Origin of the sequence: Peribacillus sp. RS7, from assembly GCF_041956845.1 — a bacterium.
In the GTDB taxonomy this organism is placed as follows: Bacteria; Bacillota; Bacilli; order Bacillales; family DSM-1321; genus Peribacillus.
Window position 1 is genome coordinate 57,672 of sequence record NZ_CP168135.1, and the last position, 230,686, is coordinate 288,357.

Below are 230,686 nucleotides of genomic sequence, written 5' to 3' on the forward strand. Positions count from 1 at the left end.
GTTTTTAACCTCCACATCCATATGCAAGTCTCCCTTAATTGCACAAAGCTCTGCTTGTAGTTAAGTGCTTTTTTAATCGAATGATCGTGCCTTCGCCCTTATGGGAAATTATATGGATTTCATCCATGAAGTTTTCCATGATGGTGAATCCCATACCGGAACGTTCAAGTTCGGGTTTAGTCGTAAATAACGGCTGTTTAGCCTCCTCGACGTCCTCAATGCCCAGTCCTTCATCCCGGATGGTCAATTCCACAGTATCACCTTCGATGACCACTGAAATATAGACCCAACCTTCAGGGTCGCTCTCATACCCATGGATAATCGAATTCGTAACGGCTTCTGACACGACAGTCTTGATCTCAGTCAATTCATCCATCGTCGGGTCCAATTGGGCAATGAAAGCCGCAACAGTTACCCTTGCAAAAGATTCATTTTGGCTTAGTGCAGAAAATTTCGTTTCCATTTTATTTTTCATCTTAGGCAACCCCCAGTCTTTGCAAAGCGTTTTTTTCGGATAGTTCCATTTTAACAATTTTAAACAACCCTGACATCTCAAATAACCGCTTTACCGCTGGAGAAATTGCACAAACCACCATTTCACCTTGCTTTTTGTTTACCTGCTTATAGCGTCCTAAAATAACTCCAAGCCCTGAACTGTCCATAAAATGCAATTCTTCCATGTTGAGGATAATATGCTTGATGTTATGCTTTTGAATGGCTGCCTCTGCCTGGTTTTTCAATTTTTCTGCTGTATGATGATCTAAATCACCTTTGAGACGAATGCACAATACACGATTTTTCGCCTCCATATTAATCGTAAGACTCATTATATACAGCCTCCTTCACTGTCTTATAAAGAGTCAAATTCTCTTTTTCACCTGCAGATTCCTTCTTAGTGGCAAAACTAGTGGAGATTCGCCTAAATTAGTACGATTAACAGGCATTGCGACAATTTATTCTATTTCGCTTGGGCAAACATGCCGAAAGCCCGTTTATACAATTGCCACCAGCTGGCATTTTCAACAGTTTCTTTCGCGACTATTGGAGATTCGACATAAACCTTACCGTTTTTCTTCAATTCAAGTGTACCAATTTGATCGCCTTTTTTAATGGGGGCATCCAAATTTTTATCAAGAGTGATTTTTTTTGTAAAGTCCTTTGGCGTCCCGTTCTTGGTTGTCAAAACTGAAATGGGTTCACTTGTCACTCCCATCACGGATTTCTTGCTGCCTTTACTTATCTTCGCTTCACCTAACACCTCACCGCGTTTATAAATCGGATATGTGATGTATTGCGAAAATGCATAATCCAACATCTTGGTGACCTGAGCGTTTCGTTCCTTTGGAGAAACGGCCCCGAAAACGACGGCAATGACACGCATATTCCCCTTTTTTGCTGTGGCTGTCAGACAATACTTCGCTTCATTTGTGAATCCTGTCTTCAGTCCATCCACTCCAGGGTAAAATTTCACCAATCTGTTCGTATTGACAAGCCAGAATTTCTTTTCGGTATTTTCACGGAGGTAATCTTCATATGTTCCCGTGAACCTTGTTATCGTATCGTATTTCAATAATTCCTTCGCCATGATCGACATATCATGGGCCGAACTGTAATGATCTTTAACAGGAAGGCCTGTTGCGTTTTGGAACTTCGTATTTTTCAACCCGAGGTCTTTCGCCTTTTTGTTCATTTTCCTAACGAACTCTTCTTCCGATCCAGCAAGACGTTCAGCCATCGCTACCGATGCATCATTCGCCGAACCAATCGAGATGCCCTTAAGCATTTGTTCTGTGGTCATTTCTTCACCTGGCTCGAGGAAGATCTGGGAACCGCCCATCGAAGCTGCATACTCACTAGTCCTGATTTTCTCCTTCATGCTGAGTTCGCCTTTATCGATCGCTTCCATGATCAGCAGCATCGTCATGATTTTCGTCATGCTTGCCGGTGAAAGACGAGCATCTGCATTTTTATCATACAGAATATTGCCTGTATCCCGTTCAATCAAAATGGCTGATTTAGCATTGGCCGCCAAGTCAACTCCCTTTTCTTCAGCTGCCTCTGTATGCGGGATGCTAAAACCCATTGCTACTAATACGGTTAAAAATAGAGAAAGAATCCGCTTCATCTCCATACCCTCCAATCTTTATATGATTTATTTTTTCCATCAAACCCATTTTTATACAAATAAAGATGAATTTTGAACATATAATGGTTATTGGGTAACATATTAACAAAAATAAAAGAGGATGCGCATGGGCATCCTCTTTTAAACATTCAATGGGACAGACGTAAAAAGGCCGCTCAAAACCGCGGCCTTTTTTTTGTTATTCCATGATTTCTTTATAGATCAAAGTAGGTTTTTCCACTTTCTCTTTTGAAATCGCAATGCTTTCATACAATTTTTCTTTCACCTTTGAAACATCTTCAAAATTGCTGTAAATCGTCACAAGGGATTCACCTTTTGCCACGGATTCCCCGATTTTTTTACGGAGTACCAGCCCGACTGCCAAATCAATCTCTGACTCTTTTGTCGCCCGCCCGGCGCCTAAAAGCATAGCTGCCGTTCCTACTTCATCAGCGATGATTTCCGATACATATCCATCCTCTTTCGCTTCTAGCTCGAAAACATGAGCAGCCTGCGGAAGTTTTTCCGGCTGATCCACAACCGAACCATCGCCTCCCTGCGCTTCTAGGAAGACTTTGAATGAGTTAAGTGCAGAACCATCTTTGATCGCATTTTCAAGCAAGGTTCTTGCTTCTTCCAGCGAGCTTGCCTTTTTGGCAAGGTACACCATATGGCTTCCCAGTGTTAAAGAAAGTTCCGTTAAATCTTCCGGTCCTTCCCCTTTAAGCGTATCGATGGCTTCCTTCACTTCTAATGCATTACCGATTGCGTAGCCCAGGGGTTGGCTCATATCGGAAATGACAGCCATCGTGTTTCGCCCCACATTGTTCCCAATGCTTACCATCGCATGCGCTAACTCTTCGGAATCTTCGAGAGTTTTCATGAAAGCGCCTGCTCCCGTTTTAACATCAAGTACAATCGCATCAGCACCAGCAGCGATTTTCTTACTCATGATCGAGCCGGCAATCAAACCGATACTATTAACCGTAGCCGTAACATCGCGCAATGCATATAACTTTTTGTCCGCTGGAGTCAGGTTACCACTTTGCCCAATGACAGCTATTTTATTTTTATTGACAAGTCTAATGAACTCGTCATTTTCTATTTCGACATGGAAACCTTTTACAGACTCCAATTTATCGATCGTACCGCCTGTATGGCCGAGCCCGCGTCCTGACATCTTTGCCACTGAGACACCTACAGCAGCAACCAATGGTCCAAGCACTAGTGTTGTGGTGTCACCAACACCGCCTGTTGAATGTTTATCGACCTTAATTCCTTCAATCATCGATAAATCAATTTGATCGCCCGACTCGACCATTGCCATGGTTAAATCCGCACGTTCCTGCTCATTCATCCCTTTGAAATAAACAGCCATTGACCAGGCACTCATTTGGTAATCCGGAATCGATCCATCGGTAAACCCTTTGATAATGAACTGTATTTCTTCTGTAGAAAGAGCCTTTCCATCACGCTTTTTCTCAATTAAATCTACCATTCTCATATTGGAATCCCCACTTTTTTAAAGACACCGCTTCTCTCAGGTGTACTTGTATTTTTTTGGATTGTTTTATATGTCTTTAACGATTTGCTTAACAAATTCCAGAAAACTGCTTTTCACTTTTTCCGTCGTTTCAATTACCTCTTCATGCGACAAAGGCTGATCCAGAATGCCTGCAGCCATATTGGTAAGGCATGATATTCCAAGCACCTTCATACCGCTATGCCTTGCTACGATAACTTCCGGAACTGTCGACATCCCAACTGCATCCCCGCCAAGGATCCTTGCCATTTTCACTTCTGCCGGTGTCTCATAGGTTGGTCCTGTATTTCCGATATAGACACCTTCTTTAATATCCAGGCCTAGTGAAGATGCAATTTGTTTAGCTTGAGTCCGAAGGTCTTTATTATAAGCTTCTGACATATCAGGGAATCTAGGGCCGAAACGCTCCTCATTAGGACCAATCAATGGGTTTGCCCCCATTAAATTAATATGATCCGTAATGAGCATCAAGTCACCTGGTTCATAGCTTTCATTAACGCTTCCGGCAGCATTCGTTACAATTAGCTGCTCAACACCAAGAAGTTTCATTACACGTACTGGAAATGTGACTTTCTCCATGGAGTACCCTTCATAAAAGTGGAAACGCCCTTGCATGGCCACTACCTTTTTACCACTTAAATGACCAATGACAAGCTGTCCAGCATGTCCTTCAACAGTCGATACCGGAAATTCCGGAATTTCGTGGTAAGGAATCGTTATGGGATTTTCAATTTCATCTGCCAATACTCCAAGTCCAGAACCAAGAATCAGTCCTATCTCCGGGGAGCCTTCAATCTTATTTTTTATGAATGACGCAGCTGTCTCTATTTTATTAAACATCTATTTAAATCTCCCCTTTATTTAGATCGCCCAATATATTTTTCCCGAAGGCAGGCATTTTTACATCAAAATTAGCAGCGACCGTCGCCCCGATATCAGCAAATGTATCTCTTACCGGGAGCTCGGCACCTTCTGTAAATCGTTTGGAGTAGACTAATAATGGCACATATTCACGTGTGTGATCGGTTCCTTCATGTACCGGATCATTCCCATGGTCGGCAGTGATGATCAATAAATCATCCTCTTTCAGTTTATCTAGGACTTCCGGCATCCGAGCATCGAATTCTTCCAATGCCTTTCCGTATCCCTCTGGATCGCGCCTGTGACCGTATAAAGCATCGAAGTCGACCAGGTTAAGGAAACTTAGCCCTTTGAAGTCCTGTTCTATCGTTTGGATTAATTTATCCATTCCATCCATATTGGATACGGTCCTTAATGATTCTGTGACGCCTTCCCCATCAAAGATATCCGAGATTTTCCCGATTGCGAGCACATCATATCCAGAATCCTTCAATTCGTCCATTACTGTCCGGTTAAAAGGCTTCAATGCATAATCATGACGGTTAGTGGTTCTTTTGAAGCTGCCTGGTTCACCTGTGAAAGGTCTGGCAATCACGCGCCCAACCTTGAACTCATCAGCCATTGTCACCTCACGTACAATTTCACAAATCCTGTATAATTCGTCTATCGGAACGATATCTTCATGTGCAGCAATCTGTAAAACTGAATCAGCTGATGTATATACGATCAACGCACCCGTTTTCATATGTTCCTCGCCAAGTCTTTCAATGATTTCCGTACCGCTTGCCGGGACGTTCCCAATAATTCCCCGTCCCATTTTCGCCTCGAGTTCATTGACTAACAATTCCGGAAAGCCATCTGGAAATACACGGAATGGAGTGGATATATTCAACCCCATGATTTCCCAATGTCCAGTCATCGTATCTTTTCCTGTAGATGCCTCTTTCATTTTCGTATAGTATGCGAGAGGATGCTGAGCTTTATCAATCCCTTTGATTTCACGTATATTGCCTAAACCCAATTTTGCGAGAGTCGGCATGTTCAATCCATTCATTTTTTCTGCGATATGGCCAAGTGTATCCGCCCCTTTATCACCGAATAAATCTGCATCAGGTGCTTCGCCGATTCCAACAGAATCCATAACAACTACAAATATACGTTTAAATGCTGAATTTCCATTCATGAGTCATTCCTCCTAAAATAGTAAATCAGTTTTATACTCTCTATAATACCCTTATACTGCACAGTTACTCTTCAAATAAATGCAATCATTATAACGTCAGAAGTCTGACCTCTCTATATTGTAAACGATTACCTAGATGGAGACAAATAATATATTTCACGAATGAAATAAAGTTCCATTGGATGTGCGCAAGAATCTCAGCAGCATTATGACTGTCGAGACAGATCGGAAAAAAGGCTGCTCCCTTCAACTGCCTCGCAGTTAAATTCACAACCTTTCTATCATTCTGCTATTCTATTATGCTCGCGGATGGAATTTTGAATATACATCCTTGATCCGTACGTTCGTAATATGTGTATAAATTTGCGTTGTCGAAATATCCGCATGACCAAGCATTTCTTGGACGGCACGTAAATCAGCCCCATTCATCAATAGATGAGTCGCGAAAGAATGTCTCAGTGTATGTGGTGTAATTTCTTTTTCTATTTGTGCCGATTTCACAAGTTTTTTTAGAATCTTCCAAAACCCCTGCCTTGTCAGCCTGTTGCCATGATGATTCAAAAAAAGTGAATCTGTCCTGTGCTTTGGGCTGGCCAATCTCCCTCGGGAACTTTCCATATAATGTTCAATGGCACCCAGTGCCGTTTGTCCAATCGGAATGATCCTCTCTTTATTTCCTTTCCCTACACAACGGACAAAACCCATCGATGCATGAACATCACTCACATCCATGGATATCAACTCACTGACACGCATACCTGTCGCATACATCAGTTCTAGCATCGCCTTGTCTCGTAAACCGAATTCATCCATTATCTTCGGGGCTTCCAATAGTGCTTCAACCTCTTCCATGCTTAATACTTTCGGAAGGCTTCGTTCCGGTTTTGGCGTTTCTATATGTATGGACGGATCCTGATCGGTTACTTTTTCCCTTAGAAGAAATTGATGAAAAGACCGGATGGACGCAATATGACGTGCTACCGTCTTCGATGATTTCCCTTGATCCTTCAAATGCACGAGAAAATGCAAGATGTTCACCCGCCGTGAATCATTCCAGTCGTTAATGGTTTCAACATCTTTCAGATAGCCCCAATATGATTTTAAGTCGCGCTCATAGGAGACGAGCGTATTCTTGGCCAGTCCTTTTTCAATGGTTAAAAAATGAATGAAATCCCTAATTTGATTCTCCATATTCATTACTCCCCGTTTAAATAAAACAACATTAAGCGTTCAAGCCATGCATCATCACCTGTATCAACAGCCTTCGATACTTTTACAGCCATACCTTTGGGTTCATCATAACGATGATAACTCTGATATTCCTGATTTAACCATACCATTCCTATATAAAAAAGAACAGTGAAGCTAACAAAGAGAACCATCACTTTAGCCGTATGCAAAATAAGCGATAATGATGTTTTCATCATCTTTCCCCTCCCATTCGATCCTCTGTATCAATCTATGCCCAACAGGACAAGTTTTATACGTGTTTAGGTAAGGAGAAAGCAAAAACTGCACTTACGTGAGAAAATTCATTCCTTCATCCTGATATTTTCCTGATGCCTCGCAATAGGTTTTTAGCCCTTTAAAAATGCAGAAAACCTTCTCCACTAAATGGAAAAGGTCCAACTTCATTCACCTTTGTTGTCTTCTTTGTCATGACATCGATGACAAATGCCATGAAAGGTTAATCTATGGTCTTTAATCTTGAAGTTCCAGTCGCGTTCGACAATGTCTTCTACGTCTTCAAGTAGGTCTTCCTGGATCTCATCTACCGCACCACATTCCACACAAACAAGATGATGATGGAAATGCGCAGCTCCTTCTTGTCTTAAATCATAACGGGAAACCCCGTCTCCAAAGTTAATTTTATCTACTATCTTCAATTCAGTCAGCAACTCTAGCGTACGGTAAACTGTTGCCAATCCAATTTCCGGCGACTTTTCTTTGACAAGGAGGTAAACGTCTTCTGCGCTTAAATGGTCCTCTTCATGCTCAAGTAAAACGCGGACGGTCGCTTCTCGCTGAGGCGTTAATTTGTAGCTGGACGAGTGCAACTGCTTTTTTATCCTATCAATTCTGTTTTCTATTTCCATACCTAATATTCCCTCCCGCGCCGCTATCCTATCCATTATATCAAATGAGGGAAAACTGTCAAAATAGATTTCTTGTTAATGATAAAAAAATTTGCGGGAACCGTAAATTTCCATCAATGACCCAATAAACTTACGACATTTTTCATTAAGGAAGGGGATAGGTACGCTTCAAATGCAGCAGCTGTAACCAAAAATAGCCCCGACAAAATCAATGAGAAAATATACCGTGATATTATCGGCTTCAGTGGCTCACGAACCTGCTTAAGGAAAATCCGGCTGATCATTTTCATTGATAGTGAGACGGCAAGGACGGTTATCACGATGAATATAGGGACTATGAATATATTTTGGGGCAGAATGGCGACAAACGATAATAAAAACCCACTCCACCCCATTTGATTGACTAAAAAGCCGACTGTGAATCCAACAACCATCCCTTTTATAAATAGCAAAACCAAAATGACAGGCAAACCGATGACCGATATTCCGAGAATCCAGATGACGCCGATATATTTTATATTATGCATAATACTTTGGCTGAACATATCATGCGAAGATGCAAATTCACCTTTGGATACTTGTCCGAAAAATTGCGATAAATAATAGAACAAGTCTTCCTTTTGGGTAAAGCTCAAACTATTCACCAGTACTGCCCCAAAAATGACACCCATCAAAAAAAGCACAGTGATAAAGACATATAATGAGGAATGTTCGTTAATATGTTTCATTACGGCATTTTGTACGACAGATTTTTTTTTCATCTTTCATCCTCCCAACTCCGCTTACTAGAATCTATGTTTTCACTCTCTCATTTATGCTAAGAAAACTTTCCCCATCAGCAGAACACCTTAAACTGAATTTGTGTTATAATTTCCCAAAATCATTATATGGAGGTAGGATATGAAAGCTATATTAATGGATTTCCCCGAAAAAATTGAAACCCCACGATTATATTTAAGACCATGTCAGCCTGGTGATGGCCTTGACGTTTACGAGGCCATTGTCCATTCTAAACATGAATTGAAACAGTGGCTGCCATTTGCCCATCAAGATGCGTCTCCGGAAACTTCAGAACAGAACGTTCTTAAGTCCTTTGCGGACTTTATTATAAAAGAGGATATTAGACTTCATATTTATAGGAAAGAAGACGATCAATTCATCGGCTCCACTGGTCTGCACCGGATTAACTGGGATATCCCTAAATTCGAAATTGGTTATTGGATTGATACGAGGTACAGTAAACAAGGGTACATAATGGAAGCGGTCGAAAAGTTAACCAAATTCGCTTTTTACCATTATGGGGCAAAGCGAGTTGAAATCCGCTGTGATCCTAAAAATATTGCCAGCAAACGGATTCCCGAGAAGCTAGGGTTTATCCTTGAAGGAACTTTGCGTTATGACTGTCTAAGTGCTGATGGCAAGGAATTGCGGGACACCTCCATTTATGCAAAAACTACAATCTAAAAAAAGTCCTGACAGGTAACAATCATCTGTCAGGACTTTTATTCAGGTTAGCTTTCCTTTTTGACTTTTCCGTATTTGCCTCCGCCCCCCACCTCAAAAGAAAGCGTCCCTTTTCTGGCAGAATCAATGTAGCGAGCCAATTTTTCAGGCACGATTTCCATGAGCTGTTCAAGCGTAACTTCATGAAGGATATTCATCTCTGTTCCAAATGCCTCCAGCAGTTTTTCCATCGATTTAGGTCCAAGTCCTGGGATGAAATCGAGTGGTACTTGATGGATATATGGTGGCCTTTCCCTTCCATATCTTCCGTTGATTTTGGTAATGGAGAGTTCGTTGATCCTGGACGATACTCCTTTTATAATGGATTTATTACCACACTCAGGACATTGTTCACTATCCCTCAACACCTGGTGTAAACACCCTGAACATACGGTTTGATGATATTTTCCCAATAAGGGGTTCAATCCATAATTAACGGTCACCTTACGATTCCCTTTTTCTTTAAGGGCTTTTGCCAGCTCATTGAAACTTGGTTCTGCAAGCAGGACTTTTTGATATTCACGAGCGATTTTCCCAAGCGAATGAGCATCGGAATTTGTCACGAATACATAGGAGTCCAACTCCTCGATATCCTTGACCATTTCTGTATCTGAACTTAAGCCAAGTTCGATGGCATCAATCAGCTTCGGATCGAATACTTCTGTCAGACTGGACCGCACTCCTTTTCCATACAAGCTTTTAAAAGGGGTGAAAACATGTGCCGGGATAAACAGGCCGCCCAGTGACTTCACCATCTTTTGCAGCGTTCTTCCATCACAATAAATCCTTTGGGAGCTCAAGGTTATATTTTTAACATGTCCGCTCATCCATGAGGAGAATTCCTTCATCGCTTTTAAAGTGGGAAAATAGGCGAGGACATGGATTGGTCCATTACAATTCTGGTCATAAATTTCAATCTCCGAGCCTGGAATGATGGTTGTATTCCTGTATTGAAGTCCACCTTCCATCTTTTCCGTGATTTCGCCATCCAGAATCCCCGCTTCGATCTCTTCGATAATTTCAGGAGAATGGCAATCGATTATCCCGATTAGATCAAGGCCCTTCCTTTCACTCGCCACTTGCAGCACCTTGCTGAAGGTTAACGTCTTAGCACCTGTTATTTTCACGGCCCTTCCGCTTCTCGTTCTGCCTATATGGATATGCAGGTCAGCGTAAAACTCCTTCATTTATGAAGTCATCGCCTTTTTCAACAGCAGATACTGCACGGCATATGCCGTTTTGGCATCCTGGATTTTCCCTTCAACCATATAAGTTTGAGCTTCCTCCAACGTGAGTTCAATCATCTCGACAAATTCATCTTCATCCAGTGGGGCCGCATTTTCTTTCTTTTTCAAATTGTGGGCCACATACAGGTGGACCAATTCATCGGCGAAACCTGGTGAAGTATAGAAGGATATGATGTGCTCCATTTTTTCGCATTCATAACCTGTCTCCTCTTCCAACTCCCGTTCTGCCGACAGAACCGGTTCTTCCCCTTTTTCCAGCTTTCCTGCAGGGATTTCCACCAAGCTTCTCTCCAGCGCTTTACGGTACTGTTCAACCATGATGATTTTATTTTCTGCAGTAAGAGCTATGATTGCAACCGCTCCCGGATGTTTGACTATTTCACGTTTACCCGTTTTCCCATCAGGAAGTTCAACATCATCCACTTGCAGGCTGATTACCTTTCCTGTGAAGATTTTTTCCGAAGACAGCGTTTTTTCTTCAAATTTTTTCATCCTGACCACTCCTCTGTTCTAATTGCAGCATGATTTCTCATACATTTTACCATAATAGAGAGGGAGGGCGATTTAATGAAAGTTTACGTATTGGAAAAAAGCGTTACTTTATCCGGAAAGAGTTGGGAAATCCTTCAAAAACTAAAACAATTGCAAAATCAATATGTCTATATCAATGATTGGATTGCCGACATACACCATCAGGCGCCACCCGCTCCTTTAAAACGGATCAAGTGAATTCTTTGAGTGAAATGGATTTCTCCTTTACAATGAATGTAAAGGGAGTGGATAACATGAAAAAACGCAGATTAGGCAATTCAGAATTGCTAGTATCTGAAATCGGGCTCGGATGCATGTCATTGGGGACTGTTGAAAATCAGGCATCCGAAATCATACAGGCCGCTTTAGATGAAGGAATCAATTACTTTGATACGGCTGACTTATATGATTTCGGTATGAATGAAGAAATCGTCGGAAAGAATTTAAAATCGGTCCGCGATAAGGTATACATAGCCACCAAGGTTGGAAACCGTTGGAATGAAAATAAGGATGCCTGGAGCTGGGATCCATCTGGCTCTTATATTAAAACGGCAGTAAAAGATAGCTTAAAACGGTTGGGGACTGATTATATTGACCTTTATCAATTACATGGAGGCACCATTTCAGACAATATCGGAGAAACGGTAGAAGCATTTGAAGAGCTGAAAAAAGAAGGCTATATCCGATATTATGGAATTTCCTCGATTCGTCCGAATGTGATCAAGGAATTCACTGAAAAATCCGAGCTCGATTCCGTAATGATGCAGTTTAATCTTCTCGACCGCCGCCCAGAAGAGTGGATGTCCCTTTTGGACAACAAACAGATCAGCATCATCGCCCGTGGGCCCCTTGCTAAAGGATTGCTTAGTGAGAAAATGCTTGCAAAGGCAAAAGAGGATGGATACCTCGACTATAGCTATCACGAGCTTAAGGATTTACTTCCGCAATTAAAGGACAAACTTTCTGATAGGAAGTTGAATGAAACGGCACTTCAATATGTATTGTCCCATCAAAGCGTCGCTACCGTTGTACCAGGAGCAAGCTCAGTACAGCAGCTCCGTGAAAACTGCCAGGCCGCTAACAGCTCTTCACTGTCCAAAACCGAGCTTGATATCTTGAAGCAGTTGACCAAAGCGAACAAATATGTAAGTCACCGGGAATAAAAAGTTGTTCGAACTAAACTAAATGTTTCAAAGGAATGTCAGGACGATCTTTAGAGGCTGCCTTATCTGCGTTTAACCAACGGGATAGGCAGCCTATTTCCGTTCCGTCATTTTATTTTCCATAGTGCTTCTGTATCTCCTATCATTCTAATCCTTTCCAGACCCCACTTCTAATATATTCAGTTGATGAATTTTGATCGATAACTTCATTCGATATAGTTTTTCAACTTTTTCATTGCCATCCTAAAGTTAATGTTGTACAATTAAGTTGTGTACAATTGAAAATAAGAAGGTAAGGGAGAAAAATCATGACAAAAACATTATTTACAACATCAGTAACAGTGGATGGCGGAAGAGAAGGAACGGCTATTTCCGCTGACGGTAACTTCACGGTTGATATTGCGATGCCGGGAACGCCAAGGGCTAAACAGATGCCTGAAGCATCTAATCCGGAACAGCTTTTTGCAGCTGGATATGCCGCATGTTTTGATAGTGCCTTGCAATCAGTTGGTAAAATTGAACGCGTTTCTTTCGATTCCAAAGTCACTGCAAGCGTCAGTCTATTGATGGGTGAGATGCATCAGTACAGCTTGGCTGTAACTTTGGCCGTGAAGGGATCCGGGGTCGATAAGGAGACATTCGAAACCCTTGTTCATAAAGCACATCAAATGTGTCCTTATTCAAAAGCAATCAACGGCAATGTGGATGTCGCCATTGAAATAGATGTAGATTAATCCGACAAAAAGACGCTTGGGGGTTCCCAAGCGTCTCAGACTGTAGACAAACTCGAAGAAAAGCGAGTTTGCCTGCAGTTTTTTATTTTAAGAAAGTTGCATTTGATTTCAGCCGGTGCACTTTTTTCGACCTACACCGTTACTTTTTTCGTTATCCGGAGCTTTTTCCCGGCAGTCCACGCAGTTTTTCAACTTACACCACATTTTTTTTGGCCGTTCACGCAATTATTCGACCTACACTGCACATTATTCGACCGTTCACGATTTTTTTCGACCTACACCGCACTTTATTCGATCTTTTACAAATTATTTCGACCTTCATTTCACTATTCGGACGCCGAAGCAATTATTTAAGATCCACGGATTAAATCCGCCCCCTTTCCGCCGACTGTCAGCCAAGCCTCATCAAAGCAAGCGTCTGTGGGGTCTCGGCTAGCCAGTTATTCGGCAGGAGTGTCGCAAATTTCTTCAATCTACTTAGGTTTGGATAACCAAGCCTTCTTTTAATTTGGTTAGGGATAAGACCATTCCGAATCTCCTTTTTTCGACAAACTAAAACGCTTGGGATTCCCAAGCGTTTTTCCTTTTTGCTAAAATTCCTGTAATGTTTTCAATAGTTGGAGCAGTGAAGCTTTCAAATCCTCAACCACCCTCTTATCCTCACCCGACATAGCCGAAATGCGATCGGGAATGAGACAGGCCTCTTCCTGTAAACCATGTCCCTTTTCCGTCAGCTTTATCATGACAGACCGTTCATCTTCAGTGGAACGTTCACGGACAATCAAGCCATTCTGTTCCATTCGTTTCAACATGGGGGTTAGCGTTCCTGAGTCGAGGGCAAGCAGCTCCCCTAATTTTTTCACTGTAAGTGTATCCTGTTCCCATAGTAGAAGAAGAACCAGATATTGAGGATATGTCACTTCGAGTTTATCAAGCAGCGGTTTATATTTTTTCGTCATTTCCCTTGAACTTGCATAAAGCAGGAAACATAATTGGTTTTCCAGTACATTTTCTATTTTACTTTGCATCATATCACCAGCTAGTAGTAGTCCATCCGATATGAATGCATATCGAACTTATCTTTAATATAATCGTTATACTTTATAAAATAAAGGAATATCAGCAAGGAATGTTCCCCTATCCTTTTCTAAGAATGGTTCTTTCCTGTTGTTAGGAACGAAAAAGGGAGACGCCCCTTAAACTGCTCCCTGTTCTTCATTTATAGTTCTTCCAGTTCATATTGCTTTCACCCAATAGTTCTTCGAATGATTTGTTCTTCTCCCGCTGCTTTCTTTCTTCGCGTTTTTTTTCTTCTTCCGCTGCCCTTTTCTCTTGTTCAGCCTCATTCAGTTCCTTTTGCTTTTGACGAAGCTGGGACATGATATCTTGATTGATCATATCACCAAGTTTCAATGATGATGAATCTTTATCTTGGTTTTTGCTTTGATTTTGATTTCGCGGCTGTTTCTTTTTCATCCTTAAAACCTCCTGGCCATTTATGAAATTATTATATCACGACTGCCGTTTTCCTCGTTATGGTTTTCAAACAGTGTTTTCCCATTTCCCTCATGGTAAAATAAAGAAAATCAACCGAGGAGGATCCTTCATGAAGAAATGGTGGTTTACACTCGCTGGAATCCTAACCTATATCATCGGCGTCGGCATTTATTTTTCCAATCGGATCATGTACATGAAAAAAAAGGAAGCTGATTTTATCCAGAATCGTGAAATCACGGCTAAACGCCTGATCAGGGAGGATTTTGATAATCTGCCTAAAACGGAAATTTGGGTATCCTCACCATCCGGATATTCCTTGAAATGCTTGTTTATCGAACCGCACGATACCAATAAGTGGGTGGTCATTTCCCATGGTGTGACGGAGAACAAAGTCAATTCCATTAAGTACATGAATATTTTTCTTAAGCGGGGCTTCAATGCCATCATTTATGACCACCGCCGGCATGGGGATTCCGGTGGCAAGACGAGCAGTTATGGACATTATGAAAAATTCGACCTGAAGGCCGTAATCGATGAATTGAAAAGGCGTAAAGGTTCTGATCTTCATATTGGCATTCATGGAGAATCCATGGGGGCCGTAACCCTGCTTTTATATGCCGGAATGCTTGAAGATGGTGCTGACTTTTACATTGCGGACTGTCCATTTTCAAATTTCGAGGATCAGATCAAACACCAGCTCAAGCTTGAAATCCCATTTCCCTCTTGGACCGTGTTTCCGCTTGGGCGTACGTTCATCAAACTCCGTGATGGATATTGGACCAATGAAGTGTCCCCAATCGATTATATGAAAAATATCCGAAACCCCGTGCTCTTCATCCATAGTGAGAATGACAGCTTTATTCCTGCTTCCATGACAGCGGAATTATATGCAGCAAAAGAGGGCCCAAAGCAGTTGTACATCGCTAAAAAAGGGGCCCATGCTCAATCTTATAATGAAAATCCAAAAGAATATGAAGATCAAATCGATCAGTTTCTCGAACTTGTCTGAGAAGAAAATGAGAGGGATCCAAGATTCCCTCTCATTTTCTTCAGTTAGATTTTATTAAAATAGCTCATCCTCGGATTTAAGATTTGATTCGGACTTTTTAACTGAAAGCTGTTCGCTTCCGGAACAAAGTCTATTTTCATGACTTCATCCAAAAAAATCATTTTCGATTTCTCCACATATAGAGGTATTCCGTTTGTTTCCGCTTTTTCGGTACCTTCCTCAGGTTCGTTGACTAACCATAGCGCCGTCACACCACTTACCACGCAGCCACAACCATCAGTATCATATTTCAACTGTAAATATCCTTCTTGTCCCTGTACCTTATCGGCTATTTTCTCAGCCGCTCTTTCCGTCCATTCAATATACATGATTACATGCCTCCCGATGTCTTTGCATTCCCCCATTATAAACGATAAAAATGTTTCTGTTAACGAAACTGCCTGCTTCCTTCTGCAAAATCGGCCGACATGAAAATCACTTCTTCCATTGACCGTGCTACAAGTCAGATTCCCTTTGCCCGATGATTTCCTTTTATCAAGATGAAAATACAGTAAAGAGGATCGATGTCGTTCCGAAAATGAAAGGCTGTCCCTTGAGAACAGCCCTTCCGCTCATTATTCCATTATCCTTACATCCGCTATATCGGAAAGCCTGATATAGTGAGCCTGCTGAAAGCGATCAACGATATGAAGCTTTTGGGTGAGCTCATTATAATAATGAATCCTGCCGATTAACAGCTGATACCGGTTTCCTTCATAATGAGCAATCGCGACATCCTTTCTTTCCTCCATCGCTTCCCCCATAACCGCATTCATTTCTTCCAGTTGCTGCTCATCCAGGATGCGCTCCGTTTCATAGCCATCCTCCACCACCCAATCCCGCAGCATCTTCACATGCTCCGGCAACATCATCGATGTCCATTTGATACGGCCGCGATCACGAATCATTCTTTTCCCTCCCTTCAAAGTCAACCTTACGCCTTATGCCCACCAAGCAGCCTGCTTCGGTGAACAGCTGTACCCGCTTCTGTATACGAAACTGCACGCAATAACGATTTGGGTCCATATTTATGGCGGATTCGATCAACCGTGTAACTCAATTCCCGCTTTTTCCAGCGCGAAGCATCAAATAAAGTCAGCTGCATTTCGTTATCATCCACAATATTCGAGAGTCGGACCTCTATGCTCCGAACCGTTTTTTGCTTATAGTTCTCATGAAAAAGCTCCAGGCAAACTTTATATAACTCCATCGTAATGTTGGTCGGTTCGCTGATCGAACGCGAACGATGGAAACCACCGCCAAACTCATCCTTGCTGTAACCAATGCTTAGGCTGACCGTCCTTCCTGCCTTGCGATGGGTACGTGCCCTTCTTCCAACTTCTTCGCAAATTTCCAGCATGACCTGCTTGACCTCATGCTCCGCCTTATAATCCCTAAGCAGGATTTGACTTTTGCCAAAGCTGACCTGCCCTTCGATGATCACTGCCCCCATATCCGATAAATCTATTCCCCACGCATGGTGGTAAAGCTGATTGCCCATAATTCCAAACTTCGCTTCAAGTAATTCAAGATCATAATTGGCAAGCTGCCCAACCGTGAATATTCCCATTCCATGAAGGGTTTTTTCTACGCGCCTGCCGATTCCCCACATTTCACGAAGCGGGGAAATCGGCCAAAGTTTGTTTGGCACATCCTCATACTTCCATTCTGCAATCCCTTTATGTTTGGCTTCCAAATCAAGGCAAAGTTTTGCCATAAGCATGTTCGGACCAATTCCAATGGCACATGGGAGCTGTAATTCCCGTTCGATTTCATCTTTTATCTTTTCAGCTATCACCCGGGCATCTCCCCATAAAGAAGCGGCACCATCGACTTTCACAAAACTTTCGTCCACACTATACACGTGAATCGCTTCTTTGGGCACATAACGGTTGAACAAGCGGGTGATTTCTGTCGAGACCCTTAAATAGGTCGCCATTTTGGGTTCAACGACGACAATCCTTGGATCATTCGGAATCTCAAACATCCGCGAACCTGTCTTGATGCCAAATTCCTTCTTCATTTTTGGAGAAGCTGCAAGCACAATGCTCCCCGTCCTCTTCAAATCACCAACCACCGCCAGATAACAATCGAGTGGATCCAGACCAAGCATGACCGCAGAACAGCTTGCATAAAAACTTTTCATATCGATACACATAATTGATTGTTTCGGCATCGTCCCATAATCCATCATTTCTTCACCCTAACAAGAATATACGTTCGCTTTTATTATATTCATAACTTTAACCGAATATACGTTCTTATTCAATGGAAGTTTTCATACAAATTTCTACTTTTTATTGTAATTTCCTTGAAAAATATAATAGACCCTAAAAACGGATAAATTACCATATTTAAACTATGTTTCCATATAGTTTTTTTCAAATAGATTAATTAGTAACTTGAATAATTTCAAGTGAATCCATATGCTTAGTTTTTTAAAATTCATCCACCCTTTTCAATAGACTTTCGTCTATTTAATTTTAGTCTTACTACTCATTTTTTGTAATGTAATTGTAACCAAAATTATGTCTAATTGTCATAATGGTATTGTAGGATAATATTGTTAAGAATAATAGAGAGATAGATAGAGAGGAAATGAAAATTATGAAGAAATGGATCGCATCAGCTGCTGTTGCATCTGCCATGATGCTAACCCCACTGCAAGCCTTTGCAAATATCGGAGATCAAACCCTCAGACCCGGAATGACACATAGCGATGTCAAACAACTACAACAACTTTTAAAAACCAAAGGTTATTTCACATATTCAGGTTCACTGACTACATATTACGGCACCTATTCTGTATCTGCAGTAAAAAAATTCCAAAAAGCCAAAGGATTAACTGCCGATGGGATTGCAGGCCGAGGCACATTTAATGCGCTTGGTGTTTATAATGTCAATAATACAAGCCTGATCAGCTATGCAAAAACCTTAATAGGCAAACCCTATAAATGGGGCGGAACAACACCGACTGGATTCGACTGCTCAGGCTTCGTCTATTACGTATTCCAGAAATCACAAGGAATTACCTTACCTCGTACAACATCATTGCTCTATTCCAATACAGGTTTAAAAGTATCATCACCAGCTAAAGGTGATCTTGTATTCTTTGATACTTCTTCTGGAAGAACAGGAGTATCCCATGTTGGGATCTATATCGGAAATGGTCAATTCATCAGTGCTACGTCTTCTAAAGGAATAACCATCACGAATATGGATAATTCTTATTGGAAACCAAAATATTTAGGTGCGAAAACGTTATAAAATCCAGGACATGAGCTCATCCTTGTGAGCGAAATCCCATTAAAAAAACCGGACTGAATTCATAAATGATTCAGTCCGGTTTTTTTGATTTATTTTATATATAATATTTCATCCGTTAAATCCTCTATAGTCACCATGAATGATGAATCCAAATTGGAACGATTCATCATTTCAATATTATACACATGCTCTGAGGGCAAATGGACGACATCGAGAACCATGAATCGCTGACTTTCCGCTTTACTGACATGATTGAGGGCAGCAGTGACCGCCCTTTGTTCGGCCAAACTTTTTTCATCCGTCAAAACAAGAATCAATTTCGCTTCCGCTTTCCCAGGAAATGATTTCTTGACCCCGCCCCGGTGCCATGGTTTCACTTTCATCCCGATTTCCAAGTCAGAATATTCGAGGTCATTACCATGTTGATCTTGAATATATGTATCATTGGTCACCCTATAATAAGTCCCTTTAATCAAAATCCTTTTATCGTCAAGATCTGTAATGAAACCTTCTTCCCCCTTGGCAATGGCTTCACCCATGTTCCAATCAGAGGATTGACAGCTACCCAGAATAAAGACAACAATTATATATATTAAAAGGTTTACAATCATCTTCATGAAAATCCCTCCTAAGAAATAGACGGATTCCCCATGAAATAGTTACCAATTTATTCAGAATAAAACTTCCGTTATTTCATAAAAAAGGGGAATGTCATCGACATTCCCCTTTTTTTACCTATTATTGAACATCTTTCGCCTTGTCCGGTATCGAAAATCTAGCCTACTTTTTAAAAAATGCTTTTTTCCCTAATGTTTCGGTGATCTTTGGAAACATGTTATACCATTTCCCAGCTAAATTCATCCAGCCAGGGAGGTTGATTTCCCTCTTATTGGTCAGCATCGCCGCTACGATTTTAGCCGCTACATCTTCAGGCTTAAGCATGAACTTTTCGACATTCTTTAAATATGTACCTGATTCATCTGCAATGTTAAAGAAATTCGTTTCTATAGGTCCGGGATTGACGGTGGTCACAAAAACACGATCCTCCATCAGCTCGAGCCGAAGTGCGTTTGAATAGCCAAGAACTGCGAACTTGGTTGAGGAATACAATGTTGATTTAGGAGTGGCAATTTTACCGGCCTGTGAAGCAATATTGATGATATGCCCCGATTTTCGCTGCTTCATATACGGAAGAACCAGCTTTGTGCAGGCCATTAATCCAATGACGTTGACAGCAAACATTGCTTTCGTTTCATTTAGTTCCGTATCCTGCGCTTCTTTAAACGTGCCGAAACCAGCATTGTTGACCAACACATCCACTTCACCTATTTGAGCATGGATGTCATTAAATACCCTTGTCACCTGATCAGTATCTGCAACGTCGAGCTTATAGGCATATGCATCAATCCCATATTGGTCGATGAGTTCATTCTTTAGCTGTTGTAATTTATCCAGACTTCTGGCCAAGAGGACGAGACGGCCTCCCTGCTTTGCACTTTGGATGGCAACTTCCTTGCCAATCCCTCCGGAAGCACCGGTGATAACAATAATTTTCCCTTGTAACTTATTCAAAAAAGTGTGCCTCCTTGCCTAACATTAAGCGATTGAATACAGAATGACCCCTGATTGGATTTCGGTTTCGACTTCACCCAAATCTTCTAAATAGTCCAGCTGACCGACCGTTTCCGAAAGTGTCAGGCCCACTTCCTGAAGGTATACTTTAGGAAAAAGCTGCTGACACACTTCAAAGGCCGATAAAGGCTTATCTTGAAGCATGCTTTTCACCTGCATGGCCCGGTTATGCTGCCGCTCGAATCGATATTGAATCAAGTCGGCAACCTCATCTCCTTCCACTTCAGATCCATGTCCGGAATAAACAGTGGAAATCGAAAAATCCAATAATTTCTGAAGTGATGCATTATATTGCAGTAACGGACGAGGCCTCATGCCTCCCGGAAGTAAAGGCGGTTCCATTAATGGATTGGGTGAAATCTTAGCAAGCAAGTGATCGCCCGCGATCATGACCCCGTCACTTTCCCGGTAAAAGGATAAATGGCTTTGCGCATGCCCTGGAGTCTCGATCACTTTCCAGCCTGGAAGACCAGGAAGCTCATCCCCTTCAGCCAAATATCCATGCAGCTTCCGTTCACTAAGGAATCTGATTTCGTCACGGTTATGGATCAGTTTATTTTTCAGCTCTTCTGCCACTCCAAACTTTGTGGCATAATCAAGGAAAAAACGATTATGGGTTTCAAGGAAATCATCACTGATAGTCAGCCAGCGCTGATTGTTTTTATGTCCATAAACCGGGATTTCCTTATCAAAGAAATCGAGTGCACCAGCATGATCAGGGTGATGATGGGTTAAAATGATTTGTTCGATATCGGTCAGTTTCAGACCCAAATCCCCAAGCCCGTTAGTCAAGACTTCCTTTGATCGTTTGGTTTTAACACCAGTATCAATGAGCGTCAAGGCATCCCCTTTAACTACATAAACATTCACATCACCCACTGCAAACGGCGTGGGCAAAGCAATTTTTGCAATATTTCCATTCCAATTCGCCATAATCTTTTCCACCTTAGAAATTATATTTATATAAATCTTTTTATACGCTAAACAGAATTACTTAGTATACTTAGCAAGAAAACGAATGTATAATTACCATTTTACATGCATTTTTAAATACTGTCATTATTTTCACATAATTCATGTCTATTTTTTGTCGTCCATGCATATATTATCATTGACAGAGTACTGATATATCCTTCATAATCACAAGTAATTAAAGACGGCATGGCTTTGATTAAGGCCAAGTAAATTTATTGATGGCGTAAAGAGAGTGAAGCTCGGAATGTGCTGAAAGGCTTCATCGCCCCCTCATTATTGAACCTACCTTATGAGCCTTCAGGAAAACCTGACGTAATTCCCGCGTTAGAGGATTCAAGTGCAGCTTTTCTGTTTATTTATTATGGAAAAGTTGAACAAAGGTGGTACCACGGAAGCTAGACCTTTCGTCCTTTATTGGATGAGGGGTCTTTTTGTTTTTCAAAAAAAGCCAGAAATTTAATAGGAAAAGGAGCGGGAAATATGAAAAAAATCGCGTTTATCGGAGCTGGATCGATGGCAGAAGCAATCATTTCGGGGCTGGTGACCCAACAGGTGATTGACCCAGCAAATATTTTTGTAACAAATAAATCCAATGATGATAGGTTCAATTATTTAAAGGAACAATACGGTGTAACTGCCACAAGATCGCTGAAGCTTTTAGTACAGGATGCAAACCTTGTCGTACTGGCCGTGAAACCGAAAGATATTTTAGAAACGATGCAATCAATAAAAGAATATATTCGGGAAGAAATGCTATTCATTTCAGTTGTGGCCGGGGTTCAAACTGCAAGCTTGGAAGGAATCGCCAACAAGCGGTTCTCGATTGTCCGTGCCATGCCTAATACATCGGCAGCTGTGGGAAAATCAGCAACGGCCCTTGCGGCTAATGGTCATACGAAAGACTCGCAATTACAAACGGCGATTACTCTCTTTGAAACGGTGGGTACGGTGGCAGTCGTTGACGAAACGCAGCTCGATGCGGTAACAGGCTTATCAGGAAGCGGACCGGCTTATATTTATTACTTGGTCGAAGCATTGGAAAAATCAGCAGAAGAAATAGGTCTCGATTCCGAAACCGCGAAGCAATTAATTCTCCAGACACTGATGGGTGCGGCCGATATGTTGCAGAAATCACCTAAAACCCCAGCCGTGCTAAGAAAGGAAGTAACTTCACCAGGCGGAACGACCGAAGCAGGTCTGAAAGCACTTCAAGCACATCAAGTGCAAGAAGCTTTCATTGCCTGTGTACAAGAAGCGACTGAGCAATCGAAGCGAATGGGCAATCAAATAAGTAAAGAACTTGCCAAGCATGTAGTTTCTCAGTAAATGCCCAGAGATGATGATTGGCTGTTGACTAGCACTCCCTTACAGGCAGCGGCTAGGCAACAGCCCTTTTTATGATCTGGACTCCTTATAAGGGGCATAGGGAAGGTCCAGGTCAATTTGATTTCACAGCTGCAGTGAGCGTTACTTTATAATCAGCATATCCGATTCATCAAAACTCCAATCCTTCGAATACGCAACCTCCCAATAGTAACCATCGGGGTCTGAAAAATATCCGCTGTATCCTCCCCAAAAAACATCTTGAGGTGATTTCTCGATTGTGCCTCCGGCCTTTTCAGCCTTGTTGATCACCTCATCGACTTCTTCAATTGATTTAGCATTATAAGCGAGCGTAATACCGGGGAAACCATTTTTCTTAGGCGGTTCTATCTCTTTGATGTCTTTTGCTAGCTTCTCTAAAGGATACAAAGCAAGTTTCGTTCCTGCATTATTAAAAAAAACGATTGTGGGTTCGTCCTCTTTAATCGATGTATGGAATCCCAACCCGTCCCGGTAAAACCTTAATGATTCATTGATATCCCTGACACCTAAAGTTATAATGTTGATCCTGTTCATACTAGTCCTCCTTTATACATTGTTCATTGGTAATTCGACATTTGAATCATTTTTCCTTTTAAAGCTTAATTGACCGGCAAACCACGCACTCACAAATGCTCTTTAAAGCTCCTAACAAGGCTCACCATTTTCCAAAACCGACTCCAAGAGATTCCCCCCATATTGATCGTTTCGCATGCAAATTACGTAGGAAATCCACTTTCTTTGCCGAATGAAAACATGTTTTGTCATCTGTAAAGGAATTGCCTCATACTTATCGAATTCAACAACCAAAAGGGGGAATCTCGATGAATACAAGTGCAGTTGCCCGGTTACTGAATGTTTCCCATAGTACGATTCAACGCTGGGTTACCCAATTGAACATGGAAGTAGAACGGAATCAGCTTGGCCACTACCAGTTTTCAGATGATGACATTGCATTATTGAGAAAAGTCCAAGATCAGCTGAACGAGGGCATCATTCTCCAAAAGGTCAGCATATCAGAGAAAAAAATTAGAAAAGCAACCGTCCAGAAATACCCCGAAACGAATAAAGAACATGAACAATTGATAGAACGGGTCGTCAGGCTTGAAAATGGACTGAAAACAAAAGCGGACGATGTTGTATCCTATCAACTTTTACAGCACAGAAGTGAAATGGAAGAAATGCACAAACTCGTTAAGAAGCTCGAAGCCCGTATTGAAGCGTTAGAAACACCAATGGACCAGCACTTTGATTATTTCCTCGCGGCTGAAGAAGCTGCTGCCACGAAAAAGCCGAAAAAAAGACCATTCATAAAAATGATTTTTGGAAATTACAGAAAGAACGATACTTCATCATGGAGCACAGCCGACAGCGATTAGCATCGGTTATCATCCAAGATCGTTAATGATTGCTCCACCATAGCCATTTTCCCTATGCTCAGGTACTTCATCGACATTCGTTCAGAAATAGAACCTGATCTGATAATTACCCAAAAATAAAAAGGCCCTGCCCCAAGGTTAGTCTTCCACCTGGGTCGGGCCTTTTCATCATCTTAAATCAACACTGCACGGTCATTTAGCATTTTTTCACCTTTGATGCGCTGGAATTCGTTAAGCAGTTTTTCAACGGTTAGCTTCTGCTTTTCAGCGCCTCTAGCTTCAAAAATGATCTGTCCCTTATCCATCATGATCAAGGAATTTCCAAGATCGATCGCCTGTTGCATATTATGAGTCACCATCAACGTCGTTAACTGGTTCTTTTCGACGATTTCCTTCGTCAGATTTGTAACAAGCTCTGCCCTGGAAGGATCAAGTGCTGCTGTATGTTCATCAAGAAGCAGGATTTTAGGATCGGTGAAGGTCGCCATCAGCAATGATAGAGCCTGGCGCTCCCCTCCCGATAATAACCCCACTTTTGCTGTCATCCTGTTTTCCAAGCCTAAATGAAGGGTACCCAAACATTCTTTAAATAGTTCTTTCCGTTTTTTTGTCACCCCGAAGCCTAAACCTCTTCTATTGGTTCGGCCATAAGCAATCGCCATATTTTCTTCAATCGTCATATGTGGTGCCGTTCCCAGCATGGGATCCTGAAAAACGCGGCCAATCATTCTGGCACGTGCATGTTCTTCAATTGCCGATACGTTTTCCCCATCAATGATGACTTCACCGGCATCAGGGAGAATCTTACCGGAAATCATATTCATCAACGTCGATTTACCTGCTCCATTACTTCCGATGACAGTTACAAATTCGCCTTTTGTCATATGCAGTTCCAGATTTCCAAGGGCAAGCTTTTCATCCGGTGTTCCTTCGTTGAAGACTTTATAAATCTGATTTAACCGAAGCATATCCTTCCCCCCCTTTTGGTAAAGTCCCGCCATGACGCATCTGTATTTCTTTAAGCCGTCTTTTCTTCCGTTTTTTTTCCTTTTGTTTATCGGAAATTTTCGGAATGACAAGTGCCCCGACCACAATAAGTGCCGTAATTAATTTAACATCACCTGTATCAAGGAATTCTACGCGAAGTGCCAAAGTTACGACGATTCGATAAATAATCGCCCCTCCAATAACCGCAAGCGTCGCACGCGCAATCGTTTTTGCCCCAAATAAAGCCTCACCGATTATGACGGATGCCAATCCGATGACGATGATTCCTATCCCCATGCCAATATCACTAAAACCGTTATATTGGGCAACCAAGGACCCCGAGAATGCCACAAGTCCATTTCCGATTGCAAGTCCAAGGATTTTCATGTTGCCGGTATGGGCTGAAAAACTCTTGACCATGGCTTCATTATCACCAGTCGCCCGTAAAGCCAGACCGATTTCCGTTTTTAAAAAAGCTGACATTCCAGCTTGAATGACAACGGCCACAATCAGCATAACGATTAATATGGCCCACGTTTTTGGCAGGCTATCACCGAGACCCACGATCGATAAAAGACCATTCAACAAATTGTCCAGCCCGGTGCCGACCCAGGCATCCTGGATATTCGTGATAATGGTCGTTTGAGAAAGCAACGGAATGTTGGATGCACCCATGATCCTTAAATTGATGGAGTAGAGCGCAATCATCATTAAGATACCTGCCAGGAGTGGATTGATTTTTCCTTTCGTATGCAGGAAACCCGTTATTGTCCCAGCGATGAACCCGGCCACCATAGCACTCAATGTGGCTACGATCGGCGAGAAACCGTTAACGATCATAATGGCGGCAACAGAGGCCCCTGTCACAAAACTACCTTCCACTGTCATATCCGGGAAGTCGAGAATCCTGAATGTTAAATAGACACCTAGTGCCATGATCGCATAAATCATTCCCGACTCAAAAGAGTTGAATAAGGCTGAGAACATTTTTTTCTTCCTTCCCCGAACAAAAGCAGAGTTTATTTTACAAACTCAGCATCTGCTTTCCATTCTTCTTTTATTTCAACACCCATATCTTTTGCTGCCTTTTCATTAATGACCAATTTAAGTTTTTGTGGATATTGAACCGAGATATCTCCAGGCTTTTTACCATCCTTCAAGATTTCAACCGCTTTTTGCCCCGCTTCATAACCAATATCATAGTAACTGAAGCCGTAGGCTGCAAAACCACCCGCTTTAACGGAATCAAGTTCGCCAACAAACAAAGGGATATCTTGATCATCTGCCACGGAAATGACCGATTCCAGAGCCGAGACAACTGTATTATCAGTAATGATATAGAAAGCATCCGCTTTTCCGATTAATGATTCCGCTGCCTGTTTAACCTCGGCTGAAGTCGAGACAGATGCTTCCACGACTTTCAATCCTGCTTTTTTCGCTTCCGCTTTCACATTTTTTATTTGGACGACGGAATTTTGCTCCCCTGTATTATAAACGGTACCAATTGTCTTGGCGCCAAGTTCTTCCGCTAGGAATTTCATTGACTTTGCAATGGCTTCAGGATGGGAATCCGTCGTGCCCGTCACATTTCCGCCTGGCTTATCCAAAGAAGTAACTAGCTCCGCCGCTACGGGATCGGTAACCGATGTAAAAACGATTGGAATATCCTTGGTCGCATTTAATGAGCTTAGGGCACTAGGAGTGGAATTCGCAAAAATCAGATCAACTTTATCCCCAACGAAGTTATTGGCAATCGTCTGACTGTTGTTTTGGTCACCCTGTGCAACTTGAAGATCATACTTGGCATTGATGTCGCTGTCCTTCAATGCCGCCTGGAATCCTTCATATGCCTGATCCAGGGAATCATGCTGAACGATTTGTGATACCCCAATCTTGAAGGTATCCTTTCCGCCTTCATCCTTGGCCGTATCTTTTTCCTTGTCATTTCCACACCCAGCCAGTAATAAACCTGCGACCAATGTCATGGCTGCAGTTGAATATAATTTCTTTTTCATATGTTTCCCCCCGCTTTTTTCTTATTTAATAACGACGCCAGCTTTTTAGCTTTTATGTCCTAAATTATAATCGTTTAGTCCCAATTATTCCAATCTATTTTTTAACTTTTTAGAATTTTTCGAGTTTTAATTGTAAAACATCAAAAAAGCTGCTGTGAAAGGGGATAACTTTCACAGCAGCTAAATGGAATATCAGTGTTCGACTACTTGGTTAACAATTTCGGTAACTGTAGCACGATCAATTTTTTCTTTGCCTTCTTTCAAGGCCTTCAATGTGGCTTTTGCCAATTCCAAGGGTATTTTACAGAATTGGATGATCTCTTTCGTTTCAATCTCCCCAATGTAGGCATCGGCTAATGTAAGATTATATTCCGTATGGGCAAGCATCTCATCGAAACCCCAGCCATCCGGATAAAAGTTCACACCACGTTCTGCATCTTCCTCACGGTTACGCAGGATATTGACCGTTTGGAGTCCACGGCCAAATGCGATGGCAAGTTCACGGTCCGTTTCCGTTCCATCATACCAGTTCCACATATCAGACAGCATGACTCCAACCAAACCCGCAACATAATAAGTGTAATCATCGAGCTCTTCCTCATTATGGATTTGCCAATCTTTCTTAACCCACTTGGCCATGCCTTCGGCCATTTCCTTTGTCGACTCCAGGACTTTGGCTTTTGCACCGGGAGGACAATATTGAATCCAGTCCGAAAGAAGCAGGGTCACGTCGGGCAGTTCATCCTTATATGGTTCAAATAACGATTGAAGTTCTTCTTCCCTATAATCCGCCCCAAGCAGCTCACTGAGATCCTGTAACAGGGAAACCTTAATATCAGCAGGAAGACCTGGGTGATCCTCGATCTCATCGATGGCGCGCATGCAAAGGTATGCTGCTCCAATGGCCTCCTGTAATCCCTTTGGAAGATAGCTTATTGGTATGAAAAAAGTCCGGCTTGTTTTTAAGAGAAAATCCATTGCTTTAGTATGTAGGTTACTTTGGTCCGTCATATTTACACTCCTTTAAATATCCAATGAACAATTGATTAATTATATCAAACATCAGCATCGATTTCAGCTACCCTATTCCTCTGAATATAAAGGAACTTTAATGGTCATTAAATCTTCTGCCATGATCGTGTTTGCAAAGATCGCTTCGCTTTCCGCTTTTAACCTCTCCGAATCCTCTGGAGTATACCGTGAGCTGATATGGGTAAGGATTAGATGCTTAGCTCCCGCTTTCAAAGCCGTTTCTGCAGCCTGAACCGTGGTCGAATGATAATAGGCGGATGCCATTTCAGATTCTTCCGCTGAAAATGTAGCTTCATGAACAAGGTAATCCGCCGATTCAGCAAGAATGAGAGCATTGCTGCATACTCGTGTATCACCAAGAATCGTGATGACCCGGCCTTTTTGCGGAGCACTGAGATAATCCTTCCCATTTAGGACACGGCCATCATCGAGACTGACCGTTTGTCCATCTTTCAATGCTTTAAAAAGCGGACCCGGCTTTACACCTTCTTTTAGCAGCCGGTCGACCAGTAAGCTTCCCGGTCGATCCTTTTCCACAATCCGGTAACCGATACTGTAAATGCCATGATCAAGCGACATCGCCGTCACAATGAATTGTTCGTCCTCAAATACTACGCCTTCCTCTATTTCAATGATCTCCAATGGATATTTCAAATGAGTGCCACTCACCTGTAAGCTCGTCTTAATAAATGCATCTATGCCATGTGGACCATATACGGTCAATTTTTCCAGTCCGCCCTGAAAAGATCGGCTGCTTAAAAACCCAGGGAGTCCAAAGATGTGATCACCATGCAAATGGGTGATGAAAATTTTTTCGATCTTTCGCGGTTTGACTGCCGTTTTTAAAATTTGATGCTGCGTCGCTTCACCACAATCAAATAACCAAACCTTCCCCCGCTCTTCCAATAATTGAAGAGCGATTGACGTCACATTACGCGCTTTAGCCGGAACGCCAGCGCCTGTACCCAATAAAACAAAATCCACGATACTACCTCCGTTGCAAATACTTTATGACTTAACTATAGCATAACCAAGGTGCTCTTTCATTTATGGTCCATTAAAACCGAAACCAAATTAATCTTTTAATGAAATATGAGAAAAAATGCGCAAATTGATTGCTTTGAGGGAAAGCTAAACGTAAAATTAGAAATTGGTACACATTCGGGAATTCCAACTTTATAGACAGATTTAAGGGAAAGTTGAGGTTTTAACATGACAGAAAACAATAAACCCACAGCATTGATCATGATTTTTGGTGCTACCGGAGATTTAGCGAAAAGGAAATTGTTTCCTTCCATATATCGACTATTTCAAAAAGAGAAAATCAATAAATTCGCTGTCGTTGGAGTAGCAAGGAGACCATTGACGAACGAGGAGTTTCAAACAAGTGTCAAGGACTCCATACTTACGTTCGGACATGCGGAAGAAAAGGTAGACGAATTCATTTCCCATTTCCATTATCACTCCCATGACGTAACTAGCTCGGAATCATACCTGCAGTTAAAAGACATTGCCGAAAAATTAGACGGACAATATCAATTAGAAGGAAACCGGATCTTTTATTTAGCGATGGCACCCGAGTTTTTCGGAACGATTGCCGAACAGATTAAAGCTCAAGGCCTGACTAACTCGAATGGATACAAGCGCCTGGTCATAGAAAAGCCATTTGGACACAGTTTCGAAACCGCACAAAAATTGAATGAGCAGATTCGGACTGCCTTCGCTGAAGATGAAATCTACCGTATCGATCATTATTTAGGAAAAGAAATGGTTCAAAATATTGAGGTCATACGTTTTTCAAATGCTCTTTTCGAACCGCTTTGGAATAACAGATATATATCTAACATCCAGGTTACTTCAAGCGAAACACTTGGCGTTGAAGAACGTGGGCGTTATTATGAAACTAGCGGTGCCCTAAGGGATATGGTCCAAAACCATCTGCTGCAAATGGTTGCCTTGCTTGCCATGGAGCCCCCAATCGCTTTGACAACCGAAGAGATCCGAAGCGAAAAAGTGCGGGCTTTGCGTTCACTTCGCCCAATGAAAGTGGAAGAAGTCGATCAATACTTCGTCCGCGGCCAATATGGTGAAGGAACGGTAGACGGTCAAACACTTCCGGCATACCGCAATGAACATAACGTAAATCCCGAATCCAACACAGAGACCTATGTTGCGGGCAAATTGATGATAGATAACTTCCGTTGGGCCGGTGTACCTTTTTATATCCGTACCGGTAAGAGAATGGATGTCAAATCAACGAATATCGTTGTTCAATTCAAAGATATCCCAATGAATTTGTATTATAAAACGGAAGAAACGTTGAACCCGAATCTTCTCGTAATCCATATCCAGCCAGACGAAGGCATCACACTATACTTAAATGTCAAGAAATCCGGGACGACATCCAATACAAAGCCAGTGAAGCTGACCGTATCCAACAAAGGGATCGAACACATCAATTCTCCCGAGGCGTATGAAAAGCTATTGTTTGATAGTATGCGCGGCGATGCTACAAACTTTACGCACTGGGACGAGGTTGCCCTCTCATGGAAGTTCGTCGATACCATTTCCAATGCATGGGAGAATACTAAAGAAGAGTCTTTCCCTAACTATGAAGCAGGATCCACAGGTCCACTTGCATCCGATGAACTCCTGGAAAAGGATGGGCATATTTGGTGGCAAATCAAGAAAAACAAAAATAATGATGATTGATTAAATAAAGAAGGGATGCAGATTTGAATCTGTATCCCTTCTTCATTCATGAAACACTCTTCCTGACCAATTTCTTCCTGATAATACGAAGCATTTCCTTGGGCTTGGACATCGCTTCATCCATTTCTGAATTAAGCCAAAATGAAACACCAAATTCTAAGGCAATGAAAAATAAAAAAATGGCTACAGCCAACCAGATGATGAACATCTGTCATCCGCTCCTTCTCTCTCTTATCTGCCTACTGTATCCTACGGTTCGTCCATGGCTCTTCATGTTTATATTTCTTTTTCCTCAGGTGTTTAAACCTAAAAGGCCTGGATGAATGACATCCATCATACTACCATTTCCATAAAAAAGGTAAATCAATTAGCACTATTTACAATTAGTTCATTTTTACCATTTTCACCCTTTTATTCTCTTTATAAAAAAAGAATGCTGAGGTCTTGCTGAGGTTACACTAGAGAAGGTGATATTAAGGCACCACTAACTTCGATGTGGAGGGATTAAACGATGGACATTCGTGAAGGATTAATTCCAACAGCCTTGGGCACAGCCGTGACAGCTGCGGGCTATGCAATGAAGCAGAACAGGCGCTCAAACAAAATGGTAGCTAATACGGTCTTTGGTTTCGGTTTGGCACATGTTGTATTAGGGGTCATTGACCTTGTAGAGCATCGGAGATAGTAAAAGAGAGGGCGCATTGGGGCGCCCTCTCTTTTTCTGTACATAAAAGTTCCTTCAATCGATGAATACAAAAAAAGCCGGCTTGCAAGGAAATTTCCTTATAAGCCGGCTTGAACTTTTTATTTTTCCATCCATTCGGTATGGAACGTTCCCTCTTTATCAATGCGTTGATAAGTATGAGCTCCAAAATAGTCACGTTGAGCTTGAATTAGGTTAGCTGGCAGCGTTTCTGTACGATAGCTGTCGAAATAAGCAAGAGCTGATGACAAGCAAGGAACCGGAATTCCGTTCATCACTGCCGTTGACACTACTTCACGTAAAGCTCCTTGATAGCTTTCAACGATTCCTTGGAAATAAGAATCTAGAAGAAGGTTGTTCAAGTTCGCTTCACGATCGTACGCTTCCTTGATTTTTTGTAGGAATTGTGCACGGATGATACAGCCGCCACGGAAAATCATCGCGATTTCCCCATATTGCAAGTTCCAGTCATTTTCTTCTGATGCTGCTTTCATTTGTGCAAATCCTTGTGCATATGAACAGATCTTGCTCATGTAAAGTGCTTTACGGATATTTTCAATCAAAGCCTTTTTGTCACCAGTAAATGATTCGGCTTTTGGACCGCGAAGGATTTTACTCGCTGCAACACGCTCGTCCTTGATTGCAGAAATAAACCGGGCAAATACGGATTCTGTAATGATCGGAAGCGGAACACCAAGATCAAGCGCACTTTGACTTGTCCATTTCCCTGTACCTTTTTGGCCAGCTTTATCTAAAATGACATCGACCATCGGCTTGCCAGTTTCTTCATCATATTTTTTGAAAATATCAGCAGTAATTTCTATTAAATAGCTATCAAGTTCCCCTTCATTCCATTCAGTAAAGACTTCATGGAATTCTTCAGCGGATAGTCCCAGAAGATTTTTCAAAAGGAAATAAGATTCGGAAATCAACTGCATGTCCCCGTATTCAATACCATTATGTACCATTTTCACATAATGACCTGCTCCATTAGGTCCGATATATGTACAGCAAGCATCACCATCGACCTTAGCTGAAATATCCTTCAAGATCGGTGCAACCAGTTCATATGCTTCTTTTTGACCTCCAGGCATGATGGATGGACCTGTCAGAGCTCCTTCTTCCCCTCCTGACACGCCTGTACCGATGAAATGGATGCCAAGCTGGCTTAATTCCTCATTACGGCGCTGAGTGTCTTTGAAGAAGGTATTCCCTCCATCAATAACGATATCACCTTTATCAAGTAACGGTTTTAACTGCTCGATTGTTGCATCTGTTGCAGCACCAGCTTTAACCATCAATAAAATTTTACGTGGCGTTTCCAAAGAATCGACGAATTCTTCAAGCGTATAAGTGGCTGTTACGTTTTTGCCTTCCGCTTCCTTCATCATTTCGTCCGTTTTTGACCCTGAGCGATTAAACACGGAAATTGAATATCCTCTGCTTTCAATATTAAATGCAAGGTTTTTGCCCATTACAGCTAGTCCGATAACGCCAATCTGTTGTTTTGTCATGATCATCTTTCCCTTCTCTATATCTTTACACAGCTTATACGCTATTCTTTGTCAAAAGAATCATCATGCCTTCTGGATTGCTCAAAGAAATCTTTGCTGAAGCTAGTGTCTGTTCCAATCGAACGGTTCTTCAAGGGTAATCCCTTTTTAATAATATTTTCTCCGTACTTATTTTGCAAGTGTTCCATCGCTTCATACAGAGGTTCTTTTTCTGCATCCTCTTTAAAGGAGAAAATATCCAGTTGCTTGAAGGCCGACTCTTTCTCGATGACATCATAGGCAGTGACACCAAGAAGCCTGATTCCTTCCCCATTCCAATTTTTCATAAATAGTTCGGTAGCTACATCCAAAATATCCTTTTTTTCAAAAACTGGATTAGGAACCGTTCTGCTTCTCGTTATAGTGCGTCGGTCTTTATAACGGATCGTCACACCAATTTTTTGACCAAGCAGGCGTTTATTTTTTAAACGGACGGCTACCTTACCGGAAAGCTTTTCCAATACACCGATCAGTTCTTTTTGATTGGTGGTGTCATGTGGAAGAGTTGTCGAGTTCCCAATGCTTTTATGATCAAAAATCGCTTCGGGATCGACAACCCTGGGATCGTTTCCATTAGCCCTATCTTTCAAACGGATGCCATTGATCCCAAGAAGCTGTTTCAGTTGATGATCATTGGCGTGTGCAAGGTCCCCGATCGTCATTATGCCAATAGTATGAAGCTTTTCCGAGGTCTTATCCCCGATGCCATGCATTTCGCCGACTTGTAAAGGCCAGAGCTTTTCCGGAATATCCCTTTTCCTAAATACGGTGATTCCCATAGGCTTCTTCATATCTGAGGCAGTTTTGGCCAAAAATTTATTAGGGGCAATCCCGATGCTGCAAGGGAGATCCATCGTATTATAAATTCTTTCCTGAATGCTCTTGGCTATATCTAAAGGTGAACCCAATTCGGCGCATTCACTAATATCCAGATATCCCTCATCTATCGAAACCGGTTCAACCATCTCTGTATATTGCCTTAATACATCGAAAATAGCCAGTGATGCCTTTCGATAACGCTCGAAATTCGGTTTCTGGATGACTAATTGAGGACATAGTTTTTTCGCCTGCCAAATCGGCATGGTCGTTTTAACCCCGAACTTCCTTGCTTCATAACTGCAAGTGACGATTATGCCTCTTCTCTCTTCAACATTGCCTGCTATGGCAAGCGGTTTGCCTTTCAATGAAACATCATATGACATTTCCACTGAAGCATAGAAACTATTCATGTCTACATGGAGAATGACCCTGCCATTTTTGGGATACATGTCCTTCATGTTTGACCGTCACATCCTTGTAAAAATAAAAAACACCGGATAATAGGGTCAATAAAAAAAACCATTCCTTTTAAGATACCCCTATTTATCTTTGGTAATCACTGTAAAAGTGCTTCCACTCCAAGAAAAACAGCCATCATGTCATTGATGACTGTACATATATTCCTGCAATACCTGAACTCCTTCAAAAGATGATACGAGTTTTTGCGGATCAATGATCGTAATCAAACGGCTACCCACATTGGCAACACCCTGCATATATTCAGTTTTTAGATTGCCTAATTAGCCTATCCGTTCAAAGGGTATATCCTTTAAATCAAGTATTTCACGGTCTGCCTGGACAATGGAGGGGATTCCACCTTTAATGTAATCCACCTCTGTTCATCTACCGATAGCTGATTTACCTGGATATAATACCTCATTCATATCATCAGTGGTTACAATTCATTCCTGACTTTGTCATGCCAGCAACAAATCCTGGAAAGTGGGAATCAAAGTAATGCATCATTTTTCTCGTCGGTAACCTGCTTCGATATATCCAGGAAATTCTTCCCCACTCCTGTCATTTTCCGGGTTGATTATTCCCCGGATACTTCTTTGATGATACTGACAACCATCTCAGCAAGCTTCGTTAATTCCTCAACTGGAATTCTTTCATTCGTAGTATGGATATCTTCATAGCCCACTGCGAGATTGACAGTAGGAATCCCAAAGCCTGCAATGACATTTGCATCGCTTCCGCCGCCGCTTTTAACCAACTCGCATGGACGGCCGATTTTCTCTGCTGCCTTTCTCGCGATTTCGACTACATGGTCACCAGCCCCATATTTAAAACCAGGATACATGACGTTAACTTCAACTTCGGCACGCCCGCCCATTTCAATAGCGGCAGTCTCGAATGCCTCTTTCATTCTCGCTACCTGTTTTTCCATTTTTTCAGGAATCAAGGATCTTGCTTCTGCAAGGATTTCAACATGGTCACAAACAATATTGGTTTGCTGTCCACCCTGGAAACGTCCGATGTTGGCTGTTGTTTCCTCATCGATTCGGCCTAATGGCATTCTAGAGATTGCTTTTGCAGCGATCGTAATAGCCGAAACTCCTTTTTCTGGAGCGACACCAGCGTGAGCGGTCTTGCCTAAAATTGTCGCAGACACTTTCGCCTGAGTAGGTGCAGCAACGACGATATTACCCACTTTTCCATCACTATCAAGTGCAAAACCGAATTTAGCCGTTACAAGGGAGCGATCCAATGCCTTTGCTCCAACCAAGCCAGATTCTTCACCGACTGTTATGATGAACTCGATTGTTCCATGCTCGATATTCTGTTCTTTCAACACTTTAAGCGTTTCTAACATGACCGCTAATCCAGCTTTGTCATCAGCCCCTAAAATGGTCGTTCCGTCTGACACTATGTATCCATCTTTGATGGAAGGCTTGATTCCGTTCCCAGGAACAACCGTGTCCATATGGGAGGTGAAATAAATGGTATCTACGCCTTCTTTCATTCCTGTTAAAGTACATACTAAATTGCCTGCACCATGACCGGTAACTGCTGTTGTATCATCTTCAAAAACCTCTACACCCAGTGCCCCGAATTTTTCTTTCAGCACTTTGGCGATGGCTGCTTCATTTTTCGTTTCGGAATCAATTTGCACCAATTCCATGAATTCACTAACTAAACGTTCTTCATTAATCATAAAATAAAACCTCCAAAAAAGTTTTCCTCTTTAATTATACTTCTAAAAGCAGCGCCCCGGCAAATAATGTGAAAATGAAGAACCCCGCTTAATGGTCATTTCCCTCCCAAAAGGTCGTTTTAAACTGGTGAATGATGACTTATAAATGATTTCCTTTAATCATGATTTCTTCCCAATATGGAAAAGAGCCCAAAATAGATTTATTTTGGGCTCCTTGCAGTTGGATTACAACGGGATATTGCCGTGTTTTTTCCATGGACGTTTTTCTTTTTTGTTGCGAAGCATTTCAAGTGATTGAATGATCTTAATCCTTGTTTCACGGGGATCAATTACATCATCTACCATTCCAAGGCTCGCAGCAACATATGGATTGGCGAATTTCTCACGGTACTCTTCTATTTTAGCTGCACGGGTCGCATCTGGATCCTCACTATTTTGAATTTCACGGGCAAAAATGATATTTGCCGCTCCAGCAGAACCCATTACCGCGATTTCGGCATTTGGCCATGCAAACGTTAAATCAGCACCGATGGATTTACTATTAAGGGCCACATAAGCTCCTCCGTATGCTTTACGCAGAATGATCGTCAATTTTGGGACTGTTGCTTCTGAATAAGCGTATAGCAGCTTTGCACCGTGACGGATAATCCCGCCATGCTCTTGTTTAACGCCCGGAAAGAACCCTGAAACATCTTCAAACGTAATTAACGGAATGTTAAACGAGTCACAAAAACGAATAAAACGGGCAGCCTTATCAGATGAATCAATATCCAGTCCTCCTGCCAATACTTTTGGCTGGTTGCAGACAAGCCCCACTGATTTCCCTTTGATTCGCGCTAAACCAATCACTATGTTCTTCGCAAAGCCCTCTTGCACTTCCATAAAGGAATCTTCATCGACAATTTGCTCCAATACTTTCCGAACATCATATGGACGGATCCCTTCATAAGGGACTACATCCGTTAAGTCCGGACGGTAGTCATCGCCTACGTCCGCTTCCAAAACCGGCGGCTTCTCTTCATTGTTTTGTGGAAGATAGCTCAGGAGACGTCTAACGTCGGCCAATACTTGTTCTTCTGTTGCTCCCTTGAAATGCGCATTACCGCTTATGGTATTATGAACAGTCGCTCCACCCAACCCTTCAGATGAAATCTTCTCACCCGTTACCGTTTCAATGACTTTGGGTCCTGTTATGAACATTTGGCTCGTTTTTTCAACCATGAAGACAAAGTCGGTTATGGCTGGGGAATATACGGCTCCGCCAGCACAAGGTCCCATAATAACCGAAATCTGTGGAATGACCCCTGAATAAATGGAATTCCGGTAAAATATTTGGCCATATCCGTCAAGCGAAACTACGCCTTCTTGAATACGCGCCCCACCAGAATCGTTCAAACCTATGAAAGGGGCTCCATTTTCCGCTGCTAAATCCATAACATTGGCAATTTTCAGAGCATGCATTTCACCGAGTGCACCGCCAAATACAGTAAAGTCCTGCGAAAACAGGTAAATGTCGCGGCCGTTCACCTTTCCGTAACCGGTGACAACCCCTTCTCCCGGTCCTTCTTCCTTTTCCATGCCAAAATTGGTATTACGGTGTTTGATAAAAGGATTAAGTTCAATGAAAGTTCCCGGATCAACTAAAAGTTCGATTCTTTCCCTTGCAGTAAGTTTGCCCTTATCATGCTGCTTGTCGATCCTTTCTTCTCCGCCGCCCATTTCCACTTTTCGGCGTCTATCATATAAATCATTGATCGTTTCATATATGTCTGTCATTCCTGCTCCTCCTTTGATTCGGCTCGTTCACAAAGCTCATATAATACACCCGCGGTAGACTTGGGATGAACGAAAGCAACATCTGCATGGTGCGCTCCCTTTCTTGATGAATCATCAATCATGCGCAATCCCGATTCTTTAATTTCTTTAATTCGATCTTCGATACGATCGACGCCAAGCGCCACATGATGAATACCTTCACCGCGTTTTTCAATGAATTTGGCGATTGGACTTGAAGGTGACAACGCTTCCAACAACTCCAAACGGGTATTGCCTGCCAAAATAAAGGCCACTTTTACGCCTTGGTTCTCCACTATCTCAATTCCTTCAAGTTTCAATTTCAGCGTTTCCGTGTAAAGTGGCAAAGTTTCATCAAGTGACTTGACGGCAATCCCGATATGATCGATATTTTTTATCATCATTCAAACCCCCATGCTATGTATTATTGGATGACTCCATTTAAACACTACTAATCTTGCATTAAAGTCTTTTAAGATTCGGAATAATATGAACATTATACTTTTACTTGTTTCTACTAAATGTTCAAGTTAAAATGAAATCAATTAAACTGTTTTGAGGGAGAGAGCATATGGGAAACAAAAAAATAAGAAAGATCGTCGTGTATTTAATGCTTATCTCAATGTTATTAACGAGCTTATTATCAGGTATCGCATTTCTTTTGTAAAAGACATCGTAATGGGGAGGGGAGCAAAAAGCTTCCCTCTCCTTATTTTATCGCTCCGTTTTTCTTTGCCAAAGTTTTGAAATCCTCGTTTGATATGGTAATCAACACCTTAGTGCCGATAGGGACTTTTTCGTACAAACGCTCTACATCGGATTTATGCATCCGTACACAGCCATTTGAGATGTATTTACCAATTGATGATGGCTGATTCGTACCATGAATGCCGTAAATCCTCCCATCGGTATTTCGTGCATCGAATCCAATCCACCGCGACCCCAGAGGGTTTCTGGGATCGCCGCCGGGAATATTCTTTTTACGGTAATAGGGGTTGACCGCTTTTACTTTAACCGTGAAAATCCCTTCAGGTGTCAGTTCCTGACTCTTTCCCGTACCGACCGGCAGTATCTCCTTGACCTCGTTTTCATCAATGAACGCCAATTTATTGTTGGCTTTATTGATGATGATAAAAGGATCGCCAGGCTTAACCGATTGAGGTTGGGCATGTACCTGCAGCGGCCACAAAGATAGCATAAGCAACAAAGAAAGGATCCATTTCATTCGTATCAATTCCTTTACCTTTTTGCTTAGTTTAAGCCAAGTGCCTCTTTTTCATTCGGTTGCTGGTCGGCTTGGGTAACCCCTTGAAGGAATGCTTCAATAATAAATAGCGTTCCATTTCCTTCATGAGCTGCAGTAATGCGGCCCTGGATTCGAACTCTTCCCGTGTCTGCGGCAGTGCCATTCCCCTAAAATGAATCTCCATTTCTTCAAGCTTCTTCAGATAAAGAATGGCCGTATTTTGTGGATGGACGTTTTCTGCCAGATCTTCTATAAAATCAGCCACTATCCCGCTTTGCTTGACGACCAATGGAATATTCGTGACTAGGGGAAGAATTCGTTCAATGATTTCAAATTGCTTTTCACGCATTTTGAAATAATGGTAATACAGGTCTTCTTCCCTTAAAAAATGATTTTCCACGTCCCTGAAGGCAAGGCTTTTGGCTTGATTAAGAAGATTGGCTGTTTCAGTAATTTCCTTACCATCCCATGTGTGATCATTATCCCTTAAATAGCGGACAATCCCCATCAAGATCGCACTAAAGTTAGTTTCGATACGTTCCTGATAGGCAAGCAGTTTCTTATCGACACTGGGCATGTACAGATTCATGACAAGCGCCACTCCAACACCAACGGCAATTAATATCGTTTCATTAATCAGCAGTGAAAAAGTGATGTCGCCCGACCCATATAGGTGCATGATGATGACGCTACTCGTCACAATCCCCTCATTAATCTTCAAGGCAACTGTCGTTGGAATGAAAATCAAGAGAATCAATCCTATTATCAGTGGATGGAACGCGATGAACTGAAACATTAGGGATGAATAGGCCATTGCGATCAAACAAGCTAAAAACCGGTGCCAGGAGGCATACACCGACTTCTTTTTCGTGACTTGAATGCATAAGATCGTAATGATTCCCGCAGCAGAAAAATACTCCAGGTTAAGCATTTGTGCAATAATGATTGCCAGGGTAACCCCCAAAGCAGTTTTAATCGTTCTGTATCCGATTTTAAACATTGTTATGTATCACCTGGCTCTTTCGCTATCTATTATAATACTATCAGGAATTCATATATTTTCACAGTCCTTTGCGAATGAAATTTCCAATTATTCAAAAGACACACTCAAAAATACATTATAGGAATAAAATAAAAAAAGGTAACCTAAACGTTACCTTTTTTTCATAATTATATACTATTTGCTTTAGCTTATAAAACTTTTTCCAAGAAGTCTTTTGCACGCTGGCTTTTCGGATTGGAAAAGAATTCTTCCGGAGCACTTTCCTCAACGAGCAGACCTCCGTCCAGGAATAGGACACGATCGGCCACTTCTTTGGCAAATCCCATTTCATGCGTTACGATCAGCATGGTCATCCCTGTATGTGCCAGTGACTTCATAACCTCGAGCACTTCTTTTACCATCTCGGGATCAAGAGCAGAAGTCGGCTCATCAAAAAGCATTACTTCCGGGTTCATTGCCAATGCCCGTGCAATGGCGACCCTTTGTTTTTGCCCGCCTGACAGACGATTCGGATAAGCTGATTCTTTGTCGGCCAAACCGACTTTAGTCAATAGCTCACGAGCTTGTTTCACTGCCTCAGCCTTTGATAATTTTTTCACCTTCATAGGTGCATATGTCAAATTCTCCAGTACGGTTTTATGAGGAAATAAATGAAAATGTTGAAATACCATCCCGACATTTTCACGCACTTTCATGATATTGGTCTTTTTTTCAGTGATGATTTGATCTTTAAATCTAATTTGACCATCAGTTGGAGTCTCGAGCATATTGATACAGCGCAAGAAAGTTGATTTTCCCGAACCGGATGGGCCGATGATCGCCAACACTTCACCCTGCCCTATCTCGGTGCTGATTCCTTTTAATACCTCAAGCTTACCATAATTTTTTTTAAGTTCATCAATTTTAATCACTGCGCCTCATTCTCCTTTCAATCACTTTGCCTAAGATGGTAAGAACCATGACCATCACATAATAAATGAGTCCGGCAAATAAAATCGGCTCGAAGAATTTATATGTCTCACCGCCGACAATATAAGAACGACGCATGATATCCCCTAATCCAATGATTGTGACAACCGCTGATTCCTTCGTTAAGGAAATCAATTCGTTCACAAGGGAGGGCAGGATATTCTTGATGGCCTGCGGAAGGATAATATTGAGCATCATCCCTGAATAGGGAACCCCAAGTGCAAGTGCTGCCTCGCGTTGCCCTTTATCGACCGCTAAAATCCCCCCCCTGATAATCTCGGAAATGTATGCCGCAGAATTTAACCCGAATGCTAAAAATGCTGCTTGGAATGCTTCGATTTGAATCCCTAATATTTGTGGTGAACCAAAATAAATAAGCATTAATTGAAGCACTAAAGGGGTACCGCGGAAAATGGATGTATAGAAGTCAGCAATCCAATTCAAGGGCTTGATTCTACTGATTTTTAGTATAGATAATAATATTCCCAAAACAAAACCGATTACAGCCGCAACCGCTACAACTTTTAATGTAGTCGGTATTCCCTCCAAGATATATGGAAGGGAGGGCATAATCCTATCAAATTCAAGATTCACTCCATTCATCCTCTCTTATGAAGGCCGTTATCCCAGGCCTTCCTCCTGCTTCATTTTAATAACAATAAAGCGCGGAAAAACGTTCAGAAGGCATATTGCATCTCTTCTGAACGTTTTTCATCTCTCTGCATTATTCAGTTTCACTGCCACCGAACCATTTTAGTATTAATTTTTCCATTTCGCCATTCTCTAACATTTTTTTCAATTCGGTATTGAATTCGTCAGTTAACTTGCTTCCTTTTTGGAAAGCTATTGCCGAACCGGCATCTTGTTCACCAGACTCGATCACATGGCCCACCAAATCCTTGTTATCTTTCAAATAGCCTTTTGCCACAGTATCTTCCATGATCACGGCGTCAAAACGTCCAGTAGACATTTCCTGAACAACTTCGGGAATACGATTCCGTTTTTCAACTTTCATCCCGATATCTTTGGATTTATTCAAGTCGTTTGCCAATGTCTCCTGAATGGATGCAAGCTGTACGCCTACCGTTTTCCCTTTTAAATCTTCAACAGTTTTGATCTTACTGTCCTCTGTCGTGATGATCATGTTCTTAGCTGTATAGTAAATATCACTGAAATCAACGGATTGCTCACGTTTTTCTGTCGGAGTCATTCCAGAGATAACGAAATCGACCGATTTATTTTCCAGAGCCGGCACAAGACTATTAAAGTCAATGTCTTTAACTTCGACCTCATAACCTAATTTTTTACCGATTGCTTTAGCGATATCAATGTCGAATCCTTTTATTTCATCACTTTTAGATGTTTCAACAAATTCAAATGGCGGATAATCCGCAGATGTTCCCATTACCAGGACCTTTTTGTCTTCGTTGCCAGCTGTGTTCTTATCTTTTTTCTCTGATGTTCCGCATGCCGCTAAAATACCTACTAATAAAACAGAAGTAAGCAACAATGCTAACTGCTTTTTCAACTTCATTATTATTCCTCCAAAATGATATTTTCAATTCTCTAGTTATTAAGTTTGGTTTTAGTTAATATATCAATTAACTAATATTCATACACTATTGTGTATTTTAACACACTCTAATAATTATTCAATAACGTAAATAATAGATTTATTTTTCAGAATATTTACACAAGTTTCTTTCTGAGTTTCGCACTTTCCTCCATGGGGAATATATCGGGCATCCTTATCTATCTTTTTTCCTAAATGTTCCTTAATTATGCAAATTCATGAATAATAAAAAAACCCGCCGATTGGGCGGGTTTCAGACTATAGACAACTAGAAGAAAAGCTAGTTTGTCTACGGAATTTTTCTAAAAAAAATATTCCAGTTGTTTTCAGAAATCCGCTCCCTTTCCGCCGACTGTCTGCCAAGCCGCATCAAAGCAAGCGTCTGTAGGCCCTTGGCTAGCCAGATATGCGGCAGGAGTGTCGCAAATTCTCAATTTAGGATTTCATTTCATATAAAAAAGTAAAAATTCATGAAGGTTTTTATAATCACGGTTCGGGATGAGAGCATTCCGAACCTCCTTATAGTAGACAAATTCGAAGAGACGCTAGTTTGTCTGCAGTTTTTTTCTAAAAAGATTCCAGTTGTTTTCAGAAATCCGCTTCCCGTCTGCCGACTGTCTGCCAAGCCGCATCAAAGCAAGCATCTGTAGGCCCTTGGCTAGCCAGTTATTCGGCAGGAGTGTCGCAAATTTCTTCTATTTAGTGAGGATTTCATTCCATATAAAAAAGTAAAAATTAATGAAGGATAACCAAGTCTTCTTTTTATAATCATGGTTCGGGATGAGAGTATTTCGAACCCCATTTTTCAACAAACTAAAACCCGCCGATTGGGCGGGTTTTTCAGTTATGACTATGGCTTACACTTCTTCGCAATATTGGTCGAAGTAGTCTTGCAATTTTTCAACTACGGACATCGGGTGGTGACCTTCAATTTCATGGCGTTCTACCATAGTGACGATTTTTCCATCTTTCAACAATGCAAATGATGGGGATGACGGCGGATACCCTTCGAAATAATCACGTGCTCTCTCCGTTGCCTCTTTATCTTGTCCAGCAAAAACAGTAACAAGCTGATTTGGGCGTTTATCATTATGAATCGCATGAGCCGCTGCAGGTCTAGCTATACCCCCGGCGCAGCCACAAACGGAGTTGACCATAACAAGCGTCGTTCCTTTTTGTGCAAATACTTCTTCTACTTCCTCGGGAGTGGTCAATTCTGTATATCCAGCAGTCTTAATCTCATCGCGAGCCTGTTTGACTACGTCGTTCATTAAAAAATTAAAATCCATATTCATGGTATGTGCTCCTTCCAAGTTTTCTCTTCAATCCTATCATAACAATTGCCTCTTCGTGATTCAATAAATTTACCTGCTAAACAGCATAAAGCGTTCCGAATATGTTTAAAACGAAAGTGAAGCGGGAATCATATGTGTAACAACAAGAAGACTTCTTAGAAAAGGATGGGGCATGCCCCATCCTTTTCTAGTTTAATTCGGCTTAAACGTATCAGTAAAAGATTGAAACGCCTGCTTAACAGCAGCAGTGACCGTTTTATTCCCTGACATCACTTGATTCTCGAGTATAGGGAGAAGACCTTTGACGGTTTCATTTTTATAGAACATCGTTTTAAGCTGGTGATCCATTAATGAATAAAGCCATTCCTTAGATTGCATTCTTCTCCGTTCCTGGAAAACACCCGATTCCTTGGTCATATCGGAAAATTCATTCAATACATCCCAAAGCTCAGGAATTCCTTTACCGGTTATGGCAGAACAAGTATATGCCTTTCCTGCCCATCCCTTTGTTGCTGGCTGAAGGAAGTGCAAGATTCTGCTATATTCGGACTTTGTCCTAATCGCCAGCGGAATGTTCTCTCCATCCGCTTTATTGACCACAATTCCGTCCACAAGTTCCATGATCCCTTTTTTCATCCCCTGTAATTCATCCCCGGCACCTGTTAGTACAAGGAGCATGAAGAAGTCGACCATGCTTCGTACTATAGCTTCACTCTGACCCACACCAACTGTTTCTATCAGTATGACATCAAATCCTGCCGCTTCACAAAGCAACATCGTTTCCCTCGTTTTACGGTGAACTCCTCCTAAGGTGCCTTCGGATGGTGAGGGCCGTATGAAGGCATGGGGGTTTCTTGCCAGCTCCTCCATCCTCGTCTTATCGCCTAGTATACTTCCCCCATTTATCGAAGAGCTTGGATCAACGGCTAGGACAGCAACCTTATGACCCCTTTCACATAAGTAGGTTCCGAAAGTCTCGATAAACGTACTTTTTCCAGCACCAGGCACTCCGGAAATTCCGATTCGAATCGAGTTCCCGGTATGAGGAAGGATGGCATGCAATAATTCCTGTGCAGGATCGAAGTGGTGGGATGCATTGCTTTCAATCAGTGTAATCCCTTTAGCAAGCCTGGCCCTGTCCCCTTTTATGATTCCCTCCTTAAGTTCATGGATCGGTACGTTTACATTTTGTCTTTTGACGAATTTGCTTTTTGAAGCTTTGTTATGGCTGGCTGCTAATTCTACACCTGGCTTTAATGATGAAGCAAAACCTTCCTGATTGTTATCATCGACCCATTCCGGCTTCTTGTCTTCACTCATTATTGGGCCACTTCCTCATATCCAAGGCGATTGTATATTTCCTGAAGCACTTTTTTCGCTGCCTGGGGAATGACAGTACCAGGTCCGAAAATGGCTGAAGCGCCATTTTCCATTAAGTACTCATAATCCTGTGCAGGTATGACGCCACCGACGATCACGATAATGTCTTCACGGCCCAATTTCTTCAGTTCCGACATAAGCTGCGGCAATAATGTTTTATGGCCGGCAGCAAGCGAACTCATTCCGACTACATGCACATCATTTTCCACGGCCTGTAAGGCAGTTTCTTCCGGTGTTTGGAATAATGGACCGATATCGACATCATAGCCTAAATCCGCAAAACCCGTTCCGACTACTTTAGCTCCGCGATCATGACCATCCTGACCCATTTTAGCCATTAACAAACGCGGCCTTCTTCCTTCATTTTCAAGGAACTCTTCCGTCATGCGGACGACTTCCTCAATTTCCGCTTCTTTTGAGTATGCTGAGCTGTATACGCCGCTGATTGAACGGATGGTTGCTTTGTGACGTCCAGCCACCTCTTCGATTGCATCGGAGATTTCACCTAGTGAAGCACGTACTCTTGTAGCTTGAACAGCCAATTCCAGCAGGTTGCCTTCACCCGTTCTAGCAGCCAAGGATAGCGCCTGAAGGGCTTCATCCACCTTTGCCTGATCACGTTTCGCTTTTAATTCGCCCAAACGCTTAAGCTGACTCTCGCGAACTGCAGTATTATCAATCTCCAGTATTTCAATCGGATCTTCTTTTTTCAAACGATATTTATTGACGCCGACGATCGTTTCATCTTGAGAATCGATTTTAGCTTGACGCTTTGCAGCCGCTTCCTCGATTCTCATTTTTGGAACGCCGGTTTCAATTGCCTTTGCCATTCCTCCAAGTCCTTCGATTTCTTCTATGTGAGCCCAAGCGCGTTCGATTAATTCATTTGTGAGCGATTCTACATAGTAGGAACCCGCCCATGGATCGATTACCTTTGTGATCCCGGTTTCCTCCTGCAGATAAAGCTGTGTGTTGCGTGCAATTCGGGCCGAGAAATCAGTTGGGAGTGCAATGGCCTCATCCAATGCGTTCGTATGCAGGGACTGTGTATGTCCAAGTGCGGCCGAATGCGCTTCAATCAGGGTCCTTGCGACATTATTAAACGGATCCTGCTCGGAGAGGCTCCAACCCGAGGTTTGGGAATGAGTCCTCAATGCCATCGCTTTATTATTTTTCGGTTCGAATTGCTTCATCAGTTTTGACCAGATGAAACGAGCCGCCCTCATTTTCGCCACTTCCATGAAATAGTTCATACCTACAGCCCAGAAGAATGACAGTCGTGGTGCAAATTTATCGATATCAATACCTGCTTTCATTCCGGTACGTGCATACTCAAGCCCATCAGCCAACGTATAGGCAAGTTCGATATCCGCCGGCGCACCCGCTTCTTGCAGATGATAACCGGAAATGGAAATGGAATTGAATTTGGGCATATATCTCGATGTATACTCGAATATATCGGCTATGATTTTCATGGACATTTCAGGTGGGTAGATATACGTATTCCGAACCATATACTCCTTTAAAATGTCATTTTGAATCGTGCCTGAAAGTTTATCCTGTGTAACGCCTTGTTCTTCAGCTGTCACGATATAAAATGCCAGGATGGGTAATACCGCCCCGTTCATGGTCATTGACACGGACATCTGATCTAGCGGAATACCGTCGAACAGGATCTTCATATCTAGAATGGAATCAATGGCAACTCCCGCTTTCCCCACATCACCGACAACTCGCGGATGATCAGAGTCATAACCACGGTGTGTGGCTAAATCAAAGGCAACTGAGAGCCCTTTTTGCCCCATTGCGAGATTACGTCTGTAAAACGCATTCGATTCCTCAGCAGTAGAAAAACCTGCATACTGACGTACTGTCCAAGGACGGTTGACATACATCGAAGGATAGGGCCCCCTTGTAAACGGAGCGATGCCTGGTACACTCTCCATATGCTCCAAATTGCGATTATCTTCTTTAACATAAAGCGGTTTGACTTTTATTTGTTCATTGGTTTCAAACAGAAGATCATCGATATTTTCCCCAACGGCTTTTTCGGCTTCTTTTTTCCATGCTTCTACCGTCCCTTTAATCTCAGCCTTGGCAGGATTTATAGCAGAAAAATTCGGTTTTTTCATTTCAGTTCACCCCTAGCTTCTGCAAAAATCCCAATAAAATGGCTATTGCATTCGTTTTAACATGGATAAAATCTTTGACTCCGGCTTCACTTAGTGTAATTTCCAATTCTTCTTGCTGCTTGCCAGCCATATAAATATTGATTTCCGGGAATTGCTTTTTGATTTCTTTAATGGTGATTGGCGCTAATTCCGAGTAGTCACCATCACTGCCGCAAACACAATAAACAGGGAGCTTGGTGGCAGCTACGTAATCAACTGCGTCCTTAATGGTTTGACACCCATTACTACCGAGTGTTTCAATACCTCCTGCTGCAGCCAGACTTTTAACGAAATCTGCACGGGGTTTATAGGATTTAAGATTTTTCAAGTTAATTAAACCAATCGTTGGAGCCGTTCCACTTATTTCTTTATACGTTTCACTGCGTTGTCTTATCTGTTCGAACTGAATGGATACCCGATTCCTGGCAATTGGCGTAATGCCAACCGGTTTCTCGACTTTCATATATGACACTTGGTTATCCTGTGTCGGAGTTTTAATCTTATCCGCTGGATTCGGATATACATTCGTTCCGATGATGCTTTCTTTTCTGAAAGCCGTATTTTGAACTCTACCTTGGTAAACTTCAGCTATTTCTTTCTGCAGGGTGCCTTGCTTAATTAGCTCTAAAATCCCCCCTGCTTCATCGATTTCAAGGAAGTTCGCCCAAGCCTTTTCAGCCAATTCATCCGTTAATTGCTCAACATACCATGAACCGCCAGCAGGATCGACCACTGTCGTGATATTTGTTTCTTCTTTTAATATCAGGTGAGTGTTGCGGGCGATTCTTTCTGAAAAATCATCAGCTTCACCAGTTGCGTGAGTAAATGGATGAATTTGAAGGTATTGAATGCCTCCAATAGCTGCAGCGAAAGCTTGGTTTGTGGTCCGAAGAATATTGACGTGCTGATCATATAGCGTTTCTGTCAATTCGGAAGTAACAGCATGTATGGCCATTTTAAAATGGTCCTGAGCTGTATCGAAGGCTTCAGCAAGACCTGCCCAAAGCCTCCTGGCAGCCCTCAGTTTAGCGATGGACATGAAGTAATTGGAATCCACTGCAAACGAAAATACTATTCTTTCGGATACTGAAGAAATAGAAAGCCCTTGTTTTTGCCCTTCCAATAGATATTGGACGGCTGCGGATAATCCGTACGCTATTTCTTGAACGGCATTAGCCCCTCCATTATGATAAACTGCCGTATTAATCAAAACTGTCTTTAAATCCCGGCCTATCTTCTGATAATCTTGGATTGTCTTCATCCAGTCTGCAAAATAGTTATCCGTATCTTCTGGCAGCTGTCCGCCAATGAGCCATTCTGCAATGGGATCTTCTGCAACTACACCTGTCAATTGGGCATTTTGCGATTCGGCAATAGCTTTGAATTGCGGGAATAATCCTTTTTGTTTCCCCTTAAGGTCAATGAAAATCGGGATTTCCTTTAAAGGGATATCCTTAAACAACTTTTCAGCCCTTGCCCCCTCAGCAAGCAATCGTGCAGGGTATGCCACAACATTTTGACCGCGCTTGAATGACGCCTTCATCTTTTCATTTGCCTCTTCTGCCGTGATACCGCTTACAGGTTGAACGACAAGCCAAGGTTTTTCATAATAACCCATTGGGGACGTTCCTCGGGTAAAAGGGAAGAATCCTGGCAATTCAGATACTTTTACTGTCGAATCCGCCTTTTCTGTATAGAGCGGATATAACGTGATGCCCTCATATGTATTCGTTTTTAACATTTCTATACTTTTTCCTTTTAAACTGGCTTCCGCTGCTTCTTTCCACTCTTCAAAAGAAGGCCTAGGAAAGGTTATGTTTTTCACATCTTTCAGTTCCATCTGTATTCGCTTTCTTATCGTCTGCCGCCTCAAATGCTTGGTCCATTCCACTGGAGAACGAACGCTCAGTCGGTTTAGATAAGAAAACCACCCTCCCATCAATTTGATCTGGATTATACTAACATTCTATCATAATTTTCTTGAAATTTATGTTAATAGAAATTAGCAAAGCTGCTGTAAGGGAAAACAAAAGCCTATTTTTTCTATTTAAAATGAAGTACAGCCCCTTATCTGTATTAGAACAGCTCTAATTAAAATAATAGCAAAAATAAAATTTTTGTCGATGTTTTTCTACTGAAAAATAAAGTGCAAAAAAAAAAGGAAGGAACCTAATGGCCTTCCTTTTTCTTCACTTTAGTATATGGAAGTGTTGTCTTTGGAAATCTTTTCGATGATTTCTTTAACCCTTGCGAGGAAACGTCCGCATACCAGTCCATCCAAAACACGATGATCAAGTGATAAACAGAGATTCACCATATCCCGAACTGCAATCATGTCATTTATGACCACTGGACGTTTTACGATCGTTTCAACTTGTAAAATGGCAGCCTGTGGATAATTGATGATTCCCATGGACTGGACTGAACCGAATGAGCCAGTGTTATTGACAGTGAACGTGCCACCTTGCATATCCTCTGCTTTTAACTTACCCGCCTTCACTTTGGATGCGAGTTCCTGTATCTCCCTTGCTATACCTTTGATTGATTTTTCATCTGCATTTTTTATGACAGGTACAAATAAGGCATCTTCAGTTGCAACGGCTATAGAAATATTGATTTCTTTCTTTTGTATGATTTTATCGCCAGCCCACATCGAATTGAGCTCTGGAAATTCCGTAAGGGCTTGAGCAATCGCTTTTACAAAAAAGGCAAAGTAAGTTAAATTATAGCCTTCTTTTTGTTTAAAGCCTGACTTGAGATTATCACGCAACTTCACCATATTGCTTGCGTCGACTTCCACCATCGTCCATGCATGCGGAATTTCGTGCTTACTTTTTAACATATTGGATGCAATTGCCTTACGGATACCCGTAACAGGTATTTCCTTGTCACCAATAGCAGTCGGCACGTTAGTAGTCACTGCACTAGTTTGACGATTAATTGGAGGCGTGTTCTCTTCATGAGCCGAATCGGATATCGCGGAAGGTTCATCCGCCTTAGGAAGAGTACCGGATTCAACAAGTTTCAATAGGTCTTTACGGGTGATCCGTCCCTCATTCCCCGTTCCTTTCACTTTTGAAAGGTCGATCCCATGCTCCTGGGAAAGTTTTAACACGGCAGGTGAAAAGCGAGCTTTCCTTGATGGTTCACCTGCTTGCTGCACATTTTTTGTAACAGGTGCAGCAACATTTTCCTCGCTACGAGAAACAGCTTGGCCTGCGTTGTCGTTATCCGTCTTTGCCGCTTCAACTTCAATCGAGCAAATGACTTCCCCGACTGCCAACGTTTGATTCTCTTCCGCTTTCAATTCCTTGATGATGCCGGTGAAGGAAGAAGGAACCTCAGCATTTACTTTATCCGTCATCACTTCAGCTAGCGGATCATATTTCGTGACATGATCCCCAGGCTTTACAAGCCATTTACTGATGGTTCCCTCTGTGACACTTTCGCCTAGTTGAGGCATCTTCATTAATTCCATTGCCATAAATCGTTCCTCCTTCTTAACAGTCATTAATACTCGGCCAATTCCCTCATCGCTTTTTCCACTTTATCAGGGTTCACCATAAAATGTTTTTCCATCGTAGGCGCATATGGCATGGCAGGTACATCAGGTCCGGCCAATCGTTTTATAGGGGCATCCAAATCAAAAAGGCAATTCTCGGCAATGATGGCTGCGACCTCACTCATAATGCTTCCTTCTTTATTATCCTCCGTAACCAGTAAAACTTTCCCTGTTTTGGAAGCTGCTTCTATGATAGCATCCTTATCTAAAGGGTAGACGGTGCGAAGGTCAAGAACATGTGCAGAGATTCCATCTGCAGCTAATTTTTCTGCTGCCTGAAGAGCAAAATGCACGCAAAGGCCATAGGATATGACAGTAATGTCTTCCCCTTCCCTTTTCACATCCGCCTTACCGATTGGAAGTACATAATCTTCAGTGGGTACCTCACCCTTAATCAAGCGGTATGCGCGTTTATGTTCAAAGAAAAGAACTGGATCTTCATCACGAATGGCAGCTTTAAGCAACCCCTTGACATCATATGGAGTGGAAGGCATCACAATTTTCAAGCCCGGCTGATTAGCAAAAATCGCTTCAACCGATTGCGAATGATAAAGAGCTCCATGAATCCCTCCTCCATAAGGAGCACGGATTACCATAGGACAGCTCCAGTCATTATTAGAACGGTATCTAATTTTAGCTGCCTCTGAAACAATTTGGTTAATGGCAGGCATGATGAAATCAGCAAATTGCATTTCAGCTATTGGCCGAAGCCCGTACATGGCGGCTCCAATTCCCACTCCAGCAATTGCAGATTCAGCGAGCGGTGTATCGATGACCCTGGCTTCACCGAATTGGTCGTATAAACCGTTAGTGGCTTTAAAGACCCCACCTTTTTTTCCAACATCCTCTCCCAATACGAATACACGGGAATCACGTTCCATCTCTTCCCTCATTGCCATTGTCACGGCATCTATATAAGAAATCACTGGCATTCTATTACCCCCTTACTTTTGTGCATACACATGATTCATAGCACTTTCAGCCTTCGGATATGGAGCATTTTCAGCATAATCAGTTGCTTCGTTGACTATCTTCATGACTTCATCATTCATTTGTTTCTCAAGATCATCATCCATGATTCCCGCTTCTTTTAAATACGCTCCAAATGTAATTATGGAATCCTTCGTTTTGGCTTCGGCCACTTCGTCCGCTGTCCGGTAGCTTCGGTCATCATCATCACTTGAATGAGGAGTGAGCCTATATGAGACGGTTTCTACAAGGGTAGGCCCCTCTCCCCTTCGTGCACGGTCAGCCGCTTCTTTCACTGCTGCATACACTTCCAATGGATCATTGCCATCCACCGTTATTCCAGGCATCCCATAGCCAATCGCCCTGTCGGAAACATTCTCACATGATAGTTGTTTCGAAATAGGAACGGAAATCGCATATTTATTATTTTCACACATGAAAATGACCGGCAGCTTATGTACACCTGCAAAGTTGGCCCCTTCATGAAAATCGCCCTGATTGGATGAACCTTCACCAAACGTAACGAATGTTACTAAATCCTTGCTTTCCATCTTCCCAGCAAGGGCAATTCCAACTGCATGCGGGACCTGTGTCGTTACAGGTGATGAACCAGTGACGATCCTATTTTTCTTTTGACCGAAATGGCCAGGCATTTGGCGTCCGCCTGAATTGGGATCTTCCTCTTTCGCAAAACCTGAAAGCATCAAGTCTTTTGCTGTCATTCCGAAGGTAAGTACCACACCTACATCCCGATAATAAGGAAGTACATAATCCTTTTGCCGATCCAGCGCAAACGCTGCCCCAACCTGCGCAGCTTCTTGCCCCTGGCAGGAAATCACGAAGGGAATTTTCCCGGAACGGTTTAAAAGCCACATACGCTCATCAATCCTGCGGGACAAAAGCATTGTCCGGTACATATCTAAAACCGTTTCCTCATTTAAGCCTAATTGTTCATGACGTTTTTCTACCATCATAAAACCTCCTGACCTTATTCTTTATGAATGAATGGCAAGTCCATCGACAGCAAGCGCCGCCTCTCCGATTGCTTCAGAAAGACTTGGGTGTGGATGAATTGTCTTGGCTACCTCCCAAGGTGTCGCATCAAGCACTTTTGCAAGTCCCGCTTCTGAAATCATATCCGTAACATGTGGACCGATCATATGAACGCCCAGTATATCATCCGTTTTCTTATCTGCAATGATTTTGACAAAACCATCAGCTTCCCCGAAAACCAGGGCCTTACCAACTGCACGGAATGGGAATTTTCCAATTTTAAGCTCATAGCCTTCCTTTTTTGCCTGTTCTTCCGTCAAACCGATACTTGCCGCTTCAGGGCTTGAATACACACATTTTGAAATGAGCGAATAATCCAAGCGTTCCGGTTTTTGGCCTGCCATATGTTCAACGGCAGTAATACCTTCATGGGAGGCAACGTGAGCCAATTGCAGACCGCCGATACAATCACCGATCGCATAGATATGCGTTTCCTTCGTTTGGAAGAAGTCATTGGTTTCAATAAAACCTTTTTCTTTCACAATCTCTGTATTTTCAAGGCCGATTCCTTCAACATTTGCTGCTCTGCCTACGGATACCAGCATTTTTTCAGCTGTGAATTCCTCAACCGATCCTTTTACTTCAGCAGAAATGGATACTGAAACATCCGTTTTCAGGGTTTCAGGCAATACCTTGGCTCCTGTAATGAATTTGACGCCCTTTTTAGTTAGGAGACGAAGCATTTCACTGGAAATATCCTGGTCTTCAGTCGGGATGATCCTATCCGCATATTCCAGTACGGTTACTTCCACACCAAAATCATTCAGCATCGAAGCCCACTCAATGCCGATAACCCCACCGCCTACAATAATCATTGATTTCGGCAGGCTCTCAAGCTTTAGCGCTTCATCCGATGTAAGCACCAATTCCCCGTCAATTGTTAAACCGGGCAGTGTTTTCGGACGCGAACCGGTAGCAATGATGATATTCTGAGGAATGAGCATTTCATTTTCACTGCCATTATTCATTTCCACTGAAATTGTCCCAGGCATCGGTGAAAATATAGATGGACCAAGTATACGTCCTAAACCTTCATAAACCGTTATCTTCCCTTGTTTCATCAAGTGCTGAACACCTTTATAGAGTTGATCGACGACTTTATTCTTTCTTTCTTGTACCTTAAGGAAATCCACCTTTACATCCCCGGTTACAATACCGAATTCCTCACTTTTCACTGCAGTCTGATAAACTTCTGCACTCCTTAAAAGTGCTTTTGAAGGGATACAGCCTTTATGTAGACACGTTCCGCCGAGCTTGCCTTTCTCCACGACAGCCGTTTTCAATCCTAATTGAGCAGCCCTTATTGCTGCCACATACCCGCCTGTTCCTCCTCCGAGGATAACGAGGTCAAATTCTTCAGCCAAAACCACTCCTCCTCACAAATACACACTATTGTCACCGTTATTACTTGTCCTATGTTTCATTACATTATCCATGTTGAAATTCCTGTGTTTATATTTAAAAAAACACAGGAATCCATATCTTGTCAACTATATTCATTTTCTTCCATTCAAGATATGTTTTTCATTTTGCAAGAATTGACTTCTTGAATTCCGCATACGAGCAATGCGCTCCTCTGCCATCCTGTCCGCTGCTTTATAAGTTGGTATTTGATCGCGTTTGGCAATCTCCATGACTCGTTCAATCGTATCATAAACCATTTCCACTTTCTTAAGGGCTCTTTCTCGATTATACCCTAAAAGTTCATCAGCCACGTTTATGACACCACCTGCATTAATTACATAATCAGGAGCATATATAATGCCTTTTTCATGAATTTGATCACCATGAACAGGATCCTTCAATTGATTATTGGCTGCACCTGCAATGACTTTCGCCTTAATTTGATTAATTGTTTGATCATTAATGACGGCACCTAATGCACAAGGAGCATAGATATCACATTCAACCCCATAAATTTCATCAGTATTCACTGCAGTCGCCCCAAAGGATTCAACCGCACGTGCCACGCTTTCTTTATTGATATCGGTAACGATCAGCTTAGCGCCCTCCTCATGAAGGTGACGGCATAAGTTATAAGCTACATTCCCGACGCCTTGGACTGCAACAACCTTGCCTTCTAATGAATCAGTGCCGAATGCTTCTTTTGCAGCAGCTTTCATACCGCGGTATACCCCATATGCAGTTACAGGCGAAGGGTTACCTGAAGAACCGAATGCAGGGGAAATCCCAGTGACAAAATCCGTTTCCTCGTGGATGAGATCCATATCTTCAACCGTGGTCCCTACATCTTCAGCAGTTATATAACGCCCATTCAGCCCTTGGATATACCTTCCGAATGCACGGAACATTTCTTCATTTTTATCCTTGCGAGGATCGCCGATGATGACGGTTTTTCCCCCGCCTAAATTCAAGCCGGCCGCTGCGTTTTTATATGTCATTCCTTTCGAAAGCCTTAAAGCATCTTCTATGGCATCTTCTTCGGAAGCGTACGTCCACATCCTTGTGCCACCAAGTGCTGGTCCTAATGTCGTATCATGAATGGCAATAATCGCTTTCAAACCCGATTGTTTATCCTGACAGAATAGCAGTTGTTCGTAATCATACTTCTCAAGATATTTAAAAATTTCCATACAGGAATCCTCCCTAGATGTTTTAATAAATGTCAGATATGAGGACACTGAAACACTCCTCATTCTTACTGGTCACTACGTTCATTTTAAATAAAAACCGCTAATCACATGATATTTTCCCCATTGGGAATGGTTCCCTTGAAAAATCCATGCACCTTTAAATATGCAAATAACATGCCAATAAATTAAATAATGAGAGCCTTTTCACCCAAAAAAAGGAGATGCTGGTTAATATATTGAGCAACTATAGCCTATAACAAATTCAAAAAAATTTCATGTTGGAAGTGAACTCTCGCTTAAATTAAAATAAATCAGAAAATTCTGCGCAGTTTTTTTCATACTATGCAATTGCTTGCATGCAAATATTTTCACAGTTTTAATTTTTCCATTTTATAATATAGATTTCTAACTGAAATACCCAACGCTTTTGCCGTAAGTGTTTTATTTCCCTTGTGGGTATCGAACGCTTGCTGAATGATTTCGGCTTCATACTGGTCTATTATCTCCGAGAGCGGTTTACCCGATACGTAGCCAGAAGGCTCCATTAAGAGTTTCTCCTGTTTTAATGGAATCTCTTCGATAAAATCAGGAATATGCTGTATATCAATGATTGTCTCGTTCAATTTCATGAAAATGATTGCCCGTCCCAAGATATTTTCCAGTTCCCTTACATTCCCTGGCCAGTTATAGATTTGCATCTTATGTATAGCTGCTTCAGTAATCCCCTCTATGCTCCGTCCATACTCCTGATTGATTTTATGAATCAAATGCTCCGCCAATTCTCTCAAATCTTCTTTTCGTTTTCGTAAAGGAGCAATGAAAATAGGCATGCGGTTCAGTCTGAAATATAAGTCTTCCCTGAATGATCCGTTTGCAATGGCGTGTTCAAGATTGATATTCGTGGCGGCTATGACACGGACATTGATGGAAATCGGCTTTGTCCCCCCCACTCTGATGATTTCCCGTTCTTGTAAAACCCGAAGTAATTTAGCTTGGATGTTAGCTGGTAATTCACCAATTTCATCTAAAAAGATGCTTCCTTGATTTGCCTCTTCAAAAAAACCGACCTTTCCGCCCCTGCTTGCCCCTGTAAACGCTCCCTCATCATAACCGAACAGTTCACTTTCGAGTAATGATTCCGAGATGGCCGCACAGTTTACACGAACGAATTTATTGAATTTCCTATCACTCGCATTATGGATGGCGTGGGCAAATAACTCTTTGCCGGTCCCTGATTCCCCTCTTAATAAGACGGTAGCCGGTGTCCTTGCCGATAATTTCGCCTGTTCGATGGGAAGCTTCATCTCTTCGGAAGCCCCTATTATATCATCAAAGGAATATTTAGCCTGCAATGTCCGGATAATCTGTCTTGCCCGATTCAATTCGTGAGTCAAGGTTTGAATTTCCGATACATCATGAATGACGCCAACGCTACCTTTCAGGCACCCATCCACAATGATTGGAGCAACATTAACAATCACTTCCTTATGTTTTGGGCCGACACGCATATTGACACCCCGAACAGGCTTTTTTGTCTGAAGCACTTTCATATGCATGCTATCACCTTCGTAAATATCGATGGAAGCCGGCTTACCAATCACTTGGTCCTTGGTTAAGCCAGTGATTCTTGTATATGCCGGATTGATCAAAAGTCCCCTCCCTTGATCGTCCACGACCGAGATGGCTTCATCACTGGATTGGATGATTGCCTGGAGCATCGTCTGTATCTCTTTTAAATCAGTGATCTGCTCCGCCAATTGTACAGCTTCCGTTTTATTCCTAAACACGGAAAAAGCCCCTATGATTTCCTTATCGGCATTCACCAGAGGAATCCTTGTCGTTATGAGCTCCATTCCATTAGTAAGGGTAATCTCCTGATTCACTTCTTTTTGGTTCGTTTCCATCACTCGTAGTAATCCAGTTGAAGGAACGAAATCTTTGATATGTTTGCCTATCACGTCCTCGTGCTTTGTGTCAGATGCTCGTTCCGCACTATCATTGAACATGATGATGAATCCATCATGATCAATCACCACCATTCCTTCACTGGTCGTATTAAGGATCAAGTCCATTTTTGCCGAGGTATTTTCCAATTTATTTATTAAACGATTTTTCTCTTCAAACAACTTTGTCATAATGAGGGCGACACTTCCAGGAATGAGTATCGTTTGATCGCTCATATCCCGTTTTATCTTATTATAGACAGTCGGGTCTCCAGTGGTATCAAAAATGATATCCAAATCCCCATCCAATCCCTCGCTCCAATCAGTCACTGTAGGAATCCTTCTTTCTTTTGCAGCAAGCATCCCTTCAGCGGATTCATTCGTATCAGCCATACAAACAATTGAGAATACTTCACTTTCCGAGAGGAGTTTCAACACCGTTGTCCCCCCCACTCCTCCCCCTACTATCATGACTTTTTGCATGAGCCATCCCCCTTAAGATATAATTACCCCTATTATTAGATATATCTCTGCAATTTTCTTCATACTTCACACCTCATTTTACCATATTGGCATCCTTTAAAAACAGCCTCTAACTTCCAGTCATTTTCTAGTTTCCCGAAACTTGACAAATATTTTATATCCTTTATCATTTTTAAAAGACGGAATTTTCGGAAGGGATTTGACCGCATGAAACGTTTAATCGCTTTTTTGATTCTTTTTATACCCGGGGCCTTTGCTGCCTATGGCATTAAAATAATGAGGGACATGGTGTTCGGTATTTTACAGCCTCCCTATCCAGTCCTTTGGCTGCAATTTTTAATCGGACTGCTTATTACGATTGGCGGAATAGCCTTTATCGCAGGCTTCGTCCTTCATCGAGATCGAAAACAAAATAAGGTCCAAAGCAGGTTCAATAAATTTTAAACGTAAAAAGAAGGTGCCATGTATAATTGGGCACCTTTTCTTTATCTTGATTTAAGTCCTTCTCTGACCCGTACGGCTGCCTCAGGAAAATCGGTTATGATGCCACTGCACCTCAATTTGAATAATCGCTTCATATCGGCTTCCTTATTAATGGTATAGGGCCGTACAGGAACACCCATGCTCAACGATGCTTGAATTAGTGCATCAGGGGCAGACCTGATATTTGGATGGATTGCGCTCCCGCCTATTGCCTTGGCATATATCCATGGCATGTATAGACCATCCCTATAAAGTGGTGCCGTTTCCAGTTCAGGTGCCAATTGATGACAATTAACCAAACTATAATGATTGAAAGAAGAAAGGATTATCCTTTCCTTCATTTCGTAGGCACGAATGAGCCTTATGACTTTCTCTTCTAAGCCTGGATACAGAAAAAGCATGTTTTTCAATTCAATATTACAAAAAAGCTGGTTATCGTTAAGCCATATAAATAGTTCTTCTAGCGTCGGAATTTTTTCTTTACCCAATTTACCCTTAAAGCTTGAGGACGCATTAAGAGTTTTCAACTCCATCAAGGTCCGGTCTTTTACATACCCTGAGGCATTCGTGGTCCGATCGAGCTTTTCATCGTGAATGATGACCACTTCTCCATCTTTCGAGAGTTGGACATCCGTTTCAATACCGTCCGCCCCAACACGGGCAGCTTCTTTGAACGCCGACATCGTATTTTCCGGATGTGTTCCTGCAGAGCCTCGATGTGCAAAGATTAAGGTCATGATGAAACGCCGCCTCTCCCAAAAATTGTTATAACCCAATTTTATGAACAGAAACGATAAATTATTTTCATCTTCTTTAATCGAAATAGAGGTGATTATTTTCTTCGTAGAAGGTTTTCTAAAATATCCCCCATAATAACTGAAAAGTTCCCTTTAAGGTAGTTATCCGAACAATTGAGTTTTACACTTGCGGACATTTATCAGCAGCTATTGTTTGACATTCTCCAGCATGATTTGCGGAAAATTCAATAGGATGGGGGTGGGATTAAATTGAAGAATGGAAAAGCCTTTTAAAAAACGGTAAAATACCATTTCAATATCCACTTCTAATGCAAAATGCTCATTTTTTCATAAATCATTTATTTACCCCTTATTCACTATATATACCTATAAATATCCATAATGCCAAAATCCGTTTAAAAAATTAGTGATTCAGATAATTAGTGTCGCTTTTTCACGCAAACAAAAACGCCTTTTATTTATTGGATTTCCTGCAAATCCAATAAATAAAAGGCGTTTAATTTTTTTAACCGGCAGCGTAAAAAAATTGAAGTTGCTGATTAGAAAAAATCACAAAGCAACTTCTTCCTGTCCATACCACCAGACGGAGAGTTCCTATTTATATTTAGTGGCTCTAGCCTTTATTTGGTCAATTGTTATCCTGAATCCGAACACCGGTGTCCCCTACTGTCAAGAAGCTTTATGTTCGAGACGAAGCTTATCGGCAACCATGGCAATGAATTCGGAATTTGTAGGTTTTGCCTTAGTCATGCTGACAGTATAACCGAAAAGAGATGAAATGGATTCTATATTGCCACGGCTCCAAGCCACTTCAATCGCATGTCGGATGGCTCTTTCAACACGGCTGGCCGTAGTATTGTATTTTTTTGCGATATCCGGATATAAAACTTTCGTGATCGAACCCAATAGTTCAATATCATTATATACCATGGATATGGCTTCCCTTAAATACAAATAGCCCTTGATATGTGCAGGCACTCCAATTTCGTGAATGATGCTTGTGATGCTGGCATCGAGGTTTTTCGGCTTGGCTTCATTTTGGGGACGATAGCTAAACTGACTATGATTTTTTAAAACCGACTGCCCTTTACCGCTTACCTGACGAATGTGATTGGCCAGATTTTCCATATCAAAAGGTTTCAGGATAAAGTAAGACGCGCCCAAATCAACAGCTTTTTTCGTTACATCTTCTTGACCAAAGGCAGTAAGCATAATGACATTAGGCATAGCACCCCGTTTTACTTCACGAAGTTTTTCAAGTACACCTAATCCATCTAAATGAGGCATGATAATATCGAGAATCAATATATCCGGATCAACACTTTCAAGCATACCCAGGCAATCTTGACCGTTATGTGCCACCCCAATTACTTCCATGTCTTCCTGTGCTGAAATGTATTCTTCCAGAAGGCCAACAAGTTCTCTATTATCGTCTACAACGCACACCTTAATTTTTTTCACGCTTGATTTCCTCCTCAACTACAATTGGTCTTTTTTTCTATATGACTAAATTCTATTGTAATTGAACTTTTCGACAATGGAAACTAAATTCCTTTTATTTTTGAAAAAATATAAGGAATTCAATATTATTCTCCGGATATCTCTTGTTTTCGACTTCGTTTGCTATTCGAATAAACCGATTGTCGAAAAATCTTCATTTCGTTATCATTTTATCACAACGTTTCAAAAAAACCTCTATTTTTTGAAGAAATCATATTTAATTACCATCCATGACCTGGGCTAATCAATTAAAAAGGGGCATCCAAAAGGATACCCGGTTTCTTTAGCTTGCCTTTTCATAATTATCTTTGTCGTATATATTTATACCGGCTTCGTTTAACATCCATTCGATATGGACTCCATACCCACTTGTAGGATCATTAACAAATACATGGGTGACTGCACCGATTAATTTCCCATTTTGTATGATAGGACTGCCGCTCATACCCTGAACGATCCCGCCCGTTTTTTGAAGCAGTTCTTTATCCGTCACTTTTAAGACCATTCCTTTAATCGCAGGAAACTTCTGTGGTATGGAACTGACGATTTCCACATCGAATTCCTCCACTTTAGAACCATCCACCACAGTCAGTATTTTTGCTGGTCCTTCCTTTACCTCATGGGAAAGGGTGATCGGGAGAGCCTTGTCATTAATCCCATTTTTAAAATCTTGATTTAATTTCCCAAAAATCCCAAAGGGACTATTGCGATTGATATTTCCTATTTTTTCTTTGTTGGAAGAAAAGCGTGCCAATTTTTCTCCAGGATCACCATTGCTTCCCTTTTCAATGGACGTGACCGTGGATTGAACAATCTGTCCATCCTTTACAACAATCGGCTTTTTGGTATCCATATCGGAAATGACATGTCCCAATGCTCCATATTTTTTCGAATCCGGGTGATAAAATGTCATCGTTCCGATGCCAGCTGCTGAATCACGGATATACAAACCCAATTTGTAAGTTCCTTCATTCTTATCTTTTAGAGGTAAAAGGGTGCTATGAAGCACTTCATTATCACGGTTTATGACTAGATTCAACGCCTCACCCTTTTCACCTGCCTGCTGAACAAAAGGGGTTACATCCCCCATCTTCTTTATCGTCTGACCATTGATTTCTGTAATAATATCACCGATTTCAATTTTCGCTTTTTCTCCTGGTGATTTTTTCCCCTGCGCAGTATCAATAAGATGATGACCTACTACGAGCACTCCGAGAGTATTTAGCTTCACTCCAATGGATTGGCCTCCAGGCATGACTTTAAAGTCTTTCAACACCCTAATGTCGACCTTTTTGGCGGGCAAGCCTGCTACATCCAGCAACACTTCATTCGTACCTGGTTTCTCAGCACCAAGCGTAATTGAAGCTTGCTCATCATGAAGCGAAATCCCATCACTGAATCCCGAAGCTTTTGCAGAAACAGGCAATGATTTGGAAATACTATATTGACTTCCTTCAAATAGTACAAGATGATTTGGAATTAAAAAATATTCACGAGATGGCTGGTATAACCCTAATGTTAATAGCGAAACAAGGAGAATTCCACCGATGATCCTGTTTATCCATACAAATTTCAACCCATTCACTCTCCTCGCTCTCTGAAACTTTATGGCTACACCTTTAATTTAGCCCTCAAGACAGTCATTTATAACAGATGCACAAAATAAAAGCTATCCGTTTTTGGATAGCTTTACAATGAATGCTTATGATAAGTTTAAATTATCTACTTTACCTGTCCATCAAGATGTGATTTTCAACCTTTTTGCCAGCTGGATTAATTCATTGGCATGCTGCTTCGTCAAATCCGTAATCTCGACTCCAGAAATCATCCTGCCAATTTCTTTTATCTTTTCCGTTTCAATTAAAGGCTTTACCGAGGTATTCGTGCGTCCGGCCCTTACATTTTTCGCTATGAATAAGTGAGTATCCGCCATAGCTGCCACTTGTGGTAAATGGGATATACACAGTACTTGAGATCCCGTTGCCACTTTATAGATCTTTTCAGCGATGGATTGTGCAACCCGTCCGCTCACACCGGTGTCCACTTCATCAAATATAATGGACGTTATGCCTTGGTGCTTGGAGAAAATGCTTTTCAAAGCCAGCATGATCCTCGAGAGTTCTCCACCTGATGCGATTTTAGATAGAGGTTTTAACGGTTCACCTGGATTTGTGGAAATATAAAATTCCATCGAATCCAGCCCCGACTGATTAATGCCCCTATCTGACAACTCATCGAAAGTATAAGCCGTTTGAAGGAAATGTGGTTCAAAAATGGTCTTTTCCATGTATAAATCTTTTAATTCCTGATGGATCTTTTTGGTTAACTGCTGAGCGAATGTCTGACGAAGTTCAGACAGATTCTTTGCTTCAACAATTAAATCGGCCTTGATGGATTTCATTTCCTTTTCAAGCTTCGCTATATGCGTTTCCCTATTTTGCAGCTTTTCGACTTCCTCTTCTATGCCTGCACCATATTCCAGGATTTCCTCGATGGTCCGCCCGTATTTACGTTTTAATTGATTTATTTCATTAAGGCGGCTTTCAATGAATTCGACACGCTCTGTATCATAGTCCAAAGAGTCTAATTGATCCCGGATGTTTGACACGGCCTCTTCAAGCAGGAAGTAACTATTCGAAACGGTTTCGGAGCTGTTTTTTAAACCTTCATCAAGACCTGCGGCTTCTTCCAGGTTATTCATGGCTACGGAAAGCCAATCAATTGCATGCTGCTCTCCATTTAAAGCATTATAACTGGTTTGCAGCGCTTCATGAATTTTTTCGAAATTATTAATTTTCTTTCGCTCTTCCATTAATTCTTCATCTTCACGTAGTTTCAAATCAGCTTTTTGAATTTCATCGAATTGAAATTGGATCAAATCAAGACGGTGGACCATTTGCTGTTCATTTTGGCTCAAACCATTCAATTGTTTTGAAGCGGTTTCATAACGTTTATAGAGCTTTTGGTATTCCGTGAGTGCAGAGGCGATTTTTTCACCGCCGAATTGATCCAGCAGAGGAAGATGGAGTCGTTCATCCATTAATTCCTGATGTTCATGCTGACCATGAATATCTATCAATGTCCTTCCTATCTCGCGTAAAATGGCAATCGTTACAAGTTTTCCATTTACTCTGCAAACGCTTTTGCCGCTCTGTGAAATATCCCTTCGAAGAATGGCCATCCCATCATTCATATCCAGTCCAAATTCTTCTGCTTTGGCAAATACCGGGTGTTTTTCATCTTCAATTTGAAATAATCCCTCTATTTCGGCCTTGGACTCACCATGCCGAATGAATTCTGCCGAACCACGTCCCCCAACCAAAAGATGAACGGCATCTATAATGATTGATTTCCCTGCCCCTGTTTCTCCGGTCAAGACAGTCAAGCCTTTCTCAAATGAAACGGACAGGCTTTCTATGATCGCAAAATTCCTAATCGATAGTTCTGTTAACAAACTAGGTCACCTCACAAAATTATTAGAGCATGTCCAAGAATTTGCCGGAAATGATCTTTGCATCTTCCTCAGAACGGCAGATAATTAAACAAGTATCATCGCCGCCAATCGTCCCGAGTATCTCTTGCCAATTCAAATTATCAATCAATGCACAAATTGCCTGGGCATTACCCGGGAGCATCTTCATAACCAGTAAATTATTGGCTGCGTCAATACGTACAAATGCATCAACCAGGATTCTCTTTAATTTTTGAAGTGGATTGAAACGTTGGTCGGCTGGCAGGCTGTATTTATACCTTCCATCCGTTAAAGGGACCTTAACTAGGTGAAGCTCTTTAATATCCCTTGAAACAGTTGCTTGAGTTACATTGTATCCAGCTAATTTCAGTTCTTCAACCAGCTCATCCTGGGTTTCAATATCGTTATTAGTAATAATGTCCCTTATTTTTATATGTCGTTGTCCTTTATTCATAAGTAGTAGCACCTCTTCTCATCTGTTGCTCATTTTAATGGCAATCGATATCATACTTTGGAAGCTCCCAATATGGGATTGCTTCGGTATCATCCGTACGTGCAAATAGGCCGCTCTCGAAAGTGGCTAAAATTAATGGTATCGGATTTTTATGCAATTGTACAACTTTTTCTCTAAAATGCATAACAAGTCTATTATTTATTCTTACCTATTTTATGTATCCACACTTAAATGATTCAAGTGCATTTCAACACCATTTCAAGTTAAAAAGCTCCTTTAGCCAACCATTCAGCCAAAGGAGCCGTACAAGTTCTTGCTATTCTTTTTTAAATTGCGAATGGGCTTCCCCAACGATGTCATCAACCGTTTTCGAAAGCAATATCGCTCCATCTTCCTTTGACCCTTGCCAGTATAAATGAAGTAAAAATTCAATATTTCCATCACCGCCGGTAATCGGTGAGAAGGAGGCATCCTTAATATCGTAGCCTTCCTTTTTAGCAAAAGAAATGATCTTATCCAACACTTGTTTATGGATTTTGGGATCACGAACAATCCCTTTTTTACCCACCTGATCCTTCCCAGCTTCGAATTGCGGTTTAACTAAGGCAACGACGTCGCTATTCGGAACGAGCAAGGTCTTCAGCACCGGTAAAATTAACGTTAGGGAGATGAAAGAAACATCAATGCTTGCAAAGTTAGGCATCTCCCCATCGAGATCGGCGGGTGTAACGTAACGGAAATTCGTCCGTTCCATTACTTTCACCCGTTCATCCTGCCTAAGCTTCCAGGCAAGTTGATTATATCCTACATCAAGTGCATAAGACATCGTGGCACCATTTTGCAAGGCACAATCCGTGAACCCTCCTGTTGATGATCCGATATCAAGCAGGATTTTTCCGTTCACTTGTAAATCGAATTCCTTTAAAGCCTTCTCAAGTTTAAGTCCGCCTCTTGAAACGTAAGGCATGACTTTTCCTTTAATAGTAAATTCGAGATCGACCGGTACTTTTTCCCGGGTTTTTCGTACCTCTCTTCATTCGCGTAGACAAGACCAGCCATAACCATACGCTTCGCTTTTTCTCGTGTATCTGCCAAGCCTTGTTCTACAAGTAATACATCTACTCTTTCTTTCATCACTTTCATATTGTCAGGCCCTTTTTTCTTTTTTGGGTGTTATCATTTTAATCTTTTTGATGGCTGTTTCAGTCGTTAAACCGATTTCTTCAAGAAGTTCATCGACACTGCCATGTTCAATGAAATAATCAGGTATTCCCATTCGATCTATAATTGCCCCATAAAACCCTTGGTCATGAGCATATTCTAGTACAGAACTGCCAAAACCACCTTGAAGAACCGCTTCTTCTATTGTCAAGATAGGCATTTTTTCACCAAGTAGGCTGCTTAGCATATTCTCATCCAAAGGCTTAATGAACCGGGCATTGATCACCTTAACTGAATAATCCTCTTTCTCTAGCAGTTCTGCCGCTTCAAGGGCCATTGGAATGGTGGTACCGAACGTTAAGATGGCAGCATCCGTTCCTTCTTTAAGAACTTCCCACGAACCGATTGGAATCTGCTGTAATTCAGTATCCATCACAACACCCCAACCATTCCCACGAGGGAATCGCATAGCGATTGGACCATCATTATAGCTTAAGGCTGTATTGACCATATGCTGGCCTTCGTTTTCATCTTTCGGCATCATCAACACCATATTAGGAATGTGCCGTAAGAATGCAATATCGAAAACGCCTTGATGCGTTTCACCATCGGAACCAACCAATCCGGCACGATCGATTCCTATGAATACATTCAAATTCTGTCGGCAGATATCATGGACCACCTGGTCATAAGCCCTTTGCAGGAAGGTTGAATAAATGGCCAGGAACGGTTTCATTTTTTGCGTTGCCAATCCAGCTGCAAAAGTTGCAGCATGCTGCTCGGCAATCCCTACATCATAGAAACGCTCTGGGAACTCTCGGGAAAACCCCACCAATTTCGAACCTACGGGCATTGCAGGTGTAATCGCGACAATCCGTTCATCTTCACGGGCGAGCCTGCTGACAGTATCGCTTACAAGGGCACTCCATGCAGGAGCTTTACTAGTGGATTTCACGAAATCGCCTGTCTCTATCTTGTAGGGGCCTGTCCCATGCCAATTTCCTGTTGTATCCAACTCGGCAGGTGAATAGCCTTTGCCTTTTTTCGTGATGACATGTAGCAGTACGGGTCCCTTCGTTTTCTTGGCATATCTTAAATTCTCCAGCAACTCTTCATAATTATGACCATCGACTGGTCCAAGGTATGTGAAACCGAGTTCTTCGAAAAAGATTCCTGAGACCAATAAGTACTTCATGCTATCCTTCAAGCGTTCAGCGGTAGCTGCAAGCTTACCACCGACTGCAGGAATTTTTTTCAAAAGTAACTCCAATTCATCTTTTGCCCAGTTATATTTACCTGCGGTCCGCAATCTTCCCAATATCGTGTGCAAAGCCCCCACATTAGGCGCTATCGACATTTCATTATCATTCAGGATAACGATCATGTCCTTTTTTTCATCACCGATATGATTCAATGCTTCAAGTGCCATTCCGCCTGTTAGAGCCCCGTCACCGATTACAGGCAAAATGAAACTTTTTTCACCTTTTATATCACGGGCAGCGGCCATTCCCATTGCAGCTGAAAGGGAAGTCGAACTGTGACCGGTTTCCCAAACATCATGGGGGCTTTCAATCATTTTAGGAAAGCCGCAAAGACCTTTATATTTCTTTAAGGTATTGAACTCCCCTGCTCTGCCAGTCAGGATTTTATGCACATAGGATTGGTGACCGACATCCCATAATATTTTATCATTGGGACTGTCGAATTCTTTATGCAAGGCTATAGTCAACTCGACTACACCTAAATTGGGACCGATATGCCCACCGGTCACCGATAATTTTTCCACAAGGAATTTACGTATTTCCACACTTAACTCGACTAGTTCTTCATTATTCATCTTCTTCAAAAAAGAAGGGTCTTTTATAGATAGAAGATCCAAACAGGACCACTCACTTTCTGTCATTTTCGGTTGTTAGCATAAACAAAGCCTCATAAAGAGGGCTATATGGAAGACTTGACCGAAAAATTGGTTTTAAGTTAAAAAATAGCCGCCAACACCCAGGTGATTTCGGCGGCTTAATATACCTATTTTATCACGTAACTCAATTAAAAAATCCATTTTGATTTTCGCATATTTTTGCACAATGAGTATACCATAAAACCTCAATTGATAACAAATTTAGCCACAATCAATGATTACGGTTCGCTATTAAATCGGTTAGTTCATTCAACAAACCCGTTTGTAAGGTTGTTTTTCCCAAAGCGGCATGAGCAAGTTCAATATGATGGTTCAACTTTTCCTTTGCCCCTTGAAGCGAAAGTAAAGAAGGATATGTGCTTTTATGATTTCCCTCATCACTGCCAACCGGCTTGCCGATCAACTCGACTGACCCTTCAATATCCAGAATATCATCCCGAATCTGAAAAGCAAGCCCCAGGTGGTATGCAAAGTCACGTAAATGGAGTCGCTGTTCTTCATTCGCACCGGCTAATATAGCACCGGAAAGGATGCTTGCAGTCAATAACTTCCCTGTTTTATGTTCATGGATATACTCCAATTCCTGAAGGGTCAACTGTTTATTTTCACCTTCCATATCGGCAACTTGACCTCCAACCATCCCTTCGGCACCGGCAGACTTAGCAATTTCACTTACAAGGTTCAGCTTCATTTCAGCCGTCACATCTGGATCGTTCATATCCGTCACCAATTGAAAGCTATATGTAAGGAGGGCATCACCTGCCAGTACTGCTACCGCCTCACCGAACACTTTATGGTTCGTCGGTTTTCCGCGGCGGAGATCATCATCATCCATCGCTGGAAGATCATCATGAATCAAAGAATATGTATGAATCATTTCAATGGCAGCAGCTGCAGGTATCCCCATCCTCAAGTTTTTTCCAAAGGCCTCCAGAACCGCAAAGACCAATAAAGGGCGAATCCGTTTACCGCCTGCCTCCAATGAATAGATCATGGCTTCTTTGACCACAGCAGGAGCATTAAGCTTATTGACATATTCAACGATTTCCCGTTCTATAATCGCCTTATATTCTTTAGAAAACATATCAAAGGACACCGTACCCATGTTATTCTTCCTCCTGTACAGTGAAGTTTTCGAGTTCCCCATCTTCGCGCAAAATTTGAGTCAACTGATCTTCAACCGCCTTAAGCTTTGAATGACAAAGCCTGGATAAATCCATTCCTTGTTTATATATGGAGATGGCTTCCTCTAAGGGCACATCGCCTTCTTCCAACTGTTCTACAATTTTCTCAAGATTCTCCATTGCTTCTTCAAAAGTGGCTTCCTGTTTTTTTGTCATGGTTCTATTCGCTCCTTTATTTCTTTAATTTCACATTCAAGTGTTCCATCTTTAATGGAAACGGCTATCTTATCCCCTCTGGATACTTGCTGTGTACTTTTCACTAACGTCTCATCCTCAGCAAAAACCAATCCATAGCCCCGTTCCATGATTTTTAATGGACTGAGGGCAGACAAAGTGGCTGTAATATGAACGAACTGCTGTGATTTTTGCCGATAAATGGCTTCCATTGCCCTCCGCAATACTTTTGCATGCTGCCGCAATTCATCTTTGGAATTTTGCACCGCTTGTTCAGGATGCTGCTTTTTCAGAATATCGTTCAACTGATTCAGCTCATCCCTCTTTTTCATGAAATACCGCGTGCCGGTCCTCCCTAGCCTGTCCACCGTCTTGTCTAGCTGTTCGAGCTTCTGTTCATACATTTTATGTGGATAACGGAAAGCATAAGATCTCTCCATCCTGGTCAAACGGGTTCGTTCGAAATTCACCACTTCACGAATGGAGCGGGTCAAGCGATTCTTACGGTTCATCAGGCGTTCAAGTATTTCATTAAGGTGGGGAACCGCTAACTCTGCTGCACCAGTCGGTGTAGGAGCCCGCATATCCGCGACAAAATCAGCAATTGTAAAATCGGTTTCGTGACCGACAGCAGAAATTATCGGTATATCAGAATCATAGATTGACTCAGCCACTATCTCCTCATTAAAGGCCCATAGCTCCTCGATCGACCCGCCGCCCCTTCCGACAATGAGTACATCGCTTTCCGCCCTAGCGTTAGCCATGGAAATTGCCTTGGCAATCGATTTAGCGGCATTATTCCCTTGGACTAGTGCTGGGTAAACGATGACTCTGGCAATTGGATATCTCCGCTTGATGGTGATCAGGATATCTCTTAGTGCAGCTCCGGTCGGTGATGTTATGACTCCTACAGACTTAGGGTATTGTGGAATCTGTTTCTTATGCTCGGCTAAAAACAAACCTGCCGCCTCCAGCTTTTTCTTCAGCTGTTCATAAGCAAGATACAAATCCCCGACACCATCAGGGGCCATGCTTTTCACATAAAGCTGATACTGTCCGCCTGCCTCATATAATGAAATATCGCCCTTAACAAGTACCTTCATTCCATTTTCAGGCAGGAATTTCATCCCTTTGTTATTGGCGGCAAACATAACGGAGAGGAGTCGGGCCTTCTCGTCCTTTAGAGTAAAATACATATGTCCGCTTGTATGTTGTTTAAAATTTGAAATTTCGCCTTTTATGTATACATTTTGCAAATGGGGATCGGCATCGAACTTCCTTTTGATGTATTTCGTTAAAGCCGATACACTCAAATATTGTTGGTTGCTCATATAATGTCTCCTTCCGATGGAAATCGGATTTAAAGAAAACTCACTTATAGGTTTTACTTAAAACTCGCTTAATCTATGAATGAAAAAAAGCGGTCTCCCGTTATTATAAAACAAGAGGTCCGCTTCTTTAAAATAATTTAACGTTTTTTTAGCTTTTTAAGGCTTGCTTATTCTGTTCAAGTGTTTTTTGAGCAGATTTAACCGTATTCTTCATAAGCATCGTAATCGTCATGGGACCAACGCCTTTAGGAACAGGTGTAATGTATGAAGCCTTGGTTTTCACTTCATCAAACGCCACATCACCGCAAAGCTTCCCTTCATCATTCCTGTTCATTCCGACGTCAATGACGACAGCACCTTCTTTAATATGGTCACTCGTGATCGTGTCCCTCTTGCCGACAGCTGCCACAACGACATCAGCTTGCTTTGTATAATACGCAAGGTCCTTTGTCTTTGAATGACAGTATGTGACGGTTGCATTCGCATTTAGAAACATTTGTCCGGCCGGTTTTCCCACGATATTACTTCTTCCTACGATAACAACATGCTTACCTTCAAGGTCATAGTCGATATACTCAAGCATTACCATCACCCCGTATGGCGTACAAGGTAAATAAGCATCCTGCCCAGTCATCATCCGCCCAATATTAATGGGATGGAATCCATCTACATCCTTCTCGGGGGAAATCGCTTCAATGATCGCTTTTTCCTGAATATGTCCAGGTAACGGCAGCTGCACCAATATACCATGAATGCTGTCATCCTGGTTTAATTCATCAATGCTCTGAATTAATTCCTCCTGAGAGAGTCCCGCAGGCTTTTTAATCAATACAGAATGCATGCCCAGATCTTCACACGCCTTTTGCTTATTGCGTACATAGGTTTGCGATGCTTGGTTGTCCCCCACAAGGATTACAGCCAAACCCGGAACGATATTTTTTTCCCGTAATTGTTGAACTTCCTTACTGATTTCTTGCCTAACTGCCTCTGCAATTTCTTTACCATTAATGATTTGAGCTGACATGTGTATATTCCTCCCAAGATAATTTTGCTAAAGAAATTGCTGAGAGAATCCCCTGGTTAAAGGCTGCATCCTTAGCTGCCGCTTTTCACCTTAACTTTGGATAAAACGGCATTTACAAAGCTGCTCGATTGATCATCACCGAATTTCTTAGCAATTTCAATAGCTTCATTCATTGCAACACTTACAGGAACATCTTCACTGTGAACCATTTCATAAACCGCGATTCGCAGTAAATTCCGATCAATGTTCGCCAGTCTTTCCAACGTCCAATTCTCTAAATTGTCCCTGATCATTCCATCAAGTTGTTCACGATTTTCCGTTATCCCCATTACTAATTTCTTGAAATATTCATCAGTAGGAGCACCATCCAGTACGCTTTCCATTGCTTCTTCTGCATTCGACTTGGCAATATCTATCTGATATAGTGCTTGAAGGGATTTTTCACGGGCTACTCTTCTTTTCATAATCTTACTCCTTTAACATCTACTATTATATATGAAAACGCTAGAACAAACGAACATTTAATAACATTTTTTCAAAAATATTAAGATTTTCGCTTCATTTTTTATAAATTAAGCTGAATCCCACTTGAATTAAGGCCAAAAGACTCAAACATCTTGATTCAAGACAACATCTCAAGATTCATTTCCAGTTAAACGGCCAACACAGTCATATACTTTTTGAAAGTGTCAAAAAGCTCTTGCCTAGCTTTCATGCTCATATTTCACCTTTTACACTCTAACAGAAATCACCCTTGAATTAAAGGGAAACTTCCAGATACCGCCTTATTATGTTCATTTAACGTAATATTATTAGCGGGCTCCAAAAGCAGGGTATCATTGAGTCAAGAATTCAAAAAAACAAAAACCCGGCTTTTTGCCGGGTTTTTGCAGGTGTGAATCGAATGAAGCCAACTTACACTTCTTGTTCGTAATCCGCTTCTTGTTTAGCGTTTTCAAACGCAATGCCCACTACATGAATGTTCACTTCGCCCGCGTCGATAGCGGTCATGTTCAACAAGGCTTCACGAATGTTATCTTGCACTTCCTGAGCAACTTTCGGAATTGAGACACCAAACTTCATGACACAATAAAGTTCGACTTTGATGGATTCTCCCGTTAAGTCAACTTTAACACCTTTACCGTGGTTCTTTTTACCAAGCTTTTCAACTACACCTGTAGCGAAATTCCCGCGCATATGTGCAACACCTTCAACTTCCGATGCAGCGATACCCGCAATCACCTCAATCACCTCAGGCGCAATTTCAACTTTGCCCAAACCACTATTATAATCATTCATTTCGAGTAATTGGCCTTCCATTTCACTCATTCAAAAGCACCTCCTGTCTTCCTTTACATTATGAGTTCATTACATCATATATTTCAAGGAATTTGGTATTAAATTCTCCGGAAACAAATTGTTCATGCTGAAGTAACTTAATATGGAAAGGAATTGTCGTGCTGATCCCTTCAATGACAAACTCACCTAAAGCGCGTTTCATCTTCTCAATCGCCTCGTCTCTCGTTGGTGCGTGGACAATCAATTTAGCGATCATGGAATCGTAATACGGAGGTATCGAGTACCCAGGGTATGCCGCAGAATCCACACGTACTCCGTAGCCACCTGGCGGTAAATACATGTGAATCTTACCTGCTGAAGGCATAAAATTCTTTTCTGGATTTTCCGCATTGATCCGGCATTCGATGGACCATCCGTTAAACGTGACATCTTCTTGTGAAAGTGATAGTTTGTCACCTGAAGCAACTTTGATCTGTTCTTTAATCAAATCGACGCCCGTTACCATTTCTGTAACTGGGTGTTCGACCTGGATACGTGTATTCATTTCCATAAAGTAGTATTTTCTATTCACATAGTCATAAATAAATTCAACTGTACCGGCACCTGAATAGTTTACGGCAAGAGCAGCCGTAACTGCAGCCTGCCCCATATCCGCCCGTATTTCACCATCCAGGGCCGGAGATGGAGTTTCCTCAACAAGTTTTTGCAAACGTCGCTGAACCGTACAATCACGCTCACCTAAATGAATGGCGTTGCCATGATTATCTGCCATGACTTGAATTTCAACGTGACGGAAGTCCTCGATGAACTTTTCAATATACACGCCTGGATTCCCAAATGCCGTCGCGGCTTCCTGTTGCGTGATGTTTATGCCTTTAATGAGTTCTTCTTCGGTCCTTGCGACCCGGATACCTTTACCGCCCCCACCGGCAGTAGCTTTGATGATGACTGGATAGCCCATTTCATTAGCGAGGGCTACACCATCATCCGTATCTTTAATTATGCCTTTGGAACCTGGAACGATCGGCACACCAGCTTTACGCATGGTTTCCCTTGCTACGTCCTTCGTTCCCATTTTATTGATGGCTTCTGGGCTAGGACCGATGAAAATGATATTACATTCACGGCATAGCTCAGCAAAGTCCGCATTTTCAGCAAGGAATCCATATCCAGGGTGAATCGCATCGGATCCCGTTTTCTTGGCTGTACTGATTATGTTCGTTGTATTTAAATAACTGTCTTTTGATAATTTAGGACCGATGCAATATGCTTCATCAGCAATTTGAACATGTAATGCTTCTTTATCCGCTTCTGAATAGACCGCTACAGTCTCGATTCCTAATTCCTTGCATGCCCGGATGATTCGGACAGCAATTTCCCCACGATTGGCAATTAATACCTTTTTAATCATTTAGAAACAGCTCCTCATTCCGGCTTTACTAAAAATAATGGTTGTCCATATTCTACAAGTTGACCTTCTTTTACAAGGACTTCAACGATTTCACCGCTTACTTCCGCCTCAATTTCATTGAAAAGTTTCATGGCCTCCACGATGCAAACAATGGAATCCCCTGTTACTTTATCGCCTGCTTTTACGTATGCAGGTGAATCCGGTGCAGGAGATTGGTAGAATGTACCCACCATCGGAGAAGTGATTTTATGTAAATTTTCCTGTTCAGTGACGGCAGCAGCCGGTTTTGCAGGTTCAACAGCTTTTGGCGCTACAGGGACAGGAGCAGCTACGGGCTTGACCTCTGCATTGGCTTGAACAACTTCTTGAGCAGCTGATGGCTGTAATACTGTACCCGTTTCAGTTTTTTTCAATTTAATTTTCGTTCCTTCATTTTCAAAAACGAATTCACTGATATTTGATTGATCGACTAGCTTAATAATTTCACGAATTTCTTGCACTTTCATTTTGTGGCACCCCTTGTCTAATTTAATATGAGTTTGTGAGGCAATAATATTTTATGTAACCTTTTACCCTTAGCTTATCCTACTTTGTCCAATTCTGCACAATGTAGCCGCCTTCTCCATCCGAAAGCGTATAAACTGAATACACCCTCCATCTGTATTATAACAGATATTTCATTTTCTCAAAATATTGTTCCCATTAGAGAATTGAAAAGTTTATGACCAGCTTCTAACATCATACAATATTAGCTTATACAAATTCAATGATAGATTAGTTGCAACTTGTTATCCATGCTTTTATATTACACCTTTATTATAATATTGTGAATATTTTTCAACCGGGCACCCTTAGCGTTTCCACTTGAATTCTGCTAATTCTCACTTTGAAACCTGCATTAATCTCCATCTAAATTACTTTTCTAGAATATTACGGATGATCATAATACCCATTTCTGTTTGAGTTCCTGGTATCAATTTACATAAAAAAACTTTTTCTCTAAAGTTTCCCGGTTGTATGTTAGTGAAAAAATAATAATAAAAAAGCCTCCCTTTTTTTATTTAAGGGGGACTTTCAAATTTTTACGATTATGAACTGTTGTGTATCAGCCCTTATTTCTGTATCTGAGATTACTTTTCCGGTTGGAAATCTACCACTACATTTTGTGCATCGCTGACTTCTTTCCTTACGAGGCGGATAATGTTATTGGCCTCTGTTTTCGTTTGTTTATCGGCCTTGACACTCACCTTTACATCCGTTCCGTCTACCCGGACCAGTGCGGCATTGTAATCCATGGCTACAATTAAGTTTTCGATGATATTTTCTTTTACTTTCGTTTCACTTAATTGCTCGATTTTCGCATAAGCCTCATCTCGTTCTTCAGCGGATAGATCTGTATTGCCCATCTTTGCAGTCAATTCTTCATTCAGCTTAGCCCGTTCATCTTCAATCTGCATCCTTAACGATTCGAACTCGTCCCCTGATGCAATGGTTACAGAAGAACCTTCTGTATTTTTGGACGTTTCTTTTTCACTTTTATTTTCCCCTTTGGTATCCGCTTTGCTATCTGTTTTACTTTCTGTTTTACTTTCTGTTTTATTTTCTGCCTGTTCCATTTCTTCAGTTGCCGTCATATCGGCAGCATTTTCCTCAGGAGCTGTTAAATAATAGACTGAAAGTACAACGACCAGACTTAGCATAGTCAATAACCAAACGGTTTGTTTTTTTAATAACATGTAGATTTTCCCCCTTATTTTTTAGGCATGACAGAAACCCTGTGACTCGGTACATCAAGTGAACGTGTGACAGCCTCGATGATCCACTTCTTTATTTGGATGTTTTCAGCCCCTTTAGCGACTACCAGGACGCCTCGTACACTAGGTTTTTTCGTTTCCGAAATGATCGGCCCTTCTTTTTCACCGCTTTTGACCAAAACGAGCTGTTCATCAACCGATGTGTCTTCGACCGTCCTTTTGCCGCCTTCCTGGTCGGTTTCTTCTGTGACTTGTTTTTGGGTGACTTTGTTTCTTTCATATACTTTTTTCTCGGATGCATCCACGTAGATTACGACTTTTACATCCTGGACGCCTGCGATGGATTCAAGCGCTTCCTTCATTTCATTCTGAAGATATATTTCATAGTCTTTTGTCGTCTTGAATTCGGATTTCTTCTGGCCGAATGTTTCAACATCCCCTTCGTCATCTTGTTTATCATTATTGAATACCGTCTTCACTTCAGGTGTTTGTCCCGTCTGGTTGGTGGTTAACAAATTCCCGGCCATCATAATTCCCGCTCCCAAAAGGACAACTATTAGAGCATAGACATACAGGGAAGGTTTTTTTTCCTTAGGCTCTTTTTGGTCAGGGTCTTTATTTAATAGTTTTTGCAGCCAGGATAATGGACCTTTGTCTTTGTTCAATACTCAGTCACTTCCTTTCCCCGGCGATTTCAATGATCTCTTCATCAACGGACCAACTTGTTGCCAGAAACCTTTTGACAGCATCCAGATTGGCATCATTCGGAGTGGAAGGTCTATCTGCATTGATATCAACCTTCGCTACTGCCTCTATCTCCGAGTCTTCTTTCCCCTCTGCCTTTTCCAATGATATGGTTATGTTTTGCAAATCATCAACGCCCGGCTTTTCCTCATTCTTGACTCCTACTTCAATTGAACTAATCTTCATGTTATAGTCCACCATCAGCTCCTCTTCCACTTCTGCCTGTAAGTCAACAGCCATTTGTTTTAAAATATATGCACCCTGGGTAGCTTGTATTTCTTTTTTCTTCATTTCTGTCAAATTTCCTAAATCTTTTTTTTTCTGATCTTCAAATTCACTTGTAGCCGCAGAGAGGATTTCGTCGAAATCCTTATTGAATAATCCCAATATAGGAGTGATGATGATCGCAATCAGTAAAAGTCCGATTACCATTTTGGCATACTTCTGTAAAGCCGAATTCGGTAGAAGCATATCGATCACAGTAGCCAGCAATACAAATATGATGATGTTGGATACCCAGCCAGCTAAAAAACTCACCAAGCCCTCCTCCTTTCTAACGAACCATCAATGTAATGTTTCCAGAGGCGATAATTACTGTGATACTTAAAAAAAACATGAGTGAGACAATGGCCAATGCTGCGAAAATATAAATCATGCTTTTACTTATAATGTCAAGGCACTTTATTACAGGCCCCCCGCCCAGCGGCTGCAAAAGACTCGCTGCCAATTTATAGACAAAAGAAATCATCAAGATTTTTATGGCGGGAAATGTGGTTATGAGCAAGAGAATAATGACGCCTGACAAGCCAACTGTATTTTTCAGAAGAACGGAGGCACTGATGACCGTATCCGTTGCATCTGTAAACATGCGCCCTATTACCGGTATAAAGTTACCTGTCACGAATTTGGCCGTTCTAATCGTCACTCCGTCAGCTACAGCGGAGGATGCTCCCTGAACGGATATGACGCCAAGGAATATGGTCATGAATGCTCCAAGGATCCCGATGGCAAAATTACGGAGAAGCTGTGCCAGCTGTGTCACTTTATAATGTTCGGTCAGCGTGCTGACGATGCTTAAAATCGCTGCAAAGAATAATAACGGAAGGACGACAAACTGGATCAAGATACCGCTTGTATTCATCAAAAACATTAATACCGGGTGAAAGAAAGCTGCTGATACAAGTCCGCCTGAAGCGGCTATTAAGGCCAAGAGTAAAGGGATGAGCGCCATTAAAAAGGAAATCATCAAATCTATCGTATCTTTTGTATATTCAATCGCCACATGAAAACTGTTAAGTGCCAAAATGATCAGCACCATATAAACGATTGCATAAGCGACTTTACTTACGGAGCTTTGTTCAAACGCATTCTGCAAAGACTGCAGGAACATGCTGAAAACTGTTAATAAAATGAGTGATCCCAGCAGCTTTCCATTCACGAGCAGTTCATGAAAAATGAATTTTGTAATCCCCTTTATCCATTGCTCAAAGGAGAATTTCTTATCACCGCTTACAAAGTCCATGAAGCTCCCTTTCTGGCTTTCCGGTAAGAATCCTCCATATTCCGTTACGATGTCATCCCAATATTGTTTGAGTTCATCGACACCGAGCCTTTCTATTTGGGCTTGTACCAGTTCCGACTGCATGATCGGCTCTTGATCGATTTCACCACTTTCAGGATCTTCGGCAGCTTGTCCAATAGATGTATGCAAAAAAAAGAGTAAAACGAATAGAATGGATAAGTAAGGCATCCGCTGCTTCATACATTCACCTCATTGACTAGTAGAAGTAATCCGTTAACTTGGGAGCATCTGTAAAATCGTTTCGATGATGACCGTCAAAATCGGAATCGCCATGGCAAGAATCAAGATTTTTCCGCTCAATTCTATTTTGGAAGCGAGCGACCCTTGCCCTGCATCTTTTGTAATTTGAGAAGCGAATTCGGCAATATAGGCAATTCCGATTATTTTTAGGATGGTCTCCAGATACACGGTATTTACATTCGCATTCACAGCAATTTTTTCTAACATCAAAATGATTTCGTATATCTTATCCGCTAGAAAAAGAAATATGGAGCAGCCTACAAAAACGACAAGCAGGAATGCGAAATTTGGTTTTTGCTCTTTGACGACTAGGGCCAAAAAGGTGGCAACTAGGGCAATGCCCACGATTTTTATGATTTCAATCGTGAATCCCTCCCTTACTGAAATAGGAATACAGATTTAATTTTTTGAAATAAATCCTCTACTACAGAAGCTACCATGAATAAAATATAGATAAATCCGAAAAGTGTGACCCACTGGGCATATTCCTTCTTCCCAACCTGATCGAGTATCGTGTGAAGAAATGCCACAACAAGCCCTACACCAGCTATTTTAAATATGATGTCCACATCAATGCCCATTTTCATTCCCCCCACATATTCCTACATCAGCAAGATGATCAATAATAGACCTGATAAAAAACCAAGACTTTTCATCATTTTTTCATATTTTCCCTGTCGGTCGAGTGCATCGCTCTCTTCCCGTTCCAAGTGTGCCATCGTCAGCATGATTTGCTTTTGCTGATGATATTTATCGCTTTTTCCAAGCGTCTCCCCAAACTGTGAAAGAATCTCGAATTCTCCCTGTTTTAAAGCAAGGGATTGCCATATTTTCTTCAAACTATCATCCCATGCTTCTTTGACGGTGGTCTCACCTGATTCGAGTCGATTTGCAAAGGTATCGAAAAAGATGGATAAAGGTTTGGGCATCTGCTTAGAAAGTTTCCTTGCTGCTTCTTTCAAAGGTGTGTGACCATACATGATTTCTGCTTCAAGTGATTGCATGGCGACTTTTAGCTGCCTCAGTTGGCGGGGCCTCATACTTAATTTTTTCGCAGCTTCGAAACCTGCCCATGTCGTTGCAATGATAATGATTGCTGCTCCAATTAACTTAAACATGCGGGTTCACACTTTCTCCCAAGAAAATGGGAACCCCCGCTGCATCAAGGACTTTGTAGCCCCTCTTTCCGGATTTACTTCTCTGTAATTCTATAAAACGTTCAAAGATGTTTTGCTGTAATATTTCTGTGATGAAAGGCCGCTTCTTAACTTCAGCCAGTGTATGGCCATGCGTAGTTATCATGAGTTTAATACCTGCATTCACAGCTTCCAGCACAGCCTGTGTATCCTCCGCGCGGCCTATTTCATCCACGATCAATACATCAGGGGACATCGAACGGATCATCATCATCATCCCTTCCGCTTTGGGACATCCATCGAGCACATCCACCCTTGTTCCAAATTCGAGCTGCGGCACTCCATGAACACACCCGGCAATTTCTGAGCGCTCGTCCACTATTCCCACCTTTTGAGGGGGAATGCCCCGTTTTTCATCTCCACTGGATATCATTCTTGCGATATCACGTAATACCGTCGTTTTTCCTGTTTGCGGAGCACCAATCAACATCGTATGTTGCCATTCCCCATTATATAAATAAGAAGTGAGCGGTTCAGCAGCACCTATTTTTTCACGTGCAATCCGAATATTGAATGAGGAAATGTCCCTGATCGCTTTGACCGCCCCATTTTCCAGGATAACCTTGCCAGCAAGACCCACCCGATGTCCACCCGCTATAGTTATATATCCTCGTTTTAATTCTTCCTCAAGTGTATATAACGAAAATTGACCTATCTGATTCAATAATTGATCTGCATCCGAATGGGTCACTTCATAGGAAAAGAAGAAAGGTTCCCCACCTACAATGACCTCAAGCGGCCTTCCAACCCGAATCCGCAGCTCTTCCATCTTTTCGATCATCATCGGTGTCATACCCCGGAGTTGCTCGTATAATTTTTTCGGTAAAAAAGAAAGAATCGTTTCCATTTTGACAATCCTCCTGTATACACCACTTTCAATAAAATATATGCCGACCACCCCACAATGATGACAGGCTATTAAAGAAACCGGCCATTTATTGATTTTTTTATTACTTCCTGGATCTAAAAAAGACCAAAAAAAAGACCGAGAAATTAATCTCGGTCTACAGTCTTTTTATTAAAAAAAGTTGCAGTTGATTTCAGAAATCCGCTCCCTTTCCGCCTGTCTGCCAAGCCTCCTCGGCGCAAGCGCCTGTGGGGTCTCGGCTAGCCAGTTATTCGGCAGGAATGTCGCAGATTTCTTCTATCCAGTGAGGGGTCCACTCCATAAAAAAGGTAAAACATGAAGGATAACCAAGTCTTCTTATAAAATCATGGTTTGGGATTAGACCAAACGGACCCTCCAGACTGTAGACAAATTTGAAGAAAGCCAGTTGCCTACAGTCTTTTTAAAATAGAAGGATGAAAACTTAAGGTGATGAGGATGCTTTTTAAACATGATCATGATTCTATTCAGCGAGGTCAGCTTGAAATGATTACTACTTTAGACCAATTGGTGCCAGCTAAACATTTGGTTCGTAAAATGGGGATTTAAAGTACACAACAACAAATAAAGAGGGCTATCGTGAGTACAAATCATCTATATCCAATAAAAAATCAAAAAGGTTTCGGAATGAAACCATTCCGAAACCTTTTTGTCTACAAACGAAACCGAGAAATTCATCTCGGCCTTCTTTCATTTATGCGCGTGATACGTAAGAACCTTCATTTGTATTGATCAATAATTTGTCACCTTGGTTGATGAAGAATGGAACTTGAACCGAAAGGCCCGTCTCAAGTACCGCTGATTTCGTTCCGCCTGAAGATGTATCGCCTTTTATTCCTGGCTCAGTCTCCGCAACTTCAAGTTCTACTGTGTTTGGAAGCTCGACCCCAAGTGTTTCGGCTTGGAAAGTCATGATATGTACTTCCATATTTTCCTTAAGGAATTTCAGTTCACGTTCAATGCTTGAAGCTGGTAGCTCGATTTGGTCATACGTTTCGTTATCCATGAATACATGGCTATCTCCGCTTGCATAAAGGTACTGCATTTTGCGGTTTTCGATATGTGCTTTAGCAACTTTTTCACCAGCACGGAATGTTTTCTCCTGGATCGAACCTGTACGAAGATTACGAAGTTTAGAACGTACAAAAGCTGCACCTTTACCAGGTTTAACATGTTGGAACTCGATAACCTGCCAAATTCCATTATCTACTTCAATCGTAACACCCGTGCGAAAATCGTTTACAGAAATCATAAAATTGTCCTCCTACATGTACATGTTTACAGAATGATTAACTCTTTCGTTGAATGAGTAAGTGCTTCGTTACCTTCATTTGTAACGATTGTATCATCTTCAATCCGCACTCCGCCTACCCCCGGTAAGTAAATCCCCGGCTCGACGGTTACGGCCATACCTGGTTCTAAAATGATATCAGACCTTAAGGATAATGCCGGACCTTCATGAACTTCCAGACCGATTCCATGTCCAGTCGAATGTCCAAAATACTGCCCGAATCCCTTTTCTTCAATTAAATTACGAGTTAGTGCATCCGCTTCCCTGCCCGTCATCCCAGGTTTTATCCCAGCCATTCCGCGCAGTTGCGCTTCTAAAACAATGTCATAAATGTTAATAAGTTCTTCACTTGGCTTGCCAACTGCCAATGTCCGAGTTATGTCAGACACATATCCGTTATAGTATGCTCCGTAATCCAATGTGACAAAATCGCCTTTTTCAATGATTTTATCCGTAGCCACTCCATGTGGAAGAGCAGATCTTACACCAGATGCTACGATAATATCAAAGGATGAGGAAGTTGCCCCCTGTTTCCTCATGAAGAATTCAAGTTCATTGGATACATCCAGTTCTGAAATCCCTGGACGCATGTAATCCAGAATATGTGTAAAGGCAGCATCAGCAATAGCAGCCGCTTCCTTTAATATCTTAATCTCTGATGAAGTCTTTATCAAGCGTAAATTCTCAATAACTCCAGACACCGGCAAAAGTTGTGCTTCAATGCCCGCTTCGTATGCCTTATATGTCGCAAAAGTCATATGCTCTTGCTCAAAGCCCAGTGTGCCGATATTCATTTCTTTTGCCTGCTTACCGACTTCTTCGATGATGGTTCCCTTATGTTGGACGATTTCATAGTCTGCAGCCTGCTTGCCCGCTTGTTCCACGTATCTGAAATCAGTGATGAATTTAGCTTCTTTTTGGGAAATCAGGACGACGCCTGCACTTCCCGTAAAATTGGTCATGTACCGGCGGTTATATGTACTGGTGATCAAAAAACCATCAATGCCCACCTTTTCCATTGAGGCTCTTAAGCGCATTAGTTTATTCATTTAATTTCTCCCCTTTGCAATCTTTGTGATCGCCTGCAACGCCAATTCATAACCGTGTATCCCCAAGCCGACAATCTGTCCCGCCGATACCGGCGCGGTCACTGATTCATGCCGAAAGCTTTCACGGGCATGTATGTTCGAAATATGCACTTCCACAACTGGAACATCAATTCCGGCAATTGCATCACGAATCGCATAGCTATAATGAGTAAAAGCTCCAGGATTAATGATAATCCCGTCGATCCCATGATCTTCTGACCAATGGAGCTTGTCGATAATCGCCCCTTCATGGTTAGATTGAAAAGAGGTAAATTCCACATTCAAGCCTTGAGCTTGCTGCAGCAATAGAGCTTCCACATCCGCAAGCGTCGAGGATCCATAATGTGCAGGTTCCCGCTTCCCCAAGCGATTTAAATTCGGACCATTGATTAGTAAGATTTTTGTCATCATCAACACCTGCTCATAATTAAAAGAATGCTTTCCATGAACATTCTATCATAATTACAAATTGTCTTACTACTTTTTTACAACCAAGAAGCGATCAGCTTTCCTTTCGTTTCTCAGCGTTTTTTTGTTGACGTATATATTCCTGATGATCGTATGATATAGAATACCCTACAAAAAGACCGTATAAAATAAAAATGCAGACACTGGTTATAATCGTATTTGCCGACATTTTCGAAATGGTTGGCAAATCGGCGAACATCGGTTTCAGGACAAATACGAGCAACGCCCAGCAAACCACTCCCAAAAAAATACCCGAAAAAATACTCTTCATCCTTTTAAAAAGACCATAGTATATAAAAGCGATCCCCACGGATAGAATTCCGAACAAAAGTATGGTCATTACCGTACCAAGCCAGTGATCGATCCAAGTCATATTCGACCACGAAGTAAGTATGAATTTGGGGCTAAACCCCATAAAATTAACATAATGGGCGATGATTCCGGCAAAACTGGCTGCAGCCCCGCCAACAAAACCGATAGCTAGTACATTGTAGATCAAGCTTTGATTTTCCTGTTGAATTTGTCCATTTTCATTAGAAGACATATCAAACACCTCCGCTACGTAGTATGCCCTTTGTTAAATAGAACTATTTTTTTTTATTCTTAAGGAGGAGAATCACTAGAGGTTTTGGGATTTATTCTGTATGATTAAATCATAAATATTGTACTTTTTTCAGAGGAAAATACCTATCCTCTGTTGAAGTTTATAATGTACACAGGATACTAACTTCCTGTGAGTCAACATTCATAAAGTAATCGCAGGGATAAAGCCGCCATTCAATTTTGGAGGACCGCCTTTAAACCCTTGTGATGCTTGATAATAAACATGTTAGCACCCATGAGAGAGCTACGTGAATAACTATTAGGTTGGTGTAGAAATGTCTGAGGTCCAAAAACCCGTTTATGGAGGGCAGGCTGTTGTGGAAGGCGTCATGTTCGGGGGCAAACATCACACAGTAACTGCGGTACGCCGCAAAGATTCAACGATTGTATATTATCACCTGCCGCGAGAATCAAAACCTGTTGTCAACCAATTAAAAAGAGTGCCGTTTCTAAGGGGTATCGTATCACTGATTCAGTCAAGTGCCACCGGCTCGAAACATCTGAACTTTTCCACTGAACAGTATGAAGAAGAGGACGGGGAAAAGCAGGACGAAAAGAAAAAAGAAACGAAAGAATCTTCTAAATTAAGTGTATGGCTTGGAGTTGCCGTAATCGGTGTTCTTTCCTTCCTATTTGGAAAGCTGCTTTTCACTTTGATTCCAGTCTTTCTTGCCGAATTGACAAGACCCATCTTTAGTGGCCATATTGCCCAGGTTTTAATGGAAAGCTTGTTCAAGTTGATATTATTGCTGGTATACATCTATGTAGTATCCATGACCCCATTGATCAAACGGGTCTTTCAGTATCACGGAGCAGAGCATAAGGTGATTAATTGCTTTGAAAGCGGAAAAGAATTGACCGTTGAAAATGTGCAGGCAAGTTCACGCCTTCATTATCGCTGTGGCAGTAGCTTTATTTTATTTACAGTCATTGTAGGTATGTTTGTCTATATGCTCGTTCCGACCGATCCATTATGGCTCCGTGTCGTGGATCGCGTTTTACTTATCCCCGTAGTGCTAGGCATAGCCTTCGAGGTATTGCAGTTGACCAACAAAGTAAGAGATATTCCCATCCTGCGTTACCTTGGCTACCCTGGCCTTTGGCTTCAGTTATTGACAACCAAAGCCCCTACCGACGATCAAGTCGAAGTCGCATTGGCGTCCTTCCACGAACTGTTAAAAATGGAAAAGAGAACTGAAAAAGATTTAGAATCGGATGTTATTGTGTAAAACATCTATACACATTTTGATTATGGAAAATCATATACTAACTTAAGGAATGATCTTCATTTATTTCAAATATTTTACATGAAGAATGTTTAAAATAAGCAAAAAATGCTTATGATGCTCTTAAGGAGGTGTCTTTGTTGAAACGTTTCATATCTTTCATGATATACGGAATCATCGCCCTCGGAGTCCTCGGACTAATGAGCCGACTATTTAATGACCCGATTGGCTTTTTTAGAAACATTCTCATAATAGCCATTGTCGCAGGGATTATTTATATGATTTATACCGGATTAACAAAGGGAAAACCAGTTAAAAAAGAGCAGCAAGCATTCCGAAAGGCTGCCCGCCAATCGAAAAAAAGGCTAAAAAACCGAACTTCGAAAAAGGATAATGTGGCTAGCTTCTCTGCAGCAAAATCATCAAAAAAAATAAAAGTGAGAAAGAAAACGGATAGTCACTTAACCGTCATCGAGGGGAAAAAGAATAAAAAGAAAAATCGGGCTTCTTTTTAAGAGCCCGATTTTTTTATGATTATTAATATGTCCAATTCTTAAGGAATTCTTTAGTACACTGTCTGCCCTGATCCATCAATTCACCCTTTTTTTCATCATTCAGATTGAAATCCATTGCAGAAATTCCCTTCATCGGGATAAATACAATATTCTGGACGTGTTTCTTGGAAATATAACGTGCATCATGGGCATCTTTCATCGTTTTGAATAGTGCGGAGAACAATTCTACCGCATTATCCACCTTATGCGGTTTCCATATCTCATCGACACTTAGTCGCAAGCCTATGACCGGTCGTTCCTTCCTTACATGATCTGAATTGAATAACCACATTGGAAAATTGCTTAACACACCTCCATCAACAAAAAGGAACGTGCTTTTTCCGACATCAAGTTTTACTGGCTCAAAAAAATAGGGAATGCTACAACTCATTCTCACTGCCTTAGCCACTGGAAATGTGAGCGGATCAATTCCATAATTCGGTAACTCATCAGGCAGTACCACCAATTTCCCATTTGTAATGTCAGAGGTTATGATACGGAGAGACTCCGGTCGAACATCCTTAAAGGTAACTACATTCCTTTCGGCAAGTTTACCGGCAACCCAGGATTCCAAAGCGTCGCCTTTATAAAGGCCCAGTTTCCAGTAAATAAGGAGCCACTTAGCAAGCGGGATAGGCAATAGACCACGCCTTTTATCCAGCATGCCGCTTAAATCTATATCAAGAAAAAGCTCTTCCATTTCTTTACCTGTGTATCCAGCGGCTACGAAAGCTGCAATTATGGAACCAGCACTTGTACCCGCTGTCCTATGGAATACAAATCCTCGTTCCTCTAATTCCTGCAGGGCTCCAACTAAACCATATCCTTTAATCCCGCCTCCGGAAAAAACGCCGTCAATAATCATAGCTGCCCTCCCCTAATCCGGTCTTTACATTTTTAAGCAGGATTAGAGCGATTTATGACAGTTTTATATGAAAGATGGCCTTCTTCAGGTAAAATACTGAATTTCCGCTTTTGGGAAAAATTCCGCTATATACCCACGAATTGCCGTTTCCAGTTCTGCGGCTTCTTCGGTTTGGTAAACATATTTACCAATACCGTATCGGCCCCATTTATATTTACGCTTCGTTTCGTCCAGTTCCAATTTCGTTTTCGGGTAGTTTTTTTGAATCACTTTTTTGGCAGGGCCAGTAAACCGATGCTGGATTAATTCGAAAGTCAAGTCTGGGATATCCACGCCTTTTAACGCCTCACTTAACCGTTCGAATAATTCACGGTAGCCCTCTTTCCATGCTTCATGACGATATATTGGAGCTACGATAAAACCCAAGGGATATCCGGCACCTGCCACTTTTCGAGCCGCTTCCATTCTTTCTTCAAAGCTCGAAGTGCCGGGCTCGAAATTCTTTATCACGTAACGTGAATTTATACTGAACCTAAATCTAGTTTTTCCATTATGCTCAGCATCCAACAGGTGGTCGACATGATGAAATTTAGTTACGAACCTTAGGACCCCATATTCACTTTTCCCAAAATATTCTATAGCCCTTTTTAACGAATGTGTCAAATGATCAATTCCGACGATATCTGATGTACAGGCCGCCTCAAAACGTGTAATTTCAGGCTTTCGCTCATTGATATAATTTTCGGCAGCCTCGAAAATCTCCTCGAGATTCACGTATGTCCTAATATATGGCTTTGTTCCGAGTGTCGTCTGTAAATAACAATAATGACAATGCCCCATACACCCGGTTGCAAGAGGGATGGCATATTCAGCAGATGGCTTTGAAGAATCGAATTTCAATGTCTTTCTGATCCCTACCACAAGCGTGGACTTGGCGACACGATATTTTTGTAAATCATTTTCTCCAGGTAGATCCCTAATTTGGTTATGTGAGGTAGTCTCACGGATTTCAATGTTCAAATCCTCAAATTTTTTTTTCAATTCCCGCCCAAGCGGGTATTCTAGTGCCCTGGGCTCGATATATACTAACTGTGGCATAAATGGTTTCATTTCGTTCTCCGTTCTTTTCTGTATTTGTTCATACTTTCAATCGAACTACACAATCTAATTAATAAGGATAGTTTTTCTTTATTCTGTTATCCTCATGATTGTTTTTAATTGGAAAATCCAAAATGAAGGAGATGCGATATGGTATGGCTAATAAACGAGACTTCTTGACAAATGGAATGGGGAAACAATCGATAACCGTCCAAACAGATAATAAATATCCAAATCCCAGGAATATACCTGGAGACTCGGTCGATGAATTTTCGGTATTAAAGGATGGAAACCAATATCTAGCCGAAAAGGAAATAGGCCAGCAAAATGAAAATGGATGAATGAACGCAAAGAGAAGCCGAATCCAACGATTCGGCTTCTCTTTATTTAAGTTCAATGGAATGTAAATTGAACAGAAGTTAAAAACCTACAAGCTCAATCGATTATGTTTATATAAAAAAGCCGTTAAGATCAGCTTTTCAGCACACTTAACGACTTCTTCTATCAGCTTAGCTTATAGCCCACATTTTAATTGTGCTCCACAATTCGTGCAAGTATTACATCCGCCCATTTCCTGGACTTCGCCTTTACGGCAGACCGGACAAGTGTTGCCCACTTCCGACCCAATCGTAACATTCGTCGAACGGAGTTCATTTATCGTATCGACCAATACGACTTTTTTCTTTACTTCCACATCTGTCAATTCGTCCATCTCTAGCTGTTCGTCCATTTGGTTTTCTTCCGCTTTGAGCGTGAGAACCTGACTGTCACGGCTGCCGTCCACATAAACGGTACCGCCTTTTGCTCCGCCTTTGTATAGACGTTCATATACTTTTTCAACCTGTTCGACAGTATATCCTTTTGGAGCATTGACCGTTTTACTGATCGAACTGTCAATCCAGCGTTGAATGATGCATTGAACATCCGCATGGGCTTCAGGTGCCAATTCCATAGCGGAGATGAACCATTTTGGAAGCTCCTCTGGATCAGCTTCTGGATGACGGTCCAAGTATTCCTGAACAATATCAGCCTTAACTTCAATGAATTTGCCAAGTCGGCCACTGCGGAAATACGTGAAGGAGAAGTATGGTTCAAGACCTGTAGATACCCCAACCATCGTTCCTGTGCTTCCTGTAGGAGCCACTGTCAATAAATGAGAGTTACGGATTCCATGTGCAGCAACACTTTCCCTGATGTCTTCCGGCATTTTTTCCATAAATCCGGTTTGTGTGAAACGCGTTCTAAGCTCATCGGTTTCTTTATCATTTGATCCGATCAGGAATGGGAAACTGCCTTTTTCTTTAGCAAGTTCCACGGATGCCCTGTAAGCCGTAGTCGCAATCGTTTCAAACACCTTGTCGACCAGGATGTTTCCTTCTTCAGATCCGTATTCCGTTTCACAGTAGATCAACAGGTCATGCAGACCCATTACACCAAGTCCAACCCGTCGCTCGCCCAGTGCCTGTTTTTTGTTTTCATCCAAGAAATAAGGAGTTGCGTCAATGACATTGTCCTGCATACGCACACCGACTTCGACGGTCTGCCTAAGTTTCTCGAAATTAACGGTTTTGTTATCTTTATCTGCCATTTCAGCCAAATTGACAGCAGCAAGGTTACATACTGAATATGGGGCCAATGGCTGTTCGCCACATGGGTTCGTAGCTACGACCTGTTGACCGTATGCTTTGGCGTTCGTCATTTCATTAGCATTATCGATAAAGAAAATACCTGGTTCAGCAGAATATGTTGCACAAATGTTTATTAAGTTCCAAAGCTCTTTAGCCCGGATTTTACGGTAAACACGAACTTTGTGACCCATTCTCTCCCATTCGCGAACATCACCGACATTATGCCATTCGGCATTATAAATAGCCATTTCTTCGGCATTATAGCTTTCAACATCAGGAAAACGCAATTCGTATTCCTCATCTTTTTCTGCCGCTTCCATAAATTCCTTAGTTAAGCAAATCGAAATGTTGGCGCCAGTTAGAAAATCGGAATTATGGACACTGTACGTTCCGCCTGTACGGATCTTTTCCTCTGCATCCCTAATGATTTTCTCGCTAAATCCACCTAGACCAGGAATCTCTTTATAATTGATGATTCCTTGATACATAGCCGTTTCCTGTTCGGTGTGCGGCGTGAATTTCAATTTATCCGTCGCATATTTCTTGATGGCCTCATCTTTAGTGTTTTCCACTAGATAACGAAGGATCCTTGGATTTTGCATTTTAGAGATGATGAACTCTGCAATATCAGGATGCCAATCAGCGAGCATGATCATTTGCGCACCGCGTCTGCTACCGCCCTGTTCAACAAGATGCGTCAATTTCGCAATATCATCAAGCCATGACACTGAACCCGAGGATTTTCCATTTACCCCTTTTGCCAGAGTGTTCCTTGGACGCAATGTCGATCCGTTCGTACCCACTCCGCCGCCGCGGCTCATGATTTCCATCACTTGTTTCCTATGTTCTGAAATTCCCTCACGTGAATCAGGTACGAATGGCATCACATAGCAGTTGAAATAAGTAACATCCGTATTGGAACCCGCACCATATAATACTCGACCTGCCGGGACAAAATTAAGGTTCTTTAATTCTTCATAGAATTTATTGAACCATTCCGTTCTTTTTTCTTCAGTGGTTTCCACTGAAGCCAAGCCTGTTGCATTACGTTTCGCAATTTGTTCATAGTATATTTCAAGCGGTTTTTCGATAATATCCAGCGGACGGTTTACAATCCCCGTCTCCACTTCTTCCGGATTATCCAATACGCCGCGGAATTCTTCATCCACCAATACCTTGGCTTTTTTGGTTTCCCAATCTATTTCAACGATGTGACCAAGACCCCGTGCTGGGAATTTCGGATCTTCCTTGATCGTCAACACTACGAAATCGCCTGCCGAGAGTGTGATTTTTTCAGTATCCTTAAAAGAATAGCGGTCAAGCATGACTAGACGGGACACTCCCTTATGCGCCATTTTCATATCAGCCGTTACAGGGTGAACCTGGGGAAATAAAGAAATATCCTTATTCAACCTTTCTAGATCAACCTTTAAAGCTTCTTTTATTACAACCGACATAATTCCCTCTCCTTTATATGTTTCAAGATCCGTTCTTGCTGCCGCAAAAATCTATATGTAGCCTTACATGTCCGTTTCGCTTAACAAGTACCCTAAATTTATCATAGCGAAACTCAAAAATCAACATATAGTGTCGCATTAAATATTTCAACTACTATATATTGTGTTTGTTTTGAATGACTTTTAATTTTGTCAAACGATAAATCAATTAATATAGTTAGCAAAAGGGAGGAAAATGTCGATTTACAATAATTTTTCATCAGATTTCAATTAATTTGGACCTTGCTTTTTCCCCATCCCTTTTAGGACTTATTCCTGCAAGGAATAGCTTATTTGGTAAACAAATCTGAAAAAACTTTTTTATTTTCCACTTTAATTATTCTGCTTCTTCTATCTCATGAAATTCCATTCATCGCTTTCATATTTGCTTTCTGCAATGGCCTTCACTTCCAGCAATTGTTGTTCAGTGAGGACGTATGGTTCTAGATCGATCGATAGTCCTTCGGCAAAACCTTTTTCAAAAGCAACTTTCGCTTCGGGGATGGTAATCTTTCTTCCGGCAATGTCATTCATGGCTACAGCTTTGTTTTTTAAGTTTTTTTGCATTCTCTCTTTAACCCTGTCATTTGAAAATTTAAATACGCTAAAGAGCTTTTCATCATCAAGTTCAAGCAAAATGGCCCCGTGTTGAAGGATGACGCCCTTTTGCCTGGTTTGTGCGCTGCCAGCGACCTTCCTGCCCTCAACGACCAGTTCATACCAGCTTGGAGCATCAAAGCAGACGGAAGACTTGGGCGCTTTTAAAGCCGCTTTTTCCTGCTCGGTTCGAGGCACAGCAAAATAAGCATCCAATCCAAGATTCCTGAACCCCATTAATATTCCTTCAGATATGACACGATATGCTTCAGTAACGGTAGTTGGCATTCCCGGATAGGATTCTGGAACGATTACGCTATAAGTCAATTCATGCTCGTGCAGCACCGCTCGCCCTCCTGTTGGTCTGCGAACAAAACCGAGGCCTTGCCTTTTGACCTCTTCCATATCGATTTCCGCTTCTGCCTTTTGAAAATAACCAATCGACAATGTCGCTGGATCCCAACCATAAAAGCGTATGATTGGCGGAATTTCCCCTTTGCTTTGCCAATTTAAAAGCGCTTCGTCCATCGCCATATTAAAAGCCGGTGAACAATTTCCAGAATCTATAAAACCCCATTTTTCTTTAGTCATCCTAAACCCTCGTTTCAATAGACTGTTTTTCAGTAATTCCGTTATACCCCACAAAAAACTCACATGTAGTAGTTTAACAGACTTTAACACTCTAAAAAAGAAAGTGCTATCAAGTCGATAAAGAATTTGATGAAAATTCTTTTTGATTATTAAGTAAAGCAATTATATAATAAGTATTGTCTGTATTCGTTAAGGTAGAAGGGAGTTTTAATGTTTGGAATTATTATATACACTGCTCATCATCTTGGGAGTGGTTATTGCGTATTCACTTTTTAATTGGTACCGCCAGCGTAAAATCGTTAAAACATTAACACAGGACGAATTTATCGCTAACTACAGAAAAGTGCAGCTGATCGATGTTCGGGAACCGAATGATTTTGATAATGGTCATATCTTAGGCGCAAGAAACATCCCTATGACGCAAATGAAAACTCGCTTGGTCGAAATTAGGCCGGACAAGCCTGTATACTTGTACGCTCAAAGCGAAATCATCAGCGGAAGAGCTGCAGCCATGCTATACAAAAAGGGCTACAAGGAACTTTTTCACCTAAAAGGCGGTTTCAAAATGTGGACCGGGAAAATCAAAGCAAAGAAATAAGACCCCATCTCCGCATGGGCTCTTTTTAATTAAAACGTCTACATGTTCAATGCGGGCTCAATGAAAATGAAAATGAAAGTTAACTCATTGACTTTGATTAGTTCTTTACAAGATACATAAACATGAAAAAACCCCCGCCGGCAGGCAGGGGTTTTTTCATGTAAGCTTTCAGTCTAGGCTTGAAAACGCAGAACCGGTTTTCTTGCAGCAAGAGTTTCATCAAGCCGCTTTATAACGGTCGTATGCGGAGCTTCCTGAACGATTTCCGGAGTTTCCTCCGCTTCCTTGGCAATCTGGATCATTGCATCGATGAATGCATCCAGAGTTTCCTTGGACTCCGTTTCGGTCGGTTCTATCATCATTCCTTCTTCCACATTCAACGGGAAGTAAATGGTTGGAGGATGATACCCGAAATCCAGCAATCTTTTGGCTATGTCGAGAGTCCTGACTCCCAATTTCTTTTGCCGACGTCCGCTTAATACGAATTCGTGCTTACAATGACGATTATATGGTAGGTCAAAATAAGGTTCCAACCTACGCATCATATAATTTGCATTGAGGACCGCATTCTCGGTGACGGCTTTAAGGCCATCAGGACCCATTGAACGAATGTACGTATAAGCCCTCACGTTTATCCCGAAATTCCCATAGTAGGGTTTTACCCTGCCAATGGATTGCGGGCGATCATAATCAAGAACGAATTGCTCATCTTGTTTGACCACAAGCGGTTTAGGCAAGTAAGGAATCAAATCCGACTTTACCCCTACAGGGCCAGAACCCGGACCGCCGCCGCCATGCGGGCCAGTGAATGTTTTATGGAGATTTAAGTGAACCACATCAAAGCCCATGTCACCCGGGCGTGCTTTTGAAAGTACTGCATTCAGATTGGCACCATCATAATAAAGCTTCCCACCGGCATCATGGACAAGTTGTGCCATTTCCAAAATGTTCTCTTCAAACAATCCTAACGTATTGGGGTTCGTCAGCATCAAAGCCGCCGTATCCGGTCCCACAACACGCTTTAAATCCTCAAGGTCGACTAACCCGTTTTCATCGGATTTCACTGTTATCGTTTCAAGTCCGGCCACAGTGGCAGAAGCTGGATTCGTACCGTGTGCAGAATCGGGTACGATCACTTTCGTCCGTTCTGTATCGCCATTAGCTTCGTGAAAAGCGCGAATCATCATCAACCCTGTCCATTCACCGTGTGCACCTGCTGCAGGCTGTAATGTCACTTGATCCATCCCAGTGATTTCCGTTAGATGTTCCTGCAAATCAAATAATAGTCCCAAGGCTCCCTGAACAGTACTCGGATCTTGATATGGATGGATATGGGCGAAACCGTTAAAGCGTGCCACATTTTCATTTATTTTCGGATTATATTTCATCGTGCATGAACCCAGCGGATAAAAACCCGAATCCACTCCATGATTCCGTTTGGAAAGTGCTGTATAGTGACGCATGATATCCAATTCGGACACCTCAGGAAGCTTAGCCTCTTCTTCACGGATGTAGTCGGCAGGAAGAATTTCTTCGAGCGGAGTAGTTGCAACATCCATTTCTGGCAGACTATACCCGATTCGACCGGATGTACTGATTTCAAAAATGAGTGATTGATCTTGATTATTCATGTTGATCCCCCAATTCCTGCGCAAGTGCATCAATTTCTTCTTTTGTTCTAAGTTCCGTTACCGCGACCAGCATATGGTCTTCCAGCTCAGGATAAACCTTTCCTAAATCAAAGCCGCCGATCATCCCTTTTTCAAATAAGTTTTTATTGATTTCTGAAAACGAAGCAGGCAGTTTAATGACAAATTCATTAAACGAAGGACCGTCGAACATTACTTTTATCCCTTTTGCCTCAATAGCTTTTTTCGCATAATGCGCTTTTTGAATATTTTGCACGGCCATTTCTTTGACCCCCTTTTTCCCAAGAGCGGTCATTGCAACAGAAGCTGCCAAGGCGTTCAACGCTTGATTGGAACAAATGTTGGATGTGGCCTTATCACGGCGAATGTGCTGCTCACGAGCTTGAAGCGTCAGCACAAAACCCCTTTTTCCATTTTCATCCACTGTTTGACCGACGAGTCTGCCCGGAACTTTCCGTACAAGTTTATTCGTAACGGCAAAATATCCACAATGAGGTCCGCCGAATGCTGCTGGAATGCCGAATGGCTGAGCATCCCCCGTTACGATATCTGCACCGAGGGCACCAGGGGATGTCAAGGCTCCCAGTGCAAGCGGATTACTGGAAACGATAAACATGGACTTGACGCCATGAATGATTTCTTCCATTTCTTTCAATGGCTCGATGCGGCCAAAAAAGTTCGGATATTGCACAATCACTCCTGCAATATCATCATTCACCAACTCCCTTAAGGCCGCCATATCCGTCACACCGTCTTTATAAGGAATTTCGATCACTTCCACGCGTTGTCCTTTCGCATAGGTCTTTACGACTTCTCTTGATTCAGGATGAACCGTCCCTGAAATGAGAATCTTCTTGCGTCGTGTGTGACCTGAAGCAAGCATGGCTGCTTCAGCTAGCGCTGTCCCGCCGTCATACATGGAGGAGTTAGCCACATCCATACCCGTCAATTCACAAATCATCGTTTGATATTCAAAGATGGCCTGAAGCTCGCCCTGTGAAATTTCAGGCTGATAGGGTGTATAAGCCGTATAAAACTCAGAACGGGAAAGAACATGATCGACGATGACCGGTGCATAATGGTCATAGACACCCGCACCAAGGAAGGAAGCATAGTTTTTAAGATCCGCATTCTTGGAAGCAAGCCTTGATAATTCTTTCATTAAGGCAGGTTCCGATTTAGCGGGCTTGATATCGTATTCGCCTTGAAAACGAACACTTTCAGGGATATCATTGAAAAGTTCTTCAACAGTAGGTACACCTATCACTTCAAGCATTTCTTGTTTATCTTGCTCTGTCATGGGTAAATAACGATGTTTCATCTAATGACCATTCCCCTCTATTTACGTGGTTTTTTATAAAAAGGTGTTTGTATGATAACGGCTTTCAAACGTTTGGATCGGATTTCCACTTCGACTTCCGCATCCAGCACCGAAAATTCCTTATCGATAAGTGCCAATCCTACGTTTTTCTTCAACGTTGGTGATTGGGTACCAGTCGTGACCTCGCCAATGACTTTGTCCCCGCTGTAGACCTTATACCCATGACGTGGAATACCACGGTCAATCATTTCAATTCCCATAAGCTTGCGGGGAGCCCCTTTCTCCTTTTGTTCAGCAAGAACGGCTTTCCCGAAAAAATCTGCTTCCTTATCCACTTTTACCGCAAAACCGATCCCGGCTTCTATTGGGGTGATGTCCGCTGAAAGTTCCTGCCCATACAGTGGCAGTTTCGCTTCAAAACGCAGGGTATCACGAGCACCTAAACCAATCGGCTGAATCCCTTCTTCCTTGCCGGCATCCAGAATCGCCTTCCAAAGGGCAGGACCGTTTTCACTGTCGCTATATATCTCAAAACCATCTTCACCAGTATATCCGGTACGGGATACCATCGTGGAGATACCATTTATCATGACATTTTCCTTGAACTTGAAAAATCCGATTTCACTTAAGGCAGTATTTTCTGATAGTTTTTGTAATATCTTCTCTGCAGATGGCCCTTGAAGTGCTAGCTGTGTATAGTGACTCGATACATTCGTGATTTGGACATCTTCCGGTAGATTAGCTTGCAGCCAATCGAAATCTTTATCTGTATTCGCTGCATTGACCACGAGCAGATAGTCGTCTTCAGCCCTCTTATAAACGATGAGATCATCAACCGTCCCGCCGTTTTCATAGCACATAGCCGTATATTGGGCACCGCCCTGTTGCAGCTTTGATATATCATTAGTCAGCATCTTCTGTAAAAAGGAAAGGCTCGCAGGACCCTTAACATCAACTTCCCCCATATGGGAAACATCGAATAACCCCGCTTTTGTACGTACGGCTTCATGTTCGTCCTTTATACCCGAAAATTGGACAGGAAGTTCCCAGCCGCCAAAATCGATCGTTTTACCGCCGCATTCACGATAAACTTCAAATAGTGGTGTTCTTTTTAAATTGGTCAAAAAATGACCCCCCTCAGATTTTTTAATTTAAATGGCTTCATTATCAAAGCTTCTTGTCATTACGCATCAGATATCCTGATTCATGATGTGAAAAAAGCACAAAAAAGGACAGAGAAAGCCCGTTTGAGCTTTTTCTCTGTCCTGAAACCTGAAAGTTTACCTATATAATAGGTTTTCCCCTTTGGTGGCCGTCCCAAAATGGGCGGCGCTCTCCAGAGTTGCGTCCAATAAGAGTTCTTTTGCCTGAGAGATTCACTGCTAAGTTTGCTCCTTCGGCGCTACATCCGTAGTCTCTCCCCTTATCTTCACCCGCATATAAATGGTCTACCAATGAAAGTAAGCGAATAAGCCCCAAGCATTAGTAAAACCTTTGAGCATCATGGAATGCATTCTCTGCCAACTCTCCTAAAACTTCAGGAACCGTTTGAATGATCTCCTTCAGTATCTTGGATAAAATAGGAGCCTGTAGCGCATACTAAGAAAACGCGAACTGCAAAACCGAAATACAAAGATTCTTTATAGCGTTTGGAAATTAGAATTTTCTAAATATACTTATATCCTACCCTAAGAAACTTATCTCTGCAATATCTTTTGAAGAGAAATATTTTTCTTACTTCACATATGAAATGTTCGGGTTTTGACCTTTTATTAAGGAAATTATGATTTAAGAGGGAGTTATTTCTATGAAAATCAATATATCCTTCAATTCTGAATGGAATGACGAGTTTCTGCAAAAGATGGAAAATGACGGTCCATGGGGAAATTGGGAGCTTTATAAGTTAGCGGTTCAAATGGAGGAAAATCTCATCATCCCTGATTTTGAGGGTTTACAGGCGCCCAAGCACCTTCCGCAGTTAACCCCGCTTCCCCACCAATTGGAAGCAGCAAAGCAAGTGGTGGAAAAGATGAATGGAAAGGCCATTTTAGCTGATGAGGTAGGGCTCGGAAAAACAATTGAAGCCGGCTTGATCCTAAAAGAATATATGATTAGAGGCCTTGTAAAAAAAGTATTGATCCTTGTACCGGCTTCACTTGTAACACAATGGGCTTTTGAATTGAATACCAAGTTTCATATTCCGGCAGTCGTTCAGAGAAAAAGTTATGTTTGGGACTCCTGTGATGTGGTCATTTCATCCATTGATACAGCGAAACGCGCTCCACATCGTGATATCATTTTCAATCAGGAATATGACTTCATCATTATTGACGAAGCTCATAAACTTAAAAATAATAAGACGAAGAACTATGAATTCGTCCAAAATCTGAAAAAGAAATTTTGTTTACTCCTGACAGCTACTCCCATTCAAAATAAAGTCGAGGAAATTTTCCACCTCGTTTCGTTATTGAAACCAGGCCACTTGGGAAATGCCACACTCTTTTCGGAAAAATATAAAGGGAAAGGCCGGAACATAATTGAAGATGAACACCTTAAGGAACTGGTCAACACTGTTATGATACGAAACCGGCGGGCCGATACTGGTATTGAATGGACAAAAAGGCATGTGGAAACCATCACCATTGAATTTTCTCCAACCGAGCAGGCATTGTACGATGCCGTTTCCAAATTCAAGCCTATTTCGGATGGAACAAAAGGAAGCGCCTTTTCAGCTCTCACTCTCCAAAGGGAAGCCTGCAGCAGCAGGGAGGCAGTCTTTTATACTTTAAAAAATATGAAAGCAAAATACGACCAGCCTTCCCCTGACTTTTTGGCAAAGCTTGATGATTTATTTTCTAAAGTAAACGAAACGGTTCAGAACTCCAAAGCTGAAAAAGCTTTGGAACTGATCAAGAAAATTGATGACAAAGTGATTATCTTTACCGAATACCGAGCGACCCAGCTTTATCTGCAATGGTACCTGCAACAGAATGGGATTTCTTCAGTCCCTTTCCGAGGCGGATTTAAGCGTGGAAAGAAAGACTGGATGCGCGAATTATTCCAAAAGAAAATACAGGTATTAATCGCAACCGAAGCGGGCGGGGAAGGGATAAACCTTCAGTTTTGCCATCACTTGATTAATTTTGACCTGCCATGGAACCCCATGAGACTCGAGCAAAGAATTGGGCGGATTCACCGGCTTGGTCAGGAAGAAGATGTCATGATTTATAACTTTTCCACGAAAAATACAGTTGAAGAACATATTCTGAAGTTACTATACGAAAAAATCAATTTATTTGAAAAAGTAATTGGTGAACTGGATGATATTCTAACCAAACTGGATATTAACAACATTGAAGAATACTTAATCGATGTAGTCGGCGAGTCCAAAACAGAGGGCGAAATGAAAATCAAGATGGATAATTTTTCATCGTTAATTCAATTCGCTCAATCCATGAAGGAAGGTGAGGTTCATGCAGCAACGGGAAATTCATGATTTTTTATTAACTTACTTTAAAGCCAATGATTGTGAAATACTGGATAATACACCAACCCACCTTACCGTTCAACTGACGATTGAAATGGATAAAGAATTAATGAACAGACCCTTTTATTGGCACTATCTAGAAAAAACGGGTGGCATTCCGAACCCAGCCCAGATGACTTTCATTACCGACCCAGAACACGCTCCACCCGATTTAAAGGGAGAAATGATTCATTTTGGCTCCCCTCGCCTTCATCAAATTATTCAATCAACAAAAAATCTGGCAGGGTATACTAGACTTTTTGAGGATACTCCTCCATCAAAAGGCGGGAATAATCCATTGTTTCCTTGGCTAACCCTTAATGTGAAAATATCCTATCAATGCGATCGTAAAAAAGATACCTTTATGTCCATCGGATTGAATTTAATCTCAGGCGAGATCATGGAAAGCTTTCACCATCGGGTTTTACCGGTTAAGGTCACCCCAAAAATACCGGATTATTCCTTTACGCTTTCACCGCTCATCATGCCCAAGAGTGGATTGGCCAGACTGGATACATACATCAGAACCAGTTTCGAGGATGATGACCATTCTTGGGCGGAAGAAGCAATGCTTCGCTGGCAGAATGACTTGAATTTATTGGAGCATTTTTACAAGGATATGGACGAAAAAAGTGAGAGCTATTTTACCGAAAAAGAAGCCTTAAAAGCACAATATGAACCGAACATCCGAATATCCATCATCAATGGAGGTTTATTTTACCTTTCAGATAGGGCGTTGGGATAGGATCCTTAATAAAAAAACAGATGTCCTAATTTAAGGACATCTGTTCTATTTCTTGATATTTTTCCTTAAGAACATCGACAAAGCAAAAGGGACAATGCCAAACCAATGGGACATACCATGGTTTTTATCCTCTTTTCTATGACGTCGCTTTTCTTTTCGTTCTTTTTTGGTCAGATTAAAATATTCGACAAGCTGTTGCGTCAGATATTTAATATAAGCGTTTGTAGACATATAAAAATCACCCTAAACAAAGTATGCCCGGTTTACGCTTGTTTTATTCCTTCACTTGTTCCCTAAACACGCGAATCTATCGCTTGAACATGATTGAACCTTTATAAAAGACTGTGTATTTTACGTATTACACAGCCTGCTTTTCTATCCATTGTATCACTCGCCCCGCTTCTGTATCGTATTGAATGATGACCCTACCCCTTCGGTCATTTTTAGTCGATGATGAAAATTCTATATAGACGTAAGGACCGTCTTCCTCCGTTAAGGAATATCGCACCGTACCATTGGGGTAGAAAATTTCCCCCTGGATGATTTCCGGGACCTCTTCCCCCCACTCTGACGTCACATCCTTAACGGCAAGGTGGACAAGATGATCGGCCACAAGCGATTCTTCCACTTCTTTATAAAACATTTTATCGATGATAAATTGATCGATCATTAATATCGTGAACATGATGAAAACACTCGCTACAATCATGATCATCGGGAAAACGACTCCTTTTTGATTATTCATCGACTTTCGTCACATGTCTTAAGAAAGGATGAAATCTTCGACTGAAAGTAGTCCCTGCTTTATCCGTTATATTTAGAACAATGACACTTCCATCCTTCTCAACCTGGAATTCCGAAATGTTCTGCAAGATGACCTCATGCCCCTTACCATTCACTCTCCTTCGGACCTTATCTTCATATTGTTCAATGGATGATAATTGTTCACCTGAAAGCAAATATAATTTATTTCCCATTACATCCTGAACTTTGGAACTCCGGACCTCCTGCTTCATTTGCATGGTAAAGACCTCCCACTCTTTAGGATGCAATTTATCAATGGATCTCATCTGGGTGTGAATGATTGAAAAAAGCTGTAGGACAAAAAGGGACGTCGTCATTAAGATCATTAAAGAAAAAAGCAACTCTATCATCGTAAAACCATCATCTTTTCGCAGCATCACAAATGGTTTCAAATTTACCCGATTCATTTTCATAACGTACACACCCTTCAATCATCCCCGGGAAATCCCCATGATCCTTCCAAATCAATTCATAGGATCTTTTTTTGTTGATGATTTCCTGTCCAATTGCTTGTATCTCCCCATCCATGAAAGACGTCAATCTTTCATATAATAAATGGTGGGCTTCTGTCCTGATGACGATATCTTTCCGATGCGTGATTAACTCGTCAATAATCGGTAAAATGGAAAGGATCAAGAAAATACAAACGGAAAATGCGGCCATTAGCTCAAGGTAGACGTAACCTTTACAATTTCTCAATCCTGAACCTCCCTTTACCTATATTGAGGACCAATTTATACTGTCCTTTTGAAGTGTCAATGATCATCGTTCCTGCTTTTGATGCATTCCCAAACTGATTAAAATGAAAGCTGAACCCTAATGTGCCATTTAAAAACTGTATATCCTTTGGTATGCTTCTCTCTAGAACGATTCCCTCCTTATAAGACAAAATGGTATAAACCTTTTTGTTATTATCAATCTGGAGGTAAATCAGGCTCTCATGACTGATGGCATACTGCTGTGCATGGAAAAGATCTTCATGGAACCGGGAAATGAATAGCCTATTTTCCATTCCTTTAGTGAAGCTTGGATATAAATTTGGACTGATGGAAATCAGGAGTACAAAAATAACGAGGACTATAAGGGTTTCAGACAGGGTATACCCGCCATTGGAGCGCCGTGCATTCACTTTTCTCCTACTCACCGACCGTTATCTTTCCTTTGCTATCCAAACTAATATCATCCCCATTAGGACAGGATGTCTGTTTGAGATAGCCTTGGCTTTCCAATTCATTGATACTTACGGGCAGTTTAGCATTGTCGATCTCATATGCCTGAACCTGTGCTTGAGCCATCTTCACGAATGCTTCACACCCTTTAGACTGGATTGTCGATTGGTTCTTCGTGATATTGGGTATTGTAATAATCAAAAGAATGGATATTACAAGTAAAACAATGAGCATCTCAATTAGTGTAAAACCTCGTTCATTCATCACTTTCTTCATCATATCATCCTGCTCCTGAAACCATCTGAATACCAGATGGATTAGATGGTTTCAGAGCAATTTCACCTCCAGAATGCAAAAATCAAATTCTATATACCTTCGAGCAGAGAGAACATCGGCAGCAAAACCGCTAAATAAATGGACACGATCACAATACCTATCAGTAAAAACATAAGGGGCTGAATGATTTTCAAGACTGCATTCATTCTCTCTTCAATTTTCTCCAGTAAAAAACGACTGTAATGAAGTAGCTCCGCATCAAGTCTGCCATATCTTTGACCATTTGCAACGACCACCGGTAAATTCCCATCAAAATAGGGGAGTTCACGAAAGATCATTTCAAGCGATCTGCCCTCGATAAGGTCATCCTTAATGATCGAGCATAGTTTTTGGTAAAAAGGCTGCTGCTGATTTATAGAGAATAATTTGATGCTGTCGTTAATCGATAACCCTCCGGAAAGTAAGCCACTGAATTGGCTTGCAAAAAAATAAGTTTCGTATAACTTGATGAAGGTTCCTAATATCGGAATTCCCATCAAAATCCTCCGCTGCCGTAATGGGCATAATCCGTTAAACCAAAATCGTTTGAGTACAAACAAGAATAGGAGCGATACGAGAAAAATGAAGGGGAGAGCCGGAAGAATGAATGTAGAAGCTGACAGTAATTTCAAGATTGTATTCTGTTCAACATCCATCGTGAAATAGATGGTCTGGAATTTAGGAAGGAGAACACTCTGAAGAATGTAAAAAACGATGCTTACAAAAAAGATTAAGAATACGGGATACACCATTAACTTTTTTACTTTATCCATATCCTCCGTTCTTTTCTTCCAATATCGCCCTCCCTCTTTCAATGCCCGATCCAGGTCGCCGTATTGCTCTCCATAAAATATATAACTTACAAGCTGAGGATGAAAATTAAGATGGGTTAGCACTTGATGCAACGGGTAACCGTTCCTTAATTCCTTTATGGCCAGAGTGAAGTCTTCCGCTTTATTCTTTGATTCCTGAAATTCGAGAAAATGTAAAGCTTCCGCCAAGGGATAACCATGATGTAATAATTCACCTAGCTTCGAAATAAAGACCGCCTGTTCTTTTAACTTCCATTTAGTTTTTAGCTTCATGGTATACAAGCCGTTCATATTCCTGCGAATCCACATAGCCCATCGCAACAGCTTTTCCTATTTCATCCTTCAATAGGCGGTAGCTGGCCGTTGCCTTTCCTTTTTCATCCCCCATCATCCGGAGAACCTCGGCCAGGCTTTTTCCATAAAGCAATTCATACACACTTGCCCTTTTATTCCTGGCAGTCATTTGGCAAGCAAAAGCACAGTCCCCATTACATGGAAGACACCTCAATTCAACCAGCCGCTGTGCTGTCACGCCAATCAAACTCTGTTCAATCTCAAGCAAGCTGACACCAAATTCAAGTAACCTGGAGATAGCACCCTGTGCATCCCTTGTATGCATGGTTGTAAGTATCAAATGGCCGGTTAGAGCTGCACGCACTGCGATTTTGGCCGTTTCGGCATCCCTGACTTCCCCTACCATGATCACGTCGGGATCATGCCTTAGCACAGCTTTAAGTCCGACAGAATAAGTAATGCCCGCCTTTTCATTGATTTGGACTTGCAGTACCTTTTCAGATACATTTTCAATGGGATCTTCAAGCGTTATGATATTTCGATTGATCATCTCATGATCATGATGAAGCAGGGAATATAGTGTCGTGGTTTTCCCACTGCCGGTCGGACCGGTAAAAATGAGCATGCCATGGGAATGCTTCAAAAGTGCAATCAATTTTTGAACGGTGTTTGGAAATAAGGATAACTGTTCTAGAGGAAGGATATTCTGTTGGGGTATTAAGCGGATGACCAAACTTTCGAGATAGGAAGTGGGTAGAGTGGAAAGGCGGAGTCCAACCACTTGGTTAGCCAAATTGATGGTGATGGCACCACTCTGGGGTCTCCTTTTCTCCCCTATGTCCATTGCGGCAAGGAACTTCAAATGGGCTATCAGCCTTTCAGCTTCAAAGAATGATAATGTTTCCTGGGGAACGAGTTTATTATCTATCCTGAATTGGATGAGAGGCCCCTCCCTGCGAAAAAAAATGTGGATATCCGATGCTGATAACTTTATGGCACGGGTAAGTATTTTTTCTGCGGTCTTTTCAATCGATATCAATTCATTCATCACCTCCTATGTTTCTTGTTGTATGAATTCGACAATCCACGACAAATTCCTGCTTATGAATAAAAAAAATCCCCGAAAGGAAACTTCGAGAATCGACTTACATGCTCATTTTCAAATTAATCCTTTGTGATACCAAATTTCTTAATGCGTCCTCATTATGACCAATCACCAGTTTTTCCCCGTTGATAAGGATGGGCCTTCTTAATAACTTCGGTTCTTTTGTTAATAATTGGATGACATCAGAAAGCATCATTTCGTCAATATTAATATGTAAGCCTTTGTAAGCTTCACTTCTGGTTGCCAAGACTTCATCAAGTCCTTCCGTTGTCAATTCAAGAATTCTTTTTAACTCTGCTACTGTTGGAGTTTCCCTGAATAAATGTCGCTCATCGAAGGAAACATGATTGGCCTTTAACCATTTTTTTGTTTTTCGGCAAGATGTACAACTTGGGTACGAAAAGAATGTTAACTGTTGCATACTTATCACTCCCCGTTCACATTTTGTATATATAATCACCCATATAATGATTGTATAACATTTGCACAATTATTGTATAATATTTTACCTTATAAAACCGTTTAAATTGTGAACTTTTTTTAAACTAAGGGGAGTTTGCCATTTCTATTATTCCATTTTTTTCTTCCTGCATTATAATGAACATAGTTAAACTATGGAACATGAGGAGGGTAAAATGGAACAAACGTTAAGAATAACAAACGTGTTAGCAGATCCCACCAGATATTATATATATCAACATATAGTGAAAAGCCATGGAGATGTATCGGTTCAGCAAATCGCCGATTCTTTTAAAATCCATCCCAATGTGGCCCGTCTACATTTATCAAAACTGGAAGATATCGATATGTTGACCTCTGATGCCCGTAAAACTGGGAAAGGCGGTCGCCCTAGCAGACTTTATCGATTGTCTGATAAAGTCATTCAGCTTAATTTTCCATATAGGAACTATCAGCTCCTTTCAAGGATTGCAATCCAGACGATTATGACATTAGGTGAACCAGGTAGACAGGCTCTTTATGAAACGGGAAAAGTATTCGGAGAGGAATTGATCAATCAGCAACTATCCATGAACTCAACACCGATCGATCAAATCGCTTTTGCGGAAAAAGTCAACATGCTTAAAAATGCGGCTAACATTGCAGGCTTGTCGCCTGAAATACAAGCTAGCGAAGAAGAAAATAAAATCTACTTCAGTATCTACAATTGCCCGTTTAAGGAAGTTACTGAATTAGAGCCAGGTACGATCTGTTCCATGCACAATTCATTTTTAAAAGGTATGTTCGAAGCCTTGTTTGAAAATGTCCATATTGTGGAATTAGAAAATATGATGTCTAATTGCGCAACATGCTCTTATCAGGCTTCGGTTCTCACATAGAAACAAAAGGCATCCTTTACATTACCTTACAATCTCATTTATAATTATTTAGAATGTACACGACTAGACATAAGGAGGGATTCGGATGGAACGCATGTTCAGAGTATGTGGATTTTGGACAGGAATTATGGCAATATTCTTTTATCTTGGCCATATGCATCAAACGTCATTACTTTTCTTTGCACAAACCGGCTTTTTCGTACTTTTAAGTTATTTGAAATTATCTGAGCGCATGTATATTTATGTTTTCGGCGCCTATCTCACCGTTTTCTTTGTAGGATTTTCCTACTGGAGCGTATTTATGATGACTCCAGGTACTGCGCATTAGGAACAAGCAATATTACATAACCCATGAATTTTGATTCATGGGTTTTTACTTGTCCTCATTCAGGGAGGATCTTTGCATCTTCAGCTAAATTCTTCGATTGAAGCAACACTCTGAAATGTTCACTAAATCCCCCTGGAACGATTAGCCCCCGAATTGCACGATTACGCTTTGCCGTTTTGGAGAATGGATCAGTTCCTTGGTGGTCCTTCAATTCCTCAAGTATCCCGGTTTTAATCAGAAATTCATTTTGAAGAAAAAGCCCCTGATTGGAAAAACCCTTTCTTTTTCCGATTTCGATTAAAGTGTCAAAATGGATATGTGTCGTCAAATCCATATCACCAGGATACATAAGTGGATCTTTGATCATTTCATGCTGATAATAGCCCCTCAAGCTCCCTTGAAGGTGGGTTGGCTCCTTCCATTCCCGTTCGGTATAACCATAATCAATTGTAAGGAGCATGCCCGAATCGATATGGGAAATGATATTCTCATATTCCTGGACCATTTTAAGCGGAACTTCGTATCGTTGTTTTTCATTTAATGTGATGTTTCGTTCTGTAAGGTAAGATAGAATGCCAGGGTTGACCAAAGGTTCCCTCACTTCTACCAAATCGCCTTCCTTTTCAGCAACGAATACCTCTACAAGCGCTCCCTTATACTTTTCAATGACATGTACAGGCAACGCGTCGAATAGTTCATTTGAAAAGACGATTCCATTTACTTTCGTCCATTTTTCTAAACTGGCAACAGAAACTGCCTGTTTGAACATCCCTACACGTTCTTGCTGGATCTTTCTGTGATACGGACTGCCATCGACCAGGATATAAGTCAGGGAGTCCCATAAAAGCGGTTCCATATCTTTTATGAAAACGAGGATGTCATAAGCCAGCTTACCATCCCCAGCACCGACTTCGATGATTCTTGGTGAAACTCCGCACATTTTTATTAAATAGACGAACCATCTGGCAAGTGACCTCCCAAATGCATCCCCTACATTACCAGACGTATAAAAATCCCCTCTTGAGCCAATCTTTTCTTTTTCGCGCACATAGTAGCCTATATTTGGTGTATATAAAACAGCATCCATATAGTCATGATAGGAAATTCTCCTTTGGGGGCTGCTTGCAATCAATTCCTTCAAGTGATTTTTCAACACAATGCCTCCGTCTCCATGGTCATCGGAAAATTAAACCTTCCCTTATCTTTAATAAAAATAAGTTCTATGTCATGAATAAGTTTTTTTATCGACAACATGCAAAAAACTATATTTTAAAGTTCACAAAATGTTCATTTTTTAGGACACAGTTCATAAAAACCTTGATAACTTTAATCGAAAAAAAGGAATGTTCTCCCTAAAACCAACATTAAAATAAGCATTTTATTTCAGAGCAGGAATCAGGAAAGTCATCCACTCCCAGGAAGACCCGTAAATTTCTTGGGCCTCCCTTTTCATCCCCTCAATTCCCCGATCAAGTGAGAGACAAAACATTTTTATATTCAGTATAGTTCCGGAGATGACCAATTTCAATATTTTTACATTACAAAGAACGTAAAATAAAACAGGTGCCATATGGCACCTGCAATAGTCATTATCTTAAAAAGGGATTGGTATTCTTTTCATCTAAAATGGTCGTGACTGGCCCATGACCTGGAAAAACGATAGCATCATCAGAAAGTGTCAGCAGCTTCGTTTCAATGCTTTTTAACAGCACTGCTTCGCTTCCGCCTATTAAATCGGTTCTGCCAACGCTTCCCTGGAACAAGACATCCCCTGAAAATAGAAGACGTTCCTCCTTCACATAATACGACACGCTCCCTGGTGAGTGTCCGGGGGTTTCGAATACTTCGAAAGTGAATCCTCCTATAGTAAGTTCTTGCTCATTTGCGAGGATGTGATCGGCTGGCTTCATGCGCATTGGATTTTCAGGGAACCACTTTTGGGAACCATTCAATGCGGGATCAAGTAGCCACTTGGCCTCTTTTTCGTGAATATATGCAGGTATCTCATAATAATCGCGAATAGCATCAAGAGCACCGATATGGTCAAAATGTGCATGTGTCAATAAAATCGCCAATGGCTTCAATTTTTTTGTCTGTATGTACTGTATGATTTTTTGAGGCTCTTCACCGGGATCGAAAATGACGCAATCGTGTCCATCGGAAACTACATAACAATTCGTTTGCAGCGGGCCTAGAGGTATTTGTGTCCATTTCATTTTCATCAACTCCTATATGATTTTCTATCTTCATCTTACACCAATTAAAGCTGCTAATGTTAATTCAGTTTACTCAAGTCATACAAGTGTCACCTTTTAAACCTCGACAAATAATTGAAAAAATATTAAGATATTAACAAATGCAATCTTTTCTACATATTTTTGGTAGTTGCTTTATTCTCTGGGTATATTATTAGAGATTAGGTATTCATTACAAAAAAGGGGGTTTTGATATGATATTAATGGTTGTTTTCGGACTTGTGGCCATCTTAGGAGTTGCAGCTGTGTTTACCTCATTAAAAAAGAGAAACTTCTTAGGATTCCTTTTTGCAGCCGGCAGTGCAGTCGTGTTTGGCTGGTTCACTGTCATGACTGTCATCAACAGTGGTTTTCCTGTTGCCCATTAAAGAAAAAAGCTCGCCATCCGGCGAGCTTTTGTTTTAGGTCATTATGTTTGTTTGAACAATCTTTGTATTTGATGGGTTTTCATATCAATGATTTTCTCAAATTGATATCCATATAAGCAGAGGTTGCCATCAAGCGAACAGCTTAATGGTTCATTTTCCATGTCCTTCATCAATTCTTCTTGTGTGCCTTTTTCCCAATTTAATTTAGTTAAGGTAAACCTTCCCTCATATTGGTCCGCATCTTTTGATTCATTAGGAATAAACGTTATGAATTCCTTGTTTTTTTCAATGAAATCATAGGATGGAATCACCCAATCTGAAAAGCTTTTCAATAGTGGCACGGAAAAAGAGTGGATCGGTTTGTTTGTTCGATCATAAAATGCATATGTACCCCGATCTTGTTTTTCTGTCTCCACTTGAATCGTCATCAGCGCTTGTTTCATTTTTTTAAAGTGAATGACATCGAGCATAAGGCTTTCCGCTCCAGCATCATTCAGCGCTTTTCTTTCTAAGGGAGCCGTCAAAGCAGGTTCTTGCTTATCCCAATCGAGAAACATCAATTCTTTTTCACTTGCCCATTGAGCAAAGGGCTGTGGAAAGTCCAGTGTTTCCAGTGTTTGATCACCTGGATTCAACACATAACTACTGTATGTCCAATCTTCATAAAAACTCGATAAAAACAACATGCCATCTTGATATGAATTCCACTCATAAGCTAATTCATAGGCTGGGATCGCCACGGAATACAGTGGATTTCCCGTTTTATCGAGTATTGTGATTGATGCTTTACCCGAAGAGGTGAAGGACGATAACAAAATATGCGTACCAGACGGACTGATGGAAACTTCAGAAAACGCAAAAGCCGGCTGATAGAAAACGGAAGTGTCATTCGTTTCCAAATTCCATGACATCAACTGGGATAATTCATGACCATCCCGCTTCACAGAATATAAAATGGTTTTAGAATCCAGCCATCCAAAAATGGCTTCGATTTTTTCCGTTTCTGCAGTCGGGACCTTTAATTTGCTTACTGAAGTTTCCTTGGTAGATTGGGAGTGTTCTTTTTCCGTATCATTTACGGGTTTACTAAGGTCCTTGGAAGGCTCACAAGCCGAGATAAGAAGGATAGTGGAGATAAATAATGGGATGAAACACAACATCTTACAAATGGAAAGCCGCATACAAAGTGCTGCTTTGGATACTTTAATCTCCACACACCTCCCACTTCATAACTAAAAACGCCTGGCATATGTGAGCGAGACATTAGAAAGAGAGTAAGGATTAACCAATCGAACCCTTACGACTTTCATTATAAAGTAAAAAAGAGAAAATGTGGCGAATAATTACCTTATATTTTTTTGGAAGTATATTCCCCGGATTAATGGCATCACATATACAAGCCAGCCATCAAAATCTTAACGGAATCTTCATATATACCAGGCAAATGGGATAGGGGAAGTGGATTGATGCCCTTTCCCAGCTCAATTGTGAATCCGCAACGTTTGAATTCCTGAATGAACCAATCTTTATACCCAGCATGGCTGTCAACATATTGTACAGCCCGATATCCGCTCCGTTTCTCAAACTCCCTCGCAACATTCGCAGCCTGTTCAGGTTCATGTCCTTCATATCCCCAATAAAATTCTTTTCCTTGTGTGTGAAGTGCTAACACTCTTTCAAAATTCCGTCTTTTTGCCAGCTCCTTCATGGCCAATGCTTCTGGTTCCGATAATGCGGTCTCGCCTGGAAAATCCCTCGGGGCAGGGGCTTTTGGAATCTTTCTTTGCTTTTCAATCTCCCAATTGGCCGGATATTGATTATTCAGGTCGACACCGCGGATATTGGCTTTCCAAGCATAAAAGGCAGGATTTCCATTATTCATTTTCAAAACATCGACTTTCCCCTCTGCCGCCTCCTCCCCCTTTAGGACTAGCTCTACTCCATCCGGATTAACCATTGGAACCATCGAAATCGTCGTATCCCTATAGAAGGGCATACAATCCATACCGCATAATGTACGATCATTCGTTACTGCCAGCAGAAAATCATTCAGCCACTTCATCAAGACCGCCGAAGTGATCCATTCATTTGCATGGAATGAACCGTTATAATGTATGATTTTTTCACCTTGACCGATTCTTACCTCAAGGAGGTCTTTTCCCAATACACTCTTCCCGATCGATTCAACTTTAATAAAGGGGTAATGAAAAGATAGAATATCAAGATCGTTAAGAAGTGATTGATAATCATAGGGTTTTTCGGTGACAAGCATGGGATTCATAATTTGGACGGGTACGGAAATCGTTTTTTGTTCAACTTGATTCAATAATAATATCCCATCGATGGGCAGGTGATATAGTAAAGCGATTTCGGCAAAATCGATATCTAATCGGGACTCTTCCTGAACAATGTACCCCGGTATCTGTACTTCCATGCCATTTGGCAAAACCCCGTCAGTAATACTGGGATTTGCATCCTCAATCAAAACTCGGGGAATTTGGAACATTTGGCTGTAATATGCCAAATTATCCCCGTTTCTGCTCACTACTTTCATTCAGCCTCCGCCCCTTTCATTGTTTAATCTTTATGAAACGAAAGGCAGAAAGATGTTCAGGAAGTCTCCGTGTTTCATAATTGATTCTAAGTTCTCCTTTTATGGACCTGAATCTCCTTACAAAAACAAAAAAACCTGGATTGCTCCAGGTTTCTTTTTTCAACGTCGCTCATAAAATCGGAGCAAATCCCCGTATATGATTTTGTCGGAGTAATCAAGCTCCTGCTTCGCCTTTTCCAAGTACTTCTCACATGGATCCTTTTCCGTCGCCGCTCCGGTCTTTTTATCATAACAGGTATCCATCGTATAGAGATAATCCTTCGTGATGAAACTGCTATCGCGAAGAACAGTGAATTCTATTTTCTCTTCAGAAAATAGATCTTTGCCGAATTCGATATAATCATCATTTTCAATCCCCAATAAATGAAGGAGAGTCGGCCTTACATCAATCTGACCGGAAACGGTGGAAACCGTTTTACCCTTCTGCCCGGGAACATGTATGATGAGCGGGACACGCTGAAGCTGGATGGATTCGAAAGGCGTGATTTCCTTCCCAAGGAACTGGCTCATGGCAGAGTTGTGATTTTCCGAAATGCCATAATGATCGCCATATAATACAATAATGGAATCCTCATATAATCCCTCACGTTTCAAATCACCGATAAATCGTTCCAATGCTTCGTCAGTATAGCGTACGGTCGGAAAATACTGATTCAATGTTTTGGAACTCGAATCGTAAGGTTCCAATGTCCGGTCTTCTTCATTCAAAGTGAATGGGAAATGATTGGTTAACGTTATGAACTTGGCATAAAAAGGCTCCGGCATCCCCTTCAAGTGGGCAATTGATTGCCGGAAGAACGATTTATCATTCAAACCCCAATTGACGGAATTCTTTTCAGAGACTTTATATTCATCACTATCATAAAACTGCTGATACCCAAGAGAGTCGTACATTATGTCACGATTCCAAAAACTTTTATTATTGGCATGCAAGGAAGCCGTATAGTAACCTTTTTCCGTTAAGATTTCAGGGGTGGCTCTGTATTCATTTTGGGCATGAGTGAAAAATACTGCACCTCTGCCTAAAGGATAGAGGGAATTCTCAATAATGAATTCTGAATCGGATGTTTTCCCCTGGCCAGTTTGGTGATAAAAGTTATTGAAATAATAGCTATCTTTGATGAATTCGTTCAGAAAAGGAGTGATTTCTTCACCGTTCACAGTTTTATTGATGACAAAGCTTTGAGTCGATTCCAATGAAACAAGAATCACATTTTTGCCTTTTGCCAGACCATATAGATCATCATTAACCGCTTTTTGATTGGCACGGACATAATTTTCAATTTCCGACAATTCACTGCCATCCGCAAGGGCACGTTGGGCCGATGATTTCGTCTGTAATATTGCATCATAGAGGTGATAATGGTACGTACCAATATTCTTGACGAGGATTTCACGGTCAAACGTTCGCGTCAGGAGTTCAGGACGCTCAGCTTCCGCTAAAGCTAAATTAAAGAAGGTCACTCCTAAAGCCATTAACACAAAGAATTTACGGTCCTGAGGATTGTATGAACGGTCATGGAATGATTTCGGTTTGTATTTCACCAGAAGCATCAGGAACAGAATATCGGCAAAATACAAAAGGTCACTTGGATTGATCAATTCATGTACACTGCTTCCAAGGTCGTTCATATTGCTCGTTTGAAAAAGTACGGGAATGGTTAAAAAGTCATTAAAAAAGCGAAAAAACACAAGGTTGGCAAAGAGGACGAAGGTGATGAAAAAACTCATGATCAGTAAGTATGCCGTCCGTTTATTTTCTTTTAAAAATATATACACGCCAAGAGTAAGTAAAAGGAAACTGACCGGATTGATGAAAAGTATGAACTCCTGGATCCAATTTTCAATATCTATCTCAAAACTTGTTTTATAAGCAATGTATGTTTTAAGCCAAAGTGATATTAATACGACCCAAAACAATGAATGTCCCTGTTTTTTGAAGACCCTTTTCAATCCTGGTCCCTCCTCATCGAAGAAGCGATGGAGCTATGATCCAGAGCGCTTCAATCTTGGGTCATAGTTCTCCCCGCTATGCAAAATGCATCCACCCCTTCAAATAGGGAACTTTTTGAAAATTCGATAATTTACACACCCCAGCTTGCCAAAGGGCACAAGAACGGATCAACCATTCAATTGGCTTTTAATGAGCCAGGCTGCACCAATTACCCCTGCATCATTGCCTAGTGTTGCCAGGCTGATTTTCGTTGATTTACTAACCCGTTTAAAGGCATACTTTCCAAAGGCAGATCGGACAGGATCGAGCAAAATGTCTCCCGCTTGTGAAACGCCCCCACCAATGACGATTTTATCCGGATTCATGACATTCCCAACATGTGATAGTGCTAGCCCCAAGTAATTGCCTACCTTATCCACCACTGCTTTGGACAAAGGATCGCCTGCTGCAGCGCATTGGAATAACAATTTGGAAGTAACCACATTTCCCTCGTCGACTTTCTGCTGAAGCATTGACTTTTCATCGGCAGTATTCAAGGCCTCTAAAGCCATACGAACGATGCCCGTAGCTGAAGCAACCGTTTCCAAACAACCTGTCTTGCCGCAATTGCATGGTGCCCCGCCGTCCGTTACGACCGTTATATGCCCCACTTCACCAGCAGCTCCACTAGTACCATGGACGATTTGCCCATTATGGATGATCCCTCCGCCTACACCCGTTCCCAGAGTTATACAAACGAGGTCTTTGGCACCATTACCGGCACCTTTCCACATTTCTCCCAAAGCTGCCATATTGGCATCATTATCGATCACCGCAGGGAGAGATGTCTCCACCTCCAATAAATCTTTTAATGGATAGTCTTTCCAACCTAGATTGACAGCTTCATATATGGAACCGTTAACAAATTTCACAGGGCCGGGGGCACCCATTCCTATCCCTACTATCTTACTCTTCGGTTCATTAAGTTCCACGAGCTTCGCATCAATCGCTTTGGCTATGTTAATCGTAATGAATCTGCCCTTTTCGGAGATATCCGTGCTGATTTCCCATTTATGAATAATCTCTCCGTATGAATTGATCAGAGCCAGTTTGGTAGTTGTACCGCCTAAATCTACACCCATCAGCCACTTTTCCATCATTCTCACCTTTTTTATCAATTTTTTTTCTGTTTTTCCCTTTCAAGAGACAATTGCTGCCTAATTAAAAGGATCGCCATTTGATAATCTTTCGTATCCATCATCTGCATACGGTGGATTTCCCTGATTTCAGCTTCCATCAGTTCAAGCTCGGCTAATCGATCACCAATGTAAATAAATGTGCCGAATCTTTTCAGGTATTGTTGAAGATCATAATATGTTTTCATAATAAGCCTCTTTACTCTTTTCTATAGGAAAGTATATCGAATCAGCCTCATTGTAACAAGCGTCGATTTCCACTTTTGATAATTTTCCCCATCCTCCACATACATGTCCAACTCTATTCATATGATGAAATATCAAGAATGTGAACGCCTAATATGGACTCTTTCGATTTGATTTGAAAATTTGAAACTGCTTAATATTTTTTAAACCATTCATCATGCGTAAAAACGGAGGGGAAAAATGAAACTACAATTGAAGTATACCGTCTTTTTAGTCTTAACCACCATTTTTGTCATCCTTTATTTTTCAAATAATGAACAGACAGAGGAAACCATCATTTTTTTTCCCATCGATTCCTCGCTCCATTTTGAACATGCTTCCACCCACCTGACACCGAAGGGTACCGGGAATTCCACCTATACAATCACTTGGAAGGTGAGTTCTGCGTTGGACCAGCCTGCTTACTTACGTCAGGATGTATCGCTCTTATACAAAAATGGAAAATTGGCAGGAGCGTTAAAAAATTGGCGGCAAAATAAACAAGAACTCTCTCAAAAAGCGAAATCTAAAGAAACCGAGAGTGGGCGTTATGAAGCGGTAACTTTTCATTATGCCGAGGTTCATCCGAGCGACACAATTTTCACCAGTGCCCAGCAGCTGAGTAAAGAAAAACTTTATACAGTAACTACACCAACTTTTCAATACTTCCACCGTCCCCTTTCAGTGGAACAGATTCAGTGGAAAAAAACGCTGGACGGCTTTACCGATCAAACGGTTCGAAATGGTTTGGAGAAAGCCGGTCAAGCATTTCAAGTTAATCTGGATCAGTACAAAATCATCTCATTGACAGACCTGCCCTCAAAAAAAAACCAATGGCTTTCTGCCTTCCCCCAATTCAAACGGGATGAAATTGTGGGAAAGCTGTGGGAAGGGCTTTATAAAAATTATGTGTTAGGAATAAAAAAGGAGGATGGATCCCCTGTGAGTCCACAAGGCAGCACCATCCCCCAATTGCTCATGGCTAAGAATCAAAGTGAAATACTTGTCTTGTTTACACTGAAAGACGGTACCCCAATCATGCTACGTCAAAAGTTATAGCCGTTTTGCAATTTCTGGCAGCAGTTTAGTATATGACTTATTATCCGGGGCAAGCTCAATAGCCTTTTCAGCTTGCTCCTTAGCTTGATCGAATGATTCGAGATTCATGTAGACTAAGGCAAGATTGTAATGGGCTTCATGCAAATCCGGATTGCTTTCAACCGCCTTTTCATAATAATCCCTCGCTTTATATATATCCTTTTTCTCAAAAGATAAATTCCCTAGCATAAAAAGCGATAGTGGTGCATCAGGGTTTGCATCCACATATTTGAATAACATCTCTTCCGCTTTATCTTCTTCTTCATCATCAATATACTTTTGGGCAAGCATGGCCATGGTATTATCATCCATAGCTGCACTGTCCTGATGGTTGAAACCAAATTGAAGCAAGCCATAGGTCAGTATTGCCGTCCCTATCAGAAAAGCCAGCTGCCGAAAGATATTCTTGGATTTTGGCAGCTGGACCACTCCAGCAGCCAAGAACCCTCCGATCAAACCTCCGATATGCCCTGCATTGTCAATTCCCGAAACGGTGAAACCATATATTAAGTTAATGATGATCAACACGATCACCGATGAACCCATCGAGCGCATGAATAATTTCGGATAGACGATGCCAAAGTACAGAAGTGCCCCAAAACAGCCAAAAATGGCCCCGCTCGCCCCTGCCGAAAGATTCGGGGTCATGATGAAGCTGCCTAGAGTTCCAGCGAAACCAGCGAATATATAGATGAAAAGGAACCTGGCATTACCGTAAATCCTTTCCACTTCAGCACCGATCAAATACAATGAAAATGTATTCATCAGTAAATGAATAAACCCAATATGGACAATCATTGGTGTAAAGAACCGCCACCATTCCCCTTGTATGATATAAGGAGAAAATTTAGCGCCAAACTCAATCAAGGTCTTGGAATTGGTGCTGCCTCCATTGAACTCCATCAAGATGAACACAGCTATTTGTATCGCCATGAATATATATGTAAAGAATGGCTTATTGGCATTTTGAAATACCTTCTGCTCAGCCTTAGCCTTTTTGACCGACTCCGAGATTGCGTCTTTCTTTACTGCGAGAATCTTTTCCTCATCTATTTCATCTTCTTCAAGAACTTGAATTGAAAGTGGTTTTTTCAATACATGCTCAAGGTTTTGTAACGAATCATGAAATGATTCACAAGTTAGAATAAACGTGTTAACATTCGTTTTTTTAAAGGAAGCCACCTGTAAACTAAAGTCATGATCATCGACCGGGGCAAATTTACTAACATAGATACTTAATATGTCTATGGGCTTTTTGTATAATTTCCTTCTGATCCTTTCCCCATTCTGCAATGTTCGGTCGATATCACGCTTGAGCCAATTAGCCCAATCCAAATCATGTCGAATGAGTCTGATGACTGGAAACTCCTTATTCTTATCGCTCTCAAGCCAAATCTCCTGATGGTTTTCCGTGACAGTGATCATTCGATAATCATAATGGGCCGACAACTCCCTAATGGTTTCCCAAAACAAATAATCCTCTTTAAATCCCAATGCCTTCCCCACTTTCCAATGAATCTTAAGCTTCTAAAATTCCTGTTTCTATAATTAAAACTATAGACGAAATCATGAAAAAAGTAAAAAAGGAGACTGTTTTAACCCCTCTCTCCCTATGGGTTATAAATAAAAAAGGAACCCCTGATCAGGTTCCTTTTAAGATGCCGGCATCATCATTTGGTCTGACTGAACATGCTTTGCATCATTTTATCCCTGAACATTGGCATATTCAAGGATTTGGTCACTAGAAATCTTCTTAGTATACCGCTAGACAGCACAACATTTATCAAGCGGTACCGATTTTGATAACCTGCATAAACCACTAAACCAACCAAGAAGATTTGAATAATTAATCGAAGCATAACGATCCCTCCTATCATTAGTGTGATACAGGACAGGATTTTTATGAGCAAAAAAGTGATAATTAATAAACTTCTTCTAGTGGGCGTACGTGCGTAAAACCCTGGATGGGGTGATGAGTTTGCTGACAGCTATATCATGAACCTCTATCGGGAGATCATCCATTAATTGAAGCTCGTATGTAAGGGCCAATGTAGCTCCTCGGTAATGAGAGAGGAAACGGTCATAATAACCGCCCCCAAAGCCCAGGCGATACCCTTCTTTGGTAAAAGCAAGACCGGGGACGATCATTACATCCAATTCCTCTTTGTGGGCCTTAGCAGTTTCTTCCACTGGTTCAAGCAATCCATAATAAACAGACTCCAGCTGATTGAAGGACGAAATCTTTTTGAATTCCATTGTCTTTTTTTCAGGATCACATTTCGGTACTGCCACTTCTTTTCCTTCACTCCATGCTTGTTCGATGATCCGTACTGTTGGAACTTCAGGCGGAATGGAGATGGTGATCCCAATGGTTTTAGCTTTTTTCCATTCCTCCAGTGAAAATAAGTTTTCAGCGATGCTGTTCGAAAGTTCTTTATGTTCCTCTTTGGTCAGTTCCATTAAACGGGACCTAACTTCTTGGCGGAGCTTATTTTTGTTTTCTCTCATCATTTCCGACTCCTTTAGTCTAATTCTATTATTATCTCATAATATTTGTTCATTTACTAAAATACGAAATGGGAAATTGCCGAGTGCATTCTGAAAATATTCACTAAAGGAAAGATAGGGAGAAGACATTAAAAAAATGCAAAAAAAAACAACAGGAAAAATCCTGTTGCTTACTTTGTTTCACGGTGAGTCGTGCTGCGTTTTTCTCTTGAGCAGTATTTTTTAAGCTCAAGACGGTCTGGATTGTTACGTTTATTTTTTTTAGAAATATAGTTACGGTCTCCACATTCAGTGCAAGCTAATGTAATATTCACGCGCATTGTGTATTTCCCTCCAAACATATTGACTTTTTCACATAGGACTTTTCTATAATAGCATTATTCAATGTGAATTGCTAGTATGTTTTTTGGGAAATCCAACATTAACTTTTTTTAATTTTTAATTGGTTACGTTTTGCATCGTCAGGAGGAGCTGATTATTCATGATTTTCGCTTCTTCTTTCGTTTCAGCATGAATGACCCAAGCCACAGCTTCCACACATTCCTTCGGTAAGATTTCAGTCTCTAGTGTGAAAACGCTGGTTACCTCCCCTTTGGCGAGCGGTGAATAAGCCAGAATCCCTTCTTTCAATGATTTGAAGCATCCCTCTTGATAAAGGCTTCCCTTACCTTGGATGCAATATTGAGAGATGCTTTTCCCTTTCACCAATCCACCCAATAAGGCTATCGATTGAGGGGCTACATGTAAAATCGCCCGTTCATTCGGGCTATAAAAAGCCACCGCCTGTCTTTCGAAAGCGTTTTCATAGTGAAAAAACACTTTTGGGCGCTTAGTTTCAAATGAGGTATTCCTAATCGTGAACTTCGAAAAGGTCACCTGCCCTTGGGTATAAGTTTGTGAAAGTGTCCGGATCTCCCCATTAGGATGACTCATCATATCTTCCTCAGGATACCAATCAAAACTCTCATCCATCCATAACCCAGCCTTTAACCCCTTACGATACATATCCTGGTTATCCTGCGGCATATACGCGATCGAATTCATATAATCATCCCTTCCCCTTCTTTATCCTTATATAACTTATCGTTAGGCGCTGACAGTGAAACTATCCACTTTAGAATCTGCACACCATTTCCTTATAGGTTCATTAATTTTAACTATTCAAAATATTTCGTTTTTTCAATTTATTCTATCTTTATGTTAGCACTGAATTGGCTGATGGACAATAAACACATTTTGTCGAATTTTATGTATGTTATATCTAAAGGGTTTTTTTCCCCTTTTTAGTGCCTGAATTTTTTTCTTCAACGATAGTCATGAGGCATTTCGACAATAATTTGAAACAAAACAGACAATAATTGAAGGTAACTGTCACTTCCGAAGATATAAAAATATGAAAATCTCCAATTTTTTATATAATATGTGTAAAATATAAGTATATGTCGAAATTTAGCTTCTGAGGTGAAATCATGGAAACACTTATCATCCTTCTTTTTTCATTAGCGATTGTCCTTCTTATCATTTCCTTTTTCAGTAAAGATAAGGTTGCCAAATTAGAAGAAGATTTAGAACAGATGACCATTACGTATATGCAGGATATCTACCAATTAAAGAAGAAGGTGAAGATTCTTGAAGAGGAATTCGTTATCCAGGATGACCCTGTTCCTCCCGTTAAGACTAAATCACTTGTCACTTCCAATGAAGTTGAACCTATTCATGAAATTTTAAAAAGTCAGGTTCTATCCTTATATAGTCAAGGTCTTTCTTTGGACCAGATCGCTAGACAATCCTCGTTAACGAAGGAACAAACCATGTCAGTGATCGAGCAACAAAGATTGCAGGGTGAATGAAGATGAACAAAGCAAGACTGCAAGGTCTTTCCGCCGGTATCATCTTTACAACAACAATCTTTGCCGGTTTTAATTATGGCACCGGATTAATCGAAGGTACCACTCCGACTGCAGAGGAAGCTAGGGAATTGCTGTGAAGCAGGGATTCGTCGTTTCCCTTCCTATGGAGGAAACAAAAAAGACCGTCCAACCAAAGGATGCAGATAAAGATTTATTGGAGAATGAAGCATCAAAAAAAGATCAATCCATCGTCTCCTATACGATTAAAGTGAAAACGAATATGACCACAACTGAAATTGCCGATAGGCTCTCCAAGGAAAAAATCATCGATGATGCTGCTGGATTTGAAGCTTATATAAATGAACATGATTTCTCAAAAAAAGTTCAAATCTGCGAGTTTGTCGTTACGAATAATATGACATATAGACAATTGGCCAACACTTTGACCCATTAATGAATAAGAGAGACTTTTTAATTGGACTTTGTCCGAAAAAAAAGCCTCTCTTTTTTTCAAATAAGAATGAATTCATTCATTCCTGCTGATATATCTCCCTCTTACCAGGAAGTAAATATTCTCTGCGATATTCGTTGTATGATCTGCCGTTCTTTCTAAATATCGGGCAATTAAGGAAAGCTGTGTGACCTGCTGTAGGTTTTTTTCATCTGAAAGTCGAAGGAGACTTCGAATCATCTCTCCATAAAAGCGATCGACCTCATCATCCATTTCAATGATTTCTCTTGAAAGGACAACATCTTCCTTCTCAAATGCTTCTATCGAAAGTTCAATCATCTTTAATGTAATATCATGCATCTGCCTTAAAGGTGTTAAAGGCAGAATAAATGGCTGGTCACCGATTCGGATGGCTGATTTAGCGATATTGACGCCAAAGTCCGCCATCCTTTCAATATCCGAGGCAATTTTTATGGCAGCAATGATACGCCGCAAATCAATTGCAACCGGCTGCTGCTTCGCAATCAGTAAAATCGCAAAGTCATTAATTTCCTCTTCCAGTAAATCAGCTATTGTATCATCATCAATAACTTCAAGAGCATCATCAACATTATTGTTTTCCAGTGCGGCATATGATTTTGATATTGCCCCTGAAGCTAAATTAGCCAACCTCACTATTTTCTCCTGTAACTCTTTCAACTGAAGCTCGAAATTTTCACGAACGACCATTATCGCATCTCCCTTTCTCTTTAACCGAAGCGTCCGGTAATGTAATCTTCTGTCCTTTTATCATTCGGATTAGAGAAGATGGTGTTGGTATCAGAATATTCGATGACTTCCCCATTTAAGAAGAAGGCTGTTCTATCAGAGATACGTGCTGCCTGCTGCATGTTATGGGTAACGATGATGATGCTGAAATCCTTTTTAAGTTCTTGGACCAATTCTTCTATTTTCAAAGTGGAAATCGGATCAAGGGCAGATGTTGGTTCATCCATTAATATGACATCTGGTTCGATTGCCAAACATCTGGCGATACAAAGACGCTGTTGCTGTCCACCTGAAAGTCCATATGCATTTTCATGCAGACGGTCTTTCACTTCATCCCAAATGGCTGCCCCTTTTAAACTCTTTTCAACTATCTCATCAAGAATTTTTTTATTTTTTATTCCATGGATTTTCGGTCCGTATACAACATTTTCATAAATTGATTTAGGAAAGGGATTAGGCTTTTGGAAGACCATTCCCACCTGTGTCCTTAAATCTTCAACCTTGTAGGACTGATCGAGGATATTCCTGTTCCTATATTTAATCTGGCCTGTCGTTTTAACATTCGGGACTAGTTCGATCATTCGGTTCAATGTTTTGATGTAGGTGGATTTCCCACATCCTGAAGGTCCTATGATGGCTGTCACCTCATTTTGATGCATATCCAAATTAATATTTTTCAAAGCATGGTTTTCTCCATACCATAAATTGAGATTGGACGTTTCATATACCTTTTCCGAAAAGGGAACGGACTCGACATTTTCGAACCCGATAGCCGGTGACTCATTTTCTCTCATTAAGGTCATATTCATGCTTTCCTTCCTCCTATTAGTATCTTTTCTGGAATTTATTTCGAATTAAAACCGCTATTGAATTCATAAAAATTAACAGGATGAGTAAAACGATGATTCCCGCGGCAGCAACCTGCTGGAATTCCTCCTGTGGACGAGATGTCCAATTATAGATTTGCATTGGCAGAACTGTAAATGTATCCATGACCGTTTGTGGTAAAAAGGCGATGAACATCGGTATGCCAACCACCACAAGTGGCGCCGTTTCACCGATTGCCCGTGACAAAGCCAGTATTCCCCCAGTTAAAATACCAGGTACCGCAGCCGGCAGGACCACTTTCAATATCGTCTGCCACTTTGTTGCACCCATTCCAAAGGAAGCTTCCCTTAAATCACGCGGTACGGCACGTATGGCCTCTTGGGCAGCTACTATGATGACCGGAAGAACGAGTAGGCTCATGGTCAAGCCTGCTGCCAATATGGACCGGTCCAATGCTAGAGCACGAACGAAAACCGTTAAGCCCAGCAGTCCAAATACTATTGACGGGACACCTGCCAGATTGGAAATATTCACTTTGATAAAAGTGGTGATCCAATTTTTCCTGGCATATTCCTCTAAATAAATGGCCGTTCCGACACCAAGCAGCAGGGAAACTGGAGCCACGACTACCATCAACCATATTGAACCGATCAATGCTGCCTTTATACCAGCCTCTTCTGGTTTCCTGGAAGCGAAATTCTGAAGGAAATCCCCATTCAGACTACCAATTCCTTGAGTGAATATCCGATAAAATAAGATGGCCAATACTATGAGGCCAACCAATGTTGCCAAGAAGAATAATCCTTTACAAATCGTATTAACAGCCAGCCTAACGGGCATCTTTTTTGCAACATGACTTTTGTTTATCAGTTTCATGTCTTAATATTCCTCCCTGAACTTGCGAGAGATGAACTGCGCCAGTAAATTCATGATAAGCGTAAAGACGAACAGTGTCATTCCAACCGCATATATGCTGTAGTAAATCGTTGTCCCGTACCCTGCATCCCCCGAACTGACCTGTACGATATAAGCAGTCATCGTTTGGATCGATGAAGTCACATCCATGCTCATATTTGGGGTCGAGCCACCGGCAACACTCACAATCATGGTTTCCCCGATCGCTCTGGATAAAGCAAGAACGATGGATGCCACAATTCCTGAAATGGCTGCTGGCAATACCACTTTGATTGTCGTTTCGAGTTTCGTAGCTCCTAAAGCATACGCACCTTCGCGAATCGACTTCGGCACTGATACAAGGGCATCTTCCGACAAAGAGGCTATCATCGGCATAATCATGATACCTACAACGATCCCAGGACTTAAAGCATTGAACATGTCAAGGAAAGGAAATAAATCGCGCAAAACCGGTGTTACAAAAGTTAAGGCAAAGAAGCCGTAAACGATAGTAGGAATCCCAGCTAAAACTTCTAAAATCGGCTTGATGATTCTCCGTGTTTTCTCAGATGCATATTCACTCAAGAAAATGGCTGTTGCAAGCCCTACTGGAACTGCAACCACCGCTGCTATGACTGTTATCTTCAACGTTCCAACGATAAGGGGCATAATCCCATAGGAAGGTGTAGATGCAAATGGCAGCCATTTAGCTTCTGTAAAAAACTCGACGATGGACACTCTATCAAAAAAGATAAACGTTTCAAATATAAGCGTCAGGATAATCCCGATTGTAGTGAAAACGGAAATCGCCGCCGTAAGGAACAAAAGCTTAGGTATGACTTTTTCCATATTCATTTTTTTCTTTCTTTTCTTTTCCAGGATCATTTGCTGTACAGAATAGGTTTCTGTTTTTCTAAGTTCCAACTTGCATCCTCCATTTCAGACACGCAATTTTTGGATTTACAAGCTGTTACCCCCGCCTTAATCGAGTCAAGGCGGGATTTCAGTAGCCTGTAATATCGGTTATTTTTCCAGTTCTTTTAATTTATCAAGATCTTTCTGGTACTCTTCTTCCGGCAGGCTGATATAACCCACTTCTTCAGCAAGCTCTCCTGCATTTTCAATGACAAATTGAGTATAATCTGCCACTTGTTCTTTTTCAGCTACAGACTTATTAGCTACATATGTGTATAGTGGACGTGATAACGGGGCATACTCGCCACTTTTGATCGTTTCATGTGTTGGCTCTACGGCACCTTTGCCGTTGTCGATGGAAATGATCTTTAACTTATCTTTATTTTCTGAATAGTAGGCATAACCGAAGAATCCAATCGCATTTTTATCACCTTCTACACCTTGTACAAGAACGTTATCATCTTCTGAAAGCGTAGCATTTTCCACCATCGGTTTTTCTTCAAGGATCACTTCATTGAAATAATCATATGTGCCTGAATCTGTTCCCGGAGAGTAGAATTTAATTTCTTCCTTCGGCCATTCAGGACGTATATCAGACCATTTCTTCACCTTTCCATTATCAACCCACAGTTTTTGAAGTTCTTCAACTGTTAGTGAATCGATGAATTCATTATCTTTATTGGCAACGATTGAAATACCGTCAAATGCCAGTTTCAATTCTGTATATTTAACTCCCTCTTCTTCAAGTAAGGCAGTTTCTTCTTCTTTGACCGGACGGGATGCATTGGCTAGGTCCGTATCACCAGCGATGAATTTCTTGAATCCCCCACCTGTTCCTGACGATCCCACTGAAACCTTCACATCAGGCTGTGTAGCCATATATTCTTCTGCAACTGCCTCCATGATCGGAAAGACCGTTGAAGAACCATCCGTAATCACTTCTCCCTGCAGTTGGCCAGATCCTTTTCCTTCACCGCTGCTTGTCTTAGTGTCATCGGATCCACAACCCGCCGCTACTGCAATTACTCCGCCCATCATTACAGTCATTGCCATACCTTTGAAACGTCTCATTTGTAAATCCCCCTAAGAATTTTATATGAATATTTTGTACTACTCTCATATCATACTTTCAGACTGTAAATTCCGTTTAAAGCATTTGTAAATATTCAGTAAATTATTGTGTGCTTATTGTAAAGATGAAAGAACTGGACTGATTTCGTTCTTAAAATGCAAAAAAAACACGTTTTCGGTTTACCCAAAAACGTGTTTTAACCTTTTATTCATTTTCCTGGCTTTTTCTAACTTCAGCCTGGTCCTTTTGGACGTCTTTACCATTCTCCACTTTCAAATCAGTCGAGGTCTCAGTATTTTCCTTCTTTGCCCGTTCTTTTTTCAGATCGAAATAAGTATCCATAATCTCTTCGCCAATTTTTTTACTCATATCATGACCCGAATGGCCCTGGTACGCCCACGGGACAACAACAGCAAAAGCAACTTCCGGATTTTTAGCAGGGGCATAGCCGACCAACGTGATATTCATCGTATCTTGAGGTTCGCTATAATCCGCTCGGTTCGGACCATCATAGAACGCTTGCGCCGTCCCAGTTTTAGCCGCTACCGTATATGGTTTCTTACCAAAATACTTATATGCTGTTCCGCCTTGTTCCATGGAAACTTTCTCGAAACCGCTCTGCACACGTTCTATCCATTCTTCCTTCATCTCAAGACGATTAAGGACAGTTGGTGAAACGTCTTCCGCAATAGGACCCAATTCCTCATTATTATCTACCGGATCGCGGATTTCCTTAACCATATGCGGCTTCATGCGGTTACCGCCATTCGCAATGGCTGAAACATACTGCACAAGCTGAATCGGTGTGTACGTATCGTACTGTCCGATTGCGAGGTCAAGCAGTTTACCTGGTGACGTTTCCGAACCTTTGAATCCACTCATTTCATTCGGGAGGTCGATCCCCGTTCGGACACCCAAGCCAAACTGGGCAAATGAATTACGCATGGTTGAAAAGGCACTTGAACTTATATTTAATGGTTCGTTCGGCACATAATGCGCACCTGCAATATTAATTGCCGTTCTGAACATATAAACGTTCGAGGATACTTTTAACGCAGTCAAATCATTAATGTTCCCAAAGTTACTATAAGAACCTTTAGGGGGGGTACCTTTGATTTTCAACTTCGTATCATAAAAGTATGTACCCGGTTGGATAGCTCCTTGCTGATAACCTGTTAAAACGGTAGCACCTTTTACTGAGGAGCCCATCGTATAGGAAGTCGTGATATTTCCTAATGCAAAGTCCTCTATGGAAGATTTCCCTGTTTTTGAATCCTTCTCATATTTCTTACCAGCCATCGTTAAAACTTCCCCTGTATTAGGATCCATCATAACTACAAAAGCTCTATCCAAGAACTTAGTGTTGCCCATTTTTTTCTTGGCAATCAATTCCTTTTCAATGATTTCCTCTGTTGCAAGCTGTAAATCCATATCAACTGTCAATATAAGATCTTTTCCTCGCGAACCTTCAGTAATCACTTCGGAATCGACAACATTTCCTGATTTATCGGTCACATTCCTTACTTTCGCTTTCTGCCCTTGGAGGATATCCTCATATTGCGCCTCAATATAACTCTTACCTACACGGTCATTCCGGCTGTAATCACGTGCAAGGTAGTAGTTCAGGCTTTCACTAGGCAAACCCTCTTCAGATGAAGAAACTTTACCTAATACAGATTTAAGCGTTTTATTATACGTATAAAAACGATCCCAATCTGTTGATATATCGACCCCTGGGAGCGAATCAAGGTTTTCACTCACCTTAGCGAATTCTTCTTTTGTCACTTTCTTGTTTTTCACGACCTGCGGGGTAAGGGCATATCCGCTTGCAAATTCCCTATAGATGGCAAGGACTTCCAGATCTTTTTCCGAAAGCTCTATTTCATCTAAAGTAATCCGATCAAGCTGAAGCTTATACAAATCACTTTCTTCCAGCTCTCCCTCTTCCACTTTTTTCCTTTCTTTATCCGTAACCTTTTTCTCGGCCAACTTTGGATTATTTAAAATCCAAAAATCCTTTTTATCGCGCTCAGTCACTTTATCGGTGTCTTTTTCGATCAACTTCGCGAGTTTTTCAGCCGTTTCCACCATTTCTGTTTGTTTCGTACCTTGCTTTCGTGTATATGTAATTGCATCCAGTGGTTGGTTATCGACCATCAATTTTAAATTCCGGTCATACATTTTCCCACGGGGCACCGAATTATTCACGGTCACTTCCTCTGTTCTTTCAATCTCACGCCGGTAATCATCACCATAAACAATCTGTACAACACCCAAGCGTAAAATTAAAGCGGAAAACAAAACAAACACTAAAAAGAAAAGAATATTCAATCTGAAAGGCACATGCGTCTTTTTCTTTTTCTTTTTATTCACACTAAGCCACACATCCTTTTTACATAGTCATAATGGTCCTATACTATTCTATAGAACATTTATATTTTTTTCTACCTTAGTGTTCTAGAAATATTAAACATCTAACGAACTTTACATAAAAAGTGACTTACGGCTCATATTTCCTAAAACCGTAAGTCATGGATATTGAAAAGAGGCCACTAAGGCCTCTAATCTTGGTCAATGATATCGATTTTCCGTACAAACCAATATATCACGGTATGCCCTGCCCCGACGATTAAAAGATAAACCGGCAGTACTTGCTTTAGGTCGAAAAACATGACGGAAAGAATGAATCCCGATATGGATACAATCCTTCCAATATGAACGAACAGTTCCCTGACAACGATATATTCAATCCTCATTTCCGCTGCTTTCCAAGCGCGGCCTATAATGTCATAAGTCAATGAAATATAAGGAACCAAAAGAATAGGATAAGCGGTAGCAACAATCGCCCCATAAATGAGAAGCTTTCCGAATGTGATATCAAATGCAATCAATAAGACCCCTGCATACAACAGGATTCCCCCAATAAGAATCGCTTTTTTCCGCATCGGCTGTTTTATATATCGCGAAGCAAAAAAATACGCAACGAATGAAATGGCTGAATTTAACAGACCATAGCTACCTAAGGCCAGTTCACTCTCCGTCTGAATGAAAACTGTAATCGAAATGATGAACATGAATGTGCCCTCTCGTATCCCTTGAAAAAAGTGAGCACGGGTGATCAAGAGCCAATTTCGATTATTTTTACGTTCTTGCAATATCCGAAGGAAAAAGTATTTCCCATGAGCCGGACGCCTTTTTAACGAAAAGCTAAGAAACACCGCAACGGAAAACAATAGCAAAGACAATCCGAATACAATGGAATATCCCGTGAATTTTTCAAGCCTCGAAATGATGAACCCTGAAAGAATCGGACCAACCATTCCCCCGAGGGATGATAAAATCCCTAAAAAACCATTGAAGAAATCTCTTGTTTCCGGTTCAGTGATCTCAAAAGTCAATACATTATAGGCAAGCCAATAAAACCCATAACCAATACCTAACAGTGCACCAAGCAGCCATAGGAAATCCGTTGCATGTGTGCCGACCAAAAGGACAGATAAATAAAATAGGGCCAAAAAGATAACGCCTAGACGCAAAACAATGATTCGATCCACTTTTTTCGCCAGCCTGCCAGCAAAGATAAAAGTTAGTGGTTGAAAAAGCACCACGGTTAGATTATATACGGCAATATCAATAATTTGACCGGATTGTTTCCACAAGTACACATTAACGAATGTATTGGATAAAGCAATACTTAGGCTGTACAGACCGCCAATAAACAAAAGGAGATGCAGATCCTTCTTCCCTCCCGCTTCACCCAACCATCTCTCTAAAATACCCATTGTTTTAACTCTCCTTTAAATTCCACTCTAGTGTTTGAAAAAACAAAAGAATTTATGTAAAAAAAGGTAAAGAAAACTCTTCGATTGGCGAGACAGGATGGCGAAGACAGAGAAGTAGTTGCACTTATACTGTTTTCCTCTCTCTTGAAATCACGGATTAAGAACAGTATAAAGAAAACTCTTCGATTGGCGAGACAGGATGGCGAAGACAAAGAAGTAGTTGCACTTATACTGTTTTCCTCTCTCTTGAAATCACGGATTAAGAACAGTATAAAGAAAACTCTTCGATTGGCGAGACAGGATGGCGAAGACAAAGAAGTAGTTGCCCTTATACTGTTTTCCTCTCTCTTGAAATCAGGGATTAAGAACAGTGTAAAGAAAACTCTTCGATTGGCGAAGACAGTTTGGCGAAGACAGGTTGGCGAAGACAGAGAAGTAATTGCCCTTATACTGTTTTCCTCTCTCTTGAAATCACGGATTAAGAACAGTATAAAGAAAACTCTTCGATTGGCGAAGACAGAGAAGTAGTTGCCCTTATACTGTTTTCCTCTCTCTTGAAATTAGGGATCAAGAACAGTGTAAAGAAAACTCTTCGATTGGCGAGACAGGATGGCGAAGACAGAGAAGTAGTTGCACTTATACTGTTTTCCTCTCTCTTGAAATCACGGATTAAGAACAGTATAAAGAAAACTCTTCGATTGGCGAGACAGGATGGCGAAGACAGAGAAGTAGTTGCCCTATACTGTTTTCCTATCTCTTGAAATCAGGGATTAAGAACAGTGTAAAGAAAACTCTTCGATTGGCGAAGACAGTTTGGCGAAGACAGAGAAGTAGTTGCCCTTATACTGTTTTCCTCTCTCTTGAAATCACGGATTAAGAACAGTGTAAAGAAAACTCTTCGATTGGCGAAGACAGAGAAGTAGTTGCACTTATACTGTTGTAGTCCCTCATTATAAGAAACAAAAAAAAGACAGGATTCCCTGGAAAGGGGGTTCCTGTCTTTTTAATTAATTACAAATTATTTTGCAGCGCTGTAACGTTTTGCAACTTCATCCCAGTTTACAACATTCCAGAAAGAATTGATGTATTCAGGACGACGGTTTTGATAGTTTAGGTAGTAAGCATGTTCCCAAACGTCCAATCCAAGAAGAGGAGTTTTACCTTCTGATAAAGGATTGTCCTGGTTCGGTGTGCTTGTTACTTCCAACTCGCCATTGTTGACAGCAAGCCAAGCCCAGCCAGATCCAAAACGAGTTGTAGCCGCTTTAGCGAACTCTTCTTTAAAGCTGTCAAAGCTTCCGAATTTTGAAGTGATAGCATCCGCTAATTCACCAGTTGGTTGTCCGCCGCCGTTAGGTGAAAGGATTTCCCAGAATAAAGTGTGGTTAGCATGTCCGCCACCATTGTTGCGTACAGCTGTACGAACAGCTTCAGGTACTGCGTCAAGGTTAGCGACAATTTCTTCAACGCTTTTGCTTAGAAGTTCTTGGTTGCCTTCTAGAGCATTGTTCAGGTTTGTCACATATGTGTTGTGATGTTTAGTGTGGTGAATGTTCATTGTTTCTTTGTCGATGTGTGGTTCCAATGCATCGTATGCATACGGTAATTGTGGAAGTTCAAAAGCCATAATAAAATTCCTCCCTATGTAAGCTGTTTTTTTTTGAGGGCTTCAGTTCTCGAAAGATACCTGAAGCTCGCTAGCAATAGAGTATCAAATTTTTGTAACCGTTTCAAACCTTATGCCTCAATTTTTCATTTTTCGATTTTATTTCCTATGAGAATACCACGAATATAAAATATCCGATCATCAGTAATTGAATGATGCCTTTTGTGATTACACTACTTATAAAACCTACGACGGAACCAAGGCCGATTTTAGAAGCAGTGACCGGGTCTTTTTTATGGACTAGGATTTCTGCCAGGAATGCCCCGATGAATGGACCTATTAAAATTCCGACGAACGGAATCACGAATGGTCCGACCAGAAGCCCAATCGTACTGCCCCAAACCCCCGCTTTCGTGCCGCCATATTTTTTGACCCCAACCATGTTTGCGATATAATCGGCTGCGAATAAAAGGATGACGAATAGAATTTGTACCGTCCAGAAAAACCAGCCAAATGGTTCAAACGAATAAAATAGTCCATATAACAATATTCCGCCGAATATGAATAAAACACTTGGGATGATCGGAAAAATCAAACCGACGAAGCCCATTATGAACATGAGGATGATTATTATCCAAAATAGTGTATCCATAACCAAAAACGCCCTTTCTCATTTCATTTATAAATTGGCTTTATCTCTCCATAATTGCCTCTTTATTGATGGTTGAAACCAATGAAGCAGAATACAGGTTGTTTTATTTTTCCCATATAGTTAAAATTGGTTAGGAATCTTATATAGTTAGGTGCTGAAAACATTGAACATATTCAAACAACTATGGGTAAGCTTATATTCTCCTAAAGATATCGCTTCCTTTCAAAACCAAGGTATCGGGAAAACGATTTTATTCGTATTCTTTATAAGTCTAATCGCCTTTCTCCCTTCAGCTTATTATTTCGGTACAATGATAGTTGACGGGATAGATGCCATGCATGAAACAGTATCCGAAGACTTGCCGGCATTTGAAATCAAAAATGGCACGTTGACGACTGAAGAAGGTGAACCATTTAGCTTGAATAAAAACGGTTATCAAATTTTTGTAGATGGTACGGGAGCCTTAACCCCGGAAGAAGTGGCTGCAAAAGCTGATGAGGCTGTCGCTCTTTTAAAGTCTGATCTGGTTTTCGTATCTGGAGGCAACGTGCAATCCTCTCCATATTCACTTTTGGAAGGAGATAATCAGGACATATCCACTTGGCTTGATTCAGTCGAATCTGTGCTACCGATCATCCTTCCATTGCTACTACTTATATTATACCTGTTTACTGCCAGCGGAATTTTCATTAAAGTGACAATCCTTGCCGCTTTCGGTCTTCTTTTCAAAAATGCCCTTGGCCGTTCGCTTTCCTATAGGCATTTATGGAGAATTAGTGCTTACAGCATTACGCTTGCCACCATATTCTTCACCATCATGGATGCTTTTCAAGCAACGGTTCCATTCGCTTCAATCATTAGCTGGTTTGTGACATTGATGATGTTATATTTATCCATTAAAGAAACATCAACTAATAAGATCGAAGATTGATTTTAAAAAGAAAAAGATCCGGACCCATCCTGGTGCGGATCTTTTTCTTTTGCTAATAATCGGGTAATCCTTTCCCCGCATATGACTACAGTCATCATTTTTTCATATCTACTTAATTCGACAAAATACTCACCAAGTTATTCCTATACTTATACTTGAAATAGTAATTAAGAGGTGATAGACGTGAAGGAGAGTAATATTGATGTACAGTGGCTGTTACTTATAATGCAGGCAAGAGAGATTGGTCTGACTACAAAGGAGATCAGCTCCTTTCTTAGCTCCCATTCAAATAAGGATTTTACTCAACTGAAATAGAGAATTTGAATGGTACCCCATATTCCATTTGAAAAACCGCCCATTTTTAGGCATATTTTCGGACCCTTCCAAGTATATATGAATTAAAGACAAGCTTGGGAGGATGGAAAATTGAAACGGCTACTTCTTTTTATCTCATTCTGTTTCACTTTATTTATTATTTATTTCGATCTGACTACGGGGACCCTGCCGGCTTCCCATCCACCGGCCACTACAAGCGAACCGGCCGTCCCGGCCAGTCAGCCTGCATCCGCACCATCTGCTGCTTATAAAGAAATCACCATGAAACCCGGGGATACCTTACTCTCCATCGTTGAAACGGAAAAAGGCGGATCCAATCAGCCAATCGAAACGATCATCTCTGACTTTCAAAGTTTGAATGAAGGATTGCCGCCCGAAAATATGCAAATTGGCAAAACATATAAGATACCCGTTTATAAATAACCGTCTTAATGGAGAACTCCCCCTTCCCAAGAACCATTAAGCGGGGTTTCCATGCAACGAATATATCCAGGAATAGGGAATCCTTCATGTTGAAAAAAGATATTGCGTCCTATTTCCTTGTCAACCGGTATGTACATTGATACAATATTTGAGAGTAGCAAATTAAAAATCAAAACTGATTTTTTCCTAAAGGAGAGAATTCCACTTGAGTGAAATCATACATCGCACCAAGACGCGGCCAATTAAAGTCGGAAACTTAACGATTGGCGGCAATAATGAAGTTATAGTACAAAGCATGACAACTACAAAAACACATGATGTTGAAGCAACGGTTGCAGAGATCCTTCGTCTTGAAGAAGCGGGATGCCAAATCGTACGGGTCGCATGTCCGGATGAAAGGGCAGCCGATGCAATCCCTGAAATAAAAAAACGGATTAACATCCCTCTTGTAGTCGATATTCATTTCGATTATAAACTTGCTCTGAAGGCCATTGAAGGCGGAGCGGATAAAATCAGGATAAATCCCGGTAACATCGGACGCCGTGAAAAGGTTGAGGCAGTCGTGAAAGCTGCGAAGGCCAAAGGAATTCCAATCCGCATCGGGGTCAATGCCGGTTCTCTTGAAAAGAAAATCCTGGATAAATATGGGTACCCAACTGCTGATGGAATGGTAGAAAGTGCTTTACACCATATCAAGATCCTGGAAGATCTCGATTTTCATGACATTATCGTTTCCATGAAAGCTTCCGATGTGAATTTAGCCATCGAAGCATATGAAAAAGCTTCAAAAGCATTCGATTACCCTTTACATCTTGGGATCACGGAATCAGGTACACTGTTCTCCGGAACAGTAAAAAGTGCTGCCGGACTAGGTGCAATCCTAAGTCAAGGTATTGGAAGCACGATGCGTGTTTCCTTAAGTGCCGATCCTGTCGAAGAGGTGAAGGTGGCAAGGGAGCTCCTAAAAGTATTTGGCCTTGCTTCTAACATGGCCACTTTAATTTCCTGCCCTACTTGCGGTCGAATCGAAATTGATTTAATCTCCATCGCGAATGAGGTTGAAGAGTACATCCAGACGATTAAAGCACCAATCAAGGTATCAGTGCTTGGTTGTGCGGTAAACGGTCCTGGGGAAGCCCGTGAGGCTGATATCGGCATAGCCGGGGCTCGTGGTGAAGGTTTGCTGTTTAGAAAAGGTCAGATTGTTCGTAAAGTACCTGAAGAGACGATGGTCGAGGAACTGAAAAAGGAAATTGACAAAATTGCTGAAGAGTACTATGAAAAACAAAGAGCCGAAGCTGCTGCTGCAGCTTTACTAAATAAATAAAGCAAAAAATCCCGAATTTTCATTATCGGGATTTTTTTTTCATTTGAAAAACCCTTTGATGCATTTTGGAGAAATGACATCAAAGGGTTTCATAACGCTTAAAAGAATGGCAGGATGAATATGCCAACGATGATGGAGATTGCACCTATGACTATGGCCCAAGTACCCATGTTCGATCCTCGGCTTCTTGCCACTATCCCTACAATGATACCCACAACCCCTAAGATGAAAGGCATCATGAATAACGATAAAACGGAGATGATCAAAGCTATGACACCAATAACTTTCCCTCTTGATGCCACATCCCCGGAATCAGCAGCACCTGCAGACTCGTCATCCCTATATGTCCTGATTCGCTGAGGTGGTGTTGAAATTTCGGCAGACGTTTCTTCCTGATAGCGGTTATCCAAATTGGCATCGGTCCCGCGACTTTCATATCGTCTGTCATCTGAAGGTGTATCTTCATTATAGTACCGCTCATGATGTTGATCATCCACAACGGATGTATCACTGCCCTCTTTAGCCAATTGCATCTCATCGTCAATACTGGAGTATTGATCTTTTTCCATTCTTGCATCCCTCACTTTCGTTTGTGGAGCATTTATAGTGTATGTAAAAATTGCTGGAATCCATCGTGAAAATGGTTTCATGTCTTGGAAATAAATATGGGTTTTTACCAAAGCTATGATGGTATATGTTACACTATTACAAGTATTGAAAATGAGGAGAGATTCATCATGAAAAAACGTTTTGGCATTGATATAGACGGGACTGTTACGAGACCAGATTCCATGGTCCCCTTTTTAAATAAAGCTTTTCAGCTGAATTTAGCTTATGAAGACATTACGGAGTATGACTTATTCCCTTTCGTGAATGTTCCAAAAGAAGAATTCACTAAATGGTTCATTGAAACGGAGCCACTCATCTATTCCGAATCTTTATTGGCTGAAGGAGCGAAAGATGTATTGGAAAAATGGACAGAAAAAGCCAACTTATATTTTATCAGTGCCAGGAGCTCCCGTTTATTGGATGTAACGAAGAACTGGTTCACGACGAATCAAGTCCTTTATGATCATATAGAGCTTGTAGGTTCACACGATAAAGTGGCTGCAGCCAAGAAATTTGATATCGACCTGTTTTTAGAGGACAAGCACGATAATGCAGTGGCCATTTCGGAGGAGTGTAAAATACCCGTGATTTTATTTAATACTCCTTACAACCAAGATCCTGTGCCTGAAAGGGTGATTCGGGTCAACAATTGGCAAGAAGCATCAGTCTGGGTGAATAATTGGATGTCAGGTAAACCTGCAGCCATAAAATGATACAAGAAAAAAACCATTGACCGAGGGTCGATGGTTTTTTTATGCTTCCAAAGATACGCTACATGCGGGACAGCGTCCGTAAATTTCAAATTTATGCCCCGAAACATCATAGTCCTTCAAGCTTTCCTGAAGTTCCTGCATCGGGCATAATTCGATTTCTTTCGTTTTTCCACAATTCAAACAGATGAAGTGGTGATGGTGGGAGGAATGACCGCAAGTAAAGCGAAAATGCTTTTCCCCTTCCAACTCGGTCGCTTCAAAGATGCCTAGTTCGACAAATAAGGAAAGATTCCTGTAAATCGTATCGAAACTTAACCCTGGATAGTCTTTTTTCATATTCTCCAAAACATCTTTTGCCGTTAAATATTTATCGCTGGAAGAGAAAAGCTGAAGCATTTCCTCCCTCTTTCCTGTATGTTTAAAACCTTTATCTTTTAATAATTGCATGGCAGTAGTTACGTTCAAAAAAAATCACCCCATCTATCGATTTTTCCACTTATCAAACAAAATTGACAAGATGAGAATTAGCACAGCTATTATTACAATGGTCCCACCAGGAGCGAGATCAAGGTTGTATGATAAAAACAATCCGCCTATGACAGATATTTCACCGAATAATACCGAAAAAACAATCATCTCCTTAAAGCCCTTCGCAAAGCGGAGACTAGCTGCTACCGGGAGCGTCATGAGCGAAGAAACCAGTAATATGCCAATTATTTTCATGGAAGCGGCAATGACCAATGCTACCATGACAATGAAAATAAAATGAATGGCTTTATAAGGTATTCCGGACGCTTTCGCGTGCTCTTCATCAAAAGATAACAGAAATAATTCTTTATACAAGAGGGTTAGCATCAAGGCAACGACTATCCCCACTGCCAATATGACATACAGGTCCGCCCGGCTGACGGCACTTACACTGCCGAATAAATAACCATATAAATCCGTATTGAAACCATCTGCAATGGATATGAAAATGACACTAAGACCCATGCCGCCGGACATAATGATCGGGATTGCAAGCTCTTGGTAATGCTTGTAAACCCCTCTTAATTTTTCAATGAATAATGAACCACCTACAGAAAAAGCCATCCCTATATAAAGTGGATTCAATCCTGCTAGAGATAGAAAGCTCTTCTGAAGCAGTAAACTAAACGCTATACCAGCAAGCGCTACATGACTGAGCGCATCGGAAATCATCGACATCCGCCTTACCACGACAAAAACGCCCACTAATGGCGCAATCGCTCCGATGATGATTCCGGTCAAGAATGCGTTCTGCAAAAATTCAAATTGCAATATCCCCGATATCATTGGGCTATCCTCCAAAACATATTAATGATCATGATTTAAAAATTGGACCCCATGTCCATAAATGGACGAGAGCTCGCCTTCATTCAACTCATTATATTCACAGGCATCCCCGTGAAAATGAAGCTTTTTATTTAAACAGGCGACATGTGTGACTTTATCGGTCACAGTACCAACATCATGGGTTACTAAAATCAGGGTTATTCCTAATTTTTTATTCAACATCTCAAGCATTTCATAAAATTGGTGGACGTTCTTTGAATCAACGCCAACCGTGGGCTCATCCAATATCATCAATTCCGGCTCGCTGACCAGTGAACGGGCAATGAATACCCTCTGTTGCTGCCCTCCGGACAATTCTCCGATATTGCGGTTCTGATATTCAAGCATGTCCACTGATTCCAAGGCCTTCCTCACCTTTTGCTTATCCTCTTTACCAGCAAACTTGAATAATCCTATTTTTTTGGTCAAACCGCTTTGAACCACTTCAAATACAGTGGCAGGGAATCCAGAGTTGAAGGAGTTCGCCTTTTGGGAAACGAACCCGACCTTTTGCCAATCTTTAAATCGTCGTATATCTTCCCCGAATAATTCAATTTTTCCCTTTTGAAGCTTGAACAGACCAAGCAGCAATTTCAAAAGTGTTGACTTACCGGATCCATTCGGCCCGACGATAGCTAAGAAGGCACCTCTAGGAATTTCAAGCGAAACATGTTCCAGCACTAGATCTTTTGTATATTTGTAAGATATATCTTCTAATTTAACTATGGGGTTTACTACATTATCCAAAGAGATCACCTATTTTTTAAGAATCATTACGATTAACAATCGTTAGTATAAATCAAAGAAGTCCAGATGTAAAGAATCCGGTCCTCAAAACAAGTGCCCATCCGCCCAGAACCACCAAAAAACGTTAGCGGAACCAAATTCCCTCAAATCAAACAAAGTTTCATGTTCACATACGTCTTCCTCCTTCATATGTTTTAACAAAGGAGGAGATCGTTTGAAATTATTTGAAATGATGGTCAATCATAAAATCAACAACATACGCCCAGATGAACTGCTTTCCCTTGCTAAGCAGCACAAGGTTGCGCTCACCCAAAAGCAAGCACAGGATATCACTGCACTTCTAGCAGGTAAAAATATTAACATTTTTGATATACGTCAAAGACAGAACGTACTTGGTCAAATTACAAAAGTTGCCGGTGCAAGCACAGCCAGGGAAATAGAATCCCTCTTTAACAACCTTACTTCCACCTTTTAAAGGATCTTGGCCTACTTCCTGAATTTGAACGTCTTACTTAAACCAATGTAAAATGAAAGGACGATTCATCAAAATAAAGATGAATCGTCCCTTTCTATTATGATTATTGTTGGAATCTGATCTTTTCCAATAAATCTTCTTCAAATTGATTATTCTTGAACATATCTATTTCAAATTTATAAGGTGCCTTTTTGTCTTTCTTGTCTTCCCCCACATAAGGTGTTTCCAAGATTTTTGGAACAGTGCTTAATTGCGGATGGTGGACAATATCATTCAACGCTTTAAAACCGATATGACCAAATCCTATGTTTTCATGGCGGTCTTTACGCATGCCGCGTTCGTTTTTGCTATCGTTTATATGAAGTACCTTGATGCGTTCAATACCGACCAATTTATCAAATTCATTCAGTACGCCATCAAAATCCTCAATGATATTATATCCTGCATCGTGAGTATGGCAAGTATCGAAGCATACCGATAATTTTTCATTATGGGTCACACCATCAATGATCATCGCTAACTCCTCGAAAGACCTGCCACATTCAGTACCTTTACCCGCCATCGTTTCAAGGGCGATCTGAACTTTATCATCAGCAGTAAGCACTTCATTCAAACCCTCGATGATTCTCTTGATGCCCAGTTCACTGCCTGCACCAACATGCGCACCTGGATGAAGTACGATCTGCCTTGCACCAATCGCTTCGGTCCGATCGATTTCGCTACGTAAGAAGTTGACTCCCAGCTCGTATGTGGCTGGATTCGTAGTATTTCCTATATTGATGATATACGGGGCATGGACTACGATATCACTGATTCCATTCTCTTCCATATGCAGTCTTCCGGCTTCGATATTTAAATCCTCGATTTTTTTACGTCTTGTATTTTGAGGGGCCCCCGTATAGATCATGAATGTGTTGGAGCCATATGAAGCCGCTTCTTGACTCGCAGCAAGAAGCATATTTTTCCCGCTCATTGAAACATGCGATCCAATCTTCAGCATCTGATTTCTCCCTTATTTCTTTCTCTGTATACGACGTTCACGTTTTTTAAAGTTTTCCACATCACGTTGAATTTTCTTCTTGTAACCTGGCTTGACTTTAGTTGGCTTCTTGACGTGCCTGCTCGCTTTAACATCGATATCAGATTTTTGTTTTTTACGGTTTTTACGTTTATTACGTTCATCGATATCAACCCAATCACCGTTTTGGATATCGGCATCACGGAATTCAATGCCCATTTTTTCAAGGCGGTTCAATGAATCTTCATCGGATGTATTATAAATGGTAGTGGCAATGCCAGAATATCCTGCACGAGCCGTCCTTCCCGTCCTATGGATGTAAAAATCCAAATCTGAAGGCAATTCATAGTTTATGATATGACTTACACCTTCAATATCGATTCCACGGGAAGCCAGATCTGTAGCAACAATGAATTGATACTCCAAATCATTGATTTGCTTCATCATTTTTTTACGCTCACGAGGCGTTAAATCCCCATGAATACGACCGACATTCAACCCTTTTTCGATCAAGGAATTCGCCACATGATCCGCCATTTTTTTTGTGTTCGTGAAAACAATCGCCAAATATGGATTATATCGAACGATGATATCATGAAGTAACTGCTCTCTGTTTCGGTGGCGAAGCGGTACCAGAACATGTTCAATTTTCGCAGCGGTTGCCTGCTTGGGATTCACTTGAACATACTTTGGGTTCTCCATATATTTATTCAAAAACGGCTTTAATTTTTCCGGGATGGTTGCCGAAAAGACAAGCATTTGAATTTTTTCAGCCATACGTGATGCAAATACATCGACATCTTCAAGGAATCCCATGTCTAGCATAAGGTCCGCTTCATCTACTACAAGCATTTTTGCTGTATACACTTGAAGTGCCTGAGCTTCAACCAAATCCTTGATCCGGCCTGGCGTACCGATTACCAGTTGAGGTTGTGTCTTCAATTTATCAATCATTCGCTGTTTATCAGTACCACCGATGAAACAACGGACTTGAATCTGCTCATCCTCAGGGAAATGGTCGGCAATTTTCAAAGCTTCTTTGTAGATTTGGTTCGCTAACTCACGGGTTGGTGCGGAAATAATCGCTTGAACCTCATTTTTACCAGCATCAAGCTTGTTCATAATCGGCAGCAAATAGGAATGTGTTTTTCCTGTACCTGTCTGCGACTGTCCAATTAAGCTACTTCCCTTTAAAAGCGACGGAAGCACACGCTCTTGAATTTCCGTCGGCTTATCGAACCCTAAAGTACGAACCGCATCTAGAATGTAGCTTTTCAAATTAAATCGTTCAAATTGGTTTTGTTTCATCAAAAAACTCCTTTATCCTGTCAGTCATTAGACATGTCCTGTTATTATAATAAATTTTATACAAAAAGCGCAAGCGCCTGGGTTGCTCGTGAAGAAAATAGGGATTGACCCGTAAGGCGTTCTTTTGCCTTATGTGGTCCATCATCTTTTTCACAACGAGCTGGGCGCTGAAGCTGGATTATACAAAAAGCGCAAGCGCCTGGGTTGCTCGTGAAGAAAATAGGGATTGACCCGTAAGGCGTTCTTTTGCCTTATGTGGTCCATCATCTTTTTCACAACGAGCTGGGCGCTGAAGCTGGATTATACAAAAAGCGCAAGCGCCTGGGTTGCTCGTGAAGAAAATAGGGATTGACCCGTAAGGCGCTCTTTTGCCTTATGTGGTCCATCATCTTTTTCACAACGAGCTGGGCGCTGAAGCTGGATTATACAAAAAGCGCAAGCGCCTGGGTTGCTCGTGAAGAAAATAGGGATTGACCCGTAAGGCGCTCTTTTGCCTTATGTGGTCCATCATCTTTTTCACAACGAGCTGGGCGCTGAAGCTGGATTATACAAAAAGCGCAAGCGCTGAGGTTAGTTCTCTTAAGTTGGACTCTTGCAAACGAAAAGCCCCTGTCCTGGTCATAGCGTATCCCCCGCAGACATGGAGCTAAAAGACTACCGTTACCATCTTACCTTCTTTCCGGTCACTTCACAACTGCCCAGTCACTCTTTCCTCAAACCTTTTTTGTCGAGTTGCATATTTTATATAGAAGAATACACCAGCATAATAAAATAGAGGAGGTGAAACCCATGTTCCCAGATAGAAATCGTCAATTCGGACCCGGTTTTCAGCCACCCAATGGTCGAAGAATGCAACAGCTCCCTGCTCCATTCAGGCAAACACCACAACCCCCCCACCCTTATCAGCAGATGCGGCAGCCAATTATACAAAACAGACCGCAGGGGCCACAGGGACCTCAAGGTTTCCGAGGCCCTTTCACCCAACCGCAGCGCCAGGAAATGCCGCCTGCAAAGAAGGAAGGGCTATTGTCAAAGATACTTGGTAAGTCAAAACAAAAAGCTGGTTCGCCTAACTTGTTTGCTCCAGCTGGTTCCACTAACCAAAGTTCTTCAAGAAGCAGCGGAGGCGGTATCTTAGAAACACTAAAAAACCCCGATTCCCTGAACAATATGCTTTCCAATACGCAAAAGGTGCTGCAGGCAGCCGAACAATTCACCCCTATGGTGGAACAATACGGACCAGTGATCAAAAACCTGCCTTCAATGTGGAAAGTTTTCCGGAGCATATCGTCAGCCGGTGATACCGGGGACCAGGAAACTCCCGTTGAAAGCGGGCCTAATGTAGAGGCAAAAAAAAGTGAGGTAAAAAACAGTGCGGTAAAAACCGATTCGAAGAAAAAAGAAAAAGCTAAACCCATCGCCCAAGTTCGTAACAATACCAAAAGGGAAAGGTCATCCGGTCCAAAGCTTTATATTTAAAGGTATAAAAAATTTTTACCAGTAACCGAATTTATGCAAATAGGATGTTTTGTAATATCATCTATGGTCTTATATAATAGAAAGGTATAAAAAGTGAGAGTTTCTTGCCTTGAAGGAGGACACATAGATGAAAGTGATTAAAATTTCCCCGCGCGGCTATTGTTATGGCGTTGTCGATGCCATGGTCATCGCCCGAAATGCGGCTTTAGATAAAACCTTGCCACGCCCCATTTACATTTTAGGAATGATCGTGCATAACAAACATGTGACTGATGCGTTTGAAGAGGAAGGCATCATCACGTTGGACGGCAGCAACCGTAACGATATCATTGAACAGGTGGACAGCGGAACTGTCATCTTCACTGCTCACGGCGTTTCCCCTGAGATTAGGAAGATCGCTGAGAAAAAAGGGCTTGTTACGCTTGATGCAACGTGTCCCGATGTTACCGCAACTCATGACTTAATTCGGGAAAAAGAAGCGGAAGGTTATCAAATTATTTATATTGGCAAGAAAGGCCATCCGGAACCTGAGGGCGCAGTCGGAGTTGCACCCGATGTCGTACACCTGGTTCAGAAGGATGAAGATGTTGAAGCCTTGACATTGAATAGTGATAAGATCATTGTGACCAATCAAACAACGATGAGCCAATGGGATGTTTTGGATATCATGGATAAGGTTAAGGAAAAATTCCCACATGCCGAAGTCCATAAGGAAATTTGTTTAGCGACACAGGTACGCCAAGAAGCGGTTGCCCAGCAAGCAGGCGAAGCTGATGTTTTAATCGTCGTCGGAGATCCCAAGAGTAATAATTCAAACCGCCTTGCACAAGTATCCGAAGAAATTGCCAGCACGAGAGCTTATCGCATCGCTGACATTTCCGAGCTGAACCTTGAATGGCTAAAGGATGCAGAAACGGTTGCAGTCACTTCTGGGGCTTCTACACCAACTCCGATAACGAAGGAAGTTATCGCTTTTCTAGAGCAATATGAAGCAAATGATGAATTGACTTGGAATACCGAAAAGAAAACGCCATTGCATAAAATTTTACCTAAGATTAAAGTGAAAAAATGATACACACAAGAAAAGGCAGCCACTATGGCTGCCTTTTTTCGTTTTATTTAAATGAAGCGGAAGGGGTCGGTATTCAGCTGGGATGGAATGAATTCCACATCGTAATTCTTTTCGCGACACATTTCTTCAAGGATTCGTGCCACGCCTTTTTTCATCACCTTTTCAACATTGTGGCCTGGGTCCACAATATTCAAGCCAATCATCATCGCGTCATGGGCTGTATGGTAATACATATCACCTGTAACATATACATCAGCACCCTTGAATTTTGCCGTCGTAAAGTATTTATTCCCGTCTCCGCCCAACACGGCCACTTTTTTTATCGGGCTTTGCAAATCTCCAACGACACGTACCTTTTCCACATCAAGTGTCCGCTTCACATGTTCAGCAAACTGTTGAAGTGTCATTTCTTCAGCAAGTACACCAATCTTTCCTAAGCCAAGTGACTCCCCTTTATTCTCCAGTTTATATATATCGTGAGCAACTTCCTCATATGGATGGGCTTTTATCATCGCAGCAAGCACTTTCTTCTCGATATTTTCCGGGAATATCATCTCAACCCGCATTTCAGCTACCGCTTCAAGCTTTCCTTTGGAGCCGATTACCGGTTCACTGCCTTCACCTGGCAGGAAGCGTCCTGTACCTTTTCCAGAAAACGAACACTGGCTGTAATCCCCAATTGCTCCGGCACCTGCCTTACCTAAGGCTTCCCTCACCTTTTGTTCATCTGCCTCCGGAACATATACGACCAATTTTTTTAGGACCGTCTCGTAAGTAGGAACCAATACTTCTGTGTCCTGCAATTGGAGCGCTTCGGCAAGTAAATCATTTACTCCACCCTTAGCTACATCCAGATTGGTATGTGCAGCATAAACAGCGATATCATGTTTGATCAGTTTTTCGATGATCCGGCCTCCAGTAGCCATTGTATCGATTCTTTTCAATGGTCGGTATATAAGCGGGTGATGAGCGATGATTAATTCCACGCCATGTTCTATCGCTTCGTCCACAACCTCTTCCAATACATCAAGGGCAATCATCACTTTAGTAACCGGCTTATTCAGCTGCCCGACATGCAAACCGATAGGATCTCCCTCCATTGCATATTGCTTCGGGGAGAATTGTTCAAACATTTCAATGATTTTGTGACCATTTACTGTCTTCAACCTTTAAGGACCTCCTCAATTACGGAAATTTGGGATTTTAATTCATTGCGTTTCGTTTCCAATCCGCTTCGTCCGCTTTCATCCAATTGTTCGATGATTCTTTCCAAATGTTTTTTCTCAAGCTGCCATTTTTTTATGAAAATGTCACTGAATTGCTTTCTTAAGTAAGGACCGAAAATCAGGCTGGTTTGCATGTTTACACGATAAGGGCGAAGCGGGTCCCCTTTTTCAGCAATTAAGATTTCGTAGATTTTCCCATCTTCCTCAAGGATTTCCTCTCCACTAAGTTCCCAGCCGTTATCGATTAGCCAGCTGCGGACATTCGCTGCACCGACATTAGGCTGAAGGATAAGCCTTTCCGCCTTGCCGAGTTTTCCTTTTCCGCTTTCCAATATACTTGATATTAAAGTGCCTCCCATGCCTGCTATCGTAATGCATGTCGCTTCATCGGGATTCAATACTTCAAGCCCGTCTCCTTTACGTACCTCTATCTTGTCCCCGAGCCCCGTTATGGCCACTTGCTTGCGGGCTGACTGATAGGGCCCTTCTACAACTTCACCGGCTATAGCACTGTCACACAGGCCGTTAGTCACCGCATAGCACGGCAAGTAAGCATGGTCGGACCCTATATCTGCAAGGATACTTCCTTTTGGTATATGTATGGCAACACGTTCTAATCTCATCGATAGTTTCTCATGGTTCATATTTATCAACTCTCTTAATTCAAATAATGTCTTGCATATAATTAGTTTCCCATTCGATTATACCAAGTTCAATCGAAAAATTACAGGAAGGAGAAACATGGGTCTTTCTATCACTGGGCAAAGGGAACCTTCCATCCGGAATCTTCCTTTTTGGAATAAAAGAAAACTGACTCAAAAAGTTCGCCTTCCAACGATTTCTTGAGTCAGTTTCGTGAATTATTTCAGTCCATGAATATATTCGGCCATGGCGTCAATGTTCTGTTCTTCGACTAAGCCTGGTGGCATGGCACCCCGTCCATTAGTGATCACGTCTTTAACCTCATCGACCGACAGTCGATCGCTAACTCCTTTTAGAGCAGGTCCGACACCGCCTTGATAGGCGTTACCATGACAAGAGATACAGTTTTGCTTATAAATGTCCTCAGGTGATGCAGAGGCACTTTCTGTTTCTTCTGTCTTTTCGCCGCCCTCTTTTTCCTTAGCAAGATCTTTGGCATCACCCAAACCTTTAAACGAAAGTAAAAACATAAGTCCAATACCAAAAACCATGATAATAATAAAAGGCATTACTGCATTGCGATTCATAGTATTTCCTCCCCTATGTAGAACCTAAACTTACCATATTTAATATTATATACAAACAGCTATATATTATTTTACTTGAAAAGAGTTTCAAGTAAAAGCCCAAAAATAGAAGATATTATATAATTTCTTAAAATTGTCAAAAACTTATGTATATTTCCAAACAATTTTACTTTTTCTTACATATGTTTCATAATACCCTAAATTCATTATTTAAAACCGTTAGCTCGTCATTGAATTATATTAATAAAAAGTAAAAAGTGACCATTGCTCCCAAGCTTCCCGCCAGGGAGAAATGGAGCAGCTTCAGTTTTTTGCCCATTAAAATCCAGAGTCCGCAATTAATGAACAAGAAAACATAAAGGATGTCCACTTTGCCGGGTGCCATGAATTCCGCCAAACTGACTGTTAATAAAAGCAAGGATAGTGCCATTCCCATCGATGCCATTTGAAAAATGATTTTCCTGCCTATAAAGCGGCGGACCGCCAGTCCAAAGACAATGATTGAAATTGTTGTCATAAGCATTTGCATTCTTATGGGTATTTCAGTAAAATAATTCAAAAATACAATAAATGCAAAAAGAGCCCCAATCAACAGCCCGGAAAGAATGTCCTTTATATCGCTCCCGGTGTTATTAGAATTTGATGGCGGCAGTTCACCTTGACGGTATAATGCAAGCAGGTAATTACAATATTGCTCCGGAAGCATACGACTTTCCTTCCAGGAGTTTATTTCTTTAATGATGATTTTCTTTCTCATCTCATCCATGAATTTCACATCCTTGCGGGCATTTCTTTTTTAACGGATCTTGACCTAAGTTGTGGATACTCAGTTATCGTGTTAAACAGATCTCCATTATATAGATAACTGGATAAATTTTGTTTTTACATGGATAATTTTACATCGGATTGCAAAAAAAAAGCCACTCCCGAACGCTGGGCATTCAAAGAGGGCTCTGTTAAGGGCTTATATATTTTATTCCAAGAAATCTTTCAAGCGTTTGCTGCGGCTTGGATGCCTCAGTTTACGTAACGCCTTCGCTTCGATTTGACGGATACGCTCGCGGGTGACTCCAAACACTTTACCTACCTCTTCAAGTGTCCGAGTGCGGCCATCATCAAGTCCAAAGCGGAGTCTCAAGACGTTCTCTTCACGATCAGTAAGAGTATCCAATACGTCTTCAAGCTGTTCTTTCAATAGTTCATATGCTGCATGTTCCGATGGCGAAGTCGCATCCTGATCTTCAATGAAATCACCTAAATGGGAATCGTCTTCTTCACCTATTGGCGTTTCCAGGGAAACAGGCTCCTGAGCTATTTTCAAGATTTCACGAACTTTTTCAGGAGTTAAGTCCATATCCTCCGCAATTTCTTCCGGAGAAGGTTCACGTCCTAAATCCTGAAGTAGCTGTCTTTGGACACGGATCAATTTATTGATGGTTTCCACCATATGCACCGGTATCCGGATCGTTCTTGCTTGGTCGGCAATGGCACGGGTTATGGCTTGGCGAATCCACCATGTTGCATAGGTACTGAATTTGAATCCCTTGCGGTAATCGAATTTTTCCACCGCTTTGATAAGTCCCATATTACCTTCCTGAATCAAATCAAGGAAAAGCATTCCTCGTCCGACATAGCGCTTGGCAATACTGACAACAAGACGAAGGTTAGCTTCAGCCAAACGGCGTTTCGCTTCTTCATCCCCATCTTCAATTCGAGTAGCCAGAGAAATTTCCTCTTCTGCCGATAAAAGGTCTACCCGTCCAATTTCCTTTAAATACATACGGACCGGGTCATTAATTTTAACGCCGGGAGGAACACTTAAATCATTTAAGTCAAACTCTTCTTCTTTTGCAAGTTTCTTCTCATCAGGATCATCTTCATCATCGTCTTCCTCACCATCCGTGAGTATTTCGACACTGTTTTCTGTTAACACCTCATAGAACTCATCCATTTGATCGGAATCTAACTCAAAACCGCCAATCATTTCTGCGATTTTTTCTAAAGTCAAAGAGCCTCGTTTTTTACCTAGCTCTATTAATTTTTCTTTCACCTGTTCAAGGCTAAATTCATTATCAACTTGTTTGGAACGTGCTGGTTTTTCAGCCATTAGTTCCCCTCCTTCCAGGACTTACACCTAAACGACTACAACATTTTACGCAATTTAATTATTTCCATGGCTATTTGTGCAGCAGTGACATAATCACTTCGTCTCACTGCATCTTTTTCTTCAACTTGTTTTTCTTTTATCTTTAACAACTTTTCATATTTCAACACTTGATTTATACAATCGGTCAGTTCTTTATCGGTAACTTCCTCATTCACTGACATCATTTCTATTTCCGAAACGATCCTTCTCAAGTTTGGATCCGGTAAATAAGTAAGGAAAAAGCTTGTATCCGGTTCGTGTCCATCTTCATAGAACGCATATAAATAGGTGATGATTGCCTGATGTTCGTCTACATGAAAGGCCGTTTGCCCAAGCAGCTGCTGAATTTTAAAAGTCATATCCCTGCTTTTTAGCATATGGGCAATCAACTTCGTTTCAGCATTATGATGAGCAGGCTTTAACTTATGCTCATATTGCAGGGCCATTTTCTTTTGGGCAGCGGGCTGCGGCAGTGTCCCCTTCTTGCGTTCCGTAAAGAACACCTGTCGCTGCTGCTGTTCCAGCGCATCCAATGATAGGGAAAATTCAGAGGATAACTGCCGGAGATAATGATCCCTCTCCACTGCATTGGGCAATCGCGAAATTTCTTTAAGGACTTCTTCGATATATTGAATTCGATCTCCTTCATTATTTACATTTTTCCCTCGACGCAAATAATGCATTTTGAATGCCATGTAGGTTAAACTGGCCCCTATTACTTCAGAAACAAAGCTTTTTTCACCGAATTCCTTTATGTAGTCATCGGGGTCCATCTTATCAGGCATGAGAGCGACTTTCACGGAAAACTCATGGTCCTGAAGCATATTAACTGCACGATTGGCTGCATTCAATCCCGCAGAGTCCGAATCGTAGCAAATAAGTATCTGATCAGTATTTCTTTTTAAAAGCTGGATATGCTGGTCCGTCAGGGCAGTCCCCATTGTAGCGACCGAATTCTCCACACCTGCTCGAACAGCTGAAATGCAATCGGCAAAGCCTTCAAAAATGACTACTTGTTCTTTCTTTCGTATGTGAGGTCTTGCATGATGGAAATTATATAAAGTTTTACTTTTATTAAAGATTGGCGTTTCAGGACTATTCAAATATTTGGGCTCATCGTCCCCCATCGCTCTCCCTGAAAACGCAATCGTATTTCCTTGATGATCCATAATTGGAAACATGACTCTATTTCTGAAACGGTCAAAATATGACTCGTCTTTTTCCCTGTAGATAATAAGCCCTGCCTGCTCCATGTATTCCGCTGGAAAACCACGTTTTAAAAGAAACTTGGACACGAAGTCCCATGAATCCAAAGAGTAGCCAATTTGGAACTTCTCTATCGTCTCTTCAGTAAACCCGCGTTTAAGTAAATATTCGAGGGCATCCTGCCCCTCCTTCGTATTAACGAGGAGATGATGATAAAACTTCCGCAGCAGATCATGGGCTTCAACCATTTGCTGCGATCCTGCGGGCATGTTAGAACGCTTGGAATCCTTATTCAATTCAACATCCAAAGGAACATTTCCTTTTTCAGCTAAAACTTTTGCAGATTCCACAAAGTTGTAGCCTTCTATATCCATCAAGAAGGTAAAAATATTCCCGCCTGCCCCACAACCAAAACAGTGGAAGATTTGTTTTTCCGTTGAAACGGAAAACGAGGGAGAGTTCTCACCATGAAAAGGGCAAAGGCCAAAATAATTGCGTCCTTGCTTCTTCAGCTGGACATACTCCCCAATTAAATCAACAATGTCAACAGCTTCGCGAATTTGGTTAATTTTCTCATCTTCTATACGGCCATTTATCATTTTTCCACCTTGCAATATTGGTGATAGTTTCTAATTCGATACTGTTTCCTAATCCCCTGCAAAGTTCGACAAAGTTTTCAAAAGTTTATTTGTAAAACATGTACGATCTTCCTTTGTGAATGCTTTCGGCCCTTTGGTATGTTTACCCTGCCTGCGGAGTTTCGCCGACTGATAACGCATATCCAAGAGCATGAAAATATTCTCGTCTGTGTATTCTTTTCCCCTTGGGGAAAGAACATAAACGCTTTTAGGAAGCAGGGTCCCAGCCAAACCAATGTCCGCAGTAACGACAATATCACCCTTTTTTACTGAGTTTACTATATAAAGATCTGCCGCTTCTTTGTCTGCATCGACATAAACCCATTTACCTTCAGGGTTATTCATCATATTTTTATATGATGCAACAAAACAGACTTCGACATCGTGCAAACCTGCACAATGAAGGATCTCGTCTTTCACCGGGCATGCATCGGCATCGACGTGTATGGTAGGTTTATTATTCATACCTTCTAATTCTACATCTTTCTGCATAATCCTTTTTCTCCCCTAAACTTTATGAAGATATAGTGATTTTTCAGCATTGGCTCACAAGTGTTCCCTTTAATAGTGCCAACATTATACCTGCTTATTTAAGTGAAAGCGCCTCTTTTGCCTTGAATAGGGCAAGCCCAATTTGAATTATACGGAAGATGTCGAATTATTTTTATGATAAAAACCTTGACATCTCATTAACCTTTAGTTTATTCCTTATTAATTAAGTCTAAACCTTAAGATTACTTTTTTCTCACAATTTTTTATTATAGTCTATTTGTTTAGAAGATGCCAACATTTAAATTCCGATTATGTTTTCATGCAAATCAACGGTTAGCATTTGGAAACCAAGAGGAATTATATGTAATTATTTTCAACTTATTCTTTATATTCCCTTTTTTGACCTTTGCATTAAAATGTGAGCCGACACTTAAAGTGTCTAGCTCACATTTTGTTTGCCTTAATATAAGGGTCAACGATCTTTGTTTTGAAGTATATTGATAATCAAATTGGCTGTTTCTTCAACAGCTTTATTGGTCACATCAATAATTGGACAGTTCAATCTTGATATGATTTTATCAAAGTATGTCAATTCTTCTTTTATACGCTCAACATTTGCGTAAATCGCATGATCATTGAGCCCGAGTGACTTTAATCGTTCTTTGCGAATATGATTCAGCTTTTCCGGACTGATCTTTAGACCAATGCATTTTTCAGGAGGTACCAGGAACAGCTCTTCTGGAGGTTCCACCTCAGGCACTAGAGGTACATTCGCCACCTTATAGCGTTTATGGGCTAAATACTGTGATAATGGTGTTTTTGAAGTGCGTGAGACACCCACAAGGACGATATCAGCACGTAAAATGCCTCGAGGGTCACGTCCATCATCATATTTTACCGCAAATTCAATGGCTTCGACACGCTTGAAATAATCATCATCCAGTTTTCTTACCAGACCAGGCTCATTAAGCGGGCCTTTTGGTGCCCTTTCCTGAAGTATGTCCATGAGCGGCCCTAAAATGTCATAAGCAGACAGGTTTTCTTTTTCGACCTGTGCTTTCATATACGCTCTAATAGCTGGCTTCACAAGGGTGTAAGCAATGATCGCCCCATCCAATTTAGCCAGTGAAATCACTTCATCCACGTTTTGTTCATCTTCAATATACGGGATTCGCTTAATGGAAAAAGCTGATCCCGAGAACTGGCTTGCAGCTGCTTTTGTAACCAATTCCGCTGTTTCCCCTACTGAATCCGATACAACATATATAATAGAACCGTTCATTTTCTCCGTCATTCCTTTTGCAAGCCCCCTAATAGCCTTCATCAGCCAAAGCTACGAATGCTTTCGTTATATTGGTTTTTGTAATTCTTCCAATTACTTCATAGCCTTTTTCTGTGTCTTTGACGACCGGTAATGAGTCGATTTGTTTATCTATCAATTTTTTGGCAACATCAATCAAAAGGTCTTCTTTTGAACACATTGTAATATTGGGCATCCTGGTCATGATGATATTGACTGGAATGGAGTTAAGCTCTTGTTTCCCAATACTTGCACGCAACAAGTCTTTCCTTGATAAGACACCGACAAGCAATGCATGCTTATCGACGACGAACATGGTCCCGACATCTTCTAAAAACATCATGACGATTGCATCATATACGGAAATGCCCTCGTCAACAACGACAGGGATCGATTGGTAGTCTCGTACATAAAGATGGTTAAGGCTGTCGGTCAAAAGCTGTGTTCCTGACCTACCTGTATAGAAATACCCCACCCGCGGCCTGGCATCCAGAAAACCTGCCATCGTTAATATGGCTAGATCTGGACGAAGGGTCGCCCTGGTAAGGTTCAATCTATCGGCAATATGTTCTCCAGTAATCGGTCCGTTCTCTTTTACAATTTGTAAAATATGTTCCTGACGCTTATTCAGTTGGATTATAATCACCACCCCACTGCTTTCGCAGAGTAAAGTAACAAAAGTTATTCATTTAATAATTATATACTAAATTATTTAATAAGGGCATGTTTGTCCTATTTATTGACCATTTATCTTTTTAAGAAATCGGAAACCCTTATTTAAAGTGTTTCCGATTTCCATACACCCTTTCAATTATGAAAGGATAATTTTATTCATGGCAGCAAAGCCTGCAACCAAATCACTGATTTCCTTCATAAGGGATAAACGGTTATTACGGATTGCTTCATCATCTGCCATGACCATTGTATTCTCGAAATATGACTCTATTTCCGTTTGGAGCGAAACAAGCAGTTCAAAGCGCTCATTCTCGTCTTTAGATTCAGTATAACGCATGGCAACTTTTTGGAATTTTTCGTATAGCGTTGTTTCTTGATCATTTTCAAAGGCACTAGGGTCGACCGTCACTTTATTGTCACATTTTACTGCAATGTTCATGACGCGACTCAAAGCTTCCAGGCTTTCTTTAAAGCCTTCTTCGTCTTTTTTAGCATCCAAGACATGTGCCCGTTCCACGATGGAATGGATATAACCGATCTCATTGAACAGAACTGCGTCAATCAAATCGTAACGGATTTGCTGTTCTTGCAACAGGTGTTTGACACGGGCTTTAAAGAATGTGAACATATCCGCTTTAACTTCCTCAAGTTCACGTTTTAAGATGCCTTTTGATTCAAGTCCTTTAAGGCCCAAAACAATAAGCTCCTCTAAAGAGATATTCCATTTCTTCTCAGCTAGAATTTGAACGACACCGCTCGCCTGCCTTCTTAAAGCGTATGGATCCTGGGAACCTGTCGGAATAACGCCAATAGCGAAGAATGAAGCAAGAGTATCAATTTTTTCAGCTAAACTCACAACCGCTCCAATGACTGAAGGCGGCACATTGTCATCTGCATGCCTTGGCATATAGTGTTCATTGATAGCCGCGGCCACTTCCTTGGCTTCTCCTTTTAGGAGCGCATATTTTTCACCCATATACCCTTGCAATTCAGGGAATTCATAAACCATATGACTCACCAAATCGAACTTGGCAATTTCTGCTGTACGAAGCGCCATTTCTTTTTCTGCCTTTAAATTCAAAGCATCAGCAAGGGCACCGGTCACTGCAGTTACCCGGGCAGCTTTCTCGGCCAATGTACCAATTTCTTCATGATAAACGATGCTGTCCAACTTTTTCAAAGCTTCCGAAATCCCTTTTTTCTGATCTTCCTTATAGAAGAATGCTGCATCCGATAGGCGGGCTCGCAAGACTTTTTCATTTCCTTTAGAAACCTTATCCAAATGGCGATCGTCCCCGTTACGTACGGTTACAAAGAAAGCAAGCAGCTTCCCGTCCTGATCTTTAACAGGGAAATAACGTTGGTGTTCCTTCATTGATGTGATTAATACCTCTGCTGGAAGCTCAAGGAATTCTTCCTCAAATTGTCCAAATAACACCGTTGGATACTCTACCAAATTATTCACTTCTTCAAGCAGTTCTTCATCGACTGGGATGATCCAGCCCTTTTCTTGCTCAAGCCCTTTAATCTGATCTAAAATAACTTGTCGGCGTTTATCTGGATCAGCCATTACAAATTGTTCTTTTAACGTTTCTTCGTACTGATCCGGCTGCTCGATGATTGAGCTATCGCCCAAGAAACGGTGTCCCTTTGTTTCACGGCCCGTTTCCACATCAGCGATGCTAAATGGCACTACGTCATTCCCGAATAAGGCAATCAGCCATTTAATCGGACGGACGAAGCGGAGCTCTTGATTGGCCCAGCGCATATTTTTCGGGAACGTCATACCACTGATGATTTCCTGCAGCTCGGATAAAAGCTGAACAGTCTGCTGTCCTTTTATGAATTTATTCACATGGGCATATTCCACACCCTTGAGTTCTTTAAAATAAATATCCTCTGAAGTCATGCCTTGGCCCCTGACGAATCCCAATGCGGCTTTAGACCAGTTACCTTCGCTGTCCACAGCGATTTTCTTAGCCGGTCCTTTTGCTTCTTCTTCGATATCCTTTTGTGATTCTTCCACGTCTTTCACCAATATAGCCAAACGTCTTGGTGTGGAAAAGGCTTCAACCGTTCCGAAATCAATCGCTTTTTCCGTTAGCCATTGCTGCACTTTATCAGACAACTGTTTCATGGATGCTGTCACAAAACGGGCTGGCAGCTCTTCCAATCCAATTTCCAATAACAAATCACGCTTGCTCATTTGTATTCTCCCCTTTCACTTTAAGAATCGGGAAGCCTAATTTTTCCCGCTCTTCATAGAAGGTTTTGGCAACCTTACGCGCTAGGTTACGGCACCGGGCAATATATCCAGTTCTTTCCGTCACCGAGATGGCACCTTTCGCATCCAAAAGGTTGAATGTATGTGAACATTTCAAAACATAATCATATGCAGGATGTACAAGCCCTTCTTCCATTTGGCGATGCGCTTCCTTTTCATACATTGTGAAAAGTTGAAACAGCATATCAAGGTCGGAGGTTTCAAATGTATATTTTGAATGTTCGTATTCCGGCTGTCCAAATATATCCCGAACTGTGAATCCTTCTGTCCATTCTAGGTCAAATACGTTTTCCTTATCTTGAATGTAAGAGGCGAGACGTTCGATCCCGTATGTAATTTCCACGGAAACCGGTTTACATTCAAGGCCACCCACTTGTTGGAAATATGTAAATTGCGTAATTTCCATTCCATCTAGCCAAACTTCCCAACCAAGACCAGCACACCCTAGTGATGGGTTTTCCCAATTGTCCTCCACAAAGCGAATATCATGCTCAAGCGGATTAATCCCCAATGCACGCAGGGAATCCAAATATAACTCTTGGATATTGTCAGGCGAGGGTTTCATGATCACTTGGAACTGATGATGCTGATACAGTCGATTAGGATTCTCACCATAACGACCGTCAGCCGGACGGCGGGATGGCTCCACGTAAGCAACGCTCCATGGCTCAGGTCCAATGGCTCTCAGGAACGTGTATGGGCTCATCGTTCCTGCCCCTTTCTCGACATCATAAGCATTCATTAATATACAGCCTTGTTCAGACCAATGCTTTTGTAACGTTAAAATCATATTTTGAATATTCATCGTACACCTCCAGGTTATTTAAAACGGCTCTTTGAAAATTAAAGGTTCGGAACCCATTCACATTTCGGCAAACAAAAAACTCCCGTCCCTATGCGAAATGCATAGGGACGAGAGTATACCCGCGGTTCCACCCTAATTGCCGTTTATAAAACGGCCTCTTTTCAAAGCAACATGCTCCGGAAACGCCCTTCCCTGTAAATCCATATCCCGGCTTCCACCGTCCCGGGTTCGCTTTTTATGGAGAATGACAGATACTCTTTTCCATCAACGCAATCTTCTTAATTTGATGATTAGAATTTTATACAAACTAGCATGGAATGTCAATAGGTCAGATCCTAAAACATATCTTTCATCGTATCAATCTGTTTCAGGAACTTTTTTGATTTCAAATGCAGACCAGAATATTCCTCATAATAAGCATCGATGATTTTCTGTAGTTCTTTTTTCGTTTCAGGCTTGACGGAAATGTTTCCGAGCCTTGATAAATCGAAATAATAAAAGATCCGCAGCAATTTGACGGCTGCAGGTGAAATTTTATAATGATAAGGGTCTTTCCCTAGACAGCGGTGACAGATAAAGCCCGCTTCCCGAAGCGAAAAGGAGAATTCCCCTTCCGTTTCACCACATACGGCACACTGATTCAGCACTGGGTTAATCCCATTGACGGGCAGCATCTTCATTTCAAAAATGAATTTCAAAACCTCTGCGTCATATTCCTCGTTTATGTAATGCAAGGTTTGCGAAAGCAATTCATACAAATATGGATTCGGTTTCTTATCCTCGACGCTTTTATCAAGCAATTCAACAATATACGAGGCATAAGCAGTGGCAAAAAGATCCTCCCTAATGAAACGGAGTGAATCGACCATTTCGCCTTGCTGAAGACTTCCGAGTCCGGTTGATGTGGTTATAAGAAAATACCCGGAGCAAAAAAGCTGTGTGACGGCAGAAAGCCTGCTGTTAGGTTTACTGGCTCCCCTCGCCATAACGCCAATTTTTCCTAGCTCACGGGTATATATAGTAATGATTTTGTTATTTTCTCCATATGCAGTTCGCCTTATGACAATGCCCTCACATTTTTGGAGCATACCAAGACACCACCCATGCTCGCCAAGACTAACCTATGAAACAGGAAAATCAATTTCTGCTAGCTCATCATTCAATACCAAGTGTCTTTCCTGTCTCTCGACTTCTATCTCCTTAAACAGCAAATAGGTGTCCACATTACCTGTTTCACTAAATAATTCCCAGGTAAAATCCAACATATAAAGCCCACCTTTCATTTTTAACTAGCAATATGAATATCCGACCATATGATTAGCTTGACCGTTTTCCAAACTTTCATGACGCGTAAATTTTGTTAATTAATACTCGCTCTCATTGAAACCATAATCACGAAGCTGGCTGGCTTTGTTACGCCAATCCTTCTGTACCTTTACCCACAGTTCCAAGAAAACTTTCGAGCCCAATAAGTTTTCGATGTCCACTCTGGCACGGCTGCCGACTTCTTTAAGCATTTTCCCTTGCTTTCCGATGACGATGCCTTTTTGTGAATCACGTTCGACAACGATCGTCGCCATGACATTAATTGTATCGCTGTTATCCATTTTTTTAATTGAATCGATGACAACAGCCACTGAATGCGGAATTTCTTCACGTGTCAGGTGCAGCACCTTCTCGCGGACCAATTCGGAAATGATAAAACGTTCCGGGTGATCGGTCACTTGATCGGCTGGATAAAACTGGGGACCTTCAGGCAAGTGTTCCTTGATTTGTGCAAGCAATGTCTCGACGTTATTTCCTTCAAGCGCAGAAATCGGAACGACTGCCGCAAAAGGGTAAAGCTGTTGGTATTTCTCAATGATCGGAAGTAAATCATCTGGATGCATCGCATCGATTTTGTTTACAACCAGGAAAACAGGCGTTTTTACGGATTGAAGTTTTTCGATGATAAACTCATCACCGCGTCCGTACCCTTCAGTCGCATTGATCATGAAGAGAATCAAATCGACTTCTTTCAATGTATTCGTTGCCACTTTCATCATGAAGTCACCAAGCTTATGCTTTGGTTTATGAATGCCGGGTGTATCAATGAAAATCATTTGTGAATCGTTTTGTGTTAGTACACCCTGAACCTTATTTCTTGTAGTTTGCGGTTTATCACTCATAATGGCGATCTTTTGACCGATGACACGATTAAGAAACGTACTTTTTCCAACATTAGGTCGTCCAATAATCGAAATGAAACCAGATTTGTAACCTTTTACTTGTGTATCATCAAATAATTTTTCCATTTAAATCCTCCGGTGAAAAAGCTCCTGGAAGCAATTCCTTTACTGTTAGTTCTTTTATATCCCCATTTAAGTTGGTCAAAACAACCGGCATATCCTGTTCGCACAGTTCTGAAATAACCTGCCTGCACGCCCCGCATGGAGAAACGGGACCATCGGTATCTGCCACGACTGCAAGTTTAGTGAATTTTTTATCGTCATGGGCATAAGCGCTGAATAAAGCGGTCCTTTCGGCGCAATTACACATGCTGTATGCAGCATTTTCTATATTACAACCATGATAGACCTTCCCATCAGCGGTTAAAAGGGCTGCCCCCACTTTAAATTTGGAATAAGGCACATATGCTTTTTCCCTTGCTTTTTTAGCTTCCACAATCAATTCATTCGTATTCAATTCACATCTTCCTTTCAAATTGAGTACCATTCGGCAACCTACAGGCCAAACTTAGGCAAAAAGATAATCAATCCAACTATTATAGAAAATATAGCATATATGAATACAGCTCCGGCTGCAATATCTTTTGCCTGCTTGGCAAGGGGATGGATTTGATCCGTCACCAAGTCAACTACCCTTTCAATCGCTGAATTAACGAGCTCTAACGTAATCGTACCGGCAATGGCTGCCAAAATGAAAAGCCATTCCATCCCATTCAACGAGAAGTACCAGCCAAAGAATACGACGATTGCCGTTAACGCGAAATGAATCTTAATATTGCGTTCCGTTCGAACAGCCTCCAAAATTCCCTGACAGGCAAAAGAGAAACTTTTTAATAGAGGATACCTTTTTTTACCCTTCTCTTGAAAGTCCATATTCTTCCAAGATCTCCTTTTGTTTAGTGAACATCACTTTTTCATCATCTTCATTCATGTGGTCGAATCCCAATAAATGAAGAAAACCATGCAGCGCTAAAAATCCAAGTTCACGGTCAAAAGAATGACCATATTCTTCAGCCTGCTCTTTCGTGCGTTCAATTGAAATGATGATATCGCCTAACATGCGTGGCATTTCCGCCCCGACAATTTCCACTTCATCTTCTCCCATTTCTTCAAGTGCAAAAGAAATGACATCGGTAGCTGAATCTTTGTGACGATATTCTTTATTGATTTCCCGAATTCTCTCATTGTCTACAAATGTAACAGACAGCTCGGTATCTTTTTCAATGTTTTCATTTTTTGCAGCAAATTGCAAAATGCTTTCAACAAGTCGCTGGGCTTCTTCAGTTACTTCGTTCGTTTCATCCATTAAATCGATAGCTAAAATCATTCTTTCACCTTCTGTCCTAATTTATCCGTCTCCGGATATTCAATCCTGGAGTGGAAGATACCATTCAGCGATTCACATAAGGAATGCTTAACGATACTCAATTCTCTCATAGTAATGTCACATTCATCAAATTGACCATCTTGAATCCTATCCTGAATGATGAAACTTACCAGTTCTTCAATTTTCTCTGGCGTTGGGTGCTGCATCGATCTCACTGCAGCTTCCACACTATCGGCAATGCCTATGACAGCTACTTCCTTCATTATCGCCCTTGGCCCGGGGTATCGGTAAGCTGCTTCCAGTGTGGCTTCATCCTGTTTTTTTGCCTTATGGTAGAAAAATTTCAATAAAGTGGTCCCGTGATGCTGCTCTGCAATATCCACAATCTCTTTCGGGAATTTTTGACTGCGCAGCATCTCCCCGCCATCTACAGCATGGGCAATGATGATATCCCTGCTCGTTTCCGGCTGGAGCCGATCATGCGGATTCTCCTCATTCATCTGGTTTTCGATGAAGAAATGCGGCCGCTTCGTTTTACCGATATCATGATAATAACTGCCGACCCTTGCCAGCAATCCATTCGACCCGATGGCTTCACATGCAGATTCCGCCAAATTGGCGACCATTACACTGTGATGATAAGTCCCAGGAGCCTCAATCAAGATCTTCCGCAGTAACGGATGATTGGGATTCGCAAGCTCGATAAGCTTAATAGATGATAAAATCCCGAAACCAGCCTCGAAAAACGGCAACAGCCCCATTGTCAAAACGGCTGAACCCACTCCGGAACCTATGGCAGCAGCAGCATAATATAAATACTCCATTCTAGTATAATGGCCGTCCATAATAAAAATGAGAGAAAAAACAAATGCGATATTGATTAAGGACAATAGCAGCCCTGCTACCAACACCTTTGATTTGAAATTGGGTCTTGATAAGATGATGATTGCCGTCAATCCCCCGAAAATGATATAAAGCCCCATCGAGAAATCCAGATTTCCAGGTGTATCACCATTAAATATAATCGTACCATACGAACCTAACAATATGATCATGGCTACCGCTAACTTATCATTCAATAATATCTTGATGAGCATCGCCGCCATGGCACCCGGGAAAATGTATTCCAAATTCGAATTTTTAAGGTCTGCCAGAATGCTGACCGTTTTCATGGTAGCCATTGAAAGGATAAAGACAAGACTGAAGATCAATAACTGATTGTACTTGTTGTCCTTTTTTGAAATGGAAAAGTGGAAAAAGTAATAAAAAGCGGCAATGGTCAGAAATATGAATAGCAGCAGGCCGATATACGGGTAGATGGTAGACTCGGTATTTAAAAAGCCTGCCAATTCCAGCTGCCTATATACATCCCTGTCCACTAACTGATTTTCTTCAACGATGATCTGTCCTTGGAGGATCCTGATCGGCTCCACGCTCTCGACCGCTTTCCTTCGCTGTTCCTCGGTTTTGTCCTTATCGAAAAACACATTCTGAATGATTGCCGTACGGGCAAGGGAATTGGAGGCTTTTTTCATATCGCTATTGATGCTCATATAGCCCAATTCCTCTACAACCTTTTTCTTGGCATTTTCAACGTCACTGGCAGCGATCCGGGAGCTCATCACATTATTCACGGCAGTAATGGTTGAATCCTTCGCAATTTTCAACTCATCTTCATCCGCCTGCACTAAAGCAAGAAAAACGGATTCCTCAATATCTTTATTGACTTCATCGGTCAATTTTTCTTTTAATATGGAAACTTTTTGAGCATCCGTCTTTACGGTCCCTTTTTTATCTTCTTTTCCCTCATCTTCTTTATGATCTTCATCGGGGTCCGTTTCTTTATTCACCTCAATCGCTGAATCGAAAATGGATGAAATCAAGTCGACTTTATTTTTGGCATATTCTTTTTTTAAAGAATAAACATCGGCCACCTGTTTTGAAATCTCTTCTTTTTCCTGTTCCGTCTTATAGGTATCTTCCACGGTCTTGGTTGAACGGATTGTTTGTTCCGCAGGCTTAAAAAGCTCTACCTGGACCCTTTCCGGCTTTACGTTGGAGAACATTAACCCATAAGCTATCAAACCAAGTATGATAAACAATAGCACTTGAAAAAAACGATGGACCAACAGCCCTTTTATTTGAGTGAAAAATTTCTGGATACGATTCAAGGAAGGTCCTCCTAAAAAAAATGATGTTTATTATTCTAGATATGTAAAATCATAACAGTTTTCATATAAATTTTCACCTCGTATTAATAAATGTAAAGCTTCTTTCGATCCATATCCACTTTTTCACCAAAATGATAGGTCATTTCGACACATCACGAAAAATCCGCCGATTGAAAATGGCGGATTTTTTCTTATGACTTCGCCTGCTCGTAAGCAGTAATGATTTTGGCGACAAGCGGATGCCTCACTACATCACTTTGTTCAAAATAAACAAAGGAAAGGCCTTTAATATTCTTCAAAATCTCTTCTACCCGGACCAGACCTGACTTCATGCCTTTTGGAAGGTCTATTTGGGTCCGGTCTCCCGTAATAACCATTTTCGATTCGAAACCTAGCCGGGTCAAAAACATCTTCATTTGGGCTTCTGTCGTATTTTGGGCTTCATCCAATATGACAAAGGCATCTTCAAGCGTACGGCCCCTCATATAAGCCAGAGGAGCTATTTCGATCGTTCCGCGTTCTATCATCCTTTGGGTCTGTTCCATCCCAAGAAGGTCATGGAGAGCGTCATACAGCGGACGTAGATAAGGATCTACCTTTTCTTTCAGATCACCAGGCAGAAAACCGAGGCTTTCGCCCGCTTCGACGGCAGGCCGTGTCAGGATGATCCGTTTAACATGTCCATTTTTCAATGCATTGATTGCCATCACCACAGCAAGATAGGTCTTCCCTGTACCGGCAGGCCCAATTCCAAATACCAGGTCTTGTTTCTTTATTGCCTGGATATAGTATCTCTGGCCGATAGTTTTGACTTTAATGGATTTCCCCTTAGCCGTTTTAGCGATTTCCTCATCATATAATTCTCCGAAATACTCCAATGTGCCTTTCCTAGCCAATTCAATCGCATAAAGCACATCTCTGGAACTGATTGCAATTCCTTTTCTAATCACTGTCAATAGTGCCTTAAGGATATCCTGCCCCATCGTTACCCGCTCGATATCCCCGGCAACACTCACCGCTTCACCCCGGGTAATGACGGAGATCCCAAGCTCCTCTTCAAGCACTTTTACATTTGAATCTCCATTGCCCAATAAAGCGATCGCTTCATTAGGTGATTCTATTTCCAACTTAATTACTTTCACATCATCTGCCATTCGTTAGTCTCCTTGAATGATTGGCTGTCCAATCGCTATATCTTCAATAACTTGGTAATGTATAGATAATTTAACTTTACCATTCTCCATGCTTTCGTGCAAAATTTTTTCTTCGACGATTTCATCTTCCTCGTCTAAATGCTTTTTCAATTCCGCTTTAGCCATTTTCCTGCCTTCCTTCACCGCCTCTTCCTCCGTATAACTTCGAACTATATCTTCCTTGCTCCTTAAGGTCACCTGTTTATAGGAAATGGGCAGTTCCCATTGAAGAAAGTGAAACGGCCTCACTGTCGTTTCTTTTACCTGTTTTTCATAACCTGGGTCCTTGAATCCCCAAACAGGCAGGGAGAAGTCCCCCATTTTCAAAAAGTGCCTGCTCGTTTCATTTCCGTTAAAAACAGAAAACTTAGTTTTTAACGGCACATCCACTTTCGCTTTATACCACGTTTTCCCTTTTATTACTCCCTGTGCTGATACAATTTCCTGTTTGTCCTCTTTTCCAATAAGTCCTGAAACAAGAAGCTGTCCTTTTCCTACATAATCATTCACATTAACTATAGATTGTCCTTTTTCAACGAACATATCAGTGATGATCGCTTTTTTGGAAGCCACCAAATTTTGTGGAGATGTTTTCTCGACCTCTTTAGGCTGCCGTTTTTCAACCACCCGGAAATGGTATGTCGTTCCCTTTAGCTCTACCCCTACCCATGTCAATGCACCAATCCGGTCCGACAGCTTACGCTGAATCGTATCCACATCATCAACAAAGAATTGCACTTTACCGATCTTCACACCCATCTTGTCCAATTCTTTTCGGATGGCATGCTCGGTTGCTGGCTTGGCATCTTGCACCTCGATGCCCCATACCATATTGGAAAGTACAAATATGCAAAGCAGGAAAGCGATCAGACCCACTAAAAACCCGCTGTTTTTCATAATCCTCTTCATTAGGAAAGGGAAACCCTTTCCCTGCATGAACTTTACTTTACAATCGCTCTTTCGCATGACCTGACGGAGTTTAGGGATATCCCTGACATCCATATGGAAAATCAGGGCCTCGCTGCCGACGCGCTTCACTTCCCAGATATGAAGCCCCCTTCTCGTCAGCATATTTATCAGCCGTTCTGCACCTTTGCCATAAGCTTTCACTTTTACATAGCCTGTATAATAGTTTGTCCATTGGTTTTTCATGGAGACCTCCCGGGATCATTCATTGATAAAATAAACCTTGTCAATTTTGCCTTCGAGCATGATTTCTTCCGGCAAAATCGTCTTTATGACAAAGGCGTTTCCCTTTATCAGCAACTGCCCATTTTTCAGCATCAATCGTACTTCGCTGTCTGTAAAAGCCAATAAGCCACGATGGTTTTCAATATAAATATGTAATTGACCGATCATAGTAATTCGCGGCAGGTCCATCATGACATCTTGCGGAAGGTCCATTGTTTTGGTCATAAGCTGTTTCACTTTTTTTCCCCAATTGCGTGCCATAAAAAAGAACCCCCTTTCATCTCAATGTATGAAATGAAAGAGGGTTCTAGCACAAAATTATAAGGGAATGAAAGTCTATTTTTTTCATGCATCAAGGACAGGCTGAAAAAGGCCCGGGGTGCCGAATTACCTTCTGGACCGCTGAAGACTTCGCTTCGCCCTTGGCGGTCCCAGCACTTCTGACATGATGATGCCATCAATCAGCTGCTTTTTCCCAAAAGACGGTCCTTTGCGATAGACCGGACTGTTATTATCAGATATCGCTGATGTAATTTGATCTGCCTTCGCTTTTTGATATAAACGCTCTTGATCGTACTTCTGCTGAAGCCGTCTAAGCTCCGCAATCCTTTTGTTCGCTTCGTTCTTCGTCTCATCGATTACTTCAAAAGCCTGTGTTGCCTGCTGATCTACTTTCCTTACGGGAGCAGGGGCAGGCCTTTGCTGCTGTTCCCCTTGTGACATTTCGCCCTGAAGCTCCCGCATGACCTCCTGCCATTTCTTTTTCGGAGGCGTGTTTGGATCATCATTTTGCTGCTTTTTCTTTCCTAACATGGACGTTAAGATACCGATCAAGACAACGATAAGGAATGGGTTCTTGAGAAAGAAATCAATAAAATCTCCCATTTAAAGACCTCCCTTCCCTGACCTAATTATTATTGTTATTGTTATTGTTGTTGATATTATTGTTATCCTTTGGATTTTCGGATATTTTACTGATGGAACCGCGCATATCCGTATCGGCCGTGATATTTTGGATATTCATATAATCCATCACTCCAAGATTCCCGCTTTTCAGTGCATCGGCCATGGCCAACGGAACTTCCGCTTCGGACTGAACAACCTTCGCTCGCATTTCCTGAACACGGGCAACCATTTCCTGTTCAAGTGCAACAGCCATTGCACGCCGTTCTTCGGCCTTCGCCTGGGCTATTTTCTTATCTGCCTCGGCTTGATCCGTCTGTAATATGGCCCCGATATTTTTCCCGATATCCACTTCAGCGATGTCAATGGAAAGAATTTCGAATGCCGTTCCAGAATCCAACCCTTTTGATAAAACCGTTCTAGAAATCAAATCGGGATGCTCCAGTACATCCGTATGCATTTTAGAAGCACCGATCGTCGATACGATCCCTTCACCTACACGGGCAATGATCGTCTCTTCACCGGCACCACCGACTAGACGTTCAATATTGGCACGAACCGTAATCCTTGCCTTCGCTTTTACTTCAATCCCATTCATCGCTACACCAGAGATGAACGGAGTTTCGATCACTTTCGGGTTAACGCTCATTTGAACGGCTTGAAGAACATCACGACCTGCCAGGTCAATAGCTGCACCCCGTTCGAAAGGTAAGACGATATTGGCACGTTCTGCAGCAATTAAAGCATTCACTACGCGATCGACATTACCCCCTGCAAGGTAATGGCTCTCCAATTGATTCGTTGAAACATTGATTCCAGCCTTATGGGCCTTGATAAGGGGATTAACAACCCTGCTTGGTATAACACGGCGAAGCCTCATCCCAACTAATGTAAATATACTGATTTTGACTCCTGCCGCCAAAGCGGAAATCCATAACATTACTGGTACGAATGTGAAAAACACTGCCAATACGATGATGGCAGCAATCACTGCCAGTACAATAAATATCGTTCCTGAAGTTATCACTTAATGATTCATCCTTCCTGTATCTTTTAATGTTAATTCGAATCCGGAATTTCCCGGACGACCACCCTAGATCCTTCAACTTTAACGATCATGATTGACGAACCTTTGGAAATAAAGCTTCCTTCAGTCACGACATCCACTCTTTCATCTTTGATCAAAGCTGTTCCCGAAGGCCTCAAATCTGTCATGGCCTTCCCTTCCACACCTAATAAATCAACTCTATTCGGATTGCTGACATACCCTTGTTCCGTTTTTGTTGCATCGGTTAATATCATTTTCCTGAAAAATTTCATTTGTTTTCCAAACACCTTTACAAGTAGGATGAATACCAAAATGGATACGGTGACCGCAATTAGCAAGGATATCGTCATATGAACAGGATCATCTGATGCGAGGAATAAACTCCCCACGATCGCTGTAAATCCAAGCAGTCCGATAATCCCCCCTGGGAGAAAAAACTCAATTAGAACGAGAATGACCCCAATGATGAACATAGCTAACGATTCGTACCCGGTGATACCAGCGACAAGATGGCCATAGAAGAATAAAACGAGACTTGAGATCCCAATTACCCCTGGAATTCCAAAACCAGGTGAAAACAATTCCATCACAATCCCGATTCCCGCTATCGTCAATAAAATGGGAACGACGATCGGATTGGTCAAAAAGCGGGCAAGTTTCTCAGGAAAGCTTTCTTCGATTGACCGAATATCGGCATCCTCGACCCCAAGTATACTATACAGCTCCGCTTTCCCAGAGACAGTGCCTTCACTATATCCAGCCTTTTTTGCCTGTTCAGCTGTAAATGTCAGCAACTTTCCTCTTTCCGCTCCATATTCGGGAAGATCGATGTCATCATCCGCCATCGCCTGAGCGAAAATGGGATCGCGTCCATTTTGTTCTGCAGCAGTCTTCATGGCAGCCAGCCAATAAGATTGCGCTTTCTTACCTGCAGCGTTCCCTGTTGAATCAATGACAGCCGCCGATCCCATGGTAGCACTTGGTACCATATAGATCTCATCTGCACTTAGAGAAATATATGCACCTGCAGATAATGCCCTGTTATTGACGTAGGCAACTGTCTTAATTGGTGAATCGGACAGTAACTTTGCGATTTCCCCTGCCGCATCCACAGCACCTCCAGGGGTATTCACTTCGAATACGACAAGATCTGCATCAGCTGCTTCAGCAGTGGTCAGCGCACGTTCCAAAAAGGCCGAGAGCCCCTTTTCCACCGTTTCTTCAATTGGAACATGGTAAACGATCTTTTCTTTTGCAGAAACCGACGATACCCCAAATGAAGACATGGTGAACAGCAATCCAAACAGGAGTACAGATAAATAACGCCAAATTTTCAACGGAACGCCCCCTTTCCCGTATTAAACGCTGTAAGTGCCTCCAATTTCATGAAGATACTTACCAGTAAAATTCAGGCCGCAACTAAAATTCGAATAAGGAGCAAATGAAGCAACCCTTTACTCTGTTCTTTAGTTATTACGTATGTATATGAAAAAGGTTTCAAAAAAAGCAAATAAAATTGAAAGTACCCCATATTATCTTGGACTTTGCTTCAATAATATACGCATAAAACCATGAAATACACAAAAACCACAGGCAATTGCCTGCGGTTAGGTTTCGAGTTTTAAGTTTCGAGTTCAAGATAGATGTTGTTGTACTAATTTGTTTACTAGAGAACCATCCGCTTTACCTTTAACTTTAGGCATTAAAGCTCCCATAACTCTCCCCATATCTGCTTTGGATGTTGCATTGACTTCTTCAATCGTTTGTTTAACAATATTAGAAATCTCTTCTTCTGAAAGTTGCTCAGGCATATATGCCTCTACGTATACTAGTTCGGTGCGGACTTTATCCACGAGATCGGAACGACCTGCGTTTTCAAACTCCTGGAGGGAGTCTTTGCGTTGTTTTAATTCGCGAGAGAGCACTGTCAATTCTTCATCATCTGTTAAATCTTGTCTCTGCTTTAGAGCTTCGTTTTGAATAGAAGCTTTCAGCATCCGAATAACAGATAGTTTGTCCTTTTCCTTGTTCTTCATCGCTTGTTTCATATCATTATTTAAACGCTCGAGAAGACTCATCTTTCCACCCTCTCTTAGAATTTACGTTTTCTAGCAGCTTCAGACTTTTTCTTACGTTTTACGCTTGGTTTTTCATAAAATTCACGCTTCCTAGCTTCCTGAAGCGATCCTGCTTTAGATACAGTACGTTTGAAACGACGAAGAGCATCTTCAAGCGATTCGTTTTTACGAACGACGGTTTTAGACATCTCTTTCCCTCCCTCCGAAAACAACACACTAACTCAAGTTGTCAACATGTTATACATGTACTAAACAATTATAATATATCATCTTTAGCAGGTCAACCAATTAAATCAAACTTATTTTGAATTTATTCATGTTATTATCATAACTTTTCTCTAAACGGCATGGAAATCCAATTTATAGCATGTCTCCTCTTAATGGACCATAAGATTATTAAGGGGTGACTGTTATGTTTGAGCTATTTTTATTCCTGCTATTCATTGCGATATTTTTGGCAGGTATGTCAGTTTTACGGATCGGACTGTTCAATATGTCCGGTGCAGCATTAAAGACTTTTCTATTAAAGGTAACGGATAAGCCATGGAAAGGTTTCATGGCCGGAACCATCTTTACGGGGATCCTGCAAAGCAGCTCGGCGGTCATGGTCATGACGGTCGGCCTCGTTTCTGCAGGAAGCTTAACATTCCCGCAAACAATCGGGATTATTCTTGGAACAAATATCGGATCCACCTTTACAGCAGAGTTCATGACCTTCTCTTTGGATCGTTGGATCATTCCCGGAGTTGTCAGCGGCGCTTTCCTTTGCTTCATGCCTAAAGTATTACCGAGAAGCTTAGGGATGTCCCTGATCGGAATCTCTGCCATCTTCGCGGCAATGAGTGGTTTTAAAACGCTTTCGACACCGATTGCTGCCTATCCATCCATACAGACGCTCATCCATTACATAGAGGGCCATATGATTTATGCCCTATTGGCCGGAATATTATTGACGGCACTCATTCATTCCAGTTCAGCAACCATCGGGATAGCCATGAGCTTTTTGATGAATGGGGAGTTATCCGTCGCTTCCGCAATCATCATCATGCTCGGATCCAATATTGGGACTTGCATCACCGGATACATGGCCAGCATCGGGTCTGGGAGACAAGCCGCCTTCACGGCTTATGCACATATTTGGCTAAACGTCATCGGGGTTGCCGCATTCCTGCCTTTTGTGGACACCCTGGAACGAACGGCTGCCTTTTTCACCGAAAACAAGGGGACACAGCTCGCCCATGCGAGTGTCATTTTCAATATCTTGACTTCTTTGGCTGTCTTGCCTTTCGCACGCCAATTCTCCAATTTCATTCTTTTGGCACATCGGCCACATATAAAAAAATAAAGGACTGTCCCAAAAGTCATTAGAAACTGACAATGGGACAGCCTCGAAGAAGATAGACATAAACTAACCGCTACAGATATCGAGGGTGGTAAACGATTACCAGAGGTTTTTTAGCTAATCTTTTTATAATTAGTTTTATGGTTTAATAAGCTCAAACCACTTAATATAACAGCAGCTAATATCAAAACGATCAAACCTTTATTAGAGAAAGATGTTAGATAAAAAACAGTTACTGCCATTATAAATAAAACGGTTATTAAAGTATTATATACCCAAAATTTTATCATGTATTTCACCACTCATCGTAAGTAGTTTTAGTTTTTCCTTTATAATTCTTTTCCTTATAGTGCACTGTTTTAATAATTCCAATCTTACCAGATTTCGTATTCCTTTTCACGTAAGATTTATAAGATGCGTATCCGTATAATTCTTTCACACCCAATGCAGTTGCAGTAAGAAAGGAAGGTATACCAACTCCAGGAATTAGACCACCAGCACTAACTGCCGTTATACCAATGAAAACCCCTTTTGATCTATCTGTATTACTAAACATTAATTTATAACTTGTGGGTAAAGAAGATCTGGACATACATTTGTATGCTGGGTAACATGCATCTGCTTTTTGAGGTGCAGCCATTGAAACGCCAATTAAAGAAAAAGCTAATGTTATTGATAAAAGTAAATTAAAAACCCGTTTTTTCATTTTCCTCCCCCTGTTTATGTATTTAATATAAGCACGTTTACTCCCCTTGTTACCCCCTAATATCTATTAAATCCACAATAAACTTTTTTTTGAATTTATAGGTTCCAAAAATGAACAGTACAAATTCAAAAATGGTACAGGTCCTCTTTTTTTATCGAAGAAATCAGAAAAACCAATATATTGGAGATATTTCTTGGACGACCGGAATATACCAACAGATTCGATTACATCACCAGTAAACGGACACGATCTTTGTTCACTATACAAAAACATACCCTTTAACTTCTGAAGAAATTTTTTGCAACAAGAGAAGTGCTAATAGAGAAAGTAACAAAGATACCAACGCCTTCAACATGAAAAGGATTGTCAAGGAACGAAAAGCTCAGAGGCGTCCACTTGTGAATTCGCCAGTTACATTTCAATCAATTAATGGAGAATTAAAGCGAAGGCAAAAGTAAACGTTTATTCTGAATCAAGACGCAAATTCTAAGCAAGATAAAAATCGAGATAGAGAGCATTTTTGTTCAAATCAAGGGCAATTGGTCTTTTCGTCGCTTTTCGCTTCGGAGAAACTAAATGTTATAGTCCGAACGGAGTTTTGAATCGTGGCAATGGTTTATATTTAAATGGCTGTCATCCTCCAGCTGTTTTCGGTAGATATTAAAGAAATAAAAAACAGGCGGAGAAAAATAAATTATTTTTCTCCGCCTGTTTTATTTTAAGGACTTATTATACAGCCCCATACAATATCAATAATCCGAATCAGCCGTTAAGCCCTTTACGATGGAGACACCTGCACTCGCTCCAATTCTTGTTGCACCAGCTTCAATCACGTTCTGGGCATCAGCCGTGTTGCGGACTCCGCCTGAAGCTTTGACACCGATATCGGGACCAACCGTTTTTCTCATTAGCGCGATATCTTCAACAGTCGCACCGCCGGTCGAAAAACCAGTTGATGTTTTAACATAATCCGTTCCCGCTTTTACTGCAAGTTCACAAGCACGGACTTTTTCTTCCTCAGTCAATAGAGCGGTTTCAATGATTACTTTCGATAGAGCTTTACCAGTGGATGCAGCTACCACAGCACGGATATCCCGCTCTACCAACTCATTATCCTTGTCCTTCAATGCGCCGATATTAATCACCATATCGACTTCGTGGGCGCCATTGCTGATGGCATCTTTCGTTTCAAAAGCTTTGGTTTCCGGTGTGGTTGCACCTAGAGGGAACCCGATAACCGTACAAACTTTTACATCTGAACCTTCCAAAAGTTCGCTTGCATACTTAACCCAAGTCGGGTTTACGCATACGGAAGCAAAGTTATATTCTCTCGCTTCTTCGCATAATACCTTAATTTGATCTTTGGTTGCATCTGCTTTTAATAACGTGTGGTCAATTAAACCTGCTACATTTTGTGACATTAATAATCCTCCTCAAAACAATCTATAACTAGTTGTACGTACCTCTCATGATACCATAGTTTATCCAATTTGACGATATATATAGTCTTTACCCGAATGTACCAAGAAACACGCAAGCAGAGGATAAAAAAAAAGACAGCAGAAAAACTGCTGTCTTAAATATTGGAAACTTGTTGCAACGGAAAATCCTTCACGACCGTCACGAACTGACCTTCACTAAATGGATAGCCAGACTTTGTAATCTTCACTTTTACGATTTCACCGACCATCTCATCCGAAGCTGGGAAGACGATTTTCATATAATTATCGGAGTATCCTTCATAAAGGCCATTTTCCAACTTCGTTTCAGGAATGACTTCAAGAACTTCCCCCTCAAATCGTGATGCATACTCTTTTGCCAGCTGGTCCGACAAAGCGATAAGACGGTGGACGCGTTCATTTTTGACTTCTTCATCCACTTGATCTTCCATACGCGCAGCCGGAGTCCCTGTCCGTTTTGAATAAGGGAAGACATGGAGTTCGGAGAATTTATATTTTTCTATAAAGTTATATGTCTCCATGAATTCTTCTTCGGTTTCACCCGGGAAACCTACGATGACATCAGAAGTAACAGCAAGACCCGGAAGTGCAATTTTTAACTTTTCGATTCGATCACCGAAGAAATCCATCGTATATTTACGTCTCATCCGTTTTAAAACCGTATCGGAACCCGATTGGATTGGAATATGCAAATGACGTACGACTTTTTTTGATTTCGTCAGCACTTCAATGATCTCATCTGTAATTTGGCTGGCTTCAATGGATGAAATACGGATGCGCTTCAGCCCATCGATTTTTTCCAGGTCCCGCAGCAGCATCGCCAAATTATAGTCCTTCAAATCGTCTCCATAGCCACCAGTATGAATTCCGGTCAAGACTAGTTCTTTATATCCTGCCTCGACAAGCTGTTCAGCTTGGTGAACGACTTCCTTTGGGTCGCGCGAACGCATTAATCCACGAGCCCAAGGGATGATGCAGAAAGTGCAGAAATTATTGCACCCTTCCTGAATCTTTAATGAAGCACGTGTACGGTCTGTAAAAGCAGGTACATCCAACTCTTCGTAGACACGGTTTTTCATGATATTTCCTACAGCATTGATTGGTTCACGTTCAACCTTGAATTGCTCGATGTAATCAAGCAGTTTAACCCTGTCCTGTGTTCCTACAACAATATCCACACCTGGTATGGCCATGATTTCTGCTGGCGATGTCTGAGCGTAGCATCCCGTTACCGCTATGACGGCATTCGGATTCTTACGAATGGCACGACGGATGACCTGACGGCTTTTTTTATCGCCAGTGTTTGTCACCGTGCATGTGTTGATGACATATACATCTGATGTGTTTTCAAACTCAACACGATCATATCCCCCAGTTTTGAATAATTGCCAAATAGCCTCTGTTTCATAATGATTCACTTTACAGCCTAATGTATGGAAAGCGACCGTTGCCATTTTTCATCACCTCAAAAGTTCTACATGATAAGAAACAGCGGAAAGTGCATATAAAGGTGCTGTTTCAGTTCTTAATATCCTTGGTCCAAGACCGCAAGCCACAAAACCGGCATCAGTCAGTTTTTCAATTTCCTTATCTGCTAACCCACCTTCAGGACCAAACACGAATAAGATCGATTGCCCTGGGGTGATATCTTTCAAGACAGATGCGAGTACAGAAGTTTCCCCACGTTTTGCCTCTTCTTCAAAAGCGATTAATTTATGATCGAATCCGGAAGCATACCCAGCTAGCTGAACTGCCGTCATCGGTTCCTTGATGGCAGGGATAACTGTGCGGTGAGATTGTTCAGCCGCCTCTTTTGAAATCTTCTGGAGCCTCTCCAATTTCTTACCTACCTTTTTGTGGTCCCATTTTACCACCGAACGAGCCGCAATAAAAGGGATAAATTCAAAGGCACCCAGTTCCGTACCCTTTTGAACGATATATTCCAATTTATCCCCTTTAGGCAGACCGCTCGCAATCACAACCCTCACAGGAAGTTCCTTTTCTTCATTCTTCCATTCGATAACGGTCCCTATAACAGCATCATCACTAATTTCCGAAATTTCCGTGACAGCTGTCATACCATTGCCTTTCACCGTAATGATCCGCTCCCCTGGTCCCATCCTCATGACCCTGGCGATATGATGAAAATCATCGCCTGATATCGTCACCGTGTTTCCATTGATGTCTTCTTCGTTAAGAAAATACCGTTGCACACTGCCACCCACTTCGTCTAGTCTAAAAACTTACAGGCTAACAGTCAGAGGCTTATTACCCGAATGCAAGCCATGCAAAGATTCAAGCTAAAAAAAGGTACTCTGACTATCAAAATACCCGATAATCAGAGTAACTTTTTTCAATTAATCATTTCTTTTCGCGATTATCGCTACCCAATCTTCCATCAAGATGGTTTCGGAAATGGTGAAGCCAGATCCCGTAATCGCATCCTTCACATCTTGTTTCTTAGGTTGAATGATTCCAGAAGCTATAAAATATCCGCCCGGTTTGACGACTTTCGCTACATCATCCGTAAAGCTCATGATCACTTCGGCAAGAATATTAGCCACGACGACATCCGCTTGTTCATTTACACCATCCAGCAAGTTACCTTTTGAAACGGACACTTTATCCTGCACGTTATTAAGTTCCACATTCTGTATAGCTGACTGTACAGCCACTTCATCCAAATCAAGGGACTGGATTCGTTTTGCGTCCAATAATGCAGCAGCAATGCTTAGAACACCAGAACCCGTTCCTACATCAACGACTAAATCCCCAGGCCGCACTGTACGTTCCAGCGCTTGGATGCACATGACCGTTGTCGGGTGTGTACCTGTTCCGAAGGCCATGCCTGGATCAAGTTCGATGATCAGTTCGTCACTGCTTACTGGAGTGTAATCTTCCCATGTTGGCACGATGGTAAAACGTTCGGATATCTTGACGGGATTATAATATTTTTTCCAAGCCGTCGCCCACTCTTCTTCATTCACTTCACTAATTGAAACAACATTCTTCCCAAGGTCTATATCAAAAAGGTGGAGATTATTGATTGATTCCTTAATAGCATCAACGGTTTCACCAAGAAAGCTGTTTACGGGAAGATAAGCCTTAATGACTACACCCTCATCCGGATAATCATCTGGGTTTAAGTGGTAGATTTCGCCAAAAACATTTTCGCGTTCCTTGACTAATTCTAGAGGATCCTCAATGACAACACCACTCGCACCTGCCTCATGAAGAATATTAGAAACAGGTTCAACCGCTTCATTCGTTGTTTGGATTGCAAATTCAGACCACTTCATAATCTACCAACTCCCAATTTGTTCTTTTACTTTTATTCACCTATCTTTAAATGCACGTTTCACTTTTGAGAAAAAGCCATCTTCTTGTTCATCTATACCTTGTCCGCTGATATCGCTGAACTCACGAAGCAGATCCTTTTGTTTTTCCGTTAATTTTTTAGGCGTTACCACTAATACGACCACATGCTGATCTCCTTGGCCATATCCTCTGACGTTAGGAACACCTTTGCCTTTTAAACGGAAACGCGTGCTTGTTTGTGTACCGGCAGGGATCTTCAGCTTCACTTTTCCATGAAGGGTCGGAACTTCTATTTCATCGCCTAATGCTGCCTGAGCGAAAGTAACCGGCATTTCACAATAGATATCATCGCCATCCCGCTCAAAGAATTCATGGCTGCGTACATGGAAGACAACATACAGGTCTCCAGCTGGACCGCCATTGATTCCTGGCTCTCCTTGGCCGGTTACACGCAATTGCTGACCATCATCAATTCCGGCTGGCACCTTAACTTGGATCTTTTTACGTTTTTGGACTTTTCCGTCACCGCCACATGTTGAGCATTTATTAGGAATGATTTTTCCTGTTCCTTGACAATGGTGACATGCTCTCCGGTTCACAATCCTTCCGAACGCTGTGTTTTGTTCAACATTCAATTGACCGGTTCCATGACAATGTGAACAATTTTCCACTTTTGTGCCTGGTTTGGCACCGGATCCTTTACATGTATCACAATTCTCTTCACGCGGAATTTCGATTTCAGTATCTTTTCCAAATGCAGCCTCTTCAAAAGAAAGCGTCATCGTATACTGTAAATCCGCCCCTTGACGCGGTGCATTAGGATCTCTCCTACGTCCGCCGCCACCAAAGAAGCTACTGAAAATATCTTCAAAACCGCCGAAACCACCAAAGTCCTGACCACCAAAGCCCTGATTTGGATCTGTATGTCCGAATTGGTCATAATGGGCCTTTTTCTGTTCGTCACTCAATACTTCGTAAGCTTCCTTGATTTCCTTGAATTTATCCGCAGCATCGTCCGCTTTATTAATATCAGGGTGATATTGTTTGGAGAGCTTTCGATACGCTTTTTTGATTTCATCCTTCGAAGCACTCTTCGAAAGGCCTAACACCTCATAATAATCGCGTTTACTCATATCTAAAATCCACTCCCGATTCGATTCACATAAAGGTAATATTATCACTGAACGAAGATAATAATCAACTAGAAAAGTACAAACAGGCTTTAACACTTTTTTGTAATTGGTAATGCCAGCCCCAAATTGCACACATTTATTTCTAAAATCCCATGATTCCCCAACAGCGATTGTAAGATTAAAAGAAAACCAGATGCCCTGTTCCCTGACAATGATTCCCTTCACTGTAAAAAAAGCCAAAGTCAAGATAACCTGACTTTGACTTTTCTACAATGGCAGGCAGAAATGAACTGCCCAATATTTATCAGTGTCCCGATTGGGTCACTTTTTATTTTTTCTCTTCTTCGTTAACTTCCGTGTATTCTGCATCAACGACATTATCGTCTTTAGCAGATTCGCCAGCACCGGCTTCGCCAGCTTGCTGAGCTTTTGCCGCTTCTTCATAAAGCTTCATTGTCAAAGCTTGAACGATTTCATTAAGTGCATCTTTTTTCACGCGGATTTCTTCAAGCTCATTTTTCTCGATTGCAGCTTTCAGTTCGTCCTTCGCTTCATTTGCTTTTGTTACTTCAGCTTCGTCCACTTTACCTTCTAGATCTTTAAGCGTTTTTTCCGTTTGGAAGACTAATTGATCAGCTTCGTTACGAAGTTCAACTTCTTCTTTACGTTGTTTATCGCTATCGGCATTTTCTTCCGCTTCACGTACCATGCGTTCGATCTCTTCATCAGAAAGTCCTGAAGATGATTTGATGGTGATCGCTTGTTCTTTGTTCGTGCCAAGATCTTTCGCACGAACGTTCACGATACCATTTTTATCGATATCGAATGTCACTTCAACTTGCGGAATTCCACGCGGTGCAGGTGGAATGTCACTCAATTGGAAACGACCGAGCGTTTTGTTATCCGCTGACATTGGACGTTCACCTTGAAGAACATGGATATCAACTGCTGTTTGGTTATCAGCCGCTGTCGAGAATACTTGTGATTTACTAGTTGGAATCGTAGTATTACGGTCAATCAGTTTCGTGAACACTCCGCCCATCGTTTCAATCCCAAGTGAAAGTGGAGTTACATCCAGAAGGACAACGTCTTTAACATCTCCTGTTAATACGCCACCTTGAATTGCAGCACCCATAGCCACTACTTCATCAGGGTTTACACCTTTGCTTGGTTCTTGACCGATTTCCTTTTTGATCGCTTCAACAACCGCAGGAATACGTGTAGATCCACCAACAAGGATTACTTTGTCAATTTCAGACGCTGAAAGGCCAGCATCTTTCAATGCTTGACGAGTTGGTCCCATAGTACGCTCAACAAGACCTGAAGAAAGCTCATCGAATTTTGCTCTAGTCATCGTTACGTCCAAGTGAAGCGGGCCAGCATCCCCAGCTGTGATGAATGGCAAGGAAATTTGAGTTGAAGTTACACCGGAAAGATCTTTTTTCGCTTTTTCAGCTGCATCTTTCAAACGTTGTACCGCCATTTTATCTTTTGAAAGGTCAATTCCATTTTCTTTCTTGAATGCTTCAACTAGGTAATCGATGATGACTTGGTCGAAATCATCTCCACCTAGACGGTTGTCACCGGCTGTGGACTTAACTTCGAAAACGCCATCTCCAAGTTCCATGATCGATACGTCGAATGTACCGCCGCCAAGGTCGAATACAAGGATCGTTTGATCTTCTTCCGTTTTATCCAAACCGTATGCAAGTGCTGCAGCTGTAGGTTCGTTGATGATACGTTCCACTTCAAGACCAGCAATTTGACCAGCATCCTTAGTTGCTTGACGTTCTGCATCATTGAAGTAAGCAGGTACAGTGATAACCGCTTTTGTAACTTTTTCGCCAAGATACTCTTCAGCGTATGATTTTAAGTATTGAAGGATGATTGCAGAAACTTCCTGAGGTGAGTATTCTTTTCCTTCAATTACTTCTTTATGGTCGGTACCCATATGGCGTTTAATGGAAATGATTGTGTTAGGGTTTGTAATCGCTTGGCGTTTTGCCACTTCCCCTACTTGTCTTTCTCCATTTTTGAATGCCACTACGGATGGTGTTGTACGGTTTCCTTCTGGATTCGGGATTACTTTTGGTTCCCCGCCTTCAAGTACAGATACACAAGAGTTTGTTGTACCTAAGTCAATACCTATAATCTTGCTCATAGTTTCACTACCTCCCAATTTTTTATATGTAAAAATCTTATTCGTTCACTTTAACCATTGCAGGTCGAATCACACGGTCTTTTAGAAGGTATCCTTTTTGGAATTCCTCGACGACGATGTTAGAACCGAAGTTTTCATCTTGAACTTGCATGACCGCTTGATGCAAACGCGGATCGAACTCTTCACCAACCGAACTGATCGGTTCGATGCCTTCTTTAGTCAATGCATCAGTAATCGCTTTGTAGACCATTTCCATGCCTTGAAGCAGGGATTTCGTCTGTTCATTTTCCGCTTCGATTTTTGTAGCTCTTTCAAAATTATCAAGAGCTTCCACTAAATCACTGGCAATACTTTGAACTCTATATTTTTGAGCCGCCTCCATATCAAGCTTGGCACGGCGTCTTGAATTATCAAAATCGGCCTGCAGACGAAGATAACGGTTATCCATTTCTTCGATTTTTGCCTGAAGCTCAGCAATCTTTTCATGAGCCAATTGAAGTTCATCTTTTTCAACCGGAGTTTCCTCCTGGTTTTGTTCTGCTGGAGTTTCTTCTTCAGCGAAAACTGCTTCTGCAGCGCTTTCCTCGATTGTTTCATTTTCCAATGTTTTTTCTTCATTTTTATTTTCTGTCACAATCTCACCTCCCTAAAAGGGTTATACAATTTATGCTAAAGTAATAGGTCAGGCTGCGGAATATGACCTCCGCCACCTTAACAATATTACCTTTGCTACTATTTTTGATACAGTTTTGTCATTAGGGCCGTTAAATCTTTCGAGAAAAACGAAAGCAAACTGATCACTCGCGAATATTCCATTCTCGTCGGACCCAATATGGCTAATGTGCCCACTTGCTCCTGCCCGATTGAGTATGTTGCCGTAATCAAACTGCAGTCATCGAGCACTGTGTTTTGATTTTCACGGCCAATCTTGACGTGGATGCCCGATGGATTTTGAGTAATGAGTTCATAAAAACCCTGCTCCTGCTCAATCATCGATAAAAGCGTGCTTACTTTAGCAATATCATGGAACTCAGGCTGCCTTAGCATATTCGTTTTCCCGCCGAAAAATATTTTTTCGGGCTTTGTGTCCGTCAGGGTATCCGCCAGGACAGAGACCATCGATCCATAGTTATGGATGTGACGGCTCAAAAGAACAGCCACTTCCTTGTAGATCTTATCCTTTAGATCAACTAGCGGAACATCGACCAAACGGGAATTCAATATGTTCACCATCTTTTCAATTTCGTTTATATCAAAAGAAGGCGGTAAGGAAATCATTCGATTTTCCACATGACCTGTATCAGTAATAATGATGGCTATTGCCGTTTCCGGGCTCAAAGGAATGATTTGGATTTTCTTCAGCTTATGCTCATTCACTTTTGGCCCCAGTACAATCGCCGTATAATTCGTCAGTTCCGAAAGTATTTTCGCTGACTTCTGAACGATCTTTTCCAATTCATAAATTCGTTCTACAAAAACGGATTTTAATATCTTCATTTCATTCTTTTTCGGAGCTTGAGGAGAAAGTAAATGATCCACATAATATCTATACCCTTTTTCAGAAGGAATCCTACCGGAAGAAGTATGGGTTTTTTCTAAAAATCCCATTTCTTCAAGATCAGACATTTCATTGCGAATTGTGGCAGAGCTGAACGTAATTTCTTCTTTCTTCGACAAGCTTCGTGACCCGACTGGCTGGGCAGAATGGATAAAATCCTCGATTATCACTTGTAGAATCAATAATTGACGATCAGTTAGCATGTATGATCACCTCTGTTAGCACTCTGTCTCTTCGAGTGCTAATATACTAATAAATTATCAAATGAAGCTTATGATGTCAACAATGAAAACCGCTAATTACTCGTAAAATAACATAGATTAACTTCACTCGGAATCAATAATGCCCAAAAATGATTGGAACACTTCATTTCCAAGCAGTTTCCCCCGCTCCGTCAAGCGCACGAACCCGCCTTCCACCTTAAGGAGACCCTTTGCCGATTCTTCTTCGAGCGGTTTCCTGAAAATCTCCGTCATTTCAACAAAAAATTTACTCTTGAAGGTTTCCAATGAAACTCCTTCCGTTTTCCGGAGACCCAAAAACATCTCCTCTTCCATCCGTTCATGAAGCGGTACTGGGCGTTCCTCCAATACAGGCAGCTGGTTCGCCATCAATGGTGTGATATATTTCTTCACCGGTCCATGATTGGCCACTCTTTTTCCTCCAGTATAGCCATGTGCACCGGCACCAATCCCATAATACTCCACATTATCCCAATATGTCAGGTTGTGCCGGCTTTCAAACCCAGCACGGGCAAAATTACTGATTTCATATTGATGCAGTCCATGCTTCTCCATCTCTTCCATCAGCTTCTCGTACATCGAAGCCTCGAGCTCCTGCGGCGGCAGGTTTAATTTACCCCTTCGCATCTGATTATAAAAAACCGTTTTCGGCTCAACGATCAATGAGTAGCTGGAATAGTGCGGCAATTGAAGGGCAATCGCTTTATCCAACGTGTCATTGAAATCTTCCATAGTTTGTCCCGGCAATCCGTAAATCAAATCGATGCTGATATTCGTAAAGCCAACTTCTTGAGCCAAATGAATCGTTTCATATACTTCAGAAGCCCGATGAGTCCGGCCTATTCGCTTTAATAATTCATCATTGAAGCTTTGCACTCCAAAGCTAAGTCTATTGACACCTGAATGATAAAGTATCTCGAGTTTTTCTCGCGAAAGATCCCCTGGATTGGCTTCGAATGTATATTCAGCCTTTGTTGGATCAAATGGCAGGGTTTCATTGATCGCTTCACATAAAAAAGCAAGCTGCTTTTCATTTAGGGAGGTCGGTGTCCCTCCACCGACGAATACCGTATCCAATCCTGCAGTCGGGTATTTGGAAAGTTGCATCACCATTTCCCTTTTCATCATCTGTAAATATTCGTCAACCGGCTGTCCCTGTAAAAATACTTTATTAAAATCACAATAGTGACAAATATGTTCACAAAATGGTATATGGAGGTAGGCGCTTTTAATCATTGTGTTCACAACCTTTTAATCGAATGAGTCGATAGAAAAAGAGGCTAGATCTCCTCTACCCTCTTTTTTCTATCTATCGTTTATTTTATTTATTTTTTCGGTGTCGTATCATCCATTTTCAAAACAGCCATGAAAGCTTCTTGCGGCACTTCAACGGAACCTACCTGTTTCATCCGCTTTTTACCTTCTTTCTGTTTTTCGAGCAACTTACGTTTACGGGAAATATCGCCGCCGTAACATTTAGCCAATACGTTTTTGCGCATTGCACTAATCGAAGAACGGGCCACGATCTTTTGCCCGATCGCTGCTTGGATCGGCACTTCAAATTGTTGTCTTGGAATCAATTTCTTCAATTTTTCAACAATGACTTTACCGCGTTCATAAGCAAAGTCCTTATGAACGATGAAACTCAACGCATCCACAGTTTCAGCGTTCAGTAAGATATCCATCTTCACAAGCTTGGACGGTTTGTAGCCGATCAACTCATAATCGAATGAAGCATAGCCTCTAGTATTGGATTTCAACTGATCGAAGAAATCATAAACGATTTCCGATAATGGTATTTCATAATGAATGCTCACACGAGTCTCATCGATATATTCCATATCAATGAAGTTACCGCGTTTATTTTGACAGATTTCCATGATCGTTCCGACGAACTCTGTCGGTGCCATCATCGTTGCTTTGACATATGGCTCCTCGACTCGTTCAATCTTTTGAGCATCCGGCATATTGGAAGGGTTATCTACTTTCAGGACCGTTCCGTCTGTCAGGATCACATCATAAATAACACTCGGCGCAGTGGTGATCAGATCAATTTTGAATTCACGTTCAATCCGTTCCTGGATTATTTCCATATGAAGGAGTCCAAGGAATCCGCAACGGAAACCGAAGCCCAATGCTTGCGATGATTCCGCTTCGAACTGTAACGCTGAATCGTTCAATTCCAACTTCTCTAATGCATCCCTTAAATCATTGAATTTCGATGCGTCAATTGGGTATAAACCGCAATATACCATCGGATTCATCTTCCGGTAACCCGGCAATGGCACTGTCGCACTATTCACGGCACTGGTAATCGTATCACCAACAGTCGTATCACCAACGTTTTTAATGGCGGCAGTAAGGAAACCTACATCACCGACGTTAAGTTCATCCAAAAGCTGGGTTTTCGGATTGAAGACACCCAATTCGGTTACATCAAATTCCTTGCCAGTGGACATCATTTTGATTTTGTCGCCCACTTTAATGGAACCCTCAACAACACGGATATAGGCAACCACACCGCGGTACGCATCAAACAGTGAATCGAAAATAAGCGCTTTGAACGGGGCATCGGGATCTCCCTGTGGTGCTGGCACCAATTCAACGACCTGCTCCAAAATCTCCTCGATTCCGATTCCCGCTTTAGCGGAAGCCAAAACTGCATCGGAAGCATCCAATCCGATTACTTCCTCGATTTCTCCACGTACCCGTTCCGGATCGGCACTCGGCAAATCAATTTTATTGATGACCGGGATGATTTCCAGGTTGTTGTCCAAAGCTAAATACACGTTTGCAAGCGTTTGGGCCTCAATTCCCTGTGCCGCATCGACAACAAGGACAGCACCTTCACACGCTGCAAGGCTTCGTGAAACTTCATACGTAAAATCGACATGTCCCGGTGTATCAATAAGATGGAAAATATATTCTTCGCCATCTTTCGCATTATATTTCAGTTGAATCGCATTCAATTTAATCGTAATTCCACGCTCTCGCTCTAAATCCATGGAATCCAACAGTTGACTCTTCATTTCACGCTGAGTCATTGCGTTCGTTTTTTCAATGATACGATCCGCCAATGTAGATTTTCCATGATCAATATGAGCGATGATGGAAAAGTTACGAATCTTTGATTGTCTTTTTAATTTTTCTTCTCTATTCATGACGTTCACTCCCACTAGTCGACACAATACACTATTTTTTATTATATCAATAGAAAATGCAAGATTCAACAGAATAGTTACAAAAGAAGCATCATTGTAGGGCAAAGGATAAAAAAAGGCTGCATTCCGGATTCGGATGCAACCTTTTGATAGGGCACACTCAACTTATTCCATACCTAAATCATATCAATAAGTGCTTGAAAGGCCCCTGATATCGTATCTCCAAGCGTTTTGCCGATCGATGAGAAAAAGTTGAAGGCTTTCATTTCTTCAAGCTTTTCTTTTTTCGACTCCAAATCATGACTTGTTACTTTTTCGCCAAGAATATCCGCTTCCATCTCCCCTTGATCCGATTGGTTAATAATGAATGCACTATTCAAAGAGGGATCTTCATACCCCTTCATTTTTTTCATCCCATCGTTCGCTTGCTGCATCCCAATCAGAACACCTAAAAATAATACGAGCACAATCCCAGTACATTTCAACCAAAACCGAACCATGATAGAGAACTCCTTTCAACTTACTTCGATTCCGATTCCCCAGTCGTTTTATCAACAGCTTTGGCATCCCAGTAAAATTCACTGAAAACATCGGTAAAGGCATCAACGGTTAAGTACATTTCCTCGAAAGTATTATCAACACCGCCAATTTCCAAGAGCATGGCATTGCTTGACAAATCCTGATTGTATACTCCATTCTTCCCCGCTCCGCCTTGTTTCATAACCCCTCGTGAAATGCCAGGGTATTTTTTCTCCAAAGCTTTATGAAGCTTATTGGCAAGCGCTGCATTTTTTTCGAAGTTCGGGTTATTGCCCCCGACCACGAAGGCAATCTTGGCATAATCTTTACCGTTAATGTTAATGGTCGTATGATTTTTTCGTTTAGAATCACGATGGATATCAATGATATATTCTAGATCTTTGTTGGTAGCCAACGCAGTCTGAACGGATTTACGAGACTCTTGATAGGATTTGGCATAATTCAATCCTTTATTATTCAAATTGCCCATAATATCCGTTTTATCAAGCGATGATCCTATCCCTTTATCAGCCATGTCCTCCACCATTCGTGCACCGAGTTTTGTAATGTTGATTTTAGAATGGTAGGCTAGGTCCGGATTGGTCACCCCTTTTAAATAAGGAAGATACGATTCCCGGTTATGGCTATGGTAAATCTCGACCACTTTCCGTCCATTGGTCGTTTGATTCGGCTGATTGGCCACTCCTTTTTCCGGTTCTTCAATCTCATCCAGGTTTTGCAGGGATGCATCCCTTTCTTCATTCAGGACGTCTACTGGCGGCGAGGATTCATACGGCATATTCGTATAATTCGTTCCTTCACCAGCCACGAGGATCTCATTATCAAAAATCGAAAAGCCAGGAAGTTCCCTGCCAAGTAAACTTCGCGGGTCCTCCAATGAAATGTTAGTCGAGACTTTTATCAATTGATTCGTGATAACCGATTCCTGCTTACCTTCTGGCAGGGCATTAAAAAAATAGTGGTTTTCATTGGCCAGCATCGAGAACAGCATTTTTCCCGAGAATTGGTTGGCTACAGTATGTACGGAATTCGAAGATATCCGATACTCCGGTCTTAGGGAAGTCATGACACCACTGACTGAAAAAACAAAAAGAAGCAAGGCGAGAATACCTAGAAAAGTTTTTATTATTGTTGATCCGTGAATAGCTGTTATGATTCCTGGGGAATTTCTTCTTTTCATCTTTCCACCCTCTCTATAGCTTGTCTATTAATACCTATGACTTTGCTAGAAAGGGTAGAACACCATTTTTGGGCACTGAAAATGATTTAACGGGTATAGTAGCCCGTATTTTCTTGATTTATTGAATTATGCAAGGCAGCATTTAATCCATTAGCTATCAAATTGGCCATATCTTCAATGAAAACATCCACTTCTTTGGGCGTAACCATTAAATTATGACCAAGTGGCGAAAGCACCTCATAAATCAATTTCCGTTTCTCTTCATCAGGGAGGACACCTATCATTCCCAAGAAAGTTTGGCGTTCCTTTTCACCTGGCATATCCTCTTCGGTCAGCTTTGTCCGCTTTCCAAAACTGAATCCAGCGGGTGCCAACGAACGGGATGGTCTGTCCCCTTCATTCATTTCCTTGCCAAAGTGCTTCAAGATATAATCAATCGTATCGCTTGCTATCGATACGGCATCCACGACAGTAGGTATTCCAATGGCTATAACAGGAACTCCCAGGGTAGCCTGACTCAATTCTTTTCGTTTATTTCCAACACCAGACCCTGGATGGATGCCTGTATCCGTAATTTGAATCGTGGAATTCACACGATCAATCGAACGGGCAGCCAATGCATCAACGACGATCAGGAAATCAGGGTTACTTTTTTCGATGACTCCTTTTATGATGTCACTCGTCTCGATTCCCGTAATCCCCATCACACCAGGGGAGATCGCACTGACCGGCCGATAGCCCTCCTTGACCGACTCAGGCTGCAATTCGAACAAATGTCTTGTGACTACAAGGTTCTCAACGACTGCAGGTCCCAGAGCATCGGGAGTAACATTCCAGTTACCAAGGCCGACAACTAAACAACTGCTTTCCTTGGTGATTTTATTCCGTTTCAAGAAGTACGCCAGTTCATTGGCAAACACCTTTTCCACCCGTTGCTGAGTATCCGTATCCTGCTGGCGGATTCCCTGGACTTCGATGGTCAAATAGCTGCCCTGTTTTTTACCGATTTCTTTTTCCCCTTCAGCCGTGACCTCGACTAAGGATACCTTCAGATCTTCCACTTCTTTTTCCTTAATAATGACCCCTTCAATATGGGATACATCCACTTCCTCAACGACACCTTTATGTTCAAGGGCAATTTCCTTTGCTTCAATCGCCAAATCTGTTCGAATTCCGTATTCACTAAGGTCCAAATTATTTTCCATAACGGCCTCCTGATGTTTGAATTGTATCTAATCTAGTAATTTTTATGGTCTCTCTTAAACATTCTGTCGTTTTTGCTTTTTTATTATTCATTTTTTTGATACAATGAATTATGACGAGATGAATTTATTACTGAAATTATAATTCCTTTTATAATTCCTTTTCGATTCTCAATCTGAAGTATTGCATATTTATGAGCAGTCTGATAGAATATCACTTGTGCTATTTGATATGGATTTGAAAAGTCGAGTTCATATAATCTCGATTTCTTTGTAGGAGGTGAACGGAATGCCAAACATTAAATCTGCTATTAAACGTGTAAAAATCAACGACAAAAAACGCGTTCATAACATTACTGTTAGATCAACTATGCGTACTACAGTGAAAAATGCTGAAGTTGCATTAGCTGGTGAAAACGTTGAAGCTGCTAAAGAAGCTCTATTAACAGCTGCTGTGAAATTAGACAAAGCTGCATCTAAAGGATTAATCCATAAAAATGCGGCAGCCCGTAAAAAATCTCGTTTAGCGAAAAGACTTAACGCTCTTAACGCATAATGACAAAAAATTAAACGATCCAATTGGATCGTTTTTTTTGTGCGTGTTTTTTCGTATAAAAAAGGTGGCAGGGTTTCTGCCACCTTTTTTATGATCTGATTTTTAAAAGCAGCAGCTCAAGCGTGATCGCCTTATCGGCTTGGCCGGTCTTCATTTTATAATCAGCCTCCGCTAAGTCGTTCATGATGGACAACAGCTCGCGTTCCTGGAATTTCCCCGTCTTTTCGAGGGCCAGTTTCACCCTGTATGGATGCACCTTCAGTTGTCCCGCAATTTTTTGCTGGCTATAGCCTTGACGGGAAAGCTCTTTCACTTGATACATTAGCCTGACTTGTCCAGCCATGACACTTAAGATCTTGATCGGCTCTTCGTTCTGCCTGAGAAGATCGTGTAAAATCGTCATGGCACTTTCCATCTTCCGCTGTAAGACATGATCAACTAGCGTGAAGATATTCTGCTCAAGGGATTTAGCGACCAGCTTTTCCACTATCTCGACCGTAATATGTTTATCAGCTTCTGCATAAAGGACCATTTTATCCAGTTCATTCGTCAGCATCATCAGATTCGTTCCTGCAAGTTCAAGTAAAAGCTCTGTAGCCTGTTCATCTATTTGGACAGAAGAAGCTTCGACCCGCTCCTTTACCCACACCTTTAACTCATGATCACCAAGCTTCTTCGCTTCAACGAGAACCGCCTTACGCTTCAGTTCCTTGGTGATTTTCTTCCGTTCATCCAGTTTCTCATAAGGTGCGGTCAAAACGACAATAGAATAAGGAACCGGATCAGCCAAATACGCTTCCAGTCTTTTCACATTATGTTCAACTCTTGACTTCGTTTTTTCAGCTGTCAAAAAAAATGGGTTTTGCATGAAAACAAGGCGCCTTTCCCCGATAAATGGGAGGGTTTCGACATCTTCAAGCGCTGTTTCAACAGGCGTCTCTTCTAAATCAAATTGAGAAAAGTTAAAATCCATCTCATCTTCGTGAAGGACATTCTCGATCAATAGCTGCTTCGTTTCATTAATTAGGTAGGCTTCCGTTCCATATAACAAGTATACTGGCGCGAATTGCCCTTTTTTTATACTTTTCCATACATCTAATACCAATAGAATCCGCCTCTTTTTTATGTATTCTTCTCTAATGGTATAGGTGGATGGACCATTTGACAAGCTATAAAGGGAACTAGCCCCCTAAAGGACTAATTCCGAATCTATATGAACACTTTCAAGAAAGGCCCGGGTAATCTTCCTTGAAAGCGGGTAAAGTATTCATGTAGAACAAAATTGAGCTTTTCTTTTTTCGCTTGCTTTGTTTGTACTTTTATTTTGACCTCAAAATCCCAAACTATTTGTGACAACTCTTGTCAGTAAAGGAAATGAAGAAATGAAGCCTGTAGATTTTTTTTTGGTAATGTTTTATACTATTAGCAGAAATAGGAGGGGTAATAATGAACGAATTCGAAAAGAATGTCCAATCCAAGACAGATGACGTCGCTGATTCCGCTATGGGATTCATCGGTTCTTTTGTATTTTTCGCTGCCTTGTTCACCATAGCTGTCGTCGTTAAAGCTGTCGGATCCTGATTTCATTACTACATGCACTTATTTTTCCTGATGGAGGCTGCCGTTGCAGTCTCTTTCTTTTTGATTTTCTACATACTATGGAAGTGTCTTCCGAAAGGTTCCTCTCCTTTTGTAATACTTATAAATTATAGATCCATCCTCATCCGTCCTGAACACCTTAATGCCATTTCTCTCCAGATTCCCAATTACGTCTCCGTGTGGGTGACCGTAGCGATTTTCTTTTCCAACCGAAATAAGAGCAGCTTTCGGCTGTAGCTGTTCAAGGAATAACGTGGAAGAAGAAGTTTTACTGCCATGGTGACCAACCTTCAAGATATCCGCCTGCAACTGCGGAAATGTGCTTAATAGCTCCCTTTCGCCCTCTTCTCCCATATCTCCAGTAAATATCCATGACAATCCCCCAATCTCTGAGTGAAGGACTATCGATGAATCATTCTTATTGTCTTCCTTTTCATATGGACTTAGCACGGAAAACTGCGCTCCGTCCACTACCCAATGGTCCCCCCTCTTCAAGACGGTCATTTTCATCTTTTCATCTCTTGCCATGGACACAAAATCCAAATTCCGATAATGATCCTCACTCCAGCCTCCTATGACGATCTCCCCAACTTTGAAATTCTCAATTAATTCTCCTGCACTTCCCATATGATCTGCATCCGGATGGGTTAAAATCAGTTTGTCCAATTGGTGGATTCCTTTACTTTTCAATAATGGAATGATGATATCATCCGCCGTGTTGAACTTCTTTCGCTTTTTTGCCCATGTTTCGATTGGAAATGTAATTTGCCCACCCGTATCAATCAAATAATTACCGCGATTGAATGGCAGGATAATTAAAATGGAATCACCTTGTCCAACATCGATCATCTGTACTTCAACAAAAGGTGAGAACCTTTGTAAATTATATTGAAGAAGTAATAGGACAATCAGTATTCCGCACCAAATTTTACTTTTTTCAAAAGATTCATCCCAAGTCAGGTATAACCCTAAAAGGGAAATAACAAGTAATGCCATCATGATGAAGGGTGGTTTTCCAAACGCAATGGAGGCCAGTGGCAACTCGGATGCTGCATCCGCGACTTTATTACAAAGTATGAAGGTGAAGTTCAATATAGTTATGAGGAGCTGCCCAAGGGAAGGCAGTAATAAATGAATGAAGAGGGTAATTAATGAAAATGGAAGCAAAATGATCGAATAAAGCGGAACATACAATACGTTCAAGAACACGCCAAGAAAAGATACTTCAAAAAAGTGAAAAAGCAAAGTGGGAAGGGCTGCCATTTGGCAGATGGAACTGATGATGAATAGCTGCATCGTTTTTTTGGGGTATCTTAAAAAAATGCTTGAAGACATGATAATGGAGAAAGTGACTGCGAATGAGAGCTGAAAACCTATATCATAGAGCATATTAGGTTGAAAAAACAATAGTGCCATATAAACCGATCCGATTGCGGCACCCGCCGAGATCCGCTTCTTGAATAGCAAGAGTAAAAAGAAAAGCATAGCCATTAAACAGGATCTCACCACCGATGGGCTAGCACCTGAGAGTATCATGTAAACTGGAAGGAAAATCAGGATGGCCACCATCATTCTTTCCCTTGTAATTCCAACCCTGATGCCAAGATAAAATAACACCCCCGTTAAAAAACTGACATGAAGACCGGAAATCGCCAGTAAATGAACCAGACCCAGCCGCTGATAATTAGCAAGGTCATCTTCATCTATATATGTCTGGTCGCCGAATATGAGTGCTGCGACAAAACCGCTCGATTCTTCCGGAAAGTGTTCTCTAATATACGTAATTCCCTTCAGGCGCAAATTACGAATCGAAATGACAATCGAGTTTCCAACTTCTTGGCAATCTCGAAATGATATGGAATCAGCGTTAAATATCCAATGGGTGCCTTGGCGGAAAAGGTAACGCTGATAATCGAAACTGTTTTCATTCCTGTTTTTGTCGGGAATTCGCAAGTTCCCTTCGGCGGGACAGGATAAACCGATACGCAGAAGCTGGCCCAGCTTTTCCTTTTCTTGTTCGGTGTTGATTTTATAACGAAGCATTAACCGTTCGCCTTTCTCACTGCCCACGAATCCTTTTAATGAATTTCCATCTATATTCGGCTGATCGGTAAATGTGATGATAAATTGGCTTTCCGTTCCATGATAGGCCGTGTTGTTTCGGTGATCGGAGAAGGAGGCGGCCCCTAAAAAAATCCCCATGATCATTAAATGAATGCTAAGGGCCTTCACACTTAACCCGACCGAAAAATAAAGGAAACAGAGAAAAATAAAGATAATGATCAAAAGTCTTACATTTAAAAATGAATGGGCCGAAACTCCAAATGTAGCCGAGAAGGCTAATAAGAGAAGGTGCCTAGCCATGCCTGCCCCCTGTCCGATTTAAGATTTAATTGTCAAATATCTGTTTGGCCTGCTTTTCCAGCTCCAATACAGCTTCTTTTCCCAGACCTGTTCGTTCAAGCTGAGCTAGCAATGAGAACACAAAGTCCTTTTTTTCTTTTCCATTAACATCGATGGCCCCTTTTGCTTCAACCTTTTCGGTCTTGACACCAGCCTGTTTAAATAATTCCAGAGCATATGGATGATTTTTGTAATCCTCCGCATAATAAACTGCTTTGATTCCAGCTTGGATGAGTGATTTACAGCACTGCAGACATGGAAAATGCGTCACATATATTTCAGCCCTATCAGTAGGCACTCCAAATTTCGCACATTGTAAAAGTGCATTCATTTCAGCATGTATCGTTCTGACACAATGATTATCAATTACATAACAGCCATCATCAATACAGTGGGTTCCGCCAGCAATTGACCCATTATATCCTCCAGCAATGATTCGGTTATCCCGGACGATCGTCGCTCCTACAGTGAGGCGTGTACATGTACTTCTTAAAGCTAATAAATGGCTTTGCGCCATGAAATATTGATCCCAACTAATCCTGTTCATGTTGTATCCCCTTACTCACTAGAATGATTTTCTTCAATTTTACCCTCTTCCTGTTCATTTGTGTAGCATATTCAATCATTCATTGAACCGAAATGGACTCCTGTAACTTTTCAAACGTTTTATCGCCGATTCCCGATACCTTCTTCAAGTCATCTACCTGCTTGAATTTCCCTACCGTTTCCCTATATTCCAGGATCGCAATCGCTTTGGATGGTCCAATTCCCGTCAGGGTTTCTAAATCTGCCTGGGTAGCTGTATTCAAGTTCACCCGTCCTTCTGATGTCCCTTTGGAAGCAGCATTACCAGACGAAACGACTGATATGTCCTCCAAGTTCCCTTTGTCTTCTTCACCTATTTCCGGTACATAAATGACCATTTGATCTTCAACGATTTGGGCAAAATTCACTTTATCCTTATCGGCCTTGTCCGTAAAACTGCCTGCAGCCGAAATCAAATCGATCACCCGGTCACCTGCCTGTGCCGTAAATAACCCTGGGGCCTGTACAGCCCCTTTAACGTCCACTTTAATGATCACCGGTTCGGTTTCCGCTTCATTTTCACTTTGTTCGATTTCATCTCCTTTTGCCGTAACGGAAAATATATCTTCCGTATCAACCGGATCCTCCCCTGGTTGCAAAAAAAAGTAAATCCCCGCTGCCCCCGATGCCGCTGCAACGGTAATCAACGCCATTTTCTTTTTTAAAATTTTATCCATTTCTTTGCCTCCTTGTTTGATTTCTCACGATACATTGTCATAGGACAGATTAAAAATACATAGTGTTTTTAGGAGTATCAATCGCTTTAAGTGAGAGGAGTTGATCGGCATTGAAGAAAATCGGTGTAATCGGAACCGGCAATATGGGTACCATTTTAATCGAGGCGTGGCTGGAGGCAAAAATTTTGAATCCGGCTGATCTAATCATTACAAATCGAACGCTTTCCAAAGCATTGGTGCTGAAAGAAAAACACCCCGGAATCAAGGTGGCGGAAAGCGCAGCCGAAGTCGTCCAGCAAGCGGACTTTATTTTTCTCTGTGTAAAACCATTACAAATTGACAGCCTGTTACAGGGCATCAAACATCATATAAAAATGGAACAACTAGTTATCTCCATTACAAGCCCGCTTTCAGTGTCCCAGCTTGAATCGGCAGTGAAAGCCCCCTGCGCCCGTTTTATCCCCAGCATAACCAACCGGGTGGGCTCAGGGGTATCGTTACTGAGTTTCGGCAATGGCTGCAGTGAGAAAAAAAAGTCGGAATTATACGAATTGGCCTCCGCCATATCGGCACCGGTCATCATTGAAAATGATATCACCCGGGTAGCTTCCGACATCGTCAGCTGCGGTCCTGCCTTCTTCAGCTATTTAGCACAAGCTTTCATTGACGCGGCATGCCAAACGACGAAGATTGATAAAGAAACCGCTACGACTTTGACTGAGAACATGTTGATTGGCTTAGGGGAACTACTTGGTAAAGGAGTTTATACATTGCCGGCCTTGCAGGAAAAGGTTTGTGTAAAGGGTGGAATCACGGGTGAAGGGATCAAGGTTTTAGAAGCTGAAACAGGGGAAATGTTCCATCATCTCTTTCAAGCTACACATGAAAAGTTTGCAGAGGATCTTCAAGAAGTGGAAAAACAGTTCGGCCATCCATATTAATATTCGTAATCAATATCTCATTTCCTTCTAAAAATAAAAAAAAGAGGTCAGACCTCCACTCGTACAGTGATGTACGAACGGCGATTACTGACCTCTTGATTCATTTACTAGCTACAAACAAGATTCTTTCGGTTTCCGTTACAAGCGGTTCTTCTTCAAGATCCGCCAGAATTTCAGAAACCGTAAAACCTGCTTGCTGCAACCACTGTTTATATTGTTCAACCGGATAGGTCCGTTGATAATGCAACTCATCAAAACGGTCATACAGACCACTTTCATCGTCCCTCACGAAAAAACTTAAATCATGTTCCACACTGTAAGGTTCTTCACCTGGGAAACAGTCCCATATATAGGATACTTCTTCACCATTGACAGCAAACGTATGATCACGAAAGATTTCTTCCATTTTATAAATGGAATGGATATCAAACAAGAATAATCCGCCATCCTTCAAATGCTCATGAACCCTGCTGAACGTTTTCACTATATCCGCCTCGTCGCGAAGGTAGTTCAGCGAATCACAAAAAATCGTGACACAGTCAAATTGACCAAGTCCCTCAAGTTCTGCCATATTCTGTTGGAAAAGTGGAATCGATAATCCAAGCTTCACCGCTTTTTCATTGGCAACGAGAAGCATTTCATCGGATAAATCCACGCCGGTGACTTCGAATCCGTGTTGCGCCAATCCAACGGTCATTTCCCCGGTTCCACACGCTAAATCCAGGACTTTCCTTCCACCAATTCCGTACTGTTCCAGCTTCGCCGTAAGGATCATCAGCCATTTTTCATAGGGCGCGTCCTTCATCAATTCATCGTATACATAGGCAAAGCGTTCGTAAGTCATGGAGTCAGTTCACTCTCTAGATCTTCAAAAGGTGCATCTCCCCATAAACGTTCGAGGTTATAATAGTTTCTTTCATCCTTATGGAAGATGTGGGCCACTACATCGCCAAGATCCACAAGCACCCATTTCGCTTCGTCAAAACCTTCAAGACGTTTTACATTGATTCCTGATTCATCAGCTTTGCTCTTCATTTCACGAGCTATTGCTTGTACTTGTTTTTCAGAATTACCGTGGCAGATCAAAAAGTAATCCGCTACAAGGGAAATACCTTGCATGTTCAATGCTACGATATCCTCCGCTCGTTTATCATCCGCCGCTTTTGCTGCAATTACAAGAAGTTCACGTTCAGTCATTACATCTTCTCCTTCAAATTCATGATCAAATCATTATATGTCTTAAATGTGTCAGGGTAAATTGCCTGATTTCTTTTCATTAAAAAAACAACTGTATTCCTTAAAGCCTGGATGACAGCATGATCCAAATTTTGCTTTGCTGTCTGCCTGACTTCGTCGACTCCGGGAAAGGAACGTCCCGGCTCAATATAGTCAGCAAGGTATACGACCTTATCCAAAAGGCTCATTCCAACCCTGCCAGACGTGTGATGGGCAATCGCATCCAATATTTCAGTGTCAGTGATACCGGCTTCCTTTTTTACAAGATAAGCCCCGACAGGAGCATGCCACAGTTCCATATTGTATTCAAGTAACTCCGGGTCCATTTTTTCAGCGATTATAATTTGCTCCATTTCCTCTTTTGGACGAAATTTTGCATAATCATGGAAAATGGCTGCCAGTTCCGCTTTTTTGACGTCGGCACCATACAGTTCAGCAAGTTCAATCGCTGACTCGACCACACCCAAGGTATGAATGTACCTGCGCTCGGTGATTTGTTCTTTGACCAGCGCCAAAGCTTTCTCACGATTCATATAAACCATTCCCTTTAATATACTTCACCACTGGATCTGCTATTAAATATTTCACGGTTTTCCCCGTTCTTAACTTCCTTCGTATCATGGAAGAAGAAATGAACATCTGAGGGACTTTCACCATCGTGATTGGGTATACGGTCTTTTCATTATAGCCAGGGCGCTTCACCCCGACGAAATTGACCATGTTCACCAGCTCGTCAATACGGTGCCAATTCGGTAAATACTCAATCATATCTGCGCCAATTATGAAATAGAACTCATTGCTTGGCTCAAGTTCTTTCAGCAATTTTATCGTATCATACGTATAAGATGTGCCTTTTCTTTCTATTTCAATACCCTCAATATAAAAAGATGGGTTTCCGGCTATCGCGTTTTCCAACATAGCCAGCCTGTCCATATCGGTTACTTCCTCCGATTTTTCCTTATGGGGAGGAACGTGATTTGGCATGAATCTGATTTCATCTAGCTCAAGGGCATCCAGCACTTCATTCGCTATAATTAAATGCCCGATATGTGGAGGGTTGAATGTACCGCCAAGAATTCCAATTTTTTTCATAGATAGGTTCCTTAAGGTAATTTAAGTTGTTTGTTTTCTTTTGATTCTTTATACAGCACAATTGTGTTGCCGATAATCTGAACCAATTCCGCCCGTGCACCTTTTGATAAAGAACGTCCCACATCATTGCGGTCCTCTTCACAGTTTTGCAGGATGCTGACCTTGATTAATTCACGTACTTCAAGCGCCTCACCAATTTGCTTGATGAGATTATCATTGACCCCGCCTTTACCAACTTGAAAAATTGGATTGAGGTGATGAGCCTTTGATCGTAAAAATCTTTTCTGTTTTCCTGTTAACATGTGTTACCTCCTAGTTTGTTCAAGACAATATCTGTCATTCTTGCTGTATCCGGCATAATGCCCGTCCATATCTCGAAAGCGAGCGCAGCCTGGTTGATGAACATCCCCAAACCATTTTGCGTTTCCGCCCCTTTTTCCCCCGCTTCACGCAGCAGCTTGGTATGCAGGGGGTTATAGATAATATCACTGACAATTGCACCGGTTTTAAGCTGGTCGACCTTCAACGGTGAATGATCCAATTCCGGGCTCATTCCTGAAGAAGTCGTTTGGATGATTAAATCATATTGTGATAAGCTTTCTTCCGCTTCGATAATCGAGAGTGCCTTCGATACTTTATCATATGGGCAATCAGAAACAAGCTGGGCCGCTCTTTCCTTTGTCCGGTTTGCAATATCAACTTGCTTTACCCCTTCTTTTACAAGGGTAAAATAAATCGCACGCGCAGCACCGCCCGCTCCGATCACTAACGTTTTTTTAGCCTTAATGTCACCTGATATTTCATCGCATAAAGATTTGAAAAATCCTTTTCCGTCTGTATTATACCCTATAAACCGACCATTTTTGTTAACAACCGTATTTACAGCCCCGATTGCAAGGGCCAGTTCATCCACTTCATCAAGGAATGGGATGATTGAAGTCTTATGAGGGATCGTGATGTTAAACCCTTCTATACCAAGGGCTTTCATGCCTTTTACAGCATCGTTCAAACCTTCATTCGTCACATGAAAATGATGATAAACCGCTTCTATATTTTCTTTTTCAAATGCATCATTATGAATGTCCGGTGACATCGAATGTGCAATTGGATCTCCCATTACCCCATATATCTTTTTCATAGACTAGACGACCCCTATATTTAGATTAATGATTTACGAACGATCACATTTACGCCCTTTGGTACATGGGCAACGATTTTCGCTCCTGGCTCATTGACCGTAACCCAGCCAAGACCTGAAAACACAATATCCATTTTACCATCTTTCAAGGAGAATTCATGTGGAATCAGCTTCGGGAACTCCTCGATTTGTTCAGGTCGTGGGGGCGTCAATAATTCCCCGGCATGGTTTTTATACAATTCATCTGCATTTTCCAATTTCGTACGGTGGATATTCAATTCATTCGAAAGGTAGCAAGTCAGTGAACGCCTTCCGCCTGAGACATAGTCCAGCCTGGCCAGCCCTCCGAAAAATAGCGTCTGCGCTTCATTCAGTTGGTACACTCTCGGCTTGATTTCCTTCTTCGGCATAATCACCTTGAAGTCCCGTTTGTCCACATAATGAGCCATTTGATGATGATTGATGATTCCTGGTGTATCGATCAATGCTTGTCCATCATCCAAAGGTATTTCGATCATATCCAATGTTGTGCCTGGGAAATGGGATGTCGTGATGATATCCCCTTCACCACTCACTTCTTTTATAAGACGGTTGATGAAAGTCGATTTACCTACATTCGTACAGCCCACCACATAGACATCCTTATCTTTGCGATACCGCTCAATTGCATCAGCCGCTTCAAGTATGTGCTTTCCCTTTTCCGCACTGACAAGCAGGACATCAACCGGGTTAAGCCCCAATTCCTTGGACGATTGCTTCATCCAATTAATCAACTTGTTCGGTTTTACTGATTTAGGCAATAAGTCGACCTTATTACCGATCAGAAGAACATCATTTCTTCCTACAAATCGATGCAGGCCAGGCAGCCAGCTTCCATTGAAATCAAAAATATCGACGATTTTGACGATTAAAGAATCGGTTTCGCCTACTTTATTCAAGATTTTCAAGAAGTCATCGTCTGTTAAGGATACATCCTGAACTTCGTTATAATGTTTCAATTTAAAGCAGCGCTGACAAACGATGCTCTCTTTTTCCAGAGCCGATGTAGGGGCAAAGCCCAACTCCTTCGGATCTTCAGTCTGGACTTTCACACCGCAGCCGATGCACACTAATTCTTGATGATTGTTCAATTGTGATCCTCCCATTCTATCATTCCTTTTCGTTTAAAAAACGCCATGATCTTTCTTTCAAAATAACGATTGATTTTCGTTCTGAATTCGTCGGTTTGTGCGACAGGGACCACTAAGATCGTATGGAACCCGCCTCTGTTTCCTCCCAATACATCCGTCAATAACTGATCGCCGATAACAACCGTTTCTTCCAATTTCAATCCCATTGACTTACGTGCTTTATGAAAAGCCCTTGACATCGGTTTCCTTGCCTGAAAGATAAACGGAATGTGAAGCGGATCGGAAAAAGACCGAACCCGATTTTCATTATTATTGGATACAATCGTCACTAAAATCCCATGATCCCTCATATTGTCGAACCATTTGATTAAATCGGGGGTGGCAGTTGGCCTATCCCACTCAACGAGAGTATTATCCAAATCGGTAATGACTCCCTTAATCCCTCTTTTTTTCAATTCTTGAGGATCTATATTAAAAATGCTTTTAACATGTTCACTCGGCAAAAATAATTTAAGCATATTGACACCTCTGTATTTTCATTAAAATTTACCGTCTCCATCATATCGAATTTTCGGCTTACTTTCAAAAAAAATTAGGAAAGAAAGGCTGACGGTAAAAAAACATCATAATGTATGTTTTCTGATATGGAAAGGCATTTTTTATTAAGAAATGGGAAATTAGCAGGTAGACCAGAACCAAAGAACTAATTATTCCTAAAAGATTTCGACAAAAATTTCATTTGTTCAACCTGTGGATAACTTTACTAACATTTTCCATACTGATGTGCGCCATTTCGTCCACCTTGTAAACAACTTAACCACAGGTTATCCACTTTTAACTGTGGATAACAGAACGATTGTTCTCCACGTTTATTTCTGATACAGTAGGGGTACATCAAGGATGACTTATCAATATATGCAAGTGAAAACCAAATTATTCCCCGCAATACCTACTGGAGGTGAGCAGCCGTAAATGGCGTTCTGATGCAAAAACTATCTGATGACCTGTTGCTGGAATCCTATTTTAAAGCGCAGAATTTAAAGTTAAGTACCGATTTCATCCGCCTCATAGAAACGGAAATTCATCGAAGATCCTTAACACATAAAATCCGATCAATTTTTTAATATGAAATACATAGGCTGACATTAAATGTCAGCCTTCTTATTTTCATTTGGAGTTAGACAGCTTTCATGAATCCGATTGTTTCACCGACACGGACATCAGCCGGAATGGATAAGTTTCCTTCAAGTTCAAAACTGCCTTTTTCAAAAAGAAGTACCACTGTCGACCCAAAGCTGAAATATGAAAATTCCTGTCCTTTTTCCAATTCATCCGATTCATCAGTAATGACGATTGAATTTATAAACATGGCCCCGACTTTCACCATTGCCAGGCTTCCAGCTTCATTTTGAAGTTCAGTTATTGTACGGTAATTTTTTGACAATGGCTCTTTTCCATATTTCATCCCCCATTTATTAACTGGGTACGATTTCCTTCCAAGCGTCCATCGTTTGACTACGGAACCCTTGATTGGTGCATGGATCCTATGGTAATGACTTGGGCTTAAGTATAACACGAGATATTTGCCGCCTAGGTACTTTTCCAAATAAAGCTCATCCCCGAGCATCTCCTCCATTGAATATACCTTTCCCTTAACGATGATCTTTTTATCAGCGTATATCTCCCCTGAATCCTCGAGTATACCGTCCACGGGACAAGCCACTGCAGAAGGAACGGCAGTGATGGGCCTGGCGTCCGCCTTTAACCGCCTTGTAAATAGATCATGCAGGTTCGTATACCCTTTTAAATCCTTACCAAATTCTTGTTGATTAAGGTTGAAAGTTTTTACATATAGTAAAATTAAGGGCCTGCTCCAACGTGATTGGCTAAAATGCTTTAATAAACCTGATGAATACCGACCATTCGTCAGTTCAATAAGAATGCGATACAAAGACTGATACAAATAAAACCACTCCAAATTGTAAAATTATTCAAAAATGACTTGCATAAATTGTGTTAAATAAAATATTATTATATAATAAATACTTATGTTTACTATATTTTGTTTTATTTTGTTTCATTTGAAAGGAGTGAAAAGATGTTTTTATTACACGCCCTAGATCAAACCATTAAAAAAGTGAAAGCACAAACAGCAAATATACTTACTTTAATGAATTTATCCCTTGGTGGATTTGCGATAATTGCCGTGATGCACGGCCAATTGAATTTAAGCCTGCTTTTAATCTTCCTGGCTGCCCTTGCAGATCGCTTTGACGGTATGGTTGCACGGAAGTTCAACATTGAATCGGAATTGGGTAAGCAACTTGATTCCATGTGTGACATCATTTCTTTTGGCGTCGCACCAGCTCTATTATTATACCAAGGAATATTAATAGAATTCGGAGCACCTGGCACAATCTTCACGGTTTTCTATATCGGCTGCGGCGCATTTCGCCTCGCCCGCTTCAATATAAGTGAAAGCAATGGGTATTTTACAGGAGTTCCCATTACGGTTGCCGGCTGCATCGCTACCTTAAGTTATCTCGCCATCCCATATTTCCATCCGGTCTTTTTCTTATCCCTTATGATTATATTATCATTACTCATGGTCAGTCCATTTAAAATGAGGAAAGTTTAAATAGGAAAGCGGATGTCCTAAACCGGACATCCGCCTTTTTTCGTTCATATTCAGCCTAAAGCTTTTTATGCCTTTCGGACAAGGGGATCAGTCAAACGTATGAATTCTTCTACATCCTCCATACAGGCCTTAACCGCTTCTTCCCAAAAATCCCGGGTCGTCAAATCGACGCCTAAATGTTTTTCCGCCAAATCCTCGACCTTCATGGAACCGGTATCCTTTAATAGGGCGATATATTTTTCTTCGAATCCTGCCGGTTCTTTCAGGGCATTGGCGTATATGCCTAATGAGAATAAGTATCCGAAGGTGTACGGAAAATTATAAAATGGTACACCTGTAATATAGAAATGTAGCTTTGAAGCCCAGAATGTTGGATTATAATCACTTAACGCATCACCATAAGCTTCTTTTTGTGCATCAACCATCAGTTCATTCAACCGTTCGGCACTGACATATCCCTGTTTCCTCTCATCATAAAATCTTGTCTCGAATAAGAAACGGGCATGGATATTCATCAATAATGATACGGAACGCTGAATTTTATCTTCTAAAAGAACCAGCTTTTCTTCTTCACTGGCCGCTTCCTTCACAGCTGCATCCGATACGACCATTTCAGCAAAAGTAGAGGCTGTTTCAGCCACGTTCATTGCATATGATCGATTCAATGGATGGATATCCCTCATCGCATAAGAATGGAATGCATGCCCCAATTCATGGGCCAATGTCGATACATTGGAAGGGGTGCCCGAGTACGTCATGAAAATTCTTGACTGCTTATTTAATGGAAAGCCCGTGCAAAAACCTCCTGGCCTCTTACCTGGTCTGTCCTCCGCTTCAATCCAGCTATCTTCAAAAGCTTTTTGGGTGAAGTTTGCTAATTGAGTGCCAAATTTAGAGAACTGCTGAACGATGAAGTCCGCACCTTCTTGATAATCCATCACTTTGGACTCGGCTGTGACAGCTAGCGGTGCATCCAAATCCGCCCAACTTAATTTATCCAAGTCCAGTAACTCTGCCTTCCTTTGTAAAAACCTCACAAGCGGCTCCTTATGGTCGGCAATTACATTCCACATACTTTCAAGGGTTTCTTTTTTCATCCTCCCTATTTCAAGAGGCTCCTTCAAAATATCATCCCAGCCCCTTTTTTCATTCACGCTGAGACGAAATCCCGCCAAGTGGTTCAAAGTCCGGGCAAAAAGGTCATTTTTTTCCTCCCAAGCCTGTTCCCATGCAGTAAATAATTCTTTTCGGGCCATTCCATCGGGATCAGAAAATTTATTCGCCGCTTGGCCTACAGAAAGATTTTCACCCTTATAAGGGATGGTCATTGAACCAACGATCGTATCATACATTTGGCTCCAACCTTCGAAACCGTCCATGGACAATTGGGTGATTAATGATTCTTCCTTTACGGAAAGCTTTTCCTTTGCCCTTTCCCGACGTTCGTTCAATACGAATTTCAATTCATTCAATGGTTCTTTTTCGAGGATTTTTTTAAAAAACGCATCATCAAGCTGCAACAGCTTTTCATCCAGCTTGCTTAACACCATTTTTAGTGAAGCGACTATCTTCATTTGTTTGATCCGCAGCTGACCTGCCTTTTTATCCTGCGCATTTTGAGCTTCCAGGCACCCGATGAAAGCACCGGCCTGTGACGATTTCATATTAGTGTTTTTTAAAAGATCGAACGCCCTGATGAAACTGATTTCATCATTTCCTTCTGGATTGATATTGCTTACAAGTCGGTCTAATTCTTGTACCTCTTCGTTAATTTCATCTAAAAAAAGCAGGAACTCCTTGGAAGAACTTCCTCCTTTAAAAAAGATATCCAAATCCCATGTCAAAGAATATCCCATACTTTATTGCCCCCTTTTTATCAATAATCCTATTATAGAGGTTTTTTCAAAATTTTTCTAATTAAAAGGAATTTTCAGTATTTTGTCAGAACATTTTCCTATATCCCACAATAAAAGCATGTTATGATGAATATATTCATATTCTTGGGAAAGGGGTGGTTGATTCATATGAAATTCTTTATTCACATGTCTGCCATCATCCTGCTCCTTTGGACACTGTCCATACAGTTCCATCACCCTGCACAGCAGCTAACCATTGAAGAACATACCGATGTTCACCATTGGGATAAGGCCGACAAGAAACAGCCTTTGGTGCCTTCCTTCAGTTCCTGGCAGTCACTTATCATTATTCTCATTTTCGAATTTTCCATTTTGAGTTTTCTTTATTTTCACTCAAATCTCCGCCGACGATATCTCAGTCCTGTTTTTTTTCAGGCGAATTACGTAGCCTTACGCTCTGACATTTTATAAAAAATAAAATGGAGGAGTGATTCATATGTGGTTCCGAATGATTATGATAGGGGTCTTTTCTTTAACTGCTTCACGTCTGTTCCTTTCTCAGGGAATCGAGATTTATCATGCATTTGCAAATTTGATCAGAAATAAATATTAAAAAAAGAGTGCGGGGAAAGCTCCCCGCACTCTTTTTACTTTTCATATCCTTTAGCTTTCTTTTCCTTCTCTTTTTCCGCCCTGTAAAATTCGTGGAACATCTTCATCAAGGCACGTTTTTCGATCCTTGATACATAACTGCGGGATATGCCCAGCTCTTTAGCGATTTCCCGCTGGGTTTTTTCCTTTTTTAAATCGAGTCCGAACCTGCCTACAATGACTTCCTTTTCCCGTTCATCCAAAATATCAATGTACTTTTTCACTTTTTCAATTTCCATATTGAGCTGAATCGTATCGATGACATCTTCCGATTCCGATTTCAGCACATCGATCAAACTGATTTCATTTCCTTCTTTATCCTGACCGATCGGATCATGCAGGGAAATATCCTTCTTCGTTTTCTTAGTCGCCCGTAAATGCATCAGGATTTCATTCTCAATGCATCGCGCCGCATATGTGGCCAGCTTCGTACCCTTTCCATCCGAATAACTCTCAATGGCCTTTATCAATCCAATTGTCCCAATCGAAATCAAATCCTCTGTATCTTCGCCCGTATTCTCGAATTTCTTGACAATATGGGCAACAAGCCTGAGATTATGCTCGATCAGGATGTTACGGGCATCACCGTCACCTTCACTCATTAGCTTCAGATACCTCTTTTCATCCTGAGATGACAAGGGCTGGGGAAAAGCGTTGTTTTTCACATAGGAAACAAATAAGTAAAATTCTTTGATAATGTAACCGACAACTGTAAGTATTCCGGGCATTGGTTTCATCCCCCGTTTCTTTGGTTTCCCTATTCATACATACCTATGCAGCAATGGGCTTGTTCGTGTCTGTCCCGCTAAAAGAAATCATGAAAGTATTAAATGTTCAAACCAGACTGGTTGAATTCCCAAACGGACACGGGCAAACGTTCATATAATGAAAGTGAATTTTTAAGGAAAGGGGGTTTTTAGGATGGGATATAACTATGGACCATACGGGTGCAGCTATGGTTATCCTGCTCCTGCACCTTGTTATGCCGGATCCGGTTACGGGTTTGGTTATGGCCTGTTTATCGTCCTCTTGATTTTATTGCTAATTTTCGGGTTTTGGTGGTTCCCCGGATGTGGGTTTGGTTATGGCGGATCAGGTCCGTGCTGCTGATGCAAGCAAAGAAAAAACTCGGCCCGAGAGCCGAGTTTTCCTTTTTTACTATTCATTTCAAATTGCGCAGCGACTGATCGACATCAACGTAAACGGCTATCACAGTTCCGGCCGTTAGCCGGTATCCTTCTCCTGCCAATAGCAACGCTTCTCTCCTTTTACGTACACCAAATTCAACATATTAACCTCCACCTTTCTTAAAATATTAACGGGATACCAACCTCTTATGTCTTTAGAAAAAAGGACGATGTTTCATCGCTTTGTCCAGATGTTCTTCTCTAATCTTGTGGATTCTCTCCTGTTGCAAACATTCCTCAGCAGTCATTTTTTTCATTTTTATCGTGATTGTGAAAAAAAGCATATTCAGTGTCATAATATCACCTCCTTTAAGGGAGCGGCCCAACAAAAAGGCATAAAAAGGCCGCAGAAAGTTACGTCCTCCTGCGGGATTTTTTAGAAAATATAAAACGCCGCAGGATAAAACACTTCTCCCTGCGGCCGCTATGTGAATGATTAATAAAGCCAAAAAATTGCTTTAGAAATATTCCGCTTGGCACAGGTCGAATTGTATGTGATTGTCATTTGAAACGGACCGGCTAATCTGATCAGTAACGATTCCATCATATAGATACAACTTCATTTTCTTCGACCTCCCTTTGGAATATTTTTTATTACCTGGTAAGTATATCCATAAATTCGATATTTGTAAACGGCTTTTGCCTATTTTTTTAAAACTTCATTCTTTTTTCCCATTTTCAAAAGCAACTATTACCTCAAGGAGGTAATGAGTATGATATATCTGCCCATATAACGGGCATAAACGTAAGAAAAAACAAAAAAAACCTGATTCTTGAAAGAATCAGGTTTGCTTCTATTGTTGTAAAGAATCCTGGTCATCCATTTCCGCCAGGGTCCTTTTATATTTATTGGATAATCGGAAAAATACTATGGATATGCCAAGGAACATAATTGTCGCTCCCATATAGACATATGTGTCAATCATCGTTTTGTCGCCCGAGGGAAGGATGGTTCCTAAATAGAAGAACGAGCCCACACATAACAATGTGATCGCAAATTGTTTAAAATCGACCATTTTCGAACGGAGCATTGCCGCCGTTTGTTTTTTGCGGTTTTTCATGCCATTCCACCTACTTTCAAGCTAATAAGATATCGATATCTCATTCTACCATATTTATTCCAAATGACAGGGTGTAAATAATGGCAGGTAGCTATGAAGCGGTTCCTTTTCCGATTTATCCTTTTAGCGCTTGTTCCAAGTCTTCCAATAAGTCTTCAACGTCTTCCAGACCAACTGAAATACGAATCAACCCATCGGTTATTCCAAGCTCTGCACGGCGCTCTGCCGGAATCGAGGCATGTGTCATCAAGGCTGGAATCGAAATTAAGCTCTCCACTGCCCCTAGGCTTTCAGCCAGTGTGAAGAATTTCACTTTACTCAAAACGGATTCGGCTTTTTCGGCACTGCCGACATCGAACGAAACCATACCGCCGAAGCCACGCGATTGTTTTTTTGCAATATCATGGTTTGGATGGTTTTCAAGACCTGGGTAATAAATCTTGGAAACGTCTTTATGCCCGGATAGGAAGTTGACGATCCGAGATGTATTTTTTTCATGTTCTTCCATCCGGATTCCCAGCGTTTTAATGCCACGCATCAGCAACCATGAATCTTGGGGCCCTAGCACGCCTCCTGTAGAGTTTTGGATGAAATGAAGGTCATTGCCAAGTTTTTCATCATTCACCACGACAAGACCCGCTACAACATCGCTGTGTCCCCCCAGGTACTTCGTAGCGCTATGAAGTACGATATCGGCTCCAAGTGTAAGTGGATTTTGCCAATATGGCGTACTGAAGGTATTGTCCACAATTGTAAGGATGCCGTTATCTTTAGCTATTTTTGATACCGCTTCTAGATCAGTAATCTTCAATAATGGATTCGTTGGGGTTTCAATGAACAGTGCCTTGGTATTGTCCTTGATCTCGTTTTCGATCGAATGTATGTCACTCGTATTGATGAACGTAGCTTCCACCCCAAAGCGGTTAAGCACTTTAGTGATGACCCGGAAAGACCCTCCATAAACGTCATCGGTCATCAATACATGATCACCTTGATTAAACAGCATCATAACCGCCGTCATCGCTGCCATTCCCGATCCGAAGGCGAATCCTCTTTCTCCATCCTCCAGGTCCTTGATCAATTCCTCGAGTGCATGGCGGGTGGGGTTGCCTGTACGGGAATATTCATATCCCCGGTGATTCCCCGGACCATCCTGTTTATAAGTGCTCACTTGATAGATCGGCACCGAAACCGCTCCTGTTTTTTCATCACCAAAAATACCGCCATGGATCAATTGTGTTTTTTTCCTCATTTCATATACCTCCCTGATAAATTTTTTTGCTTAAGTATCGTTCACTGGAATCCGGAAATATGACGACGATATTCGCACCCCGGGTAGCCTTGGCCGCTTCCTTCATGGCCGCTGCAAATGCCGCTCCGGAAGAACTGCCGACAAGCAGGCCTTCTTTGATCGCCAATTCCTTCACCATATGGAAAGCGTCATGATCGCTTATCGTATGAATTTGATCAAAATACGTTTCATCCATATAGGCAGGCAAAAATTCCATCCCTATCCCCTCGGTTTTATGGGGTCCTGCTTTGCCACCGTTTAAAATCGATCCTTCTGGTTCGACAATGACCGTTTTGACGGCAGCATTCTTATCTTTTAAATATCGCGATGTTCCCATGAATGTCCCCCCCGTACCGGCACCGGCAACAAACACATCCACATCGCCATCCATCTGTTCCCATATTTCAGGTCCCAGCGTTTTATAATATGCATCAGGATTGGATGGGTTGGCAAACTGTTGGGGACAATAGGATCCCGGAATTTCAGCCAGCAGCGCCTCAGCCTTGGCGATTGCTCCTTTCATTCCTTCCTCTGTCGGGGTCTGGATCACTTTTGCTCCAAGGGCACGCATCAATTCCTGTTTCTCGGCACTGAATTTCTCCGGAACACAAAATATCACGTCCACTCCACTGTTTATCGCCGCCAACGCCAAGCCAATCCCAGTATTTCCGGCAGTCGGTTCGATTATCGTCCCACCCTTTTTTACATTCCCAGTCCGTAAAGCTTCGGCTAACAGTTCTTGACCAAGCCGGTCCTTCACACTGCCTCCCGGATTAAAGTATTCCAGTTTGGCAAAGATACGGACTTCATCCGGAAGCGGGAAATGGGTGATTTCCATCATCGGCGTTTCCCCTATCAACTCATGAATATTTTGAAAGACTTTCATATTCGGACATCCTTTCATAGTTATCCTACCAATTTAATGAGGTTTATGCAATAAAGAATAACCAGCGGAAAGTCTTCCGCTGATCACTTAACATTTCATTTCATTTTTTCAACCATTTTCAAAATCAGTGCCGCTGAATGAAGAGCCGCAGTTTCCAGGAATTTATCAAAGGAAATATTGGACTCCTTACCTGCGATATCCGAAAGGGAACGAATGATGACAAACGGTGTTTTAAATTGGAAGGCCACTTGAGCAATGGCTGCCGCTTCCATTTCCACCGCGTATAAATCCGAAAATTTCCCTCTGACGAATTCAACCCGATCAGGATCGTTCATGAAAGAATCCCCTGTCACGATCAACCCTTTCGCCACTTGTATATCCTCGATTTCTTTAGCTGCTTCTTCTGCGATTGCGAAAAGCTTTTCATCCGGAATGAAAGCTGCCGGCAGCTGAGGGACTTGACCATACTCATATCCAAAAATCGTCACGTCGACATCATGGTGGCGAACCTCCGTGGATATGACCACATCCCCGACATTAAGTGCTGGATGGTAACCGCCGGCAGAGCCAGTATTGATGACAGCATCCGGTTTGAATTTTTCTAAAAGGATCGCAGTGGACATTGCCGCATTCACTTTACCGATTCCCGATTTAAGCAAAATGACCTCAACACCATTCAGTGTGCCTGTATTGAACTCGGAACCGGCAATGGTCACCTGTTCCAAACCTTCCAATTTATCACGTAAAATCGTAACTTCTTCTTCCATTGCTCCGATTATGGCTACTTTCATTAGTAAAAACCTCTTCCTATAATTTTTCCGCCTCCATAATCCAGACAAATTGATTGCAGCGCTCGAAGTTCACTTTGTATCCATTTTCTTCAAGTACTTTTTCCAAAAAAGGAATCGTAGTATAATATTCCGTTTGCAAATCGTTCGCCAAATTATGAAAGCCTGCCTGCCTTGCATCTAGAATCGCTCGTTCATGCGCTTCCCTTGATTGATACATCGTATCCGCAAACACTATTTTACCACCAGTATTCAGTAACTTTCCATAGTTGGCTATCGCTTTTTCTTTTTCTTCATCGGTTAAATGATGAAACGCGTACGTACTCACGATCGAATCCACCTGTTCCGGCTTCGGAAAATCGATGAAATCGCCATCTACAATTTCCGTTTTTCCGCCCACTTTGCTTACCGCTATTTTCCTCATGGCGGGTGAAGGCTCGATTCCCGATACCTTTAGGCCTTTCTTCAAAAGCCTTTCCGTTAAATTCCCGGTACCTACGCCGAACTCCAGCACGTGACCCTGAGCCCGATACGTGACGCTGTCCAATATCCTATCATAATGTTTAAAAACTTCTTGATACTCAATATCGTGTCCACCAACAGTATCATCATACGATTTTGACCATTCTTCGAATAAATCTAAAAATTCTCTGCCCATTTTAATCACCTTTTTATGATGAAATAATAAAACCTATAAGCATAATATGAATTAAACACAAAAACAGTTCTTGTTTTTTAGGCAAATCCTTCATAGGTTCAGATACAAACAAAAAGGTGTGTTAAACTAACAGTATCTAAATGTTGGAGGGGAACAATCATGGGTTTTCAACTCGACTTAAAATTATTCGAAGATAAAATAGAATTTTTCGAGGCAGAAAGCATTAAGAATCTTGAAGAAAAAATCCAATCACAAATTGAAATCAATAAAGCGATCATGCTTCAGGTTCAATCCGTGTCACACCAAATGTATGTTAGTGAGGAAGGCAGACGATTTTATAGCGCAGTCGTTCACTTTAAAGCCCAAAAGTAATCTCCATGAAAAAACCCCCGAAAAGATTCCTTTCGGGGGTTTTTAGTTTGGATAATTTTAACTATTACCTTTTATCGTTTGTCTTCAACTCTTCGACTTTTACAGGTTTCCAACCTGATCCGTCCACCCATTCAATATGGACTCGGAAGGTTTTAGGATTGTCCCCTTCAGAAACGGTACCGATTGCCGTGTTAGGCGAACCGCCGTTTTGAAGCCACCATAGCTTCATGCTTCCTTCATCGATTCCAGCTCCATGAGCAATGGCTTTTCTCATTTCATTCCAATCGACCGAGTCCTTTTCGAAGCTTGTAGTGTGTTCCCCGGATTGCTCAGTTCCAACTGGTTTCCAGCCCTCACTCGTATATGTAGCCGCGACATTGCCATCTCCGCTGCCTTCCACTTCCACAAGTTCGGCATCCCCAGCTTTTTCTGTGTCTGAATCATCTTCAGCCTTCTCTTCTGTATCTCCCTCTGTTGCTTTACTATCTTCTTCATCTTCCTCTGTTGCTTTACTATCCTCTTCATCTTCCTCTGTTGCTTTACTATCCTCTTCTGCCTCTACCTTCTCTGAATCCGTTTCTTCCTCTTTCCCAGCAGGTTTGTCCACTACTTTTCCCTTTTCTTCGGCAATTTGATTAGGTTCGGTCGTGGTTTTCTTGGATTCGGTGCCATCATCACTTAAGAAAATCGTGACTGCGACAATGACGATTAAAATGGAAACGATGGTGATTGCAATATTATATATTTTATTTACTTTTCTTTTTTGATCTCTCTGATTGAAACGTGAGCCCAAGGTCCATTCCTCCCTTACCATTTCTTACTGCCTCATTTTAACATGATTTAGCTAGAGATAGAAGGGAAGGGTTTCCTACACTTTTCGTCAATTCTCGCTATTGTCCTGGTTCTTGGAGTACAGGACTTTTACAATATCTGAAAAAAGCGGCGTCATGCTGGAACTGTTTTCCTTTGTTTCAAAACTTACGGTAACAAGGGCATATTTTGGATCTTTATATGGAAAGTAGCCCGCAAACCATTTATTGAGCTCTCCTTTTTTAATATTCGTCTGAGCTGTTCCAGACTTGCCAGCGACCTCCACAGGTAAATCTCTCAAAGAAGCCCCAGTCCCTTTCTCCTCCGTTACGACTTTCCTCAGAAGATGCTGCATCTTCATCGTTGTATATGGAGACAGCGTTTCGCCGCCAATACTTTGATTGGGGAAATCGACTACGGTCGTACTATTGTTAAATTCGACCTTGGAAACGGCTTTGACCTGTTCCTTCTTGCCACCGCGGGCAATCGTGGCCATCATATTCGCTATCGCGAGCGGTGTCGTTTGGACATCCTGCTGGCCAATGGCTGTTTTGGCAATCATTTTGGGATCTTTTTTTAAGTCGTCATCATGCCAGACCTTCCCGGTTTGTTCATGATGCAACTGAGTAACTTCCGTGTGATAAACGTCCCCTTGCCAGCCCGTTTCGCCAACCAACCCTAACATTTTTGCATATTTATCCAAAAAGTCGGGATCCTTCTCAGCTATTTCCTGGGACAATTCGGCAAATGTCCTGTTACAGCTTTGGGCAAAACTATTTTCAAAATTAAGTATGCCCAGTTCCCTCTGCTTATCCGTTTTGCCGTCAATCGTTAAATTACAATTAAATGTCCTTGTGGGACTTGCCGCTTCATAATCGATGGCAGCTGCAGCCGTAACCGTTTTAAAGACGGAACCCGGCGTTTTTTGAGTCAACATCATATTGACGGCCCCTTCGCCATTCGGGTCTTTTATATTTAGCGCCGGACGTGATACCATGGCGACGATTTCACTTTTTTCGATATCGATGAGTACGAGACCGCCTTTTTTTATCCCGCGGTCATCGACGAGCTTCTCCGCTTTTCCCTGAATTTCTTTATCTATCGTCGTCACGACTTTCACTGGGTAAAGAGGATTAGCAGGTTCTACGTATTTTACATCGACACCGAACATGGGGCCCCCACTGGCGTCTACGTGAAATACGAGCTTCGATTCCCCAGCGGAAAGCAAGAACTCATCAAAGGTCCTTTGCAGTCCCGTATTTCCTATTTTCGTTTCAGGAGATAAATTCAGGTCCGGATAACGTTTTTTCTTTTCCGCATCCGATATATTCGTTGTGCCGATCAATTGGGCTGCAGGGGTTTGATCATGATATAATTTCTCGTTCACCGCAAAGACCCCGGGTATCTTCAATTGATTGATTGCCTTCGATTGGCTGGGCGTCAACTCTATCGGTTCATCTCCGCCAAATACGAATGGTTCATCCGCTTGTTCAATTGCTCGTTTCAGCTCCGCTTCCGATCTGCCTATGATCGAGGCAATTTCATCTATAGGCCATGTCATTTTGTTCAAAAATGGAAATAGGACGAGTGTTGGGATTTCTTCATGTGCAAGTGGTTCCCCATTTCTGTCATAAAACTTTCCACGCCCATCATCAATCTTTAATATCTGTGAACGCTGATTCACGCTTGCTTCTATCAGGTTCACATCATGCTTCGAAAAAGATTCTGTCGATACAAGTTGGATGTAGGCAAGCCTGCCAATGAGCATCAGCATAAAAGTGGTCAAAAAAAGAGCCAGCAACCTCATTCGTTTCTTTTTCATAAAATACACCTCGTAACCATTGTTGACGAGGTGCGAATTTTTAAACAATTATGAACAAATTTAACGCGGCGTTTTTCCGATATGAAAAGAGGATGCCCGTATGGACATCCTCTTAAGCCGTTAATTAGCTGATGGATACAATCTTGACGCTCATTTCGCCGCCAGGTGTCATGATCGATACCTTATCGCCGACCCTTTTCCCTATTAAGCTTTTCGCGATTGGAGAATCATTTGATATTTTCCCATCGAATGGGTCCGCTTCAACACTTCCTACGATGGAATATGTTTCTTCGTCACCATTTGGAAGTTCCACGAATGTTACCGTCTTTCCAAGTGAAACTGTATCTGTATTCGAATCATTGCCTTCAATGATTTTTGCATTACGGATCATGTTTTCGATTGTTGTAATACGTCCTTCAACGAATGCCTGCTCTTCTTTTGCGGAATCGTACTCTGAGTTCTCGGAAAGGTCCCCAAAACTGCGGGCGATTTTAATTCTCTCCACAACTTCTTTACGTTTAACCGTTTTTAATTGTTCCAGTTCCTGTTCAAGCTTTAACTTACCTTCTTTAGTCATTGGATATTCTTTTTCGATTGCCAAAACCCTTCACTCCTTCAAATTCTTTACAGCAAGCTTTCGCTGTGACAAGTTTATGTAGTATATAATGCTTAACTCTAAAACTCGAGTCAAAATATATATTTGCACGACTTAAAAAGTACGCGCATTTATACTAAGGACAACTCGGTCCTTAGTATATAAACCGACTGCGGTGGCAGCCGGTTCGTTCTGTATCAAGAATAGAGTATTGCGTTTTCCAGCATTTGTCCAGTCTTTCCCAATAAATAAATGGGATTATTTAAAAAACGGAGGAAAATGGCACCTATCATTATTTATGCTATGTTATTACAAAAAAGACTTTTGTTCAAGGATTGTTTGAATTTTTGTCACCATAAGGTCAATCGCCACATGGTTCTGACCGCCTTCTGGAATGATGATGTCGGCATAACGCTTCGTCGGTTCTATGAACTGATTATGCATCGGGCGAACGACACTGATGTATTGCTCGATGACTGAATCTATGGAACGTCCACGTTCTTTAATATCACGGGTCATCCGACGGAGTATCCGCAAGTCTGCGTCTGTATCAACATATAGTTTCATATCCATCAGGTCTCGAAGGCGCTCATCTTCCAGTACAAGGATCCCTTCAAGGATGATGACATCCTGCGGCTCAACTGTGATGACTTCTTCCGAACGTGTATGGATCGAATAATCATAAACTGGTTTTTCTATCGTTTCATAACGCAGCAATGCGTTAAGGTGATCGATCAACAAATCATTATCAAATGCCAGCGGATGATCATAGTTCGTTTTCAACCGCTCTTCGAAAGGCAGATGACTTTGATCTTTATAGTAATAATCTTGTTCGATCATCAAGATCGAATGTCCTTGAAAGAATTCAAAAATGGAACGGGTAACACTTGTTTTACCTGATCCCGACCCTCCGGTAACTCCGATGACCACTGGTTTCTTCCTTGTCATGTCAATTCTCCTTCCGCATCATATTGTTCACATATACTTGGTTATCTACTTGAATGCGGACAATTTGAAGCGGATGGCGGGCTGCCTCCAGCTCCTTACCTGACTCATCCCAGATCGTACCGATTTTTTGAGTGAAGTTTTCGATTTCCGGTCCAAAAAACTCCACTTCATCTCCAGGCTTGAAGAAGTTACGTTGCTGCATGGTGGCGATTTGAGTTTCCTCGTTGTAATCAAGCACCAAACCAGCGAAGTCGAAGCGAGTCTTTACGGTATGATTCCCGAACATTTGCTGTTTATACCCAGGAATTTCCCCTTCCATGAACGATGATGCCGTCTCACGGTTCGCACACTTATCAAGCTCCTCCAGCCATTCTTGTTTAATCCTGAAATTGTCCGGATCGGCACAATACGCATCAATCACCTTACGATAAACGCTGACAACTGTAGCAATATAATGAATGGACTTCATTCTTCCTTCGACTTTTAAGCTATCTATGCCAATTTCAATCATGCCTGGCAAGGATTCTATCAGCTTCAGGTCTTTTGGACTCATTGCGAATGGAGCATCTTCTTTATCGAATAATGCCTTTTCCCCGGCTTGATCCAACTCATATAAATCGTAATCCCAACGGCAAGACTGACAGCAGCCGCCGCGATTCGAATCCCGCGCCGTCATATGGTTCGAAAGGGTGCAGCGTCCAGAATAGGCAATGCACATGGCTCCGTGAACGAAAGCCTCGATTTCGATATCGACCTTCTCCTTCATCTCACGGATTTCATCAGCACTCGTCTCACGGGCCAAAACAACCCGCTCCAAGCCTTCCTCTTTCCAATACTGAACAGCCTTCCAGTTCGATAGCGATTGCTGCGTGCTTAAATGAATTTCGACGTTCGGAGCGACCCGTTTACACGTTTCGATGATTAATGGATCGGCGACGATGATACCATGAACTCCAGCCTCCTGAAGGCCTTCCAGGTATTCATCCAGACCATCGATATTTTCATTATGTGCGAAGATATTGGTTGTTACATATACTTTAGCGCCATATTTTTTAGCGAATTCGACGCCTTCCTGCATTTCCTCAAACGTGAAGTTGCCGGCATTGGAACGAAGGCCATATTCCTGACCGCCAATGAACACGGCATCCGCACCGTAATGGACGGCAATTTTTAATTTTTCCAGGTTGCCAGCCGGAGCCAGCAATTCCGGTTTTTTTACAATGACTCTCTTTCCATCAACGATCTTGGAAATTTTATCAGCAATAGCATTCAAGGCTATTCCTCCTCTTTCTCTTACCCTTTTCTTTAATAAACCGATTCCTTAAAGAAGAATCCTGTATCCAACTCACGGCTATCCGGCTGAACCGCTTTTACTTTTTCAAAAAGTTCCGTTTTCAAATCATCATAACGTTCAGGGTCTTCTGCACAAACGTCAATCGCTTCCCGATACAACATTGTCATTTCGTTGATATATTCCGGTGTTTGTAATACCCCTTCGATTTTTAGGGAATCAATTTCCGCTTCAATCAATTCCTGAAGTTCATCGATCATGCACATATCATTCGGACTCATGATATGTGTACCATTTTCATCTTCATAAATCGGGTATTTATTTTCACGTTCCTTATCATGCAAGAACATATTTCTATGTTCCTTCCGATTTTCCACTTCCAATGCCTTGCCTTGGTATTCAAAGTAATTACCAAGGAGCGTCCGCTTCGATTGGAACATGCATGTCATGCCGTGCACTTGCACTTCAATCTCCACTTCGGCATTTTCCTTCATTTCCACTATCTCGTCCAGACTTATCTCACGGGCAGCCACGGCACGGACAGCACCGCGTTTCCCCCAATAATTACATGTGTACCAGTTCGTTACCGTCATCTCTGTATTCCAGTGCAGGGGCATATCAGGGGCCACGGCACGGACAGCCATTAAGACAGCTGGATCACCGAATATGATCCGGTCAGCACCAGCCTGCTTAAGGAATGTGACATACCCTTCAAGCTCGTCCACTTTTTCATTATGAAAAATGGCGTTCATGGATACATATACTTTCTTGCCTGCGGCATGTGCAAGCTCAATCGCCTTCTTGACGTCTTCACGTTTGAACTCCCCTGCCAGCCTAAGCGCATAACGTTGTTCGCCAATGACGAAGGCATCAGCTCCAGCATCGATAAGTTCCTTTATATGATCGACACTTGTCGGAGTCACGAGTAATTCAGGCTTTTTCATTTTTGTCACCTCTATGTTTACTTATGGCCACACCATCACCAATCGGCAAAATTACGGTATCGAAATGAGGATGGTCATGTAACCAGATGTTAAAGTCTCTGATTTTTTTGATGAGAGCTCGCTTTCGTCTCGTCATTTCCATTTCTTCAATGTTTTCGGCAACCAAGCCTTTAAATAAAACATTATCAGTAATGATAATGCCAGCATCAGCAAGGAATGGTTCAAACAGTTCAAAGAATCGCTTGTACTGCCCTTTAGCTGCATCAACGAAGATGATATCAAACGGACCATGTTCCATGACTTTCGGTCCTGCTTCAAGGGCATCCCCTTCAATGAGGGTAATCCTTTCCGAAAGCCCAGCCCTCTTGATATTAGCTCTTGCCTGCTCAATGCGGGCTTCATTCCGTTCAAGTGTGACGATTTTAGCCTCCGGAAGGGTCTCAGCCATCCTTATGGCCGAATAGCCAATCGCCGAACCAACCTCCAATATCGCCTTAGGCTGGTGGAGCCTTAAAATCTGAAGCAGCACCTCAATGCCTTCTGGCTCCATGATCGGCACATTATTTTCCATTGCAAAATCTTCCAACTCCTTAATCAAACCCGTACGCTCCGGAATTAAGGAATGAAGATATTGTTCTATTTTTCCGTTCAAAACGTTTCCTCCAATTATAAGAAAAACGAAAGCGCTTGGTCAGTGCATGAAGAAATTGATCGGTCAAAAACTATTGCCTACAATTTTTCACAAGGAGCTGAAACAAGTATGCTTGACGATCTACATTTCCTTATCTTTCAAAATAAAACCCGGCATTCGCCGAGTTACGTCACCGATAAAAATCGGATCTAAAATTCACTTGTACTATTCTATCATAAAAACAAGGGGAAAGTAATATCCCTCCCCCCTCAGTCGCATTGCATTTTTTATTTATTTATTGGAAATATGCTCTGCCTTTTTGTTATTGTGGTCATCCAAGGTTTTGGAGTACAGGACTTCCCCTTCAGGTGTTGCCAAAAAGTATAGGAAATCCGTTTTCTCAGGTTTCAATACCGCATCGATCGATGTCGTTCCGGCATTGGCAATCGGTCCCGGCGGCAGCCCCTTGTTCTTATACGTATTATAAGGGGATTTCACCTCAAGGTCTTTGTAATATACCCTGCTCTTATGTGAACCTTTTGCATACAAAACAGTCGGATCCGTTTGAAGCGGCATATCTTCCTCGATACGATTGTAAAAGACGGAAGCTATCTTTCCGCGATCGACTTGTGCCGTCGCTTCCTCTTCGACAAGCGAAGCGAAGGTCAGCATCTCGTGTACGGAATAATCGTTTTTGTCCATCTGGGTCTCGTATGCCTGTAAGGTCTCTTCCGTTTTCTTCAGCATCTCGATGACTATGGATTCCATGGTCGGCTTTTCCTCATAAAAGTCATAAGTAGCTGGGAAAAGGTACCCTTCAAGCGGATATAATACCTTTTCATTTTCAATCTCCGACGTCAAGAGCTCCGGAAATCTCTCTTGCATGGACTTGACGAATTTCTTATCATTCAATACCTTAAAGACCTTTTTCGGATCTTCACCGGTCTTCACTGCGATGATATCGGCAATTTGGATAAGCTGCTTTCCTTCAGGAATGGTTATCTTCAATGCAGCTTCTTTCATGAGTTTCCCGGTTTTGATGCTTGTGACAATATCTTCAATTGGCATCGAAGGCGATAATTTATACTCACCTGCCTGAAAACCGGATTCATTGCGGAACTTAATGTAATATTTGAATACACGTGCGTCCTTGATTATTCCTTGTTCTTCTAGCAGTGTTGAAATTCCATTCACGGAAGAACCGATTGGGATTTTCACTTTCTTGATGGTATCATCATCAGGATCGACTGGTTTCATGGCTGAGTTGATATACAAAAAGCCCACAAGACCTACTATCCCAATTAGTACAATAAGCGAAGCTATCGTAATCATGATGATTTTACGAACCAGCCTGGCTTCTCCTTGCTGTTCTAACAATTTCATACGGATTTGTTCCTTTTTAGATAAATTTTTATCTTTTTCATCCATTTTCATTCCCCCTGCAAACTCACACCAACTACAGAATGGTTTCTCGATGATGCTTTCTCTAATTAAACTTTGCTTCGAACATTATACTAAAATCAACAAATAATTACATGGTTTTTGCAAAACTACATTCATTACTACTCTATTTATGGCAAAAAAGCACTAGTTTTGTCAATATTCAGGTATTATTTAATAGAAAAAGCCCTTAAATTTGTTTCCCTGCATGTGTTAGGCATTTCAGTCAATGACAGGAATATCATGTAACGATGCCATTATTAATTTTTAGATGAAGGAAGGTGTGAAGGAGTTGGATAATTCTTATTTTGTAGGTTGGGGGACATTGGCACTCATTAACGCAGGACTTGCTCAAGGTAAAAATAGAACGGGGCTGAATTGGTTCTTGCTCTCATTATTTTTGGGTCCGCTCGCTACTTTTATTCTTTTATTCGCAGAGAAAAGATAAGGGTTTACTGGTACATAAATGAAAAAACCGACCTCGATCGAGGTCGGTTTTTCTGATATTATTCTTCTTCAGCTTCTTCTTGGTCAAGGAATGTATTTAACATTTCTTCGACTAGATCCCATTCTTCTTCTGTTTCGATCGGTGTAAGTTCACCATCTTTATTATCTTCGCTTGGTACGAATGATGAAGCGTGGATTTCAATTTCTTCCTCTTCATCTTCTGCAGACATCGGATAGTAAAGTACATAAGATTTGTTGAATTTATCTGAGTCGAATGTGAAAAGGATTTCGCAAAGCTGCTCGTTTCCGTTTTCATCTACTACTGTAATGTTGTTTTCGCCGTGTTCCATTTGTATTCACCTCATATTGAATTTGTTTGTCTGTCCAAGAATCCTTGCAGAATCATGACAGCAGCCATTTTATCAATGACTTTCTTGCGTTTGCTTCGGCTCACGTCCGCCTCAAGAAGGACACGTTCAGCCGCCATAGTTGTCAACCGTTCATCCCAGAGAAACACCGGCAGCTTGAATTTTTTTTCTAATCGTTTAGCGAAATCTTGACTGATCTCGCCTCGCGGTCCAACAGTACCATTCATATTTTTAGGTAAACCCAGGACAATTTTAGAAACTTCATGCTCTTTTATAATTTCATTGAGACGTTTAAAGCCGAAGTCATTTCCAGCTTCGTTAATTTTGATCGTTTCCAATCCTTGTGCAGTCCAACCCATCGCGTCACTCACGGCAACGCCGATGGTTTTTGAACCTAAATCAAGTCCCATTGTGCGCATTAGTATTCCTCTCGATGATTCTTAAGATACGACTTAACCAATTCTTCGATGATTTCATCGCGTTCAAGCTTACGAATAATGTTCCGAGCGTCCATATGGCGCGGGATGTAGGCCGGGTCACCAGATAATAGATAACCGACAATTTGGTTGATCGGGTTATAACCTTTTTCCTGAAGAGCAACATAAACTTGAGACAATACTTCTTGTACATCTCTTTCGAATGGTTCTTCGGGAAAATTAAATTTCATCGTTTTATCAAAGGAACTCATTAACATGCACCTCTCCTCAGCGTCCAGAATCCACTATTACCTACATTGTACAACACTTTTCATTGATTATGAAATCGATAAGACCCATTCTTCAACAAAATTAAGTGCTGCATCCAATTTTTCAGGGTCTTTTCCGCCGGCTTGGGCCATATCTGGACGTCCGCCACCGCCTCCGCCGCAACGGGAAGCAACTTCTTTGATCAATTTACCAGCATGGAAACCGCGATCGATATAATCCTTGGTAACCCCAGCAATCAAATTGACTTTATCACCTTGGGCGGATCCTAATACGATAATGACAGAATCGAGCTTTTGTTTCAAATCATCAGCCATGGCACGTAGATTATTCATATCGGTAGCTTGAACTTTTGCCACCAATACTTGAACCCCATTTATGTCTTTTACGTTAGAAACAAGGCTTCCTGCTTCAATATTACTTAACTTTGCAGTCAGGCTTTCATTCTCACGATGAAGATCCTTCACTTCAGCTAAGACCGTTTCAATTCTTGAAGGTACATCTTTCAAGTTCGTTTTCAACTTAGCAGCCGCGTCTTTCAAGACACCGATTTGATCAGTCATCAATTTGTATGCCCCGGCACCCGTTACCGCTTCTATCCGGCGAGTCCCTGCACCGATGCCGCTTTCTGAAACGATTTTGAACAAGCCGATCACCGCTGTATTCGGGACGTGGACACCCCCGCAAAGTTCAAGACTATAATCGCCTATTTGAACGACACGGACAATCTTGCCGTATTTTTCGCCGAACAAGGCCATTGCACCCATCGCTTTAGCTTCTTCAATGTTTTTATAGTCTGTATTCACTTGTAAGCTTTTCCAAATCTTTTCATTTACAATCGTTTCGATCCGCTCAATCTCTTCCGCCGTTATCTGGCCAAAATGAGAGAAATCGAAGCGAAGGCGCTCAGCTTGTACGAGTGAACCAGCCTGATTGACATGTGTACCAAGCACATCTTTCAACGCCTGGTGCAGAAGATGTGTCGCAGTATGATTTTTCGTGATATGGATGCGGTTTTCTTGATCTACCGCAGCAACGATATCGGAATCTGATGTTAAAGTGCCGGCAGCCACTGTTACACGGTGCAGATTTTGGCCATTAGGAGCTTTTTGAACATCATGGACATCAACCTTCACGGCATCACTAGCCATCGTTCCTTTATCAGCTATTTGCCCGCCGCTTTCCGCGTAGAAAGGAGTCTTGTTCAAGATTACCTGAACTTCTTCACCTTCTTGTGCCTCCGTAACAAGCTCGCCATTTTTAATGATGGCAGAAACTTTTGCTTCAACCGCAACTTGATCATAGCCGACAAATTCACTTTCAACTTTAATATCGCCTAATACCCCGCCTTGGATTTGCATGGAATCAACATCTTGACGTGCTGAACGGGCACGTTCACGCTGTGCATCCATTTCTTTTTCAAAACCGGCTTGATCGACCGTCATGCCTTCTTCTTCTGCATATTCTTCCGTTAACTCGATCGGGAAACCATATGTGTCATATAAACGGAATGCATCACTGCCTGGAATGGTTGTACCGCCTTTTTCCTTTTCCTTTCTAATGACTTCAGAAAGGATGGCCAGTCCATCATGTAGGGTTTCGTGGAAGCGTTCCTCTTCATTCTTGATAACTTTTGCAATGAATTCTTTATTATTGAGGACTTCAGGGTAGAAGTCTTTCATGATTTCGCCGACGACCGTCACAAGTTCGAACATGAATGGTCGATTGATGTTGATTTGCTTAGCATAACGAACCGCTCTGCGAAGCAAACGGCGCAATACATAGCCTCGGCCTTCGTTGGATGGAAGAGCCCCGTCACCTACCGCAAAGGCAACCGTACGAATATGGTCGGCAATGACCTTGAATGCAACATTTTTTTCTGCATCAACACCATATTTCACATCGGAGATCTCTTCGACTGCCCGGATGATCGGCATGAATAAATCCGTATCATAGTTAGTCTCTACATCTTGAACGACGGAAGCCATACGTTCAAGACCCATGCCCGTATCGATATTTTTCTTTGGAAGCGGTGTGTAAGAACCGTCCGGATTATGGTTGAATTGAGAAAACACAAGATTCCAGACCTCTAGATGCCGTTCATTTTCACCGCCTGGATATAGTTCCGGATCATTCGGGTCATCGCCATATGCTGGTCCGCGGTCATAGAAAATCTCTGTATTCGGGCCACTTGGACCCTCACCGATATCCCAGAAGTTTTCTTTCAGGCGAATGATTCTTTCAGCTGGAACACCGATTTTCTTATTCCAGAGTTCGAAGGCTTCATCATCTTCAGGATGGATTGTCACAGCCAATTTCTCTTTGTCGAACCCAATCCACTTTTCATCCGTCAAAAACTCCCATGCCCATGTGATGGCTTCTTCTTTGAAGTATTCACCAATGGAGAAGTTGCCGAGCATTTCGAAAAACGTATGATGACGTGCCGTTTTCCCCACGTTCTCAATATCGTTTGTACGGATGGCCTTTTGTGCATTTGTAATCCTTGGATTTTCGGGAATCACCCGTCCATCAAAATATTTCTTTAACGTCGCCACCCCGGAATTGATCCAAAGCAATGATGGATCTTCATGAGGAACCAATGACGCGCTTGGTTCGATGTTATGGCCTTTTTCACTAAAAAAATCTAAATACATTTGGCGGATTTGAGCACCAGTTAAATACTTCATATATATATCCTCCTTTTAAAATTATGTAATTTTGAGCACACAAAAAACTCCCATCCCAAAAACAGGGACGAGAGTTAACTCGCGGTACCACCCTGATTATGGACGCAGGAATTCCCGGGTCCATCACCTTCATAAAAGCCTTAACGCGGCATGACGGCAGGTATTAGCTGCTCTCAGGACTAGCTTTCTGCTGCTCTTCACCTTGCAGTCCCTTTCAGCCTGGGGGACCCCTCTCTTTTAGATGGACTTCAGCATACTTCATCCTTCAACGAATTATCTTATGTAATGGATTATATTCACAAGACTTTTATTTGTCAATAAGGGGCGGCTTCTTTCTAAAGTGAACGCGGGCATGAAGCACAAAAACTTTCAACACAGCCAAAATGGGAATCGAAAGGACCATGCCCGTGATACCACCTATTTCACCTCCGGCCAATAATGCGAGCATGATGAAAAGCGGGTGCATATGGAGGCTTTTACCGACTATAAACGGCGACAGGATATTTCCCTCGAGAAATTGAAGCACGAGCACGATGACCGCGATGATCACCACCATTTTCACTGACATGGTCGCGGCGATGATCACTGCAGGGATGGCCCCAATTACAGGCCCGAAATACGGAATGACATTCGTTATTCCGATTATCGCTCCCAATAGCAGCGGATATTGCATTCCGACTATCCAGAAAAGCAGCGAGGAAATCAACCCGACCAAGGCACAGACAATGATTTGTCCCCGAATATATCCGCCCAGCGACGCATCCACATCACGAACGAATGCCCGTCCCTGCTTGCGCCATTTTTTCGGGGTCATATACCAAGCCATTTTTTTTAGAACAGTGAAATCTTTCAGGATATAAAAAGCAATGAATGGAATCAAAGCAATCAGAACGATGAAATCAATCATCTTCATTGCATACTCCATCGCCTTCTCTGGAATACGCTTCAGCCAGCCTTCGAAAAGGGTGACACCTTCTTCGAACCTTTCATGAATTCCGAACGGCCATGCTGCCGTTTGATGATTGAGCTTATCTATCCGGCTCCGATACTGATCAACCAGTTCTGGGACGCTTTCCGACAGCTCGCGAACCTGGCTGACAATCACTGGAATACCTTTATAAACGGCAAAGCCAATCCCTCCGAAAAACAACAAATAGATAATCGTAATCGAAAGCCAGCGACGCAGCCCTTTCTCATTTAAATATTCCACTACCGGATGCAGCAAGTAACTGATGAACGCACCAATCAAAAAAGGCAGCAGTACCGTCACACATACAGTAACGAAAGGTCCCCACATGGGCTTAAGTTTCATAAAAATATAGATAACGAAAAATAAGAGCAATAAAAAACCCAGGCGATAAAACCACTTCAGACGAATACTCACAATAAACACCTCCCGCTCATTTATTCTTCGAAAGGCGGAAGGTTTTCATACATAAAAAAGAGTGCCCTCATTATCAGGACACCCATTCCCGCTATAATAATGACTTTAATCTTTTGCGTATTTTCTTCATGTTCCGTTTGATCATCTTCGAGTTCATCAAGTCCGAACCCATATTCATTAGAGTATTGCGTGAACGTCTAGCCATTGCAAACACCTCTTCCGTTAAATTACATACTGAAGCGGCGGTCATTTTCCTCAAACAAATCGTCCAATGAGCTTAAACTTCCATCTTCCTCGACTTGGTGCGTACTAATGAGCCCTTCGGATAAGGTCATTTCAATAAAGCAATTCCAACAATAATATTGATTCACGCCAATCTTCCCAACATCTTTACTGCGGCAATTCGGACATTTAATTTCCAAAATGGACACCTCACTGTTCATAAACTGAAACAATGATGGTATCCTTCCCTAATGCAGGCGGCTGTTTTGATTCTATCACTGTCGACTCCGAGAAAAACCCATCCGTTGTTTCATACGCTATAATCGTGCCCATTTTCTCCTTGAAATATACATCCTGCAGTAAACCCAGTTCTTCGCCCATTTCTGAAAAAAGCATGCGACCCAATAATTCGTCCTTCGATAGGCATATGGAATCCGCAGGCACTTTCCTTAAGTTTGAATCCTGTTGCATGATGACGATCCCATCTGGACCGAATGAAGAAATATCGTCAAGTTTCAAATGAAAAGCTCTTTTGAACAATGCTTGCTGATGAACGACCAAGCCCGTTACCTGACCCATTTCAGAAATTGATAAATCGTGGACCGTGCCGACTCTTTCTCCTTTGATTGTAAAAACCGGCATCCCTTTCAATAATGAAAACGTCCGCAAGGTCATCCCGCCTTTCCGAACATTTTTATTATCTCTTTACTACTGAAAATAGATGTGCTGAAAGGTTTTCCATTGTTGCTCCATCTTCCGGAAATACAGGGAACAGGCATAAAAAAAGACCGGTTTCCCGGTCTGATCCACCTGTTTTACCATCCCCTGCTGGCACCTCCGCCACCGGAACTTCCTCCGCCACCTCCACGTGGACCGCCGCTGCCGCCTCCACGGCCACCGCCGCCTCCGCGACTGATGATTATCAAAAGGATATTGATTAGCGTTTGGAGGAAAAATCCTTTAAAGAACTTGGCATCGAGGATGAATACGATGATGACAACGAGGATAATGAGGAAAATCTGTAAACCTGATGGCTGAAAGTTTTCTGACTCAGGCTGAACGGAGAGATCTTGATAAAACTCGTCACCTAGGTTGTATTCTTTCGTGACATCGTTATATACGGCCTTATAGGTTTCCGTCAGGGCAACATCATATTTACCCTCTTTCAGCGCAGGGATAGCCACATTGTCCAAAATCTGACCAGATTTTATATCGGTAATGGCCCCTTCCAAACCGTAACCCACTTCAATACGGATTTTCTGTTCTTCCATGGCCAGCACAATGAGAACTCCATTGTCCAGCTCGGAATCACCCAGTTTGAATGATCTCAATGCCTCGACCGAGTACTCCTCGATCACGGATCCTTCCATGGAATCAACCGTCAAAACGGAAATTTGTGCTTTTGTGGCATCATCCAATCGTTTCCCAAGTTCGATGAGTTCGGATTTTTCCTGATCATCCAGGACTCCGGCGAAGTCCTGAACATATATATCCCCAACTGGTTCAGGGATGTTAGGTTGTGCTGCGACCACGTTTGCTAAACTGCACGTGAGAATGAAGAATAGCGCAAACACAGCGAGTCTTTTCATTATTTATCGCTCCCGAAATCAACCTTTGGCGTTTCTTTTTCTTGATCGGTCACTTCAAAATATGGTTTAGCATCGAACCCGAACACTCCTGCCATCATATTCTTCGGAAATCGTTTAATCATCTTATTATAGTTGGTAACTTCATCATTATAGTCTTTTCGTGCTACTGTCAGTCGATTTTCCGTTCCTTCCAAACTATCCATGAGACCCTTGAAGTTCTCATTGGCCTTTAAATCCGGATAGTTCTCGACAACCACCAAAAGACGGCTTAAGGCCCCGCTCAATTCTTGATCGGCATCAATTGCATCTTCAGTCGATTTGGCACCGGCCAACTTTGAACGTGCATCACTCACCGCTTTAATGGCTTCCGTTTCATGCGAAGCATAACCCTTGACCGTTTCAACAAGGTTCGGAATCAAATCCGCCCTTCGTTTCAATTGGTTATCCACCTGTGACCATTTATTGTCGACATCTTCACTTGCACTTACAAGGCCGTTGTACGAAGATGCCCCAAAAATGACCAGCAAAACAACAACGACTATTCCTAGTATCCAACCTTTTTTCATCAGTTTCCCCCCTACTCTTTCACATATAAGTTATATTCTATATTAGTTCCACCAAAACTATGAATTATAAACAAAATTCATCAAATGAAGAAACAAAACATTGATCACCAGTTACATGAAATCATAAGGGGTGACACTTTCCATCCCGATCATCGGGTCAGCATGCATGAGAGTATCAAGATAACTTGCCTCTGGCGCATGTACATCTCCCTTTTCAACCGGCCTATCTTCCTCACTCAAAATCTCCCGCAGCTTTTCACGCAAAGTCGTTTTCCGGCGCATCTCATCATTACGCTCGATCCCTAAACGGAATGCATCCTCTTCACCACAAAGGATCAAGAAATTTTTACTGCGGGTAATTGCCGTATACAATAAATTTCGGCGAAGCATCCGATAATAACTTTTCACTACAGGTAAAATGACAATGGGGAATTCGCTTCCCTGCGACTTATGAATGGAGCAGCAATATGCATGAGTAATCTGGTTCAAGTCCTGTTTCGTGTAGGTCACCTCGATACCTTCGAAAGAAATGATAACTTTATCGACATGATCGGTATTTTCCTTAGCGAACAGTATGGACACGATTTCACCCATATCGCCATTAAAGACACCCTCCTCTGGCTGGTTCACCAGTTGAAGCACCTTATCACCCGTTCTGTATATCACGTCACCGAATTTAATTTCCCGCCGCTTTTCATCCGCATTGCCATTGAACACTTCCTGAAGCATTTTATTCAGTGCATCAATCCCGGCAGGCCCCCTATACATCGGAGCCAGCACCTGTATATCCCTGGCCGTGAAACCCTTTGTCCTGGCATTCGCAACCACTTTCTCGATTACCTGGGCGATTTGCCCGGTCTGACAGCGAATGAACGATCGATCTTCTTGCTGCTTCGTAACATCATCCGGGAGTCTTCCTTTTTTGATGTCATGGGCCAATTCAATGATCGATGAGCCGTCAGCTTGACGGTAAATATGTTCCAAACTGACAGTCGGTACACAATCCGATGCAAGCAAATCCTTTAAAACCTGCCCAGGGCCGACTGATGGCAGCTGATCTTCATCACCCACCAATATCACTTGGACATTTTCCGGCAAGGCTTTAAACAATTGATGGGCCAGCCACGTATCTACCATGGAAACCTCATCGATGATCACGATCCGCCCATCCAACTGATTATCCTCATCATGGGAAAAGCCTTCACTCCCGTTCCACCCCAGCAAACGGTGGATCGTAACAGCGGGAAGTCCAGTCGATTCGGCCATGCGTTTCGCTGCTCGGCCAGTAGGAGCCGCAAGTACGAATGGAAATGGATCGCTTCCTTCTTTTTTATAATCGTTAATGTCCATGGATACACCATGCAGCTCCGCATAAAGCTCAACAATTCCTTTGATCACCGTCGTCTTACCGGTACCCGGTCCCCCCGTCAAGATTAACATGGGGGACTGCAGGGCTGTTTGTATCGCTTCCTTTTGGGCCGGGGCGTAGGAAACATCAAGCCGCTCTTCCAGCTTCCCAAGTGCCAGCAAAAACTCCGATTCCGGGAACTGGTCCTCATACTCCGTTTGAGCAAGCAGCCGCTTGATGTTCATGACGATTCCCTTTTCGGAATAGAATAGTGAAGGCGGATAAATTCGTTGATCCTCGACAACTATTTTTCCCTCTTGCGTCAATTCGATTATTTCCGAGGAAATGTTTGTGAATTCAATGCGATCCCGTTTATTTTCCTCAAGCAGTCGCTTGACCGCTTCCAATAACTGCTCGGCTTCTATGTAGATATTTCCATCCTGGAGGCATTGTGATTCAAGTGTATACAAGCACGCAGCCTTGATTCGGTCGGGATGGCTGCCGGAAATGCCAAGCTGATGCCCAAGCTCATCCGCCCGTCCAAAACCAATCCCTTCAATATCCTCCACGAGCTTATAAGGATTTCCCTGAACCATCGTGATCGTATCCTGTTTATACATTTGATAAATCTTCATCGACAACTGTGGTCCAAAGCCATATTGATTCAGGGCGATCATCACCTGCTCCAAACCCTGATGCTCGACTAATGTATCATAGAGGCCCTTTGCCTTTTCCCCTGATAGCTTCGGGATATCATCAAGTAACGAAGGCTGAGCCAGAATTTTGGAAATTGCCTTTTCCCCTAGTGTCTCAACAATGCTTTCGGCTGTTTTTTTCCCAATGCCCTTGAAAAGATCACCGGATAAATAACTGACGATCCCTTGCTTGGATTGAGGCAAATCCTTACGGAAATGCTCCACATGAAATTGAAGGCCAAAACGCGCATGTTCCTTCATCGCCCCATAAAAAATATAGATCTCATCCTCATGCATCCTTGGAAAATAACCTGTTACGACAGCTTCCTTCTCTTCATAATTCAGATTCGTTTCATGCACACGAATTCTTACAACCGAGTACATATTTTCTTCATTATGAAAGATCGTCACTAAATGACTTCCTTTCATGAACATTTTCTCCTCTGAAAACAAATCCAACGAATCTTGCTGGCTCAACGCTACTCCCCACCTTTCCATGCATATGCCGACTATTTACTCAGCATTCATTTCTTCCATCAGTTTCTTACCGTGTGCAGCAAGCATATGGTCAGGCTGTGCTTCCAAAGCCTTATCAAAATAAGCGATCGCTGCTTGCGCATCTTCACGATACCCGGCAAACGCAACACCTAAATTATAATAAGCATCGGCATGTCCCGGATCCTGCTCCACAATTAAATTCAGTTGATTGATCAATTCATCGTATAATTCCGCATTGGCAAGACATAGTGCATATTGGAATCTCGCGTCAACGTCCTCTGGGCTCAGCTCCACCGTTCTCTGTAAATAAGGCATCGCCAACTTCGGTTGATCCAACGCCATCAATGTCAATCCAAGCATGAAGTAAGCATCGCTGTTCTCTAATCCCAAGCGGATTGCCTTTTCAAACATATCCTTCGCTTCGACTAATTTAGAATCGGATTCATAGTATAAGTTACCTAATGAATAATAAGCCGCAGCTGCATTTTCATCCAGCTCAATCGCCTTTCTGTAAAACTTGACCGCTTTATCCGTTTCACCAACGGCAGTCAATACATTCCCGAAATTTATGTAGGCAACAGGCTCATTCGGATTTTCCTCGATCGCCTCATTAAAAACTTTCGCCGCTTCTTCGTATTTCCCTTGCTGCATTAACTCAATTCCTTGTTGATTCTTGTCCATTATCATTTCACACTCCATTTTTATATTAAAAAGTATAGCATAACAGTAGTCGAATTCAGACAGCACACCCGCAATCCAAAAGAAGTCCCCAACCGCAAACACAGCTGGGGACATGCTTATTTTACCCTACGTAAGTCAGTTTTTCACCTTTTTTAAATACTTCATCAATCGTACCGCCACCAAGGCACACTTCACCATCATAGAATACGACTGCTTGTCCAGGTGTGATCGCGCGGACTGGCTCGTCAAAGATGACTTCGACATCACCATTTTCCAAGACCTTCACCTTAACACCGCTATCCTCTTGACGGTACCTGAACTTTGCCGTACATGTAAATTCATCCGCAGGTATATGTTCCGCTACCCAGCTAACATTCACTGCACGAAGCGAATTGGAATACAGCACATCATTATCAAACCCTTGACACACATATAAAACATTGCGTTTCAAGTCTTTACCCGCAACAAACCAAGGATCGCCGCTGCCGCCAATCCCCAGACCGTGACGCTGACCGATGGTGTAATACATCAATCCGTCATGCTTGCCCATGACCTTGCCATCCATCGTGACCATATCTCCTGGCTGAGCTGGAAGGTAATTGCTTAAAAACTCTTTGAAATTGCGTTCACCGATAAAACAGATGCCTGTAGAATCTTTTTTCGTTGCCGTAGCAAGACCCGCTTCTTTCGCAATCTCACGGACTTCCTTCTTATCAATATGTCCAAGCGGAAACATGACTTTTTCCAATTGTTCTTGAGTAAGTTGATTCAAGAAGTACGTTTGATCCTTATTATTATCGATGCCGCGAAGCATTTTGTATTCGCCATCCCGGTATTCAACCTGTGCGTAATGACCTGTAGCCACATAGTCAGCACCAAGACTTACCGCATGTTCAAGAAAGGCCTTGAACTTGATTTCCTTATTGCACATTACATCCGGATTCGGAGTGCGGCCCGCTTTATACTCATCCAAAAAATAAGTGAAAACTTTATCCCAATATTGCTTTTCGAAATTGACCGCATAATAAGGGATGCCGATTTGATTACATACGGCAATTACATCATTGTAATCTTCCGTTGCCGTACAAACTCCGTTTTCATCTGTATCATCCCAGTTCTTCATGAAAATCCCGACCACATCATAGCCTTGATTCTTCAATAGCAGGGCTGACACAGAAGAATCCACGCCTCCTGACATGCCCACGACAACGCGGGTGTCCTTTGGTGCTTTATTCATTCTGTCACCTCATTTATTTAAAGAAGGAATTATCTTCCCACTAATCTTTTAACGATTTTAACGGTGGTTTCAGCTGCCTGCCTGACGTCCTCCTCCGTGTTGTTCAAACCGAAGCTGAAACGAATCGAATTCTTCGTCCGCTCCGAATCTTTCCCGAACATCGCCACAAGTACATGCGACGGATCGATTGACCCGGCTGTACAAGCGGATCCGCTCGATACCGCAACACCTGCCAAGTCCATATTGACGAGCATAGATTCCACATTCGTACCCGGAAAACTAACATTCAGCACATGTGGCAGCGACTGTTCCATAGATCCGTTAATTTCATATTGTACATCCGCCTCATCAAAGACAGCAAGCAATACGTCTTTAAATCGCTTGTATTGCTCCGTTTTCTCTTCCATCGTGCTTTGTGCAAGTAAAACAGCTTCTGAAAAACCGGCAATTGCCGGCACACTCTCCGTACCTGCACGGCGTTTACGTTCTTGTTCCCCACCATATAAATGCGGATTCAGCTTCAAGCCTTCACGCATATATAGAAAGCCGATTCCTTTGGGACCGTTGATTTTATGTGCTGATACACTAAGCAAATCCACCCCCAGCTCACGAACGTCAATACGGATCAAACCATATGCCTGGACTGCGTCCGTATGGAAAATGGCTGGATGCCCCTTGAGCAACTGTCCAATTTCAGCAATCGGCTGGATCGTTCCAACCTCGTTATTGCCGAACATGACCGAAACCAGAATCGTATCGTCCCGCAATGCAGCCTTTAAATCGGCAATTGAAATAAGCCCCGCTTCATTCACAGGTAAATATGTGACTTCAAAGCCAGACTTCTCAAGGAATTGGCACGTATGCAAGACCGCATGATGCTCAATCTCCGTCGTGATGATGTGCTTTCCCTTTTCTTTATAAGCATTGGCAACACCAATGATCGCCGTATTATCCGCCTCAGTTCCACCGCTCGTGAAAATTATCTCATTCCGCCCGGCACCTATGCTCGTAGCAATACTCGAACGCGCCTCATCCAAAACATGGCGCGCCTCCCGCCCGAAAGCATGAATGCTCGACGGATTGCCAAAGTCATGGCTCATGACTACCATCATCCTATCGATCACATTCGGATGCATCGGTGAAGTCGCAGCATGATCTAAATATATTCTGTCCACTTTTTTGTCGCCTCCATTAAAAAAACGCAAGCGCCTACATAATAGGCGCATTGCTAATCACTTAAATATAGTACATATAAGAATCGATTTCACCCGTATCCTTGTAGCTAGCCAAATCCATAAGCGTCGTATTATCCAATACATCCTTCACAGCATCGCGAATCCGGATCCAAAGCTGGCGCTTAACCGGCTCTTCATCCTCAATTCCTTCAACCGGAGTAATCGGCCCTTCCAATACGCGGATGACATCACCCGAAGTGATCTCCTGAGGATCTTTAGACAAGACATACCCGCCATAAGCACCGCGGACACTCTTCACCAACCCTGCATTACGAAGCGGCGCAATCAACTGCTCCAAATAATGCTCCGACAAATTATGCGTCTGGGCAATCGATTTCAAACTTTTCGGGCCTTCTCCATAATGTTTAGCAAGCTCGATCATAATCGTTAAACCATAACGGCCTTTAGTAGATATCTTCATACATATACACCTCAAATTATTTATCCGTTTCTAAATTCTTATGAAATTATAGCATATTCCCGCCGGAAATGCATTCACCCGCCCTTCATTTGTCAAATTATCCTAATTGGAAAGGTAGGAAAAAGCAAAAAAAGTATGAAATGTAACCGATCGGATGACGGATTTTTTTCCGGTGGAGACGGAATTTTGG

The 230,686-nt window shown here is 41.7% G+C and carries 244 protein-coding genes, 1 pseudogene, 1 riboswitch and 1 other annotated feature (1 of these 247 running past the window's edge); of the genes and pseudogenes, 43 read left to right on the forward strand and 202 right to left on the reverse strand.

Annotated elements, in window-relative coordinates:
- From sigF to spoIIM, 11 genes are all read right to left on the reverse strand, one after another.
- On the reverse strand, positions 1-21 hold the 5' portion of the coding sequence (gene sigF / locus ACDZ29_RS00360) for an RNA polymerase sporulation sigma factor SigF (RefSeq protein WP_061463935.1). 747 nt of this gene lie to the left of the window's left edge; 21 of the gene's 768 nt are visible here — the first part of the coding sequence; the start codon lies at positions 19-21; its stop codon lies beyond the left edge, outside the window.
- Positions 22-34: 13 nt separating this feature from the next.
- On the reverse strand, positions 35-475 hold the full coding sequence (gene spoIIAB, locus ACDZ29_RS00365) for an anti-sigma F factor (RefSeq protein WP_289315772.1): 441 nt from the start codon (positions 473-475) through the stop codon (positions 35-37).
- 1 nt (position 476) lies between these two features.
- Positions 477-827 (reverse strand): anti-sigma F factor antagonist, encoded by a 351-nt coding sequence (spoIIAA, locus tag ACDZ29_RS00370; protein ID WP_061463936.1) that lies wholly within the window; start codon positions 825-827, stop codon positions 477-479.
- Positions 828-958: 131 nt separating this feature from the next.
- Positions 959-2,125: a D-alanyl-D-alanine carboxypeptidase family protein gene (locus tag ACDZ29_RS00375; RefSeq protein WP_289325653.1), complete on the reverse strand. Its 1,167-nt coding sequence runs from the start codon at positions 2,123-2,125 to the stop codon at positions 959-961.
- A gap of 199 nt (positions 2,126-2,324) precedes the next feature.
- Entirely contained in the window at positions 2,325-3,629 is a 1,305-nt protein-coding gene (locus ACDZ29_RS00380; protein WP_375089459.1) for a pyrimidine-nucleoside phosphorylase, read from the reverse strand.
- A 66-nt stretch (positions 3,630-3,695) separates the two neighbouring features.
- Positions 3,696-4,508 (reverse strand): purine-nucleoside phosphorylase, encoded by an 813-nt coding sequence (locus ACDZ29_RS00385; protein ID WP_289315769.1) that lies wholly within the window; start codon positions 4,506-4,508, stop codon positions 3,696-3,698.
- Positions 4,509-4,512: 4 nt separating this feature from the next.
- Entirely contained in the window at positions 4,513-5,712 is a 1,200-nt protein-coding gene (gene deoB / locus ACDZ29_RS00390; RefSeq protein ID WP_375089461.1) for a phosphopentomutase, read from the reverse strand.
- 297 nt (positions 5,713-6,009) lie between these two features.
- Entirely contained in the window at positions 6,010-6,903 is an 894-nt protein-coding gene (gene xerD / locus ACDZ29_RS00395) for a site-specific tyrosine recombinase XerD (RefSeq protein ID WP_289325655.1), read from the reverse strand.
- Positions 6,904-6,908: 5 nt separating this feature from the next.
- On the reverse strand, positions 6,909-7,136 hold the full coding sequence (locus tag ACDZ29_RS00400) for a YqzK family protein (protein ID WP_095389711.1): 228 nt from the start codon (positions 7,134-7,136) through the stop codon (positions 6,909-6,911).
- 207 nt (positions 7,137-7,343) lie between these two features.
- Positions 7,344-7,802, reverse strand: a complete 459-nt coding sequence (locus tag ACDZ29_RS00405; RefSeq protein WP_289318338.1) for a Fur family transcriptional regulator — start codon at positions 7,800-7,802, stop codon at positions 7,344-7,346.
- Between the two features lie 119 nt (positions 7,803-7,921).
- Complete coding sequence (spoIIM, locus tag ACDZ29_RS00410) at positions 7,922-8,569, reverse strand: stage II sporulation protein M (protein ID WP_289315766.1); 648 nt, start codon at positions 8,567-8,569, stop codon at positions 7,922-7,924.
- Positions 8,570-8,708: 139 nt separating this feature from the next.
- Between spoIIM and ACDZ29_RS00415 the strand changes: the two genes are divergently transcribed.
- Positions 8,709-9,272 carry a GNAT family N-acetyltransferase gene (locus tag ACDZ29_RS00415; protein WP_375089463.1) on the forward strand — a complete coding sequence of 188 codons (564 nt, stop codon included), beginning with the start codon at positions 8,709-8,711 and terminating at the stop codon, positions 9,270-9,272.
- Positions 9,273-9,319: 47 nt separating this feature from the next.
- Here ACDZ29_RS00415 and ACDZ29_RS00420 read toward each other — a convergent pair whose 3' ends face one another.
- Together ACDZ29_RS00420 and ACDZ29_RS00425 are read right to left on the reverse strand one after the other, a co-directional pair.
- Complete coding sequence (locus tag ACDZ29_RS00420; RefSeq protein WP_375089464.1) at positions 9,320-10,498, reverse strand: endonuclease Q family protein; 1,179 nt, start codon at positions 10,496-10,498, stop codon at positions 9,320-9,322.
- A complete protein-coding gene (locus tag ACDZ29_RS00425) occupies positions 10,499-11,050 on the reverse strand; it encodes an NUDIX hydrolase (RefSeq protein WP_289325658.1) in 552 nt (183 codons plus the stop codon). It abuts the gene before it with no gap.
- Positions 11,051-11,125: 75 nt separating this feature from the next.
- On the opposite strand from ACDZ29_RS00425, the gene mciZ reads away from it, so the two are divergent.
- The 3 genes from mciZ to ACDZ29_RS00440 all read left to right on the forward strand — a co-directional run bounded on the left by mciZ (position 11,126) and on the right by ACDZ29_RS00440 (position 12,986).
- On the forward strand, positions 11,126-11,287 hold the full coding sequence (mciZ, locus tag ACDZ29_RS00430; protein ID WP_289315762.1) for a Z-ring formation inhibitor MciZ: 162 nt from the start codon (positions 11,126-11,128) through the stop codon (positions 11,285-11,287).
- 56 nt (positions 11,288-11,343) lie between these two features.
- Positions 11,344-12,252 carry an aldo/keto reductase gene (locus ACDZ29_RS00435; RefSeq protein WP_370015733.1) on the forward strand — a complete coding sequence of 303 codons (909 nt, stop codon included), beginning with the start codon at positions 11,344-11,346 and terminating at the stop codon, positions 12,250-12,252.
- A 308-nt stretch (positions 12,253-12,560) separates the two neighbouring features.
- On the forward strand, positions 12,561-12,986 hold the full coding sequence (locus ACDZ29_RS00440) for an Ohr family peroxiredoxin (RefSeq protein WP_252281220.1): 426 nt from the start codon (positions 12,561-12,563) through the stop codon (positions 12,984-12,986).
- A 590-nt stretch (positions 12,987-13,576) separates the two neighbouring features.
- Here ACDZ29_RS00440 and ACDZ29_RS00445 read toward each other — a convergent pair.
- On the reverse strand, positions 13,577-14,014 hold the full coding sequence (locus ACDZ29_RS00445; RefSeq protein WP_289325660.1) for a MarR family winged helix-turn-helix transcriptional regulator: 438 nt from the start codon (positions 14,012-14,014) through the stop codon (positions 13,577-13,579).
- A 187-nt stretch (positions 14,015-14,201) separates the two neighbouring features.
- The gene (locus tag ACDZ29_RS00450; protein WP_289325661.1) at positions 14,202-14,462 is read right to left on the reverse strand and encodes a YqkE family protein; all 261 of its coding nucleotides are present in this window, start codon (positions 14,460-14,462) and stop codon (positions 14,202-14,204) included.
- Positions 14,463-14,592: 130 nt separating this feature from the next.
- Between ACDZ29_RS00450 and ACDZ29_RS00455 the strand changes: the two genes are divergently transcribed.
- Positions 14,593-15,492: an alpha/beta hydrolase gene (locus ACDZ29_RS00455; RefSeq protein ID WP_289325662.1), complete on the forward strand. Its 900-nt coding sequence runs from the start codon at positions 14,593-14,595 to the stop codon at positions 15,490-15,492.
- Between the two features lie 44 nt (positions 15,493-15,536).
- Here the strand turns inward: ACDZ29_RS00455 and ACDZ29_RS00460 are convergent, their stop codons facing one another.
- The 3 genes from ACDZ29_RS00460 to ACDZ29_RS00470 all read right to left on the reverse strand — a co-directional run bounded on the left by ACDZ29_RS00460 (position 15,537) and on the right by ACDZ29_RS00470 (position 17,725).
- The gene (locus tag ACDZ29_RS00460; protein ID WP_289325663.1) at positions 15,537-15,860 is read right to left on the reverse strand and encodes an iron-sulfur cluster biosynthesis family protein; all 324 of its coding nucleotides are present in this window, start codon (positions 15,858-15,860) and stop codon (positions 15,537-15,539) included.
- 246 nt (positions 15,861-16,106) lie between these two features.
- Entirely contained in the window at positions 16,107-16,439 is a 333-nt protein-coding gene (locus ACDZ29_RS00465) for a YolD-like family protein (protein ID WP_289315755.1), read from the reverse strand.
- A gap of 26 nt (positions 16,440-16,465) precedes the next feature.
- Entirely contained in the window at positions 16,466-17,725 is a 1,260-nt protein-coding gene (locus ACDZ29_RS00470; protein WP_289315754.1) for a UV damage repair protein UvrX, read from the reverse strand.
- A gap of 413 nt (positions 17,726-18,138) precedes the next feature.
- On the opposite strand from ACDZ29_RS00470, the gene ACDZ29_RS00475 reads away from it, so the two are divergent.
- On the forward strand, positions 18,139-18,798 hold the full coding sequence (locus ACDZ29_RS00475; protein WP_370015734.1) for a C40 family peptidase: 660 nt from the start codon (positions 18,139-18,141) through the stop codon (positions 18,796-18,798).
- A gap of 89 nt (positions 18,799-18,887) precedes the next feature.
- On the opposite strand, the gene ACDZ29_RS00480 is transcribed toward ACDZ29_RS00475, so the two are convergent.
- The 3 genes from ACDZ29_RS00480 to ACDZ29_RS00490 all read right to left on the reverse strand — a co-directional run bounded on the left by ACDZ29_RS00480 (position 18,888) and on the right by ACDZ29_RS00490 (position 21,363).
- A complete protein-coding gene (locus ACDZ29_RS00480) occupies positions 18,888-19,415 on the reverse strand; it encodes a hypothetical protein (protein WP_289325666.1) in 528 nt (175 codons plus the stop codon).
- Between the two features lie 163 nt (positions 19,416-19,578).
- Positions 19,579-20,370 (reverse strand): SDR family NAD(P)-dependent oxidoreductase, encoded by a 792-nt coding sequence (locus ACDZ29_RS00485; RefSeq protein WP_375089465.1) that lies wholly within the window; start codon positions 20,368-20,370, stop codon positions 19,579-19,581.
- Positions 20,371-20,394: 24 nt separating this feature from the next.
- The gene (locus ACDZ29_RS00490; protein WP_375089466.1) at positions 20,395-21,363 is read right to left on the reverse strand and encodes an MBL fold metallo-hydrolase; all 969 of its coding nucleotides are present in this window, start codon (positions 21,361-21,363) and stop codon (positions 20,395-20,397) included.
- A 522-nt stretch (positions 21,364-21,885) separates the two neighbouring features.
- Here ACDZ29_RS00490 and proC point away from each other — a divergent pair.
- Positions 21,886-22,731: a pyrroline-5-carboxylate reductase gene (proC, locus tag ACDZ29_RS00495; protein ID WP_289325669.1), complete on the forward strand. Its 846-nt coding sequence runs from the start codon at positions 21,886-21,888 to the stop codon at positions 22,729-22,731.
- Between the two features lie 141 nt (positions 22,732-22,872).
- Here proC and ACDZ29_RS00500 read toward each other — a convergent pair whose 3' ends face one another.
- Positions 22,873-23,304 carry a VOC family protein gene (locus ACDZ29_RS00500; protein ID WP_375089467.1) on the reverse strand — a complete coding sequence of 144 codons (432 nt, stop codon included), beginning with the start codon at positions 23,302-23,304 and terminating at the stop codon, positions 22,873-22,875.
- Positions 23,305-23,591: 287 nt separating this feature from the next.
- On the opposite strand from ACDZ29_RS00500, the gene ACDZ29_RS00505 reads away from it, so the two are divergent.
- A complete protein-coding gene (locus ACDZ29_RS00505; protein ID WP_375089469.1) occupies positions 23,592-24,146 on the forward strand; it encodes a MerR family transcriptional regulator in 555 nt (184 codons plus the stop codon).
- Positions 24,147-24,319: 173 nt separating this feature from the next.
- Here ACDZ29_RS00505 and ACDZ29_RS00510 read toward each other — a convergent pair whose 3' ends face one another.
- The 5 genes from ACDZ29_RS00510 to rnz form a co-directional block, all read right to left on the reverse strand.
- Positions 24,320-25,114, reverse strand: a complete 795-nt coding sequence (locus ACDZ29_RS00510; protein ID WP_289315747.1) for an ABC transporter ATP-binding protein — start codon at positions 25,112-25,114, stop codon at positions 24,320-24,322.
- A complete protein-coding gene (locus tag ACDZ29_RS00515; RefSeq protein ID WP_375089470.1) occupies positions 25,089-26,120 on the reverse strand; it encodes an ABC transporter permease in 1,032 nt (343 codons plus the stop codon). Before ACDZ29_RS00515 ends, ACDZ29_RS00510 begins: the two co-directional genes overlap by 26 nt.
- Before the next feature lie 32 nt (positions 26,121-26,152).
- Positions 26,153-27,148 carry an ABC transporter substrate-binding protein gene (locus ACDZ29_RS00520; RefSeq protein ID WP_289325673.1) on the reverse strand — a complete coding sequence of 332 codons (996 nt, stop codon included), beginning with the start codon at positions 27,146-27,148 and terminating at the stop codon, positions 26,153-26,155.
- A gap of 192 nt (positions 27,149-27,340) precedes the next feature.
- Positions 27,341-28,159, reverse strand: a complete 819-nt coding sequence (locus ACDZ29_RS00525) for a squalene/phytoene synthase family protein (protein ID WP_375089472.1) — start codon at positions 28,157-28,159, stop codon at positions 27,341-27,343.
- Between the two features lie 72 nt (positions 28,160-28,231).
- Positions 28,232-29,164 carry a ribonuclease Z gene (rnz, locus tag ACDZ29_RS00530; protein ID WP_370015742.1) on the reverse strand — a complete coding sequence of 311 codons (933 nt, stop codon included), beginning with the start codon at positions 29,162-29,164 and terminating at the stop codon, positions 28,232-28,234.
- 228 nt (positions 29,165-29,392) lie between these two features.
- Here rnz and zwf point away from each other — a divergent pair, with 228 nt between their 5' ends.
- Entirely contained in the window at positions 29,393-30,892 is a 1,500-nt protein-coding gene (gene zwf, locus ACDZ29_RS00535; protein ID WP_289325676.1) for a glucose-6-phosphate dehydrogenase, read from the forward strand.
- 46 nt (positions 30,893-30,938) lie between these two features.
- On the opposite strand, the gene ACDZ29_RS00540 is transcribed toward zwf, so the two are convergent.
- Positions 30,939-31,100: a hypothetical protein gene (locus ACDZ29_RS00540; RefSeq protein WP_289325677.1), complete on the reverse strand. Its 162-nt coding sequence runs from the start codon at positions 31,098-31,100 to the stop codon at positions 30,939-30,941.
- A 303-nt stretch (positions 31,101-31,403) separates the two neighbouring features.
- On the opposite strand from ACDZ29_RS00540, the gene ACDZ29_RS00545 reads away from it, so the two are divergent.
- Positions 31,404-31,577, forward strand: coding sequence for an asparagine synthase (locus ACDZ29_RS00545; protein ID WP_289325678.1), 174 nt, complete (start codon positions 31,404-31,406; stop codon positions 31,575-31,577).
- A gap of 119 nt (positions 31,578-31,696) precedes the next feature.
- Here ACDZ29_RS00545 and gndA read toward each other — a convergent pair whose 3' ends face one another.
- From gndA to mce, 5 genes are all read right to left on the reverse strand, one after another.
- Entirely contained in the window at positions 31,697-33,109 is a 1,413-nt protein-coding gene (gene gndA, locus ACDZ29_RS00550) for an NADP-dependent phosphogluconate dehydrogenase (protein WP_375089473.1), read from the reverse strand.
- A 41-nt stretch (positions 33,110-33,150) separates the two neighbouring features.
- Positions 33,151-34,425 (reverse strand): DNA polymerase IV, encoded by a 1,275-nt coding sequence (locus ACDZ29_RS00555; RefSeq protein ID WP_375089475.1) that lies wholly within the window; start codon positions 34,423-34,425, stop codon positions 33,151-33,153.
- A 578-nt stretch (positions 34,426-35,003) separates the two neighbouring features.
- Positions 35,004-36,125, reverse strand: coding sequence for a tripeptidase T (locus ACDZ29_RS00560; protein ID WP_375089476.1), 1,122 nt, complete (start codon positions 36,123-36,125; stop codon positions 35,004-35,006).
- 225 nt (positions 36,126-36,350) lie between these two features.
- Positions 36,351-37,901, reverse strand: coding sequence for an acyl-CoA carboxylase subunit beta (locus tag ACDZ29_RS00565; protein WP_289325680.1), 1,551 nt, complete (start codon positions 37,899-37,901; stop codon positions 36,351-36,353).
- On the reverse strand, positions 37,898-38,323 hold the full coding sequence (gene mce, locus ACDZ29_RS00570) for a methylmalonyl-CoA epimerase (protein WP_289325681.1): 426 nt from the start codon (positions 38,321-38,323) through the stop codon (positions 37,898-37,900). The genes ACDZ29_RS00565 and mce overlap by 4 nt, the downstream gene beginning before the upstream one ends.
- Positions 38,324-38,529: 206 nt before the next feature.
- On the opposite strand from mce, the gene ACDZ29_RS00575 reads away from it, so the two are divergent.
- Entirely contained in the window at positions 38,530-38,586 is a 57-nt protein-coding gene (locus tag ACDZ29_RS00575; RefSeq protein ID WP_230161157.1) for a hypothetical protein, read from the forward strand.
- 42 nt (positions 38,587-38,628) lie between these two features.
- On the opposite strand, the gene ACDZ29_RS00580 is transcribed toward ACDZ29_RS00575, so the two are convergent.
- From ACDZ29_RS00580 to ACDZ29_RS00650, 15 genes are all read right to left on the reverse strand, one after another.
- A complete protein-coding gene (locus ACDZ29_RS00580) occupies positions 38,629-39,144 on the reverse strand; it encodes a L,D-transpeptidase (RefSeq protein ID WP_370015747.1) in 516 nt (171 codons plus the stop codon).
- Positions 39,145-39,175: 31 nt separating this feature from the next.
- The gene (locus tag ACDZ29_RS00585) at positions 39,176-40,165 is read right to left on the reverse strand and encodes an aromatic acid exporter family protein (RefSeq protein WP_370015748.1); all 990 of its coding nucleotides are present in this window, start codon (positions 40,163-40,165) and stop codon (positions 39,176-39,178) included.
- Positions 40,166-40,356: 191 nt separating this feature from the next.
- Positions 40,357-41,079, reverse strand: coding sequence for an amino acid ABC transporter ATP-binding protein (locus ACDZ29_RS00590; protein WP_289325684.1), 723 nt, complete (start codon positions 41,077-41,079; stop codon positions 40,357-40,359).
- Positions 41,072-41,731 carry an amino acid ABC transporter permease gene (locus ACDZ29_RS00595; protein ID WP_289325685.1) on the reverse strand — a complete coding sequence of 220 codons (660 nt, stop codon included), beginning with the start codon at positions 41,729-41,731 and terminating at the stop codon, positions 41,072-41,074. Before ACDZ29_RS00595 ends, ACDZ29_RS00590 begins: the two co-directional genes overlap by 8 nt.
- Before the next feature lie 130 nt (positions 41,732-41,861).
- A complete protein-coding gene (locus tag ACDZ29_RS00600; RefSeq protein ID WP_375089478.1) occupies positions 41,862-42,671 on the reverse strand; it encodes a transporter substrate-binding domain-containing protein in 810 nt (269 codons plus the stop codon).
- 896 nt (positions 42,672-43,567) lie between these two features.
- Positions 43,568-44,005, reverse strand: a complete 438-nt coding sequence (locus tag ACDZ29_RS00605) for a BrxA/BrxB family bacilliredoxin (RefSeq protein WP_289327348.1) — start codon at positions 44,003-44,005, stop codon at positions 43,568-43,570.
- Positions 44,006-44,197: 192 nt separating this feature from the next.
- A complete protein-coding gene (gene meaB / locus ACDZ29_RS00610; protein ID WP_289315726.1) occupies positions 44,198-45,325 on the reverse strand; it encodes a methylmalonyl Co-A mutase-associated GTPase MeaB in 1,128 nt (375 codons plus the stop codon).
- Positions 45,325-47,517, reverse strand: a complete 2,193-nt coding sequence (gene scpA, locus ACDZ29_RS00615; protein ID WP_375089480.1) for a methylmalonyl-CoA mutase — start codon at positions 47,515-47,517, stop codon at positions 45,325-45,327. The genes meaB and scpA overlap by 1 nt, the downstream gene beginning before the upstream one ends.
- A gap of 1 nt (position 47,518) precedes the next feature.
- Positions 47,519-49,396: a methylmalonyl-CoA mutase family protein gene (locus tag ACDZ29_RS00620; protein WP_375089482.1), complete on the reverse strand. Its 1,878-nt coding sequence runs from the start codon at positions 49,394-49,396 to the stop codon at positions 47,519-47,521.
- A gap of 354 nt (positions 49,397-49,750) precedes the next feature.
- Complete coding sequence (locus ACDZ29_RS00625; protein WP_375089483.1) at positions 49,751-51,040, reverse strand: dihydrolipoamide acetyltransferase family protein; 1,290 nt, start codon at positions 51,038-51,040, stop codon at positions 49,751-49,753.
- Positions 51,041-51,066: 26 nt separating this feature from the next.
- On the reverse strand, positions 51,067-52,050 hold the full coding sequence (locus tag ACDZ29_RS00630; RefSeq protein ID WP_289334773.1) for an alpha-ketoacid dehydrogenase subunit beta: 984 nt from the start codon (positions 52,048-52,050) through the stop codon (positions 51,067-51,069).
- A gap of 12 nt (positions 52,051-52,062) precedes the next feature.
- On the reverse strand, positions 52,063-53,058 hold the full coding sequence (locus tag ACDZ29_RS00635) for a thiamine pyrophosphate-dependent dehydrogenase E1 component subunit alpha (RefSeq protein ID WP_289315721.1): 996 nt from the start codon (positions 53,056-53,058) through the stop codon (positions 52,063-52,065).
- A 24-nt stretch (positions 53,059-53,082) separates the two neighbouring features.
- Positions 53,083-54,504, reverse strand: a complete 1,422-nt coding sequence (gene lpdA / locus ACDZ29_RS00640; RefSeq protein WP_375089485.1) for a dihydrolipoyl dehydrogenase — start codon at positions 54,502-54,504, stop codon at positions 53,083-53,085.
- 132 nt (positions 54,505-54,636) lie between these two features.
- Complete coding sequence (gene bcd, locus ACDZ29_RS00645; protein WP_289315719.1) at positions 54,637-55,734, reverse strand: branched-chain amino acid dehydrogenase; 1,098 nt, start codon at positions 55,732-55,734, stop codon at positions 54,637-54,639.
- Positions 55,735-56,102: 368 nt separating this feature from the next.
- On the reverse strand, positions 56,103-58,160 hold the full coding sequence (locus ACDZ29_RS00650; protein ID WP_375089488.1) for a sigma 54-interacting transcriptional regulator: 2,058 nt from the start codon (positions 58,158-58,160) through the stop codon (positions 56,103-56,105).
- Between the two features lie 207 nt (positions 58,161-58,367).
- Between ACDZ29_RS00650 and ACDZ29_RS00655 the strand changes: the two genes are divergently transcribed.
- Positions 58,368-58,604 carry a DUF2627 domain-containing protein gene (locus tag ACDZ29_RS00655; RefSeq protein ID WP_101222519.1) on the forward strand — a complete coding sequence of 79 codons (237 nt, stop codon included), beginning with the start codon at positions 58,368-58,370 and terminating at the stop codon, positions 58,602-58,604.
- Between the two features lie 41 nt (positions 58,605-58,645).
- Here ACDZ29_RS00655 and ACDZ29_RS00660 read toward each other — a convergent pair whose 3' ends face one another.
- From ACDZ29_RS00660 to ACDZ29_RS00795, 28 genes and pseudogenes are all read right to left on the reverse strand, one after another.
- Positions 58,646-59,380: a glycerophosphodiester phosphodiesterase gene (locus ACDZ29_RS00660; protein WP_375089490.1), complete on the reverse strand. Its 735-nt coding sequence runs from the start codon at positions 59,378-59,380 to the stop codon at positions 58,646-58,648.
- Between the two features lie 690 nt (positions 59,381-60,070).
- Positions 60,071-60,862: a sporulation transcription factor Spo0A gene (gene spo0A / locus ACDZ29_RS00665; RefSeq protein WP_289325696.1), complete on the reverse strand. Its 792-nt coding sequence runs from the start codon at positions 60,860-60,862 to the stop codon at positions 60,071-60,073.
- A gap of 322 nt (positions 60,863-61,184) precedes the next feature.
- Positions 61,185-62,477, reverse strand: a complete 1,293-nt coding sequence (gene spoIVB / locus ACDZ29_RS00670) for a SpoIVB peptidase (RefSeq protein ID WP_289325697.1) — start codon at positions 62,475-62,477, stop codon at positions 61,185-61,187.
- Between the two features lie 162 nt (positions 62,478-62,639).
- Positions 62,640-64,355, reverse strand: a complete 1,716-nt coding sequence (gene recN, locus ACDZ29_RS00675) for a DNA repair protein RecN (RefSeq protein ID WP_289315714.1) — start codon at positions 64,353-64,355, stop codon at positions 62,640-62,642.
- A 22-nt stretch (positions 64,356-64,377) separates the two neighbouring features.
- Positions 64,378-64,827, reverse strand: coding sequence for a transcriptional regulator AhrC/ArgR (gene ahrC, locus ACDZ29_RS00680; protein ID WP_061144401.1), 450 nt, complete (start codon positions 64,825-64,827; stop codon positions 64,378-64,380).
- Positions 64,828-64,861: 34 nt separating this feature from the next.
- Entirely contained in the window at positions 64,862-65,011 is a 150-nt protein-coding gene (locus ACDZ29_RS00685) for a hypothetical protein (protein WP_375089494.1), read from the reverse strand.
- A 132-nt stretch (positions 65,012-65,143) separates the two neighbouring features.
- Positions 65,144-65,970 (reverse strand): annotated as a pseudogene (locus ACDZ29_RS00690) (TlyA family RNA methyltransferase).
- A 4-nt stretch (positions 65,971-65,974) separates the two neighbouring features.
- On the reverse strand, positions 65,975-67,867 hold the full coding sequence (gene dxs, locus ACDZ29_RS00695; protein WP_375091077.1) for a 1-deoxy-D-xylulose-5-phosphate synthase: 1,893 nt from the start codon (positions 67,865-67,867) through the stop codon (positions 65,975-65,977).
- 250 nt (positions 67,868-68,117) lie between these two features.
- Entirely contained in the window at positions 68,118-69,011 is an 894-nt protein-coding gene (locus tag ACDZ29_RS00700) for a polyprenyl synthetase family protein (protein WP_375089496.1), read from the reverse strand.
- 1 nt (position 69,012) lies between these two features.
- Positions 69,013-69,246 (reverse strand): exodeoxyribonuclease VII small subunit, encoded by a 234-nt coding sequence (locus ACDZ29_RS00705; protein WP_064463276.1) that lies wholly within the window; start codon positions 69,244-69,246, stop codon positions 69,013-69,015.
- Complete coding sequence (xseA, locus tag ACDZ29_RS00710) at positions 69,243-70,595, reverse strand: exodeoxyribonuclease VII large subunit (protein ID WP_375089499.1); 1,353 nt, start codon at positions 70,593-70,595, stop codon at positions 69,243-69,245. The genes ACDZ29_RS00705 and xseA overlap by 4 nt, the downstream gene beginning before the upstream one ends.
- A gap of 148 nt (positions 70,596-70,743) precedes the next feature.
- The gene (gene folD / locus ACDZ29_RS00715) at positions 70,744-71,619 is read right to left on the reverse strand and encodes a bifunctional methylenetetrahydrofolate dehydrogenase/methenyltetrahydrofolate cyclohydrolase FolD (RefSeq protein WP_289315708.1); all 876 of its coding nucleotides are present in this window, start codon (positions 71,617-71,619) and stop codon (positions 70,744-70,746) included.
- A 71-nt stretch (positions 71,620-71,690) separates the two neighbouring features.
- A complete protein-coding gene (gene nusB / locus ACDZ29_RS00720; RefSeq protein ID WP_289315707.1) occupies positions 71,691-72,083 on the reverse strand; it encodes a transcription antitermination factor NusB in 393 nt (130 codons plus the stop codon).
- Between the two features lie 451 nt (positions 72,084-72,534).
- Positions 72,535-72,939, reverse strand: coding sequence for an Asp23/Gls24 family envelope stress response protein (locus tag ACDZ29_RS00725; protein WP_222620245.1), 405 nt, complete (start codon positions 72,937-72,939; stop codon positions 72,535-72,537).
- 37 nt (positions 72,940-72,976) lie between these two features.
- On the reverse strand, positions 72,977-74,329 hold the full coding sequence (gene accC, locus ACDZ29_RS00730; RefSeq protein WP_375089501.1) for an acetyl-CoA carboxylase biotin carboxylase subunit: 1,353 nt from the start codon (positions 74,327-74,329) through the stop codon (positions 72,977-72,979).
- Positions 74,330-74,343: 14 nt separating this feature from the next.
- Complete coding sequence (gene accB, locus ACDZ29_RS00735; RefSeq protein WP_289325704.1) at positions 74,344-74,835, reverse strand: acetyl-CoA carboxylase biotin carboxyl carrier protein; 492 nt, start codon at positions 74,833-74,835, stop codon at positions 74,344-74,346.
- Between the two features lie 624 nt (positions 74,836-75,459).
- Positions 75,460-76,065, reverse strand: a complete 606-nt coding sequence (locus tag ACDZ29_RS00740) for a SpoIIIAH-like family protein (protein WP_370015776.1) — start codon at positions 76,063-76,065, stop codon at positions 75,460-75,462.
- 14 nt (positions 76,066-76,079) lie between these two features.
- Positions 76,080-76,748 carry a stage III sporulation protein AG gene (gene spoIIIAG / locus ACDZ29_RS00745; RefSeq protein WP_289325706.1) on the reverse strand — a complete coding sequence of 223 codons (669 nt, stop codon included), beginning with the start codon at positions 76,746-76,748 and terminating at the stop codon, positions 76,080-76,082.
- Between the two features lie 7 nt (positions 76,749-76,755).
- Positions 76,756-77,364 carry a stage III sporulation protein AF gene (gene spoIIIAF / locus ACDZ29_RS00750; RefSeq protein ID WP_375089505.1) on the reverse strand — a complete coding sequence of 203 codons (609 nt, stop codon included), beginning with the start codon at positions 77,362-77,364 and terminating at the stop codon, positions 76,756-76,758.
- A 16-nt stretch (positions 77,365-77,380) separates the two neighbouring features.
- Positions 77,381-78,589: a stage III sporulation protein AE gene (gene spoIIIAE / locus ACDZ29_RS00755; protein ID WP_289325708.1), complete on the reverse strand. Its 1,209-nt coding sequence runs from the start codon at positions 78,587-78,589 to the stop codon at positions 77,381-77,383.
- Positions 78,590-78,622: 33 nt separating this feature from the next.
- Positions 78,623-79,012, reverse strand: a complete 390-nt coding sequence (gene spoIIIAD, locus ACDZ29_RS00760; RefSeq protein WP_289318337.1) for a stage III sporulation protein AD — start codon at positions 79,010-79,012, stop codon at positions 78,623-78,625.
- A gap of 14 nt (positions 79,013-79,026) precedes the next feature.
- The gene (spoIIIAC, locus tag ACDZ29_RS00765; protein ID WP_034308319.1) at positions 79,027-79,230 is read right to left on the reverse strand and encodes a stage III sporulation protein AC; all 204 of its coding nucleotides are present in this window, start codon (positions 79,228-79,230) and stop codon (positions 79,027-79,029) included.
- A gap of 21 nt (positions 79,231-79,251) precedes the next feature.
- Positions 79,252-79,767 (reverse strand): stage III sporulation protein SpoIIIAB, encoded by a 516-nt coding sequence (spoIIIAB, locus tag ACDZ29_RS00770; RefSeq protein WP_289315700.1) that lies wholly within the window; start codon positions 79,765-79,767, stop codon positions 79,252-79,254.
- On the reverse strand, positions 79,760-80,692 hold the full coding sequence (spoIIIAA, locus tag ACDZ29_RS00775; RefSeq protein WP_289325709.1) for a stage III sporulation protein AA: 933 nt from the start codon (positions 80,690-80,692) through the stop codon (positions 79,760-79,762). The genes spoIIIAB and spoIIIAA overlap by 8 nt, the downstream gene beginning before the upstream one ends.
- A 733-nt stretch (positions 80,693-81,425) precedes the next feature.
- Positions 81,426-81,983, reverse strand: coding sequence for an elongation factor P (efp, locus tag ACDZ29_RS00780; protein WP_034308328.1), 558 nt, complete (start codon positions 81,981-81,983; stop codon positions 81,426-81,428).
- 26 nt (positions 81,984-82,009) lie between these two features.
- On the reverse strand, positions 82,010-83,071 hold the full coding sequence (locus ACDZ29_RS00785; protein WP_289315698.1) for a Xaa-Pro peptidase family protein: 1,062 nt from the start codon (positions 83,069-83,071) through the stop codon (positions 82,010-82,012).
- Positions 83,072-83,518 (reverse strand): type II 3-dehydroquinate dehydratase, encoded by a 447-nt coding sequence (gene aroQ / locus ACDZ29_RS00790; RefSeq protein ID WP_289315697.1) that lies wholly within the window; start codon positions 83,516-83,518, stop codon positions 83,072-83,074.
- A gap of 94 nt (positions 83,519-83,612) precedes the next feature.
- Positions 83,613-84,122 carry a YqhR family membrane protein gene (locus ACDZ29_RS00795; RefSeq protein ID WP_289325710.1) on the reverse strand — a complete coding sequence of 170 codons (510 nt, stop codon included), beginning with the start codon at positions 84,120-84,122 and terminating at the stop codon, positions 83,613-83,615.
- A gap of 334 nt (positions 84,123-84,456) precedes the next feature.
- On the opposite strand from ACDZ29_RS00795, the gene ACDZ29_RS00800 reads away from it, so the two are divergent.
- Positions 84,457-85,410, forward strand: coding sequence for a DUF1385 domain-containing protein (locus ACDZ29_RS00800; RefSeq protein ID WP_375089507.1), 954 nt, complete (start codon positions 84,457-84,459; stop codon positions 85,408-85,410).
- A 137-nt stretch (positions 85,411-85,547) separates the two neighbouring features.
- Positions 85,548-85,922 carry an SA1362 family protein gene (locus ACDZ29_RS00805; protein ID WP_061464010.1) on the forward strand — a complete coding sequence of 125 codons (375 nt, stop codon included), beginning with the start codon at positions 85,548-85,550 and terminating at the stop codon, positions 85,920-85,922.
- Positions 85,923-85,944: 22 nt separating this feature from the next.
- On the opposite strand, the gene ACDZ29_RS00810 is transcribed toward ACDZ29_RS00805, so the two are convergent.
- Both ACDZ29_RS00810 and splB read right to left on the reverse strand, forming a co-directional pair.
- On the reverse strand, positions 85,945-86,826 hold the full coding sequence (locus ACDZ29_RS00810) for a patatin-like phospholipase family protein (RefSeq protein ID WP_375089508.1): 882 nt from the start codon (positions 86,824-86,826) through the stop codon (positions 85,945-85,947).
- Positions 86,827-86,910: 84 nt separating this feature from the next.
- The gene (gene splB / locus ACDZ29_RS00815; protein ID WP_289315693.1) at positions 86,911-87,936 is read right to left on the reverse strand and encodes a spore photoproduct lyase; all 1,026 of its coding nucleotides are present in this window, start codon (positions 87,934-87,936) and stop codon (positions 86,911-86,913) included.
- A 143-nt stretch (positions 87,937-88,079) separates the two neighbouring features.
- Between splB and ACDZ29_RS00820 the strand changes: the two genes are divergently transcribed.
- Positions 88,080-88,265, forward strand: a complete 186-nt coding sequence (locus ACDZ29_RS00820) for a hypothetical protein (RefSeq protein ID WP_289315692.1) — start codon at positions 88,080-88,082, stop codon at positions 88,263-88,265.
- Positions 88,266-88,438: 173 nt separating this feature from the next.
- Here the strand turns inward: ACDZ29_RS00820 and ACDZ29_RS00825 are convergent, their stop codons facing one another.
- On the reverse strand, positions 88,439-91,009 hold the full coding sequence (locus ACDZ29_RS00825) for a vitamin B12-dependent ribonucleotide reductase (RefSeq protein WP_289325713.1): 2,571 nt from the start codon (positions 91,007-91,009) through the stop codon (positions 88,439-88,441).
- A gap of 390 nt (positions 91,010-91,399) precedes the next feature.
- Entirely contained in the window at positions 91,400-92,236 is an 837-nt protein-coding gene (locus tag ACDZ29_RS00830) for a biotin/lipoate A/B protein ligase family protein (RefSeq protein WP_289325714.1), read from the reverse strand.
- 214 nt (positions 92,237-92,450) lie between these two features.
- On the opposite strand from ACDZ29_RS00830, the gene ACDZ29_RS00835 reads away from it, so the two are divergent.
- Positions 92,451-92,834 carry a rhodanese-like domain-containing protein gene (locus ACDZ29_RS00835; protein ID WP_289315689.1) on the forward strand — a complete coding sequence of 128 codons (384 nt, stop codon included), beginning with the start codon at positions 92,451-92,453 and terminating at the stop codon, positions 92,832-92,834.
- 173 nt (positions 92,835-93,007) lie between these two features.
- Here the strand turns inward: ACDZ29_RS00835 and gcvPB are convergent, their stop codons facing one another.
- Genes gcvPB through gcvT form a run of 3 tightly spaced genes read right to left on the reverse strand, consistent with a single transcriptional unit; the run spans position 93,008 to position 96,928 of the window.
- Positions 93,008-94,465: an aminomethyl-transferring glycine dehydrogenase subunit GcvPB gene (gene gcvPB, locus ACDZ29_RS00840; protein WP_289325715.1), complete on the reverse strand. Its 1,458-nt coding sequence runs from the start codon at positions 94,463-94,465 to the stop codon at positions 93,008-93,010.
- The gene (gene gcvPA, locus ACDZ29_RS00845) at positions 94,458-95,804 is read right to left on the reverse strand and encodes an aminomethyl-transferring glycine dehydrogenase subunit GcvPA (protein ID WP_289325716.1); all 1,347 of its coding nucleotides are present in this window, start codon (positions 95,802-95,804) and stop codon (positions 94,458-94,460) included. Before gcvPA ends, gcvPB begins: the two co-directional genes overlap by 8 nt.
- A 17-nt stretch (positions 95,805-95,821) precedes the next feature.
- The gene (gcvT, locus tag ACDZ29_RS00850) at positions 95,822-96,928 is read right to left on the reverse strand and encodes a glycine cleavage system aminomethyltransferase GcvT (protein WP_375089512.1); all 1,107 of its coding nucleotides are present in this window, start codon (positions 96,926-96,928) and stop codon (positions 95,822-95,824) included.
- A 221-nt stretch (positions 96,929-97,149) separates the two neighbouring features.
- Positions 97,150-97,237: riboswitch (glycine riboswitch) on the reverse strand.
- A 374-nt stretch (positions 97,238-97,611) separates the two neighbouring features.
- Between gcvT and ACDZ29_RS00855 the strand changes: the two genes are divergently transcribed.
- Together ACDZ29_RS00855 and ACDZ29_RS00860 are read left to right on the forward strand one after the other, a co-directional pair.
- Positions 97,612-99,300 carry a DEAD/DEAH box helicase gene (locus ACDZ29_RS00855; protein WP_289325718.1) on the forward strand — a complete coding sequence of 563 codons (1,689 nt, stop codon included), beginning with the start codon at positions 97,612-97,614 and terminating at the stop codon, positions 99,298-99,300.
- Positions 99,278-100,075: a YqhG family protein gene (locus tag ACDZ29_RS00860; protein ID WP_289325719.1), complete on the forward strand. Its 798-nt coding sequence runs from the start codon at positions 99,278-99,280 to the stop codon at positions 100,073-100,075. The genes ACDZ29_RS00855 and ACDZ29_RS00860 overlap by 23 nt, the downstream gene beginning before the upstream one ends.
- Before the next feature lie 45 nt (positions 100,076-100,120).
- Here the strand turns inward: ACDZ29_RS00860 and ACDZ29_RS00865 are convergent, their stop codons facing one another.
- From ACDZ29_RS00865 to ACDZ29_RS00905, 9 genes are all read right to left on the reverse strand, one after another.
- On the reverse strand, positions 100,121-100,306 hold the full coding sequence (locus ACDZ29_RS00865) for a YqzE family protein (protein WP_289315683.1): 186 nt from the start codon (positions 100,304-100,306) through the stop codon (positions 100,121-100,123).
- 127 nt (positions 100,307-100,433) lie between these two features.
- Entirely contained in the window at positions 100,434-100,820 is a 387-nt protein-coding gene (gene comGG / locus ACDZ29_RS00870; RefSeq protein WP_375089514.1) for a competence type IV pilus minor pilin ComGG, read from the reverse strand.
- On the reverse strand, positions 100,813-101,292 hold the full coding sequence (gene comGF / locus ACDZ29_RS00875; protein ID WP_289334753.1) for a competence type IV pilus minor pilin ComGF: 480 nt from the start codon (positions 101,290-101,292) through the stop codon (positions 100,813-100,815). The genes comGG and comGF overlap by 8 nt, the downstream gene beginning before the upstream one ends.
- Positions 101,240-101,578, reverse strand: a complete 339-nt coding sequence (locus tag ACDZ29_RS00880; protein ID WP_375089516.1) for a hypothetical protein — start codon at positions 101,576-101,578, stop codon at positions 101,240-101,242. Before ACDZ29_RS00880 ends, comGF begins: the two co-directional genes overlap by 53 nt.
- Positions 101,565-102,023: a competence type IV pilus minor pilin ComGD gene (gene comGD, locus ACDZ29_RS00885; RefSeq protein ID WP_289315679.1), complete on the reverse strand. Its 459-nt coding sequence runs from the start codon at positions 102,021-102,023 to the stop codon at positions 101,565-101,567. The genes ACDZ29_RS00880 and comGD overlap by 14 nt, the downstream gene beginning before the upstream one ends.
- The gene (comGC, locus tag ACDZ29_RS00890) at positions 102,016-102,324 is read right to left on the reverse strand and encodes a competence type IV pilus major pilin ComGC (protein WP_375091078.1); all 309 of its coding nucleotides are present in this window, start codon (positions 102,322-102,324) and stop codon (positions 102,016-102,018) included. The genes comGD and comGC overlap by 8 nt, the downstream gene beginning before the upstream one ends.
- Before the next feature lie 89 nt (positions 102,325-102,413).
- Positions 102,414-103,466 (reverse strand): competence type IV pilus assembly protein ComGB, encoded by a 1,053-nt coding sequence (gene comGB / locus ACDZ29_RS00895; RefSeq protein WP_289334751.1) that lies wholly within the window; start codon positions 103,464-103,466, stop codon positions 102,414-102,416.
- Positions 103,432-104,508 carry a competence type IV pilus ATPase ComGA gene (comGA, locus tag ACDZ29_RS00900; protein WP_375091079.1) on the reverse strand — a complete coding sequence of 359 codons (1,077 nt, stop codon included), beginning with the start codon at positions 104,506-104,508 and terminating at the stop codon, positions 103,432-103,434. Before comGA ends, comGB begins: the two co-directional genes overlap by 35 nt.
- A gap of 106 nt (positions 104,509-104,614) precedes the next feature.
- Positions 104,615-104,995, reverse strand: a complete 381-nt coding sequence (locus tag ACDZ29_RS00905) for a Spx/MgsR family RNA polymerase-binding regulatory protein (protein WP_370015789.1) — start codon at positions 104,993-104,995, stop codon at positions 104,615-104,617.
- A 214-nt stretch (positions 104,996-105,209) separates the two neighbouring features.
- Between ACDZ29_RS00905 and ACDZ29_RS00910 the strand changes: the two genes are divergently transcribed.
- Together ACDZ29_RS00910 and ACDZ29_RS00915 are read left to right on the forward strand one after the other, a co-directional pair.
- Complete coding sequence (locus ACDZ29_RS00910) at positions 105,210-105,911, forward strand: helix-turn-helix transcriptional regulator (protein WP_375089518.1); 702 nt, start codon at positions 105,210-105,212, stop codon at positions 105,909-105,911.
- Between the two features lie 85 nt (positions 105,912-105,996).
- Positions 105,997-106,239, forward strand: coding sequence for a DUF2626 domain-containing protein (locus ACDZ29_RS00915; protein WP_289315675.1), 243 nt, complete (start codon positions 105,997-105,999; stop codon positions 106,237-106,239).
- A 55-nt stretch (positions 106,240-106,294) separates the two neighbouring features.
- Here ACDZ29_RS00915 and ACDZ29_RS00920 read toward each other — a convergent pair whose 3' ends face one another.
- Together ACDZ29_RS00920 and ACDZ29_RS00925 are read right to left on the reverse strand one after the other, a co-directional pair.
- Positions 106,295-107,392 (reverse strand): class I SAM-dependent methyltransferase, encoded by a 1,098-nt coding sequence (locus ACDZ29_RS00920; protein ID WP_375089519.1) that lies wholly within the window; start codon positions 107,390-107,392, stop codon positions 106,295-106,297.
- Between the two features lie 436 nt (positions 107,393-107,828).
- Positions 107,829-108,455 carry an MBL fold metallo-hydrolase gene (locus tag ACDZ29_RS00925; RefSeq protein ID WP_375089520.1) on the reverse strand — a complete coding sequence of 209 codons (627 nt, stop codon included), beginning with the start codon at positions 108,453-108,455 and terminating at the stop codon, positions 107,829-107,831.
- A 233-nt stretch (positions 108,456-108,688) separates the two neighbouring features.
- On the opposite strand from ACDZ29_RS00925, the gene ACDZ29_RS00930 reads away from it, so the two are divergent.
- A complete protein-coding gene (locus tag ACDZ29_RS00930) occupies positions 108,689-108,862 on the forward strand; it encodes a DUF2759 domain-containing protein (protein WP_289315672.1) in 174 nt (57 codons plus the stop codon).
- 41 nt (positions 108,863-108,903) lie between these two features.
- Here the strand turns inward: ACDZ29_RS00930 and ACDZ29_RS00935 are convergent, their stop codons facing one another.
- From ACDZ29_RS00935 to ACDZ29_RS00955, 5 genes are all read right to left on the reverse strand, one after another.
- On the reverse strand, positions 108,904-110,076 hold the full coding sequence (locus ACDZ29_RS00935; RefSeq protein WP_289325755.1) for a hypothetical protein: 1,173 nt from the start codon (positions 110,074-110,076) through the stop codon (positions 108,904-108,906).
- A gap of 173 nt (positions 110,077-110,249) precedes the next feature.
- On the reverse strand, positions 110,250-111,416 hold the full coding sequence (locus ACDZ29_RS00940; protein WP_375089523.1) for a M14 family metallocarboxypeptidase: 1,167 nt from the start codon (positions 111,414-111,416) through the stop codon (positions 110,250-110,252).
- A 159-nt stretch (positions 111,417-111,575) separates the two neighbouring features.
- Positions 111,576-113,429 (reverse strand): LTA synthase family protein, encoded by a 1,854-nt coding sequence (locus ACDZ29_RS00945; protein ID WP_375089525.1) that lies wholly within the window; start codon positions 113,427-113,429, stop codon positions 111,576-111,578.
- Positions 113,430-113,597: 168 nt separating this feature from the next.
- A complete protein-coding gene (locus ACDZ29_RS00950; protein ID WP_375091080.1) occupies positions 113,598-114,569 on the reverse strand; it encodes an ROK family glucokinase in 972 nt (323 codons plus the stop codon).
- Between the two features lie 14 nt (positions 114,570-114,583).
- Positions 114,584-114,793 carry a YqgQ family protein gene (locus tag ACDZ29_RS00955; protein WP_076365307.1) on the reverse strand — a complete coding sequence of 70 codons (210 nt, stop codon included), beginning with the start codon at positions 114,791-114,793 and terminating at the stop codon, positions 114,584-114,586.
- A 238-nt stretch (positions 114,794-115,031) separates the two neighbouring features.
- Between ACDZ29_RS00955 and ACDZ29_RS00960 the strand changes: the two genes are divergently transcribed.
- Entirely contained in the window at positions 115,032-115,889 is an 858-nt protein-coding gene (locus tag ACDZ29_RS00960) for a hypothetical protein (RefSeq protein ID WP_375089526.1), read from the forward strand.
- On the opposite strand, the gene ACDZ29_RS00965 is transcribed toward ACDZ29_RS00960, so the two are convergent.
- From ACDZ29_RS00965 to ACDZ29_RS00985, 5 genes are all read right to left on the reverse strand, one after another.
- Positions 115,884-117,422: a rhomboid family intramembrane serine protease gene (locus tag ACDZ29_RS00965; protein WP_375089528.1), complete on the reverse strand. Its 1,539-nt coding sequence runs from the start codon at positions 117,420-117,422 to the stop codon at positions 115,884-115,886. The two genes, ACDZ29_RS00960 and ACDZ29_RS00965, sit on opposite strands and share 6 nt — an antisense overlap.
- A gap of 176 nt (positions 117,423-117,598) precedes the next feature.
- Positions 117,599-117,787 carry a hypothetical protein gene (locus tag ACDZ29_RS00970; RefSeq protein WP_289325760.1) on the reverse strand — a complete coding sequence of 63 codons (189 nt, stop codon included), beginning with the start codon at positions 117,785-117,787 and terminating at the stop codon, positions 117,599-117,601.
- Between the two features lie 76 nt (positions 117,788-117,863).
- A complete protein-coding gene (locus ACDZ29_RS00975; RefSeq protein WP_375089529.1) occupies positions 117,864-118,436 on the reverse strand; it encodes a 5-formyltetrahydrofolate cyclo-ligase in 573 nt (190 codons plus the stop codon).
- A gap of 170 nt (positions 118,437-118,606) precedes the next feature.
- On the reverse strand, positions 118,607-118,756 hold the full coding sequence (gene rpmG, locus ACDZ29_RS00980; protein WP_028391797.1) for a 50S ribosomal protein L33: 150 nt from the start codon (positions 118,754-118,756) through the stop codon (positions 118,607-118,609).
- 118 nt (positions 118,757-118,874) lie between these two features.
- Positions 118,875-119,480, reverse strand: coding sequence for a hypothetical protein (locus ACDZ29_RS00985; RefSeq protein ID WP_375089531.1), 606 nt, complete (start codon positions 119,478-119,480; stop codon positions 118,875-118,877).
- Between the two features lie 425 nt (positions 119,481-119,905).
- On the opposite strand from ACDZ29_RS00985, the gene ACDZ29_RS00990 reads away from it, so the two are divergent.
- From ACDZ29_RS00990 to ACDZ29_RS01000, 3 genes are read left to right on the forward strand one after another with little or no spacing between them, the layout of a single operon-like run.
- On the forward strand, positions 119,906-120,286 hold the full coding sequence (locus tag ACDZ29_RS00990) for a hypothetical protein (RefSeq protein WP_375089532.1): 381 nt from the start codon (positions 119,906-119,908) through the stop codon (positions 120,284-120,286).
- Between the two features lie 2 nt (positions 120,287-120,288).
- A complete protein-coding gene (locus tag ACDZ29_RS00995; RefSeq protein ID WP_375089534.1) occupies positions 120,289-120,423 on the forward strand; it encodes a hypothetical protein in 135 nt (44 codons plus the stop codon).
- Between the two features lie 26 nt (positions 120,424-120,449).
- Entirely contained in the window at positions 120,450-120,740 is a 291-nt protein-coding gene (locus ACDZ29_RS01000) for a hypothetical protein (RefSeq protein WP_375089535.1), read from the forward strand.
- 72 nt (positions 120,741-120,812) lie between these two features.
- On the opposite strand, the gene phoU is transcribed toward ACDZ29_RS01000, so the two are convergent.
- The 7 genes from phoU to ACDZ29_RS01035 form a co-directional block, all read right to left on the reverse strand.
- Positions 120,813-121,466: a phosphate signaling complex protein PhoU gene (phoU, locus tag ACDZ29_RS01005; RefSeq protein WP_375089536.1), complete on the reverse strand. Its 654-nt coding sequence runs from the start codon at positions 121,464-121,466 to the stop codon at positions 120,813-120,815.
- A 20-nt stretch (positions 121,467-121,486) separates the two neighbouring features.
- A complete protein-coding gene (pstB, locus tag ACDZ29_RS01010; RefSeq protein ID WP_370017078.1) occupies positions 121,487-122,308 on the reverse strand; it encodes a phosphate ABC transporter ATP-binding protein PstB in 822 nt (273 codons plus the stop codon).
- 22 nt (positions 122,309-122,330) lie between these two features.
- Complete coding sequence (gene pstA / locus ACDZ29_RS01015; RefSeq protein ID WP_375089537.1) at positions 122,331-123,209, reverse strand: phosphate ABC transporter permease PstA; 879 nt, start codon at positions 123,207-123,209, stop codon at positions 122,331-122,333.
- Positions 123,210-123,212: 3 nt separating this feature from the next.
- Complete coding sequence (gene pstC / locus ACDZ29_RS01020) at positions 123,213-124,112, reverse strand: phosphate ABC transporter permease subunit PstC (RefSeq protein ID WP_370017079.1); 900 nt, start codon at positions 124,110-124,112, stop codon at positions 123,213-123,215.
- A gap of 138 nt (positions 124,113-124,250) precedes the next feature.
- Positions 124,251-125,213 (reverse strand): PstS family phosphate ABC transporter substrate-binding protein, encoded by a 963-nt coding sequence (locus ACDZ29_RS01025; protein ID WP_375089538.1) that lies wholly within the window; start codon positions 125,211-125,213, stop codon positions 124,251-124,253.
- Positions 125,214-125,418: 205 nt separating this feature from the next.
- A complete protein-coding gene (locus ACDZ29_RS01030) occupies positions 125,419-127,587 on the reverse strand; it encodes a peptidoglycan D,D-transpeptidase FtsI family protein (protein ID WP_375089540.1) in 2,169 nt (722 codons plus the stop codon).
- A 188-nt stretch (positions 127,588-127,775) separates the two neighbouring features.
- Positions 127,776-128,996: an MFS transporter gene (locus ACDZ29_RS01035; RefSeq protein ID WP_289325769.1), complete on the reverse strand. Its 1,221-nt coding sequence runs from the start codon at positions 128,994-128,996 to the stop codon at positions 127,776-127,778.
- A gap of 144 nt (positions 128,997-129,140) precedes the next feature.
- Here ACDZ29_RS01035 and ACDZ29_RS01040 point away from each other — a divergent pair, with 144 nt between their 5' ends.
- Positions 129,141-129,524 (forward strand): hypothetical protein, encoded by a 384-nt coding sequence (locus tag ACDZ29_RS01040; RefSeq protein WP_375089542.1) that lies wholly within the window; start codon positions 129,141-129,143, stop codon positions 129,522-129,524.
- A gap of 490 nt (positions 129,525-130,014) precedes the next feature.
- Here ACDZ29_RS01040 and sodA read toward each other — a convergent pair whose 3' ends face one another.
- Positions 130,015-130,623: a superoxide dismutase SodA gene (gene sodA, locus ACDZ29_RS01045; RefSeq protein ID WP_034308436.1), complete on the reverse strand. Its 609-nt coding sequence runs from the start codon at positions 130,621-130,623 to the stop codon at positions 130,015-130,017.
- Positions 130,624-130,768: 145 nt separating this feature from the next.
- Positions 130,769-131,254, reverse strand: coding sequence for a DUF456 domain-containing protein (locus ACDZ29_RS01050; RefSeq protein ID WP_207440841.1), 486 nt, complete (start codon positions 131,252-131,254; stop codon positions 130,769-130,771).
- Positions 131,255-131,417: 163 nt separating this feature from the next.
- Between ACDZ29_RS01050 and ACDZ29_RS01055 the strand changes: the two genes are divergently transcribed.
- From ACDZ29_RS01055 to ispG, 4 genes are all read left to right on the forward strand, one after another.
- Complete coding sequence (locus ACDZ29_RS01055) at positions 131,418-132,185, forward strand: DUF1189 domain-containing protein (RefSeq protein WP_289325771.1); 768 nt, start codon at positions 131,418-131,420, stop codon at positions 132,183-132,185.
- 225 nt (positions 132,186-132,410) lie between these two features.
- Positions 132,411-132,500 (forward strand): hypothetical protein, encoded by a 90-nt coding sequence (locus ACDZ29_RS01060; RefSeq protein ID WP_375091081.1) that lies wholly within the window; start codon positions 132,411-132,413, stop codon positions 132,498-132,500.
- Between the two features lie 111 nt (positions 132,501-132,611).
- Positions 132,612-132,944: a hypothetical protein gene (locus ACDZ29_RS01065; protein ID WP_289325772.1), complete on the forward strand. Its 333-nt coding sequence runs from the start codon at positions 132,612-132,614 to the stop codon at positions 132,942-132,944.
- Between the two features lie 214 nt (positions 132,945-133,158).
- Positions 133,159-134,271 carry a flavodoxin-dependent (E)-4-hydroxy-3-methylbut-2-enyl-diphosphate synthase gene (gene ispG / locus ACDZ29_RS01070; RefSeq protein WP_289318333.1) on the forward strand — a complete coding sequence of 371 codons (1,113 nt, stop codon included), beginning with the start codon at positions 133,159-133,161 and terminating at the stop codon, positions 134,269-134,271.
- A 98-nt stretch (positions 134,272-134,369) separates the two neighbouring features.
- Here ispG and ACDZ29_RS01075 read toward each other — a convergent pair whose 3' ends face one another.
- The gene (locus ACDZ29_RS01075; protein ID WP_375089545.1) at positions 134,370-134,840 is read right to left on the reverse strand and encodes a DUF4190 domain-containing protein; all 471 of its coding nucleotides are present in this window, start codon (positions 134,838-134,840) and stop codon (positions 134,370-134,372) included.
- 168 nt (positions 134,841-135,008) lie between these two features.
- Between ACDZ29_RS01075 and ACDZ29_RS01080 the strand changes: the two genes are divergently transcribed.
- The gene (locus tag ACDZ29_RS01080; RefSeq protein ID WP_289315651.1) at positions 135,009-135,593 is read left to right on the forward strand and encodes a hypothetical protein; all 585 of its coding nucleotides are present in this window, start codon (positions 135,009-135,011) and stop codon (positions 135,591-135,593) included.
- Between the two features lie 39 nt (positions 135,594-135,632).
- Here the strand turns inward: ACDZ29_RS01080 and ACDZ29_RS01085 are convergent, their stop codons facing one another.
- The 3 genes from ACDZ29_RS01085 to ACDZ29_RS01095 are packed head-to-tail and all read right to left on the reverse strand — an operon-like array spanning position 135,633 to position 137,693.
- On the reverse strand, positions 135,633-136,058 hold the full coding sequence (locus ACDZ29_RS01085; RefSeq protein WP_289325774.1) for a Fur family transcriptional regulator: 426 nt from the start codon (positions 136,056-136,058) through the stop codon (positions 135,633-135,635).
- 15 nt (positions 136,059-136,073) lie between these two features.
- Positions 136,074-136,907 (reverse strand): metal ABC transporter permease, encoded by an 834-nt coding sequence (locus ACDZ29_RS01090; protein ID WP_289325775.1) that lies wholly within the window; start codon positions 136,905-136,907, stop codon positions 136,074-136,076.
- Between the two features lie 21 nt (positions 136,908-136,928).
- Positions 136,929-137,693: a metal ABC transporter ATP-binding protein gene (locus ACDZ29_RS01095; protein WP_375089547.1), complete on the reverse strand. Its 765-nt coding sequence runs from the start codon at positions 137,691-137,693 to the stop codon at positions 136,929-136,931.
- Positions 137,694-137,907: 214 nt separating this feature from the next.
- On the opposite strand from ACDZ29_RS01095, the gene ACDZ29_RS01100 reads away from it, so the two are divergent.
- Complete coding sequence (locus ACDZ29_RS01100) at positions 137,908-138,168, forward strand: DUF2624 family protein (RefSeq protein ID WP_076365270.1); 261 nt, start codon at positions 137,908-137,910, stop codon at positions 138,166-138,168.
- A 103-nt stretch (positions 138,169-138,271) separates the two neighbouring features.
- On the opposite strand, the gene ACDZ29_RS01105 is transcribed toward ACDZ29_RS01100, so the two are convergent.
- Positions 138,272-139,168, reverse strand: coding sequence for a deoxyribonuclease IV (locus tag ACDZ29_RS01105; protein ID WP_289315647.1), 897 nt, complete (start codon positions 139,166-139,168; stop codon positions 138,272-138,274).
- A gap of 12 nt (positions 139,169-139,180) precedes the next feature.
- Complete coding sequence (locus ACDZ29_RS01110; protein ID WP_289315646.1) at positions 139,181-140,494, reverse strand: DEAD/DEAH box helicase; 1,314 nt, start codon at positions 140,492-140,494, stop codon at positions 139,181-139,183.
- 789 nt (positions 140,495-141,283) lie between these two features.
- On the opposite strand from ACDZ29_RS01110, the gene vrrA reads away from it, so the two are divergent.
- Positions 141,284-141,973, forward strand: a complete 690-nt coding sequence (vrrA, locus tag ACDZ29_RS01115) for a VrrA/YqfQ family protein (protein WP_375089549.1) — start codon at positions 141,284-141,286, stop codon at positions 141,971-141,973.
- A 127-nt stretch (positions 141,974-142,100) separates the two neighbouring features.
- Positions 142,101-143,045: a 4-hydroxy-3-methylbut-2-enyl diphosphate reductase gene (locus ACDZ29_RS01120; RefSeq protein WP_289325779.1), complete on the forward strand. Its 945-nt coding sequence runs from the start codon at positions 142,101-142,103 to the stop codon at positions 143,043-143,045.
- A gap of 47 nt (positions 143,046-143,092) precedes the next feature.
- On the opposite strand, the gene ACDZ29_RS01125 is transcribed toward ACDZ29_RS01120, so the two are convergent.
- The 26 genes from ACDZ29_RS01125 to rpsU all read right to left on the reverse strand — a co-directional run bounded on the left by ACDZ29_RS01125 (position 143,093) and on the right by rpsU (position 167,373).
- Positions 143,093-144,211 carry a Nif3-like dinuclear metal center hexameric protein gene (locus ACDZ29_RS01125; protein WP_375089550.1) on the reverse strand — a complete coding sequence of 373 codons (1,119 nt, stop codon included), beginning with the start codon at positions 144,209-144,211 and terminating at the stop codon, positions 143,093-143,095.
- Positions 144,208-144,915 carry a tRNA (adenine(22)-N(1))-methyltransferase TrmK gene (locus ACDZ29_RS01130; protein WP_375089552.1) on the reverse strand — a complete coding sequence of 236 codons (708 nt, stop codon included), beginning with the start codon at positions 144,913-144,915 and terminating at the stop codon, positions 144,208-144,210. Before ACDZ29_RS01130 ends, ACDZ29_RS01125 begins: the two co-directional genes overlap by 4 nt.
- Positions 144,916-145,131: 216 nt before the next feature.
- Positions 145,132-145,500 carry a cytochrome c550 gene (gene cccA, locus ACDZ29_RS01135; RefSeq protein WP_289325782.1) on the reverse strand — a complete coding sequence of 123 codons (369 nt, stop codon included), beginning with the start codon at positions 145,498-145,500 and terminating at the stop codon, positions 145,132-145,134.
- Between the two features lie 235 nt (positions 145,501-145,735).
- Entirely contained in the window at positions 145,736-146,266 is a 531-nt protein-coding gene (locus tag ACDZ29_RS01140) for a hypothetical protein (protein ID WP_370015828.1), read from the reverse strand.
- 207 nt (positions 146,267-146,473) lie between these two features.
- Positions 146,474-147,607, reverse strand: a complete 1,134-nt coding sequence (rpoD, locus tag ACDZ29_RS01145) for an RNA polymerase sigma factor RpoD (RefSeq protein ID WP_289315640.1) — start codon at positions 147,605-147,607, stop codon at positions 146,474-146,476.
- Between the two features lie 35 nt (positions 147,608-147,642).
- Positions 147,643-149,448 carry a DNA primase gene (gene dnaG, locus ACDZ29_RS01150; protein WP_289327352.1) on the reverse strand — a complete coding sequence of 602 codons (1,806 nt, stop codon included), beginning with the start codon at positions 149,446-149,448 and terminating at the stop codon, positions 147,643-147,645.
- A gap of 51 nt (positions 149,449-149,499) precedes the next feature.
- Positions 149,500-149,955, reverse strand: a complete 456-nt coding sequence (locus ACDZ29_RS01155) for a YaiI/YqxD family protein (RefSeq protein WP_289318331.1) — start codon at positions 149,953-149,955, stop codon at positions 149,500-149,502.
- Positions 149,956-150,454: 499 nt separating this feature from the next.
- Entirely contained in the window at positions 150,455-151,306 is an 852-nt protein-coding gene (locus ACDZ29_RS01160) for a pyruvate, water dikinase regulatory protein (protein ID WP_289325784.1), read from the reverse strand.
- Positions 151,293-151,931 (reverse strand): helix-turn-helix transcriptional regulator, encoded by a 639-nt coding sequence (locus ACDZ29_RS01165; protein ID WP_286182260.1) that lies wholly within the window; start codon positions 151,929-151,931, stop codon positions 151,293-151,295. Before ACDZ29_RS01165 ends, ACDZ29_RS01160 begins: the two co-directional genes overlap by 14 nt.
- A gap of 162 nt (positions 151,932-152,093) precedes the next feature.
- Positions 152,094-154,163, reverse strand: coding sequence for a glycine--tRNA ligase subunit beta (glyS, locus tag ACDZ29_RS01170; protein WP_375089553.1), 2,070 nt, complete (start codon positions 154,161-154,163; stop codon positions 152,094-152,096).
- Positions 154,150-155,046: a glycine--tRNA ligase subunit alpha gene (glyQ, locus tag ACDZ29_RS01175; RefSeq protein ID WP_061140675.1), complete on the reverse strand. Its 897-nt coding sequence runs from the start codon at positions 155,044-155,046 to the stop codon at positions 154,150-154,152. Before glyQ ends, glyS begins: the two co-directional genes overlap by 14 nt.
- Before the next feature lie 100 nt (positions 155,047-155,146).
- Positions 155,147-155,323, reverse strand: a binding site (T-box leader).
- A 58-nt stretch (positions 155,324-155,381) separates the two neighbouring features.
- Positions 155,382-156,134: a DNA repair protein RecO gene (recO, locus tag ACDZ29_RS01180; protein WP_289315637.1), complete on the reverse strand. Its 753-nt coding sequence runs from the start codon at positions 156,132-156,134 to the stop codon at positions 155,382-155,384.
- Between the two features lie 33 nt (positions 156,135-156,167).
- Entirely contained in the window at positions 156,168-156,311 is a 144-nt protein-coding gene (locus ACDZ29_RS01185; RefSeq protein WP_101222596.1) for a YqzL family protein, read from the reverse strand.
- 99 nt (positions 156,312-156,410) lie between these two features.
- Positions 156,411-157,340: a GTPase Era gene (era, locus tag ACDZ29_RS01190; RefSeq protein ID WP_289325786.1), complete on the reverse strand. Its 930-nt coding sequence runs from the start codon at positions 157,338-157,340 to the stop codon at positions 156,411-156,413.
- Positions 157,324-157,731, reverse strand: coding sequence for a cytidine deaminase (gene cdd / locus ACDZ29_RS01195; protein WP_289325787.1), 408 nt, complete (start codon positions 157,729-157,731; stop codon positions 157,324-157,326). The genes era and cdd overlap by 17 nt, the downstream gene beginning before the upstream one ends.
- Before the next feature lie 38 nt (positions 157,732-157,769).
- Entirely contained in the window at positions 157,770-158,147 is a 378-nt protein-coding gene (locus ACDZ29_RS01200) for a diacylglycerol kinase family protein (RefSeq protein WP_089361538.1), read from the reverse strand.
- A complete protein-coding gene (ybeY, locus tag ACDZ29_RS01205; protein ID WP_289325788.1) occupies positions 158,125-158,601 on the reverse strand; it encodes an rRNA maturation RNase YbeY in 477 nt (158 codons plus the stop codon). The genes ACDZ29_RS01200 and ybeY overlap by 23 nt, the downstream gene beginning before the upstream one ends.
- Complete coding sequence (locus tag ACDZ29_RS01210; protein WP_375089555.1) at positions 158,598-160,772, reverse strand: HD family phosphohydrolase; 2,175 nt, start codon at positions 160,770-160,772, stop codon at positions 158,598-158,600. The genes ybeY and ACDZ29_RS01210 overlap by 4 nt, the downstream gene beginning before the upstream one ends.
- A gap of 191 nt (positions 160,773-160,963) precedes the next feature.
- Complete coding sequence (locus tag ACDZ29_RS01215; protein ID WP_289325790.1) at positions 160,964-161,926, reverse strand: PhoH family protein; 963 nt, start codon at positions 161,924-161,926, stop codon at positions 160,964-160,966.
- A gap of 3 nt (positions 161,927-161,929) precedes the next feature.
- Entirely contained in the window at positions 161,930-163,117 is a 1,188-nt protein-coding gene (gene yqfD / locus ACDZ29_RS01220) for a sporulation protein YqfD (protein WP_289315632.1), read from the reverse strand.
- Positions 163,118-163,132: 15 nt separating this feature from the next.
- Positions 163,133-163,417 (reverse strand): sporulation protein YqfC, encoded by a 285-nt coding sequence (gene yqfC, locus ACDZ29_RS01225; protein ID WP_034308511.1) that lies wholly within the window; start codon positions 163,415-163,417, stop codon positions 163,133-163,135.
- A 126-nt stretch (positions 163,418-163,543) separates the two neighbouring features.
- The gene (locus ACDZ29_RS01230) at positions 163,544-164,041 is read right to left on the reverse strand and encodes a hypothetical protein (protein WP_289325792.1); all 498 of its coding nucleotides are present in this window, start codon (positions 164,039-164,041) and stop codon (positions 163,544-163,546) included.
- Between the two features lie 22 nt (positions 164,042-164,063).
- Positions 164,064-165,068: a flotillin-like protein FloA gene (gene floA, locus ACDZ29_RS01235; RefSeq protein WP_370017081.1), complete on the reverse strand. Its 1,005-nt coding sequence runs from the start codon at positions 165,066-165,068 to the stop codon at positions 164,064-164,066.
- 50 nt (positions 165,069-165,118) lie between these two features.
- Positions 165,119-166,393: a nodulation protein NfeD gene (locus ACDZ29_RS01240; RefSeq protein ID WP_375091082.1), complete on the reverse strand. Its 1,275-nt coding sequence runs from the start codon at positions 166,391-166,393 to the stop codon at positions 165,119-165,121.
- Positions 166,394-166,741: 348 nt separating this feature from the next.
- Positions 166,742-167,185: a GatB/YqeY domain-containing protein gene (locus ACDZ29_RS01245; protein ID WP_289325794.1), complete on the reverse strand. Its 444-nt coding sequence runs from the start codon at positions 167,183-167,185 to the stop codon at positions 166,742-166,744.
- Between the two features lie 14 nt (positions 167,186-167,199).
- The gene (gene rpsU, locus ACDZ29_RS01250) at positions 167,200-167,373 is read right to left on the reverse strand and encodes a 30S ribosomal protein S21 (protein ID WP_028391853.1); all 174 of its coding nucleotides are present in this window, start codon (positions 167,371-167,373) and stop codon (positions 167,200-167,202) included.
- A 224-nt stretch (positions 167,374-167,597) separates the two neighbouring features.
- On the opposite strand from rpsU, the gene ACDZ29_RS01255 reads away from it, so the two are divergent.
- On the forward strand, positions 167,598-168,530 hold the full coding sequence (locus ACDZ29_RS01255) for a Na/Pi symporter (RefSeq protein WP_289325795.1): 933 nt from the start codon (positions 167,598-167,600) through the stop codon (positions 168,528-168,530).
- A 292-nt stretch (positions 168,531-168,822) separates the two neighbouring features.
- On the opposite strand, the gene ACDZ29_RS01260 is transcribed toward ACDZ29_RS01255, so the two are convergent.
- From ACDZ29_RS01260 to gpr, 14 genes are all read right to left on the reverse strand, one after another.
- Positions 168,823-169,233: a hypothetical protein gene (locus tag ACDZ29_RS01260; protein WP_289325796.1), complete on the reverse strand. Its 411-nt coding sequence runs from the start codon at positions 169,231-169,233 to the stop codon at positions 168,823-168,825.
- A gap of 749 nt (positions 169,234-169,982) precedes the next feature.
- On the reverse strand, positions 169,983-170,654 hold the full coding sequence (gene deoC / locus ACDZ29_RS01265; RefSeq protein WP_370015849.1) for a deoxyribose-phosphate aldolase: 672 nt from the start codon (positions 170,652-170,654) through the stop codon (positions 169,983-169,985).
- 155 nt (positions 170,655-170,809) lie between these two features.
- On the reverse strand, positions 170,810-172,147 hold the full coding sequence (mtaB, locus tag ACDZ29_RS01270) for a tRNA (N(6)-L-threonylcarbamoyladenosine(37)-C(2))-methylthiotransferase MtaB (protein ID WP_375089558.1): 1,338 nt from the start codon (positions 172,145-172,147) through the stop codon (positions 170,810-170,812).
- A gap of 6 nt (positions 172,148-172,153) precedes the next feature.
- Positions 172,154-172,906 (reverse strand): 16S rRNA (uracil(1498)-N(3))-methyltransferase, encoded by a 753-nt coding sequence (locus ACDZ29_RS01275; protein ID WP_289325798.1) that lies wholly within the window; start codon positions 172,904-172,906, stop codon positions 172,154-172,156.
- A gap of 144 nt (positions 172,907-173,050) precedes the next feature.
- On the reverse strand, positions 173,051-173,992 hold the full coding sequence (prmA, locus tag ACDZ29_RS01280; RefSeq protein ID WP_289325799.1) for a 50S ribosomal protein L11 methyltransferase: 942 nt from the start codon (positions 173,990-173,992) through the stop codon (positions 173,051-173,053).
- Positions 173,993-174,028: 36 nt separating this feature from the next.
- Positions 174,029-175,144, reverse strand: a complete 1,116-nt coding sequence (dnaJ, locus tag ACDZ29_RS01285; RefSeq protein ID WP_207437135.1) for a molecular chaperone DnaJ — start codon at positions 175,142-175,144, stop codon at positions 174,029-174,031.
- A gap of 328 nt (positions 175,145-175,472) precedes the next feature.
- Entirely contained in the window at positions 175,473-177,305 is a 1,833-nt protein-coding gene (dnaK, locus tag ACDZ29_RS01290) for a molecular chaperone DnaK (protein ID WP_289325800.1), read from the reverse strand.
- A gap of 37 nt (positions 177,306-177,342) precedes the next feature.
- Positions 177,343-177,939, reverse strand: a complete 597-nt coding sequence (grpE, locus tag ACDZ29_RS01295; RefSeq protein WP_375089561.1) for a nucleotide exchange factor GrpE — start codon at positions 177,937-177,939, stop codon at positions 177,343-177,345.
- A 98-nt stretch (positions 177,940-178,037) separates the two neighbouring features.
- Positions 178,038-179,066, reverse strand: coding sequence for a heat-inducible transcriptional repressor HrcA (hrcA, locus tag ACDZ29_RS01300; protein WP_289325801.1), 1,029 nt, complete (start codon positions 179,064-179,066; stop codon positions 178,038-178,040).
- Positions 179,067-179,189: 123 nt separating this feature from the next.
- Positions 179,190-180,341, reverse strand: a complete 1,152-nt coding sequence (gene hemW / locus ACDZ29_RS01305; RefSeq protein WP_375089562.1) for a radical SAM family heme chaperone HemW — start codon at positions 180,339-180,341, stop codon at positions 179,190-179,192.
- 89 nt (positions 180,342-180,430) lie between these two features.
- Positions 180,431-182,266 (reverse strand): translation elongation factor 4, encoded by a 1,836-nt coding sequence (lepA, locus tag ACDZ29_RS01310; protein ID WP_375089564.1) that lies wholly within the window; start codon positions 182,264-182,266, stop codon positions 180,431-180,433.
- 176 nt (positions 182,267-182,442) lie between these two features.
- Complete coding sequence (locus tag ACDZ29_RS01315; protein WP_289325804.1) at positions 182,443-182,766, reverse strand: YqxA family protein; 324 nt, start codon at positions 182,764-182,766, stop codon at positions 182,443-182,445.
- 20 nt (positions 182,767-182,786) lie between these two features.
- Positions 182,787-183,986: a stage II sporulation protein P gene (spoIIP, locus tag ACDZ29_RS01320; protein ID WP_289325805.1), complete on the reverse strand. Its 1,200-nt coding sequence runs from the start codon at positions 183,984-183,986 to the stop codon at positions 182,787-182,789.
- A gap of 86 nt (positions 183,987-184,072) precedes the next feature.
- The gene (gpr, locus tag ACDZ29_RS01325; RefSeq protein WP_289325806.1) at positions 184,073-185,191 is read right to left on the reverse strand and encodes a GPR endopeptidase; all 1,119 of its coding nucleotides are present in this window, start codon (positions 185,189-185,191) and stop codon (positions 184,073-184,075) included.
- A 286-nt stretch (positions 185,192-185,477) separates the two neighbouring features.
- On the opposite strand from gpr, the gene rpsT reads away from it, so the two are divergent.
- A complete protein-coding gene (rpsT, locus tag ACDZ29_RS01330) occupies positions 185,478-185,744 on the forward strand; it encodes a 30S ribosomal protein S20 (protein WP_034308554.1) in 267 nt (88 codons plus the stop codon).
- 88 nt (positions 185,745-185,832) lie between these two features.
- Here the strand turns inward: rpsT and holA are convergent, their stop codons facing one another.
- A complete protein-coding gene (holA, locus tag ACDZ29_RS01335) occupies positions 185,833-186,849 on the reverse strand; it encodes a DNA polymerase III subunit delta (RefSeq protein ID WP_289327355.1) in 1,017 nt (338 codons plus the stop codon).
- 341 nt (positions 186,850-187,190) lie between these two features.
- Here holA and ACDZ29_RS01340 point away from each other — a divergent pair, with 341 nt between their 5' ends.
- Entirely contained in the window at positions 187,191-187,325 is a 135-nt protein-coding gene (locus tag ACDZ29_RS01340; protein WP_289315614.1) for a YqzM family protein, read from the forward strand.
- 75 nt (positions 187,326-187,400) lie between these two features.
- Here the strand turns inward: ACDZ29_RS01340 and ACDZ29_RS01345 are convergent, their stop codons facing one another.
- The 3 genes from ACDZ29_RS01345 to ACDZ29_RS01355 all read right to left on the reverse strand — a co-directional run bounded on the left by ACDZ29_RS01345 (position 187,401) and on the right by ACDZ29_RS01355 (position 191,008).
- Positions 187,401-189,707 carry a DNA internalization-related competence protein ComEC/Rec2 gene (locus tag ACDZ29_RS01345; protein ID WP_375089566.1) on the reverse strand — a complete coding sequence of 769 codons (2,307 nt, stop codon included), beginning with the start codon at positions 189,705-189,707 and terminating at the stop codon, positions 187,401-187,403.
- Positions 189,708-189,732: 25 nt separating this feature from the next.
- On the reverse strand, positions 189,733-190,293 hold the full coding sequence (locus tag ACDZ29_RS01350) for a ComE operon protein 2 (RefSeq protein WP_289325808.1): 561 nt from the start codon (positions 190,291-190,293) through the stop codon (positions 189,733-189,735).
- 79 nt (positions 190,294-190,372) lie between these two features.
- Positions 190,373-191,008: a helix-hairpin-helix domain-containing protein gene (locus tag ACDZ29_RS01355; RefSeq protein WP_370015859.1), complete on the reverse strand. Its 636-nt coding sequence runs from the start codon at positions 191,006-191,008 to the stop codon at positions 190,373-190,375.
- Positions 191,009-191,151: 143 nt separating this feature from the next.
- On the opposite strand from ACDZ29_RS01355, the gene comER reads away from it, so the two are divergent.
- On the forward strand, positions 191,152-191,949 hold the full coding sequence (gene comER, locus ACDZ29_RS01360; protein WP_375091083.1) for a late competence protein ComER: 798 nt from the start codon (positions 191,152-191,154) through the stop codon (positions 191,947-191,949).
- 100 nt (positions 191,950-192,049) lie between these two features.
- On the opposite strand, the gene ACDZ29_RS01365 is transcribed toward comER, so the two are convergent.
- Genes ACDZ29_RS01365 through ACDZ29_RS01400 form a run of 8 tightly spaced genes read right to left on the reverse strand, consistent with a single transcriptional unit; the run spans position 192,050 to position 197,063 of the window.
- Complete coding sequence (locus tag ACDZ29_RS01365) at positions 192,050-192,793, reverse strand: class I SAM-dependent methyltransferase (protein WP_370015860.1); 744 nt, start codon at positions 192,791-192,793, stop codon at positions 192,050-192,052.
- The gene (gene rsfS, locus ACDZ29_RS01370; protein ID WP_057218744.1) at positions 192,790-193,146 is read right to left on the reverse strand and encodes a ribosome silencing factor; all 357 of its coding nucleotides are present in this window, start codon (positions 193,144-193,146) and stop codon (positions 192,790-192,792) included. The genes ACDZ29_RS01365 and rsfS overlap by 4 nt, the downstream gene beginning before the upstream one ends.
- Positions 193,146-193,718 carry a bis(5'-nucleosyl)-tetraphosphatase (symmetrical) YqeK gene (yqeK, locus tag ACDZ29_RS01375; protein WP_375089568.1) on the reverse strand — a complete coding sequence of 191 codons (573 nt, stop codon included), beginning with the start codon at positions 193,716-193,718 and terminating at the stop codon, positions 193,146-193,148. Before yqeK ends, rsfS begins: the two co-directional genes overlap by 1 nt.
- Positions 193,708-194,277, reverse strand: coding sequence for a nicotinate-nucleotide adenylyltransferase (locus tag ACDZ29_RS01380; protein ID WP_289315607.1), 570 nt, complete (start codon positions 194,275-194,277; stop codon positions 193,708-193,710). Before ACDZ29_RS01380 ends, yqeK begins: the two co-directional genes overlap by 11 nt.
- A gap of 11 nt (positions 194,278-194,288) precedes the next feature.
- Positions 194,289-194,579, reverse strand: coding sequence for a ribosome assembly RNA-binding protein YhbY (gene yhbY / locus ACDZ29_RS01385; protein ID WP_207437102.1), 291 nt, complete (start codon positions 194,577-194,579; stop codon positions 194,289-194,291).
- Positions 194,573-195,415, reverse strand: coding sequence for a shikimate dehydrogenase (aroE, locus tag ACDZ29_RS01390; protein ID WP_289325812.1), 843 nt, complete (start codon positions 195,413-195,415; stop codon positions 194,573-194,575). The genes yhbY and aroE overlap by 7 nt, the downstream gene beginning before the upstream one ends.
- Before the next feature lie 20 nt (positions 195,416-195,435).
- Positions 195,436-196,545 carry a ribosome biogenesis GTPase YqeH gene (yqeH, locus tag ACDZ29_RS01395; RefSeq protein ID WP_370015864.1) on the reverse strand — a complete coding sequence of 370 codons (1,110 nt, stop codon included), beginning with the start codon at positions 196,543-196,545 and terminating at the stop codon, positions 195,436-195,438.
- Positions 196,542-197,063 (reverse strand): YqeG family HAD IIIA-type phosphatase, encoded by a 522-nt coding sequence (locus ACDZ29_RS01400; RefSeq protein WP_289334710.1) that lies wholly within the window; start codon positions 197,061-197,063, stop codon positions 196,542-196,544. Before ACDZ29_RS01400 ends, yqeH begins: the two co-directional genes overlap by 4 nt.
- 465 nt (positions 197,064-197,528) lie before the next feature.
- Here ACDZ29_RS01400 and ACDZ29_RS01405 point away from each other — a divergent pair, with 465 nt between their 5' ends.
- Positions 197,529-197,669, forward strand: coding sequence for a sporulation histidine kinase inhibitor Sda (locus ACDZ29_RS01405; protein ID WP_034311351.1), 141 nt, complete (start codon positions 197,529-197,531; stop codon positions 197,667-197,669).
- 53 nt (positions 197,670-197,722) lie between these two features.
- Here ACDZ29_RS01405 and ACDZ29_RS01410 read toward each other — a convergent pair whose 3' ends face one another.
- On the reverse strand, positions 197,723-198,508 hold the full coding sequence (locus tag ACDZ29_RS01410) for a phosphatidylserine decarboxylase (protein ID WP_289325815.1): 786 nt from the start codon (positions 198,506-198,508) through the stop codon (positions 197,723-197,725).
- Positions 198,509-198,643: 135 nt separating this feature from the next.
- On the opposite strand from ACDZ29_RS01410, the gene pssA reads away from it, so the two are divergent.
- Positions 198,644-199,183, forward strand: coding sequence for a CDP-diacylglycerol--serine O-phosphatidyltransferase (gene pssA, locus ACDZ29_RS01415; RefSeq protein WP_289325816.1), 540 nt, complete (start codon positions 198,644-198,646; stop codon positions 199,181-199,183).
- A gap of 65 nt (positions 199,184-199,248) precedes the next feature.
- Here the strand turns inward: pssA and ACDZ29_RS01420 are convergent, their stop codons facing one another.
- On the reverse strand, positions 199,249-201,039 hold the full coding sequence (locus ACDZ29_RS01420; protein ID WP_370015868.1) for a M3 family oligoendopeptidase: 1,791 nt from the start codon (positions 201,037-201,039) through the stop codon (positions 199,249-199,251).
- Between the two features lie 647 nt (positions 201,040-201,686).
- A complete protein-coding gene (gene sigK, locus ACDZ29_RS01425) occupies positions 201,687-202,418 on the reverse strand; it encodes an RNA polymerase sporulation sigma factor SigK (protein WP_289315599.1) in 732 nt (243 codons plus the stop codon).
- 193 nt (positions 202,419-202,611) lie between these two features.
- Between sigK and ACDZ29_RS01430 the strand changes: the two genes are divergently transcribed.
- Entirely contained in the window at positions 202,612-202,800 is a 189-nt protein-coding gene (locus tag ACDZ29_RS01430) for a sporulation protein YjcZ (protein WP_375089573.1), read from the forward strand.
- Between the two features lie 232 nt (positions 202,801-203,032).
- Here the strand turns inward: ACDZ29_RS01430 and ACDZ29_RS01435 are convergent, their stop codons facing one another.
- The 6 genes from ACDZ29_RS01435 to ACDZ29_RS01460 form a co-directional block, all read right to left on the reverse strand.
- The gene (locus tag ACDZ29_RS01435) at positions 203,033-203,173 is read right to left on the reverse strand and encodes a YrzI family small protein (RefSeq protein ID WP_072273247.1); all 141 of its coding nucleotides are present in this window, start codon (positions 203,171-203,173) and stop codon (positions 203,033-203,035) included.
- A 498-nt stretch (positions 203,174-203,671) separates the two neighbouring features.
- A complete protein-coding gene (locus ACDZ29_RS01440) occupies positions 203,672-203,938 on the reverse strand; it encodes a YrhC family protein (RefSeq protein ID WP_289315597.1) in 267 nt (88 codons plus the stop codon).
- A gap of 115 nt (positions 203,939-204,053) precedes the next feature.
- Positions 204,054-205,190, reverse strand: a complete 1,137-nt coding sequence (locus tag ACDZ29_RS01445) for a bifunctional cystathionine gamma-lyase/homocysteine desulfhydrase (RefSeq protein WP_375089574.1) — start codon at positions 205,188-205,190, stop codon at positions 204,054-204,056.
- 1 nt (position 205,191) lies between these two features.
- On the reverse strand, positions 205,192-206,115 hold the full coding sequence (locus ACDZ29_RS01450; protein WP_375089576.1) for a PLP-dependent cysteine synthase family protein: 924 nt from the start codon (positions 206,113-206,115) through the stop codon (positions 205,192-205,194).
- Positions 206,116-206,210: 95 nt separating this feature from the next.
- The gene (gene mtnN / locus ACDZ29_RS01455; RefSeq protein ID WP_289325820.1) at positions 206,211-206,906 is read right to left on the reverse strand and encodes a 5'-methylthioadenosine/S-adenosylhomocysteine nucleosidase; all 696 of its coding nucleotides are present in this window, start codon (positions 206,904-206,906) and stop codon (positions 206,211-206,213) included.
- Positions 206,907-206,922: 16 nt separating this feature from the next.
- A complete protein-coding gene (locus ACDZ29_RS01460; protein ID WP_289315593.1) occupies positions 206,923-207,561 on the reverse strand; it encodes a class I SAM-dependent methyltransferase in 639 nt (212 codons plus the stop codon).
- 159 nt (positions 207,562-207,720) lie between these two features.
- On the opposite strand from ACDZ29_RS01460, the gene ACDZ29_RS01465 reads away from it, so the two are divergent.
- Complete coding sequence (locus ACDZ29_RS01465; protein WP_289315592.1) at positions 207,721-207,933, forward strand: DUF2536 family protein; 213 nt, start codon at positions 207,721-207,723, stop codon at positions 207,931-207,933.
- A gap of 64 nt (positions 207,934-207,997) precedes the next feature.
- Here ACDZ29_RS01465 and ACDZ29_RS01470 read toward each other — a convergent pair whose 3' ends face one another.
- From ACDZ29_RS01470 to mltG, 8 genes are all read right to left on the reverse strand, one after another.
- Positions 207,998-208,726, reverse strand: a complete 729-nt coding sequence (locus ACDZ29_RS01470; RefSeq protein WP_375089578.1) for a DUF1510 family protein — start codon at positions 208,724-208,726, stop codon at positions 207,998-208,000.
- An 87-nt stretch (positions 208,727-208,813) separates the two neighbouring features.
- On the reverse strand, positions 208,814-210,565 hold the full coding sequence (locus tag ACDZ29_RS01475; protein ID WP_375089580.1) for a peptidoglycan D,D-transpeptidase FtsI family protein: 1,752 nt from the start codon (positions 210,563-210,565) through the stop codon (positions 208,814-208,816).
- Positions 210,566-210,689: 124 nt separating this feature from the next.
- Complete coding sequence (gene greA / locus ACDZ29_RS01480; protein ID WP_289315589.1) at positions 210,690-211,166, reverse strand: transcription elongation factor GreA; 477 nt, start codon at positions 211,164-211,166, stop codon at positions 210,690-210,692.
- Positions 211,167-211,469: 303 nt separating this feature from the next.
- Positions 211,470-212,108, reverse strand: a complete 639-nt coding sequence (gene udk / locus ACDZ29_RS01485; protein ID WP_144479404.1) for a uridine kinase — start codon at positions 212,106-212,108, stop codon at positions 211,470-211,472.
- Between the two features lies 1 nt (position 212,109).
- Positions 212,110-213,381, reverse strand: a complete 1,272-nt coding sequence (locus ACDZ29_RS01490; protein ID WP_370015883.1) for a U32 family peptidase — start codon at positions 213,379-213,381, stop codon at positions 212,110-212,112.
- A 32-nt stretch (positions 213,382-213,413) separates the two neighbouring features.
- Positions 213,414-214,343 (reverse strand): peptidase U32 family protein, encoded by a 930-nt coding sequence (locus tag ACDZ29_RS01495; RefSeq protein ID WP_289325826.1) that lies wholly within the window; start codon positions 214,341-214,343, stop codon positions 213,414-213,416.
- Positions 214,330-214,995 carry an O-methyltransferase gene (locus ACDZ29_RS01500; RefSeq protein ID WP_289325827.1) on the reverse strand — a complete coding sequence of 222 codons (666 nt, stop codon included), beginning with the start codon at positions 214,993-214,995 and terminating at the stop codon, positions 214,330-214,332. Before ACDZ29_RS01500 ends, ACDZ29_RS01495 begins: the two co-directional genes overlap by 14 nt.
- A 270-nt stretch (positions 214,996-215,265) precedes the next feature.
- Positions 215,266-216,402, reverse strand: coding sequence for an endolytic transglycosylase MltG (mltG, locus tag ACDZ29_RS01505; protein WP_289325828.1), 1,137 nt, complete (start codon positions 216,400-216,402; stop codon positions 215,266-215,268).
- A gap of 283 nt (positions 216,403-216,685) precedes the next feature.
- Here mltG and ACDZ29_RS01510 point away from each other — a divergent pair, with 283 nt between their 5' ends.
- Entirely contained in the window at positions 216,686-216,862 is a 177-nt protein-coding gene (locus ACDZ29_RS01510; RefSeq protein WP_289327422.1) for a hypothetical protein, read from the forward strand.
- A gap of 58 nt (positions 216,863-216,920) precedes the next feature.
- Here ACDZ29_RS01510 and ACDZ29_RS01515 read toward each other — a convergent pair whose 3' ends face one another.
- The 14 genes from ACDZ29_RS01515 to cymR all read right to left on the reverse strand — a co-directional run bounded on the left by ACDZ29_RS01515 (position 216,921) and on the right by cymR (position 230,496).
- Positions 216,921-217,211 (reverse strand): DUF1292 domain-containing protein, encoded by a 291-nt coding sequence (locus ACDZ29_RS01515; RefSeq protein ID WP_034308630.1) that lies wholly within the window; start codon positions 217,209-217,211, stop codon positions 216,921-216,923.
- Positions 217,212-217,222: 11 nt separating this feature from the next.
- Complete coding sequence (ruvX, locus tag ACDZ29_RS01520) at positions 217,223-217,648, reverse strand: Holliday junction resolvase RuvX (protein WP_064463555.1); 426 nt, start codon at positions 217,646-217,648, stop codon at positions 217,223-217,225.
- Positions 217,648-217,917 (reverse strand): IreB family regulatory phosphoprotein, encoded by a 270-nt coding sequence (locus tag ACDZ29_RS01525; protein WP_034311358.1) that lies wholly within the window; start codon positions 217,915-217,917, stop codon positions 217,648-217,650. The genes ruvX and ACDZ29_RS01525 overlap by 1 nt, the downstream gene beginning before the upstream one ends.
- A 66-nt stretch (positions 217,918-217,983) precedes the next feature.
- Positions 217,984-220,620, reverse strand: coding sequence for an alanine--tRNA ligase (gene alaS, locus ACDZ29_RS01530; RefSeq protein WP_375089582.1), 2,637 nt, complete (start codon positions 220,618-220,620; stop codon positions 217,984-217,986).
- A 307-nt stretch (positions 220,621-220,927) separates the two neighbouring features.
- On the reverse strand, positions 220,928-222,004 hold the full coding sequence (locus ACDZ29_RS01535) for an AI-2E family transporter (protein WP_375089583.1): 1,077 nt from the start codon (positions 222,002-222,004) through the stop codon (positions 220,928-220,930).
- 227 nt (positions 222,005-222,231) lie between these two features.
- A complete protein-coding gene (locus tag ACDZ29_RS01540; RefSeq protein WP_370015893.1) occupies positions 222,232-222,447 on the reverse strand; it encodes a hypothetical protein in 216 nt (71 codons plus the stop codon).
- Entirely contained in the window at positions 222,437-222,895 is a 459-nt protein-coding gene (locus ACDZ29_RS01545; protein ID WP_370015894.1) for a PRC-barrel domain-containing protein, read from the reverse strand. The genes ACDZ29_RS01540 and ACDZ29_RS01545 overlap by 11 nt, the downstream gene beginning before the upstream one ends.
- Before the next feature lie 146 nt (positions 222,896-223,041).
- The gene (locus tag ACDZ29_RS01550; protein ID WP_375089586.1) at positions 223,042-223,815 is read right to left on the reverse strand and encodes a TPM domain-containing protein; all 774 of its coding nucleotides are present in this window, start codon (positions 223,813-223,815) and stop codon (positions 223,042-223,044) included.
- The gene (locus ACDZ29_RS01555; RefSeq protein ID WP_375091084.1) at positions 223,815-224,384 is read right to left on the reverse strand and encodes a LemA family protein; all 570 of its coding nucleotides are present in this window, start codon (positions 224,382-224,384) and stop codon (positions 223,815-223,817) included. Before ACDZ29_RS01555 ends, ACDZ29_RS01550 begins: the two co-directional genes overlap by 1 nt.
- 108 nt (positions 224,385-224,492) lie before the next feature.
- Positions 224,493-226,901, reverse strand: coding sequence for an ATP-dependent RecD-like DNA helicase (locus ACDZ29_RS01560; protein WP_375089588.1), 2,409 nt, complete (start codon positions 226,899-226,901; stop codon positions 224,493-224,495).
- 36 nt (positions 226,902-226,937) lie between these two features.
- Positions 226,938-227,603 carry a tetratricopeptide repeat protein gene (locus tag ACDZ29_RS01565; protein WP_375091085.1) on the reverse strand — a complete coding sequence of 222 codons (666 nt, stop codon included), beginning with the start codon at positions 227,601-227,603 and terminating at the stop codon, positions 226,938-226,940.
- Positions 227,604-227,724: 121 nt separating this feature from the next.
- Positions 227,725-228,840, reverse strand: coding sequence for a tRNA 2-thiouridine(34) synthase MnmA (mnmA, locus tag ACDZ29_RS01570; protein ID WP_289315576.1), 1,116 nt, complete (start codon positions 228,838-228,840; stop codon positions 227,725-227,727).
- A 29-nt stretch (positions 228,841-228,869) separates the two neighbouring features.
- On the reverse strand, positions 228,870-230,015 hold the full coding sequence (locus tag ACDZ29_RS01575; RefSeq protein ID WP_370015901.1) for a cysteine desulfurase family protein: 1,146 nt from the start codon (positions 230,013-230,015) through the stop codon (positions 228,870-228,872).
- 61 nt (positions 230,016-230,076) lie between these two features.
- Positions 230,077-230,496 carry a cysteine metabolism transcriptional regulator CymR gene (gene cymR, locus ACDZ29_RS01580; RefSeq protein WP_034308657.1) on the reverse strand — a complete coding sequence of 140 codons (420 nt, stop codon included), beginning with the start codon at positions 230,494-230,496 and terminating at the stop codon, positions 230,077-230,079.
- Positions 230,497-230,686: the final 190 nt, after the last annotated feature.

What these genes read in the sequence shown, in the direction of transcription:
- spoIIAB (WP_289315772.1), bottom strand. Translation starts at nt 475, where the DNA reads ATGAAAAATAAAATGGAAACGAAATTTTCTGCACTAAGCCAAAATGAA.
- spoIIAA (WP_061463936.1), bottom strand. Translation starts at nt 827, where the DNA reads ATGAGTCTTACGATTAATATGGAGGCGAAAAATCGTGTATTGTGCATT.
- ACDZ29_RS00375 (WP_289325653.1), bottom strand. Translation starts at nt 2,125, where the DNA reads ATGAAGCGGATTCTTTCTCTATTTTTAACCGTATTAGTAGCAATGGGT.
- ACDZ29_RS00380 (WP_375089459.1), bottom strand. Translation starts at nt 3,629, where the DNA reads ATGAGAATGGTAGATTTAATTGAGAAAAAGCGTGATGGAAAGGCTCTT.
- ACDZ29_RS00385 (WP_289315769.1), bottom strand. Translation starts at nt 4,508, where the DNA reads ATGTTTAATAAAATAGAGACAGCTGCGTCATTCATAAAAAATAAGATT.
- deoB (WP_375089461.1), bottom strand. Translation starts at nt 5,712, where the DNA reads ATGAATGGAAATTCAGCATTTAAACGTATATTTGTAGTTGTTATGGAT.
- xerD (WP_289325655.1), bottom strand. Translation starts at nt 6,903, where the DNA reads ATGGAGAATCAAATTAGGGATTTCATTCATTTTTTAACCATTGAAAAA.
- ACDZ29_RS00400 (WP_095389711.1), bottom strand. Translation starts at nt 7,136, where the DNA reads ATGAAAACATCATTATCGCTTATTTTGCATACGGCTAAAGTGATGGTT.
- spoIIM (WP_289315766.1), bottom strand. Translation starts at nt 8,569, where the DNA reads ATGAAAAAAAAATCTGTCGTACAAAATGCCGTAATGAAACATATTAAC.
- ACDZ29_RS00415 (WP_375089463.1), top strand. Translation starts at nt 8,709, where the DNA reads ATGAAAGCTATATTAATGGATTTCCCCGAAAAAATTGAAACCCCACGA.
- ACDZ29_RS00420 (WP_375089464.1), bottom strand. Translation starts at nt 10,498, where the DNA reads ATGAAGGAGTTTTACGCTGACCTGCATATCCATATAGGCAGAACGAGA.
- ACDZ29_RS00425 (WP_289325658.1), bottom strand. Translation starts at nt 11,050, where the DNA reads ATGAAAAAATTTGAAGAAAAAACGCTGTCTTCGGAAAAAATCTTCACA.
- mciZ (WP_289315762.1), top strand. Translation starts at nt 11,126, where the DNA reads ATGAAAGTTTACGTATTGGAAAAAAGCGTTACTTTATCCGGAAAGAGT.
- ACDZ29_RS00435 (WP_370015733.1), top strand. Translation starts at nt 11,344, where the DNA reads ATGAAAAAACGCAGATTAGGCAATTCAGAATTGCTAGTATCTGAAATC.
- ACDZ29_RS00440 (WP_252281220.1), top strand. Translation starts at nt 12,561, where the DNA reads ATGACAAAAACATTATTTACAACATCAGTAACAGTGGATGGCGGAAGA.
- ACDZ29_RS00445 (WP_289325660.1), bottom strand. Translation starts at nt 14,014, where the DNA reads ATGCAAAGTAAAATAGAAAATGTACTGGAAAACCAATTATGTTTCCTG.
- ACDZ29_RS00450 (WP_289325661.1), bottom strand. Translation starts at nt 14,462, where the DNA reads ATGAAAAAGAAACAGCCGCGAAATCAAAATCAAAGCAAAAACCAAGAT.
- ACDZ29_RS00455 (WP_289325662.1), top strand. Translation starts at nt 14,593, where the DNA reads ATGAAGAAATGGTGGTTTACACTCGCTGGAATCCTAACCTATATCATC.
- ACDZ29_RS00460 (WP_289325663.1), bottom strand. Translation starts at nt 15,860, where the DNA reads ATGTATATTGAATGGACGGAAAGAGCGGCTGAGAAAATAGCCGATAAG.
- ACDZ29_RS00465 (WP_289315755.1), bottom strand. Translation starts at nt 16,439, where the DNA reads ATGATTCGTGATCGCGGCCGTATCAAATGGACATCGATGATGTTGCCG.
- ACDZ29_RS00470 (WP_289315754.1), bottom strand. Translation starts at nt 17,725, where the DNA reads ATGATGGATTATGGGACGATGCCGAAACAATCAATTATGTGTATCGAT.
- ACDZ29_RS00475 (WP_370015734.1), top strand. Translation starts at nt 18,139, where the DNA reads ATGAAGAAATGGATCGCATCAGCTGCTGTTGCATCTGCCATGATGCTA.
- ACDZ29_RS00480 (WP_289325666.1), bottom strand. Translation starts at nt 19,415, where the DNA reads ATGAAGATGATTGTAAACCTTTTAATATATATAATTGTTGTCTTTATT.
- ACDZ29_RS00490 (WP_375089466.1), bottom strand. Translation starts at nt 21,363, where the DNA reads ATGGCGAATTGGAATGGAAATATTGCAAAAATTGCTTTGCCCACGCCG.
- proC (WP_289325669.1), top strand. Translation starts at nt 21,886, where the DNA reads ATGAAAAAAATCGCGTTTATCGGAGCTGGATCGATGGCAGAAGCAATC.
- ACDZ29_RS00500 (WP_375089467.1), bottom strand. Translation starts at nt 23,304, where the DNA reads ATGAACAGGATCAACATTATAACTTTAGGTGTCAGGGATATCAATGAA.
- ACDZ29_RS00505 (WP_375089469.1), top strand. Translation starts at nt 23,592, where the DNA reads ATGAATACAAGTGCAGTTGCCCGGTTACTGAATGTTTCCCATAGTACG.
- ACDZ29_RS00510 (WP_289315747.1), bottom strand. Translation starts at nt 25,114, where the DNA reads ATGCTTCGGTTAAATCAGATTTATAAAGTCTTCAACGAAGGAACACCG.
- ACDZ29_RS00515 (WP_375089470.1), bottom strand. Translation starts at nt 26,120, where the DNA reads ATGTTCTCAGCCTTATTCAACTCTTTTGAGTCGGGAATGATTTATGCG.
- ACDZ29_RS00520 (WP_289325673.1), bottom strand. Translation starts at nt 27,148, where the DNA reads ATGAAAAAGAAATTATATTCAACTGCAGCCATGACATTGGTCGCAGGT.
- ACDZ29_RS00525 (WP_375089472.1), bottom strand. Translation starts at nt 28,159, where the DNA reads ATGACGGACCAAAGTAACCTACATACTAAAGCAATGGATTTTCTCTTA.
- zwf (WP_289325676.1), top strand. Translation starts at nt 29,393, where the DNA reads ATGACAGAAAACAATAAACCCACAGCATTGATCATGATTTTTGGTGCT.
- ACDZ29_RS00540 (WP_289325677.1), bottom strand. Translation starts at nt 31,100, where the DNA reads ATGTTCATCATCTGGTTGGCTGTAGCCATTTTTTTATTTTTCATTGCC.
- ACDZ29_RS00545 (WP_289325678.1), top strand. Translation starts at nt 31,404, where the DNA reads ATGGACATTCGTGAAGGATTAATTCCAACAGCCTTGGGCACAGCCGTG.
- gndA (WP_375089473.1), bottom strand. Translation starts at nt 33,109, where the DNA reads ATGACAAAACAACAGATTGGCGTTATCGGACTAGCTGTAATGGGCAAA.
- ACDZ29_RS00555 (WP_375089475.1), bottom strand. Translation starts at nt 34,425, where the DNA reads ATGAAGGACATGTATCCCAAAAATGGCAGGGTCATTCTCCATGTAGAC.
- ACDZ29_RS00560 (WP_375089476.1), bottom strand. Translation starts at nt 36,125, where the DNA reads ATGATTAATGAAGAACGTTTAGTTAGTGAATTCATGGAATTGGTGCAA.
- ACDZ29_RS00565 (WP_289325680.1), bottom strand. Translation starts at nt 37,901, where the DNA reads ATGACAGACATATATGAAACGATCAATGATTTATATGATAGACGCCGA.
- mce (WP_289325681.1), bottom strand. Translation starts at nt 38,323, where the DNA reads ATGATGATAAAAAATATCGATCATATCGGGATTGCCGTCAAGTCACTT.
- ACDZ29_RS00580 (WP_370015747.1), bottom strand. Translation starts at nt 39,144, where the DNA reads ATGAAATGGATCCTTTCTTTGTTGCTTATGCTATCTTTGTGGCCGCTG.
- ACDZ29_RS00585 (WP_370015748.1), bottom strand. Translation starts at nt 40,165, where the DNA reads ATGTTTAAAATCGGATACAGAACGATTAAAACTGCTTTGGGGGTTACC.
- ACDZ29_RS00600 (WP_375089478.1), bottom strand. Translation starts at nt 42,671, where the DNA reads ATGAAGTTGAAAAAGCAGTTAGCATTGTTGCTTACTTCTGTTTTATTA.
- ACDZ29_RS00605 (WP_289327348.1), bottom strand. Translation starts at nt 44,005, where the DNA reads ATGAATATGGATTTTAATTTTTTAATGAACGACGTAGTCAAACAGGCT.
- meaB (WP_289315726.1), bottom strand. Translation starts at nt 45,325, where the DNA reads ATGAGTGAAGACAAGAAGCCGGAATGGGTCGATGATAACAATCAGGAA.
- scpA (WP_375089480.1), bottom strand. Translation starts at nt 47,517, where the DNA reads ATGAAAAAACCGAATTTTTCTGCTATAAATCCTGCCAAGGCTGAGATT.
- ACDZ29_RS00620 (WP_375089482.1), bottom strand. Translation starts at nt 49,396, where the DNA reads ATGGAACTGAAAGATGTGAAAAACATAACCTTTCCTAGGCCTTCTTTT.
- ACDZ29_RS00625 (WP_375089483.1), bottom strand. Translation starts at nt 51,040, where the DNA reads ATGGCAATGGAATTAATGAAGATGCCTCAACTAGGCGAAAGTGTCACA.
- ACDZ29_RS00630 (WP_289334773.1), bottom strand. Translation starts at nt 52,050, where the DNA reads ATGCCAGTGATTTCTTATATAGATGCCGTGACAATGGCAATGAGGGAA.
- ACDZ29_RS00635 (WP_289315721.1), bottom strand. Translation starts at nt 53,058, where the DNA reads ATGGTAGAAAAACGTCATGAACAATTAGGCTTAAATGAGGAAACGGTT.
- bcd (WP_289315719.1), bottom strand. Translation starts at nt 55,734, where the DNA reads ATGGAAATTTTTAAATATCTTGAGAAGTATGATTACGAACAACTGCTA.
- ACDZ29_RS00650 (WP_375089488.1), bottom strand. Translation starts at nt 58,160, where the DNA reads ATGCAAAAAGTCATGATAGTAGGGGGAGGAGTGGGGGGGACAACGGTG.
- ACDZ29_RS00655 (WP_101222519.1), top strand. Translation starts at nt 58,368, where the DNA reads ATGAAACGTTTAATCGCTTTTTTGATTCTTTTTATACCCGGGGCCTTT.
- ACDZ29_RS00660 (WP_375089490.1), bottom strand. Translation starts at nt 59,380, where the DNA reads ATGACCTTAATCTTTGCACATCGAGGCTCTGCAGGAACACATCCGGAA.
- ahrC (WP_061144401.1), bottom strand. Translation starts at nt 64,827, where the DNA reads ATGAATAAAGGACAACGACATATAAAAATAAGGGACATTATTACTAAT.
- ACDZ29_RS00685 (WP_375089494.1), bottom strand. Translation starts at nt 65,011, where the DNA reads ATGCATTTTAGAGAAAAAGTTGTACAATTGCATAAAAATCCGATACCA.
- ACDZ29_RS00700 (WP_375089496.1), bottom strand. Translation starts at nt 69,011, where the DNA reads ATGGGTACGGTGTCCTTTGATATGTTTTCTAAAGAATATAAGGCGATT.
- ACDZ29_RS00705 (WP_064463276.1), bottom strand. Translation starts at nt 69,246, where the DNA reads ATGACAAAAAAACAGGAAGCCACTTTTGAAGAAGCAATGGAGAATCTT.
- xseA (WP_375089499.1), bottom strand. Translation starts at nt 70,595, where the DNA reads ATGAGCAACCAACAATATTTGAGTGTATCGGCTTTAACGAAATACATC.
- folD (WP_289315708.1), bottom strand. Translation starts at nt 71,619, where the DNA reads ATGTCAGCTCAAATCATTAATGGTAAAGAAATTGCAGAGGCAGTTAGG.
- nusB (WP_289315707.1), bottom strand. Translation starts at nt 72,083, where the DNA reads ATGAAAAGAAGAGTAGCCCGTGAAAAATCCCTTCAAGCACTATATCAG.
- ACDZ29_RS00725 (WP_222620245.1), bottom strand. Translation starts at nt 72,939, where the DNA reads ATGGAAGGCCAATTACTCGAAATGAATGATTATAATAGTGGTTTGGGC.
- accC (WP_375089501.1), bottom strand. Translation starts at nt 74,329, where the DNA reads ATGATTAAAAAGGTATTAATTGCCAATCGTGGGGAAATTGCTGTCCGA.
- accB (WP_289325704.1), bottom strand. Translation starts at nt 74,835, where the DNA reads ATGAAAGTGCAAGAAATTCGTGAAATTATTAAGCTAGTCGATCAATCA.
- ACDZ29_RS00740 (WP_370015776.1), bottom strand. Translation starts at nt 76,065, where the DNA reads ATGTTATTAAAAAAACAAACCGTTTGGTTATTGACTATGCTAAGTCTG.
- spoIIIAE (WP_289325708.1), bottom strand. Translation starts at nt 78,589, where the DNA reads ATGAAGCAGCGGATGCCTTACTTATCCATTCTATTCGTTTTACTCTTT.
- spoIIIAC (WP_034308319.1), bottom strand. Translation starts at nt 79,230, where the DNA reads ATGGGCATTGATGTGGACATCATATTTAAAATAGCTGGTGTAGGGCTT.
- spoIIIAB (WP_289315700.1), bottom strand. Translation starts at nt 79,767, where the DNA reads ATGTTTAAGTTAATTGGAGCAGCAATCATTATCATTGCAACGACATGG.
- spoIIIAA (WP_289325709.1), bottom strand. Translation starts at nt 80,692, where the DNA reads ATGGAAACGATTCTTTCTTTTTTACCGAAAAAATTATACGAGCAACTC.
- efp (WP_034308328.1), bottom strand. Translation starts at nt 81,983, where the DNA reads ATGATTTCTGTAAACGATTTTCGCACGGGTGTTACGATTGAAGTAGAT.
- ACDZ29_RS00785 (WP_289315698.1), bottom strand. Translation starts at nt 83,071, where the DNA reads ATGAATAAACTAATGCGCTTAAGAGCCTCAATGGAAAAGGTGGGCATT.
- aroQ (WP_289315697.1), bottom strand. Translation starts at nt 83,518, where the DNA reads ATGACAAAAATCTTACTAATCAATGGTCCGAATTTAAATCGCTTGGGG.
- ACDZ29_RS00795 (WP_289325710.1), bottom strand. Translation starts at nt 84,122, where the DNA reads ATGTCTTCTAATGAAAATGGACAAATTCAACAGGAAAATCAAAGCTTG.
- ACDZ29_RS00800 (WP_375089507.1), top strand. Translation starts at nt 84,457, where the DNA reads ATGTCTGAGGTCCAAAAACCCGTTTATGGAGGGCAGGCTGTTGTGGAA.
- ACDZ29_RS00810 (WP_375089508.1), bottom strand. Translation starts at nt 86,826, where the DNA reads ATGATTATTGACGGCGTTTTTTCCGGAGGCGGGATTAAAGGATATGGT.
- splB (WP_289315693.1), bottom strand. Translation starts at nt 87,936, where the DNA reads ATGAAACCATTTATGCCACAGTTAGTATATATCGAGCCCAGGGCACTA.
- ACDZ29_RS00820 (WP_289315692.1), top strand. Translation starts at nt 88,080, where the DNA reads ATGGCTAATAAACGAGACTTCTTGACAAATGGAATGGGGAAACAATCG.
- ACDZ29_RS00825 (WP_289325713.1), bottom strand. Translation starts at nt 91,009, where the DNA reads ATGTCGGTTGTAATAAAAGAAGCTTTAAAGGTTGATCTAGAAAGGTTG.
- ACDZ29_RS00830 (WP_289325714.1), bottom strand. Translation starts at nt 92,236, where the DNA reads ATGACTAAAGAAAAATGGGGTTTTATAGATTCTGGAAATTGTTCACCG.
- gcvPB (WP_289325715.1), bottom strand. Translation starts at nt 94,465, where the DNA reads ATGAATAATCAAGATCAATCACTCATTTTTGAAATCAGTACATCCGGT.
- gcvPA (WP_289325716.1), bottom strand. Translation starts at nt 95,804, where the DNA reads ATGAAACATCGTTATTTACCCATGACAGAGCAAGATAAACAAGAAATG.
- ACDZ29_RS00855 (WP_289325718.1), top strand. Translation starts at nt 97,612, where the DNA reads ATGAAAATCAATATATCCTTCAATTCTGAATGGAATGACGAGTTTCTG.
- ACDZ29_RS00860 (WP_289325719.1), top strand. Translation starts at nt 99,278, where the DNA reads ATGCAGCAACGGGAAATTCATGATTTTTTATTAACTTACTTTAAAGCC.
- ACDZ29_RS00865 (WP_289315683.1), bottom strand. Translation starts at nt 100,306, where the DNA reads ATGTCTACAAACGCTTATATTAAATATCTGACGCAACAGCTTGTCGAA.
- comGG (WP_375089514.1), bottom strand. Translation starts at nt 100,820, where the DNA reads ATGAATAATCAAAAAGGAGTCGTTTTCCCGATGATCATGATTGTAGCG.
- comGF (WP_289334753.1), bottom strand. Translation starts at nt 101,292, where the DNA reads ATGAAAATGAATCGGGTAAATTTGAAACCATTTGTGATGCTGCGAAAA.
- comGC (WP_375091078.1), bottom strand. Translation starts at nt 102,324, where the DNA reads ATGAAGAAAGTGATGAATGAACGAGGTTTTACACTAATTGAGATGCTC.
- comGB (WP_289334751.1), bottom strand. Translation starts at nt 103,466, where the DNA reads ATGAACGGCTTGTATACCATGAAGCTAAAAACTAAATGGAAGTTAAAA.
- ACDZ29_RS00905 (WP_370015789.1), bottom strand. Translation starts at nt 104,995, where the DNA reads ATGCAACAGTTAACATTCTTTTCGTACCCAAGTTGTACATCTTGCCGA.
- ACDZ29_RS00910 (WP_375089518.1), top strand. Translation starts at nt 105,210, where the DNA reads ATGGAACAAACGTTAAGAATAACAAACGTGTTAGCAGATCCCACCAGA.
- ACDZ29_RS00915 (WP_289315675.1), top strand. Translation starts at nt 105,997, where the DNA reads ATGGAACGCATGTTCAGAGTATGTGGATTTTGGACAGGAATTATGGCA.
- ACDZ29_RS00925 (WP_375089520.1), bottom strand. Translation starts at nt 108,455, where the DNA reads ATGAAATGGACACAAATACCTCTAGGCCCGCTGCAAACGAATTGTTAT.
- ACDZ29_RS00930 (WP_289315672.1), top strand. Translation starts at nt 108,689, where the DNA reads ATGATATTAATGGTTGTTTTCGGACTTGTGGCCATCTTAGGAGTTGCA.
- ACDZ29_RS00940 (WP_375089523.1), bottom strand. Translation starts at nt 111,416, where the DNA reads ATGAAAGTAGTGAGCAGAAACGGGGATAATTTGGCATATTACAGCCAA.
- ACDZ29_RS00950 (WP_375091080.1), bottom strand. Translation starts at nt 114,569, where the DNA reads ATGATGGAAAAGTGGCTGATGGGTGTAGATTTAGGCGGTACAACTACC.
- ACDZ29_RS00955 (WP_076365307.1), bottom strand. Translation starts at nt 114,793, where the DNA reads ATGAAAACATATTATGATCTTCAACAATACCTGAAAAGATTCGGCACA.
- ACDZ29_RS00960 (WP_375089526.1), top strand. Translation starts at nt 115,032, where the DNA reads ATGAAACTACAATTGAAGTATACCGTCTTTTTAGTCTTAACCACCATT.
- ACDZ29_RS00970 (WP_289325760.1), bottom strand. Translation starts at nt 117,787, where the DNA reads ATGCTTCGATTAATTATTCAAATCTTCTTGGTTGGTTTAGTGGTTTAT.
- ACDZ29_RS00975 (WP_375089529.1), bottom strand. Translation starts at nt 118,436, where the DNA reads ATGAGAGAAAACAAAAATAAGCTCCGCCAAGAAGTTAGGTCCCGTTTA.
- rpmG (WP_028391797.1), bottom strand. Translation starts at nt 118,756, where the DNA reads ATGCGCGTGAATATTACATTAGCTTGCACTGAATGTGGAGACCGTAAC.
- ACDZ29_RS00985 (WP_375089531.1), bottom strand. Translation starts at nt 119,480, where the DNA reads ATGAATTCGATCGCGTATATGCCGCAGGATAACCAGGATATGTATCGT.
- ACDZ29_RS00990 (WP_375089532.1), top strand. Translation starts at nt 119,906, where the DNA reads ATGGAAACACTTATCATCCTTCTTTTTTCATTAGCGATTGTCCTTCTT.
- ACDZ29_RS00995 (WP_375089534.1), top strand. Translation starts at nt 120,289, where the DNA reads ATGAACAAAGCAAGACTGCAAGGTCTTTCCGCCGGTATCATCTTTACA.
- ACDZ29_RS01000 (WP_375089535.1), top strand. Translation starts at nt 120,450, where the DNA reads ATGGAGGAAACAAAAAAGACCGTCCAACCAAAGGATGCAGATAAAGAT.
- phoU (WP_375089536.1), bottom strand. Translation starts at nt 121,466, where the DNA reads ATGGTCGTTCGTGAAAATTTCGAGCTTCAGTTGAAAGAGTTACAGGAG.
- pstB (WP_370017078.1), bottom strand. Translation starts at nt 122,308, where the DNA reads ATGACCTTAATGAGAGAAAATGAGTCACCGGCTATCGGGTTCGAAAAT.
- pstA (WP_375089537.1), bottom strand. Translation starts at nt 123,209, where the DNA reads ATGAAACTGATAAACAAAAGTCATGTTGCAAAAAAGATGCCCGTTAGG.
- pstC (WP_370017079.1), bottom strand. Translation starts at nt 124,112, where the DNA reads ATGATCCTGGAAAAGAAAAGAAAGAAAAAAATGAATATGGAAAAAGTC.
- ACDZ29_RS01025 (WP_375089538.1), bottom strand. Translation starts at nt 125,213, where the DNA reads ATGAGACGTTTCAAAGGTATGGCAATGACTGTAATGATGGGCGGAGTA.
- ACDZ29_RS01035 (WP_289325769.1), bottom strand. Translation starts at nt 128,996, where the DNA reads ATGGGTATTTTAGAGAGATGGTTGGGTGAAGCGGGAGGGAAGAAGGAT.
- sodA (WP_034308436.1), bottom strand. Translation starts at nt 130,623, where the DNA reads ATGGCTTTTGAACTTCCACAATTACCGTATGCATACGATGCATTGGAA.
- ACDZ29_RS01050 (WP_207440841.1), bottom strand. Translation starts at nt 131,254, where the DNA reads ATGGATACACTATTTTGGATAATAATCATCCTCATGTTCATAATGGGC.
- ACDZ29_RS01060 (WP_375091081.1), top strand. Translation starts at nt 132,411, where the DNA reads ATGCAGGCAAGAGAGATTGGTCTGACTACAAAGGAGATCAGCTCCTTT.
- ACDZ29_RS01075 (WP_375089545.1), bottom strand. Translation starts at nt 134,840, where the DNA reads ATGGAAAAAGATCAATACTCCAGTATTGACGATGAGATGCAATTGGCT.
- ACDZ29_RS01080 (WP_289315651.1), top strand. Translation starts at nt 135,009, where the DNA reads ATGAAAAAACGTTTTGGCATTGATATAGACGGGACTGTTACGAGACCA.
- ACDZ29_RS01090 (WP_289325775.1), bottom strand. Translation starts at nt 136,907, where the DNA reads ATGATATCGGGGATATTGCAATTTGAATTTTTGCAGAACGCATTCTTG.
- ACDZ29_RS01105 (WP_289315647.1), bottom strand. Translation starts at nt 139,168, where the DNA reads ATGCTGAAGATTGGATCGCATGTTTCAATGAGCGGGAAAAATATGCTT.
- ACDZ29_RS01110 (WP_289315646.1), bottom strand. Translation starts at nt 140,494, where the DNA reads ATGAAACAAAACCAATTTGAACGATTTAATTTGAAAAGCTACATTCTA.
- vrrA (WP_375089549.1), top strand. Translation starts at nt 141,284, where the DNA reads ATGTTCCCAGATAGAAATCGTCAATTCGGACCCGGTTTTCAGCCACCC.
- ACDZ29_RS01120 (WP_289325779.1), top strand. Translation starts at nt 142,101, where the DNA reads ATGAAAGTGATTAAAATTTCCCCGCGCGGCTATTGTTATGGCGTTGTC.
- ACDZ29_RS01130 (WP_375089552.1), bottom strand. Translation starts at nt 144,915, where the DNA reads ATGAACCATGAGAAACTATCGATGAGATTAGAACGTGTTGCCATACAT.
- cccA (WP_289325782.1), bottom strand. Translation starts at nt 145,500, where the DNA reads ATGAATCGCAATGCAGTAATGCCTTTTATTATTATCATGGTTTTTGGT.
- ACDZ29_RS01140 (WP_370015828.1), bottom strand. Translation starts at nt 146,266, where the DNA reads ATGGATGAGATGAGAAAGAAAATCATCATTAAAGAAATAAACTCCTGG.
- rpoD (WP_289315640.1), bottom strand. Translation starts at nt 147,607, where the DNA reads ATGGCTGAAAAACCAGCACGTTCCAAACAAGTTGATAATGAATTTAGC.
- ACDZ29_RS01155 (WP_289318331.1), bottom strand. Translation starts at nt 149,955, where the DNA reads ATGAATAATAAACCTACCATACACGTCGATGCCGATGCATGCCCGGTG.
- ACDZ29_RS01160 (WP_289325784.1), bottom strand. Translation starts at nt 151,306, where the DNA reads ATGAAGGCTATTAGGGGGCTTGCAAAAGGAATGACGGAGAAAATGAAC.
- glyS (WP_375089553.1), bottom strand. Translation starts at nt 154,163, where the DNA reads ATGAGCAAGCGTGATTTGTTATTGGAAATTGGATTGGAAGAGCTGCCA.
- glyQ (WP_061140675.1), bottom strand. Translation starts at nt 155,046, where the DNA reads ATGAATATTCAAAATATGATTTTAACGTTACAAAAGCATTGGTCTGAA.
- recO (WP_289315637.1), bottom strand. Translation starts at nt 156,134, where the DNA reads ATGCTCCAAAAATGTGAGGGCATTGTCATAAGGCGAACTGCATATGGA.
- ACDZ29_RS01185 (WP_101222596.1), bottom strand. Translation starts at nt 156,311, where the DNA reads ATGTTGGATTTTACCTGGGAATTATTTAGTGAAACAGGTAATGTGGAC.
- era (WP_289325786.1), bottom strand. Translation starts at nt 157,340, where the DNA reads ATGGAAAAATTATTTGATGATACACAAGTAAAAGGTTACAAATCTGGT.
- ACDZ29_RS01200 (WP_089361538.1), bottom strand. Translation starts at nt 158,147, where the DNA reads ATGGACTTTCAAGAGAAGGGTAAAAAAAGGTATCCTCTATTAAAAAGT.
- ybeY (WP_289325788.1), bottom strand. Translation starts at nt 158,601, where the DNA reads ATGATTTTAGCTATCGATTTAATGGATGAAACGAACGAAGTAACTGAA.
- ACDZ29_RS01215 (WP_289325790.1), bottom strand. Translation starts at nt 161,926, where the DNA reads ATGGCAGATGATGTGAAAGTAATTAAGTTGGAAATAGAATCACCTAAT.
- yqfD (WP_289315632.1), bottom strand. Translation starts at nt 163,117, where the DNA reads ATGAAAAACCAATGGACAAACTATTATACAGGCTATGTAAAAGTGAAA.
- yqfC (WP_034308511.1), bottom strand. Translation starts at nt 163,417, where the DNA reads ATGGCACGCAATTGGGGAAAAAAAGTGAAACAGCTTATGACCAAAACA.
- ACDZ29_RS01230 (WP_289325792.1), bottom strand. Translation starts at nt 164,041, where the DNA reads ATGGGAGATTTTATTGATTTCTTTCTCAAGAACCCATTCCTTATCGTT.
- ACDZ29_RS01240 (WP_375091082.1), bottom strand. Translation starts at nt 166,393, where the DNA reads ATGTCTTCATTTGGGGTATCGTCGGTTTCTGCAAAAGAAAAGATCGTT.
- ACDZ29_RS01245 (WP_289325794.1), bottom strand. Translation starts at nt 167,185, where the DNA reads ATGAGTCTTCTCGAGCGTTTAAATAATGATATGAAACAAGCGATGAAG.
- rpsU (WP_028391853.1), bottom strand. Translation starts at nt 167,373, where the DNA reads ATGTCTAAAACCGTCGTTCGTAAAAACGAATCGCTTGAAGATGCTCTT.
- ACDZ29_RS01255 (WP_289325795.1), top strand. Translation starts at nt 167,598, where the DNA reads ATGTTTGAGCTATTTTTATTCCTGCTATTCATTGCGATATTTTTGGCA.
- ACDZ29_RS01260 (WP_289325796.1), bottom strand. Translation starts at nt 169,233, where the DNA reads ATGAAAAAACGGGTTTTTAATTTACTTTTATCAATAACATTAGCTTTT.
- deoC (WP_370015849.1), bottom strand. Translation starts at nt 170,654, where the DNA reads ATGTCACAAAATGTAGCAGGTTTAATTGACCACACGTTATTAAAAGCA.
- mtaB (WP_375089558.1), bottom strand. Translation starts at nt 172,147, where the DNA reads ATGGCAACGGTCGCTTTCCATACATTAGGCTGTAAAGTGAATCATTAT.
- prmA (WP_289325799.1), bottom strand. Translation starts at nt 173,992, where the DNA reads ATGAAGTGGTCTGAATTTGCAATCCAAACAACGAATGAAGCGGTTGAA.
- dnaJ (WP_207437135.1), bottom strand. Translation starts at nt 175,144, where the DNA reads ATGAGTAAACGCGATTATTATGAGGTGTTAGGCCTTTCGAAGAGTGCT.
- dnaK (WP_289325800.1), bottom strand. Translation starts at nt 177,305, where the DNA reads ATGAGCAAGATTATAGGTATTGACTTAGGTACAACAAACTCTTGTGTA.
- hrcA (WP_289325801.1), bottom strand. Translation starts at nt 179,066, where the DNA reads ATGCTAACTGATCGTCAATTATTGATTCTACAAGTGATAATCGAGGAT.
- hemW (WP_375089562.1), bottom strand. Translation starts at nt 180,341, where the DNA reads ATGATTAAAAGCGCCTACCTCCATATACCATTTTGTGAACATATTTGT.
- lepA (WP_375089564.1), bottom strand. Translation starts at nt 182,266, where the DNA reads ATGAATAGAGAAGAAAAATTAAAAAGACAATCAAAGATTCGTAACTTT.
- ACDZ29_RS01315 (WP_289325804.1), bottom strand. Translation starts at nt 182,766, where the DNA reads ATGGTTCGGTTTTGGTTGAAATGTACTGGGATTGTGCTCGTATTATTT.
- spoIIP (WP_289325805.1), bottom strand. Translation starts at nt 183,986, where the DNA reads ATGAAAAGAAGAAATTCCCCAGGAATCATAACAGCTATTCACGGATCA.
- gpr (WP_289325806.1), bottom strand. Translation starts at nt 185,191, where the DNA reads ATGGAAAATAATTTGGACCTTAGTGAATACGGAATTCGAACAGATTTG.
- rpsT (WP_034308554.1), top strand. Translation starts at nt 185,478, where the DNA reads ATGCCAAACATTAAATCTGCTATTAAACGTGTAAAAATCAACGACAAA.
- ACDZ29_RS01340 (WP_289315614.1), top strand. Translation starts at nt 187,191, where the DNA reads ATGAACGAATTCGAAAAGAATGTCCAATCCAAGACAGATGACGTCGCT.
- ACDZ29_RS01345 (WP_375089566.1), bottom strand. Translation starts at nt 189,707, where the DNA reads ATGGCTAGGCACCTTCTCTTATTAGCCTTCTCGGCTACATTTGGAGTT.
- ACDZ29_RS01350 (WP_289325808.1), bottom strand. Translation starts at nt 190,293, where the DNA reads ATGAACAGGATTAGTTGGGATCAATATTTCATGGCGCAAAGCCATTTA.
- ACDZ29_RS01355 (WP_370015859.1), bottom strand. Translation starts at nt 191,008, where the DNA reads ATGGATAAAATTTTAAAAAAGAAAATGGCGTTGATTACCGTTGCAGCG.
- comER (WP_375091083.1), top strand. Translation starts at nt 191,152, where the DNA reads ATGGGTACCATTTTAATCGAGGCGTGGCTGGAGGCAAAAATTTTGAAT.
- ACDZ29_RS01365 (WP_370015860.1), bottom strand. Translation starts at nt 192,793, where the DNA reads ATGACTTACGAACGCTTTGCCTATGTATACGATGAATTGATGAAGGAC.
- rsfS (WP_057218744.1), bottom strand. Translation starts at nt 193,146, where the DNA reads ATGACTGAACGTGAACTTCTTGTAATTGCAGCAAAAGCGGCGGATGAT.
- yqeK (WP_375089568.1), bottom strand. Translation starts at nt 193,718, where the DNA reads ATGAATCGTGAGAAAGCTTTGGCGCTGGTCAAAGAACAAATCACCGAG.
- ACDZ29_RS01380 (WP_289315607.1), bottom strand. Translation starts at nt 194,277, where the DNA reads ATGAAAAAAATTGGAATTCTTGGCGGTACATTCAACCCTCCACATATC.
- yhbY (WP_207437102.1), bottom strand. Translation starts at nt 194,579, where the DNA reads ATGTTAACAGGAAAACAGAAAAGATTTTTACGATCAAAGGCTCATCAC.
- aroE (WP_289325812.1), bottom strand. Translation starts at nt 195,415, where the DNA reads ATGAAAAAGATATATGGGGTAATGGGAGATCCAATTGCACATTCGATG.
- ACDZ29_RS01400 (WP_289334710.1), bottom strand. Translation starts at nt 197,063, where the DNA reads ATGCTTAAATTATTTTTGCCGAGTGAACATGTTAAAAGCATTTTTAAT.
- ACDZ29_RS01405 (WP_034311351.1), top strand. Translation starts at nt 197,529, where the DNA reads ATGCAAAAACTATCTGATGACCTGTTGCTGGAATCCTATTTTAAAGCG.
- pssA (WP_289325816.1), top strand. Translation starts at nt 198,644, where the DNA reads ATGTTTTTATTACACGCCCTAGATCAAACCATTAAAAAAGTGAAAGCA.
- ACDZ29_RS01420 (WP_370015868.1), bottom strand. Translation starts at nt 201,039, where the DNA reads ATGGGATATTCTTTGACATGGGATTTGGATATCTTTTTTAAAGGAGGA.
- sigK (WP_289315599.1), bottom strand. Translation starts at nt 202,418, where the DNA reads ATGCCCGGAATACTTACAGTTGTCGGTTACATTATCAAAGAATTTTAC.
- ACDZ29_RS01430 (WP_375089573.1), top strand. Translation starts at nt 202,612, where the DNA reads ATGGGATATAACTATGGACCATACGGGTGCAGCTATGGTTATCCTGCT.
- ACDZ29_RS01435 (WP_072273247.1), bottom strand. Translation starts at nt 203,173, where the DNA reads ATGACACTGAATATGCTTTTTTTCACAATCACGATAAAAATGAAAAAA.
- ACDZ29_RS01440 (WP_289315597.1), bottom strand. Translation starts at nt 203,938, where the DNA reads ATGAAAAACCGCAAAAAACAAACGGCGGCAATGCTCCGTTCGAAAATG.
- ACDZ29_RS01445 (WP_375089574.1), bottom strand. Translation starts at nt 205,190, where the DNA reads ATGAGGAAAAAAACACAATTGATCCATGGCGGTATTTTTGGTGATGAA.
- ACDZ29_RS01450 (WP_375089576.1), bottom strand. Translation starts at nt 206,115, where the DNA reads ATGAAAGTCTTTCAAAATATTCATGAGTTGATAGGGGAAACGCCGATG.
- mtnN (WP_289325820.1), bottom strand. Translation starts at nt 206,906, where the DNA reads ATGAAAGTAGCCATAATCGGAGCAATGGAAGAAGAAGTTACGATTTTA.
- ACDZ29_RS01460 (WP_289315593.1), bottom strand. Translation starts at nt 207,561, where the DNA reads ATGGGCAGAGAATTTTTAGATTTATTCGAAGAATGGTCAAAATCGTAT.
- ACDZ29_RS01465 (WP_289315592.1), top strand. Translation starts at nt 207,721, where the DNA reads ATGGGTTTTCAACTCGACTTAAAATTATTCGAAGATAAAATAGAATTT.
- ACDZ29_RS01475 (WP_375089580.1), bottom strand. Translation starts at nt 210,565, where the DNA reads ATGAAAAAGAAACGAATGAGGTTGCTGGCTCTTTTTTTGACCACTTTT.
- udk (WP_144479404.1), bottom strand. Translation starts at nt 212,108, where the DNA reads ATGACAAGGAAGAAACCAGTGGTCATCGGAGTTACCGGAGGGTCGGGA.
- ACDZ29_RS01495 (WP_289325826.1), bottom strand. Translation starts at nt 214,343, where the DNA reads ATGAAAAAGCCTGAATTACTCGTGACTCCGACAAGTGTCGATCATATA.
- mltG (WP_289325828.1), bottom strand. Translation starts at nt 216,402, where the DNA reads ATGGATGAAAAAGATAAAAATTTATCTAAAAAGGAACAAATCCGTATG.
- ACDZ29_RS01510 (WP_289327422.1), top strand. Translation starts at nt 216,686, where the DNA reads ATGAAGGAAGGTGTGAAGGAGTTGGATAATTCTTATTTTGTAGGTTGG.
- ACDZ29_RS01515 (WP_034308630.1), bottom strand. Translation starts at nt 217,211, where the DNA reads ATGGAACACGGCGAAAACAACATTACAGTAGTAGATGAAAACGGAAAC.
- ruvX (WP_064463555.1), bottom strand. Translation starts at nt 217,648, where the DNA reads ATGCGCACAATGGGACTTGATTTAGGTTCAAAAACCATCGGCGTTGCC.
- ACDZ29_RS01525 (WP_034311358.1), bottom strand. Translation starts at nt 217,917, where the DNA reads ATGAGTTCCTTTGATAAAACGATGAAATTTAATTTTCCCGAAGAACCA.
- alaS (WP_375089582.1), bottom strand. Translation starts at nt 220,620, where the DNA reads ATGAAGTATTTAACTGGTGCTCAAATCCGCCAAATGTATTTAGATTTT.
- ACDZ29_RS01540 (WP_370015893.1), bottom strand. Translation starts at nt 222,447, where the DNA reads ATGAACAGTGAGGTGTCCATTTTGGAAATTAAATGTCCGAATTGCCGC.
- ACDZ29_RS01550 (WP_375089586.1), bottom strand. Translation starts at nt 223,815, where the DNA reads ATGAAAAGACTCGCTGTGTTTGCGCTATTCTTCATTCTCACGTGCAGT.
- ACDZ29_RS01565 (WP_375091085.1), bottom strand. Translation starts at nt 227,603, where the DNA reads ATGGACAAGAATCAACAAGGAATTGAGTTAATGCAGCAAGGGAAATAC.
- mnmA (WP_289315576.1), bottom strand. Translation starts at nt 228,840, where the DNA reads ATGAATAAAGCACCAAAGGACACCCGCGTTGTCGTGGGCATGTCAGGA.
- cymR (WP_034308657.1), bottom strand. Translation starts at nt 230,496, where the DNA reads ATGAAGATATCTACTAAAGGCCGTTATGGTTTAACGATTATGATCGAG.